The organism is Mycobacterium sp. IS-1496 (genome assembly GCF_001499995.1).
In the GTDB taxonomy this organism is placed as follows: Bacteria; Actinomycetota; Actinomycetes; order Mycobacteriales; family Mycobacteriaceae; genus Mycobacterium.
Window position 1 is genome coordinate 1 of sequence record NZ_LQIU01000045.1, and the last position, 219,606, is coordinate 219,606.

At 67.3% G+C, this 219,606-nt stretch carries 204 protein-coding genes, 3 tRNA genes and 2 pseudogenes; 100 read left to right on the top strand and 109 right to left on the bottom strand.

The genetic code is table 11. The annotated features are described in order from the left end of the window. From AU195_RS19720 to AU195_RS19795, 16 genes are all read right to left on the bottom strand, one after another. Positions 1–1,592 (bottom strand): HNH endonuclease signature motif containing protein (locus AU195_RS19720; protein WP_059160754.1); only part of this gene is annotated, 1,592 nt, incomplete at its 3' end. A 94-nt stretch (positions 1,593–1,686) separates the two neighbouring features. Beyond that, positions 1,687–2,649 (bottom strand): AraC family transcriptional regulator, encoded by a 963-nt coding sequence (locus AU195_RS19725; RefSeq protein ID WP_059160755.1) that lies wholly within the window; start codon positions 2,647–2,649, stop codon positions 1,687–1,689. After that, complete coding sequence (locus AU195_RS19730; RefSeq protein ID WP_059160756.1) at positions 2,618–3,364, bottom strand: SDR family oxidoreductase; 747 nt, start codon at positions 3,362–3,364, stop codon at positions 2,618–2,620. The genes AU195_RS19725 and AU195_RS19730 overlap by 32 nt, the downstream gene beginning before the upstream one ends. Positions 3,365–3,507: 143 nt before the next feature. Further along, entirely contained in the window at positions 3,508–3,957 is a 450-nt protein-coding gene (gene rplO, locus AU195_RS19735) for a 50S ribosomal protein L15 (protein ID WP_059160757.1), read from the bottom strand. After that, positions 3,954–4,136, bottom strand: coding sequence for a 50S ribosomal protein L30 (rpmD, locus tag AU195_RS19740; protein ID WP_059089865.1), 183 nt, complete (start codon positions 4,134–4,136; stop codon positions 3,954–3,956). Before rpmD ends, rplO begins: the two co-directional genes overlap by 4 nt. A gap of 2 nt (positions 4,137–4,138) precedes the next feature. Continuing rightward, on the bottom strand, positions 4,139–4,807 hold the full coding sequence (gene rpsE / locus AU195_RS19745; protein WP_172800642.1) for a 30S ribosomal protein S5: 669 nt from the start codon (positions 4,805–4,807) through the stop codon (positions 4,139–4,141). A gap of 34 nt (positions 4,808–4,841) precedes the next feature. Further along, entirely contained in the window at positions 4,842–5,246 is a 405-nt protein-coding gene (rplR, locus tag AU195_RS19750; RefSeq protein WP_059160759.1) for a 50S ribosomal protein L18, read from the bottom strand. Positions 5,247–5,249: 3 nt separating this feature from the next. Continuing rightward, positions 5,250–5,789: a 50S ribosomal protein L6 gene (gene rplF, locus AU195_RS19755; protein ID WP_059160760.1), complete on the bottom strand. Its 540-nt coding sequence runs from the start codon at positions 5,787–5,789 to the stop codon at positions 5,250–5,252. A 13-nt stretch (positions 5,790–5,802) separates the two neighbouring features. After that, positions 5,803–6,201: a 30S ribosomal protein S8 gene (gene rpsH, locus AU195_RS19760; protein WP_059096564.1), complete on the bottom strand. Its 399-nt coding sequence runs from the start codon at positions 6,199–6,201 to the stop codon at positions 5,803–5,805. Between the two features lie 81 nt (positions 6,202–6,282). Further along, positions 6,283–6,468, bottom strand: a complete 186-nt coding sequence (locus tag AU195_RS19765) for a type Z 30S ribosomal protein S14 (protein ID WP_011558444.1) — start codon at positions 6,466–6,468, stop codon at positions 6,283–6,285. A 4-nt stretch (positions 6,469–6,472) separates the two neighbouring features. Further along, positions 6,473–7,045 carry a 50S ribosomal protein L5 gene (gene rplE / locus AU195_RS19770; protein WP_059096563.1) on the bottom strand — a complete coding sequence of 191 codons (573 nt, stop codon included), beginning with the start codon at positions 7,043–7,045 and terminating at the stop codon, positions 6,473–6,475. A gap of 1 nt (position 7,046) precedes the next feature. Then, a complete protein-coding gene (rplX, locus tag AU195_RS19775) occupies positions 7,047–7,367 on the bottom strand; it encodes a 50S ribosomal protein L24 (RefSeq protein ID WP_059096562.1) in 321 nt (106 codons plus the stop codon). Continuing rightward, complete coding sequence (gene rplN / locus AU195_RS19780) at positions 7,368–7,736, bottom strand: 50S ribosomal protein L14 (protein ID WP_011558441.1); 369 nt, start codon at positions 7,734–7,736, stop codon at positions 7,368–7,370. Positions 7,737–7,959: 223 nt separating this feature from the next. After that, on the bottom strand, positions 7,960–8,832 hold the full coding sequence (locus AU195_RS19785) for a formylglycine-generating enzyme family protein (RefSeq protein WP_059160761.1): 873 nt from the start codon (positions 8,830–8,832) through the stop codon (positions 7,960–7,962). Between the two features lie 16 nt (positions 8,833–8,848). Next, positions 8,849–11,200: an arylsulfatase gene (locus tag AU195_RS19790; RefSeq protein WP_059160762.1), complete on the bottom strand. Its 2,352-nt coding sequence runs from the start codon at positions 11,198–11,200 to the stop codon at positions 8,849–8,851. A gap of 9 nt (positions 11,201–11,209) precedes the next feature. Continuing rightward, on the bottom strand, positions 11,210–11,890 hold the full coding sequence (locus AU195_RS19795) for a DUF2306 domain-containing protein (protein ID WP_059160909.1): 681 nt from the start codon (positions 11,888–11,890) through the stop codon (positions 11,210–11,212). Positions 11,891–11,944: 54 nt separating this feature from the next. Between AU195_RS19795 and AU195_RS19800 the strand changes: the two genes are divergently transcribed. Next, on the top strand, positions 11,945–12,655 hold the full coding sequence (locus AU195_RS19800) for a TetR/AcrR family transcriptional regulator (protein ID WP_059160763.1): 711 nt from the start codon (positions 11,945–11,947) through the stop codon (positions 12,653–12,655). Between the two features lie 50 nt (positions 12,656–12,705). On the opposite strand, the gene rpsQ is transcribed toward AU195_RS19800, so the two are convergent. The 12 genes from rpsQ to AU195_RS19860 all read right to left on the bottom strand — a co-directional run bounded on the left by rpsQ (position 12,706) and on the right by AU195_RS19860 (position 20,049). Further along, positions 12,706–13,005 carry a 30S ribosomal protein S17 gene (rpsQ, locus tag AU195_RS19805; RefSeq protein ID WP_059160764.1) on the bottom strand — a complete coding sequence of 100 codons (300 nt, stop codon included), beginning with the start codon at positions 13,003–13,005 and terminating at the stop codon, positions 12,706–12,708. Next, complete coding sequence (gene rpmC, locus AU195_RS19810) at positions 13,005–13,238, bottom strand: 50S ribosomal protein L29 (RefSeq protein ID WP_059160765.1); 234 nt, start codon at positions 13,236–13,238, stop codon at positions 13,005–13,007. The genes rpsQ and rpmC overlap by 1 nt, the downstream gene beginning before the upstream one ends. Further along, entirely contained in the window at positions 13,238–13,654 is a 417-nt protein-coding gene (gene rplP, locus AU195_RS19815) for a 50S ribosomal protein L16 (RefSeq protein WP_059096555.1), read from the bottom strand. The genes rpmC and rplP overlap by 1 nt, the downstream gene beginning before the upstream one ends. Positions 13,655–13,656: 2 nt before the next feature. Next, on the bottom strand, positions 13,657–14,523 hold the full coding sequence (gene rpsC, locus AU195_RS19820; protein WP_059160766.1) for a 30S ribosomal protein S3: 867 nt from the start codon (positions 14,521–14,523) through the stop codon (positions 13,657–13,659). Next, positions 14,523–15,032, bottom strand: a complete 510-nt coding sequence (gene rplV, locus AU195_RS19825; RefSeq protein WP_059160767.1) for a 50S ribosomal protein L22 — start codon at positions 15,030–15,032, stop codon at positions 14,523–14,525. The genes rpsC and rplV overlap by 1 nt, the downstream gene beginning before the upstream one ends. Further along, positions 15,029–15,310, bottom strand: coding sequence for a 30S ribosomal protein S19 (gene rpsS / locus AU195_RS19830; protein WP_003892827.1), 282 nt, complete (start codon positions 15,308–15,310; stop codon positions 15,029–15,031). Before rpsS ends, rplV begins: the two co-directional genes overlap by 4 nt. A 21-nt stretch (positions 15,311–15,331) precedes the next feature. Further along, positions 15,332–16,168, bottom strand: a complete 837-nt coding sequence (gene rplB, locus AU195_RS19835) for a 50S ribosomal protein L2 (protein WP_059096552.1) — start codon at positions 16,166–16,168, stop codon at positions 15,332–15,334. A 32-nt stretch (positions 16,169–16,200) separates the two neighbouring features. Then, positions 16,201–16,503 (bottom strand): 50S ribosomal protein L23, encoded by a 303-nt coding sequence (gene rplW / locus AU195_RS19840; protein ID WP_059096551.1) that lies wholly within the window; start codon positions 16,501–16,503, stop codon positions 16,201–16,203. Then, the gene (gene rplD / locus AU195_RS19845) at positions 16,503–17,147 is read right to left on the bottom strand and encodes a 50S ribosomal protein L4 (protein WP_059160768.1); all 645 of its coding nucleotides are present in this window, start codon (positions 17,145–17,147) and stop codon (positions 16,503–16,505) included. Before rplD ends, rplW begins: the two co-directional genes overlap by 1 nt. Then, positions 17,148–17,801: a 50S ribosomal protein L3 gene (gene rplC / locus AU195_RS19850; protein ID WP_059160769.1), complete on the bottom strand. Its 654-nt coding sequence runs from the start codon at positions 17,799–17,801 to the stop codon at positions 17,148–17,150. Positions 17,802–17,813: 12 nt separating this feature from the next. Continuing rightward, positions 17,814–18,119, bottom strand: coding sequence for a 30S ribosomal protein S10 (gene rpsJ / locus AU195_RS19855; protein ID WP_003883485.1), 306 nt, complete (start codon positions 18,117–18,119; stop codon positions 17,814–17,816). Positions 18,120–18,435: 316 nt separating this feature from the next. Continuing rightward, on the bottom strand, positions 18,436–20,049 hold the full coding sequence (locus AU195_RS19860) for a carboxylesterase/lipase family protein (RefSeq protein ID WP_059160770.1): 1,614 nt from the start codon (positions 20,047–20,049) through the stop codon (positions 18,436–18,438). A gap of 108 nt (positions 20,050–20,157) precedes the next feature. Between AU195_RS19860 and AU195_RS19865 the strand changes: the two genes are divergently transcribed. Next, entirely contained in the window at positions 20,158–21,408 is a 1,251-nt protein-coding gene (locus tag AU195_RS19865) for a cytochrome P450 (protein WP_059160771.1), read from the top strand. Positions 21,409–21,506: 98 nt separating this feature from the next. Further along, on the top strand, positions 21,507–22,757 hold the full coding sequence (locus AU195_RS19870) for a cytochrome P450 (RefSeq protein WP_059160772.1): 1,251 nt from the start codon (positions 21,507–21,509) through the stop codon (positions 22,755–22,757). On the opposite strand, the gene AU195_RS19875 is transcribed toward AU195_RS19870, so the two are convergent. Next, complete coding sequence (locus tag AU195_RS19875; RefSeq protein ID WP_059160773.1) at positions 22,723–23,367, bottom strand: TetR/AcrR family transcriptional regulator; 645 nt, start codon at positions 23,365–23,367, stop codon at positions 22,723–22,725. The two genes, AU195_RS19870 and AU195_RS19875, sit on opposite strands and share 35 nt — an antisense overlap. A 113-nt stretch (positions 23,368–23,480) precedes the next feature. On the opposite strand from AU195_RS19875, the gene AU195_RS19880 reads away from it, so the two are divergent. After that, a complete protein-coding gene (locus tag AU195_RS19880; RefSeq protein ID WP_059160774.1) occupies positions 23,481–25,088 on the top strand; it encodes an MFS transporter in 1,608 nt (535 codons plus the stop codon). 46 nt (positions 25,089–25,134) lie between these two features. On the opposite strand, the gene mftG is transcribed toward AU195_RS19880, so the two are convergent. The 7 genes from mftG to mftA form a co-directional block, all read right to left on the bottom strand. Then, the gene (gene mftG, locus AU195_RS19885; protein WP_172800657.1) at positions 25,135–26,553 is read right to left on the bottom strand and encodes a mycofactocin dehydrogenase MftG; all 1,419 of its coding nucleotides are present in this window, start codon (positions 26,551–26,553) and stop codon (positions 25,135–25,137) included. Between the two features lie 38 nt (positions 26,554–26,591). Further along, positions 26,592–28,004 carry a mycofactocin biosynthesis glycosyltransferase MftF gene (gene mftF / locus AU195_RS19890; protein WP_059160776.1) on the bottom strand — a complete coding sequence of 471 codons (1,413 nt, stop codon included), beginning with the start codon at positions 28,002–28,004 and terminating at the stop codon, positions 26,592–26,594. Next, positions 28,001–28,732 carry a mycofactocin biosynthesis peptidyl-dipeptidase MftE gene (gene mftE, locus AU195_RS19895; RefSeq protein ID WP_172800643.1) on the bottom strand — a complete coding sequence of 244 codons (732 nt, stop codon included), beginning with the start codon at positions 28,730–28,732 and terminating at the stop codon, positions 28,001–28,003. The genes mftF and mftE overlap by 4 nt, the downstream gene beginning before the upstream one ends. A 93-nt stretch (positions 28,733–28,825) precedes the next feature. Continuing rightward, the gene (gene mftD, locus AU195_RS19900) at positions 28,826–30,019 is read right to left on the bottom strand and encodes a pre-mycofactocin synthase MftD (RefSeq protein WP_059160778.1); all 1,194 of its coding nucleotides are present in this window, start codon (positions 30,017–30,019) and stop codon (positions 28,826–28,828) included. Positions 30,020–30,021: 2 nt separating this feature from the next. Then, positions 30,022–31,215 (bottom strand): mycofactocin radical SAM maturase, encoded by a 1,194-nt coding sequence (mftC, locus tag AU195_RS19905; RefSeq protein ID WP_059160779.1) that lies wholly within the window; start codon positions 31,213–31,215, stop codon positions 30,022–30,024. Next, the gene (mftB, locus tag AU195_RS19910) at positions 31,212–31,523 is read right to left on the bottom strand and encodes a mycofactocin biosynthesis chaperone MftB (protein WP_216636402.1); all 312 of its coding nucleotides are present in this window, start codon (positions 31,521–31,523) and stop codon (positions 31,212–31,214) included. The genes mftC and mftB overlap by 4 nt, the downstream gene beginning before the upstream one ends. Further along, the gene (gene mftA, locus AU195_RS25345; RefSeq protein ID WP_082703128.1) at positions 31,508–31,603 is read right to left on the bottom strand and encodes a mycofactocin precursor MftA; all 96 of its coding nucleotides are present in this window, start codon (positions 31,601–31,603) and stop codon (positions 31,508–31,510) included. Before mftA ends, mftB begins: the two co-directional genes overlap by 16 nt. A 93-nt stretch (positions 31,604–31,696) precedes the next feature. Between mftA and mftR the strand changes: the two genes are divergently transcribed. From mftR to AU195_RS19930, 3 genes are read left to right on the top strand one after another with little or no spacing between them, the layout of a single operon-like run. Continuing rightward, entirely contained in the window at positions 31,697–32,296 is a 600-nt protein-coding gene (mftR, locus tag AU195_RS19920) for a mycofactocin system transcriptional regulator MftR (protein ID WP_059160782.1), read from the top strand. Between the two features lie 45 nt (positions 32,297–32,341). Further along, positions 32,342–32,860 carry an RNA polymerase sigma factor gene (locus AU195_RS19925; protein WP_059160783.1) on the top strand — a complete coding sequence of 173 codons (519 nt, stop codon included), beginning with the start codon at positions 32,342–32,344 and terminating at the stop codon, positions 32,858–32,860. Next, positions 32,857–34,110: a VOC family protein gene (locus AU195_RS19930; protein ID WP_059160784.1), complete on the top strand. Its 1,254-nt coding sequence runs from the start codon at positions 32,857–32,859 to the stop codon at positions 34,108–34,110. The genes AU195_RS19925 and AU195_RS19930 overlap by 4 nt, the downstream gene beginning before the upstream one ends. Positions 34,111–34,167: 57 nt before the next feature. On the opposite strand, the gene AU195_RS19935 is transcribed toward AU195_RS19930, so the two are convergent. Then, positions 34,168–35,373: an NAD(P)/FAD-dependent oxidoreductase gene (locus AU195_RS19935; protein WP_172800658.1), complete on the bottom strand. Its 1,206-nt coding sequence runs from the start codon at positions 35,371–35,373 to the stop codon at positions 34,168–34,170. A 28-nt stretch (positions 35,374–35,401) separates the two neighbouring features. Next, positions 35,402–35,848 carry an Rv2324 family transcriptional regulator gene (locus AU195_RS19940; RefSeq protein WP_059160786.1) on the bottom strand — a complete coding sequence of 149 codons (447 nt, stop codon included), beginning with the start codon at positions 35,846–35,848 and terminating at the stop codon, positions 35,402–35,404. Between the two features lie 112 nt (positions 35,849–35,960). Here AU195_RS19940 and ddaH point away from each other — a divergent pair, with 112 nt between their 5' ends. Together ddaH and rocD are read left to right on the top strand one after the other, a co-directional pair. Beyond that, positions 35,961–36,779 carry a dimethylargininase gene (ddaH, locus tag AU195_RS19945; RefSeq protein ID WP_059160787.1) on the top strand — a complete coding sequence of 273 codons (819 nt, stop codon included), beginning with the start codon at positions 35,961–35,963 and terminating at the stop codon, positions 36,777–36,779. Next, a complete protein-coding gene (rocD, locus tag AU195_RS19950) occupies positions 36,776–38,020 on the top strand; it encodes an ornithine--oxo-acid transaminase (RefSeq protein WP_059160788.1) in 1,245 nt (414 codons plus the stop codon). The genes ddaH and rocD overlap by 4 nt, the downstream gene beginning before the upstream one ends. Position 38,021: 1 nt before the next feature. Here rocD and AU195_RS19955 read toward each other — a convergent pair whose 3' ends face one another. Next, positions 38,022–38,876 carry a mycofactocin-coupled SDR family oxidoreductase gene (locus tag AU195_RS19955; protein WP_082703129.1) on the bottom strand — a complete coding sequence of 285 codons (855 nt, stop codon included), beginning with the start codon at positions 38,874–38,876 and terminating at the stop codon, positions 38,022–38,024. A 121-nt stretch (positions 38,877–38,997) separates the two neighbouring features. On the opposite strand from AU195_RS19955, the gene AU195_RS19960 reads away from it, so the two are divergent. Continuing rightward, a complete protein-coding gene (locus AU195_RS19960; RefSeq protein ID WP_059160790.1) occupies positions 38,998–39,831 on the top strand; it encodes a universal stress protein in 834 nt (277 codons plus the stop codon). Here AU195_RS19960 and AU195_RS19965 read toward each other — a convergent pair whose 3' ends face one another. Both AU195_RS19965 and AU195_RS19970 read right to left on the bottom strand, forming a co-directional pair. Then, positions 39,832–40,659 carry an SHOCT domain-containing protein gene (locus tag AU195_RS19965; protein ID WP_059160910.1) on the bottom strand — a complete coding sequence of 276 codons (828 nt, stop codon included), beginning with the start codon at positions 40,657–40,659 and terminating at the stop codon, positions 39,832–39,834. Positions 40,660–40,739: 80 nt separating this feature from the next. After that, a complete protein-coding gene (locus AU195_RS19970; RefSeq protein WP_157531212.1) occupies positions 40,740–41,555 on the bottom strand; it encodes a cutinase family protein in 816 nt (271 codons plus the stop codon). A 151-nt stretch (positions 41,556–41,706) separates the two neighbouring features. Between AU195_RS19970 and AU195_RS19975 the strand changes: the two genes are divergently transcribed. The 4 genes from AU195_RS19975 to AU195_RS19990 all read left to right on the top strand — a co-directional run bounded on the left by AU195_RS19975 (position 41,707) and on the right by AU195_RS19990 (position 50,224). Beyond that, complete coding sequence (locus AU195_RS19975) at positions 41,707–44,283, top strand: RyR domain-containing protein (protein ID WP_157531198.1); 2,577 nt, start codon at positions 41,707–41,709, stop codon at positions 44,281–44,283. Positions 44,284–44,417: 134 nt separating this feature from the next. Beyond that, a complete protein-coding gene (locus tag AU195_RS19980; RefSeq protein ID WP_059160792.1) occupies positions 44,418–45,344 on the top strand; it encodes a TIR domain-containing protein in 927 nt (308 codons plus the stop codon). Between the two features lie 149 nt (positions 45,345–45,493). After that, the gene (locus AU195_RS19985; protein WP_172800644.1) at positions 45,494–46,534 is read left to right on the top strand and encodes an asparaginase; all 1,041 of its coding nucleotides are present in this window, start codon (positions 45,494–45,496) and stop codon (positions 46,532–46,534) included. Positions 46,535–46,603: 69 nt separating this feature from the next. Further along, a complete protein-coding gene (locus AU195_RS19990) occupies positions 46,604–50,224 on the top strand; it encodes a tetratricopeptide repeat protein (protein WP_082703131.1) in 3,621 nt (1,206 codons plus the stop codon). Between the two features lie 60 nt (positions 50,225–50,284). Here the strand turns inward: AU195_RS19990 and tuf are convergent, their stop codons facing one another. From tuf to AU195_RS20025, 7 genes are all read right to left on the bottom strand, one after another. After that, entirely contained in the window at positions 50,285–51,475 is a 1,191-nt protein-coding gene (tuf, locus tag AU195_RS19995; RefSeq protein WP_059096529.1) for an elongation factor Tu, read from the bottom strand. 75 nt (positions 51,476–51,550) lie between these two features. After that, positions 51,551–53,656 carry an elongation factor G gene (gene fusA / locus AU195_RS20000; RefSeq protein ID WP_082703132.1) on the bottom strand — a complete coding sequence of 702 codons (2,106 nt, stop codon included), beginning with the start codon at positions 53,654–53,656 and terminating at the stop codon, positions 51,551–51,553. Between the two features lie 84 nt (positions 53,657–53,740). Beyond that, complete coding sequence (gene rpsG, locus AU195_RS20005) at positions 53,741–54,211, bottom strand: 30S ribosomal protein S7 (RefSeq protein ID WP_011558402.1); 471 nt, start codon at positions 54,209–54,211, stop codon at positions 53,741–53,743. Further along, positions 54,211–54,585, bottom strand: coding sequence for a 30S ribosomal protein S12 (rpsL, locus tag AU195_RS20010; protein WP_011558401.1), 375 nt, complete (start codon positions 54,583–54,585; stop codon positions 54,211–54,213). Before rpsL ends, rpsG begins: the two co-directional genes overlap by 1 nt. A 319-nt stretch (positions 54,586–54,904) precedes the next feature. Further along, positions 54,905–55,543: a TetR/AcrR family transcriptional regulator gene (locus AU195_RS20015; protein WP_059160795.1), complete on the bottom strand. Its 639-nt coding sequence runs from the start codon at positions 55,541–55,543 to the stop codon at positions 54,905–54,907. Between the two features lie 67 nt (positions 55,544–55,610). Next, positions 55,611–56,129, bottom strand: a complete 519-nt coding sequence (locus tag AU195_RS20020) for a DUF3558 domain-containing protein (RefSeq protein WP_059160796.1) — start codon at positions 56,127–56,129, stop codon at positions 55,611–55,613. Continuing rightward, on the bottom strand, positions 56,129–56,671 hold the full coding sequence (locus AU195_RS20025) for a DUF3558 domain-containing protein (RefSeq protein WP_059160797.1): 543 nt from the start codon (positions 56,669–56,671) through the stop codon (positions 56,129–56,131). The genes AU195_RS20020 and AU195_RS20025 overlap by 1 nt, the downstream gene beginning before the upstream one ends. 144 nt (positions 56,672–56,815) lie before the next feature. Between AU195_RS20025 and AU195_RS20030 the strand changes: the two genes are divergently transcribed. Continuing rightward, on the top strand, positions 56,816–57,193 hold the full coding sequence (locus tag AU195_RS20030; RefSeq protein WP_059160798.1) for a DUF3060 domain-containing protein: 378 nt from the start codon (positions 56,816–56,818) through the stop codon (positions 57,191–57,193). Positions 57,194–57,221: 28 nt separating this feature from the next. Continuing rightward, complete coding sequence (locus AU195_RS20035) at positions 57,222–57,623, top strand: DUF3060 domain-containing protein (protein WP_059160799.1); 402 nt, start codon at positions 57,222–57,224, stop codon at positions 57,621–57,623. A gap of 39 nt (positions 57,624–57,662) precedes the next feature. Here the strand turns inward: AU195_RS20035 and AU195_RS20040 are convergent, their stop codons facing one another. The 6 genes from AU195_RS20040 to AU195_RS20065 form a co-directional block, all read right to left on the bottom strand. Beyond that, positions 57,663–58,427: a crotonase/enoyl-CoA hydratase family protein gene (locus AU195_RS20040; protein WP_059160800.1), complete on the bottom strand. Its 765-nt coding sequence runs from the start codon at positions 58,425–58,427 to the stop codon at positions 57,663–57,665. Then, entirely contained in the window at positions 58,424–59,155 is a 732-nt protein-coding gene (locus tag AU195_RS20045; protein WP_059160801.1) for a PaaX family transcriptional regulator C-terminal domain-containing protein, read from the bottom strand. Before AU195_RS20045 ends, AU195_RS20040 begins: the two co-directional genes overlap by 4 nt. Before the next feature lies 1 nt (position 59,156). Beyond that, positions 59,157–60,095: a crotonase/enoyl-CoA hydratase family protein gene (locus AU195_RS20050; RefSeq protein ID WP_059160913.1), complete on the bottom strand. Its 939-nt coding sequence runs from the start codon at positions 60,093–60,095 to the stop codon at positions 59,157–59,159. A gap of 94 nt (positions 60,096–60,189) precedes the next feature. Further along, entirely contained in the window at positions 60,190–61,818 is a 1,629-nt protein-coding gene (locus AU195_RS20055; protein ID WP_059160802.1) for an acyl-CoA dehydrogenase family protein, read from the bottom strand. A gap of 60 nt (positions 61,819–61,878) precedes the next feature. Continuing rightward, on the bottom strand, positions 61,879–63,063 hold the full coding sequence (locus AU195_RS20060; RefSeq protein WP_157531199.1) for a phosphatase PAP2 family protein: 1,185 nt from the start codon (positions 63,061–63,063) through the stop codon (positions 61,879–61,881). 96 nt (positions 63,064–63,159) lie between these two features. Further along, complete coding sequence (locus AU195_RS20065) at positions 63,160–63,909, bottom strand: deoxyribonuclease IV (RefSeq protein ID WP_059160803.1); 750 nt, start codon at positions 63,907–63,909, stop codon at positions 63,160–63,162. A gap of 69 nt (positions 63,910–63,978) precedes the next feature. Here AU195_RS20065 and AU195_RS20070 point away from each other — a divergent pair, with 69 nt between their 5' ends. Together AU195_RS20070 and AU195_RS20075 are read left to right on the top strand one after the other, a co-directional pair. Further along, a complete protein-coding gene (locus AU195_RS20070; protein WP_059160804.1) occupies positions 63,979–64,362 on the top strand; it encodes a carboxymuconolactone decarboxylase family protein in 384 nt (127 codons plus the stop codon). A gap of 10 nt (positions 64,363–64,372) precedes the next feature. Next, positions 64,373–65,248, top strand: coding sequence for an NAD(P)-dependent oxidoreductase (locus tag AU195_RS20075; protein WP_059160915.1), 876 nt, complete (start codon positions 64,373–64,375; stop codon positions 65,246–65,248). Positions 65,249–65,260: 12 nt separating this feature from the next. Here AU195_RS20075 and AU195_RS20080 read toward each other — a convergent pair whose 3' ends face one another. Further along, a complete protein-coding gene (locus AU195_RS20080) occupies positions 65,261–66,244 on the bottom strand; it encodes a calcium/sodium antiporter (RefSeq protein ID WP_059160805.1) in 984 nt (327 codons plus the stop codon). Between the two features lie 118 nt (positions 66,245–66,362). Here AU195_RS20080 and AU195_RS20085 point away from each other — a divergent pair, with 118 nt between their 5' ends. Continuing rightward, on the top strand, positions 66,363–67,244 hold the full coding sequence (locus tag AU195_RS20085) for a crotonase/enoyl-CoA hydratase family protein (RefSeq protein ID WP_059160806.1): 882 nt from the start codon (positions 66,363–66,365) through the stop codon (positions 67,242–67,244). A 69-nt stretch (positions 67,245–67,313) separates the two neighbouring features. Here the strand turns inward: AU195_RS20085 and AU195_RS20090 are convergent, their stop codons facing one another. The 3 genes from AU195_RS20090 to AU195_RS20100 form a co-directional block, all read right to left on the bottom strand. After that, entirely contained in the window at positions 67,314–71,261 is a 3,948-nt protein-coding gene (locus AU195_RS20090; RefSeq protein WP_059160807.1) for a DNA-directed RNA polymerase subunit beta', read from the bottom strand. Between the two features lie 60 nt (positions 71,262–71,321). Next, the gene (gene rpoB, locus AU195_RS20095) at positions 71,322–74,822 is read right to left on the bottom strand and encodes a DNA-directed RNA polymerase subunit beta (protein ID WP_502687366.1); all 3,501 of its coding nucleotides are present in this window, start codon (positions 74,820–74,822) and stop codon (positions 71,322–71,324) included. Between the two features lie 542 nt (positions 74,823–75,364). After that, positions 75,365–76,456 (bottom strand): ABC transporter ATP-binding protein, encoded by a 1,092-nt coding sequence (locus AU195_RS20100; RefSeq protein WP_059160809.1) that lies wholly within the window; start codon positions 76,454–76,456, stop codon positions 75,365–75,367. A 203-nt stretch (positions 76,457–76,659) separates the two neighbouring features. Here AU195_RS20100 and glsA point away from each other — a divergent pair, with 203 nt between their 5' ends. Continuing rightward, positions 76,660–77,655 (top strand): glutaminase A, encoded by a 996-nt coding sequence (gene glsA, locus AU195_RS20105; protein ID WP_059160810.1) that lies wholly within the window; start codon positions 76,660–76,662, stop codon positions 77,653–77,655. Between the two features lie 54 nt (positions 77,656–77,709). Here glsA and rplL read toward each other — a convergent pair whose 3' ends face one another. The 5 genes from rplL to AU195_RS20125 all read right to left on the bottom strand — a co-directional run bounded on the left by rplL (position 77,710) and on the right by AU195_RS20125 (position 80,763). After that, positions 77,710–78,099: a 50S ribosomal protein L7/L12 gene (gene rplL / locus AU195_RS20110; protein ID WP_059096512.1), complete on the bottom strand. Its 390-nt coding sequence runs from the start codon at positions 78,097–78,099 to the stop codon at positions 77,710–77,712. A gap of 48 nt (positions 78,100–78,147) precedes the next feature. Beyond that, complete coding sequence (gene rplJ, locus AU195_RS20115) at positions 78,148–78,675, bottom strand: 50S ribosomal protein L10 (protein WP_059160811.1); 528 nt, start codon at positions 78,673–78,675, stop codon at positions 78,148–78,150. 249 nt (positions 78,676–78,924) lie between these two features. Next, positions 78,925–79,065: a hypothetical protein gene (locus AU195_RS25985; RefSeq protein WP_172800645.1), complete on the bottom strand. Its 141-nt coding sequence runs from the start codon at positions 79,063–79,065 to the stop codon at positions 78,925–78,927. Positions 79,066–79,087: 22 nt separating this feature from the next. Then, positions 79,088–79,996: an ROK family protein gene (locus AU195_RS20120; protein WP_059160812.1), complete on the bottom strand. Its 909-nt coding sequence runs from the start codon at positions 79,994–79,996 to the stop codon at positions 79,088–79,090. Further along, entirely contained in the window at positions 79,996–80,763 is a 768-nt protein-coding gene (locus AU195_RS20125; RefSeq protein ID WP_059160813.1) for an endonuclease/exonuclease/phosphatase family protein, read from the bottom strand. The genes AU195_RS20120 and AU195_RS20125 overlap by 1 nt, the downstream gene beginning before the upstream one ends. Positions 80,764–80,816: 53 nt before the next feature. On the opposite strand from AU195_RS20125, the gene AU195_RS20130 reads away from it, so the two are divergent. Further along, complete coding sequence (locus AU195_RS20130) at positions 80,817–81,368, top strand: nucleotidyltransferase family protein (RefSeq protein ID WP_059160814.1); 552 nt, start codon at positions 80,817–80,819, stop codon at positions 81,366–81,368. 112 nt (positions 81,369–81,480) lie between these two features. Continuing rightward, complete coding sequence (locus AU195_RS25350; RefSeq protein WP_082703133.1) at positions 81,481–81,858, top strand: DUF4189 domain-containing protein; 378 nt, start codon at positions 81,481–81,483, stop codon at positions 81,856–81,858. On the opposite strand, the gene AU195_RS20135 is transcribed toward AU195_RS25350, so the two are convergent. Next, on the bottom strand, positions 81,847–82,806 hold the full coding sequence (locus AU195_RS20135; protein WP_059160815.1) for a helix-turn-helix transcriptional regulator: 960 nt from the start codon (positions 82,804–82,806) through the stop codon (positions 81,847–81,849). The genes AU195_RS25350 and AU195_RS20135 overlap by 12 nt on opposite strands. A gap of 61 nt (positions 82,807–82,867) precedes the next feature. On the opposite strand from AU195_RS20135, the gene AU195_RS20140 reads away from it, so the two are divergent. Together AU195_RS20140 and AU195_RS20145 are read left to right on the top strand one after the other, a co-directional pair. Further along, positions 82,868–83,392, top strand: coding sequence for a DinB family protein (locus tag AU195_RS20140; RefSeq protein WP_059160816.1), 525 nt, complete (start codon positions 82,868–82,870; stop codon positions 83,390–83,392). Beyond that, a complete protein-coding gene (locus tag AU195_RS20145) occupies positions 83,392–83,994 on the top strand; it encodes a DinB family protein (RefSeq protein ID WP_059160817.1) in 603 nt (200 codons plus the stop codon). Before AU195_RS20140 ends, AU195_RS20145 begins: the two co-directional genes overlap by 1 nt. Positions 83,995–84,079: 85 nt before the next feature. Here the strand turns inward: AU195_RS20145 and AU195_RS20150 are convergent, their stop codons facing one another. Next, a complete protein-coding gene (locus AU195_RS20150) occupies positions 84,080–84,679 on the bottom strand; it encodes a TetR/AcrR family transcriptional regulator (RefSeq protein WP_059160818.1) in 600 nt (199 codons plus the stop codon). A gap of 97 nt (positions 84,680–84,776) precedes the next feature. On the opposite strand from AU195_RS20150, the gene AU195_RS20155 reads away from it, so the two are divergent. From AU195_RS20155 to AU195_RS20175, 5 genes are all read left to right on the top strand, one after another. Then, entirely contained in the window at positions 84,777–85,769 is a 993-nt protein-coding gene (locus tag AU195_RS20155) for an oxygenase MpaB family protein (RefSeq protein ID WP_059160819.1), read from the top strand. An 83-nt stretch (positions 85,770–85,852) separates the two neighbouring features. Continuing rightward, positions 85,853–87,217: an ABC1 kinase family protein gene (locus AU195_RS20160; RefSeq protein WP_059160820.1), complete on the top strand. Its 1,365-nt coding sequence runs from the start codon at positions 85,853–85,855 to the stop codon at positions 87,215–87,217. A gap of 2 nt (positions 87,218–87,219) precedes the next feature. Beyond that, entirely contained in the window at positions 87,220–88,125 is a 906-nt protein-coding gene (locus AU195_RS20165; RefSeq protein WP_059160821.1) for an alpha/beta fold hydrolase, read from the top strand. A 132-nt stretch (positions 88,126–88,257) separates the two neighbouring features. Continuing rightward, complete coding sequence (locus AU195_RS20170; protein WP_059160822.1) at positions 88,258–89,127, top strand: cyclopropane mycolic acid synthase family methyltransferase; 870 nt, start codon at positions 88,258–88,260, stop codon at positions 89,125–89,127. Between the two features lie 172 nt (positions 89,128–89,299). Continuing rightward, positions 89,300–90,199: a cyclopropane mycolic acid synthase family methyltransferase gene (locus AU195_RS20175; RefSeq protein ID WP_059160823.1), complete on the top strand. Its 900-nt coding sequence runs from the start codon at positions 89,300–89,302 to the stop codon at positions 90,197–90,199. A gap of 65 nt (positions 90,200–90,264) precedes the next feature. Here AU195_RS20175 and AU195_RS20180 read toward each other — a convergent pair whose 3' ends face one another. Together AU195_RS20180 and AU195_RS20185 are read right to left on the bottom strand one after the other, a co-directional pair. Continuing rightward, complete coding sequence (locus AU195_RS20180; protein ID WP_059160824.1) at positions 90,265–90,579, bottom strand: PASTA domain-containing protein; 315 nt, start codon at positions 90,577–90,579, stop codon at positions 90,265–90,267. A gap of 144 nt (positions 90,580–90,723) precedes the next feature. After that, positions 90,724–92,298: a PE-PPE domain-containing protein gene (locus AU195_RS20185; protein WP_059160825.1), complete on the bottom strand. Its 1,575-nt coding sequence runs from the start codon at positions 92,296–92,298 to the stop codon at positions 90,724–90,726. A 288-nt stretch (positions 92,299–92,586) separates the two neighbouring features. Between AU195_RS20185 and AU195_RS25355 the strand changes: the two genes are divergently transcribed. Both AU195_RS25355 and AU195_RS25360 read left to right on the top strand, forming a co-directional pair. Continuing rightward, on the top strand, positions 92,587–93,903 hold the full coding sequence (locus AU195_RS25355; protein ID WP_286149394.1) for a DUF1800 domain-containing protein: 1,317 nt from the start codon (positions 92,587–92,589) through the stop codon (positions 93,901–93,903). A gap of 9 nt (positions 93,904–93,912) precedes the next feature. Beyond that, positions 93,913–95,133 (top strand): DUF1501 domain-containing protein, encoded by a 1,221-nt coding sequence (locus tag AU195_RS25360; protein WP_082703134.1) that lies wholly within the window; start codon positions 93,913–93,915, stop codon positions 95,131–95,133. A gap of 433 nt (positions 95,134–95,566) precedes the next feature. Here the strand turns inward: AU195_RS25360 and AU195_RS20190 are convergent, their stop codons facing one another. Further along, positions 95,567–97,063, bottom strand: a complete 1,497-nt coding sequence (locus AU195_RS20190; protein ID WP_082703148.1) for a tyrosine-protein kinase domain-containing protein — start codon at positions 97,061–97,063, stop codon at positions 95,567–95,569. A 1,175-nt stretch (positions 97,064–98,238) separates the two neighbouring features. Beyond that, positions 98,239–98,772, bottom strand: coding sequence for an arsenate reductase/protein-tyrosine-phosphatase family protein (locus AU195_RS25365; RefSeq protein WP_082703135.1), 534 nt, complete (start codon positions 98,770–98,772; stop codon positions 98,239–98,241). A gap of 261 nt (positions 98,773–99,033) precedes the next feature. On the opposite strand from AU195_RS25365, the pseudogene AU195_RS25370 reads away from it, so the two are divergent. After that, a pseudogene (locus AU195_RS25370) lies at positions 99,034–99,777 on the top strand (IS481 family transposase); the annotation flags it as partial. Here the strand turns inward: AU195_RS25370 and AU195_RS25375 are convergent. Then, positions 99,760–100,965 carry an O-antigen ligase family protein gene (locus AU195_RS25375; RefSeq protein ID WP_172800646.1) on the bottom strand — a complete coding sequence of 402 codons (1,206 nt, stop codon included), beginning with the start codon at positions 100,963–100,965 and terminating at the stop codon, positions 99,760–99,762. The pseudogene AU195_RS25370 and the gene AU195_RS25375 overlap by 18 nt on opposite strands. Positions 100,966–101,325: 360 nt before the next feature. Beyond that, a complete protein-coding gene (locus AU195_RS25380) occupies positions 101,326–102,165 on the bottom strand; it encodes a WecB/TagA/CpsF family glycosyltransferase (protein ID WP_502687367.1) in 840 nt (279 codons plus the stop codon). Between the two features lie 377 nt (positions 102,166–102,542). On the opposite strand from AU195_RS25380, the gene gmd reads away from it, so the two are divergent. The 6 genes from gmd to AU195_RS25795 all read left to right on the top strand — a co-directional run bounded on the left by gmd (position 102,543) and on the right by AU195_RS25795 (position 110,079). Beyond that, the gene (gmd, locus tag AU195_RS20200) at positions 102,543–103,610 is read left to right on the top strand and encodes a GDP-mannose 4,6-dehydratase (RefSeq protein WP_172800647.1); all 1,068 of its coding nucleotides are present in this window, start codon (positions 102,543–102,545) and stop codon (positions 103,608–103,610) included. Then, a complete protein-coding gene (locus AU195_RS25385) occupies positions 103,607–104,584 on the top strand; it encodes a GDP-L-fucose synthase family protein (protein WP_082703137.1) in 978 nt (325 codons plus the stop codon). The genes gmd and AU195_RS25385 overlap by 4 nt, the downstream gene beginning before the upstream one ends. A gap of 190 nt (positions 104,585–104,774) precedes the next feature. Further along, the gene (locus tag AU195_RS25390; protein ID WP_172800648.1) at positions 104,775–105,764 is read left to right on the top strand and encodes a glycosyltransferase family 4 protein; all 990 of its coding nucleotides are present in this window, start codon (positions 104,775–104,777) and stop codon (positions 105,762–105,764) included. A gap of 1 nt (position 105,765) precedes the next feature. Beyond that, a complete protein-coding gene (locus AU195_RS25395) occupies positions 105,766–106,734 on the top strand; it encodes an NAD-dependent epimerase/dehydratase family protein (RefSeq protein ID WP_172800649.1) in 969 nt (322 codons plus the stop codon). A 242-nt stretch (positions 106,735–106,976) separates the two neighbouring features. Continuing rightward, a complete protein-coding gene (locus AU195_RS20215) occupies positions 106,977–107,675 on the top strand; it encodes a class I SAM-dependent methyltransferase (RefSeq protein ID WP_059160829.1) in 699 nt (232 codons plus the stop codon). Positions 107,676–108,831: 1,156 nt separating this feature from the next. Next, a complete protein-coding gene (locus tag AU195_RS25795) occupies positions 108,832–110,079 on the top strand; it encodes a hypothetical protein (protein WP_157531203.1) in 1,248 nt (415 codons plus the stop codon). A 1,235-nt stretch (positions 110,080–111,314) separates the two neighbouring features. On the opposite strand, the gene AU195_RS25400 is transcribed toward AU195_RS25795, so the two are convergent. The 8 genes from AU195_RS25400 to AU195_RS26390 form a co-directional block, all read right to left on the bottom strand. Continuing rightward, the gene (locus AU195_RS25400) at positions 111,315–112,100 is read right to left on the bottom strand and encodes a class I SAM-dependent methyltransferase (RefSeq protein WP_082703140.1); all 786 of its coding nucleotides are present in this window, start codon (positions 112,098–112,100) and stop codon (positions 111,315–111,317) included. Further along, positions 112,087–112,866 carry a hypothetical protein gene (locus AU195_RS25800; RefSeq protein WP_157531204.1) on the bottom strand — a complete coding sequence of 260 codons (780 nt, stop codon included), beginning with the start codon at positions 112,864–112,866 and terminating at the stop codon, positions 112,087–112,089. Before AU195_RS25800 ends, AU195_RS25400 begins: the two co-directional genes overlap by 14 nt. A gap of 836 nt (positions 112,867–113,702) precedes the next feature. Further along, positions 113,703–115,469: a DUF4012 domain-containing protein gene (locus tag AU195_RS20225; RefSeq protein WP_059160830.1), complete on the bottom strand. Its 1,767-nt coding sequence runs from the start codon at positions 115,467–115,469 to the stop codon at positions 113,703–113,705. Positions 115,470–115,675: 206 nt separating this feature from the next. Next, complete coding sequence (locus tag AU195_RS26260) at positions 115,676–115,954, bottom strand: hypothetical protein (RefSeq protein WP_286149403.1); 279 nt, start codon at positions 115,952–115,954, stop codon at positions 115,676–115,678. An 877-nt stretch (positions 115,955–116,831) separates the two neighbouring features. Continuing rightward, positions 116,832–117,266 carry a hypothetical protein gene (locus tag AU195_RS20235; protein WP_157531205.1) on the bottom strand — a complete coding sequence of 145 codons (435 nt, stop codon included), beginning with the start codon at positions 117,264–117,266 and terminating at the stop codon, positions 116,832–116,834. An 80-nt stretch (positions 117,267–117,346) separates the two neighbouring features. After that, on the bottom strand, positions 117,347–117,697 hold the full coding sequence (locus tag AU195_RS20240) for a hypothetical protein (protein WP_059160833.1): 351 nt from the start codon (positions 117,695–117,697) through the stop codon (positions 117,347–117,349). 133 nt (positions 117,698–117,830) lie between these two features. Continuing rightward, complete coding sequence (locus AU195_RS20245; RefSeq protein ID WP_059160834.1) at positions 117,831–118,166, bottom strand: sensor domain-containing protein; 336 nt, start codon at positions 118,164–118,166, stop codon at positions 117,831–117,833. After that, entirely contained in the window at positions 118,106–118,537 is a 432-nt protein-coding gene (locus AU195_RS26390) for a sensor domain-containing protein (RefSeq protein ID WP_353612162.1), read from the bottom strand. Before AU195_RS26390 ends, AU195_RS20245 begins: the two co-directional genes overlap by 61 nt. Here AU195_RS26390 and AU195_RS20250 point away from each other — a divergent pair. Continuing rightward, the gene (locus AU195_RS20250) at positions 118,476–119,423 is read left to right on the top strand and encodes a hypothetical protein (RefSeq protein WP_059160835.1); all 948 of its coding nucleotides are present in this window, start codon (positions 118,476–118,478) and stop codon (positions 119,421–119,423) included. The two genes, AU195_RS26390 and AU195_RS20250, sit on opposite strands and share 62 nt — an antisense overlap. Before the next feature lie 116 nt (positions 119,424–119,539). Further along, complete coding sequence (locus AU195_RS25405; protein WP_082703141.1) at positions 119,540–119,725, top strand: hypothetical protein; 186 nt, start codon at positions 119,540–119,542, stop codon at positions 119,723–119,725. A gap of 55 nt (positions 119,726–119,780) precedes the next feature. Here the strand turns inward: AU195_RS25405 and rplA are convergent, their stop codons facing one another. The 13 genes from rplA to AU195_RS20315 form a co-directional block, all read right to left on the bottom strand. Beyond that, positions 119,781–120,488 carry a 50S ribosomal protein L1 gene (gene rplA, locus AU195_RS20255; protein WP_011558343.1) on the bottom strand — a complete coding sequence of 236 codons (708 nt, stop codon included), beginning with the start codon at positions 120,486–120,488 and terminating at the stop codon, positions 119,781–119,783. Between the two features lie 137 nt (positions 120,489–120,625). Further along, complete coding sequence (gene rplK, locus AU195_RS20260) at positions 120,626–121,054, bottom strand: 50S ribosomal protein L11 (protein ID WP_011558342.1); 429 nt, start codon at positions 121,052–121,054, stop codon at positions 120,626–120,628. Between the two features lie 37 nt (positions 121,055–121,091). Then, positions 121,092–121,904 (bottom strand): transcription termination/antitermination protein NusG, encoded by an 813-nt coding sequence (gene nusG / locus AU195_RS20265; RefSeq protein ID WP_059160836.1) that lies wholly within the window; start codon positions 121,902–121,904, stop codon positions 121,092–121,094. Between the two features lie 36 nt (positions 121,905–121,940). After that, positions 121,941–122,384, bottom strand: coding sequence for a preprotein translocase subunit SecE (gene secE / locus AU195_RS20270; RefSeq protein ID WP_059160837.1), 444 nt, complete (start codon positions 122,382–122,384; stop codon positions 121,941–121,943). A gap of 79 nt (positions 122,385–122,463) precedes the next feature. Then, positions 122,464–122,539: transfer RNA gene (locus AU195_RS20275), tRNA-Trp, on the bottom strand. 157 nt (positions 122,540–122,696) lie between these two features. Then, on the bottom strand, positions 122,697–123,206 hold the full coding sequence (hadC, locus tag AU195_RS20280; RefSeq protein ID WP_059160838.1) for a (3R)-hydroxyacyl-ACP dehydratase subunit HadC: 510 nt from the start codon (positions 123,204–123,206) through the stop codon (positions 122,697–122,699). Positions 123,207–123,223: 17 nt separating this feature from the next. Continuing rightward, the gene (gene hadB / locus AU195_RS20285) at positions 123,224–123,652 is read right to left on the bottom strand and encodes a (3R)-hydroxyacyl-ACP dehydratase subunit HadB (protein WP_059160839.1); all 429 of its coding nucleotides are present in this window, start codon (positions 123,650–123,652) and stop codon (positions 123,224–123,226) included. Further along, on the bottom strand, positions 123,639–124,118 hold the full coding sequence (gene hadA, locus AU195_RS20290; RefSeq protein ID WP_059160840.1) for a (3R)-hydroxyacyl-ACP dehydratase subunit HadA: 480 nt from the start codon (positions 124,116–124,118) through the stop codon (positions 123,639–123,641). The genes hadB and hadA overlap by 14 nt, the downstream gene beginning before the upstream one ends. A 51-nt stretch (positions 124,119–124,169) precedes the next feature. Beyond that, entirely contained in the window at positions 124,170–124,337 is a 168-nt protein-coding gene (gene rpmG / locus AU195_RS20295; RefSeq protein ID WP_011558336.1) for a 50S ribosomal protein L33, read from the bottom strand. A 45-nt stretch (positions 124,338–124,382) separates the two neighbouring features. Then, positions 124,383–124,456: transfer RNA gene (locus tag AU195_RS20300), tRNA-Met, on the bottom strand. 31 nt (positions 124,457–124,487) lie between these two features. Then, a tRNA-Thr gene (locus AU195_RS20305) sits at positions 124,488–124,560 on the bottom strand. A 119-nt stretch (positions 124,561–124,679) separates the two neighbouring features. Next, positions 124,680–125,882 (bottom strand): globin domain-containing protein, encoded by a 1,203-nt coding sequence (locus AU195_RS20310; RefSeq protein ID WP_059160841.1) that lies wholly within the window; start codon positions 125,880–125,882, stop codon positions 124,680–124,682. After that, the gene (locus AU195_RS20315; RefSeq protein WP_059160842.1) at positions 125,882–126,343 is read right to left on the bottom strand and encodes an RrF2 family transcriptional regulator; all 462 of its coding nucleotides are present in this window, start codon (positions 126,341–126,343) and stop codon (positions 125,882–125,884) included. Before AU195_RS20315 ends, AU195_RS20310 begins: the two co-directional genes overlap by 1 nt. Before the next feature lie 173 nt (positions 126,344–126,516). On the opposite strand from AU195_RS20315, the gene AU195_RS20320 reads away from it, so the two are divergent. The 7 genes from AU195_RS20320 (at position 126,517) to AU195_RS20350 (ending at position 134,712) form a co-directional block, all read left to right on the top strand. After that, positions 126,517–127,167 (top strand): MBL fold metallo-hydrolase, encoded by a 651-nt coding sequence (locus AU195_RS20320; RefSeq protein ID WP_286149437.1) that lies wholly within the window; start codon positions 126,517–126,519, stop codon positions 127,165–127,167. Positions 127,168–127,383: 216 nt separating this feature from the next. Beyond that, a complete protein-coding gene (locus AU195_RS20325; RefSeq protein ID WP_059160844.1) occupies positions 127,384–128,409 on the top strand; it encodes a phospholipase effector Tle1 domain-containing protein in 1,026 nt (341 codons plus the stop codon). 157 nt (positions 128,410–128,566) lie between these two features. Continuing rightward, positions 128,567–129,190 (top strand): response regulator transcription factor, encoded by a 624-nt coding sequence (locus tag AU195_RS20330; protein ID WP_059160845.1) that lies wholly within the window; start codon positions 128,567–128,569, stop codon positions 129,188–129,190. Between the two features lie 87 nt (positions 129,191–129,277). Continuing rightward, the gene (locus tag AU195_RS20335) at positions 129,278–129,979 is read left to right on the top strand and encodes a Pvc16 family protein (protein ID WP_059160846.1); all 702 of its coding nucleotides are present in this window, start codon (positions 129,278–129,280) and stop codon (positions 129,977–129,979) included. Beyond that, complete coding sequence (locus AU195_RS20340) at positions 129,976–131,985, top strand: ATP-binding protein (protein ID WP_059160847.1); 2,010 nt, start codon at positions 129,976–129,978, stop codon at positions 131,983–131,985. Before AU195_RS20335 ends, AU195_RS20340 begins: the two co-directional genes overlap by 4 nt. 86 nt (positions 131,986–132,071) lie before the next feature. Then, on the top strand, positions 132,072–133,307 hold the full coding sequence (locus tag AU195_RS20345) for a DUF6777 domain-containing protein (RefSeq protein ID WP_157531208.1): 1,236 nt from the start codon (positions 132,072–132,074) through the stop codon (positions 133,305–133,307). A gap of 10 nt (positions 133,308–133,317) precedes the next feature. Then, positions 133,318–134,712, top strand: a complete 1,395-nt coding sequence (locus tag AU195_RS20350) for a trypsin-like peptidase domain-containing protein (RefSeq protein WP_059160849.1) — start codon at positions 133,318–133,320, stop codon at positions 134,710–134,712. Positions 134,713–134,741: 29 nt separating this feature from the next. On the opposite strand, the gene AU195_RS20355 is transcribed toward AU195_RS20350, so the two are convergent. Genes AU195_RS20355 through AU195_RS20365 form a run of 3 tightly spaced genes read right to left on the bottom strand, consistent with a single transcriptional unit; the run spans position 134,742 to position 141,180 of the window. After that, the gene (locus AU195_RS20355; protein WP_059160850.1) at positions 134,742–136,592 is read right to left on the bottom strand and encodes a COG1470 family protein; all 1,851 of its coding nucleotides are present in this window, start codon (positions 136,590–136,592) and stop codon (positions 134,742–134,744) included. A 19-nt stretch (positions 136,593–136,611) separates the two neighbouring features. Beyond that, positions 136,612–140,457 (bottom strand): phage tail protein, encoded by a 3,846-nt coding sequence (locus AU195_RS20360; protein ID WP_286149408.1) that lies wholly within the window; start codon positions 140,455–140,457, stop codon positions 136,612–136,614. Positions 140,458–140,460: 3 nt separating this feature from the next. Beyond that, entirely contained in the window at positions 140,461–141,180 is a 720-nt protein-coding gene (locus tag AU195_RS20365) for an eCIS core domain-containing protein (RefSeq protein WP_059160851.1), read from the bottom strand. Positions 141,181–141,416: 236 nt separating this feature from the next. Between AU195_RS20365 and AU195_RS20370 the strand changes: the two genes are divergently transcribed. Genes AU195_RS20370 through AU195_RS20420 form a run of 12 tightly spaced genes read left to right on the top strand, consistent with a single transcriptional unit; the run spans position 141,417 to position 152,335 of the window. Continuing rightward, the gene (locus AU195_RS20370) at positions 141,417–142,958 is read left to right on the top strand and encodes a phage tail sheath family protein (RefSeq protein ID WP_059160852.1); all 1,542 of its coding nucleotides are present in this window, start codon (positions 141,417–141,419) and stop codon (positions 142,956–142,958) included. Positions 142,959–142,994: 36 nt separating this feature from the next. Then, positions 142,995–143,447: a phage tail protein gene (locus AU195_RS20375; protein ID WP_059160853.1), complete on the top strand. Its 453-nt coding sequence runs from the start codon at positions 142,995–142,997 to the stop codon at positions 143,445–143,447. Next, positions 143,440–143,871 carry a hypothetical protein gene (locus tag AU195_RS20380; protein WP_059160854.1) on the top strand — a complete coding sequence of 144 codons (432 nt, stop codon included), beginning with the start codon at positions 143,440–143,442 and terminating at the stop codon, positions 143,869–143,871. Before AU195_RS20375 ends, AU195_RS20380 begins: the two co-directional genes overlap by 8 nt. After that, complete coding sequence (locus AU195_RS25995; RefSeq protein WP_172800653.1) at positions 143,868–144,026, top strand: DUF6760 family protein; 159 nt, start codon at positions 143,868–143,870, stop codon at positions 144,024–144,026. Before AU195_RS20380 ends, AU195_RS25995 begins: the two co-directional genes overlap by 4 nt. Positions 144,027–144,029: 3 nt before the next feature. After that, a complete protein-coding gene (locus tag AU195_RS20385) occupies positions 144,030–146,114 on the top strand; it encodes a hypothetical protein (protein ID WP_059160855.1) in 2,085 nt (694 codons plus the stop codon). Between the two features lie 13 nt (positions 146,115–146,127). Next, positions 146,128–146,574, top strand: coding sequence for a phage tail protein (locus AU195_RS20390; protein WP_059160856.1), 447 nt, complete (start codon positions 146,128–146,130; stop codon positions 146,572–146,574). Then, on the top strand, positions 146,571–147,335 hold the full coding sequence (locus tag AU195_RS20395) for a CIS tube protein (protein ID WP_059160857.1): 765 nt from the start codon (positions 146,571–146,573) through the stop codon (positions 147,333–147,335). The genes AU195_RS20390 and AU195_RS20395 overlap by 4 nt, the downstream gene beginning before the upstream one ends. A gap of 3 nt (positions 147,336–147,338) precedes the next feature. After that, positions 147,339–149,102 (top strand): VgrG-related protein, encoded by a 1,764-nt coding sequence (locus AU195_RS20400; RefSeq protein ID WP_059160858.1) that lies wholly within the window; start codon positions 147,339–147,341, stop codon positions 149,100–149,102. Positions 149,103–149,117: 15 nt separating this feature from the next. Further along, a complete protein-coding gene (locus AU195_RS20405; protein ID WP_059160859.1) occupies positions 149,118–149,402 on the top strand; it encodes a PAAR domain-containing protein in 285 nt (94 codons plus the stop codon). A 2-nt stretch (positions 149,403–149,404) separates the two neighbouring features. Further along, complete coding sequence (locus tag AU195_RS20410; protein ID WP_059160860.1) at positions 149,405–149,845, top strand: GPW/gp25 family protein; 441 nt, start codon at positions 149,405–149,407, stop codon at positions 149,843–149,845. A 1-nt stretch (position 149,846) separates the two neighbouring features. Further along, positions 149,847–151,802 (top strand): putative baseplate assembly protein, encoded by a 1,956-nt coding sequence (locus AU195_RS20415; protein ID WP_059160861.1) that lies wholly within the window; start codon positions 149,847–149,849, stop codon positions 151,800–151,802. Continuing rightward, positions 151,799–152,335 (top strand): phage tail protein, encoded by a 537-nt coding sequence (locus tag AU195_RS20420; RefSeq protein ID WP_286149415.1) that lies wholly within the window; start codon positions 151,799–151,801, stop codon positions 152,333–152,335. Before AU195_RS20415 ends, AU195_RS20420 begins: the two co-directional genes overlap by 4 nt. Here AU195_RS20420 and AU195_RS20425 read toward each other — a convergent pair. Together AU195_RS20425 and AU195_RS20430 are read right to left on the bottom strand one after the other, a co-directional pair. Beyond that, positions 152,308–154,953 carry an AfsR/SARP family transcriptional regulator gene (locus AU195_RS20425; RefSeq protein WP_059160919.1) on the bottom strand — a complete coding sequence of 882 codons (2,646 nt, stop codon included), beginning with the start codon at positions 154,951–154,953 and terminating at the stop codon, positions 152,308–152,310. The genes AU195_RS20420 and AU195_RS20425 overlap by 28 nt on opposite strands. 31 nt (positions 154,954–154,984) lie before the next feature. Then, on the bottom strand, positions 154,985–157,627 hold the full coding sequence (locus AU195_RS20430; protein ID WP_059160862.1) for a helix-turn-helix transcriptional regulator: 2,643 nt from the start codon (positions 157,625–157,627) through the stop codon (positions 154,985–154,987). Between the two features lie 405 nt (positions 157,628–158,032). On the opposite strand from AU195_RS20430, the gene AU195_RS20435 reads away from it, so the two are divergent. After that, entirely contained in the window at positions 158,033–158,881 is an 849-nt protein-coding gene (locus AU195_RS20435) for a DUF8453 domain-containing protein (RefSeq protein WP_216636403.1), read from the top strand. Positions 158,882–158,885: 4 nt separating this feature from the next. Here the strand turns inward: AU195_RS20435 and AU195_RS20440 are convergent, their stop codons facing one another. Continuing rightward, positions 158,886–159,536 carry an HD domain-containing protein gene (locus AU195_RS20440; RefSeq protein WP_059160863.1) on the bottom strand — a complete coding sequence of 217 codons (651 nt, stop codon included), beginning with the start codon at positions 159,534–159,536 and terminating at the stop codon, positions 158,886–158,888. Between the two features lie 113 nt (positions 159,537–159,649). Here AU195_RS20440 and AU195_RS20445 point away from each other — a divergent pair, with 113 nt between their 5' ends. The 4 genes from AU195_RS20445 (at position 159,650) to AU195_RS20460 (ending at position 163,343) form a co-directional block, all read left to right on the top strand. Continuing rightward, positions 159,650–160,348, top strand: coding sequence for a crotonase/enoyl-CoA hydratase family protein (locus AU195_RS20445; protein ID WP_059160864.1), 699 nt, complete (start codon positions 159,650–159,652; stop codon positions 160,346–160,348). A 7-nt stretch (positions 160,349–160,355) separates the two neighbouring features. Further along, positions 160,356–160,946: a TetR/AcrR family transcriptional regulator gene (locus AU195_RS20450; RefSeq protein ID WP_059160865.1), complete on the top strand. Its 591-nt coding sequence runs from the start codon at positions 160,356–160,358 to the stop codon at positions 160,944–160,946. A gap of 65 nt (positions 160,947–161,011) precedes the next feature. Continuing rightward, positions 161,012–161,752, top strand: a complete 741-nt coding sequence (locus AU195_RS20455) for a hypothetical protein (protein ID WP_059160866.1) — start codon at positions 161,012–161,014, stop codon at positions 161,750–161,752. Between the two features lie 10 nt (positions 161,753–161,762). Continuing rightward, a complete protein-coding gene (locus tag AU195_RS20460; protein ID WP_059160867.1) occupies positions 161,763–163,343 on the top strand; it encodes an HD domain-containing phosphohydrolase in 1,581 nt (526 codons plus the stop codon). Here the strand turns inward: AU195_RS20460 and usfY are convergent. Continuing rightward, positions 163,340–163,648: a protein UsfY gene (gene usfY / locus AU195_RS20465; protein WP_059160868.1), complete on the bottom strand. Its 309-nt coding sequence runs from the start codon at positions 163,646–163,648 to the stop codon at positions 163,340–163,342. The genes AU195_RS20460 and usfY overlap by 4 nt on opposite strands. 76 nt (positions 163,649–163,724) lie before the next feature. Here usfY and AU195_RS20470 point away from each other — a divergent pair, with 76 nt between their 5' ends. Next, positions 163,725–164,720 carry a magnesium transporter CorA family protein gene (locus AU195_RS20470; protein WP_059160869.1) on the top strand — a complete coding sequence of 332 codons (996 nt, stop codon included), beginning with the start codon at positions 163,725–163,727 and terminating at the stop codon, positions 164,718–164,720. 168 nt (positions 164,721–164,888) lie between these two features. Continuing rightward, the gene (locus AU195_RS20475) at positions 164,889–165,770 is read left to right on the top strand and encodes a hypothetical protein (protein ID WP_059160870.1); all 882 of its coding nucleotides are present in this window, start codon (positions 164,889–164,891) and stop codon (positions 165,768–165,770) included. Here AU195_RS20475 and AU195_RS20480 read toward each other — a convergent pair. Next, the gene (locus tag AU195_RS20480) at positions 165,716–166,870 is read right to left on the bottom strand and encodes an NAD(P)/FAD-dependent oxidoreductase (protein WP_059160871.1); all 1,155 of its coding nucleotides are present in this window, start codon (positions 166,868–166,870) and stop codon (positions 165,716–165,718) included. The genes AU195_RS20475 and AU195_RS20480 overlap by 55 nt on opposite strands. Positions 166,871–166,942: 72 nt before the next feature. On the opposite strand from AU195_RS20480, the gene AU195_RS20485 reads away from it, so the two are divergent. Further along, complete coding sequence (locus AU195_RS20485) at positions 166,943–167,419, top strand: MarR family winged helix-turn-helix transcriptional regulator (RefSeq protein WP_059160872.1); 477 nt, start codon at positions 166,943–166,945, stop codon at positions 167,417–167,419. Further along, a complete protein-coding gene (locus tag AU195_RS20490) occupies positions 167,416–168,654 on the top strand; it encodes an MFS transporter (protein ID WP_059160873.1) in 1,239 nt (412 codons plus the stop codon). Before AU195_RS20485 ends, AU195_RS20490 begins: the two co-directional genes overlap by 4 nt. A 6-nt stretch (positions 168,655–168,660) precedes the next feature. Here the strand turns inward: AU195_RS20490 and AU195_RS20495 are convergent, their stop codons facing one another. Beyond that, positions 168,661–169,257 carry an HD domain-containing protein gene (locus AU195_RS20495; protein WP_059160874.1) on the bottom strand — a complete coding sequence of 199 codons (597 nt, stop codon included), beginning with the start codon at positions 169,255–169,257 and terminating at the stop codon, positions 168,661–168,663. Between the two features lie 60 nt (positions 169,258–169,317). Between AU195_RS20495 and recC the strand changes: the two genes are divergently transcribed. From recC to AU195_RS20550, 11 genes are all read left to right on the top strand, one after another. Next, positions 169,318–172,590, top strand: a complete 3,273-nt coding sequence (gene recC / locus AU195_RS20500) for an exodeoxyribonuclease V subunit gamma (RefSeq protein WP_059160875.1) — start codon at positions 169,318–169,320, stop codon at positions 172,588–172,590. Then, on the top strand, positions 172,590–175,940 hold the full coding sequence (gene recB, locus AU195_RS20505; protein ID WP_059160876.1) for an exodeoxyribonuclease V subunit beta: 3,351 nt from the start codon (positions 172,590–172,592) through the stop codon (positions 175,938–175,940). Before recC ends, recB begins: the two co-directional genes overlap by 1 nt. 109 nt (positions 175,941–176,049) lie before the next feature. Continuing rightward, the gene (locus AU195_RS20510) at positions 176,050–176,370 is read left to right on the top strand and encodes an STAS domain-containing protein (protein WP_059160877.1); all 321 of its coding nucleotides are present in this window, start codon (positions 176,050–176,052) and stop codon (positions 176,368–176,370) included. A 31-nt stretch (positions 176,371–176,401) separates the two neighbouring features. Continuing rightward, a complete protein-coding gene (locus tag AU195_RS20515) occupies positions 176,402–177,298 on the top strand; it encodes an NYN domain-containing protein (protein WP_082703142.1) in 897 nt (298 codons plus the stop codon). After that, complete coding sequence (recD, locus tag AU195_RS20520) at positions 177,295–179,022, top strand: exodeoxyribonuclease V subunit alpha (protein WP_059160879.1); 1,728 nt, start codon at positions 177,295–177,297, stop codon at positions 179,020–179,022. Before AU195_RS20515 ends, recD begins: the two co-directional genes overlap by 4 nt. Before the next feature lie 194 nt (positions 179,023–179,216). Then, positions 179,217–179,669, top strand: a complete 453-nt coding sequence (locus AU195_RS20525; RefSeq protein WP_059160880.1) for an SRPBCC family protein — start codon at positions 179,217–179,219, stop codon at positions 179,667–179,669. Then, the gene (locus AU195_RS20530) at positions 179,662–181,464 is read left to right on the top strand and encodes a sulfatase-like hydrolase/transferase (protein ID WP_059160881.1); all 1,803 of its coding nucleotides are present in this window, start codon (positions 179,662–179,664) and stop codon (positions 181,462–181,464) included. The genes AU195_RS20525 and AU195_RS20530 overlap by 8 nt, the downstream gene beginning before the upstream one ends. A gap of 2 nt (positions 181,465–181,466) precedes the next feature. Next, positions 181,467–183,830, top strand: coding sequence for a lysylphosphatidylglycerol synthase transmembrane domain-containing protein (locus tag AU195_RS20535; RefSeq protein ID WP_059160882.1), 2,364 nt, complete (start codon positions 181,467–181,469; stop codon positions 183,828–183,830). 77 nt (positions 183,831–183,907) lie between these two features. After that, positions 183,908–185,359 carry an LLM class flavin-dependent oxidoreductase gene (locus AU195_RS20540; protein ID WP_059160883.1) on the top strand — a complete coding sequence of 484 codons (1,452 nt, stop codon included), beginning with the start codon at positions 183,908–183,910 and terminating at the stop codon, positions 185,357–185,359. Between the two features lie 9 nt (positions 185,360–185,368). Beyond that, on the top strand, positions 185,369–186,538 hold the full coding sequence (locus AU195_RS20545; protein WP_059160884.1) for an LLM class flavin-dependent oxidoreductase: 1,170 nt from the start codon (positions 185,369–185,371) through the stop codon (positions 186,536–186,538). Further along, complete coding sequence (locus AU195_RS20550; protein WP_059160885.1) at positions 186,535–187,731, top strand: SfnB family sulfur acquisition oxidoreductase; 1,197 nt, start codon at positions 186,535–186,537, stop codon at positions 187,729–187,731. The genes AU195_RS20545 and AU195_RS20550 overlap by 4 nt, the downstream gene beginning before the upstream one ends. Before the next feature lie 13 nt (positions 187,732–187,744). Here AU195_RS20550 and AU195_RS20555 read toward each other — a convergent pair whose 3' ends face one another. Genes AU195_RS20555 through AU195_RS20565 form a run of 3 tightly spaced genes read right to left on the bottom strand, consistent with a single transcriptional unit; the run spans position 187,745 to position 189,467 of the window. Beyond that, positions 187,745–188,707, bottom strand: coding sequence for an alpha/beta hydrolase (locus tag AU195_RS20555; RefSeq protein WP_059160886.1), 963 nt, complete (start codon positions 188,705–188,707; stop codon positions 187,745–187,747). Positions 188,708–188,751: 44 nt separating this feature from the next. Beyond that, positions 188,752–189,204 carry a carboxymuconolactone decarboxylase family protein gene (locus AU195_RS20560; protein ID WP_059160887.1) on the bottom strand — a complete coding sequence of 151 codons (453 nt, stop codon included), beginning with the start codon at positions 189,202–189,204 and terminating at the stop codon, positions 188,752–188,754. Between the two features lie 44 nt (positions 189,205–189,248). Continuing rightward, on the bottom strand, positions 189,249–189,467 hold the full coding sequence (locus AU195_RS20565) for a hypothetical protein (protein ID WP_059160888.1): 219 nt from the start codon (positions 189,465–189,467) through the stop codon (positions 189,249–189,251). A 117-nt stretch (positions 189,468–189,584) separates the two neighbouring features. On the opposite strand from AU195_RS20565, the gene AU195_RS20570 reads away from it, so the two are divergent. From AU195_RS20570 to AU195_RS20620, 11 genes and pseudogenes are all read left to right on the top strand, one after another. Continuing rightward, the gene (locus AU195_RS20570; protein WP_286149426.1) at positions 189,585–190,364 is read left to right on the top strand and encodes a TspO-related membrane protein; all 780 of its coding nucleotides are present in this window, start codon (positions 189,585–189,587) and stop codon (positions 190,362–190,364) included. Positions 190,365–190,407: 43 nt separating this feature from the next. Next, positions 190,408–191,091, top strand: a complete 684-nt coding sequence (locus tag AU195_RS20575) for a DUF3060 domain-containing protein (RefSeq protein WP_172800654.1) — start codon at positions 190,408–190,410, stop codon at positions 191,089–191,091. Positions 191,092–191,188: 97 nt separating this feature from the next. Then, the gene (locus AU195_RS20580; protein ID WP_059160890.1) at positions 191,189–191,767 is read left to right on the top strand and encodes a YdcF family protein; all 579 of its coding nucleotides are present in this window, start codon (positions 191,189–191,191) and stop codon (positions 191,765–191,767) included. A gap of 78 nt (positions 191,768–191,845) precedes the next feature. Further along, positions 191,846–192,835, top strand: a complete 990-nt coding sequence (locus AU195_RS20585) for an NAD-dependent epimerase/dehydratase family protein (protein ID WP_059160891.1) — start codon at positions 191,846–191,848, stop codon at positions 192,833–192,835. A gap of 38 nt (positions 192,836–192,873) precedes the next feature. Further along, positions 192,874–193,743 (top strand): LLM class F420-dependent oxidoreductase, encoded by an 870-nt coding sequence (locus tag AU195_RS20590; RefSeq protein ID WP_059160892.1) that lies wholly within the window; start codon positions 192,874–192,876, stop codon positions 193,741–193,743. A 149-nt stretch (positions 193,744–193,892) separates the two neighbouring features. Beyond that, positions 193,893–194,768 (top strand): annotated as a pseudogene (locus AU195_RS20595) (MOSC domain-containing protein); the annotation flags it as partial. Positions 194,769–194,849: 81 nt separating this feature from the next. Continuing rightward, positions 194,850–196,292, top strand: a complete 1,443-nt coding sequence (locus tag AU195_RS20600) for a DUF3375 domain-containing protein (protein ID WP_059160894.1) — start codon at positions 194,850–194,852, stop codon at positions 196,290–196,292. Next, the gene (locus tag AU195_RS20605) at positions 196,289–196,978 is read left to right on the top strand and encodes a DUF4194 domain-containing protein (protein WP_059160895.1); all 690 of its coding nucleotides are present in this window, start codon (positions 196,289–196,291) and stop codon (positions 196,976–196,978) included. Before AU195_RS20600 ends, AU195_RS20605 begins: the two co-directional genes overlap by 4 nt. Next, complete coding sequence (locus AU195_RS20610; protein WP_059160896.1) at positions 196,971–200,333, top strand: ATP-binding protein; 3,363 nt, start codon at positions 196,971–196,973, stop codon at positions 200,331–200,333. The genes AU195_RS20605 and AU195_RS20610 overlap by 8 nt, the downstream gene beginning before the upstream one ends. 22 nt (positions 200,334–200,355) lie before the next feature. Then, complete coding sequence (locus AU195_RS20615) at positions 200,356–201,372, top strand: TIGR03617 family F420-dependent LLM class oxidoreductase (RefSeq protein ID WP_059160897.1); 1,017 nt, start codon at positions 200,356–200,358, stop codon at positions 201,370–201,372. Continuing rightward, positions 201,369–203,717, top strand: coding sequence for an AAA family ATPase (locus AU195_RS20620; RefSeq protein WP_082703143.1), 2,349 nt, complete (start codon positions 201,369–201,371; stop codon positions 203,715–203,717). The genes AU195_RS20615 and AU195_RS20620 overlap by 4 nt, the downstream gene beginning before the upstream one ends. 32 nt (positions 203,718–203,749) lie before the next feature. Here the strand turns inward: AU195_RS20620 and AU195_RS20625 are convergent, their stop codons facing one another. The 3 genes from AU195_RS20625 to AU195_RS20635 all read right to left on the bottom strand — a co-directional run bounded on the left by AU195_RS20625 (position 203,750) and on the right by AU195_RS20635 (position 208,784). Continuing rightward, entirely contained in the window at positions 203,750–206,362 is a 2,613-nt protein-coding gene (locus AU195_RS20625; protein WP_059160898.1) for a YncE family protein, read from the bottom strand. A 366-nt stretch (positions 206,363–206,728) separates the two neighbouring features. Then, complete coding sequence (locus AU195_RS20630) at positions 206,729–208,114, bottom strand: WS/DGAT/MGAT family O-acyltransferase (protein ID WP_059160899.1); 1,386 nt, start codon at positions 208,112–208,114, stop codon at positions 206,729–206,731. A 115-nt stretch (positions 208,115–208,229) separates the two neighbouring features. Then, positions 208,230–208,784 (bottom strand): TetR/AcrR family transcriptional regulator, encoded by a 555-nt coding sequence (locus tag AU195_RS20635; protein WP_059160900.1) that lies wholly within the window; start codon positions 208,782–208,784, stop codon positions 208,230–208,232. Positions 208,785–208,895: 111 nt separating this feature from the next. Between AU195_RS20635 and AU195_RS20640 the strand changes: the two genes are divergently transcribed. The 8 genes from AU195_RS20640 to AU195_RS26265 all read left to right on the top strand — a co-directional run bounded on the left by AU195_RS20640 (position 208,896) and on the right by AU195_RS26265 (position 215,159). Then, positions 208,896–209,285: a hypothetical protein gene (locus tag AU195_RS20640; RefSeq protein WP_059160922.1), complete on the top strand. Its 390-nt coding sequence runs from the start codon at positions 208,896–208,898 to the stop codon at positions 209,283–209,285. Positions 209,286–209,341: 56 nt separating this feature from the next. Further along, a complete protein-coding gene (locus AU195_RS20645) occupies positions 209,342–210,316 on the top strand; it encodes a Bug family tripartite tricarboxylate transporter substrate binding protein (protein WP_172800655.1) in 975 nt (324 codons plus the stop codon). A 93-nt stretch (positions 210,317–210,409) separates the two neighbouring features. Further along, complete coding sequence (locus AU195_RS20650) at positions 210,410–211,285, top strand: SDR family oxidoreductase (protein WP_157531210.1); 876 nt, start codon at positions 210,410–210,412, stop codon at positions 211,283–211,285. Further along, positions 211,286–212,164: a DMT family transporter gene (locus AU195_RS20655; RefSeq protein ID WP_059160902.1), complete on the top strand. Its 879-nt coding sequence runs from the start codon at positions 211,286–211,288 to the stop codon at positions 212,162–212,164. It abuts the gene before it with no gap. 55 nt (positions 212,165–212,219) lie between these two features. Further along, complete coding sequence (locus AU195_RS20660; RefSeq protein WP_059160903.1) at positions 212,220–212,633, top strand: hypothetical protein; 414 nt, start codon at positions 212,220–212,222, stop codon at positions 212,631–212,633. 161 nt (positions 212,634–212,794) lie between these two features. Beyond that, a complete protein-coding gene (locus AU195_RS20665) occupies positions 212,795–213,685 on the top strand; it encodes a phytanoyl-CoA dioxygenase family protein (protein WP_059160904.1) in 891 nt (296 codons plus the stop codon). Positions 213,686–213,698: 13 nt separating this feature from the next. After that, positions 213,699–214,859, top strand: coding sequence for an APC family permease (locus AU195_RS20670; RefSeq protein ID WP_286149433.1), 1,161 nt, complete (start codon positions 213,699–213,701; stop codon positions 214,857–214,859). Then, entirely contained in the window at positions 214,860–215,159 is a 300-nt protein-coding gene (locus tag AU195_RS26265) for a hypothetical protein (protein ID WP_286149434.1), read from the top strand. It begins immediately after the preceding gene. Here the strand turns inward: AU195_RS26265 and AU195_RS20675 are convergent. Both AU195_RS20675 and AU195_RS20680 read right to left on the bottom strand, forming a co-directional pair. Then, positions 215,119–215,751 (bottom strand): TetR/AcrR family transcriptional regulator, encoded by a 633-nt coding sequence (locus AU195_RS20675; protein WP_059160905.1) that lies wholly within the window; start codon positions 215,749–215,751, stop codon positions 215,119–215,121. The genes AU195_RS26265 and AU195_RS20675 overlap by 41 nt on opposite strands. A gap of 62 nt (positions 215,752–215,813) precedes the next feature. Then, the gene (locus tag AU195_RS20680; RefSeq protein ID WP_216636404.1) at positions 215,814–216,584 is read right to left on the bottom strand and encodes a tetratricopeptide repeat protein; all 771 of its coding nucleotides are present in this window, start codon (positions 216,582–216,584) and stop codon (positions 215,814–215,816) included. Between the two features lie 167 nt (positions 216,585–216,751). On the opposite strand from AU195_RS20680, the gene AU195_RS20685 reads away from it, so the two are divergent. Further along, positions 216,752–218,164 (top strand): S1C family serine protease, encoded by a 1,413-nt coding sequence (locus AU195_RS20685; protein WP_059160907.1) that lies wholly within the window; start codon positions 216,752–216,754, stop codon positions 218,162–218,164. Positions 218,165–218,175: 11 nt separating this feature from the next. Further along, positions 218,176–219,258, top strand: a complete 1,083-nt coding sequence (locus tag AU195_RS20690) for an HNH endonuclease (protein ID WP_059160908.1) — start codon at positions 218,176–218,178, stop codon at positions 219,256–219,258. The last annotated feature ends 348 nt before the right edge of the window (positions 219,259–219,606 follow it).

Consider the following 219,606-nt stretch of genomic DNA (forward strand, 5'->3'; position numbering starts at 1 on the left):
GTTTTGAGGAGGTGGTGTTCGCGGCAGAGGCATCGGAGGTCGGATGCGCTGGTGGGTCCGGCGGGGTAGGGCACGGCGTGGTCGATGTCACAAAGGTGGGCGGGTCTGTCGCAGCGGGGGAAACGGCAGGTCAGGTCGCGGGCGCGGACAAAGTCCTGCAGGGCTTGGGAGGGCCGGTAGCGGTTTTCGGGTGGACTGGTGCCGGGGTGGGTGATGGTGCGGATTGTGGCGCGGTCGAGCAGACCGGCCAGCACGTCGGGGCCGATGAGGCCACCACCCATCACGTAAGCCTCTGCAGGGCAGGGTGATACGAGGCCCTGTGCCTCGGACACCCTGGTGGTGTCCTCGGGTGACGCAGCGGCGTTCTCCTGTTCGGGAGCCGCGGTGTCGGGCACCTGCTCGGGTTCAGCGGTACCTGCCTGCGTGGGTTGGCATTTCGCGGGCCGCGACGTGCCCGTGGTGGTCGAAGCCGGCGCCTCCGGGGCGGCCGGATCCTCGGCCGGGGTGGACTCCTCCGCGCGGTCGGGAGTCAGCTCGGCGGCGTCCGGACCGTCCGCGCGGTCGGGAGTCAGCTCGGCGGCGTCCGGACCGTCCGCGCGGTCGGGTTCGGCTGGCGTGTCGATGGGCTCGGTCGGCGGCTCTGTCGGCACCGACGCACCTGGCGTGTCGATGGATTCGGTCGGCGGCTCCGACGGCTCCGGCGTCGGTGCGGGCGAAACATCCTCGGTTGCGCTGCGGTTGGCCCGTCGTGCTTGTGCCTGGGTGAGGGTGTTGTCGGTGGTGACGACGTGGACGATGACGTTGCGGGGTCGGTGGTCGCCTCGGGTGGCTTCGCAGGTGTCGTTGCCGCATTCGCAGTGCATCTGTGTGGCGCCGGCGGCGAGCGCGCCGACGGCGTCGGCGTGGCGCTCTTTGAGCGTGCGCGGGTCATCGGAACACACGGTGTGGGCGAGTTCGTCGAGGCGTTCTTCGAGCGCGGCGGCGTCCGAGGCGTACAGCCGCGCCCATACGGTGGTGAAGCCGGCTTCGTCCAACGGTGACCCGTACTCGACTGTGCGGGCGTTGGTGGCGGTCCGTTTGCGGCGCAGCGCCCCCGGATCGTGGACGGCGACCAGGGCGTCGATGGCCTGCTGGGTCTTCTTCTCCGACCAGGCACCCCAGCGGGTGACCTGCTCGGCCAGCGCGGTGTCGATGGCGGCCATCGCGGCGGGGTCGGTGACCAGGGCGGTGCGGTAGACGATTGCGCGGGCCAGCATGTCGCTGATCAGCCCGTCGGCGAACAACGCCCCCACCTTCGGTAGCCGGTCGCGCAGCATCACCCCCCGCAGGGCCTGGTTGATCGCCATGCCGGCGCTGATGTTCTGCGCGGCACCCAACTCGTTGCCGACGGCTTTTTCCGGGTCGACGAACCACGCGTCGCGATCTTCGGGGGTGTTCAGGGAGGTGGCGCGGCCGAACAGTTCGGCCATGGTGGCCTGCTTGCGCGCCGCCGCAGCCGCCTCCACCCGCGCCCACCCCGCCGCCGCCGACACCAACGCCGCATAGTCCAACCCCTGCAGGTCGGCGATCTCGGGCAGCGATCCATCAAACACACCACCAACACTCCCCAGCACCCCCGACACAAACCACCGGCGAAAGTCTCATGGGGACAGAGCCTGTGGATGAATTCGCCGCTGTGGATAGATCTCAGCCCGATGCCCGAGCGAACGCGCTCGGCGACGACCCCGTCATCCGGGTGAAGGCGGTGGTGAACGCGCTCGCCGACAGGTAACCCGTCCGGCGCGCCACCTCCGCCATCGACACGTCTTCGTTGCGCAGCATGTCCTTCGCCACCGCCATCCGCCACTGCGCCAGATACTGCATCGGCGGCATTCCCATTGTGCGGCTGAACCGTTCGGCGAACACCGCCCGCGATGCCCCGGCCGCGCGTGCGAGGCGTTCGACCGTCCACCCGTACGCGAGGTCGGCATGCAGAGCTCGAAGGGCCGGGGCCAGCAGAGGATCGCCCAGACCCGCGATCAGACCCCGCTCCACACCGTCCACCGGCGCGGCACGCAACCGCATGGCCTCGACCAGCAGCACCTCGACGAGCCGCACCAGGATCAGGTCGCACGGCGCTGCCGTATCGGTCTCCTCGCCGATGAGCTCGACGATCCGGCGCAACCGGGACGCCCGAGCCTCGTCGTGACGCACGAGGACGATCCGCGGCAACAGCGGTGCCAGCAGCGGCGCGTTCTCCGGTTCGAACCGGAAGTATCCGCCCAGCATCCGCATGGCCGCGGGGCCGTCGCGATCACCGTGCCGCGCCTCCCCGGTCACCGGCCTCACCACCGCCTCCGTCGGGATGACGCCATGCCCGCTCGCCATGACGAACCCGGGCATGTCCGTCAGGAACATGAAGTCACCGGCATGCAATTCGATCGGGCCGTGGCCGTCGAGTCGCAGCACGCACGAACCCCGGAGCATCACGCAGAACGCAGGGTCGGCGTAGCGAGCCTCCCGCACGCTCCACTCGCCGGCCCCGCTGATGATCTTCGACTCGACCGTCGTCGGTCGCAGCAGAGACACCAGCGTCTCGACCGGTCCCAACCCGTCGTCAGGGTTCACACCCGACAAACTATTGGGCAGAAGCAGCCAACGCCACCGCATCCGGCCCGGCCGGAAACCGCAATTGTCCCGACGTGTCCTCGGCGGCGCGGACCACCACCTCCGCGACATCTTCGGCCGTGGTCACCGGACCGGGCCGGCTGAAGGATGCGAACACCGGCTCGGCGAACGCCGCGTAGGGCTCGGGGATCGCGCCGTCCATGCGCTCGCTGCCGTTGGCGGTGAACTGTGTCGACGGCCCGTAACCCGGCTGCACGAGTTTGGCTCGCACACCGAAGAATTCGAGTTCGAGCGCCAACGACGCGGTGAACCCCTCGATCGCCGTCTTGCTCGCGGTGTAGGCGGCCGCGAGCGGCATCGCCGCCAACGTCACCGACGACGTCACGTTGACCACGACACCCGAGCGCCGCTCGCGCATCTGCGGAATGACGGCCTGGGTCATCGCCATCACCCCGAAGGTGTTGGTGTCGAACAATTCCCGGACGAGCGCCATCGGCGTGCCCTCGAACGCGCCGACGGCCCCGATTCCCGCGTTGTTCACGAGCACATCGATCGGCCCACTGGCCGTCACCGCATCAGCGATGCTCACGGGATCGGTCACGTCCAGCCGCAGCACGGTCAGCCGCTCCCCCGGAGCCAACACCTCGTCGTGAGGTGTGCGCATGGTTGCGACGACGTTCCAGCCCTCGCGGTGGAACCGCTGGGCGGTCGCGAGTCCGTAGCCCGAGGAGCAACCGGTGATGAGCACTGTGTTCATACGCCGAAACGCTATGGCCCAGGCGGTCCCGCGCCCATAACGCGGCGTCCGGAATCCTTCACCGATCCTCTGGACCCGAGGACGAGGCCCGGACGCAAGAAGACCCCGACACACCGAGGTGTGCGGGGTCTCCTGCGGACGTGTCAGGACAGCTCAGTCGCCGAACCGCCTGCCGCCGTGATCTTCTCGCGGGCGCTGCCGCTGAACTTGTGAGCGGACACGTTGACCGCAGCGGTCAGCTTGCCGTCTCCGAGCACCTTCACCAGCGTGTTCTTGCGAACGGCGCCGGAGGCCACCAGCTCGTCGACGCCGATGTCGCCACCGTTCGGGAACAGCCGCTCGAGGTCGCCGACGTTGATGACGGCGTACTCGGTGCGGAAGCGGTTACGGAAGCCCTTGAGCTTCGGCAGCCGCATGTGGATCGGCATCTGGCCGCCCTCGAACGTCGAGGGGACGTTCTTGCGGGCCTTGGTGCCCTTGGTGCCGCGGCCCGAGGTCTTACCCTTCGAGCCCTCACCGCGGCCGAGACGCGTCTTAGCGGTCTTCGACCCCGGAGCCGGCTTCAGGTCGTGGAGTTTGATCGGCTCTGTCATTGCACTTCCTCCACCTCTACGAGGTGATGCACGGTCTTGATGAGGCCGCGGGTCTGCGCGTTGTCCTCACGGACGACCGACTGGCGGATCTTCCGCAAGCCGAGCGTGCGCAGGCTCTCCCGCTGCTTCCAGCGCGCACCGATGGTGCCGCGCACCTGGGTGATCTTCAGTTCCGCCATGATCACACCGACCCTTCACGTGACGAGGACGCGGCGAGCGCGTCGGCCTCACGCCGGGCCTTGAGCATGCTGGCCGGCGCGACGTCCTCGAGGGGCAGACCGCGACGGGCCGCGACCTCTTCAGGACGCTGGATCATCTTCAGCGCGGCAACGGTGGCATGGACCACGTTGATCGCGTTGTCGCTGCCCAGGGACTTGGCCAGGATGTCGTGGACGCCGGCGCATTCCAGCACCGCACGGGCCGCGCCACCGGCGATCACACCGGTACCGGGGCTCGCCGGGCGCAGCATGACGACGCCTGCGGCGGCCTCACCCTGCACCGGGTGCACGATGGTCCCGCCGATCAGCGGCACGCGGAAGAAGCCCTTGCGAGCCTCCTCGACACCCTTGGCGATGGCGGCCGGGACTTCCTTGGCCTTGCCGTAGCCGACACCGACCATGCCGTTGCCGTCACCGACGATCACCAGCGCGGTGAAGCTGAAGCGACGGCCACCCTTGACCACCTTGGAGACGCGGTTGATCGAGACGACCCGCTCCAGGTAGTTGCTCTTGTCGCCGCCGTCGCGGCCACGGCCGCCACGGTCGTCGCGGCGGCCACGACCACCACGGTCGTCCCGCCCGCCGCGGCCGTCGGATGTCGCCGGCCCGGCATTGGTTGCCTGCTCGGCCATCATGCAGTCCTTCCAGTCTTGTACACGTCGGTCATCAGAACTTCAGCCCGCCTTCACGAGCGGCGTCGGCGAGCGCGGCGATCCGTCCGCCGTAGCTGTAACCGCCACGGTCGAAGACCACCTCGTCGATACCCGCCGCCTTCGCGCGCTCGGCGATCAGCTGACCGACCCGCACGCTGTGCGCCTTCTTGTCACCGTCGACCGCCCGCACGTCACCCTCGATCGAGGATGCGGCGGCCAGCGTCGTGCCGGTGAGGTCGTCCACCAACTGTACGTGGATGTGCCGGGAGGAGCGGTTCACGACCAGACGGGGCCGCTGCGCGGTACCCGAGACCTTCTTGCGCAGCCGTGCGTGGCGGCGGATGCGGTCCCGCCGGCGCGTCTGGGAGATGTTCGCCCCGACCGGCTTGTGCTGCTTGGTTGCTTCAGCTGTAGCCATCGCTTACTTACCTGTCTTTCCGACCTTGCGGCGGATCTGCTCACCCTCGTAACGCACGCCCTTGCCCTTGTAGGGGTCGGGGCGGCGCAGACGACGGATGATCGCCGAGATCTGGCCGACCTTCTGCTTGTCGATACCCGAGACCGAGAACTTCGTGGGCGTCTCGACCGCGAAGGTGATGCCCTCCGGCGGCTCGATGACCACGGGGTGGCTGTAACCGAGCGCGAACTCCAGGTTGGACCCCTTGAGCGCGACGCGGTAACCGACGCCGTAGATCTCCATCTTGGTGGTGTAACCCTGCGTGACGCCCTCGACGAGGTTGGCGACCAGGGTGCGGGACAGCCCGTGCAGCGAACGGTTGCGCCGCTCGTCATTGGGCCGGGTCACCACGATGGCGCCTTCGTCGTCACGCGCCACGGCGATGGGCTCGGCGACGGCCAGCGACAGAGAACCCTTGGGCCCCTTCACCGACACGTTCTGGCCCTCGATCGTCACATCGACTCCGGCGGGAACCGGAACCGGCTGCTTACCAATACGCGACATGTTTCCTACCCCCTCACCACACGTAGGCGAGGACTTCGCCGCCCACGCCGGATCGTGCTGCCTGACGATCGGTGAGCAGACCCGAGGACGTGGAGATGATCGCCACGCCCAGGCCGCCGAGCACCCGAGGCAGATTGGTGGACTTCGCGTAGACCCGCAGACCGGGCTTGGACACCCGTCGCAGGCCGGCGATGCTGCGCTCACGGCTTGGGCCGTACTTGAGCTGCACAACGAGCGACTTACCCACGCGGGCGTCCTCGGTGCGGTAGTCGGAGATGTAGCCCTCCGCCTTGAGGATCTCGGCGATGTTCGCCTTGATCTTGCTGTGTGGCAGGGCCACCTCATCGTGGTACGCCGAATTGGCGTTGCGCAGACGTGTCAAGAAGTCTGCGATCGGATCCGTCATGGTCATGACAGCCGGTTCACCTTTCTCGCGGCGGTTCCCATGTGAACCAGGGCCTTCCGCAACTGCTCTGTTAGTGGTTGGGCTGGCTTACCAGCTGGACTTCTGCACGCCGGGCAGTTCGCCGGCGTGGGCCATCTCGCGCAGGCAGATCCGGCACAGGCCGAACTTGCGGAAGACGGCGTGCGGACGACCGCAGCGCTGGCAGCGGGTGTAACCCCGCACCTTGAACTTCGGCTTTTTGTTGGCCTTGTTGACCAGTGCTTTCTTTGCCATTAGCTCAGTTCTCCTTGAAGGGGAAGCCCAGGGCCCGCAGCAACGCCCGACCCTCGTCGTCGTTGGTCGCCGAGGTCACGACGGTGATGTCCATGCCGCGCGGGCGGTCGATGCTGTCGACGTCGATCTCGTGGAACATCGACTGCTCGGTCAGGCCGAAGGTGTAGTTGCCGGTGCCGTCGAACTGCTTGGGGTTCAGGCCGCGGAAGTCGCGGATACGCGGCAGGGCGATCGCGACGAGGCGGTCCAGGAACTCCCACATGCGGTCGCCGCGCAGCGTGACGCGGGCGCCGATCGGCATGCCCTCGCGCAGCTTGAACTGGGCGATGGACTTGCGGGCCCGACGGATCTCCGGCTTCTGGCCGGTGATCAGGGCGAGGTCGTTGACCGCGCCGTTGATCAGCTTCGCGTCGCGCGCGGCGTCACCGACGCCCATGTTCACGACGACCTTCACGACGCCCGGGATCTGCATCACGTTGGCGTAGCCGAACTGCTGCTGCAGCGACTCGCGGATCTCCTCGCGGTAGCGCTGCTTCAGCCGGGGGAGGGTCTTCTCAGTGTTCTCTACCGTGGTCATGTCAGCCGATGTCCTTGCCGTTGCGCTTCGAGATACGCACCTTCTTGCCGGTCTCTTCGTCGAAGCGGTAGCCGACTCGGGTGGGGTTGCCGTCGGAGTCGACCACCATCACGTTGGACACGTGGATCGGCGCCTCCTGGGTGACGATGCCGCCCGACGATGCGCCGCGTTCGTTCGCCGACTGCGCGGTGTGCTTCTTGATGCGGTTGACGCCCTCGACGAGGACCTTGTTGCGGTCGGGGTAGGCCTGGATGACCTTGCCCTTGGCGCCCTTGTCCTTACCGGAGACCACCAGCACGGTGTCGCCCTTGTGGACCTTCATCTACAACACCTCCGGGGCGAGCGAGACGATCTTCATGAAGCGCTTCTCGCGCAGTTCGCGGCCGACGGGCCCGAAGATGCGGGTGCCGCGCGGGTCGTTGTCGTTCTTGATGATCACCGCGGCGTTCTCGTCGAACTTGATGTAGCTGCCGTCGGCGCGGCGGCGCTCCTTGACGGTGCGCACCACGACGGCCTTGACGACGTCGCCGCGCTTGACGTTGGCGCCGGGGATGGCTTCCTTGACGGTGGCCACGATGACATCACCGATGCCTGCGTAGCGTCGCGATGAACCACCGAGAACGCGGATGCACAAGATCTCCTTGGCGCCCGTGTTGTCGGCGACCTTCAACCGCGATTCCTGCTGAATCACTCGATCTCCTGACCTGGTTATGTCTGCACGCCAGATACCGACCTGACGTACGCGGTCCTTGCTGTCACCGAAGAGCACGCAGGGCCGGTCTGCGATGAGCGCTTGCGCGAAGAGCGTCAAGCATCGTGATCGGCCGAGGTCTGCCCAAGGCAACCGTTTGATTCTAGGTGAGGACCTGCGGAGAACCAAATCGCCGCAGGTCAGCCTCTGAGCACCGCGGCGGTCAGGCCACGCAGCGGAAGCCGATGTGCGTGGTCGCGCTGTCCTGCGACTGCGGCGACCGCGCGGCGGGCCGGTACCGGTGACAGTACTCGGGCGCGCACAGGTGCGAGCCGCCCTTGAGGGTCTGGTTGACGGACGGATCGGGATCGGCCGGCCCGCAGCAGGATTCGACGGCGCCATCGGGCCGGTGGTGCACCGAGAACCGGGTGGTCGTCCACTCCCACACGTTGCCGATCATGTCGACCAGGCCGAAGTCGTTGGCGGGGAACACGCCGACCGGCGACGTGCCGACCCAGCCGAGCGCACCGTCGTTGCGGTACGGGAAGCGGCCCTGCCAGGTGTTGGCCATCAGCCGTCCGCCCGGCTGCGGGTCGTCACCCCACGGGTAGGTGGTGGCAGCGCCCGCGCGGGCGGCGTACTCCCACTGCGCCTCGGTGGGCAGTCCGCGGCCGGCCCACTTCGCGTACGCGGCCGCGTCCGGGTAGGCGACCTGGACGACGGGGTGATCGGGGCGGTCCTGCCAGTGCGACCCCGGGCCGAACGGATGGCGCCAGCACGCCCCCGGCGACCACGTCCACCACTGCCGCCAGTCGCGTAGGTCCACCGGCCCCGGGGTCGGCTGGAACACCAGCGCGCCGGGCACCAGGTCGGCCGGCGGCACGCCCGGATACAGGGCGGAATCGAGCTCCTGTTCGGCGACGGTGACGTAGCCGGTGGCGTCGACGAACGCGGCGAACTGTGCGTTGGTGACGGGATGCCGCTCGATCGCGAAGGGTGCGACGGTCACCGTGTGGACCGGCACTTCCTCCGGGTAGAACTGCGTGGAGCCCATCCGGTAGGCGCCGCCGGGCAGTTCGACCAGCTCGGTCAGCATGGATCCAGCGTAGGCGTCAGTCCCTCGCGAACGCGCGGGCGAACTCGCGCTCCAGGTCGAGATAGGGCTTGCCGGAGACGTCGAACGAGATCTGGGCGATGGTGCCGCCGGTGAACTCGAAGGGCGGCCGGTAGTCGCGCGAGACCGGTGACCCGGTGTTGCGCCCGACGGCGAGTGTGGCGCCGGCCAGACCGAACGTCCCGGGGTGGGTCATCATGCCCGCGTACGACGCGACCTCGTCGTCGTCGATGTAGAGCACGGCGTCACCGAGGGGGGTGTGGCTGCCCTCGACGGCGCCGGTGCGGGTGTAGGCGATGCCGAAGGTGTGCCGACCGGACGTGACCGGCGCCGACGACGTCAGCTTCTGTTCGGTCTCACCGAGGAAGTTGTAGACGTAGTGCAGCCGGCCGTCCTGCACGAACATCACGTGCCCGCCGTGTGCGCCGCCGTGTTTGAACACCACCCCCTGTGCGGCGTCGTCATCGACGGTGACCTCGGCGAGCACCACGAACGAGCGACCCTGGATCTCCACGACGGCACCCGTTCCGACGTCCGCGGTACCCGGGTAGTAGACGTAGGCGTCGCGTGCGCCCGACAGGGTGGGCCGGAAGCGCCCGATGGTGTCGAAGATGTTGAGGTCGCCGAGCGGCAGCCCGTTGTACTTGGCTGCCTCGCTGAACCACAGCGCCTTGAGTTCCTCGAGTTTCTCGGGTTGTTCGGCGGCCAGATCACGCACCTGCGCGCGGTCGGCCTCGATGTGGAACAACTCCCAGCGGTCGTCGTCGAAGTGCGACCACCCTGCCGGTGAGGCCGCGTGCACGGTGTTGGCGAACCAGCCCCGGTGCCAGATCCCCCGGGTGCCGAGCATCGAGTAGAACTGGGTGTCCTTGCCGGTGGGCGCGGTCGGATTGTCCAGCGTCACCTTGAAACTCACACCGTCGAGCGGTTTCTGCGGCACCCCGCGCACCGATGCGGGGGCGGTGAGGCCGAGCAGGTCGTAGATCGTGGGCGTGATGTCGCAGACGTTGACGTAGTTGTCGCGCACCTCGCCGTGGGCGGCGATGCCGTCGGGCCACGAGATGATCGCGGTGTCGGCGATGCCGCCCTCATGGGAGGCGTAGCGTTTGAACAGCTTGTAGGGCGTGTTGAACGCCATCGCCCAGCCGGTCGGATAGTGGTTGTAGGTGTGCGGGCCGCCGAGGTCGTCGATGACCTTCAGGCCTTCCTCGGCGGTGTCGATGTAGCCGTTGAAGAACTTCGTCTCGTTGACCGAACCGTCGGGCCCGCCTTCACCGCTGGCCCCGTTGTCGGAGATCACGACGATGATCGTGTTGTCGAGCTGACCCGAATCCTCGAGGTAGTCCAGGATCCTGCCGATCTGCGCGTCGGTGTAGGACAGGAACCCGGCGAACACCTCCGCCATCCGGCTGAACAACCGTTTCTCGTTGTCGGACAGCGAATCCCACGGTCGCACGGTGTCCTGGGTGGGCCACGGCTCCCCGTTGGGTCCGCTGACGTCGGCGTACGGGTTCATCGGCGAGAGTTCGGTGTCCGGCGGGACGATGCCGAGCCGCTTCTGGTTCTCGAGCACGATGTGGCGGTACTGCTCGTAACCCATGTCGAAACGGCCCGCATAGCGGTCGGCCCACTCCTTGAACACGTGGTGCGGGGCGTGCCCGGCGCCGGGGCAGACGTAGGAGAACCACGGCTTGTCCGGGGCGATCACCTTGGCGTCGCGGATGAACTCGATCGTCTTGTCGGCCAGATCCTTCGACAGGTGATAGCCGTCGTCGGGGGTTCCCGGCGGGGCGACCGGGTGGTTGTCGTAGACGAGTTCGGGATACCACTGGTCGGTCTCGCCGCCCATGAACCCGTAGAAGCGTTCGAACCCGCGTGACAGCGGCCAGTGGCGTTTGGTGGCAGCGAGATTCGATTCCTCGAGCGGCGTGAGGTGCCACTTGCCGACGCAGTAGGTGTTGTACCCGTTCTCCGCGAGCACCTCCGAGATCAGCGCGGTGTCGAAGGGGATGCGCCCGTTCGAGTTCGGGAAGCCGTCGGTGAACTCCTCGATGGTGGCCATGCCGACGGTGGTGGGATTGCGGCCGGTGAGCAGGGAGGCCCGGGTCGGCGAGCACAGCGCGGTGGTGTGGAACTGCGAAAGGCGCACACCGCGTTCGGCGATGCGGCCCATCGCCGGCATCTCCACCAGTCCGCCGAAGCAGTCCCACGTCGCGATGCCGGTGTCGTCCCACACGAGGTACAGCACGTTGGGCGCACCCTCGGGCGCGGTCGGCGCGGCGTACGGCCCCCAATCCGGCTCGGAATCGCGGATGTCCAGTTCGATCTTGCCGTTGAAGTCCGTGACCACGCACGGAGATTACACCGACGGTGTCTCCACTTCATGGGGTTCGGGCGACGGGACGGTCACGCATCGACGCGTCATCCACCACCGCACGGCGGCCAGTGGGACGAGCCATCCCAGCCAACCGCCGAGGCCGGCGACCAGATATACGTATGACTTGTGGTCACCGCCGAACAAGTTCTGCTGCAACGGGATCAACGCCACGGCCAGCAGCGGCGTCCAGATGCGGTTGGTGATGACCGACAGCGCGAGTGTGCCGCTGTAGATCATCGCGACGCGATGGGCAGCGAACCGCCGCCGCCGGCCGTGCCGATACCCGGTGAGCGTGAACCACAGCCACAGCGTCGCCAGGATCACGTTGCTCACCGCGAGGATCGGACCGAACGGCGTCATCGCCCCGATCACCAGTGCCGAGGCCGCCGCCGGCAGCGCTGTGAACACGTAGACCCGCCCGATCCACGGGTGCAGGCGTGACCGCTTGGCCCACATCTGCGCGACGACGGCCACCATCGCCACGGTGGCCAGCAGGACGTGGGCCACCAGGAGTGGGTGGTGCAGCGTGAAGGTCGGCGGAACGCGGGAACCGCCCGTCAGGTACGGCGGCACGGAGTACGCGAGAAATCCGGTTACGACGAGGACCACGAGGACCAGAGGCGTCACCGCCCGCGGGCGCCCCTCGAAATATGCGTATGTCATACGCATAAAGCGTACGGCATACGCACCATGGCTGCGACCGATAGTGTCGAGGCGATGTCAGGCCACGATCGTGATGAGGCGCCGCTCCCCCGGGCGCTGGAACTCCTGTGGCAGGAGCCGCCCCCGAACGCCGCTCGCCCGCGCGGGCTCAGCAGGCATCGCATCGTCGCCGCGGCGATCGAACTCGCCGACGCCGAGGGACTCGGCGCGCTGTCGATGGCCCGCCTGGCCGAGCGGCTGGGCTGCGGCACGATGTCGCTCTACCGCCACGTCGCCAACAAGGACGAGCTGCTCACGTTCATGGTTTCGCAGGCGCCCGGTCCACCGCCGACCCGCGGTGAGGCGGATTGGCGTGCGGCTCTGGAGAATTGGGCACACGGCCTCTGGGCCGTCTACCACCGGCACCGGTGGATCCTGCAGACCGCGAAAGCCGGTCCCCCGCTGGACCCGGGTCAACTGGCGTGGCTCGACGCCGGCCTGGCGGCGCTGGCCGGCACCCGTCTGACTGAACGCGACAAGCTTGCCGCCGTGATGGCGATCCTGAATTTCGTCAGGGGTGCGGCCGCGCTCGCCCTGGACGGCGCCGGCCGGGACTTCGGCTATTCCGCCGTCCTGCGCCGCGTGGTCGACGCGGACCGGCTACCCGCGTTGGCGGCGGCTGTCGACGCGGGCGTGTTCGACGATGCCGACGGTGAGGAAGCCGGATTCCGCTCCGGGCTGGCGCAACTGCTCGACGGCATCGCCGCGCGCACCACCTCCGCCTGAAACGGAAAAACCCGACACGCAAATGCGTGTCGGGTCGTCCGCAGACGTGGTTACTTGGCCTTCTCGAGGATCTCCACGAGCCGCCAGCGCTTGGTGGCCGACAGCGGGCGGGTCTCCATCAGCGAGACGCGGTCGCCGACACCGGCTTCGCCGTTCTCGTCGTGCGCCTTGACCTTGGTGGTGGTCCGGATGATCTTGCCGTAGAGCGGGTGGCTCTTGCGCGACTCCAGCTCGACCACGATGGTCTTATCCATCTTGTCGCTGACCACGTAGCCGATGGCCGTCTTGCGGCGGTTACGCGGCTTCTCGGTGCGCGGGGTGTACGCCGGTCCCTTGGCTGTCTCTGCCATTACGATTCCTCACCTGCGGGCCCGGAAGCCAGGCCCAGTTCACGTTCGCGCAGCACGGTGTACACACGCGCGATCTCCTGCCGCACGACACGAAGCCGGCGGTTGTTGGACAGCTGGCCCGTGGCCATCTGGAAGCGAAGGTTGAACAGCTCTTCCTTCGACTCGCGCAGACGCTCGGTCAGCTCGTCGTCACTCAGTTCGCGCAGTTCACCAGGCGAAACTCCAACTGCCATCAGAAGTTCTCCTCTCTGGTCACGATGCGCGCCTTGATCGGCAGCTTGTGGATCGCGCGGGTCAGCGCGTCACGCGCGGTCTTCTCGTCCGGGTAGCTCAGCTCGAAGAGCACGCGGCCGGGCTTGACGTTGGCGACCCACCACTCCGGCGAACCCTTACCGGAACCCATGCGGGTCTCGGCGGGCTTCTTGGTCAGCGGACGGTCCGGGAAGATGTTGATCCACACCTTGCCGCCACGCTTGATGTGCCGGTTGATGGCGATACGAGCGGACTCGATCTGCCGGTTGGTGATGTAGGCGTGTTCGAGCGCCTGGATGCCATAGTCACCGAAGCTCACCGACGTGCCACCGCTGGCGATGCCGCGCTGTCGGGGGTGATGCTGCTTGCGGTGCTTGACCTTACGAGGGATCAGCATGCTCAGCTCCCTGGATTCTGGGGGGTCGTCTCGGCGGCCGCTCCTGCAGCTGCCTCGGTGCCGGCGGCGGCCTCGGCCGCGGCCGGGGCTTCCTGGGTGCCGCTGGTGGCGGCGCGACCGGCGTCGGTACTGGTGGCCGTGGTCCCCGACGCACCGCTGCGACGCGGGCGGCTGCCCGACGGACGCTCACGGCGCGGGCGGTCGGCACCCGCGGGCGCCGCGGCGGTCAGCTCACGCTTGCCACCGACGATGTCGCCCTTGTAGATCCACACCTTCACGCCGATGCGGCCGAAGGTGGTCTTGGCCTCGTACAGGCCGTAGTCGATGTCGGCGCGCAGCGTGTGCAGCGGGACGCGACCTTCGCGGTAGAACTCCGAGCGGCTCATCTCGGCGCCACCGAGGCGGCCCGAGCACTGCACCCGGATGCCCTTGACGTTCGGCTGACGCATCGCGGACTGGATCGCCTTGCGCATCGCGCGGCGGAACGCCACACGATTGGAGAGCTGCTCGGCGACACCCTGGGCGACGAGCTGAGCCTGCGACTCGGGGTTCTTCACCTCGAGGATGTTGAGCTGCACCTGCTTCTTGGTGAGCTTCTCCAGGTCGGCGCGGATGCGGTCGGCCTCGGTGCCGCGGCGACCGATGACGATGCCCGGACGCGCGGTGTGGATGTCCACACGGACGCGGTCGCGAGTCCTCTCGATCTCCACGTCGGCGATGCCGGCGCGCTCGAGACCGGTGGCCAGCAGCCGCCGGATCGCCACGTCTTCCTTGACGTAGTCCTTGTACTGCTTGTCTGCGTACCACCGCGACTTCCAGTCGGTGGTGATGCCGAGGCGGAAGCCGTGCGGGTTGATCTTCTGGCCCACTACTGCGAGCCTCCCTTCGCTTCTTCGGAAGCTTCAGTGGTCGTGGCGGCCTTCGCCGGGGCCTTCTTCGCTGCAGCGGCCTTGCTGCCCTGGGCGCGACGCGCGCGCGAACCACCGGCGGACTCGCCGGCGCCGCCGCGGCGGCCCTCACGGCTCGGCCGGCTCTCGACGATCACGGTGATGTGGCTGGTGCGCTTGCGGATCCGGAACGCACGCCCCTGGGCACGCGGGCGGATGCGCTTGGCCGTCGGGCCCTCGTCGGCGTAGATGGCGGCGACCACGAGCGTCGACGGGTCGAGACCCTCGTTGTTCTGCGCGTTGGCCGCGGCGCTGGCGATCACCTTGGCAACCGGCTCACTGGCCTGCTGCGGCGCCCACCGCAGGATGTCGAGGGCTTCCTCGACGCTCTTGCCGCGAACCAGGTCGATCACCCGGCGCGCCTTGGTCGCCGAGACGCGCACGAAGCGGGCCTTGGCGGTCGCGGACGGATACTCAATCGTGGTAGTCATCGCCTCTTGCTCTTCCGGTCATCCTTGATGTGACCCTTGAAGGTGCGGGTGGGGGCGAACTCGCCCAGCTTGTGCCCGACCATCGCCTCGGTGACGAACACCGGCACGTGCTTGCGGCCGTCGTGGACCGCGAAGGTGTGACCGATGAAGTCGGGGATGATGGTCGACCGACGCGACCAGGTCTTGATGACCTGCTTGGTGTTCTTCTCGTTCTGCACGTCGACCTTCTTGAGCAGATGGTCGTCGACGAACGGGCCCTTCTTCAGGCTGCGTGGCATCGCTTTGGTTCCTTCCCCGGCCTAGCGCTTCTTGCCGGTGCGCCGGCGTCGGACGATGAGCTTGTCGCTCGGCTTGTTCGGCTTGCGGGTGCGGCCCTCGGGCTTGCCCCACGGGCTGACCGGGTGGCGACCACCGGAGGTCTTGCCCTCACCACCGCCGTGCGGGTGGTCGACCGGGTTCATCACGACACCACGGACGGTCGGGCGCTTGCCCTTCCACCGCATCCGGCCGGCCTTGCCCCAGTTGATGTTGGCCTGCTCGGCGTTGCCGACCTCGCCGACGGTGGCGCGGCAGCGCACGTCGACGCGACGGATCTCACCGGACGGCATACGCAGGGAGGCGTAGGTGCCCTCCTTGCCCAGCAGCTGGATGCTGACACCGGCCGAGCGGGCCAGCTTCGCGCCGCCGCCGGGCCGCAGCTCCACAGCGTGGATCACGGTGCCGGCGGGGATGTTGCGCAGCGGCAGGTTGTTGCCCGGCTTGATGTCGGCGTTGGCGCCGGACTCCACGATCGCGCCCTGCTTCAGCCCGTACGGCGCGATGATGTAGCGCTTCTCGCCGTCCAGGTAGTGCAGCAGCGCGATGTTCGCGGTGCGGTTGGGGTCGTACTCGATGTGGGCGACCTTGGCGTCGACGCCGTCCTTGTCGTGGCGACGGAAGTCGATCACGCGGTAGGCACGCTTGTGGCCACCGCCCTTGTGCCGGGTGGTGATCCGACCGTGCGCGTTGCGTCCGCCCTTCCCGTGCAGGGGACGGACCAGCGACTTCTCCGGGGTCGAGCGAGTGATCTCGGCGAAATCGGAGACGCTGGCACCGCGGCGACCGGGGGTCGTCGGCTTGTACTTGCGAATTGCCATTTCTCTTAAGTCTCTCTAGCTTCTCGCCCGGCTCAGGCCGGTGCTCCGAACAGGTCGATCGGCTTGCTTCCCGCGGCCAGGGTCACGATCGCGCGCTTGGTGCTCTTGCGCTGACCGAAACCGGTGCGGGTGCGCTTGCGCTTGCCCTGCCGGTTGGCCGTGTTCACCGAGTCGACCTTGACCTTGAAGATCTTCTCGATGGCGATCTTGATCTGGGTCTTGTTCGAGTCCGGGTGCACGATGAACGTGTAGACGTTGTCCTCGATCAGTCCGTAGGACTTCTCCGAGATGACCGGCGCCAGGATGATGTCGCGGGGATCAGTCACGGTTGCCATCAGGCCGAAACCTCCTTGGTGTTGGCCGTGATGTAGGCGTTCAGCGCCTCGACGCTGAACACCACGTCGTCGGCCTTGAGCACGTCGTAGGTGTTGAGCTGATCCGGCGAGATGATGTGCACACCGGGCAGGTTGCGCACGCTGCGCTCGCTGGTCTCATCGGTGCGGCCGATGACGATCAGGACCTGCTTACGCTCGGTCAGCGACGACAGGAACGCCTTGGCGCTCTTGGTCGACGGGGTCTGACCCTCCACCAGCTCGGTGACCGCGTGGATGCGGCCGTTGCGCGCCCGGTCCGAGAGCGCCCCGCGCAGGGCGGCGGCGATCATCTTCTTCGGGGTGCGCTGGCTGTAGTCGCGCGGCTGCGGGCCGTGGACGATGCCACCACCGGTGAACTGCGGCGCCCGGGTCGAACCCTGGCGCGCGCGGCCGGTGCCCTTCTGCCGGTACGGCTTCTTGCCGCCGCCGGAGACCTCACCGCGGGTCTTGGTCGAGTGCGTGCCCTGCCGCTTGGCGGCCAGCTGCGCGTTCACGACCTGGTGCATCAGCGCGATGTTGGCCTCGACGTCGAACAGCTCAGCAGGCAGTTCGACGGAACCGTCGGTGGTCCCGGCCGGCGTCTTGACCTCGATTGTGGTTGCCATTTACTTCTCGCCTCGCTTGATTGCGCTGCGGACCATCACCAGTCCACCGTTGCGGCCGGGGATGGCGCCCTTGATGAGGAGAACGCCGTTGGCGGCGTCGACCTTGTGCACCACCAGGTTCTGCGTGGTGACCCGGTCGCTGCCCATACGGCCCGACATGCGGGTGCCCTTGAACACGCGGCCCGGGGTGGCGCAGCCACCGATCGAACCGGGCCGGCGGTGCACGGCCTGGGCGCCGTGCGCGGCACCCTGGCCACGGAAGCCGTGGCGCTTCATGGTGCCGGCGAAGCCCTTGCCCTTGCTGGTGCCGGTCACGTCGACGTAGGCGCCCTCGGCGAAGACCTCGGCGGTGAGCTCCTGGCCGACCTCGTAGTCCGCGGCCGCCGACTCGTCGTCGAGCCGGAGCTCGGCGAGGTGGCGGCGCGGGTTGACGCCTGCGGCGGCGAATTGACCGGTCACCGGCTTGTTGACCTTGCGGGGGCTGATCTCGCCGTAGGCGATCTGCACCGCGCTGTAACCGTCGCGCTCCGGGGTACGGATCCGGGTCACGACGTTCGGGCCTGCCTTGACGACCGTCACCGGCACGACCTTGTTGTTCTCGTCGAACACCTGCGTCATGCCCAGCTTGGTGCCCAGAATGCCTTTACGTGCCATTTCTCGGGTCTCCTACTGGATGTTCACGTCGACGCTGGCCGGGAGGTCGATGCGCATGAGCGCGTCGACGGTCTTCGGCGTCGGGTCGAGGATGTCGATCAACCGCTTGTGAGTACGCATCTCGAAGTGCTCACGCGAGTCCTTGTACTTGTGCGGTGAGCGGATGACGCAGTACACGTTCTTCTCGGTCGGCAGCGGCACGGGGCCCACCACGCTGGCACCGGTACGGGTGACCGTCTCCACGATCTTGCGCGCCGAGGCATCGATGGCCTCGTGGTCGTAGGCCTTGAGCCTGATGCGGATCTTTTGTCCCGCCACGCTTTTCCTACCTCACTCCTGCTTGTTGCCCGCGCTGGGAAACCCCAGCGCGGCCTGGTGTTGGCTATTGCCGCCGCTGTTTACCTGTCTGTGGTCCACCGGTCCCCGCGGTCGGGTGTGTCGCCCTACGCGCACTCGAATCCGGCGGAAATCCGTCACACTCGAGAGGTGGGACCGATGCGCCCGTGCGGGCGCCGGTCGGATGCCTCCGCGAGTCGGTCCGAACAGGCACCGACCCGGCTCAAGGCAACCCGAACAGTATGCCTGACGATCGGGCCTCGTCCAAATCCCTGCGGACCTGCGGGCAACCGCCCTCTCAGTGTTCCAGGCCGGCCCAGAATGCGCACTGGTGTTCCTGCGCGTAATCGCTCGTCATGCTGCTGCCGCCGGGGTGCAGAGACAGATAGGAACCGGCTCCGAACTGCGGCCACTCGGGAGCGCCGGGGGCCGACGGCGCACCTGCAGCGACGAAGGCGCTCCAGTAGTCGATCATCTGGTCGGACAGCGCCTGCTGCTCCGGGGTCAGCGGCGGCGCGCCGCCGACGTCGAACAGGTAGCGCAACTCGAGTGAGTGGCTGGCGCCGACGGGGAACGGCAGCGTCTGCAGCGGCTCGGGGGCCGGGGCAGCCCGGTCGTTGAACTCGTAGGCGTAGACGGGGGCGCCTGCGCCCCCGAGTTCGGCGGCCATGCGGTCGGCGATGCAGGCGAATTCACCGTCGGTGACGGTCGCCGCATAGGCCAGCGGCACGCTCTGGCGGGGGTCGGGCCCGAAGTGGTCGATCGGGTAGCGCGCGGCGACCTTCTCGGCGTCCGGTCCGAAGGTGTCGGCCAGCAGGCCGGGGTACTGCTCCGGGGTGTACCGGTCATTGTGCTGCAGGTAGCGCAGCGCGACGAACAGGGTGAACTCGTCGCGGTTCGTGCCTATCAGGACCGGCACCTTCGCCGCCGTCCCGTCGGCGATGGCCCGGACCGGGTCGACTGGCAGGGCCGTGGTTCCGGTGACCGGCCCGGTGAGCTGGTCGGCGCCGATCTCGACGAACCAGACGGGTTTGCGCAGTGTGTCGGCGGGCAGCGCGCGCAGGCACTCGGCGGCCGTGGCCGGATCCGGGCAGCCGACCTCGGCGGCGTAGTCGAGGCTGCGTCGTTCGGCCACGGGCAGCGGCGCCTGCGCCTGACAGGGTGCGCTCTGGATGACCGCGGCCCGGAACAGCCCCTCGGAGCCGGGCGCGACGAGGTGGTCGCACACCGACATCCCGCCCGCGGATTCACCGGCCACGGTCACCTTCGTGGGGTCGCCGCCGAACTCGGCGATGTTGTCGCGCACCCACCGCAGCGCGGCCTGCTGATCGGCCAACCCGTAGTTGCCGACGTCACCGGGCTCCCCCAGTGCCGGGTGCGCCAGGAACCCCATGGTGCCGAGCCGGTAGTTGACGGTGACGACGACGATGTCGCCGCCCGCGGCCAGGCGGCGGGCGTCGTAGACACCGCCGCTGCCGTTGACGAACGCGCCCCCGTGGATCCACACCATCACCGGGCGTTTCCCCTCCGACACCGGCGGGGTCCACACGTTGAGCGTCAGGCAGTCCTCGTCGGTCTGCCTGCCGAGCTCGAGGTCACCGCCCGGGTCCTGCAGGCAGCGCGGACCGGACCAGGTGGCCTGGCGTTCGCCGTCCCACGCCGGTGCGGGCTCGGGCGGGCGCCAGCGCAGCGCGCCGACGGGTGGCGCGGCATAGGGGATCCCGGCGAACAACCGGTGATCGGGAGCGACCGTGCCGCGCAGCGCACCGGAGGCGGTGCGGACCAGCGCGGGGTCGGGATTCGCCGCGGGGTCGGACCGGTCCGGCGGTCCGCCGGTGGTGCATCCGGCCACCAGCGCGAGCGCCAGGAGTAGCGCCGCCGACCGGCGGTGGCGAACCGGTCCGGGCTGCACGCCCCTGACAGTACTGACGTGCTGGCGGGACCTCGACTACCGGCCGTGGCGGCGATCACATAAGCTCACTTTTGACACCCGTCAAGTCACCTTTTCGAGCGAGGAATCATGAGCAGTCTGATCGTCGACGACGCGGCGAAGGTTCTCGCCGATCCGAAGGCCTACGCCGACGAGGCGCGCCTGCACGCCGCCCTGGCCCACCTGCGCGAGCACGCGCCGGTGTCACTGGTCGACGTGCCCGACTACCGGCCCTTCTGGGCGGTCACCAAACACGCCGACATCATGGCCATCGAGCGTGACAACGAATTGTGGATCAACGCTCCACGCCCGATGCTCGTCACGGCCGCCACCGATGACCTGTCGCAGGCCAACCTCGCCTCGGGCGGCGGCATCCGCACCCTCATCCACATGGACGATCCGCTGCACCGCGACATCCGCAAGGTCGGCGCGGACTGGTTCCGGCCGAAGGCCATGCGCGCGTTGAAGACCCGCGTCGACGAGTTGGCCAAGATCTACGTCGACAAGATGGTGGAGAAGGGTCCGGAGTGCGACTTCGTCCAGGAGGTCGCGGTGAACTTCCCGCTGTACGTGATCCTCTCCCTGTTGGGCCTGCCCGAGTCCGACTTCGGCCGGATGCTCAAGCTCACCCAGGAGATGTTCGGCGGTGACGACGACGAGTTCACCCGCGGCAAGAGCCCGGAGGAACTGCACGAGGTCATCACCGACTTCTTCCGCTACTTCACCGCGCTGACCGCCGAGCGCCGGGCCCACCCGACCGACGATCTGGCCTCGGCGATCGCGAACGCCAAGATCGACGGTGAATTCCTCAACGACATCGACTGCCTGTCCTACTACGTGATCGTCGCCAGCGCCGGCCACGACACCACGAGCGCCGCCATCTCCGGCGGTCTGCTCGCGCTGATCGAGAACCAGGACCAGTTGGCCCGCCTGGCGGCCCAGCCGGAACTGATGGGCACCGCGGTCGAGGAGATGATCCGGTGGACCACCCCGGTCAAGGAGTTCATGCGCACCGCCACGGCCGACACCGAGGTGCGCGGCGTGCCGATCAAGGAGGGCGAGTCGGTGCTGCTGTCCTACGTCTCGGCGAACCGCGACGAGGACATCTTCGACGAGCCGTTCCGCTTCGACGTCGGCCGTGACCCGAACAAGCACCTGTCGTTCGGCTACGGCGTGCACTTCTGCCTGGGCGCCGCGCTGGCGCGGATGGAGATCAACAGCTTCTTCACCGAACTGGTGCCGCGGCTGGACTCCATCGAGCTGGCCGGTGACCCGGAGTTCATCGCGACGATCTTCGTCGGCGGCCTCAAACACCTGCCGATCCGGTATTCGCTGCGATGACAGGGAAGTGACACAGGTAACCCTCAGCCGCTCCTGGTGGTTCCGATCACATAAGCTTGTTTATGACAGCCGTCAAGAACAGCCGTGTGAGGAGTCCCATGAGCACACCGACGATGGACGAGGCAGCCAAGGTTCTGGCTGATCCGTCGGCGTATGCCGACGACGAGCGACTGCATGCGGCTCTGACCCACTTACGGGCCAACAATCCGGTGGCGTGGGTGGACAACCCGCCGTACCGGCCGTTCTGGGCGATCACCAAACACGCCGACATCATGGCGATCGAACGGGCCAACGACCTCTTCCTGTCGGAGCCGCGTCCGCTGCTGTCCACCGCGGAGGCCGACGACCTCGCCAAGGCGCAGCTCGAGGCCGGCATGGGCCTGCGGACGCTGATCCACATGGACGACCCCCACCACCGCAAGGTGCGGGCCATCGGCGCGGACTGGTTCCGCCCGAAAGCCATGCGCGACTTGAAGGTTCGCGTCGACGAGCTCGCCAAACGCTACGTCGACAGGATGCGCGACATCGGCCCGGAGTGCGACTTCGTCACCGAGATCGCGGTCAACTTCCCGCTGTACGTGATCATGTCGCTGCTCGGATTGCCCGAAGAGGATTTCGGCCGGATGCACGCCCTGACCCAGGAGTTGTTCGGCGGCGACGACGAAGAGTACAAACGCGGCACCACGCCGGAGGAGCAGATGGCGGTGCTGCTCGACTTCTTCGACTACTTCGCCCGACTGACGGCCTCGCGGCGGGAGCACCCGACCGGCGACCTGGCATCCGCGATCGCCAACGGCCGCATCGACGGTGAACCGCTCTCCGAGGTCGACACCGCGTCCTACTACGTGATCGTGGCCAGCGCCGGCCATGACACCACCAAGGATGCGATCTCGGGCGGCCTCCTCGCACTCATCGAGAACCCGGGCGAGATGCAGCGCCTCAAGGACGATCCCGGGCTCATGGGCACGGCGGTGGAGGAGATGATCCGCTGGTCCACCCCGGTCAAGGAGTTCATGCGCACCGCAGCCGAGGACACCGAGGTGCGGGGCGTGCCGATCGCGAAAGGCGAATCAGTCTATCTCGCTTACGTTTCCGCGAACCGGGACGAAGAGATCTTCGACGAGCCGTTCCGCTTCGATGTGAGCCGCGACCCGAACAAGCACCTCGCCTTCGGCTACGGCGTGCACTTCTGCCTGGGCGCCGCACTCGCGCGGATGGAGATGAACAGCCTGTTCACCGAACTGCTGCCGCGCCTGGACCACATCGAGCTGGCCGGCGAGCCCGAACTGTCGTCCACCGTCTTCGTCGGCGGACTCAAGCACCTGCCGATCCGGTACTCCTTGCGCTGACGGTGTGGGTGGCCAGAAAGCCGTCCACGGCCGCCTCGGCGCAGGCACGGTAGTCGAAGTCGGCCAGGGTGCTCATCCGGCCGAGGATCAGCGGACCGATGAGCAGGGCGATGGCCTGGATGCGGCCCTTCTCGTCGAGGTCGAGGTCGGTGGCCGCGGGGCCGTCGAAGATCGCGTCGAACGGTGCGGCGTAGGACTGCAGAATCCGCTCGCGCAGCGAGGCGACGGAGCTGCCCGCGTTGGGATCGCGCGCCTCGGCCCACGGCCCGAGGTCGGGCCCGGAGGCGAGCCACGTCATCGCGGCCAGGGTGGTGGGCACCTCCGAGATGGCATCGGCCCAGCCGACGACCACGGCGATCAGCTGGTCGCGTAGGCCGCCCTCGACCGGTGGCATCGGCGCCGGCTGCAACAGGCTCTGGAACGCCGCGGCCAGCAGATCGTTGGCGCCGGTGAAATGCCGGTAGAGCGTGGCCCTGGCGACGTTGGCGGTGCGGGTGACCGCATCGATCGTCACCGCGTGGGGCCCACCCGTGCGCAGCAACGTCGTCGCGGCCTCGAGCAGGCGGGCGCGCGAACGGGCGGGGCGCGGGTCACCGCTGGCTTCAGTCATCGTTTACATCATCTCCCAGGCGGGTAACAAGACTATCGGTCTTGCTACGAGACTGTTAGTCTCGTTACACGTTTTGGGGGCGCGCTCTCGAAACCTTGCTGAAGAGAGACGACATGGTCGACACCCTCCCACGCACCGGACTCGACGACACCGAGAGCGCCGCACTGTCCAACCGGAAGCGGATCTGGCTGCTCGCCGTCGCCAGCGTCGACGTGTTGATGGTGATCTCGTCGATGGTGGCGCTCAACGCCGCGCTGCCCGACATCGCGCTGCAGACCTCCGCGACGCAGTCCCAGTTGACCTGGATCGTCGACGGCTACACGCTGGCGCTGGCCTGCCTGCTGCTGCCGGCGGGCGCCATCGGCGACCGCTACGGCCGGCGGGGTGCGCTCCTGGTGGGCCTCGCGATCTTCGCCGTGGCCTCGCTGGCCCCAGTGCTGTTCGACAGCCCGATGCAGATCATCATCGCGCGGGCCGCCGCCGGCGTCGGTGCGGCGCTCATCATGCCCGCCACGCTCTCGCTGCTCACCGCCGCGTTCCCGAAGTCCGAGCGCAACAAGGCCGTCGGCATCTGGGCCGGCGTGGCGGGGTCGGGCGCGATCTTCGGCTTCCTCGGCACCGGCATTCTCCTGCACTACTTCTCGTGGCAGTCGATCTTCTACATGTTCGCCGGCGGGGCGCTGCTGATGTTCGTGGCGACCTGCACCATCGGCTCCTCCCGCGACGAGACCGCCACGCCGATCGACTGGATCGGCGCGGTGCTGGTCGGCACCGCGATCGCGGTCTTCGTGCTCGGCGTCGTCGAGGCGCCCGTGCGGGGGTGGACCGACCCGGCCGTGCTCGGCTGCCTGGGCGCCGGGGTGGTGCTGGCGGGGCTGTTCGCCGTGGTGCAGCTGCGCCGTGCGCATCCGCTACTCGATGTCCGGCTCTTCCGGCGACCGGATTTCGCCACCGGCGCCGCAGGCATCACGTTCCTGTTCATCGCGAACTTCGGGTTCTTCTACGTCGCAATGCAGTTCATGCAGCTGGTCATGGGCTACAGCGCGCTGGAGACCGCATTCGCCCTCTCGCCGTTGGCCTTCCCGGTGCTGATTCTCGGCGGCACACTGCCGCTGTATCTGCCGAAGGTGGGTCTGCGCTTCGCGGTCACGGTCGGCCTGCTCCTGCTTGCCTCGGGCCTGTTCCTCATGCGGTTCCTGGCGGCCGACGCGACCTTCCTGGACCTCATGTGGCCGATGCTGCTCGCTGCGTCGGGCATCGGACTGTGCACGGCGCCGACGACTTCGGCGATCATGAACGCCGTGCCCGACGAGAAGCAGGGCGTGGCCTCGGCGGTCAACGACGCCACCCGCGAGGTCGGCGCCGCCGTCGGCATCGCGGTGGCGGGATCGGTCCTGGCCGCCGTGTACCAGAACGCGCTGGCCCCGAAGCTCGGCGCTATGCCCGAGCGGATACGCGACGCCGCAACCGATTCGCTGGCCCATGCGCTGTCGATCTCCGAACAGATGGGTCCGCAGGGCGAGCAGTTGGCCGACTTCGCCCGAGACGCGTTCATGCAGGCCGCCGACCAAGCGTTGTTCGTGCTCTCGGCGCTACTGGTGGTCGGGGCGGTGTTCGTGGCGATCTGGTCGCCCGGCCGAGACGGACGGCAGTGGGCCGCGATCCGGCGACTGCGGAGGGTAGACCAGCACGAGTCGGCGCCCACGGAGGTTGCGCCGTAGGCTCTCACGAGGGCCGTCACCCGCCTGGCCGAGGCGCCGGCACCGCTCAGCCCGCGATGAACTCCACCGCCCGGTGACCGATCATCGCGATCGTCGCATGCGGGCCTCGGCTGGTGATGGCGGGCATCACCGAACCGTCGGCCACCCACAGCCCGTCGACGCCGCGCACCCGGCACTGCCCGTCGAGCACCGCCCGCGGGTCGTCATCGCCCCCCATCGGCGCCGTCCCGGCCAGATGCTGTGACGTCGACCAGGACGGATCGCCCGAAGACACTGTGCCGCTGATGATCTCGTGCGCCATCGCGGCTCCTGCGGCGAGGTCGGACACATCGTCGGGTTCGCTGTCGTAGCGGTGTTCGATCAGCGGAGGGACCAGCGGATCGGCAGACGCGAGCGTGAGGCGGCCCCTCGACCGCGGCCGCATCAACGCCACGCCGATGTGTGGACTGTCGGCCGGGTCGTGCCCGGGACCGTGCACCATCGCCACGAAACCCGATGTGTAGGGCCGGATCTCGAGACCCGACTCGGTGGTCAGCACCGCCTCCAGTGGCGGCAGGTCGTGCGTCGGCGTCCACCCCACCGGAATCACCCATTCCGGGTGGTCGGAGGTGGACGCACCGACGGGCAGATCCGCCCACACACCGATTCCCAACTCGCGCAACGCATCCGCAGGTCCGACACCGGACAGCATCAGCAGCTGTGCGGTGGCGATCGCTCCGGCACAGAGCACGATCCGGTCCGCCGTCAGAGTTCGGGGACCCGCGGGACCCGCGCATTCGACGGCCACCGCCCGGCCCCGCGCGATGTGGACCCGCGTGGCCCGCGTGTCGCACAGCAGGTCGAGGTTGTCACGTTCCAGCGCCGGCTGCAGGAACGCCCCGCCCGGTCCGACGCGGGTTCCGCTGTCGACGTTCAGCGGCACCGCACCGACGCCGTCGGCGGACACCCCCGCGTCGAGTCCGCTCAGATCCTCGACCCACCGGAAGCCGGCACGCCGGGTGGCCTCGACGAAAGACGCGGTGCATCCGTCGAAGTCGCGTACCCGGCTGATCCGGATGGGTCCGTTCCGGCCGTGCAACGGCCCACCGAAGTCGAGGTCGGTCTCGATCGCCCGGAAATGCGGTAGCACATCGCGCCACGCCCAGCCGGGGATTCCCCACCCGTCGAAATCGGCGGGCAGCCCGCGGCAGAAGTATCCGCCGTTGACCGCGCCCGACCCGCCGACGACCGCACCCCGGGTGATCTGCGTGCGACGGACGGGTTCGTCGGTGAGGGTGGTCTGGTAGTGCCGGACCACCGAACTGGCGGTGCCGATCGGCAGCCGCAGCCCGTCGCTGATCTGCTGCGCCACCCGCGGGTCGGACGGTGCCGGTCCGGCCTCGACCACGGTGACGTGGCACTGCGGATCGGCGGAAAGCCCCTCGGCCAGCACTGATCCGGCACTTCCGGCGCCGACGATGAGCACGTCACGAGCGCGAGCGGTGGCTGTGGGCAAGGCAGCCTTTATGTTCGGATCTGCGGTTTGAGCGCACCGAGGTGCCGTTCGCGCACCACCCCGGTCCACAGCCCGAGTCCGTAGGCGATGTCGTCGAGCCGGCGCAGCAGCACATAGGTCAGCAACCCGACCTGTTGGGTGTCGTCGTCGGTGGTGCGGCGCCGGGCGGCCCAGTCGACGACGCCGTCGACCACCGCGGCGATCAGCACCGCCTGCCGGCAGCGACGCGACACCAGCGCCGCCAGCAGAGCGATCGGCCAGTAGTGCCGGCAGATCGCCGACGCCAGTTGCAGCGCCGCCGACCACAGTCCGTGCACGGCGATCGCGGCCACCTGCCGGGGCCCGGTCTCCACCGAACGCAACGAATTGGCCACCCGCCGCGCGGTCCAACCGGCGACGAGCACCGACGCGAGGTAACCGATACAGCTGCCCATCGCCATCAGCACCCAGGTCACCAACGTCCATCCCGAGATCACCAGGGGCGCGGTCTTGCCCGGATGCCGCACCGACAGCGGCGCCGCGGACTTGCCGTAGAAGGCCTTGCGCAGGAACCACTCCCCCAGGTCGGTCCGGTGGTCGTGGGCGACCAGGGCGATCGGTTCGTAGCGCAACCGGGCTCCGGCCTCCACGAGCCGCCAGCACAGGTCGACGTCCTCACCCGAGTGCAGCGTCTCGTCGAAGCCGCCGACCTCCTCGAGCGTGCGCCGCCGGCAGATGATCGCGGCGCTCGGCACGTAGGACACCGGACCGTAGGGCACCACGGGCGCTTCCCGGTGCCCCAGATCGAGCGAGGAGCGCACCGCCTCGTACCGCGCCACCGGGTTGTCGGCGGTGCCCAGCCCCACGATGCGCGGCGCCACCAACGCCACCGCCGGGTCGCAGAAGTGTCCCAGCAAAGCTTCGAGCCAGCCTCGTCGGGGGAGGACGTCGGAGTCGAGGAAGGCGACGAAGTCCGTCGAGCACGCCGCGGCGCCGGTGTTGCGGGCAGCCGCGGGCCCTCGGCTGCGGTCGTGCCGGATCAGCTGCACATCGCAGTGCACACCGGCCATGTCGCTGGGCTCGACCGGTGTCGCGGACCCGTCGTCGACGACGATGACCCGCAGACCGCGCAACGAACCGACGAGGCGCTGTAGTCCGAAGAGGTTGTCGCGCACCGGGATGACGATGGTCACGTCACGGTGCGAGGGGCCGCTCGCGGGGCGTGGGTGGGCGACGGTGGCGTCGAGCAGGGTGCGGGCCAGCTGGGCGCTCGTCGCGTCGTGCACCTCGAGGCGGCCGCCGCTGAGCATGGTCTGGGCGGCCGGGGCCAGCCGCAGCAACCGGGTGGGCGACCCGCCGAGCAGCGCCGCACCCTCACCGAGCACCTTGACCCGCCGGTCGACCTGTACGGCAAACCCGTCGGGCAGCCGGGGCCCGGTCACCGCAGCATCCCGTTGCGGTCCGGGGCCCAGCGCGTGATCCGGTCGGTGCAGTGCCGCACCATCTCGTCGAACAGTCGTCCGCCGTCGGTGTCGGTGGCCGTCGTGGGGTCACCGAGCACGCCGACCTCGCTGACCGCCGCGACACCGCCCTGGCGCAGCTGCGGCATCAGGTCGCGCAGCGGTGCCGTGTTGCCGCGCTCCCAGTGGTCGGTGTGCACGTCGCCGGGCGAGATGTGCAGCATTACGGACGTTTCGGTGTGGCCGGCGTGTGCGTCGGCATTCTCGGCGATGCACGGGCACCAGGCGACGTCGCGGTCCTCGTAGCGCAGCAGCGCGGTCGCGCCGGCGAGCGCCTCGGTGTTGCCGCCGTGGCCGTTGAGGAACACCACCCGCGACGCCCAGTTGGTGGCCGACCTGCCGAATTCGACCAGCAGTAGCCGCAGTGCGGCGGTGCCGATCGAGATGGTGCCGGGGAAACTCTCGTGTTCACCGCTGGCGCCGTAGCCGATGGCGGGCGCCAGCGACCAGGACGGCGGCAGCGTGCCCGCGACCGCGCGGGCCACCGCGGCGGCGATGCGGGTGTCGGTGTCCAGCGGAAGGTGAGGTCCATGCTGCTCGGTGGAACCTAGGGGAACCATCAACGCCGTCGACGTGGTGCGCAGCTGCCTCGACGTCGAGTTCCCCAGCTCGCGGGGAAAAGCCACCCCGCGATGGTAAGCCGAATTCACCTGGCGTGCGCCGGTTGTTGGTGTACGGGATTGAAAAGATTCCACCCCGGCAGCACCGTCTGCCCCCTGTGTCACAACAAGTGGCTCAGCCGATCAGTTGTCGTTCCCGGCAGGCAGGCCGAGCGCACGGGTGAACCCGTTGGGCACGAGGATGTCGTCCGGCCCCAGATCGTGAATCGAGGCACGTCCGAGCCCCATCAGCGCAGAGTCGATGCCGCCGCGGAGGATGTCCAGGACGTTCTCGACGCCGGCCTGTCCGTTGGCGGCGAGTCCCCACAGGTAGGCCCGGCCGATCATCACGGCGCGGGCGCCGAGCGCCAGGGCCTTGACGACGTCGCCGCCGCGACGGATACCGCCGTCGAGCAGGACCTCGACCTGGTCACCGACGGCGTCGGCGACGGCGGGCAGGCAACGGATGGCGGCCGGCGTGCCGTCGAGGTTGTTGCCGCCGTGATTGGACACCGAGATGGCTGAAACACCCGCGTCAACAGCGCGTTTGGCGTCGTCCACCCGCACGATTCCCTTGAGCATGAACGGACCGTCCCACCGCTCGCGCAACCAGGCGATGTCCTCCCAGGTGGGCGGCGGCGTACCCATCCACTCGCCGTAGGCCTGGAAGAACGGCGGTCCGGGCTCACCGCGGCGGCCCTGGTTGGGGACCCGCAGGTCGGGCGCGCTCAGCGTCTTGCCGAAGTCCCACAGCCAGCGCGGCTTGGTGAGCACCTCGGGCGACATCCTCAACATCGTCTTGAGGTTCATCTGCTCGGGGATCTTCGGGCTGCCCCAGTCGCGGCCGTGGGAGAAACTCCAGTCGGTCGTGGCGATCAGCCCGACCGCGCCGGCCTCCTTGGCTCGCTGCGCCCGCTCCAGGATCGCCTCCCGGCCGCCCAGCCAGTAGATCTGGAAGAACAGCTTGGGGTTGGCGGCGATGACCTCTTCGATCGGCTTGCTGGCGAACGAGGACAACCCCATCGCGGTGCCGCGAGCGGCCGCCGCGCGGGCCACCGCCACCTCGCCGTCGGGGTCGACGGCCTGCACGCCGGTCGGAGAGATCATGACCGGCATCGAGATCTCTTGCCCCATCACCGTTGTCGACAGGTCACGCTTCTCGGCGACACCGAGGACGTGCGGGGCGAAGCCGAGCTCGGAGAAGGACTCCACGTTGTCGGAGACCGTCACGCCCTTCTCGCTGGCGGAGATCAGCGAGGAGTAGACGGACTTGGGCAGCCGCTTCTTCGCCCTCTGCTGGGCGATGGCGACCGTCTCGAACCAGGTATCGCGCGCCATGACTACACCGGGCTTTCGTCACACAGCCGAGCGGGCGGCTTGGTCAGCAGTTTCAGCGGGATCGGGCCTTTCTGCTTGGTCCCGCGCGAGTGGTCGCCGCTGGGCTTGGGCTTGACCCGGTCGAGTTCGAGCGCCGGCGCACCGTAACCCTGCACGCACTCCGGGTCGGGACCGTCGAGCGGCAGACCGGTGAAGAACTTCGCCGCCATGCACCCGCCGCGGCAGGCGTCGTAGTGCCCGCAGCCGCTGCAGGCACCCGCCGACTGCGGTTCACGCAGTTCGCGAAACAGTTCGGAGTTCTGCCAGACGTTCTTGAACCCGTTGTCCGACAAGATGTTTCCGGCCAGGAACTTGTCGTGGATGGCGAACGGGCAGGCGTACACGTCGCCCACCGGGTCGATCAGGCAGACCACGCGTCCGGCGCCGCAGAGGTTCAGCCCGGCCAGCGCACCCGGCTCACCCAGCCCGGAGAGGTGGAAGAACGAATCGCCGGTGAGCACCCGCTCACCCTTGGCCACCAGCCAGTTGTAGAGCTGCACCTGCTGTTCGGCGGTGGGGTGCAGATCGTCCCACACGTCGGCGCCACGGCCGGAGGGACGCAACCTGGTGATGCGCAGCGTGGCGCCGTACCGGCTCGCCAGCGCCGCGAAGTCGTCGAGCTGGCCGACGTTGTGCCGGGTGACCACGACGGAGATCTTGGCGTCCTTGAACCCCGCGGCGGCGAGGTTCTCCAGGGCGCGCTCGGCCATCGCGAAGGAGCCGGGGCCGCGGACCGCGTCGTTGATCTCCGCGGTCGCGCCGTCGAGGGAGATCTGGACGTCGACGTAGTCGCTGGCGGCCAGCTTGGCGGCGACCTCCGGGGTGATGCGCACACCGTTGGTGGAGAACTTCACCCCGACGTGGTGGGCGGTCGCATAGTCGACCAGCTCCCAGAAGTCCGGCCGCACGGTGGGTTCCCCGCCACCGATGTTGACGTAGAACACCTGCATACGTTCGAGCTCGTCGATGATGTCCTTGCACTGCTGCGTGGACAGCTCGCGCGGATCGCGTTTGCCCGACGAGGACAGGCAGTGCACGCAGGCCAGGTTGCAGGCGTAGGTGAGTTCCCACGTGAGACAGATCGGCGCGTCGAGGCCGTGCTCGAACTGCTCGACCAGGCGCGGCACGGGCGCTGCGCCCGGAACGACGGAAGTCATGATGCGGGTTTCTCCTCGCAGACGAGCATCTTGGATTGGACGAGCACGCCGAGGGCGTGCAGGTACGGCGCCTGTTGCGCGTCGTCGACACCCGCTGCGCGGCAAGCGGAACGGGCGTCGCGGTGATCGGCCAGGGAGTTCACCACGTCGACGATCGTGCGGTTCTTCAGGAACGACAGCTTGCGGGTCCCGAAGTGGTACAGCAGCGCCCCGAACGGTTCGGGTCGCACCGCCACCTGATGGTGCAGCCGCCACCGCAGATCGGGGTCGAACGCAACAGGCGCCGTCACGGTCAGTAGACCCCGCACATCCCGTCGATCGAGACCTCTTCGACCAGCGTCTCGGTGACCAGTTCGGTGTCGGCTTCAACGTGCTGATTGGGCTCCATGAGCACTGCCTTTCGTCGCGTAGGGTCACTGAGATGTGACCTAGGTCGCCTAGGATATGGCATCGAGTGCCAGAACGGAAGGGGTGGATTGTCATGCGGCAGGACTCCGCCCCTCGCGTGGGCCGGCGTCGCTCCACCACCCAGGACCACATCGCCGACGTCGCGCTCGAACTGTTCGCCGCGCGTGGGTTCGACGAGGTCAGCGTCGAGGACGTGGCCGCCGCCGCGGGGATTGCCCGGCGCACGCTGTTCCGCTACTACTCGTCCAAGAACGCGATCCCCTGGGGCGACTTCGACGCGCACCTCGAGCACATGCAGCACCTGTTCGACGATCTCGACCCCGCCGTCCCCGTCGACGAAGCGCTGCGGGCCGCGCTGCTGGCGTTCAACAGGTTCGACGCCGCGGAGACCGCCAGGCACCGCCAGCGGATGCGCGTCATTCTGCAAACCGATGCGCTGCAAGCGTATTCGATGACCATGTACGCCGGCTGGCGGGCCGTGATCGCCCGCTTCGTGGCCGGCCGGATCGGGGGCAAGGCCCAGGATCTCGTGCCGCAGACGGTGGCGTGGACGATGCTCGGGGTGGCGCTGTCGGCCTACGAGCAGTGGCTGGCCGACGAGGCGGTGTCGCTGGCGCAGGCGCTCGGCGACGCGTTCGACACCGTACGCGACGGACTGCGCGCGCTGCATTGACCCGAAGGGCGTCGGAGTTCGGCGCGCAACGGCGACGATGAGGGTGTGAGCGGCGAACCTGACGGTGCGGACGCTCCGCGGGCCCTGCTGGCGCTCTATGACGACGCCCTGCCAACGGTGTACGGCTACTTCGTCAGGCGTTGTCCGGACCGCGGAACCGCCGAGGACCTGACGTCGGAGACCTTCCTGGCGGCGATGGACGCTGCCCGGCGGGGCACCTCCGCGCCGATCAGCGTGCCGTGGCTGATCGGGGTGGCGCGGCACAAGCTGGCCGACCACTACCGGCGCAGGCACGATCGGCACGCCGTTCCGGTCGCCGATGTGCCCGAACCCGGTGAGCCCGTCGACGGCTGGGACGCCGAACTGGACCGGATCATCGCCGAGAGCGTGCTGGCGCGACTGCCCGAACACCATCGGATGGTGCTCGCGCTGCGCTACCTCGACGGCTGCTCGGTCCCCGAATGCGCCGAGTTGATCGGCCGGACGGTGCACGCCACCGAGGCGCTGCTGGTGCGGGCCCGCCGTGCATTCCGCTCGCACTACCCGGAAGGAGGCACGCCGTGAACGACCACACGGACCCGCTGTGGGTTCTGCACGGTGACGAGCTTCCGGTCCAGCCCGACCCGGCGTTCGCGGCGCGGCTGCGCGCCCGCCTGGAGTCGGCGCTCAGATTGCCCGATCACACCGAAGGAGTCGAGATGAGTGGAACCGATACCGCGCTGGCCGCCGTCACCCGCCCGGCCGCGCTGCCCTACCTGGCCGTGGCAGATGCCCGGGCGGCCATCGACTGGTACGCCGAGGCGTTCGGCGCGACGCTGGCCGGTGAACCGATCGTGATGGACGACGGCCGCATCGGCCACGCGGAACTCACGCTGTCCGGTGGCATGCTCTACCTGGCCGACGAGTTTCCCGAACTCGGCGTGAAAGCGCCTGCGGCCGAGCATGTCTCGGTGAGCCTGATGCTGCAGGTGACCGACACCGACGCGGCGTTGCGCCGGGCCCACGAGCGGGGCGCGCGTGTGCAGCGGGAACCGTACGAGGCGCACGGGTCCCGCACCGCGGTGATCGTCGACCCGTTCGGACACCGCTGGATGCTGTCCGGGCCGGCCACCGGGGCGGGCTCGCCGATCCGGCACGGCGACGTCGGGTACGTGTCGCTGTGGACGCGCGACGCCGAACGGGCCGCCGCGTTCTACGGCCACGTGCTGGGGTGGATCTACGATCCGGCCAGCCGCCAGGTCACCAACACCGACCTGCCCACCGGGATCTTCGCCGGCGACGGACCCGCCACGCTGTTCTGCTGCTATGCGGTCGACGATCTCGACGGCGCACGGCAGGCGATCGTCGCCGCAGGCGGAACACCCGGCGCGACAACCGAACACGACTTCGGCACCACACTCGACGCCACCGATCCGCTCGGCCGCGCGTTCGCGGTGTTCACGCCGTCACGGCCGACACCGCGGCCCGCGCTCAACGGCACCGGTCCCGGCGAACTGTCCTACCTCACCCACGAGGTGCCCGACTCCGCGCTGTTCCGGGAGTTCTACGGCCGGGTGCTGTCGTGGACCTTCGAATCGGGCCGGGTCGACGACGGCTGGCAGGTCGAGAACGCCCAGCCGATGACGGGGATCGCGGGCGGCAGCGCGCGTGCGTCGACCGTGCCGATGTGGACGGTCGCCGACATCGACGACGCGGTGCGCCGGGTCAGGGAGGCGGGCGGTTCGGTGCTGCAGGAACCCAACCGCCAGCCCTACGGCGTGATGGCCGAATGCGTCGACGATCAGGGCGCCCGGTTCTACCTCGGCGAGTTCTGACGCGATTTCGGCGCGCTTACGTACGCTCAGCGCACGTGAGCGCGCCGAAGTCGCCGGCTAGCCGAGAACGTCGGCGATCGGCGCGCCCTTGGCGATCTTGTTGCGGGTCTTCATCACCTTGCCGGGCATCCCGCCGCCGACCACGCCGGCCACCACGCCGTCGCGTTCGTAGTACGCCAGGAACTTGCGGCCGTCGTCTTCGACGATGTGCACGGTGTCGTCGGCCTCCGGCTCGCCGAGGCACTGGATCTTCACGTCGTACTGGTCACTCCAGAAGTACGGCACCGAGACCACGCCCGGGACGTCCTGGCCGAGCATCGCGGGCACCATTACCCGCGCCTGGTCGGCGACGTTGCTCCAATGTTCCACGCGCACTTGGTTGCCGACGGTGTCGAGCCACGACGCGACGTCGCCGATCGCCCACACGTGCGGTGCGCTGGAGCGGCCCTCGGCGTCGCACACCACGCCGTTGTCCAGCGTGATGCCGCTGCCGTCGAGCCAGTCGGTGGCCGGGCGTGAACCGATGCCGACCACGACGAGGTCGGCCTCGACCTCGGTGCCGTCGGACAAGACGACCGACTGCACCCGGTCCTGCCCCTTGACCTCGGCCACACCGACACCGCAGCGCACGTCGACACCTTCGGCGCGGTGCAACCGGGCGACCAGTTCGCCGATCTGCTGACCGAGCACCGATGCCAGCGGCGCGGGCTGCGGTTCGACCAGAACCACCTCGACGTCGAGTTTGCGCAGGCTCGCGGCGACCTCGCAGCCGATGAACCCGGCGCCGATCACCACCGCGCGCCGCGCCGAACCGGCCTCCTCGCGCAGCTTGAGGCTCTCGTCGAAGTTGCGCAGGACGTGGATGCCGGTGAGGTCGGGGAACGTCGGGATCCGCTTGGGCACCAGCCCCGTCGCGATCACCAGCTCCTCGTAGCCGATCTCGCGCCCGTCGGTCAGCGTGATCGTCTTGCCGACGGTGTCCAGGGTGGCCGCACCGGCGCCGAGCAGCACCGTGATGTCGTTCTCCTGGTAGAACTCGGCGGGCTTGAGCGTGACGTCGTCGGTCTCGCTGCGCAGCACTTCCTTGGACAGCGGCGGCCGGTCGTACGGCAGATGGTCCTCGTCGCTGACGATGGTGACCGGGCCGGGATACTCCGAACGCCGCAGCTGCTCGGCGGTGCGGGCCGCTGCGAGACCGCCGCCGACGATGACGATGCCACCTGAAGTACTCACGTGGTGGTTGTACACGATGGGTCGCCGGATCGGTACGCCACCCTGTGATTCGGGTAACTCAGGGCAGCGCGCGCTCGATCAGGTTCGACAGCACCACGATGCTCTCGCTGCGCTCGATGTCCGCGCTGGAACGGATGCGTTCCAGCGCCTCCTCGAGGTGACGCATATCGCGGGCCAGCACATGGAGGACGGCGTCGGCGGTGCCGGTGACCGTCGCCGCGCTGACCACCTCGGGGATGTCCACCCAGGCCGCCCGAAGCCGTTCCGGCGCAATGGTTCCGTGGCAGAACACCAGTACGTACGCCTCGGTGTACCAGCCCAGCGCGTTACGGTCGACGACGGTGGTGAAGCCGCGAATCACGCCGTCGTCGAGCATCCGGTCCACTCGGCGCTTGACCGCGGGCGCCGACAGGTTGACCCGCTGACCGATCTCGGCGAACGTGGCGCGCGCATGCTCGTTGAGTTCGGCCAGAATGCGTTCGTCGGTGTCGTCCAACCGGTCCATGACCCTCCCACGCAACAGATCACCACTGAGACGCTCTCAGCACAACAGATCGCGCCTGCAGACGCAATGTTCGGCGATTGTTTGCACGTAGGCGCCCACATATCGTCGATCCATGCCGTTCCCGGTCACCCGCACGTCGCGGATCCGCCATTACGCGATGACCCCGCCCACCTTCTTCGCCGTCGAGTACGCGATCAACCCGTGGATGGATCCCACCACGACGGTCGACACCCACCGCGCCCTGGACCAGTGGGACAGCTTGCGCCGCACGTACAAGGAACTCGGCCACACCGTGGAACTGCTCGAACCCGTCGCCGGCCTACCCGACATGGTCTATGCCGCCAACGGCGGAGTGCTGGTCGACGGACACGCGGTTCTCGCCCGGTTCGCCCATCCGCAGCGTGCCCCCGAAGCGCACGCCTACGCGGAATGGATGACCCGCCACGGATACGTCCCGGTGCGCACCGAGCACGTCAACGAGGGCCAGGGCGATCTGCTCGTGGCGGGGCGGATCCTGTTGGCCGGATACGGCTTTCGCACCGATATCCGGGCGCATCACGAGATCGGGGCGGCGGTCGGCCTGCCCGTCGTCAGCCTCGAACTGGTCGACCCGCGGTTCTACCACCTCGACACCGCGCTGGCCGTGCTCGACGACACCACGGTCGCGTTCTACCCGCCGGCCTTCGACGGCGCATTGGTCGCCCACCTGCGGGCGCTGTTTCCCGACGCGATCGAGGTCGGCGCCACCGACGCGCACGTCCTCGGCCTCAACGCGGTCTCCGACGGGCGCAACGTCGTCCTCCCGGCGGCGGCGACGGGCTTCGCCGGGCAACTGCGGGCGGCGGGCTTCGACCCGGTCGGCGTCGACCTGTCCGAGCTGCTCAAGGGCGGCGGCTCCGTCAAATGCTGCACGCTGGAGGTGCATCCATGACCGTCACCGATCACACCACGGCCACCGATCACGCGACGGCTACCGACGCGCTGATCGCCGCCGAGCGCCGCCACGTCGCGCACAACTACTCCCCGCTGCCGGTGGTGGCCGCCACGGCGGAGGGCGCGTGGATCACCGACGTGGAGGGACGGCGCTACCTCGACTGCCTGGCCGCGTACTCCGCGGTGAACTTCGGCCACCGCCACCCCCGGATCGTCGCGGCCGCCCACGCCCAACTCGACGCCGTCACGCTGGTCAGCCGCGCGTTCCACTCCGACCGGCTGGCCCCGTTCTGCCAGGCGCTGGCCGGGCTGTGCGGCAAGGACATGGTGCTGCCGATGAACAGCGGCGCCGAGGCCGTCGAGAGCGGGATCAAGGTGGCCCGCAAATGGGGCACCGACGTCAAGGGCGTACCCGCCGGCCTGGGCACCATCGTGGTGGCGCGCAACAACTTCCACGGCCGCACCACCACGATCATCAGCTTCTCCGACGACGAGTCCGCGCGGCGCGGCTTCGGCCCGTACACGCCGGGTTTTCGCGCGGTGCCGTTCGGTGACGCCGACGCACTGGCCGCCGCCGTCGACGACCACACCGTCGCGGTGCTGCTGGAACCGATCCAGGGTGAGGCCGGGATCGTCGTCCCGCCCGACGACTACCTGCCGCGGGTGCGCCGTGTCTGCACAGAACGGGGCGTGTTGCTGATCGCCGACGAGATCCAATCGGGTCTGGCGCGCACCGGGCGCACGTTCGCCTGCGACCACCGGGGCGTGGTCCCCGATCTGTACCTGCTCGGCAAGGCGCTGGGCGGTGGCGTCCTGCCCCTGTCGGCCGTGGTGGGCGACCGTGACGTGCTGGGCGTGCTGCATCCCGGTGAGCACGGCTCGACGTTCGGCGGCAACCCGTTGGCGGCGGCGGTCGGCTCAGCGGTCATCGACCTGCTGAACACCGGTGAATTCCAGAGGCGCGCGGCAGAACTCGGCGAGCATCTGCACGCGCGACTGCGCGGCCTCGTCGGCCACGGTGTCGTGGCGGTGCGCGGTAAAGGACTGTGGGCCGGTGTCGACGTCGACCCCGCACTGGGCACCGGCAAGCAGATCAGCCTGGCCCTGGCCGAACGCGGCGTGCTGGTCAAGGACACCCACGGTTCGACGCTGAGGTTCGCCCCGCCGTTGGTCATCACCGCCGACGAAATCGACTGGGCTGTCGACAGATTCGCGGAGTTGCTGGCCGACCGGGCTTAGCTCAGTACTTCATCACGCCGCGGTCGACGGCGATCTGGCTACCGGACAACGTGGCCGATCCGTCACCGGCCAGCCAGGCCACCACGTCGGCGACCTCTTCTGCCGTCATGAACTCCTGCAGGCCCTTCTTGCCGTCGGAGTCCACGCGATGCAGCGGCATCGGCGCGAAGCTGTGCAGGTAGCTGGGATGCTTGGCGAAGATCTCCATCATCGCGTCGCGCTCGATCATCGGGGTGTCGATGGAGTACGGGTGGATGGAGTTGACCCGGATGCCGTACTCCCCCGCCTCGAGCGCCAAGCCGTTCGTCAACGCGGTCAGGCCGTGCTTGGACGCCGCGTAGTGGCCGTTGCCCGGGGTCGCCTTGAGGCCCGCCGAGGAACTCACGATGATGATCGACCCGCCGTTGCCCGCCTCGATCATCGCGGGCACCACGGCGCGGATGGTCTTCCACGTGCCGTTGAGGTTGACCTCGATGACGGCGTCCCACTGGTCCTCGGACATCTCCCACAGCCGGCCCCAGCTCAGCACGCCGGCGTTGGCCACCAGGATGTCGAGCCGGCCGAACTGTTCGACGCCGTCGGCGACCACCTGCTCGAGCGCGGCGAGGTCACGGACGTCGACCTCACGGGCGAGCACCTTGCGTCCCGTCGCCTCGACCGCGCGCACCGTCTCGGCGAGGTCTTCGGCCGTGGCCGCGGGATAGGTGATGGTCTCGTGCACCGGAGCGCAGATGTCGATCGCGATGATGTCGGCGCCCTCGGCGGCGAGGCGGACGGCATGCGCGCGGCCCTGGCCACGGGCGGCCCCCGTGATCATCGCGACTCGACCGGCCAGCGGGCCCTCAACTGCGCTCACCGACGCTCCTTTCGATCAGACTGCCGACAGGCTAACAGCCGAACTGGAACGTGTTCTAGGAACGTTGCGTGACCGCTGCGCCTGCGGCGCATACGATCGGTCGAAATCGAGGGAGGTCCCCATGCCGCTCGGCGTGCTCATCGGATACGACGGCTCACCGGCCGCCACCGCCGCCATCGAGGTGGGCGGCAAGCTGCTGCCGCAGGCCCACGCCTGGGTGGCGCAGCTGTGGACTCCACCGTTCGCCAGCGAGCCGGTGCGCCGGCGCCTGCGGGCCACGGTCGGCAGCGCCAGCGAACTCGTCGAGCGCACCGAGAAGGAGGGTGAACGCGAAGCCCAGCGCATCGCGGCCACCGGCACCACCCTGGCCCGGGCCGCCGGCCTGGACGCCGAACCGCTGGTGAAAAGGTCCTGGGGCGGTGAGGGTTTGGTGCTCGCGCAGCTGGCCGAACAGGTGACCGCGGACGTGCTGCTGGTCGGCTCGCGCGGGCTCGGCGGCGCCCAGGCCCTGATGGGCAGCGTGTCGGACATGGCCGTGCACTACGCGTCGCGCCCCACGCTGGTCGCGCCGGCACCCATGCTGGCCGACGAGTACGACGCGCTGGCCGACGGTCCCGTCGTCGTCGGATGGGACGGGTCCGGTGGCGCCCGGACCGCACTGGCGGCCGCCCAGCACCTCTTCCCGGGCCGCGAGATCGTCGTGGCGTCGATCGGGCAGGGCATCACCGAGGCGCCGCCCGAGGGTGTGGCCACCGAACACGTCGACACCCCGGCGGGAGCCAAGGAGCACTCCGTCGCCGACGCGCTGACCGGCCTGGCCGCACACCGCAGGGCCGCGACGATCGTGGTGGGTTCGCGCGGCCAGTCCGCGATCCGCCAGGTGCTGCTCGGCAGCGTGGCCCGGGCGACGTTGCGCGCGGCCCACCGGCCGGTGCTGGTGGTTCCCGGGCCCTGACTACAGGGCTTCGATGATCTGCTGACGTTTCGCCGCGTACTCGGCGTCGGTGATGGCGCCCGTCGCGCGCAGGGTCTCGAGTTCCTGCAGACGCTGCGCGGTCGACGGACCCGTCGGCGCGCCGCCCGGGGCGCTCGGCGCCGTGGTCGCGGGCGGGGGCATCTGCTGCGCCGCGGCCCGCCGGACGATGGCCTGGACCTGTTGTCTGGCAGACGGATTCGCGCGCAGGTCGACCATGTTGTTCATCCCGATGCCGTGGGTCTTGAGGATCTGCAGGATCTCCAGCAGCGGACCGGACTGCCCGGTGAGGTCGTAGGTGTGATTGTCCTCGGAGACGGTGAACGTCGCCGGCATCAGACCGCCCACCAGAGCGCTTCTCTCCCAATCGATCTGATATTCGTTGGTGGCGGGGTCGACGATCGCGACGAGCGTGCGGTTGGTGATCATCGGCAGCCGGGAGACCGAGGCCACCACGCGGTCCTGGGCGGCGAACGGCGTCAGACCCGGCCCGCTGATGGACAGGTCCAGTTTGACCAGCGGCTGTTCGTTGATCCGGGTGTTCGTCTCGTGGATGCCGGTGATCTGCGCGAGCGCCAGCACACCGCGCGCCTCGAGTTCGGCCGTCTTGGCCGCCGAGTGGGCACCGAACGCCGTGATGCCCAGAGCGATCAGCACATCCGCGGCCGTGATGAGCAGACCCGTCCAGAACATCCACTCCAGCATCGGATCCGGCCCGGTCAAGAAGTAGATGGCAAGGAAGATCGGGCCGACGATGCCGCACAGCAGCACGAACAGCTGGATGCGGATGTACCGCCAGAAGGTCGACATGGCCATGCTCCTGTGGGTCGCGCGGGCGAACACAGACTAGCCCCGACCCGGTCCGCGGGCCCACCGAAAAGAGGGATAGCTCAGCCGGCCGCGACCGTGATCGGATTCGCCGGGTCGGCAGAGGCGGCCGGGCCGAGCAACTGGTAGAGCGGTGCGGTCCAGGTGTACCCGCCGCTGCTCGCCCGGGCGTAGCTGGTGTGGACGGCCACGCCGGTCGCCGTCACCTCTTCGGCATCCGGGTCGTAATCACAGACCGCGTCGCCGAGTTCGCACACGCTGATCGTGCGGGCACCGACGTGCGGCGGCAGCGGCGCGGGTGCGTGCGCGAGGATCGGCCAGTCCTGGGCGACGCCCTTTCCGGCGCCGGGAACCGAGGTGACTGATCCGAGGTTGTAGGTCGGGTCGGTCGGCAGCCGGTCGCCGTCGGCGATCAGCAGCGCGCCGGCGAAGTTGGGGCTGGCCCCGAGCGTGTGCAGGTTGCGGTGGACGACCATGGCGCCCTGGGAGTATCCGGCGAGCACCACCTTGCTGGTCGGGCACTGCTGGACGAACGTCGCGTACTGGTTGGCCAGCGCGGCGGTGCCGGCGTCGACGCTGCTGATGAAGCCGGCCCAGTCCAGGACGCCGCCGTCCTCGGGCACCTCGGTCGCCGGGTACACGACGGCTTCGGCGGTCATGGTGCGGCCGTCGCTCTGGAGGAACTGCGCGAGGTCGGCGCGGGAGCGGGAGATGACGCGGCCCATGCCGTCGTTCATCGACACCTCGGCGCCACGCTCACCGGATCCCGCGGCGCCGATCCAGTGGACGTCGGGGCACTGTGGCTGGGCGTTCGCGGTGCCGGCCAACCCGAACAGCGCTGCACCGCCGATGACGGCGGCACCGGCCAGTGCGGCCATGCCAGAGACACTTCTCACGACGAACCTCTCATCCGACCCCGGATGCCCCTGGACATCCGTCGCCACGTACATCGACCGGTGTGCGGGCGGCGTTACGCCGTGTGAAGCTGATAAGCCTGTCGGGCTCTTCGGACTTCTTTACCATTCGCTGGTGGACAGCCCCGGTCCGAGCGCCTCCGCTCGAACACCCTCCGACGCCGACAGGTCGACCGAAGTCAGGCGTCGCGCCGAGACCCGATATCAGCGCCTCCGTTACGTCCTCGGCGCGGTCTATCTGTTTCTGGTCCTCTACGTGGGCGCTACCGCCCTGTTCCCGACGATCCCGAATCACCTTCCGTCTGTCATCGATTGGTTCGGCGCCGCCGGATCACTCACCACCCTGGCGCTGGCCATCGCCCTACCGGCAGCCATCCTGTTGTTGGGCAGGCCCGCTGGACGCCCAGTACTCGCCGGGATCCCTGTGCTCATCCTGGCGGTGGCAGCGGCATCCGCTGCATTACTGGGATTGGCCGCTTTCTGGCGCTGTCATGGAGCCCAGTCACCGGTCATCGCGCCCGCGTCCTGGACGCTGACCTTGTTCGTCGGCACCGTCGAGCCCGTGTACGCCACCGGGCGGGCGGACTTCTGCGGACAATTACCGGTGCCCGTCGCTCTCGAGCTCGCTCGCTTCTTCGCAATCGCCACAACCCTGTCCACAGCGATCTTCGCCGCGCTGACGCTGTTTCGGTCGCAGGTGGATCGGATCGCGATCCGGCGGGCCAGGGCGCTGACAGTGGTGGTCGGCCTCGACGAGGACACGTTGCCGCTGGTCGCAGCCATCGCGCGCCGGATGGGAGCGAACGAAACCCTCGCCATCATCACCAGCGATTCGAACCGGTCATGCGTCTCCGAGGCTCGTAGCCTCGGCGCACGAATCCGCGAGATGCCACTGACCGACTCAGCGGCGCTGGCCCACCTGCGTCTGTGGAAGCGCCTCACCCGCCTGTATCTGCTCAGTGAGGATTCGGCGCACAACGAGGAACGCCTGCAGGCAATCGACCATGCCTTGGACGCACTCGGTGTCGACAGGCCCCGGCTGCCCCTGACCGTCCGGATCGACAACCCGTGGCATGCAGAAGTCTGGCGTCGCAGCTTCCTCGAATCGAACACCGCGAGCGTCTCCACCGAGAACGGCGCGCGGCGTTGGGTTGCCGATGCCGTCGGCAAGTTCGAGATCACCGCAGGCAGGGTCGCCCGCCACCTTGCGCGGGTCGAGCCCGGTGCCGGGGCGCCGGCCAAGGGTGTGTTGCTCGTCGGCCTGTACCCGCTCACCTACGCCCTGACGTCAGAGATGGCTCAGATGCACCGCGAGCGTAAGGTTTTCGACGATCCGGACCGGCGACTTCCCTCACGGGTGATCGTGATGTCGCCTGGGGCGTCAGGATTCCTCACCGACCATCAACTCCGGCAGGAGCGGATCTCTCCCGGTGAAGCCGCGCTCCACGTCGAAGCCAGCGACGTCGTGCCGTCGGTGGAGAAGGTGGGCGACACCATCGGCCGGGACGACCGCGAGTTCGCCGTGGTCCTGACCGATCCGTCGCTGGAGATCTTCGCCACGCGCCTGGCCAACCGGCGCCCCGGACTACGCATCTATCAAGCCAGCACTGCCGCCACGTCGCTCCGCCCGTCGTCGGCGATAGGCAGTCTCTTCCCGTTTCCCGTCACGTTCCAATTCGACAACGACGCTCCCCAGGACGCCTGGGAACGTGCCGCCGAATTGATTCATGAGGCGTACCGCGCCAACAGCAGAGCGATGGGATGGCCCATCGCGCCAGAGGTGGACTACGACTGGACCACCCTCGGCCCGTTCTGGAAACAGCAGAATCGCAGACAAGTGACACACACCCTCGCGCTGGTGGAGAGCGTGGGTCACACCTGGAACACCCTCAGTCACCCACCGGCGCCGCCACTGCCCGCGCGCTTCGCCGAGATGGAACGGGAGGACAAACTCCGCGAACTCGGTTTCGAGCCGGAGACCGTGAGAAGGATGATCGCCGCCGAGCACGACGACTGGATGAAGTCCTTCACCTCAGAGGGGTGGAAGTACGCGGAGATCCGTGACGACAAAGCCAAGCGACACAACCGATTGCTCCCCTGGGATCAACTCATGGCCCAGGATGAGCACACTCGACGAATCATCGCCCAGTGCAAGGCATCCGGAACGGTCCCCCCGGAAGGGTTGCGGCTTCACGAGCACCGGGCTCAGGACAGTTTGATCGATACGCTGCACACGCTGCGTAGCCTCGGCTATCGCTCCATCCCGCGGGCGACGACGACCGAACTCGATACCCGTCCGCCCGACGTATGGCGGTCGTTCCGGCGCGTGGGGGTCGTCCTCGCCGAACGGCGTACCGAGCCGTGGACCTGGACCACCGAGGCGGGTGACCAGATGGTCGGCGAGGCGGGTGATTGGTCTGTCGTGGACGACGCCGGTGTCGAGCGCTCGGTCGACGATGAGAGCTTCCGACTCAGTTATGAGCCGACCGACGAGGCGGGAAAGTATCTGCGTACCGGCGTCTTCCATGCGCGCCAGGTCCAGGTCGAAGAGACTGTCGCCACCGAGGAGGGCCCGGCCAGGGCACGGGTGGGCGACTGGGTGGTCAAGGGTGCGCGAGGCGAGGTCTGGCCAGTGCCCGCCGAACGCTTCCTCGCGAGTTACGAAGGACTGGCCGAGGGCGAGCCCACCTAGCGCCCGGTGGTGAAACGCTCCACCGCCCCAGACACTTTCGCGGCGATTCTGCAGAGTGGTCAATATCGGAAGCGGTCTACGCGTCGCTTCCCGTTCTGTGGACGGGTGAACTTCATACCGATAGCCTGTTTTGAATGCGGGTTTTCTTGAGCTGGTCGGGGGATCTCAGCCACTCCATTGCCGAGCTGATGCATGAATGGTTGCCTTCCGTCATTCAGACAGTCGACCCCTTTCTGTCCTCCAGCAGTATCGAGAAGGGCTCGCGGTGGGGAGCACAACTGACCGCCGGCCTCACTGGGTCCGGCTTCGGGCTGGTGGTGCTGACCCGTGAGAATCTCTCCTCACCTTGGATGACCTTCGAGGCGGGAGCCCTGAGCGAGGGGTTGTCGAATGGACGGGTCTGCCCCGTCCTCGTCGACGTCGAGCCCGGGGACGTCGCTGGACCGCTCGCCGAGTTCCAGGGCTGTCGAATCACCAAGCCCGACATGTTCAAGTTGATCGGCTCGATGAATCGCGCATCCGGCGAGGGTTCCATCGAACCCAATAGGCTCGCCCGGCTTTTCGAAGCAATGTGGCCGGACCTGGAAACCAGCGTGAACAACATTTTGATGACCCACGCGGATCAGACCGGGTCGGGAGTCAAGGAGGCCCCGAGCAGCCGCACCTTCAAGTTGCTCCCCAGTCGTGGCACGCTCATCAACCCTTCCGATGAGTCACGCAACATCGCCTTCAAAGTGGAAACCGTGAATCTCCTATTCAGCGAGCTGGCGAACGCCCTGCTCGAGTCGCACGATTTGGAGAGAACTCAAGAAGCATTTGAACGCGCGGGCTACAAGGCGGCCCAGGTGTTCGCGGACAGGATCTACGAGAAGTGGGGATTGGAGTATCCCGACGACTCGATCCGAGAGAGGATATCGCTGGTGCGCCTTCGATTCCGACGTGGGCTGGGGGCGCCTCTTCAACGAGCTCGACTTCGACGAGACAACCGGCGCGGTCACCGGCGCGATTCGCCTCATGGACAACTTCCAAACCTACAAGAGGTCCGGCGGCGAGGCCTCTGATTGCTATGTGATGCACGGCTACGTCCGCGGCGTGCTCGAGATACTGCTCGACGGCACACCGCTGACCGTTGAATGCGATAGGTCGCTCTGCCCCCTGTTCAATCGGTTGCGTAAAGACTGCGTGTTCGAAGTGCGTTCGGAAGTGTGACGTGACAGCCAATCGAATATTGGTGGTGTTCACGGGCGGAACGATCGGTTCGAGAATCGCCTCGGACGTCATCAACGTGGTTCCGGGCCAGACATACCGCCTCATTGACGACTACACCAGGGCCGGTACGACTCCGGTGCACTTCGACGTGATCGAGCCGGTCAGCATCCTCAGCGAGAATGCACGTCCGAGGGATTGGTCGGCGATCACCCGCGCCATCACCGCGAATGTCGCTGCCGAGCACGCCGGCGTGATCGTGACCCACGGCACCGACACTCTCTCGTACAGTGCTGCCGCCCTCACGTTCGCACTGACCGACTTGCGCATCCCGGTGGTGATGGTCGCCAGCGATCTCCCGCTCGAAGACCCCTCGGCGAACGGCTCGGCGAACTTTCGCGACGCCGTCGACATCATCGGACGCGGATTTCCGTCGGGGGTTTACGTCACGTACCGCAACCCCGATGGCCGGCGGTTGGTGCATCTCGGCGTCAGAACGCTCCCTCCCTCGCCGCTGGATCATTTCGTCTACAGCGCCTGCGGTCGACACCTCACGGAGAGCGAAGGTGATGGACCGCATCAGTGGTCAGCCTCGGATATCCCTGGACCCCGATTGTCGACTGATCCGCAGGTGCGGGGGAATCACGAATTCAGTGAGAACGTTCTGCTGGTACGCCCGTATCCCGGCTTGAATTACGACCGCCTCGACATCTCCGGCTGCGATGCCGTCGTCCATGATCTGTACCATTCCGGAACCGCGTCGGCGGGCGGAAGTCCGGCGCAGAACATCCTGAACTTCGCATCGCGGTGCAGGGCCGCCGACATTCCACTCTTCTGTGCGCCGGTCCCGGATAACGTCGGCACCTACGATTCGTCGGGCGCCTTCTCAAGTGCCGGTGTGGTCTCCGCGGGTCAGATGCGCTCAGAAGTCGCTTATGTGAAGGCGTCTTTCGGCGCGGGCGCGGGGCTACGTGGAGAGAAACTTATCGAGTTCGTCTGTCAGCGTTCGCTCGCCGAGGAATTCCTCGAGATCCCCGGACGATAGTCCCGACCGGCTCGGGTGCGGCCGGTAACACAGCGCCACAACGCGTGTGGCATGCGGAAGTGAGGTGCGGTGAGCGTCGTCCCGATATTCATCTCGTCGACTTTCCGGGATTTTCACGGCGAACGCGACACCTTGGTGGGCCCGGTGCGCGCAGCTCTGGACGAGATGCTGCGCCCGCTGGGGTGCCGCGTCGAGATGGTGGACTTGAGATGGGGTGTCGCGGCACACAATACGGATGACGCGGCAGCCACCCAACGGAAGATCCTGGACGTATGCCTGTCCGAGATCGCCCGTTCCCGACCGCTGTTCGTCGGCCTGGTCGGGCACCGTTACGGTTGGATCCCGCCCGAGGACCGCGCGCGCCGTGTCGCACAGGAGGCCGGTCTCACTCTCGACGTCAGAGGGCGCTCGGTCACCGAACTGGAGTTCATCCACGGGGCGAGCGGCGAACCGCACGAAGTGCAACCGGTGTTCTTCGTCCGCGATTTCGCGCGCGGCAAGAAGCCGCCCGGTTGGCAAGACTCCGACACCGGGCTCGTTCACCGCTCGCAAACTCTGCGCAATTGGGCCATGAACCATCCGCGCGCGCAGGTTCATCGCTATCGGGTGCGGACCGACAGCACTCGAGTGCGCGACTTGCGCGAATTCGAGTCACTCGCCGTCGACGTACTCGGGCCGTTGGTGGTGCGCCAGGCACGAGAGATGAGTGAGCTGAGGGAGCAAGATCCCGTCACCGCGGTCGAATCGCTCTTCTTCGCCGATCGGACCGCCGTCGTCGAAGGACGCGACCTCCTCATCGCTGACGTCGTCACGGCGGTTGAGAACGGCCGATCCGTCTGTCTGACCGGGCCTTCGGGGGCGGGCAAGTCGGCGGTGTGGTGTGCCGTTGTCCAACGACTTCAGGCCGCAGGACTCCGGGTCGTCGCAGTCCCGGTCGGCGCCGGGCCCGATACCACTGGCGAGCGAGCGGTCGTGCACCGTCTTGCGGTCAAACTCGGCGCGCAGATACCCGACGAACTCCGCACCACTGAGCAGCTGCGGAACTGGTGGCGCGCTCTCATCGCAAACGTCGGCGACATCGTCATAGCCGTCGATTCCCTGGACTCTCTCGACGAGGGTGCAACCCGCGAAGAGATAGGGTTCCTGACGTCGTTGCCGGACAACGCGACCATCGTCGTCTCGACCACCCTCGAGTGGCAACGTGAACTCCTGGCGCACGCCGGCACTCGCCGAATTGCCGTTGACGATCTACCGCCTGCTGCGGTAGCAGAAGCTGCTGCGCACATGGCCGGTGAGCTACGCCGCGACCTGCCGACACAGGCGATCCAGTCGCTCGCCTCCCGGCCGAGGTCACCCCTCTGGCTCTCCCTCGCAGTCGGCGAGTTGATGGCACTCGACGAAGACGACTTCGCCGAAGTCGATCCATCCCGCGACGCCGTGTCGGAACTCGCGAAGCTGGTGACGAGAACCGTTCACCGTCTACCGGACGGTGTCGACGGCGTCATCGATCTCATCGTCGCCCGGGCCGCGGAGCGCTACGGATCTGAGAACGCCGCGGCGATCATGCGGGCGCTGGCCCTGTCACGCTCGGGGCTGAGATCCAGTGACCTGGCAGGAATCACGGGCCTGCCCGAGGTGGTCGTCGCCGGTTTACGAAGAGCCTTCGCCGGGATGGTCGAGATTCGCGGTGCGGGCGGGCGACTCGGATTTGTCCACGGCGCCGTGAAAGCCGCGGTCACGCGGGTCCACCTCTCGGCGCCGCTGATCGCACCGACGCACGCGCGGATCGCGAACCACCTGGCAACACTGCGGGACAACGACCCCATTCGTGAGGACGACTTACTCTGGCACACACTGCATTCGGGTGGTTCGCCGTCAGCGGGCCCCATCCTCAACGGAGTCGGTGGCGCCGACAGCGAGCGCAGCATCCGTGCCCGCAGGGTGATCGCTCGAGCCCTCGTACGAGGGATCGATCTCGGGGCCGTCACGAACGGTCTCGACCACAAGGGCCTGTGGATCCTCATGGGCACCGAGTCGTCCGGCTGGTCTGAACTGCCCCTCGAGGCCCGCAGGAGGCTCAGGGACGTCACGCTCCGACATGCGCGCGCACTACAGGCGGCCAACCCGCGGAGCGACCTATCGGTGCGCGCGGTCGCTGTCGCGTTGGGCAACCTCGGCGACGTCGAAACCGACGCCGGCGACGTGCAACGAGCCCGCGACCTGTACGACGAAAGCCTGCAGATCGCTCGAAGTCGTTGGCGGGCCACCCCGGACACCCCCAGTCAGCGGGACCTCTCGGTGGCACTGCGCCGTGCGAGCGCGGCGGCCGAGCAAAGCGGAGACTTCGACCGCGCCCGAGAGCTCTCTGCCGAAGCGTTGGAGATCACCCGGAATCTGAGGGAGGCCAGATCCGGAAACCTCCAGGCGCAGCGCGACGTCGGGATCTCCCTTCTCGACGTCGGCGCACAAGCGCAAGCACGCGGTGACAACGCAGCGGCCCAGGCGGCTTACGAGGAAGCACTACGTATCTGGCGGGACTTGGTCACCGCTGACCCCGACAACGAGTCCGTCCAGCGTGATGCGAGTGTTGCGCTCAACAAGGTCGGTGAACTTGCGCGACAGACGGGGGCATACACGCGCGCGAAAGCGCCGCTCGAAGAAGCCCTTCGAATCCGGCGGAAGATACTCGCCGCGAATCCTGGTAGCTCACAGGCGATGAGGGACGTCTGCGTCTCTCTGACCAATGTGGGGCAGCTGGCCCGCGCCACCGGCGCCACGGAAGAGGCATCCGAGAACTTCGACGAATCATTGGCTCTGGCGCGGAAAGTATTCGCAGCCGATCCGGCAAACGCCATCGCCCTGCGGGACGTCAGCGTATCGCTGGGGCGCGTCGGCCAACTCGCGCTGGACCGAGGCCAGACCACGGTGGCCGCCGAAGCGTTCGAGGAGGCCCTGCACATCCGGCGGCGACTGTCGGCACTCGATCCGGAAAACGCCGAGGCCACGCGCGATATCGCCGTCACGTTGGAAGACCTCGGCACTGTCGCGAACACGAATAAGGACCACACCCGGGCACGGGATCGGTTCGAAGAGGCCCTGCAGCTGTGGCGACAACTTCGACGGCTCGATCCGGCGAGTGTGAAGGCGGCCCGGAACGTGATGACAGCGCTCAACGACGTGGGCCAGGCCGCGCGCATGGACGGCGCGTTGGGCCGAGCACGTGAGGCGTACACCGAGTCAGTGGAGATCGCCCGCGACCTGTTGACGCGCAAGCCGCAGGACACGGCAGCCCTGCGTGACCTCAAGTTGGCTCTCGACAATCTCGGCGAAGTCAATCGACGGGCGAAAGACTTCGACTCCGCGCGAAAGACATGCGAAGAATCTCTCCGCGTCGCGCAAGCGATCAACAGCGTGGAGACGGGTCCACGCGCGCGGCGCGAGCTGTGGTCGGCACAAACCCTGCTCGGCCGTCTTGCCGACGAGATCGGAGACTTCCACAGTGCGCGAATCGCCTTCGACGAGGCTCTGTCACTCGCCCGCGAGCTCCACGCATCGCGACCGACCGTCGCGTCCACACGCGACCTGTCGGGTTCGCTGCGCCGGCTCGGCGACGTGGCCCTGCGCACGGGAGACGCCCGCTTGGCCGATGCCTGTCACCAGGCGGTTCGCGAACTTGCCGCTCCGAAATGACCACGGCACAACGCGAAACGGCGCCCACCCGAAGGTGAGCGCCGCTTCGACGTACTGGTCTTACTTGTGGATCTTCGTCACACGGCCGGCGCCGACGGTGCGGCCACCCTCACGGATGGCGAACCGCAGGCCCTCGTCCATGGCGACGGGCTGGATCAGCTTGACGGAGATGTCGGTGTTGTCACCGGGCATCACCATCTCGGTGCCCTCGGGCAGGGTCACCACGCCGGTCACGTCCGTGGTCCGGAAGTAGAACTGCGGACGGTAGTTGTTGAAGAACGGCGTGTGGCGGCCACCCTCGTCCTTGGACAGGATGTAGACCTGGCCGTCGAACTCGGTGTGCGGGGTGGTGGTGCCGGGCTTGACCACGACCTGGCCGCGCTCGACGTCCTCACGCTTGATACCGCGCAGCAGCAGACCGACGTTGTCACCGGCCTGGCCCTGGTCGAGCAGCTTGCGGAACATCTCGACACCGGTGACCGTGGTCTTGGTGGTGCCGGGGCGGATGCCGACGATCTCGACTTCCTCGTTCACGTTGACCACGCCGCGCTCCACACGACCGGTGACCACGGTGCCGCGGCCGGTGATCGTGAAGACGTCCTCGACGGGCATCAGGAACGGACGGTCGGTGTCGCGGACCGGGTCCGGGATCGACTCGTCGACGGCGTCCATGAGGTCCTCGACGGACTTGACCCACTTCTCGTCGCCCTCGAGCGCCTTGAGCGCCGAGACGCGCACGACCGGGGCGTCCTCGTCGAAGTCCTGGGCGGCCAGCAGTTCGCGGACCTCCATCTCGACGAGCTCGATGAGCTCCTCGTCGTCGACCGCGTCGGCCTTGTTCAGCGCCACCAGGATGTAGGGGACGCCGACCTGGCGGGCCAGCAGCACGTGCTCACGGGTCTGCGGCATGGGGCCGTCGGTGGCGGCGACCACCAGGATCGCGCCGTCCATCTGGGCGGCACCGGTGATCATGTTCTTGATGTAGTCAGCGTGACCGGGGGCGTCGACGTGCGCGTAGTGACGCTTCTCGGTCTGGTACTCCACGTGGGAGATGTTGATCGTGATGCCGCGCTGACGCTCCTCAGGCGCATTGTCGATCTGGTCGAATGCGCGCGACTCGTTCAACTCGGGGTACTTGTCGTGCAGAACCTTGGTGATTGCTGCGGTCAGCGTGGTCTTGCCGTGGTCAACGTGACCGATGGTCCCGATGTTGACGTGCGGCTTCGTCCGCTCGAACTTCGCCTTCGCCACTTCTGTGTCCTCCTGGACTTGTTGGTGCTTGTTACAGCAGGTTGGTTTGTTCAGTTGTGGTCCGTGAAGGGACGGTTACTGACCCGTCGCCTTCGCGATGATCTCCTTCGACACGTTCGCCGGAACCTCGGCGTACGAGTCGAACACCATGGAGTAGTTCGCCCGGCCCTGGGTCTTCGACCGAAGGTCGCCGACATAGCCGAACATCTCCGACAGCGGCACTTGCGCCTTGACGACGCGCGCACCGGCCCGCTCCTCCATGGCCTGGATCTGACCACGGCGGGAGTTCAAATCGCCGATCACTTCACCCATGTAGTCCTCGGGTGTGGTCACCTCGACGGCCATGATCGGCTCGAGGATCACCGGCTGAGCCGCCTGCGCGGCCTTCTTCAAGACCTGCGAACCGGCGACCTTGAACGCCATTTCCGACGAGTCGACCTCGTGGTAGGCGCCGTCGAGCAGGGTCACCTTGATGTTCACCAGCGGGTAGCCGGCGAGCACGCCGTACTGCATGGCGTCCTGCGCACCGGCATCCACCGAGGGGATGTACTCGCGCGGGATGCGGCCACCGGTGACCTTGTTCTCGAACTCGTAGGTGGCACCGTCCTCGCCGCTGAACGGCTCGAGGTCGATGAGCACCTTCGCGAACTGGCCGGAGCCACCCGTCTGCTTCTTGTGGGTGAACTCGACCTTCTCGACCTTGCGCTTGATGGTCTCGCGGTAGGCCACCTGGGGCTTACCGACGTTGGCCTCGACCTTGAACTCGCGACGCATGCGGTCGACGAGGATGTCGAGGTGGAGCTCGCCCATGCCGCCGATGACGGTCTGGCCGGTCTCCTGGTCCAGGTGCACCTTGAACGTGGGATCCTCTTCGGCCAGCTTCTGGATCGCCGTGCCGAGCTTCTCCTGGTCGCTCTTGGTCTTGGGTTCGATGGCCACCTCGATCACCGGATCGGGGAAGGTCATCGACTCGAGCACGATCTGCTGGTTCGCATCGCTCAGAGTGTCACCGGTGGTGGTGTCCTTGAGGCCGATGACCGCGTAGATGTGGCCGGCCGACGCACGCTCGACAGGGTTCTCCTTGTTGGCGTGCATCTGGAACAGCTTGCCCAGCCGCTCCTTCTTGCCCTTGGTGGAGTTGATGACCTGCGAACCGGACTCGACGGTGCCGGAGTAGACGCGGACGTAGGTCAGCTTGCCGAAGAACGGGTGCACCGCGATCTTGAATGCCAGCGCCGAGAAGGGCTCGTCGACCGACGGCTTGCGGGTGATGACCTCGTCCTCTTTGTTGGGCACGTGGCCCTGCACGGACTCGACGTCCAGCGGAGAGGGCAGGTAGTCGACGACCGCGTCGAGCATGGGCTGCACGCCCTTGTTCTTGAACGCGCTGCCGCACAGCACCGGGTACAACTCGGAGTTGACCGTCAGCTTGCGGATCGCGCCCTTGATCTCGTCGACCGTGAGCTCTTCACCACCGAAGTACTTCTCCAGCAGCGCCTCGTCGGTCTCGGCGACCGCCTCGAGCAGCTTGGTGCGGTACTCGTCGGCCTTGTCGGCGAGGTCGGCTGGGATGTCCTCGACCTCGTACTTCTCGCCGAGGGCAGTCTCGCCACGCCAGACTTTGGCCTTCATCTCGACCAGGTCGATGATGCCGATGAAGTCGTTCTCCGCGCCGATCGGCAGCTGGATCACCAGCGGGGTCGCGCCGAGGCGCTCCTCGATGGTGCGCACGGTGAAGTAGAAGTCCGCGCCCAACTTGTCCATCTTGTTGACGAAGCAGATGCGCGGCACGTCGTACTTGTCGGCCTGACGCCACACCTGCTCGGACTGCGGCTCGACGCCCTCTTTGCCGTCGAACACGGCAACGGCGCCGTCGAGCACACGGAGGCTGCGCTCCACCTCGACGGTGAAGTCGACGTGCCCGGGGGTGTCGATGATGTTGATCTGGTTGTCGTTCCAGAAGCAGGTCACCGCGGCGGAGGTGATGGTGATGCCGCGCTCCTGCTCCTGTTCCATCCAGTCGGTGGTCGACGCACCGTCATGCGTCTCACCGATCTTGTAGTTGACACCCGTGTAATACAGGATGCGCTCGGTCGTCGTCGTCTTACCGGCGTCGATGTGCGCCATGATGCCGATGTTGCGGACCTTGTTCAGGTCGGTCAACACGTCCTTCTGTGCCACAGAAGTCTTCCCACTCTCGCTTGCTCGATTGCTGTTGTCAGCCGATACCGCACACGCCGGCCGCTTCCTGCCGCCGGCCGAAGATCACCAGCGGTAGTGCGCGAAGGCGCGGTTGGCCTCGGCCATCTTGTGGGTGTCCTCACGCCGTTTGACGGCGGCACCCAGGCCATTGCTGGCATCGAGGATCTCGTTGGCCAGCCGCTCGACCATGGTCTTCTCCCGACGCGCCTTCGAGAAGCTCACCAGCCACCGCAGGGCCAGCGTCACGGAGCGATCGGGACGAACCTCGACCGGCACCTGATAGGTGGCGCCACCGACGCGGCGGCTGCGCACCTCGAGGGCGGGCTTGACGTTGTCGAGAGCGCGCTTCAGGGTGACCACCGGATCGGTGCCCGTCTTGTCGCGGGCCTGTTCGAGCGCACCATAGACAATGCGTTCGGCCAGCGATTTCTTCCCGTCCAGCAGCACTTTGTTGACCAGCTGGGTGACCAGCTGCGACCCGTAGACCGGATCGTTGACCAGCGGACGCTTGGGTGCGGGGCCCTTGCGCGGCATCAGCTCTTCTCCTTCTTGGCGCCGTAGCGGCTGCGCGCTTGCTTGCGGTTCTTCACGCCCTGGGTGTCAAGCGAACCGCGGATGATCTTGTAACGCACACCGGGGAGGTCCTTCACACGACCGCCGCGCACCAGCACCATCGAGTGCTCCTGCAGGTTGTGGCCCTCACCGGGGATGTATGCGGTCACCTCGACCTGGCTGGTCAGCTTCACGCGCGCGACCTTCCGAAGTGCCGAGTTCGGCTTCTTCGGGGTGGTCGTGTACACGCGGGTGCACACGCCGCGACGCTGCGGGCTGCCCTTGAGGGCCGCGGTCTTCACCTTGGCGATCTTGTCGCGGCGACCCTTGCGGACCAGCTGGTTGATGGTTGGCATGTACCGGCTTTCTGTGTTGCTTCCGTGTGGTGCTTGTCGTCTGTGGTGGTGCTCTGTACTGCTTCGGTGCTGTTCAAGTCTCTGTACTGCTGTTACGGCCCGGTCGCGTCCCCCGCGTCCGGGCGTGTCGCACGCGCACACCTCGAAGCAATTCCGCTGCGTGGTAGACATGCGAATTTGCCCGGCATGTGGGCATGCTGTCTGGTTGTCACCCCGTCGCATGCGCCTCGACGGCCAGGCACGATCCCCCACAATACCAGGATGGCCCCGTCGCTCCAAAAGTCGTTCCAGACGGGGCGCGCAGCGCTCTGACCGGCGCTTAGCGCAGGTCAGCGCCCACGCCGCCGGAGCGGCGTTCCATCCCGGAGGCCAGGCGCAGCACCATGTCGGTGAACACCGCGTCGGTGTCGATGCCGTTCATCACCCCGGTCATCTCCAGCAGCACGAACCCGTGCATGGCCGACCAGAACTCCAGCGCGGCGTAGAACGCCTCCTCGCCGTCGAGTCCGTAGGAGGCCAGCACCTCGATCACCGGGGTGGCCGCGGCGCGGGTGGCGTCGGTGAACTCGGGGTCGTCCCCGCCCAGCGGCATCCGGGTGAACGCGGAGTACCGGCCCGGGTGGTGGTGGGCGTAGCTGCGGTAGGAGCTGGCCATCGCCATCACCGCATCGTCGCGGGTGCGGCCCTGGCCAACGGTGGTGAGCATGCCGATGATGTCGCCGACCACCCGCATCCGCACGGTGCGGCGCAGGTCGTCGAGGCTGTGCACGTGGTTGTACAGCGACGGCCCCTTGGTGCCGAGCTGGGTGGCCAGCGCGTTGATGGTCAGCGCGTCCCAACCTTCGCGGTCCAGGAACGTCAGGGCGGCGTTGACGATCGCGTCGCGGCTCAGCCGGGTGGTCTTGGCGGCAGCACGCGCCCGACCGCCCGCCGTCCGCGGGTCCGGTTGAGCCGGCATGTCCTTGTCACCCTCCGTCTGTCACCGACCGATGTGCGGTCGGCGGAGACTCTAACCCTACGGCGCATCAGTTCACGCGTTGCTGGCTGAGTTGGGCGAGGCGTTCGGTGATCGAGCACAGATCCGGCAGCATGTCGGGGTTCATGGTCTGGATCGACCAGGTGATCACGTCGCCGCCCTTGGCCACATAGATACTGCAGGCGTTGGTGTCGGCGGCCTTGAAACCCTTGTTGCCGTCGACCGACAGTTCGGTGATCTTGCGGCCCGCCTGCTGTTCGAGCTCGCGTTCGACATCCATGTCGCTGCCGCGGTACCACCAGGTCGAGATGCCCATCCCGGCGCCGAACGTGCCGAGCATGGTGTCCTCCTGCCAGAAGCAGCCGGCGTCGCTGTCGACGACCTTCTTGAACACCGTCGACTCCGCCGCCTTGGTGACGTCCTCGTCGGTCACGCCGTTGCACCCGTCGCTGCGGAAGGACCCGGCGGGCGGGTCCGCCGCCGGGGTGGCCTGCGGTTCGTTCCCGCCGCCGCAGCCGGACAGCAGCAGCGCTGCCGTCGCGGAGATGCCGAAGATGAACCGCTTCATCACAGATCCGACGAGAGGGTCGCCGACAACAACTTCTCCGCGTCCACGCAGGGGTCACCGGTTTCCTGCCCGCGGTACTGCACCCACCAGCTGAGCACTCCTGGTCCGGCCGCCGCGGTCGCCGAGCACGCCACCCCGGTCGTCGACCGTCGGGCCAGGAAGGCGGGATGCCGCTCGACGTCGGTGTCGCTCACCTGTGCGCCTCGCTCGGCGGCGAGGGTGCGTTCGCGTTGCAGGCTGCCGGTGTCGAACCACGAGAAGGTGACGTCGACCATGACCTCGTCGCGCATGAGCACGTACTGGCACACCGCACCGCTGTACGGACGCACCACCTCGTCGGCGGCCAGGGTCTCCGAGACCGTGGAGTCCTCGAGCAGACCGCAGCGGTTGTCGACGTATCCGTAGTCGCGGTCGGGGTCCGGGACGGCGTCGGACTTCGCGGGCATCGCCGTGCCGGTGACCGAGTGCGCGCAACCGGCGGTCACCACCACGGTGACCGCCGCAGCGGCCCAACCCGCAACAACGCCGACACGCCGACTCATCACCGCCAACGGTACCCAGCCCCGGCGGGTTCAGCGACCGGTGCGCCCGACGCCACAGACGTCGAACCAGCGGAAGGCCGCCGCCGCTGCGGTCGGGGCACGTACGCTGCTTCCATCAGCTGGGCGCGACGAAGGGATACGACGGTGCGATCGATCGCTGCAACCCGTTGCGTGGCGGCCGCAGCCGCCGTGTTGTTCGCCTCGGCCGCCGTCGGCGCACCGAGCGCGCACGCCAAGAACGGTGACACCCACATCACCGGCACCGGCATGTCGCAGACCATCGACTGCCGGGACTCCGTGCTGCACGTCAACGGCAACGGCAATCAGGTGTTCGCGATGGGCACGTGCTGGGCGGTGACGATGCAGGGCTCGGGGAACATCGTGGTCGCCGACAACGTGATCAACGACATCACCGTCTACGGCTGGGATCAGACCGTGATGTACAAGAACGGCGACCCCATCATCTGGGACCGCGGCCGTGAGCTGGGCATGACGAACCGGATCAACAAGGTGCCGGCCTGACCGTCCGGTGACCGGAAAGCGAGAAGCGATGTCGGTCCGTACCGCGTTCGCGGCCCTGGCGGCGACGGCCGCGTTCGCGCTGGCCGGGTGCGGGTCGGAGAGCAGCGACACCAACACCCCGACCGCGACGGCGGGCTCGTCCGGCGCGCAGGTGGAGATCGGCAACACGATCAACTACGGCTCGGTCGGCACCACCGCGGAGGTCGATTGCGCCGACGGCAAGGCGCTCAACGTCGGCGGGTCCAACAACAAGCTGACGGTGTCCGGGACGTGCGCGAACGTCAACATCGGCGGCACCGACAACACCATCTCCTTCGAGCGGGTCGATAAGGAGATCACGGTCGTCGGACTGAACAACACGATCACCTACGCCGACGGCGACCCCAAGATCGACGACCTCGGCTCCAACAACAAGATCACCAAGGGGTGAGTCGGCGTAGTCGGGTGCGCCGAGCGACCTACACCGACATCACGCTTGCGCGCCGTGGCGGCCTGCGCCGGCGGCGAAGCGCCCAGCACCCTCGAGCGCCTCGTCTTTGACCCGCGAGATGCTGGCGAACTCCCGGTCGATGGCCTCGGCCTCCGGCAGCCCCCACTGGCCCAGCGCCGAGAGCCGGTCCGCGCGCATGCACTGCTGCGGGAACCGGGCGATCTCGGCCGCCAACGCCTCGGCCTGCTGACGCGCCTGCCCCTTGGGGACGACGCGGTTGGCCAGGCCGATCGCGTGGGCCTCGGCGGCGTCGACGGCGCGGCCGGTCAGGATCAGGTCCATCGCCCGGCTCTGCCCGATCAGCCGGGGCAGCCGTACGGTGCCGCCGTCGATCAGCGGCACACCCCAGCGGCGGCAGAACACCCCGAGCACCGCGTCCTCTTCGACGACCCGCAGATCGCACCACAGCGCGAGTTCGAGTCCGCCTGCGACGGCGAAACCGCTGACCGCGGCGATCACCGGTTTGGACAGCACCATGCGCGTCGGGCCCATCGGCCCCGGCCCGCTGCGGTGCACGGCGTTGGCGTCGGGGGTGCCGAACGCCTTGAGGTCGGCCCCGGCGCAGAACGTGCCGTGGTCGCCCCACAGCACGGCGACCGATGCCGAGTCGTCGCGGTCGAAGTCGTCGAACGCTTCGTGAAGCGCCTCGGCGGTGGGGCGGTTGACGGCGTTGCGGGCGTCGGGCCGGTCGATGATCACCGTGGTCACCGCACCGCTGCGCTCGACGCGGACGGGTCCTGTCATGTCGCCTCCATCAGTTGGGCATCGCGTAGGTGGGCATCGCGCCGCTCGACGAGTTCGGCGGCGAAAGCGGTGTAGGCCGTGCGCAGTTCGTCGCCGGGCCAGCGCTCGGGCAGCAGTTCGGCGGGCAGCACGGGATCGGTGAGCAGGTGCCGGACGATCGCGGCGGCGGTGACGAAGCGGGCCGGAATGTCGTGCGCCGCGGCCATGTCGTCGAGCAGGCGAGCGCCCCGGTCGGCCCAGCCGGGCAGGTCCCAGAGCCGGGTGGCCAAGCTTCGCGGGTCGTCGTCGCGGGCGTGCAGGACGCGCACGCGGTCGGCGACGTCGTCGGGCAACGTCGCGTCGAGGTTGTCCGGCCGCAGCCACACCCCTTCGCGCAGTTCGCCGAATCGGTTGTCCTGCAACGTGTTCCGCATGGCGGCGCGGGTGCGGGCGTCGGTCCCGACGCTGGTGATCACCAGCGTGGTCCAGGTGCCGTCCCAGGAACGCGCCCGCGGATTGATGGCATCGTCCTGGCGGCGCTGCCGGGCCAGCAGCCGGTCGGAGAGCCGGTAGCCGTCGGCCGAGCGGACCAGGTCACCGGCGCTCACCATGCGCGTCAGCGCCACCCGCACGGTCTGTTCGCGCAGGTCGAAATCGGCGGTGAGACGGATCAATTCGCCGGCGGTGGCCCAGGCCGGATGCGCGCCGAGCAGGACCGACAGGACCACCGAACGCGCCGTCAACCGCATGTCACACTCCGGACGCTCGTCGGCCGTGGTCGCCGAACGGTTCGTCACGCTGCCGGACCGCCTCGCGGAAACCGTGTTCGCGGGACTGCGCGACGAACGCATGCCCCTCCGGCGTGTGCCGCGCAATACCGTCGAACACCGTGCTGACCATTCGGCTGGTGGCCACGCCCTGCTGCAGCAGCGCCGAGTTCATCGCGAGTTTGACCATGATCAGCTGGTTGACCGGGACGGCGGCGATGCGTTCGACGAGGCGTTCGGTGCGCTCGTCGAGGTCCTCGGGTTCGGGCGCCTCGACGGCCAGACCCCATTCGGCGGCCTGGCGGCCGGTGAGGCAATCCCCGGTCAGCAGAAGCCGTTTCGCGCGCTGGTCACCGAGCCGGTGGGCCCACATGCCGGCGGCGGGCACACCCCAGACCCGGGTGGGCGGGTAGCCGATCTTGGCGTCCGCCGCGGCGATCACCTGGTCGGCGTGCAGCGCGATGTCGGTGCCGCCGGCCACGCAGTAGCCGTGGATCTTGACGACCGTCGGCTTGTCGCAGTGCAGCAGGCTGGAGAACCCGCGGACGAAGCGGCTCATCATCTGGTAGTCGATCATCGGATCCCACGGCTGATCCGGCAGGTGGTTGATCGCCTGGGTCTTGCCCGACAGCACGGTGTCGCGGTACGGGCTGCCGCCACCGGCCGACGACGAACCCTCGGCATAGGCGCCCAGGTCGAAGCCTGCGCAGAAGCCCTCCCCGCGGCCGGACACCAGGATGACGTGCACGTTCGGGTCGAGGTCGGCGCGTTCGACGAGTGCCGACAGTTCCAGCGGGGTGTCGGCGACGATCGCGTTGCCCTTGTCGGGGCGGTTGAAGGTGATCCGGGCGATCCGGTCGGTGACCTCGTAGGTCATGGTCTTGAGGTCGTCGAAGTCGACGGGCCGAATTGCGTGGGTCATGGCGTCACCGCCCACCGCGACGGTGCGTGTCTGCACACGCCACACCGCCGCGAAAGCTGCATTTGCGCACGCTCGCGGATAAGGCGCAACCCCGTCACCCCTTCACCAGCGCGCGCTCGAGGATCGGCGCGAGGTCCAGTCCGACGGGCAGCGTGCCGAACGCGCCGCCCCACTGCCCGCCCATCCGGGTGGCCAGGAACGCCTCGGCCACCGCGGGGTGTCCGTGCCGGACCAGCAGCGCGCCCTGCAGCGCAAGGCAGATGTCCTCGGCCACCTTGCGTGCGCGGTACTGGACCGTTGCGAGGTCGTCGAGCGCCGGACGAAGCGCGTCGACGTGCGCGTCGAGCCGGGCGTCGTGACCGGCCGTCTGGGCGAGCTCGTCGAACAGCACCTCGACGCTTTCCGGACGGGTTGCCATGGCGCGCAACGTGTCCAGCGCGCTGACGTTGCCGGAGCCCTCCCAGATACCCATCAGCGGCGCCTCGCGGTACAGCCGCGGCATGCCGGAGTCCTCGACGTAGCCGTTGCCGCCCAGGCATTCCATCGCCTCGGCCGCGTGCGGGGTGGCGCGTTTGCACACCCAGTACTTCGCGGCGGCCAGGCCGATGCGGCGCAGCAGCGCTTCGCGGTTGTCGCCGCGCACGGCGCGGTCGGTGGCGCCGGCCATCCGCATCGCGACCATGGTGGCGGCCTCGGCCTCGACGGCCAGGTCGGCCAGGACGTTGCGCATCAGCGGTTGGTCGATGAGGTACTCGCCGAAGGCCTTGCGGTGCTGGGCGTGGTGGATCGCGCGGGTGAGCCCGCTGCGCATGCTGGTCGCCGACCCCAGCGTGCAGTCGAGTCGCGTCAGGTTGACCATCTCGATGATGGTCGGCACGCCGCGGCCCTCCTCGCCGACCAGCCACGCCGTCGCGCCGTCGTATTCGACCTCGCTCGAGGCGTTGGCGTGGTTGCCGAGCTTGTCCTTGAGGCGCTGCAACAACATTCGGTTGCGCGTGCCGTCCGGCAGGATGCGCGGCAGGAAGAAGCACGACAGACCGCCGGGAGCCTGGGCGAGCACCAGGAAGATGTCGCACATCGGCGCCGAGGTGAACCACTTGTGGCCGGTCAGCGAGTAGGTGCCGTCCCCGTTCGGCACCGCCTGCGTGGTACCCGCGCGCACGTCGGAGCCGCCCTGCTTCTCGGTCATCGACATGCCCGCGGTGATGCCGGGCTTGGTCGACGGCACTCTCAGTTCGGGGTCGTACACCCGGCTGGTCAGCAGCGGTTCGTACACCGCGGCGAGGTCGGGGTTGGCGCGCAGCGCGGGGACGACGGCGTAGGTCATCGAGATCGGGCAGATGTGCCCGGGTTCGGGTGTCCACACCGACGTCTTGGCTGCGCGGACGACGTGCGCGCCGGCGCGGTCGTCCGCCCACGGCGCGGCGTGCAGCCCGTGACCGACCGCCACGGTCATCAGCTCGTGGTAGGCGGGGTCGAACTCGACCTCGTCGATGCGGTGGCCGGTGCGGTCGTGGGTGTGCAGGACGGGCCGGTTGCGGTCGGCGAGTTCGCCCCAGCGCTGGGCCCGCGCGCTTCCCGAGAGCGCGCCCAACTCGGTGACCTCGTCGAGGCCCCACTCCCCGCCTTCGCGGATCAGCGCCTCGATGAGCACCGGCGAGGCGGCCGGGTTGTGGTCCTCCAGCGGCGGGACCTGGTTGGTGACGACGTGCGTATCGCGCATACCCGCAGTGTTACACCTATGGCGACAGCCGCACAAGACCTGTAATACCGCAGCGGCGGGTCAGCGCGGGTCGAGTTCGCCGACGGCCGCCCGGTGCTCGACCGGAACGGCGGCGACCTCGTCCACCTCGGGGTGGGTGGTCACCCGGCCCGGACCGACGTCGAGGCGCTCGGGGACGTCCGCCTCACGGCGGGTCGAGGCCCTGGACCGCCGCCAGGCGTCGTAGCGGTTCAGCGCGACCACCGCGACCGCGGCGAACGCCCACCCCAGCAGGATGTCGATGACGTAGTGCTCGGCCGTGTACACCAGCGTGAACGCCATCACCAGCACGTAGCCGACCAGCACCGGACGCCATCCGCGGTGCACGCGGTGCCACAGGAAGGCCGCGATCGCCGCGGTCATCCCGGCGTGCAGCGACGGGATGGCGGCCACCAGGTTCACGCTCGCCTGCCCGGCGTCGAGCAGGGCGGTCGCCGAATGCAGGTTCAACTTGCCCCACCCGCGCCCGACGATCCGTTCGATCCACTGGTTCGCACCGTCCTGGCTGAACTGCATCGAGCCGAGGACGCCGCCGTCGGGCACGCCGCGGGCGGACCGGAACATGCACCGCGGATCGGACGGACCACCCTCCACGTCGGCGGCCGTGCAGCGGGCCGCGGCCCACGGCGGCGCGGCGGGGAACAACGCGTAGACGATCAGCGCGGCGACGTTGAGGCCGACGAACAACCGCACGAACGCCTTCCACTCCTCGCGGTTGCGCAGCCACAGCACGCCGGCGATCACGTACGGGAGGATGAAGAACGACATGTAGACGGTGCTGATGCCGATCTCCCACCACGGCGGGGTCGGCTCCTTGAGCCGCTCCTGCAGCCACACCGTCGGCATCGTCCCGAAGAAGAGCCACCGGTCGGCGTCGGCCTGCCAGTGCCACAGGGTGGGCCTGCCGATCAGCGTGGCCGCCCCGCGGCTCAGGTCGTAGGCCAACAGGACCAGCGCGAACGGCAGCCAGTCGCGGATCACGAACAGCATCCGGCGGCCCCGGCCGATGCTGGCGGCCAGCAGTCCGGTGGCGATGTAGAGCAGCACCAGTTCGCGGTTGAACGCGAACCCGTCGGTGGCCGTGCGGTACACCACGACGAAGGCCCACACGGCGATCGCCGTCCACCGCGCGATCGTCAGCCAACGCCTCCTCGACGAGACGTCAGGTGGCGTCAGCGCAATCGACGACTGGTCAACCGCGGACACATCGGCCTTTCGGAGTCGGTGCTGGTCCGACTGAGCCTAGTTAACCGCTCCGCTACCCGTCGTTCGACGTCTGTTTGCGCGACCGAAGTGTGACCCTCAGAGGTTCTCGCGCAGGAAGGCGATGTCGTCCTTGCGGCCGTCGTCGGAGGTCTCGCAGATGACCGGCGCGTCGGCGGCCTCCACGACCGCGACGAGCAGCTGAGGGTCGATCTGGCCGTTGCCGAAGTTGGCGTGCCGGTCGGCCCCCGAACCCGCCGCATCCCGCGAGTCGTTGCAGTGGACCAGGTCGATCCGCCCGGTGATGCGCTTGATCCGCGAGACGGCGTCGATCAGCGTCTCGCCGGCCGCCCACGCGTGGCAGGTGTCGAGGCAGAAACCGATGCCGAAGTCGCCGATGTGGTCCCACAGCCGGCCGATGGTGTCGAAGTAGCGCGCCATGGCGTGCTCACCACCGGCGGTGTTCTCGAGGTAGACGGGCACCGTCGTCTCGAGCCGGTCGAGAGCCTTGACCCACCGCTCGAAACCGGCCTCCATGTCCTTGTCGTCGGCGTGTCCGCCGTGCACGATCACCGCGGTGGCGCCCACCTCGGCGGCCGCGTCGCAGGTGTCCTGCAGGATCTTGCGCGACGGGATGCGCACCCGGTTGTTCGCCGACGCCACGTTGATCAGGTACGGCGCGTGGACGTAGAGCGGGATGTTCGAGGCTTTCAGCGCCTCGGCGTCCTCGCGGGGTTTGGGCTTCTTCCAGCTCTGCGGGTCGCCGAGGAAGAACTGCACCACGTCGGCGCCGTCGGCCTCGGCGGCGGCCAGGGGATCGTCGTTGCGGACATGGGAACCGATGAGCACGCCGTCGAGTCTAGGCGCGGGGGCTGACATCCCGACCGGCGCGCACCGCTGCGCGCACAATGACTCCCCATGGATCAGGACACCTATGACAAGGGCAGGCGGGTACGCACCGAGGTTCTCGGCGAGGCCTACGTGCGCAAGGCCACGGCCGACGCCGACGCGTTCAGCAAGCCACTGCAAGATCTGCTCACCGAGTACTGCTGGGGTGCGGTGTGGGGCCGCGACGGGCTGCCGCGGAGCATCCGCAGCATGCTCAACATCGCGATGATCTCGGTGCTCAACCGCCCCCACGAGCTGCGCACCCACATCCGGGGGGCGCTGGCCAACGGTGTCACGCGCGAGGAGATCCAGGAGGTGCTGCTGCAGGTGACCGTCTACGCCGGCGCGCCCGCGGGTGTCGACGGCTTCCGGGTGGCGCGTGAGGTGTTCGCCGAACTCGACGGCGGGCAGTGACGTGACGGGTCTGGATCTCGGGTTCATCGGGCTCGGCAACATGGGGCTGCCCATGGTCGGGCGGCTGGTCGCGGCGGGTCACCGGGTCGTCGCGTTCGACACCCGCGGTGCGGCGCTCGACGCCGCAGCGGCACTCGGCGCACAGCCCGCGGCGTCGGTCCGGGCCGTCGCCGACCGCGCCGACACGGTGTTGGCCAGCCTCCCGACACCGGAGGTCTCGAAGCAGGTGGCCACCGGTCTCGACGGCATGCGCGTCAAGCAGTTCGTCGATCTCTCGACGGTGGGCAGTACGGTCGCCGGCCACAATCACGACGTGCTGGCGGCGCGCGGCATCGCGGCGTTCGACGCCCCGGTCAGCGGCGGTGTCGCGGGCGCCGAGAGCGGCACGCTGGCGGTCATGGTCTCCGGACCGCGCGAGCGGTTCGACACGGTGGCGCCTGCGCTCGAGGCGATCGGCCGGCCGATCTTCGTCGGCGAGACACCCGGTGCGGCGCAGACCATGAAGTTGATGAACAACCTCGTCGCGGCCACCACCCTGGCGGTCACCGCGGAGGTGATGGTGATGGGCGTGAAGGCCGGTCTCGCACCGCAGACCATCCTCGACGTCCTCAACGCCGGCTCGGGAGCCACGCACGCCAGCCGGGACAAGTTCCCCCGCGCGGTGCTGCCCCGCACCTTCGACCACGGCTTCGCCACCGGCCTGATGGTCAAGGATGTCCGGCTCTACGTCGACGAGGCGCAGACGGCGGGGTCTCCGACGCCGATCGCCGCCGCGGTGCGCGAGCTGTGGGAGGAGGTCATGTCTGAGTGCGGCCCCGACTCCGATTTCACGTCGGTGGTCAAACCGTTCGAGGACGCGGCGGGTGTGGTGATCGACGGTCGGTGAGGGTCGCGGCTGTCAGGTCTGCGTGCTGAGCAGGAACCCGAGATAGACCACATAGGCGACGACCATGGCGCCGCCCTCGCCGCGGGACACCCGGCGCCCGGACAGGAAGATCGGCACGCAGGCCAGCGCGACCGTGACCATGATCGGGATGTCGATGCGCACCAGGCTCGCCGGCAGTGCGATGCCGTCGGCGGCCACCAGACAGGTGAGGCCGAGGATCAGCAGGATGTTGTAGACCGAGCTGCCGATCAGGTTGCCGATGGCGACGTCGCGGTCGCCGCGCAGCGTGGAGACCACCGTGGTCATCAGCTCCGGGGCCGACGTGCCGATCGCCACCACCGTCAGCCCGATCAGCGCATCGGACACCCCGAGCTGCCGGGACACCCCGACGGCCCCGTCGACGAGCCAGTCCGCTCCGACCACCAGAAGCGCGATGCCGCCGACCGTCATCACGACGTCCATCACCGCACCGCGCGTGCCCGTCGTGACCGTGCCGACGGCGCCGGGGCCGAACTCGTCGGCGAACTCGAGCGCGACCTGCCGCGACTCCCGCCGAGCCGACCACACCACCGCAACCGTGTACCCGACCGCGCAGACCACCAGGATGATCCCGTCGAGACGGGACAGATGGCCGTCGGCGGCCAGCAACCAGAACAGCAGCGCGACGCCGGCCATCACCGGCAGCTCGGAGCGGATGGTGCGCATCTGCAGGGCCAGCGGCACCAGCAGCGCGCTGAGGCCCAGGATCAGCAGGACGTTGACGACGTTGGTGCCGGCGATGTTGCCCACCGCGAGCGCACCGCTGCCCTCCCCCACCGCGATCACGCCGACGGCGAGTTCGGGCATGCTGGTGCCGATCGAGACCACGGTGAGGCCGATGACGATCGGGCTGATACCCAACCTCGACGCCAGCCCGGTGGCGCCACGGACCATCACTTCAGAGCCCACGGCCAGCACGGTCAGCCCGGCGAGGAACCACGCGGCATCGGTCAGCATCTCCGCAGAACCTAGTCAGTGCGGCCGCGCGGGGCCAAGAGCGGGGCCCGCTCGCGGATCATGTCGGCGCGGCGCGCTGCTACCGTCCCCCTCATCCGGCCGACCATGGGAGATCGATGTGGACCTGACCACGCTGCAGCACGACGTCGACGACAACGTGCTCGTGGTGACGCTGAACCGTCCCGACCAACTGAACGCGTTCACCGTCGCGATGGCCGAGGAACTGGAGTGGACCTTCCAGCACGTCAACGAGCGCGACGACATCCGTGCGGTGATCGTGACCGGGGCCGGGCGTGCCTTCTGCGCGGGCATGGATCTCGCGGCGTCGGGCAACGCGTTCGGGCTCGACGAGACGCAACGGCCGACGCTCGCCGACATGGACGATCTGTCCGACCCGAACCTGAGCCGGGTCCGCGACACCGGCGGGCGGGTCACCCTGGCCATCCACGCCTGCCGCAAACCGGTGATCGCCGCGATCAACGGCGCCGCGGTCGGTATCGGCGCGACGATGACGCTGGCGATGGATGCCCGCCTCATCGCCGATCGCGGTCGGATCGGTTTCGTATTCGGCAAACTCGGGATCACGCCCGAGGCGGCCTCGACGTGGTTCCTGCCGCGGATCGTCGGCCTGGACGCGGCACTGGACCTCGTGTTCTCCGCGGACATCCTCGATGCGGAGGCGGCCCACCGGACGGGCCTGGTCCGTTCGGTGCACAGCGGCGACGAACTACTCGGCGCGGCAAAGGCTCTCGCCGACCGGTGGACCAGAGGCCGCTCCCCGGTCGCCGTGGCGCTCGCGCGCCAGATGCTCTACCGCAACGTGACGCTCGACCATCCGGTCGACGCCCACCGGGTCGACTCGCTGGCGATGTTCTACACCAGCATCGCCGACGGGGCCGAGGGCGTCGCCGCGTTCCGCGAGAAGCGGGATCCGCGGTTCACCGCGCGCGCCTCGGCCGATATGCCGCCGTTCTACGACGACTGGGTCAACCGGACGTAACCGACACTCGGAGCACCCCCGCCGCACGAAAAAGCCCCCGGGCGAACCCGGGGGCTTTCTCGCACACGACTAGCGGTAGTCGCTGTATCCGTAATCGTCCAGCGGCACCGCAGCGCCGGTCGCCTGGCCGAAGTCGGGGCTGTAGTACTGATCCTCGTAGGACGGGATCGTGTACGCCGCGGCCCGCGCCTCTTCGGTCGGCTGCACCTGGATGTTGCGGTAGCGGTTGATCCCGGTACCGGCCGGGATCAGCTTGCCGATGATCACGTTCTCCTTCAGACCCTGCAGCTTGTCGCTGCGGCAGTTGATCGCCGCATCGGTCAGCACGCGGGTGGTCTCCTGGAACGACGCCGCCGACAGCCACGAATCCGTGGCCAGCGATGCCTTCGTGATACCCATCAGCACCGGACGTCCGGCCGCGGGCTCTGCACCCTCGGCCACCACGCGACGGTTCTCCGACTCGAACTCGGCACGCTCGGTCAGCGAGCCGGGCAGGAACTCCGTCGCACCCGAATCGATGATCGTGACGCGACGCAGCATCTGCCGGACGATGACCTCGATGTGCTTGTCGTGGATCGACACGCCCTGCGCCCGGTAGACCTCCTGGACCTCGTGGACCAGGTGGATCTGCACCTCACGCGGACCCTGCACACGCAGCACCTCGTGCGGATCGGCCGAACCCTCCATGAGCTGGTCGCCGACCTCGACGTGATCGCCGTCGGAGAGCACACCCTCGGAGCCGTCCTCGTGCTTGATCACGCGCAGCCGCTGACGCTTGGAGAGCTTGTCGTAGACGACTTCCTCGCCACCGTCGTCCGGGACGATGGTGATCTTGTAGAAGCGCTCACCCTCCTCCAGCTGGACACGGCCGGAGACGTCCGCGATCGGCGCCTTGTTACGCGGCACGCGGGCCTCGAACAGCTCCTGCACGCGGGGTAGACCGCCGGTGATGTCCTCACCCACACCGCCCTGGTGGAAGGTGCGCATGGTCAGCTGCGTGCCGGGCTCACCGATGGACTGCGCGGCGACGATGCCGACGGCCTCGCCGATGTCGACGAGCTTGCCGGTGGCCATCGAACGGCCGTAGCACTTCGCGCAGACACCGGTCGCCGACGCACAGGTCAGCACCGAACGCACCTTGACGTGGTCGATACCGGCCGCCAGCAGCTTGTCGATGGCCGGGTCGCCCAGGTCGTGACCGCGCTCGATGACGACGTTGCCGTCGGCGTCGACCGCGTCGGTGGCCAGGGTGCGGGCGAACGCCGAGGTCTCGACGTGCGGATCGCGGATCAGCGTGCCGTCGGCAGCCCGCTCGGCCAGCGTGACGTTGATGCCGCGCTCGGTCTCGCAGTCGTTCTCGCGCACGATGACGTCCTGGCTCACGTCGACCAGACGACGGGTCAGGTAACCCGAGTCGGCGGTACGAAGAGCGGTGTCCGCCAGACCCTTACGGGCGCCGTGGGTGTTGATGAAGTACTCCAGCACCGTCAGGCCCTCGCGGAAGGAGGACTTGATCGGCCGCGGGATGAACTCACCCTTCGGGTTGGTCACCAGACCCTTCATGCCGGCCAGCGTTCTGGTCTGCGTGAAGTTACCCGTGGCGCCCGACTTCACGATCGTGATGATCGGGTTGTCCGCCGGGTAGTGCTCCTCCAACGCCTTACCGACCTCTTCGGTGGCGTCCTGCCAGATCTTGACCAGCGAGTCGTTGCGCTCCTTGTGGTTCAGGGCGCCACGCTGGTACTTGCGCTCGATCCCGTCGGCTTCCTTCTCGTACCGGTCAAGGATCTCCTGCTTCTGCGGCGGCACCAGCACATCGGCCATCGACACGGTGACACCCGAACGGGTGGCCCAGTAGAAGCCGGCGTCCTTGAGCTTGTCCACGGTCTGCGCCACGACGATCATCGGGAAGCGCTCGGCCAGATCGTTGATGATCCTGGCCTGGACCTTCTTGTGCATCTGCTCGTTGATGAACGGATACGAGATCGGCAGCAGCTCGTTGAACATCACGCGACCGAGCGTCGTCTCGGCGGTCCAGGCGTCGCCCGGCTTCCACCCGTTCTCGAACAGCTCGGCCTCCAGGGCGGCCGGCGGCCGCTGCTGGGTCAGACGCACCTTGATCTTCGCGCGCACCGACAGCGCACCGCGGTCCATCGCCATGATGGCCTCGGCCGGCGAGCTGTACACGCCCTGTTCGGCCTCGTCCTTGGTGGCGGCCCGGTACTCGCCCGTGTCGCCCTCGATCATCGTGGTCAGGAAGTACAGACCGGTGACCATGTCCAGACGCGGCATGGCCAGCGGCTTACCCGACGCGGGCGACAGGATGTTGTTGCTGGACAGCATCAGGATGCGGGCCTCGGCCTGCGCCTCCGCGGACAGCGGAAGGTGCACGGCCATCTGGTCGCCGTCGAAGTCGGCGTTGAACGCCTCACAGACCAGCGGGTGCAGCTGGATGGCCTTGCCCTCCACCAGCTGCGGCTCGAAGGCCTGGATACCGAGGCGGTGCAGGGTGGGTGCACGGTTCAGCAGCACCGGATGCTCGGCGATGACCTCTTCGAGGACATCCCACACCTGGGGACGCTGACGCTCCACCATGCGCTTGGCGCTCTTGATGTTCTGCGCGTGGTTCAGGTCGACCAGACGCTTCATCACGAACGGCTTGAACAGCTCGAGCGCCATTAGCTTCGGCAGACCGCACTGGTGCAGCTTGAGCTGCGGGCCGACGACGATGACCGAACGGCCCGAGTAGTCGACACGCTTACCGAGCAGGTTCTGGCGGAACCGGCCCTGCTTGCCCTTGAGCAGATCGGACAGCGACTTGAGCGGACGGTTGCCGGGCCCGGTGACGGGCCGGCCGCGACGGCCGTTGTCGAACAGCGCGTCCACCGACTCCTGGAGCATGCGCTTCTCGTTGTTGACGATGATCTCGGGCGCGCCGAGGTCGATCAGTCGCTTCAACCGGTTGTTGCGGTTGATCACGCGGCGGTACAGGTCGTTCAGGTCGGAGGTGGCGAAGCGGCCACCGTCGAGCTGAACCATCGGGCGCAGCTCCGGCGGGATCACCGGAACGGCGTCGAGGACCATACCCATCGGGGAATTGGCGTTGCTCTGGAACGCCGCGACGACCTTCAGCCGCTTGAGCGCACGGAGCTTCTTCTGCCCCTTGCCGTTCTTGATGGTGTCGCGCAGGCTCTCGGCCTCGGCGTCGATGTCGAAGGTCTCGATGAGCTTCTTGATCGACTCCGCGCCCATCGCGCCGGTGAAGTACTCGCCGTAGCGGTCGACGAGCTCGCGGTAGAGCACCTCGTCGACGATGAGCTGCTTGGGAGCCAGCTTGGTGAACGTCGTCCAGATCTCGTCGAGCCGGTCCAGCTCACGCTGGGCCCGGTCGCGGAGCTGACGCATCTCCCGCTCGCCGCCGTCGCGCACCTTGCGGCGCACGTCGCTCTTGGCGCCTTCGGCCTCGAGCTCGGCCAGATCGGCCTCGAGCTTCTGGGCCCGGGCCTCAAGGTCGGCGTCGCGCTGATCCTCGACGGCCTTCTTCTCGACGACCATCTCGGCCTCGAGGGTCGAGAGCTCGTTGTGGCGCATCTCGTCGTTGACGGCGGTGATGACGTAGGCCGCGAAGTAGATGATCTTCTCGAGATCCTTCGGGGCCAGGTCGAGCAGGTAGCCCAACCGCGACGGCACACCCTTGAAGTACCAGATGTGCGTGACGGGTGCGGCCAGCTCGATGTGGCCCATCCGCTCACGGCGCACCTTGGCGCGGGTCACCTCGACGCCGCAGCGCTCGCAGATGATGCCCTTGAAGCGGACGCGCTTGTACTTACCGCAGTAGCACTCCCAGTCGCGAGTCGGTCCGAAGATCTTCTCGCAGAACAGGCCGTCCTTCTCGGGCTTGAGCGTGCGGTAGTTGATGGTCTCCGGCTTCTTGACCTCACCGTAGGACCACTGACGGATGTCGTCCGCGGTCGCGAGACCGATCCGGAGTTCATCGAAGAAGTTGACGTCTAGCACGTAACTCCCTTTCCCCTTTCGGGACTAGAAATCAATATCAGCGCCGCGGCTGTGCCGCGATCAGGCCAGGTCTTCGACAGAGGCGGATTCGTTGCGGGACAGGTTGATACCGAGGTTGGCAGCGGCACGCTCCAGGTCCTCGTCGTCACCGTCACGCATCTCGATCGCCGCACCGTCAGACGACAGGACCTCGACGTTGAGGCACAGCGACTGCAGCTCCTTAAGAAGCACCTTGAACGACTCCGGGATGCCCGGCTCGGGGATGTTCTCGCCCTTGACGATCGCCTCGTACACCTTGACGCGGCCGACGGTGTCGTCGGACTTGATCGTCAGCAGCTCCTGCAGCGTGTAGGCGGCGCCGTAGGCCTGCATGGCCCAGCACTCCATCTCGCCGAACCGCTGACCACCGAACTGCGCCTTACCGCCCAGCGGCTGCTGGGTGATCATCGAGTACGGACCGGTCGAGCGGGCGTGGATCTTGTCGTCCACCAGGTGGTGCAGCTTGAGGATGTACATGTAGCCGACCGTCACCGGGTACGGGAACGGCTCGCCACTGCGTCCGTCGAACAACTCGGCCTTGCCGTCGGAGTTGACCATGACGTCGCCGTCGCGGTTGGGCAGCGTGGAGCCGAGCAGACCCGACAGCTCGTTCTCGCGGGCACCGTCGAACACCGGGGTGGCGACGATGCTGTCCGACGGAGCCGAGTACAGCTCCTCGGGCAGCTTCTCTGCCCAGTCCGGCACGCCCTCGGCGCCGGCCACGTCGATGTTCCAGCCGGCCTTGGCCACCCACCCGAGGTGGGTCTCCAGGATCTGGCCGATGTTCATACGACGCGGCACACCGTGGGTGTTCAGGATGATGTCCACCGGGGTGCCGTCGGGCAGGAACGGCATGTCCTCGACGGGCAGGATCTTGCCGATGACGCCCTTGTTGCCGTGGCGTCCGGCCAGCTTGTCGCCGTCGGAGATCTTGCGCTTCTGCGCGACGTACACGCGGACCAGCTCGTTGACACCGGCGGGCAGCTCGTCGTCGTCCTCGCGGGAGAACACGCGGATGCCGATGACCTTGCCGGACTCACCGTGCGGCACCTTGAGCGACGTGTCGCGGACCTCGCGCGCCTTCTCACCGAAGATCGCGCGGAGCAGCCGCTCCTCCGGGGTCAGCTCGGTCTCACCCTTCGGGGTGACCTTGCCGACCAGGATGTCGCCATCGCGGACCTCGGCGCCGATGCGGACGATGCCGCGCTCGTCGAGGTCGGCGAGCACCTCGTCGGAGACGTTCGGGATGTCCCGGGTGATCTCCTCGGCGCCCAGCTTGGTGTCGCGGGCATCGATCTCGTGCTCCTCGATGTGGATCGAGGTGAGCACGTCCTCTTCAACCAGGCGGTTGGAGAGGATGATCGCGTCCTCGTAGTTGTGGCCCTCCCACGGCATGATCGCCACGAGCAGGTTCTTGCCCAGGGCCATTTCACCGTTCTGGGTGCAGGGGCCGTCGGCGACGACCTGCCCCGCCTCGACACGCTGGCCGGCATCCACGATCGGACGCTGGTTGGCGCAGGTGCCGTGGTTGGAGCGGGCGAACTTGCGCATCCGGTAGGTGTGCCGGGTGCCGTCGTCGGCCATCACGGTGATGTAGTCGGCGCTGACCTCTTCGACCACGCCCGCCTTCTCGCTGACGACGACGTCGCCGGCGTCGATCGCGGCGCGCAGCTCCATACCGGTGCCGACCAGCGGGGCCTCGCTGCGGACCAGCGGAACCGCCTGGCGCTGCATGTTGGCACCCATGAGGGCACGGTTGGCGTCGTCGTGCTCGAGGAACGGGATCATCGCCGTCGCGACCGACACCATCTGGCGGGGCGAGACGTCCATGTAGTCCACCTCGGTCGCCGAGACGAACTCGACCTCGCCGCCCTTACGGCGGACAAGGACGCGGTCCTCGGTGAAGTGGCCCTCGTCGTCGAGCGGCGAGTTGGCCTGCGCCACGACGTGGCGGTCCTCCTCGTCGGCGGTGAGGTAGTCGATCTGGTCGGTGACCACACCGTTTTCCACCTTGCGGTACGGCGTCTCGATGAAGCCGAACGGGTTGACCCGCGCGTACACCGACAGCGAACCGATCAGGCCGATGTTCGGGCCCTCAGGGGTCTCGATCGGGCACATGCGGCCGTAGTGGCTGGAGTGCACGTCGCGGACCTCGAGGCCGGCGCGCTCACGGGACAGGCCGCCGGGGCCCAACGCCGACAGGCGGCGCTTGTGGGTCAGACCCGACAGCGGGTTGTTCTGGTCCATGAACTGCGACAGCTGGCTGGTGCCGAAGAACTCCTTGATCGCCGCCACGACGGGACGGATGTTGATCAGGGTCTGCGGCGTGATCGCCTCGACGTCCTGGGTGGTCATGCGCTCGCGCACGACACGTTCCATACGTGAGAGGCCGACGCGGATCTGATTCTGGATCAGCTCGCCCACGGTGCGCAGACGACGGTTGCCGAAGTGGTCGATGTCGTCGACCTCGACGGGCACCTCGGTGCCGCCGGGCACCGTCATCACCGTGTCGCCCTGGTGCAGGCGCACCAGGTACTCGATGGTGGCGACGACGTCCTCTTCGGTCAGCGTCGAGCTGGTGATCGGCTGGCCGGTGTTGAGGCCCAGCTTCTTGTTGACCTTGTAGCGGCCGACGCGGGCCAGGTCGTAGCGCTTCTCCTTGAAGAACAGGTTCTCCAGCAGGGTCTGCGCGGACTCCTTGGTCGGCGGCTCGCCCGGACGCAGCTTCCGGTAGATGTCGAGCAGCGCCTCGTCGGTGCCTGCGGTGTTGTCCTTCTCCAGCGTGCTCATCATGATCTCGCTGAAGCCGAACCGCTCGGTGATCTGCTCGTTGGTCCAGCCGAGGGCCTTGAGCAGCACGGTGACGGGCTGGCGGCGCTTGCGGTCGATGCGGACGCCGACGGTGTCGCGCTTGTCGACGTCGAACTCCAGCCATGCACCGCGGCCGGGGATCACCTTGACGCTGTGCAGCGTCTTCTCGGTGGACTTGTCGATCGACTCGTCGAAGTACACACCCGGCGAGCGGACCAGCTGGCTCACCACGACACGCTCGGTGCCGTTGATGATGAAGGTGCCCTTCTCGGTCATCATCGGGAAGTCACCCATGAAGACCGTCTGGCTCTTGATCTCACCGGTGTTGTTGTTGATGAACTCGGCCGTGACGAACAGCGGGGCCGCGTACGTCATGTCCTTGTCTTTGCACTCGTCGACGGGTGCCTTGACCTCGTCGAAGCGCGGATCGGAGAAGGACAGCGACATCGAGCCCGAGAAGTCCTCGATGGGCGAGAGCTCGGTCAGCACCTCTTCGAGGCCACCGGTCGGGTTCACGTCACCGCGTGCGACGGCCCGCTCGCGCCAGGCATCGGCGCCGATCAGCCAGTCGAAGGACTCCGTCTGCACGTCGAGAAGCCCCGGAACCTCGAGAGGCTCACGGAGCTTGGCGAAGGAAATGCGATTTGGTGCTCCGGGAACGGAGTTATTGGTGATAGCTTTTGCTGACTTGCTCTGGCTAGAGACTGCCAAGATGCATCCTTCCAGCACCTCAAGCGACTGTGGGGGCCGGGGAACCGGACCTTGCGCCGCGTATCTGCGTCGGTTCGGCTGGCATGACAGCCCGTCCGGACTCTCCGAAACACGGCACGCGTCTAGATCGCTGAGTTTTTAGGGCTCAGGCTGGGACTAGCGTGTCGGGTGCAGGTGAGGTGGGCAGGATGCAGCCAGCGCAACGTCCAACAATAGCGCAGGACGGCGCATTCCTCAACTGCCATACAGCGGCCGCATGACACGACCGGTCAGGCGCTGGCTGGCGTCCTCAATCCGTGCATACATGCTGCCCAACAGATTGGCGCGTCAAACGGTGTCCGTCAAGAGATAACGTGATCTTGGCTGTGGAATTCTCCCGCGCCGCGTGGGAATCCTGCGCACACCCAGCACCCCGGCGCCGAACGTGCGCACACTGCGAAGAATCGGGCGGAACTTCGCACTGGGCGCACACTCGACGGAAAGCCCCGCACAAACGCATCAGCCCCGGCAGAAACTGCCGGGGCTGATGCAACGTTCGGGACTCAGCCCTCGCGCGAGACGGGGATCGACGCGGTCGGGGCGTCGTCCTCGTGATGGCGATGACGCGTCGTCGACCCGTCCTCCGGATAGTCACGCACCTGCGAATCCCCGCCGCCGGTGTGGTCCAGGTCCTCGCGGATCGCCTGCTGGGCCTTCGGGGGCAGGGTGTGCAGGATCTCGCGCACGCGGGCCTGCCTGCGCCCGACCGCACGACGCTCCGGCATACCGGGGGTCGCCTGGATCTGCGGCGGCACACCCTCGATCTCCTCGACGCCACCGTCGTGATGACCGGCGTCGACCATGGCCTGCTCTTCGGCCATCGTCGACTCGTCCTTCTCCTCCGACATACCGATCGGCCCGAGACGACGACCGTTGAGGAACTGGCGCACCACCGGCTCGTCGGAGGTCAGCAGCACCTCGCGCGGCCCGAACATGACCAGGTGCTTGCGGAACAGCATGCCCATGTTGTCGGGCACCGTGCGGGCGATGTTGATGTTGTGCGTCACGATCAGGATCGTGCAGTCGATCTGCGCGTTGATGTCGATCAGCAGCTGCGACAGGTACGCGGTACGGACCGGGTCCAGACCGGAGTCGGGCTCGTCGCAGAGGATGATCTGCGGGTCGAGCACCAGAGACCGGGCCAGGCCGGCGCGCTTGCGCATACCGCCGGAGATCTCGCCGGGGAACTTGGACTCGTCGCCGCCGAGGCCGACGAGCTCCAGCTTCTCCATGACGATCTTGCGGATCTCGCTCTCCTTCTTCTTCGTGTGCTCACGAAGCGGGAAAGCGGTGTTGTCGTAGAGGCTCATCGAGCCGAACAGCGCACCGTCCTGGAACATGACGCCGAACAGGGTGCGGATCTCGTAGAGCTCTTTGGCCGAGCACTCGATGATGTTGGTGCCGTCGACGATGATCTTGCCGCGCTCCGGGCGCAGCAGACCGATCAGCGACTTCAGGAACACCGACTTACCGGTACCGGACGGGCCGAGCAGCACGCTCACCTCACCGGCCGGGATCTCCATGGTGACGTCTTCCCAGATTCGCGCCGACCCGAAGGACTTCGTCAGTCCCTCAACCTGAATACCGATGCCCACGCGCGATCCTTCCCAAGAGTCCCTTTTGCCACGTCTACCAGGCTTGTGGCTTGAATCACTGTAGCGCACACGGCTATGGCCCACGGCGTGTGTGCCGAACCCCAGACCCATTGACGCGGATCGGGCGACCGGTTCCGCCGCGGTCGGCTTCAATGGAGCTCACGGGCCGAATCGCGGAACGGGCCTGCGGGAGGGGGACCCGGATGGAGGTCGGTGTCGACGGCGTCGCCCAACTGGTGTCCACCGGCGGGCTGCCCGAATTCTCCGAGGTCGAGTCACTGGTCGAAGCCGCCTACCACCGCTGCAAGGCGGAATCCGGCGGTGTGGTGGCCGACTACATCCCGGCTCTCGCCGACGCCGACCCAGACTGGTTCGCGGTATCCGCGGCCGACGTGGACGGTGGTGTCCATTCGTCGGGCGACGTCGACGTCGAGTTCTCCATCCAGTCCATCTCGAAGGCCTTCGTCTATGCGCTCGTCTGCGACGAGTTCGGCCACGACGTGGTGCGCGACCGGATCGGCGTGAACAACACCGGCCTGCCGTTCAACTCCATCATCGCGATCGAACTCAACCACGGCCATCCGATGAACCCGATGGTGAACGCGGGGGCGATCGCCACGACCGCACTGGTGCGCGGGGCCACCTTCGAGGAGAAGTGGCAGACCATCCACGCCGGTCTCTCGGAGTTCGCCGGCCGCCCGTTGCAGGTCGACCAGGTCGTCTACGAGTCGGCGTCGCGCACCAATCAGCGCAACCGCGCGATCGCGCGGCTGCTGGAGAGCTACGGACGGATCGACCTCGACCCGCTGGCCGTCGTCGACGTCTACACCAGGCAGTGCTCGGTGCGGGTGACGGCGGCAGATCTCGCCGTCATGGGCGCCACGCTCGCCGACGGCGGGGTGAACCCGGTGACGGGCCGCCGGGTGGTGTCGGCGGACGTCTGCCGGGACACGCTGGCGATCCTGGCGGCCAACGGCGCGTACGAGCGCTCCGGGGAGTGGCTCTTCGAGATCGGCCTGCCCGGTAAGTCGGGGGTGGGCGGCGGCATCGTCACCATCGCGCCGGGGAAGGGCGGCATCGGCACGTTCTCACCACCGCTGGATCCGGCGGGCAACAGCGTCCGGGGCCAGCGGGCGACGGCCTATCTGTCCCGGGTGCTCGGGCTCAACATCTTCGCGTCCCAGGCACACGCACGCTGATACGACGAAACCGCCCGGGATCCGTGGATCCCGGGCGGTTTGCGTGTGGTCGAACTACTTGACGGTGACCGTCGCGCCTGCGGCCTCGAGCTTGGCCTTGGCGTCGTCGGCAGCCTCCTTGGCGGCCTTCTCCAGGATCGGCTTCGGAGCGCTGTCGACCAGGTCCTTGGCCTCCTTGAGGCCCAGGCCCGAGACGATCTCGCGGACGACCTTGATGACGCCGATCTTCTTCTCACCGGCGCTCTCGAGGATGACGTCGAACTCCGACTGCTCTTCGGCAGCCTCGGCGGGCGCGCCACCGGCGGGGCCGGCAGCGGCGACCGCGACCGGAGCGGCGGCGGTGACCTCGAAGGTCTCCTCGAACTGCTTGACGAACTCCGAGAGCTCCAGCAGCGTCATTTCCTTGAACGCGTCGAGCAGCTCATCAGTGGACAGCTTGGCCATGATTGGTCCTTCCTAGTTTCTTCGGTCTTGTGGGGTTTGAGTGAGCTGCTATGCAGCTTCTTCGGCGGACTTCTTCTCCTGCAGCGCCGCGGCGAGGCGGGCGACCTGAGAAGCGGGAGCGTTGAACAGCCCGGCGGCCTTGGCCAGGTTGCCCTTCATCGCGCCGGCCAGCTTGGCCAGCAGCACCTCGCGGGTCTCGAGGTCGGCGATCCGGTTGACCTCGTCGATGGAGAGCGCGCGGCCCTCCATGTAGCCGCCCTTGACGATGAGCGCCTTGTGATCCTTGGCGAACGTCTTGATCGCCTTGGCGGCGTCGACCGGCTCGCCCTTGACGAACGCGATGGCGGTCGGGCCGGTGAACAGCTCGTCGAGGCCTTCGATGCCTGCTTCGGCAGCGGCGCGCTTGACCAGCGTGTTCTTTGCGACGGTGTAGGTGGCGGAGTCCCCGAGCGAGCGACGCAGCTGCGCGAGGTTGGCCACCGTCAGCCCGCGGTACTCGGTGACGACGGTGGCCGTCGCCTCCTTGAACTGCTCGGCGATGTCGGCAACCGCCGTGGCCTTGTCAGCCTTGGCCATGCATGCCTCCTTGTGGTGGGTATCGGATGCGCCACCAAAGCGAAGGAAGGCCGGAGAACGACGAACGCCCCGACGCAGACAGGTCGGGGCGCAGCTGAATACTCAGTACTACCTCGTCCTCCTGCGTGGGCCGCCCGGGATGATCCGGGACCTTCAACCGATTGCTCGGTGACCGACGGTCTTCGGTGGAACGAGAGAAGGATAGCGGACGGGGCGTGGTCAGCCAAAACGACGATCAGCCAAAACGCCCTACTCGGGGGACAGGCGCTCCGGGGCCTCCGCGGGCGTGAGCCGCTCGGGCGTCTCCGCGGGGACGAGGCGTTCGGGGGTCTCGCTCGGCGTGCCGGGGTTGGGTGTCTGGTCGGGCTGGGGTTCGGACGGAGCGGTCATGCCGGTGGCGTACCCGATCGGCCTATCCGGCAACCGCGAGCGCCGCGGCGCCGACCAGGCCGGCGTCGCCGCCGAGTGTGGCGGGGACGACGCGCAGGTCACGCAGGAAGGACAGCCCCGCGTGGTCGGCAAGCGCCGCCCGCAGCGGGTCGAACAGCCGCGCGCCGGCGCGGGCCACGCCCCCGCCGATCACCACCAGATCCAGGTCGCACACCGCGGCGACCGAGGCGATCATCGCCGCGACCGCCCGGGCGCCGCGCGCATACGCCCGCGAAGCGACGTCGGAGCCGGCGACCGCGGCGTCGGCCAGTTCCCTGGCGTCGGCGTCGGGCGGGGCCTCCCATCCCTGCGTGCGCGCCCACTGCGCCATCCGCGGTCCGGCCGCGACGGTCTCCACGCAGCCACGCCCGCCGCACGTGCACGACGACCCCGCGGGATCGACGACGACGTGGCCGACGTGGCCCGCGTTGCCGGTGCGCCCGTCATAGGGCGCGCCGTCGAGCACCAACCCGCCGCCGACCCCCGTCGACACCACGATCCCGAGCAGGAACCGCGCGTCGCGACCGGCGCCGCGCCACCGCTCCCCCATCGCCATGCACAGCCCGTCGCCGCCGAGCCGCACCGGCAGACCGGTCACCGCCGAGACCCGCGAGACGATCGGAAACCGTTGCCAGGCAGTCAGATTGATGGGGCTCACGGTGCCCGACGGCAGGTCGATGGGCCCGGCCGAGGCGATACCCACCCGCCGCACGGCGCCACCGCCCGACGACATCGCCTCACCGATGAGCCCCGAGGTAACCGCCCACACCGCGTCGGCGCCGGCGCGCGGGGTGGGCGACTGGGCGCGGTGCACGATCGTCCCGTCGGCGTCGACCAGCCCGGCGGCGATCTTCGTGCCCCCGATGTCGAGCGCGAGGGTCAGGTCGGTCATCAATCGCGGGTGACGTCGACCACGAGCGCGCGGTGGTCGGAGATCGGCAGACTCACCGCCGCACAGTGTTCGACCCGCAGCCTCGGATCGTCGGTCAGGACGTGGTCGAGTTGACGGTCGGGGGCGTGGGCGGGGAAGGTCAGCGCCTCACCGAGCTGGCGCATCCGCGCCCAGCGGGCCGGTGTCGGCGGGGTCATGTTCAGGTCACCGACGAGCATCCGCGGCCCCTTGAACCCGCGCAGGTCCCGCACGAGGTGACGCATCTGCACGCGGTTCCAGCCGGGCACGAACGACAGGTGGGTGTTGGCGACGGTCAGCGGTCCGAGCGGGGTGTCGAAGGTCCCGACCATCGCGGCGCGGGGTTCCTCGTTGACGACCTGCACGCGGTTCGGCCCGGGCAGGTACATCGGGAAGCGCACCGGGATCCGCGGCAGCCGCACCACCTGCCAGGTCTCGGCCGGGAAGCGTGACAGCAGAGCGATGCCGTAGGCGGCGGTCCCCGGTTGTTCGCGGCCCGTCGCCGCCATCCACGTCGCCCCGGGGGTGCCGGCGATCGCGGCGACGAAGCGGTGGCTGACCGCGCGCATGGCCTCGGCCGCGACGGCGGTCAGGTCGGCCTTGCCGGAGCGCGGCTGGTCGAGGTCGACCTCCTGCAGCGCGACGATGTCCGCGTCGAGTTCGCCGATGGCTTCCGCCAACCGGTCGAGGTTGACGTCGCCGTCGTGCACGCTGCGCCCGTGCAGAATGTTGAATGTCGCCACCCGCATGGGGTACTAGGTACCCGCCCCGACGACTCACCGACACGTGTGAAAGTAGGCCGATGTCCGCCCGTAACGACGCGCTGCGTGACGCGCTGCGCCGCTCGGCCTCTGCGTTGCGTGCGCACGGCCCCGACTTCGCGCTGGCGGGCAGCTACGCGCTGTGGGCGTACGGCGGTCCGGAACCGGTGCACGACGTGGACTTCGTCGTCGCCGAGGAGGACGCCGAGTCGGCGGCGCTGACGTTGGAGAAGGCCGGGTTCCGCATCGAGCGGACCCCGGAGGACTGGTTGTTCAAGGCGTGTGTGGGCGACGACTTCGTCATCGACGTGCTGCACGCGCTCAACGGCACACCGGTGACGGCGCAGGATGTGGCCGCCGCCGAAGAACTCGACGTGCTGGCGATCCGGATGCGGGTGCTGCCGCCCACGCATGTCGTCACCGAGAAGCTCAACTCGCTCAACGAGCACAACTGCGACTTCTCGGCGCTGCTGCCTGCGGTGCGGGCCGTGCGGGAAAACGTGGACTGGGACATGGTGCGCGCCGATACCGCCGAAAACCCTTTCGCCAGTACGTTTTTGGTGCTCACCGACCGGCTCGGCATCACGGCCTGACATCGCTGCGCGGTGTGCGCGTCACATCGAGCGATCTCGCCTCAGTCTCGAGAAGGTACCGCTTCGGTGTCACGACCGTTCGCGTCGGCACGCTCCGAATACGATCCGCTCCATGGTGGCCCTCCGGCGTGTGCTTGCGATCGCGCTGGTGGCCGGGTGCCTCGGCGGAGGTGCGGCGTTGACGGCCCCGACCGCCGGAGCTCTGGGTTGGGGCGCGATCGCGGTGTCGCCCGATACCGGCAGGGTGGGTTATACGCAGGGTTTCAACTCGGCCGTCGAGGCCGAGCGCGCGGCGGTCGGCCTCTGCAGAGCCCGCGACTGCCGGCCGGTCGTGAACTTCACGAAAGGCTGCGGCGCTGTCGCCCAGGCGCCCGACGCGTCGTGGGCGCCGGGCGTGGGTCGCGACAGCGCAAGTGCGCAGAGGTTCGCATTGATCTCGTGCAGTCGATACGGTCCCGGATGCCGCATGGTGGGCGTGTCATGTAGCTGACCTGACGGCGCGGCGCAACCGGTCGGCGATGGTGCCGACGGCGGCGATCACCTCGGGTGGTTCGAGCACCTCGAACTCGGCGCCGGCGACGGCGAAATAGAGCGCCATGCGTTCGGGGTCGTCGGCGCCCACGGTGACGATGCACACATCGGGCCCGTCGGGCTCGATCTGCGCCGAGGCGGGTGGGAAGTGCGCGGCGATGACATCGACGGGCGCCTGGTAGCGCACGCGGGCGACGTAGCGGTAGGGCGAGGTGCTGATGGAGCGCCGCACGTAGTCGGCGGCGTCGGGCGCCTCGCGCGGGGCGAACGTGGTGCCCGCGGCGGTGACGTCGGCCATCCGGTCGAGCCGCAGGCTGCGCCAGTCCTGTCGGTCGCGGTCGTAGCCGAGCAGGTACCAGCGCCGTCCGGTGGTCACCAGTTGGTAGGGCTCGAGGCGGCGTCGGGTGGCGTTGCCGCCGCGATCGACGTAGTCGGCGGTGACGTGTTCGTGGTCGCGGCAGGCCCGGGCCAGGGTCATCAGCACGTCGGGGGCGACGACCTCGGAGGTGTTCGACGTGATCGTGACGGTCGCGTCGTGCACGGCGGAGACCTGTGAGCGCAGTCGGGCGGGCATGACCTGGTCGAGCTTGCTCAGCGCGCGCAGCGCGGACTCCCCCACCCCGGCGACCGAACCGCCCGCGGCCAGCCGCAGGCAGACGGCCATCGCGACGGCCTCGTCGGGGTCGAGCAGCAGCGGCGGCAGGGCGGCGCCTGCGCCCAGTTGGTAGCCGCCGCCGTGGCCCTTGCTGGCGGCCACGGGGTAGCCGAGCTCGCGCAGGCGGTCGATGTCGCGGCGCACGCTGCGGGTGGTCACGCCGAGGCGTTCGGCGAGCTCCTCACCGCTCCACACCCGTCGCGACTGCAGCAGCCCCAGCAGCTGCAGCACCCGGCTGGTCGTTTCGGACACACGGCCAGCCTGCCAGAGTCATAGGACAGAAATTGTCCTAAAGAGGTGCGACGCTGTACGCATGGATCTCACCGAGCAACTGGTCGACCAGGTGGACTTCCACTGGACGCATGCGCTGCGGCCTCGCCTGGAGGGCCTGTCCGACGACGAGTACTTCTGGCAGCCGGTGCCGAACTGCTGGACCGTGCACCGCGACGGGGGCGTCGACTTCAGTGATCCGCCTCCGCAACCGGCGCCGTTCACCACGATCGCGTGGCGGATGGCGCACGTGATCATCGGCGTCTTCGCGATGCGCAGCCATTCACATTTCGGCGGCCCGCCCGCCGACTACGGATCCTGGCCCTACGCCACCGACGCGGCGACGGCCCTGCGCCAACTCGACGAGGAGTACCAGCGCTGGATCACCGGGGTGCGCACTCTCGACGCCGACGCGCTGGCGCGTCCGTGCGGACCGGCCGAGGGCCCGTTCGCCGACTATCCGATGCTCGCGCTGGTGTTGCACATCAACCGGGAAGTGATCCACCACGGCGCCGAAATCGCTTGTATCCGAGACCTGTACGTCCACACCACAAAGGAGAACCACTGATGCCCGGCATGCCCCCGCCCGCCGCCGACGAACGGCAGACCCTCATCGAGTTCCTGGCGTTCAACCAGAACGCGTTCTTCTCGGTCGCCTACGGATTGACCGATGAGCAGGCCCGCTCGACGCCGTCGGTGAGCGCGCTGTCGGTCGGTGGACTGATCAAACACGCGGCCGGGGTGCAGCGGGCGTGGACGCAGCGGGTGGTGTGCGCACCGGAGTTCCCGCCGCCGGACCCGCGGCCGTTCGAGGAGCAGATGCGCGAGCATCAGGACGAGCACGTGATGCGCGAGGACGAGACGCTCGACGACATCGTGGCCACCCTGCGCGCGCAGAACGCCGAGACGCTGAAGGCCTTCCGCGAGGCCGACCTCACCACCCCGGTTCCGGTGCCCCACGACGTGCCGTGGTTCCCTCACGACATCGACCATTGGTCGGTGCGCTGGGTGGCGATGCATCTCATCGAGGAACTGACGCGCCACGCCGGGCACGCCGACATCATCCGCGAGTCGATCGACCGGGCGACAATGTACGAGTTGATGGCCGCCAACGAGGAGTGGCCGGAGACGGACTTCATTCGGCGCTGGCGGCCGACGCAGCCGGCGTAGGTCCCCCGAGCGCACGGTTGTTGACGGCCCCACTCGGCCGATGCGTACAACAACCGTGCGCTCGGACCGATCTCGGCGCGAAAAGTCAGCGGTCGAGCACCAACCGCAGCGCGTAGTCGACCACGGCGTCGAGGTCGTCGCCCAACGTGCCGGCCAGCCACTGCTGGGCCAGTTCGGCCATCGCGCCGGTGTACATCGCGGCGCCCACCTGCGCGGCGACCGGATCCGAGCCAGGGTGCAGCCGCCACCCCTCGACCAGCACCGCCTCGCGCAGCAGGTCCTGGGTGGCGGCGCGGCGGGCGGCCAGCACCGGGTTGGCCCGCGCGTCGGTGAACAGCACCCGCCCGCGCCGGGGATCGGCCGAACTGAACCCCAGCACGGCGGCCACCCCGGCGCGGGTGCGGGCCCGCAGGGTCTCCCCCGCCGCGGCCATGGCGGCGTCGACGTCGGCGGCCAACTGGGCGCTCACCTCGTCGTACAGCGCGCCGAGCAGGTCGTCGGTGTCGGCGAAGCTCTCGTAGAAATAGCGGGTGTTGAGCCCGCATTCGCGGCACACCGAGCGCACCGCGAGCGCGCTCTCCCCGCCCTCGCCGAACAACCGCAGCGCCGCGCCGATCAGCAGCGCGCGGCGTTCGGCGCGCCGGTCGGTCAACGGCACGCCGGCCCAGCGGGTGGGTGTCGGCATCCGTTCAGCGTACGTGTCGACGCGCGATCTGGTCACAGTTGTAGCCAAAGCGGTAGGGTGGGCACACCCGTCGCCACACCGCATCTGGAGGTCCACCGTGGACATGCCGCACGAGATCCTCACCCAGTGGTTGCGCGGCCGCATCGACTACGGCGGCATGCGGCGCAACTACTTCCGCGGGATGGAGTTCGCGACCCCGGTCGGCGACCCGGGCTGGTTCGGCCCGAGAAGCGCGGTCTGGCATGTGCATTCGCATATGGAGGCGTTGATCTTCGGTCTGCAGTGCGCGGCCTACATGGAGCGCCTCGACCCGAGCATCTTCTGGATGGGCATGCACCACTCGCGCCTGGTCGAACGCGACGAGACCGGCACCGCCACCGGCCGCCTCGACCCCGCGGGGGCGATGGCGCGACTCGGGCATTCGGTGGCGTTCTTCATCGGCACGGCCTACGGGTCGACGGACACGGCTGAGAAGCTAGCGACCACGGTCAGGTCCATGCACCACACCATCAAGGGCGTGCGTCCCGACGGGCTGCGCTACGACGCCGACGATCCGGACTGGTTGCGCTGGAACTACGCCACCGTCGTCTGGGGCATCGCCACCGCGCATGAGCTCTACCACCCGAATCCGTTGCGCGGCGAGGAGATCGACCGCTATTACGGTGAGTTCGTCCGCGTCGGCCACGCACTGGGCGGCACCGACCTGCCCGCCACCAAGGCCGACACCGCCGAATGCCTCAAGTCCTACCTGCCGAGGCTCGCGGTCACCCACGGCACGGCCATGGCCACCGGCCCGAACGTCGCGATCCCGCAGAGCGTCGTCGACTGGGCGATCCGCGACACCATGCCGAAGTGGGCCAAGCAGTTGATCCAGCACAGCGACCCGAACATCGTCGAACGCACGGCCCGGCGCACCGCGGTCTGGGCCGTCATCAACGGCCTGCACGCCGCGGCGGGCCCGGCGCGGGAGTTCCAACAGGCACGGGCGCGGGTCAAGGGCGGCACCACGGTCCCGCACACCGTGCCGACGTACGTCCTGGGCTCAGATCCGGAGCTCAGCCGGGACGAGATCGAGCACAGCTTCGCCTGAGCCCGCAACCGTCGTCACCGACGGACTGTGACCCGGGGCACACGTTTTTTCCCGTCACCGCGCATTTTGCAACACTGGAACCCATGAGTGCCACGCGAAAGACCCAGCACCGAGAGGTGGCCAGCCTGGACCGGGTGCCGCTGCCGGTCGAGGCCGCGCGCTTCGGCGCGACCGGGTGGCAGATCACCCGCACCGGCGCCCGTGTCGTCACGAACATCCGCGGACGCGGCAACCTCTCGCAGAAGATCATCAAACAGGTCCCGCAGACCTTCGCCGATCTCGGACCCACCTACGTCAAGTTCGGGCAGATCATCGCGTCCAGCCCGGGCGCGTTCGGCGAGGGACTGTCCAAGGAGTTCCGCAGCCTGCTCGACCGGGTGCCGCCGGCCAACCCCGAGCAGGTGGCCAAGCTGCTGCGCGAGGAACTCGGCGACGACCCGAAGAACCTCTACAAGAGCTTCGACGACAAACCGTTCGCCTCGGCGTCCATCGCGCAGGTGCACTACGCGACGCTGCACACCGGCGAAGAGGTCGTCGTCAAGATCCAGCGGCCCGGCATCCGCCGACGTGTCGCCGCCGATCTGCAGATCCTCAAGCGCGGCGCCCGCATCGTCGAGTTCGCCAAGCTCGGCCAGCGCCTGTCCGCCCAGGACGTCGTCGCCGACTTCGCCGACAACCTCGCCGAGGAACTCGACTTCCGGCTCGAGGCGCAGTCGATGGACGCGTGGGTGGCGCACATGCACGCCAGCCCGCTGGGCAAGAACATCCGCGTGCCGCAGGTGTACTGGGATCTGACCAGTGAGCGGGTGCTGACCATGGAGCGGGTGTCGGGTATCCGCATCGACGACGCCGCCGCCATCCGCAAGGCCGGCTTCGACGGCACCGAACTGGTCAAGGCGCTGCTGTTCAGCCTGTTCGAGGGCGGGCTGCGGCACGGGCTGTTCCACGGCGATCTGCACGCGGGCAACCTCTACATCGACGACGACGGCAAGATCGTCTTCTTCGACTTCGGCATCATGGGCCGCATCGACCCGCGCACCCGGTGGCTGCTGCGCGAATTGGTCTACGCGCTGTTGGTGAAGAAGGACCACGCCGCGGCGGGCAAGATCGTCGTGATGATGGGCGCGGTCGGGACCGTCAAACCGGAGGCCCAGGCCGCCAAGGACCTGGAGAAGTTCGCGACACCGCTGACCATGTCGACGCTGGGCGATATGAGCTACGCCGAGATCGGCAGGCAACTCTCGACGCTGGCCGACGCCTACGACGTGAAGCTGCCCCGCGAGCTGGTGCTCATCGGAAAGCAATTCCTCTACGTCGAGCGTTACATGAAGTTGTTGGCGCCGAAGTGGCAGATGATGAGCGATCCGCAGCTGACCGGGTACTTCGCCAACTTCATGGTCGACATCAGCCGTGAGCACAAAGAACACGAAGAAGACGTGGAGGTCTGAGCGTGGAGGTCCGGGAGGGCAAGGCGCCGTCGGGCGAGGTGCAGATCCACTACGAGGACATGGGCAATATCGGCGATCCGGCCGTCCTACTCATCATGGGCCTCGGCGCGCAGCTGACGTTCTGGCGTGAGGACTTCTGCCGCAAGCTCGTCGACCAGGGGCTGCGGGTGATCCGCTACGACAACCGCGACGTCGGGCTGTCGACCTACTTCGACGGTCAGCGCACCAAGGGGTCGCAGGTCGGAAACATGGTCCGGTCGGTCCTCGGCCGGCCCAGCCCCGCGCTGTACACGCTCGAGGACATGGCCGACGACGCCGCGGCGCTGCTCGACCATCTGGGCATCGACCGCGCGCACGTCGTCGGCGGCTCGATGGGCGGGATGATCGCGCAGATCGTCGCGGCGCGGCACGCCGCGCGCACGAAGACGCTCGGGGTGATCTTCTCGTCGAACAACCAGGCGTTCCTGCCGCCGCCCGGGCCGCGACACCTGCTGGCCGTCATCACCGGGCCGTCGCCGAGCTCGCCGCGCGAGGTCATCATCGACAACTCGGTGAAGGTCAGCCGGATCATCGGCAGCCCGGGTTATCCGCGGTCGGAGGACGCGCTGCGCGCCGACGCGATGGCGTTCTACGACCGGGCGTTCAACCCGGTGGGCGTGGCCCGGCAGTTCAACGCGATCACCGGCAGCGGCAGCCTGCGCAAGTACAACAAGCAGACCACCGCGCCGACCGTCGTCATCCATGGCAAAGCCGACAAGCTGATGCGGCCGTCGGGCGGGAAGGCGATCGCGAAGGCGATTCCGAACGCGCGGCTGGTGTTGTTCGACGGGATGGGCCACGAGTTGCCGGAGCCGCTGTGGGACGACATCGTCGGCGAACTCAAGACCACCTTCGCTGAGCGGCCCTGACCAGGGACAAATATTTCGTAATTGGGCTGGTGGTAATCCATCCGATAACATCGCCCCTTGAGCGCAGGGAGGCCGTTGCGGCCGTCAATGACGACGTGTGCAAGGCCGGATCCCGCCAGGAAAGGCACCACCATGGCCCCCACGGGCAAACTGAAGCCGCATTTCGAAGACGTCCAGGCCCACTACGACCTGTCCGACGACTTCTTCCGGCTGTTCCTCGACCCCAGCCAGATGTACAGCTGCGCCTACTTCGAGCGCGACGACATGACGCTCGAGGAGGCCCAGCGGGCCAAGGTCGACCTCGCGCTCGGCAAGCTGGGCCTGCAGCCCGGTATGACGCTGCTCGACGTCGGCTGCGGCTGGGGCTACACGATGATGCGGGCGGTCGAGAAGTACGACGTCAACGTCATCGGGCTGACGCTGAGCAAGAACCAGCACGCGCATGTCGAGAATGTGTTCGCCGCCTCGGACAGCCCGCGCAGCAAGCAGGTGCTGCTGAAGGGCTGGGAGGACTTCGATCAGCCCGTCGACCGGATCGTGTCGATCGGCGCGTTCGAGCACTTCGGCCGCGACCGCTGGGACGACTTCTTCGCCATGGCCTACCGCGTGCTGCCCGATGACGCCGTGATGCTGCTGCACACGATCACGGCGCTGACCATTCCGCAGATGATCGAGCGCGGCATCCCGCTGACGTTCTCGGTGGCGCGGTTCATCAAGTTCATCCTCACCGAGATCTTCCCCGGTGGTTACCTGCCGACGATCGAGCTGGTGGGCGAGCACGCCGGTAAGGCCGGGTTCACGCTGACGCGTGAGCAGTCGCTGCAGCCGCACTACGCCAAGACGCTGGACCACTGGGCCGAGGCGCTGCAAGCCCACAAGGACGAGGCCATCGCGGTGCAGTCCGAAGAGGTCTACGACCGCTACATGCACTACCTGACCGGTTGTGCGGATGCGTTCCGCAAGGGATACACCGACGTCAACCAGTTCACGCTGGTGAAGTAGCGGCACCCTCAGCAAAGCCACTAACTATCGCGGGCGTCAAACAGCCGGCGCCGGGGCCCGCCGACACGTGCCGGGGTGGTCATAAGGCCATCCTGAGGCAGGTAGGGTGCGGTCCAACGAACGTTTCGATGAACTGGATTTGACCTGTCATCAGGAAGGCCGAATAGCGACAATGTCTGACAAAGCCACGGGCACCAAGGATCTGATTCCTCACTTCGAGGACATCCAGGCCCACTACGACCTCTCGGACGATTTCTTCGGCGTCTTCCAGGATCCGACGCGTAAGTACAGCTGTGCGTACTTCACGGGGCCGACGGTGTCGCTGTCCGAGGCCCAGATCGCCAACGTCGATCAGCACTTGGACCGCCTGGACCTCAAGCCGGGGATGACGCTGCTCGAGGTGGGCTGCGGCTGGGGGCTGACCCTGGCGCGGGCCATGGAGAAGTACGACGTCAACGTCATCGGCCTGACGCTGAGCAAGAACCAGCAGGCGTACTGCACCAAGATGCTGTCGGAGTTGAACAGCGAGCGCACCTTCGACGTCCGGCTGGAAGGGTGGGAGCAGTTCCACTCCCCCGTCGACCGCATCGTGTCGATCGAGGCGTTCGAGCACTTCGGCTTCGAGCGCTATGACGACTTCTTCAAGACGTGCTTCGACATCATGCCCGACGACGGCCGCATGACGGTGCAGAGCAGCTGTGGGTACCACCCCAACGACCTGCAGGCCCGCGGCAAGAAGCTGACCTTCGAGCTGGCGCGGTTCGCCAAGTTCATCCACGAGGTGATCTTCCCCGGCGGCCGCATCCCGACCACGCAGATGATGGTCGAGCACGGCGAGAAGGCCGGGTTCGGGGTGCCGGAGACGCTGTCGCTGCGCAACCACTACATCAAGACCCTCGGCATCTGGGCCGCCCGCCTCGAGCACCACAAGGACGAGGCGATCGCCGCGGCCGGCGAGCAGAGCTACAACGACTACATGCGGTACCTGACCGGGTGCCAGTACTACTTCGTCGACGAGGCGCTCGACGTCAGCCTGGTCACCTACCTGAAGCCGGGCGCCGCCGCCGCCTGATCCTTGTTTACGAAGTCGCCCCGCCACTGTTTCAGTGGCGGGGCGATTTTCGTCGGTTCAGGTGGTCAGCACTTGTTGGGGCGGTTGACGCCGACCCCGGCCCACGATTTCGCGGTGAACGTCTGTCCCGCCCGCGGCGACTGCCAGCAGACGGTCCAGTTGGTCAGGTTGATGACCTCGCTGGGGCCGGACTCGTTGCTGTACTCGAGTTCCGGGCCCGCGCCGTCGGTCGCGGCGGTGTAGGCCTCCTGCGCCGCCGCGAGGTTCATGCCCCGCAGATCCGGCATCGTGAACCGGGTCGGTTGCGCCATGGCAGGCGGTGCGGTGAGCGCCAACGCCGACACGAATGCGACGGCGCCGGCAGCAATGCGGTATTTCATGTGATTCCCCTCCGGATCTCCCCTATGGCAACGGTAAACGACCGGTTACCCGTTGCCGGTCTGTTTGGTGCGTTCTGGTGAATACCCGAAAACAGCAACCGCCCGGCACTCTTGGAATGCCGGGCGGTTCGCTACCAAAGATTGTCAGGCAGCCGCCTGTTCTTCGGCGGGTGCGGTGTCCGCTTCCGGGTCGGCCTTCTCGGTCTCGGCCTCGTCGGTCTCCTCGTTGGAGGTCTCGCCGTCCTCGACGTGCTCCTGCTCGAGTTCCGCTTCTCCGAGGTTCTCGGTCAGCGGCGCCTCGTTCTCGAGGTCCTCTTCCTTGGAGGTCTCCTCCTCGAGCTCTTCGTCCTTCGTGCCGTCGATCTGTTCCTGCTCGTCGACGGCTCCCAGCTCGTCGATGATCTGCGGTGTGCCGGCGGCGTCACCTTCGCCGGTCTCGTCGACCAGCTCTGCACCGTCGTCGGCGACCGGCTCGATGAGCGTGGCGGGTGCGTCCTGCTCGTCGTCCGCGGCGAGACGGCCCAGGGCCTTGCCCGCTGCCAACACGTCGTCGGACAAGGTCTCGGACGGCGTCGGCACCGGGACGGCGATCATGCTGCCGCCGCGGAACGCGTCTTCGATCCCTTGGGCGATCGCTTCGACGAAGTCCACCGAGAACTGGATGGGATTGAAGGTGAACGGGTTGAACGGCAGGATCGACAGGTTCCGCGCGATCCCGGGGTTGGCCTGACGGTCGTAGCCGAGGTCGATCAGCAGTTTGGTCACCGGCTGCAGCAGTCGGACGACGGGTTCGACGAATGCGGATGTGCCGGTGGCGTTTCCGAGTTCGACGAGTGGCATGAAGATCGGCAGCGTGCCTCGCTGAGGGATGAGCACGAAGGTGGCGTCACCGTGGACGCGCTTCGGCGCGGCGGCGATGGCGGCGGCCAGGCTGGCCTCGTCGTAGCCGTAGGGCATGACGTCGGTGGGCGCGTTCGCGTTGGGGTCGAGGTAGTACCCGTGGACGTAGTCGAAGGCCATCAGCGCGTTGAGCACGGCCAGGGGGTTGCCCCAGTACTGCGGGGCGTCGCCGACGGGGTCGTATTCGAAGGAGTAGTTGGTGCTCTTGACGCCGATGTCGGTGGGCAGCTGCGGCCCGAAGGACACATCGAGCAGCGGGATATAGCGCAGGAAGCTCAGCCGCGACCACAGTCCCTGGGGGTTGTTGATGTTGCCGATGGTGACGACGGTGATGCGGTCCCGCGTCTCCTCGTCGAGTTCGGCGATGTCGTACATGGCGCGGGAGACGACCGCTCCGCCCTGGGAGTAGCCGAAGACGATGATGTCCTCGTTGTCGTTGGCGGGGTCGGCCAGGATGCCGGCGAGGTCGGTGTTGAGGTTGGTGACGCCGTCGCCCACCGACCTGTTCCAGGTGTCGCACGTCAGGCCGGGACACCAGCCGGGCAGCGGAATGGGCCAGAAGCTGGCGGGATAGTCGACGCCTCGGAGGTCGCAACCGTCCTCTGACGTACACGGCACGCCGGACGGGTCGATGTAGCGGTTGGCGGCGTTTTCTCGGTACTGGGTGTCGGTGGTGACGTTGTGCGTCCCGGTGCCGGGGACGATGAGCGCAATCGCGCCGAAGGCGATCGCTGCCGCGAAGGTGGAGGCGAGCCAGAGGCCGACGGTGGCGATGAGTGAGACGATGACGAGAATCGTTGCGTTTGCAGACTTACGCATGCGCCAAAGGGTCACATATGGAGCGTCGTTGTGAGGCCGATTGACCGACTCTGCCGACTGTGTCGATCGGCGCGCGCAAGCGAGCACTTTTGCGACAACGGTCTGTCGAGGCGCTAAGCATCGTTCGCCCAAACGCCAACCCTGTGGTTGGGTAACACCAACGCCATTTCACCCCAGGCTTAACCCGGTTTACGCCGCTAATCGCTTTGCACGGCGTGCCAGTCGGCAAGTACGCCACGTGTCGCGTAAGGTTGCTTCGAAGCAGACGTCGAGAGGAACCATCTGATAGTGCAGTCTGCTGAATGGAAGGCCACGGCGCGTTTGTTGCGGCGGACCGGCTTCGGAACTACAGGGTCAGCGGTTGATTCTGTATTCAGTTTCTCGACGACCGGCGAATATCTTGAACGCGCGTTCGGAGTCACAGAGTCGACCGATGCCGGACTGGCTGCCACACCTTTACCGGACTTGCGCATTACGGCTCCTCAAGCAGGAGGCGAAGCAACACCCGACGTTCGTAGTCGCTTCCAGAAGAAGCTGAGGGAGCGACGGGTGGAACTCGTCAGTTGGTGGTTGCGGCGGATGGTTGCCGTTAATGAACCAGCTCGCGAGAAGTTAGCTTTGTTGTGGCACAACCACTTCGCGACGTCGTTGGAAAAAGTGAGATATCCCGCGGAGATGGCCGCTCAAAACGAGAAGATCCGCACAATGTGTCTCGGCGACTTCAGCTCCTTCGCTTACGCGATGCTTAAGGATGCCGCGATGGTGCGGTGGCTAGATGGCGACTTGAATCGTGCTGAATCTCCTAATGAAAACTTGGCCCGCGAGTTCCTCGAACTCTTCGCGCTTGGTCACGGCAGTGGCTATTCGGAAGGCGACGTACAAGAGGGCGCGCGGGCTCTCACCGGATGGTCTGTGAAGAAAGACGGCAGCACCACGCTCGTACCCGCTTGGCAGGACACCGGGCCTAAACAGGTTCTGAACGTAAAAGGCAACTTAGACGCTGGCGGGTTTCGCGATGCGGTCCTAACGCACCCGCACTCCGCCCGTTTCATAGCAAAGAAATTATGGCGCCAGTTAGCTTCGGACTCCCCGCCAACAAATGCGATAATCGACCGTCTTCTGAGCGCATATGGCGAGGAATTCAACCTTCACGCGCTCACGAAAGCGATTCTTACAGACCCCGAGTTCAATAATGCAGAAGCCGTCGTCATCATCAGTCCAGTGGAGTGGTTGGTCGGCTTACATCGCGCGATGAACTTGCCGATCGATGATGCGAAAAAATCCAGCAAGGCCATCGCAACTCTGAAGTCGTTGGGCCACTTGCCGTTCTATCCGCCGAGCGTCGGCGGATGGGCTGGTGGACAGGCATGGTTATCCGCTGCCGCAGCCGGGATTCGATTACGTGCAGCTGCTGATCTTGCGAAGCAAGGAGACCTAAGCTCGATCGAAGAAACACCGGCTTCACATCGCCTGGATGCAGCGGGCTATCTGCTAGGTATCGGCTTTTGGACCGACAGCACGATTAGGGCCTTGAAACCACTTCTCAGGAGTCCTCCAGCCTTGGTGGCCGCGGCCGCAAACACACCCGAATACTTAGTTTCTTGAGGAGCTTCCGTGCATACCGTTACTCGTCGGAACTTCTTGTCAGGATGTGCGGGCATCGGAGGTGCAGGACTATTCGCCGCGACCACGACATTCACGTGGCCCCAGCTTATAGGTATAGCTCAAGCGGAGCCACTGACCGACGGCGACGGCATCTTGGTACTGGTGACGATGTATGGCGGCAATGATGGTATTAACACATTAGCACCACTCGCTGACTCCGCATATCACGACGCGAGGCCGGAGTTGGCGTACTCACCCGAAGAATTAATCGCCCTAGATGACGACTACGGGTTGAATCCAGAGATGAAAGGCTTGGCCGAGATGTTCAGCGGCGGGTCACTCGCAATCGTCAGGGGGGTGGGATACCCGAAACCCGACCGAAGTCATTTCCGCTCCATGGATATCTGGCAGAGCGGCACCCTAGATAACGGGGTGAACACTGGGTGGGTCGGGCGTTGGCTCGACGGAAGCGACGGCGACCCCGTACGCGCACTCTGCATCGGGTCAGTGTTACCCAGGCTAGCTATCGGCGAAAATGTGACCGCCGGCGCCTTTTCGACCCAGATTGTTCCGCCGACGAATTTTAAGGAATTCGCCGAGTCCCTCAGTCGACATGACCCTGCAGACAATCACCCGATGAAACTAGTGCGCAACTCCTACGGCTCGCTACCCATTGTCGCTGACGCGCTAGCACCTCTGCTGAAGGACACGGACGATGGCGCGCCAGTCAGCGAAGCGGGGGAGGGTAGCAAAGGGCTAGATGTTCAGCTAAACGCCGTTGCGAAGTGCATTTCCGCGGGCTTACCGACTCGTGTATATAGCGTGTCGATCGGCGGATTCGATACCCATGCCGACGAACGCGAGGACCATCGGCGATTAATTGGCATCGTCGACCGCGCCATCACCCGCTTCATAAAGAAGATGGAAGGCGATCGGTACGGCAAAAACGTAGTGTTGATGGCATATTCGGAGTTCGGTCGGCGTGTTCAAGCTAACGCCTCGGATGGCACTGACCACGGCACGGCAGGACCTGTTTTCGTAGCAGGTAGAGCTGTCCGCGGAGGCTATTTCGGCGACGAACCAAGCCTTACCGACCTAGACGACGGCAATCTTAAGGTGACAACAGATTTCCGCGATATCTATAGCGAACTTCTATCTGAGACGCTTCAGGCAGACCCAGAACCGATCGTCGGGCGTGGCCGCGCGCATCTGGGGTTCCTCAAAACGTAGTCGCGCGCCCCACCTCTCGCATTTGCTCAAGTCTCAACCGGCGTGCGGCCCTCACGAGCAACGGCCGCAGTCGACGCGAGCTTACCGCTGGTGAACGCCGACCGCGCCGCGGTGCTCACGTGAGCCAGGCGAACCTGGGATGCCACTTCAAGCAGTCCGCGTGCCCCACGTTGACGTCCACGATCCCTGCTGCCGCCGGTGCTGGCACTACATCAACCCACCTAGAGCCTCCCAGGAGGGCGGCTATCACGGGCTCGTCGACAGTCACGCTTGGTCGAAGGCTTCGGTGACGTATCGCGTCTCGGCTTTCACTCTTGGTCTACTCGCGTATTTGAGCTTATAACCATCCCGCTGACGCGGTGGCCCTCCCAGATAGCGATAGGAGAAGTGTGTGTTGTGTTTCCTTTGGGTTGGCGGACGCGGCACGCGTCCCCTATTCGCGTGAAGAATGCTTCCGGCGGCCGCCCGTTGTTTCGACCGTGTCTTGACTTGCTGGTGCGCCATTGCCGTTGTGCGAAGGAGCATCTCGCGAGGCGGGAGGTGCCAGCGCCGGCAGGGTACCTTGCCGGCGACCACCTTCTTCGCCGTAATAGCTATAGCTGTAGCTATACGCAGAACTTCCTCGTGTAGGCGTCATCGTGAATACAGCGCCCAGAATTGAAGCTCCGACGTCGGTCAGTGTGCCGACTGCATGCGTCAGCTGATCACGCTTGGTTTGCCCGAAACGGGCCATCACCAACACGCCGTCGGAAACGGCGGCCAGGATCGCAGCGTCGGTGACGGCAAGCAGCGGCGAGGAGTCGACGACTACGTAGTCGAATTGTGACCGCAGGTCAGTCAACAGGTTCGCCGCGGCCTGCGACCCAAGGAGCTCGCTGGGGTTTGGTGGCACCGCGCCCGCGGTAAGTGCCGTGAGCCCTGGGAAGCGCGTCTTCTGCAACGCCTCACTCAGCACCGCCTGTCCGCTCAAGACGGTGCTGAAACCGACGGCGCCGATCAGAGCCAAATACTTATGAACCGATGGCCGCCGCATATCGCCGTCCACCAGCACCACATTGTGTTGAGCCTCTGCCAACGCCAACGCTATGTTGATCGCAGTCGTCGACTTCCCTTCGCTTGGCGAGGAACTAGTGACCACAATGACTCGCGGAGGATTGTCGACTGCAAGAAACTGCAAGTTGGTTCGAAGCTTTCGGAACGACTCGGCAATAGCGGAGTTGTCGCTTTCGAACGCAATCGCCGGCTGCTTCCGGCGTTCCTTATCAAGCGGAATGCTGCCCACTACACCGGCGCCCGTGATCGATTCGAGCATTTCGCGGTCCTTGACGGTGTTGTCTAGCATATCGCGTAGGACTGCCAGACCAACGCCTAGCAGAAGCCCCACACCGAGCCCGGCCAAGAGATTCCGTGCAGTTTTCGGAACCACCGGTTTGTTTGTGACAGATGCGCGCTGTTCGACTACCACACGAGCGTCCGGTCGGGCGCCGTCTTCAGGAGTCTCCAACTCGCGGACCAAAGCGACGAATTCGTCGGAAAGCGTGTTCGCGATGTCGCGAGCCCGAACGGGAGACTCGTCGAGCACAGAGACGTTGAGAAGCACTGTCTCGGCTTTCGCACTAGCCTTCACGTTCTCTCGCAGTGCTTGGGCGCTCATGTCCAGCCCCAGCTTGTCGATGGTCCGTTGGGCGAGAGTCTCACCTTTCAGCAACTCCGCATACGAGGTGACTCGCTCTTGCGATAGGCGATTGCCTTGATAAAGGTCGGTAACCGACGCCCCCGCCGCGGTAGAAACGAAGAGCCTAGTCGACGCTTGGTAAAGCGGCGTGGTCGACAACGTGACCGCAACGGCGGCCACAACAGCGAACGCTATCGTGACACAAACAGTGATCCACCGGGAGCGCAGAACTTTCACGAATTCTTGGAGATTCAACGCCACCCCTTGATAGCTAATAACTCGAGCAAAGGACAGGCGCCCCGTGCCATCGAAATTGACAAAACGAATATCTCGTGGTCACTCCGACACTGGCGGCTTCGCGCAGAGAGCCGCATTATATGACCTGTGTATCGAGCACTGCAGCGCCTACGAGTATCCGCCCGGGAACAATCCGCGAGCGACGAGAACCCGGTAGTGTTCGGAACAGAATTCCATCATGGCCTGCTCGCGCCTCTGCGCCCACGCGGCGTGCGATAGCACTTACCGCGGCACGCGAGAATTCTGTCCACAGGTTACATAGGGCCACAAAAGCAACACCTGCCCCGCGCTTGACCGCGGTGGCGGATCCAAGGCCTTCCACCACTGGGCGAGGCTCAGAAATCACTGGGCGAGGCTCAGAAATCAAGCTGAGCACATTGTCTGCGATTCGCAGCCTCAAACTGGAGGAGTTACCGTGCAGCGGGACGCGTGACGGCGTCAACCGTGCCAACGGTCGAAATTTTCGTCGCGAAAGCAGACATTCCCCCCACAGGCATGATCCGACTTGGATTGGAGCGAGCATCGCAGATTGCACTCAGCTTGTCAATGTGAGAGTTGGTTGCTACAAGTCGGCCTCTTCGACCTACCGAAGGAGAGCGTCCTGGGCGCCTCGCCGCCACCTTGCAGGGCCAGTCGCCGCAATCCAAAGGCGCGGTTCATGGCAACGTGCGGGCGGCTTCCGAGCCCATCCGCTACGGTGGCCGGCTGGCGTCAAACCTGTTGCACGTCAGGCGAGTTCGTTCACCGTAAGGGTGAATCGAATCGACGGCGAGCAGACTCAACGAAGGGTCCTGTGTTTCCAGCAAATAGTCCGGGGCAGGAATGGCGCGCAGGGCATCCACCCGCGCAAGGCAATGCCGTCGCGCGCACGGCGAACAGTTAGCTCCGACCCCTGCCAGATCCTGAGACGACGACGCCCACTTCGAATTGGAACAACGACAATGAACACGATGCCCCTTACGTCACGCGCGGGGTTGAGTTCACCGACGAGTGCTGAACGGAAACTGCCGTGAACGGCGGAGCGTGGACGTGCAGGCCTTCTGAAGCTAGCACCGACCGCGTCCCGCGAGATGCTTGTCGCGGGCGTCACCGGTGTATCGCCTGCCGAGTAAGCTACGCGCGCCCACGTCGCCTCAAACCGAACGCACCCACGACCGCCGACATAGGTCAAGCAAGGGCGGCAACAGATTCCGGATTTGCATCCCTACCGAATCGAATACCTCCGGTCTTTGACCGATCGGATCCGGGATATCTAGCAGTCCGTCCACCTTCAAGTGGGGCCGAAGACCGGGAAGGTCCGCAACGCATTCTGCACCATAATCAGTCGCCAACTGTGCAGCTTCGACGAGCGTGAATGTCTTGTGAAGTTTTTGTGGTGCGAGCATGAGAACTCTGTCAAAATGGGCTCGCGCCATCGTGATGATGAGATCGGCGCTCGACGCAATCTGAGGGGTTAGCTGCCGTGCAGTGAACCCTGAAGAATCCCCACCCAAATTGCCAAGCACTCGAGACGACTCACTATGGATAGGATGCCCTATCACTGCGCGTGTTCCGGCACTTGAGGCCTGCAGGGCTGAAAAACCCGAACCAGCTGCGTAGCTGCGTGCTAAACGTTCAGCCGTAGGTGATCTACAGACGTTCCCTGTGCAGACGAAGAGTACGTGCAGGACACCCTCCTAATTTTGAAGACGAACGCGACCAGTAAATCTCCGTATTCGGAGAAATCGAAGGTCTCTTCGATAGCATCGACTCACAGAGTGTAGGTACTAGAACTTAGCTCGACGGTACTACGGACGCGCGAGCGCGAAGATCCGAAGCACCTACAACCGCGGAGGCCGAGAGCGGCATGGGTTCAGGTTGAGGCCTAAGCGCAGCACACCCTTCGAAGTTTCATGACGACCCAGCAATATGGATCCCGCTCGCGTTCACGGGTACTTCGCCGGTGGGGGCCGGCCCGAATCGCCTACCTGCTAGGGCTCAACGTCTCTACAGTGCACCGTGTCCTGACACGATACGGACTGGCCAGACTTCGGTGGCTGGACCGCCCCACCGGGCGGGTCATCCGCCGGATGAACTCCGCCCATCCGGGCGACCTCGTGCATGTCGACGTCAAGAAAGTAGGCAAGATTCCGGCCGGAGGCGGGTGGCGGATGCTGGGACGAAGTGCAGGAAGGCGGCACTCCCATGCCGATCAGAGCCGCGGAACCGGAGAAGACCGTAGCGGACGGCGTGGCTATCACTTCGTGCACACCGCCATCGACGCGCACTCTCGCCTGGCCTACTCCGAGTTGCTGACTGACGAACGCAAAGACACCGCAGCCGACTTCTGGCGACGCGCCAATTCCTGGTTCAATGAATGCGGGTTCACCGTACGAACAGTGTTGACAGACAATGGCTCCTGCTATCGGTCCCACTCATTTAGAGAAGCCCTCGGCGACATCGAACACCGCCGCACCCGCCCCTACCGACCGCAGACCAACGGCAAGGTAGAACGATTCCACCGCACCCTTGCCGACGAATGGGCATACGCTCGCCTCTACACCAGTGATCTCGACCGCTGCGCGCAGTTTCCCCGTTGGCTGCACACCTACAATCACCACCGCGGCCACACCGCACTCGGCGGCCAACCACCCGCCACCCGCGTACCTAACCTCTCAGGTCAGTACATCTAGCGCGGTGAAGCGTGCACCCTGCGACTCGAAACGGTCTAGCGCAAGAGACAAGCCCACCAAACTGCCAAGCGGAAGCATAACGAACGGATATACGAAGGGGTTATCTGTTATCGCGATCAAACTGATGCTAAGCAGTCCAATAAAGGCCGCCCAATGTAGCGGATGATCCGTATCTCTGGCACTCCGCAAGGTCCGCCACATCAACGCGGCATAACCAAGTGCAAAGAGGCCAAGGCCCACTATGCCGAAGTCAAAGAAGAGACGCAAGTACTCATTATGCGGGTGACTCTGACCTGGCACCCTTTCGGCGATGAGCGCTGCGCCAGCTCCGGTGCCGTGACCGAAGATTAATCCGTCCGAAGATTCAGATATAATTAGGTCCCACAGCCTCGCGCGGCCTTGCGTGCTTATATTCAGATCGCCCACTTTCAATGCGTTGTCTCCGACTAAGAACCGATCTCTAAACGGGGTATAGTAAACAACAAGCGCATATGCCGAGAGGGCGACACCGACGACGATAAATAAGGCTCTAAGAAGCCGTTTTCCGCCCGCCGAAACCCCGCGTGTGAACTTCCTCCGCAGAGCTAGGAAGGCTAGAAGCGCGAGCCCGATCGCCGTGCTCGTTCGCGACAGGCTCAACGCCATCGCAGCGACGGCCGCGAACGGTGCGAATCGAACGAATCCGTTCTGCGGCACGCCGGGTATCACTACCGCCAGAACAATTAAGCCGACCATAGCCATCGCGCGTTCGGCGAGGAACGTGAGACCTACAGCGGACATCATCAGCGTGAGATAGGCAGCGACCGTGGATACGCTCCTCATAAGGCCCCACCCGCGAAGGACCAACGCTGGAGACCGTGCAGCGGACGCGAAAAGTATCGCTCCTACGAACGACAGATATACAGACGCATTCTGGATCGAATCAGCGTTTGCTTCGCCACTAAAGGACGTGATCAAGAAGCTGCTAAAAAGCAGCAGTATGAAGCCCCAGATCGGCCATGGCAGCCCAGGACGAGCAGACCCCTTTCCGTCGAGAGCATCTGTTCGCGAAGAGGCGGTGTTGATGTATGCCGGTAACATGCAAAGAGTCAGCGCAGCGACAAGAATCGTGAGCGCGCCAGACATAGTTACTGGACCGAGTTGAATGTGCCGAGGCGCCGCCACCACAACCATCCAGAATGCGCCCACGGTGACGGTAAAGGGAAGCTCGGCGATCCCGGGGCGCTCAATAGACCGGGCGAGGGGCGTCGAGCGCGGCTGGACGCGGGCCGTTGTCTTGAGTCGGGGCCTCGGCATAGTCGGATCGTACAGATGGATGCCACTGCAGGTGTTTATGCGGGCGCTGGGAGGGACGCTCCATCGCCGCGATCGAACTTGGTCAAGGGTGGTCGGGCATCCGGGCCGACGGTTCGAACGAACTTCCGAAACTATTATTCCGCAGAGGGGCCACCAGAAAAACCATCTCGTTTTTGGGCGTTCTTCGCTGACACGTCCTGCGAAGCGTATTTCAGGGCACCGTGACACTAATGAGGCAAGCGCGGACCGAACTTAGTCGACACCGCACTTTGCAGCGGCCCGCTGCGTCCTTAAGCTTCGCAGCGCCACCCATAGGAATTCGACGTTTCCTATTAAGTAGCGCCGCCATAGGCGTCTGGGTTCGGCTAGGAGCCGAAAGAGCCATTCGAAACCCGAGCGTTGGATCCATTCTGGCGCTTCGGTAACCGTTCCTGCACAGAAGTCGAAGGCAGCACCCACATTAATAGTGGTAATGCCTATCTTGGCCGCGAGGGCCGTTCCCACGACGTCCTGCTTCGGAGTACCTAGACCAATCCACACCACGTCCGCTCCTTCTCCGACGATTCTCGCGGCGCAGTCCTCTATATAGTCGTCGTCGACTGGCGCGAAGGGCGGAGAATAGGCGCCTACGATCTGGACACCCGGGTAGCGCTCGCGGAGCGCCTTTTGAAGCTCGACCAGTGTCTCTGGGCTGCCCCCGAGCAGGAAGTGTTTCAGATTACGACGAGTTCCCGCCATCAAAACTGCGGTAAAGAATGACGGCCCTCGGACTCGTTCTGCCTTTGCTCGTCCGCTGCGACCAACATTCATTAGCCATGCAACGGGAGTGCCATCGGGAAAGTTCACGCCTTGCGAGACCAGTAGCTCGCGATATGTTACGTCCTTCCCAGTCAAGGCCACGTTCCATGCGTTCGCGAGCCGGACGTTTATTGGAAGGTGCTTTACGGCGGCGACATCCACCAACCAACCCACGGCTCCTTGGAATGTGGCAACGCGGAAAGGAACGTCACCGACGCGCGCGACTTCGAAACCAGTAGCCCCCACCCCTCCCGAGGAGGAATTGCGATCTCGGGACAAACCTTCGCTGTTCACTCGCTCAATACTAAACTAGAAGGAACCTCGCTCGATGTCAGCGCTCGCGCGGCGGCTCAATGCGCGCAGTGAGACCGACCGCCTCGGCTACCAGATAGTGGGGCGCTCCTCAACAAGACGCAGCAGTCGTGTTGTCGCAAAAGCGGAACGCACATGCCCGCCCATGATCTCGTCGCTGGCGCCTAACGGGCTTCGGCTGCCGCTCCCGGATCTAGCGGTCTCTGCGCTCAGCCAGCGGAGTACTGCGACTTCTTTCTTCTGGGGTGTGCGCTTAGTGCCGCCGAGCACCGTCCATCATCGACGTACAGGGTCGAATCTCGAGCGGGCCGGTAAGCTCTCTGCTCAAACACGGTCGGCGCGTCGGCCGTCGCAACGAAATGGGGGAATTCGTGCCGAAGCGTGCTCTAATCACAGGCATCACAGGCCAAGACGGCTCATACATGGCCGAGCTACTCCTTGCAAAGGGGTACGAGGTTCACGGTCTGATTCGCCGCGCGTCGACTTTCAATACGGCACGTATCGACCACCTCTATGTCGACCCCCATACTCCCGACGCTCAACTTTTTCTCCACTACGGAGACCTGAGCGACGGAGCGCGTTTGGTGACACTACTTGCCGCGATCGAACCGGACGAAGTCTATAACCTGGCTGCGCAGTCTCATGTTCGTGTGTCTTTCGAAGAACCGGAACACACGGCCGACACTACTGGTACCGGAACCGTCAGGATGTTGGAAGCGGTCCGCCTCTCCGGTATAAGCACTCGATTTTACCAAGCTTCGTCCTCGGAATTGTACGGTGCAACCCCTCCTCCACAGAACGAAAGCACGCCCTTCTACCCCCGGTCACCATACGCAGCGGCGAAATTGTACAGCTACTGGATTACCAAGAATTTTCGTGAGGCTTACGGCATGTTCGCCGTAAACGGTGTCCTCTTCAATCACGAGTCTCCGCGTCGCGGCGAAACCTTCGTCACCCGTAAGATTACACGTGCAGTCGCCGCGATAAGCGCAGGCCAACAGGACTTTTTGTACTTGGGCAATCTCGACGCTGTCCGTGACTGGGGCTACGCCCCGGAATACGTCGAGGGCATGTGGCGGATGCTGCAAGCTGACGAGCCTGATGACTACGTCTTAGCCACAGGGGTGGGAATAACAGTCCGAGAATTCCTAGAAACCGCCTTCTCGCACGCGGGTCTACAGTGGGAGGACCACGTACGTTTCGACGAGCGCTACCTCCGACCCACCGAGGTCGACGCTCTCATCGGCGACTCATCCAAGGCTCGGGCGAATCTCGGATGGACCCCCGTGACAACCGGTCGCGAACTCGCCCGACTCATGGTGGATGCAGATATAGAAGCCCTAAAACATGCGGGTCGGTCGTGGATTGACCAGGTGAAATTGGAGTCCTGGGGCACTTCGCGCCAACTCGAGGCCGGCGCCCGGTGACCGACGATACTGCATTCACCCCGCGCGCACTGGACAGAGACGCAGCGTTCTATGTCGCGGGCCACAAAGGCCTTGCCGGCTCCGCCATCGTGCGCAAACTTCGCACTGAGGGCTTTACTAACGTCATTGGTAGGAGTTCCGCTGACCTGGATTTGCGCGATCGGCCGGCGGTCTTCGACTTCTTCAACGACCTTCAACCCAGATACGTCGTCTTGGCCGCCGCAAAGGTGGGCGGAATTCTGGCGAACAACTCCTACCCCGTCGATTTCTTAAGTGAAAACCTCCGCATCCAGGTAAACGTCCTCGACGCTGCGCGCGAGGTCGGTGTGGAGCGACTTCTGTTCCTCGGATCTTCATGCATCTACCCCAAGTATGCCGAACAGCCAATTCGAGAAGAATCGTTGCTGACAGGCCATCTCGAACCTACAAATGATGCGTACGCGATTGCAAAAATCGCGGGCATAATTAATATTCAGGCGGTCCGCCGACAGTATTCTCTACCATGGATTTCAGCCATGCCAACTAATCTGTACGGTCCAAACGACAATTTTTCACCCGCGGGGTCGCACGTCTTACCTGCATTAATTCGGCGTTACGATGATGCGGCGAGGTCTGGGGCGCAGTCCGTGACGAACTGGGGATCCGGCAAGCCAAGGCGCGAATTCTTACACGTCGATGATATGGCCGATGCGTGTTTCCACCTACTAGAGCATTACGACGGACCCTCACACGTCAACGTTGGTAGTGGGGTCGACACTACGATCCGAGAGATTTCCGCCATTGTGGCATCGGTGGTCGACTATACCGGCGAAACGTATTGGGACACGACCAAGCCGGACGGCACCCCACAAAAGCTTCTCGACATCTCACGGCTCGCAGAGCTCGGGTGGGCGCCCAGAATTGGACTCCGCGACGGTATCGCCGGAACGGTCGAGTGGTATCGCCAACACGTGGGTGAACTGCGCGGGGTTTGAACTTCGCGTCGCCGGGCTCGTTCACATGTCCTCCACTTCAGAGCGCCATCACGTAAGGGACCGCAGCGTGGATCATGCTACAAAAATTCTGATAGTGGGCCAGACTCCGCCCCCCTTGGGTGGGCAAGCCGTTATGGTTCAAAAAATCGTCGAGAGCGACCTGAAAGGGATCCAGCTACACTTTGTCCCGATGCAGTTCTCGAGCGATATGGACGATATCGGTCGATTCCGATATAAGAAACTGTTTCGTCTACCGTCACTTATCATCAGAATATGGATATCGCGCCTCCTGACCGGAGCACGAACGCTGTACTATGCCCCTGGGGGAGAGACAATCACCGCGGTCGCGCGGGATATCGCGGTGCTGTTGTCTTGTAGGCTGCTCTTTGCTCGAGTGATTTTTCATATTCACGCGGGCGGCTTTACCGACGTGGCCGAAGCTACTCCCCTGCCGTTTCGCGTACTCGCGCGGCTTGCATACCGTAAACCCGATCTTGCGATTCAGTTAACCGAAAATAGTCCACCCGACGGCGCTCGCATTGCGGCGAAGCGCATCGTACACATACCAAATGGAATCCCAGACGATGCGGGTCGTTATCTGGCTCACTTCCGCGATCCGTCTGCGTCGCAACGAATCGAGCTTCTCTTCGTCGGCATGGTCTCCGAGAGTAAGGGCGTCCGAGTACTGCTAGAAGCCTGCGCCCTGTTGAAGCACCGTGGGTTCGACTTCCGCCTACGCGTCGCCGGACGCTTCCACTCGCCAGATTTCGAAGAGGAATGCGCATCCTTCATCTCTGTGAACGACCTCGGGGCTAGCGTAGAGTTCTTAGGCGTGGTGACCGGCGACGAAAAATGGCAAATGTTCTGTAGCGCGGATATTTTTTGCTTTCCCTCTCACTTTAAATCCGAGAACCAAAGCCTCGTAATTCTCGAGGCAATGCAGTTCGGTCTTCCTTCGGTGGCGTCCGACTGGCGAAGCATGGCGACGATGATTCAGGATGGAGAAACCGGATACATCGTTCCCGTCGGGAATTCCAACGCGCTAGCGGACCGGGTAGCGTGGCTAATCGAGAATCCGGACCTACGGGCGAAGATGGGTCAAAAGGCCCGAGAGGTTTTCCTTTCTGCCTACACGGACGACGTCTGGCGGGCCAACATTGAATCGGCAATTAGGGGATAGGGTGAGACTTCTGCTTACGGGGGCGTCCGGGTTTATCGGAACGAATTTCGTGGATTTGTGTGCTCGCGAACGGTTAGAAATTCTCAATGTAGATGTCAAGAAACCTCTGAAAAAGGAACACGAGCGTTTCTGGCAGCAATGCGACATTATGAATTCTGACGAGCTTTCGGAGATTTTTGCAAGATTCGAACCCACGCATGTAATACACATGGCCGCCCGCGCCGACTGCGACGAGAACACCACTGTTGAGGCAGGGTACGCAGTCAACACAGTTGGCACTTCTAATGTACTCGCATCAATACGGCGTACGCCTTCGATTGAACGCGTGATCTTTGTATCCACCCAGTACGTGACCGGACCCGCTCGCTTACCTGAGCACGACGATGATTACTTCCCGCACACCGTATATGGCGAGAGCAAGGTGATAACGGAAAGGCTCGTCAAAGAGGCCGGCCTCGATTGTGTCTGGACCCTCGTGCGGCCTACGAATATATGGGGACCGTGGCACGCGCGGTATCGGCGCGAGGCGTGGCGCGTCATAATGAAGGGACTGTACCTGCACCCGGGTGGGCGTCCCGTGGTGCGCTCTTACGGTTTCGTTGGCAACATCGCATGGCAGATGAAGCAAATTTTGACCGCTCCCAGCGAGGCGGTTGATCGGCAAGTTTTCTATCTAGGCGACCGCCCCATTGACATTTACTTATGGGTGAACACTTTTTCACTTGCGCTTCGAGGGAAGCCTGCAAGGCGGATGCCGCGCGGTGTAATTGCTCCGATCGGCCGTTTCGGCGATCTGCTCGGCCGCTTCGGAAAGTCCTTCCCCTTGACAACCTCCCGCTATAACAACATGATCTCAGATTACCCAACTCCCATGGAAAAAACGTTTGAGGTGTTAGGCGAGCCTCCTTACTCGCTTCAGCACGGCGTTAACAGGACGGTCGAGTGGCTTGAGTCCATCGGCTGGGACTGAATGCCCATGGGGCGGCTGCGACCTCCAGGACCAGGCGAGGTTCGGGGCTCGAAAGCAATCGAATGCACATGATTTCGAATACTCACCGGGGCGCTTTGGCGTGAACCGATAGCTCAATCGATGAGGTGAGCACATCCGTCCTCACATCGGTGCGGACGTTGTAGACGGGGTAAGGTTCGAGGTGGGGGCATCACCGGCAGTGGTGGTTCTTCTACCGAGCTACGCTAAGGCAAGAGAAGGACATGGGGATAAAGACATTCTTGCAAGAACGGGTGATCGACCCGCTGCAATTCCGCTACGACTCGTTCCCGAGGCTTCCATATCAGCCGCTTCCTGTGCTAGAAAAGGCGAACGCCCGCCGAAGTGACGGCACCGTGCAGCGGTGGACTGTCATCGAAGAGCGAATCCGCGAAGCCGACATCGGCTCCGCGATGGACGTAGGTTGCCAGGTAGGGTATTTTCCGTTCGCTCTGGCCGCAAAAGGAATACCGACTTTGGGAGTCGACCTGGAGGAACGTGCGCTTCGGATCGCACGCTATGCCGCACGGAAGACCGCGACGGATGAGGTCGCGTTCCTTAATATGACGGTGTCACCCAAAACAGTCCAGCTTTTGCCGGAGGTCGACCTGACATTGGTGATGTCAATCTGGCACCATTGGGTACGTTATTACGGACTCGATGGCGCCACCGCCATTCTGAAACGAATCTGGCAGCAATGCCGCGTGACGATGTTCTTCGAGACCGGCGAGAACGAAATGCCCGTCGAATATGGACTTCCGGCGATGACCCCGTCGCCCGATGCATGGCTAACCGGCTACCTGCAAGAAACTTGCGTCGACTCGAAAGTCGAACACCTAGGACAGTTCAAAGCGTTCGCGCCAGGAGGTGACAACACACGGAACGCTGTGCTGCGCAATCTCTTTCAGGTGAGTCGTGCGTGAAGGCGCCGCTCAACGTCGATTAGCCCCCGTCCTCTCGCAACACTACGGCGACGGCGTCGTCATACGGCAGACTCGGCAAATAGCGACCAGCACGCAGGCAAGGGTGTTCATCACTGACGTGCGGGACTCGCCTCAGCCGATCGTAGCGAAGCTTTTCCGACAGAAGCGATCGGGCGTTGTGGCCGCACTCAACGATGAATATGAATCGCTTTCGGTCATGGCGAGCGTTTTTAGCAACGTCGAAATCTATGGTTGGTGCGTCACCTCCCCCGTGCCCCTATCTAGGAGTTTCACACCGCCAGCAATACTAATGACAGCAGTACCCGGAGCGCCCCTCGACAATGTGCTGCCTCGACTCGCGCAGATTGATCGGCATGCCCTAGCAACCACTGTTGCGGAGGCACTTAACGTTTATTGGACCTCAGCGGAGCGCATAATCGCGGACGTCACGCTTGCAAACATCCTGGCTGATCCCGCAAGGAAGCAACTTTCGTTTGTCGATCCCGGCCTACCAGATCCCGCGTTCTCTTGCCCTGACATATCTGACACCTTCGCGCCGGGCTCGCGAGACCTTGCGTTCCTACTCGTGCATGTTCTAGCGACGAACGTTCGTATCAGTATGTTGACGCCAAGACGTGCGCAGATCCGTGCATCGTTCGCCACTGATGTAGTGCGGCAATTCGCGGCAAAGCATCTTCGGGACTACGAATTGGCTGCATTTCTTTCGGAACTAACCGGGTGCGCTGCGAAGCATGTCGCTCGTATACCGACTGGCGGACCGTTGGAGCCATGGCGGCGTTTGATAAGGAACCGGGTCAATCAAGGTATCTCGACAGCGCTAAACGGATTGGCGGAGCACTGATTATTATTCCACGCAGCAGACATCGGTCGACTGTACTTAGCCTGTTCTTGGCACCTTGTCGCGGGCCTTCTCATTCGGCCAACCCGGAATCCGTGATCATTCAACTACCGCGTTGGACTCTCCGCACCGCGCTGGGGTGGCTGCAGTCGACCGATCCCAGGGAGATTCTGAGCCGTACCAATCCATCGCCCGCGCAGGCGCTGACGCTCCGACCGATGGTGCCGACCGGTTCGCAGGCAATCCGGGCCTGAGCGGTCGGACCTCGAGAATCTTGGTACGGACAGTATGAAGCGGATGCTGGTGCTCGCCTCACGTGCGGCAAAACGACTGGGCGGATTCGCTGCCAGTGTAATACTGTTGGCCGTCGCGTCGCTGTTGCTCATGCCAGCGACAATAGGTGCAGCTGGTCTTCAGATCTGGTCGTCAATTGTTCTTGGGCAAGCCTTGGCTCAGATCGCGGCGACCGTCGTTGGGTGGGGATACGGCGTAAACGGTCCCGCGATTGTGGCTACCCGGACGCCTGAGGGAAGCGTTATGTACTTCCGGATGGCTCAGAGAACCAAGTTCGCCGTCGGGCTGCCTTGCGTTCTTTTAATGGTGGGTGCGATGCTAGCGATTCCAAATCCCGACCCCGTCGCTGGCATACTCGGCGGCGCGCCGCTCGTCATCAACGCGTTCAGTGCAATCTTTTTCTACATCGGGCGCGCCGCACCACTTTGGCTATTGTTTGCCGAGACCGTTCCCAGAGTGTCACTGATGTTCGCCGGAGCGGCCGCATTGGCGTTGGGGGCTCCCCTCCTTGTCGGCTTAACGCTACCCGTCATAGGCACGGCCCTTGGTGTCGCAATTTCGTACATCTCGATCTGTCGGTCCAGCAGGAGGCACGCAAATTCCGCACCGCCTTCTGAACTAGGGGGCGTACGGGTCCAACTGCGCGCACAAATCGGGCCGGCGGCCGCATCAATGCTGCGGGGCGGCCGTGATGCAATACCCGTTCTCCTATTGACCGCCTTAGCTACGGATCTAGTCGCTGTCTTCGGCATATACGACCGGGTCCAACGCCAGGCGTTAGGGGCGCTGGCACCGTTGACGTCGGCGCTCCAGGGCTGGGTCCCGCACCGCATGGCCAAAGAAGCGAGCGCACGCCCAGCGATAGCTGCGGCCCTCGCTGGATTCGCAGCAGCTCTCGCTATCCTGGCCGGGTTCTCTTTGCTTGGAGCGCCGTTAGTATCTTGGCTCGCGGCAGGCACCATAGATCCGACGTCCACCGAGATCTTTTTTTGTGGAGCAGTCATCGCAAGCAGCATTTTAGTGCAGATTGTTGGCTATGCATGTTTGGTACCGCTTGGGGGAATTCGGAACGTCGTTAGGGCGAACGTTGTTGGCATAGTTGGCATCCTTATCGCACTTCCCGTCGTCGCGTCGCTCGAGCACTCTGTCGCCTACGCACTCGGCGCACTCGTGATTGGAAATGCCGCTCAGATCTTTTCACAATTGGTGTCGATGCGACGCCATCTCGCCCGGCCACCGTTGCTGGAGTGAGTTGGGCTGTCAACTCGGGCCCAAGAATGAGCCGGCAGTTCTGGGCGGCCTACGAGCTGTCTTCACATCCCACTTCTCCGGGTTCCGGAGAAACGGGCATCATCGCGTGGGTGGCCGAGCGGCCGGTCCGCCCGCGGTTGGCCACACGTCAGCAGTCCATGAATCGCGGGCTGGGTAGTGGAGGTACGCGCCGGAGCCCGCGAAGTCGGCGTGTCTCGGTCAGCGGTGCAGTCCGCAGCAGATCAGTCGATCAGTCGCACCTAGTTCTTCGGTCTCCTGACGATCGGTCGTTATCGCTGCATCACCAAAAAATCTATCAGGCTGTGTAAACAGAGTTCCTGCTCCCCACGCCCCTCGCGGTTGGCGCGGCATCGACGTTCACCGACACGCACCGGCGCGCGATCATTCGCCCGGCATACCCGTACCCCCGTACCATTAGCGCCGGCGGGCCACGGTTTGAGCAGCCCCATCCACGATCGGCGTTTCCCGCTTGCCGACCGGTAAAGGCCGGCGGTTAGAAGGCGATTCGATCATCGGGAGTTACCATCTCGCAGCGATCGGCTCCCGGGTTAGGGGGCCAAACTCGGTTTGCGGATCCGCCACCTGCCGACCCCGACTCGCTGAATGCTGCTCCGGTGACCCGTTGCAGGAGCTGACCGATAGATCACATGGGCCAGGGCCTCGAGATGGTGCGCCACCTTGCCACCACTGACAACTCGGTGCGCTCATCTACTTCCCACACTCGCGATCACCCTGGCAGTGCGCTTCAACGAGAACACAGTCGAACTGCCGCTGTACTACTTCCCGAAGGACGTCACCCTCGTGAACCATCCATCAGAGCACCTCTACCGGCTCTTGAGCGGACTGAACAACCGACCACGAATACATCGTGGAAGGCCGTGTCTGGCCTACTAACCCCTATTAGCCTCACGGCCCGTCAGCATGCGACGTGACTAGAACCCACCTCAGAGGCAGCTTGCTCGTGATTCGACCGGAGCCGACATAGGGCAGCGCGCGCATACAAACTTGTCTCGAGGCCGGGCTTCAAACGGTGATCCGCACATTCACTCAGCACCCACCCGAGTGGTTTACCGGACGGACGACTGCTGTCGGTCAGTTAAGTCAGGGAGTTGTCCAAAGCTCCCTTGACGACATTCATCGAATCTGTCTATGTCCCACTTGACTCTGGCGAGATCCCATTTAGCCGATGACTCGCGGTCCGCATATCGATTGGGTCATAAACTGCACTTGCAGAATGCCAGCGCCTGGCCCCTCCGAGTGGAGGGACGGAACTCGACACTCTCAAAGATCCGGTTGTGAGTAATAAAAGTGTTTCTGAACGCCGCTTGGCTGAAATAGAAAGACCTGTCGTATTTAACTGCCCCTACCCCAATAACCGGAATACGCCGCGAAATCAACTCCATAACCGGCGCCTCGATCCCCCGCCGCACGCGACGAGCTAACCGCCGAACACCTCGCGCTCGAAGATCCGATAACGCAGTAGGCCCGTGAAATCCCTCCTGAACGAACTGAGGATCGTGCGGTTGGCGAAATTCAACTACCACGGTTCCGCGGCAAAGGCTGGCCAGCTTGCGCATCACGGCGATTGGGTCAGTTACATGGTGTAAGACATTGAGAAAAATGACGACGTCGAACTTTTCATCTAGCGAGACTTCCTCGAGTTGACCCTCAATTATTTCGATCTTGCCCTGCCATAAGGGTGCGAGAGTACTGGCGATCTTGAACCGGGACGGATCCATCTCGATACCTACGGCTCTTGACGCACCGCGCCGAACCGCATCGTGAAGAAAGAACCCATGATGGCAGCCCACGTCCAACACAGTTTTGCCCGATAAATCAGCCGGGTAGATAAGGTTAGCGGTGGGTAAGCGGTCCACTCCAGGGATCACCCGACCGTCTGGAAGCGTCAGCTTCTGATAGTCCGCAAAATCCGTCTGATCGATAAAGCGGTTGATTTCGTCAGCGGACAGCGAGCTAATTATACCATCATTCATTTGCATCGATTCTTTCCTGAGAATTGAGCTTCACTAGATCATAGCGGAGTACCGATCGTAACTCTGCTAGTAGCTTGGGCTTGTGTTTGGCTACGTAGCGTTCAAGCGCTGCGGTGGACTCGAAGTCGTGACCATCCCCGTAGAAACGGCAAACAAAACGCAAGAAAGTTTCACGATCGAGCGTGCCGATTTCTATGAGTTCCGCGGTAATGTCGAGCGGCTCAAAGCGGGGCCGTATCAACACTTCATAGTGGGTCGGTTCGAGGCGTTTCCACCCTAGAAGCCTCAAGCAAGCGATGCGGTGGCAGCCATCCCCCGAGAATACCCGCTCGTCGATAGCCTTGCCGTGGACGTTTCGTATAAATCGCCCGGAACTCAACCGAACCGGCTTGGCCTCATCAAACCCGTAGGTCGACAGGGAATCCCACAGGCTTGCGGTTTCGGCCACCCGCCGAAGGAATGCTGACTGCATTCGTTCGGGGTTGCGCAACAGACTTGGCTCGTAACGAACCGAGCGCACATTGCGGAACCACGAGTAATAAGCTCTCGCCTCTGGCCGTGCAAGAAATGCTTCTATGTCGCTGGAGTAGAGTTCACGGTCGTCGCGAATCAGTTGGACAAACTTCATCCGAACGCAGATATCGAAACGCAGCGGACAAATTAGGTGGTCAATATCTATCGTTTCCCCGAGAGCAGTACCGGGGACCACCTGCTGCGTCAGTCGACCAATTCGTCCCCACGCCGCTCGGACAAAATCTTCCGGATGTCGCATCACCCGAATGTACCTCAAATTCTCAATGGAGGTTCGCTTGGCTTGATCGTTGCCGCTCCCGGGTATGGCTCGCATCACATTGCATAGCCAATCGCCCGAAGCCTGGTTACATGTTTAAGCGGGCTCTCCAATCCCGTCGTGCGCGCGATTCATGAAAGTGATATCCACACTATTCGCCGCCGACTGCGGCGAATGCTTTTGCGTTGTGAATTTATGGGCGGCCTTCACGACGTGCTGTAAGCGGCACGCAGACGAAAGTCTGCTGTCTGAATTGACGCTTGCCCGTCGCTTGCTGGATGGTCGCGCTTTCATTGGATGTAAACCATCGTCCCTAGAGTTCGAGATCGTGAACCGGAAACTGACCTACCTACTGTTTGACTGGTGCGGTAACCGCGCCCGATGCCAGTGCGGTTTTAGCGGCAAGCGACGCGTATTCAGGGGAAGCGCTCTGCTTGACGCGCTCGAGCACTGCCGCTCATCGGGACACGTCCCCGTCGGCGTGTTGGACCCAGAACCTCTAAGCACGGGGAGTTAACAAGGCGCGATGATGGTACGTTGGGGCACTGCTCGAAATGGCCAGAATTCTTTCGTCTGTCAGCTCGATGATATGACTCATTCCGAGCATCCGGGAACTGCCACGGAAGGTACTACCGGATCCATCAACGGCTGCACTGGAACACGAGCTTCACTCGGAGATGTAGGTTCCGACAGGGGGAAAGTTAATTCGCCCGACTTGCCAGGCGGTATCGCGACCTGCACCTCGAACCTGGGATGGGAACGTTCGATCGAAGTGACCCCCTAGCTGTTCGCCGTTCTAGCATCCCGCTAGGCCTTGCCTATCCGGAACAGGGAGGCACCGAAATCTTCGGCTGAACGCTGTCGATAAGGGGCTGAACTGGCACGCGGGCTTCACCGGCCGACGTCGGTTCGGTCAGACGGAAACTCAACTCACCAGACTGCCTGGGCGGTATGCCGAGTTGCACTTCGAACGTTGGGTGGCCCCTCTCGGTCCCGCTGAAAACTGGTACCTGCTGACCGTCGACCAATGCGCTGACCAACGTCGCGCCCGTTGTCGCCAAAAGGCGCACAGAGGTGACCATCGCGCCCTTCGGCACCTCGAGCGGTATGTCAGAACGAATTCCGGGTGCGTTGGCGACGTAGTCGGGAAGCCCAGCGTCTGGCGCCTCATTGGAAAGCCGGACCGTTACGGTGGAGTTCCGCACACCAGCAGTGCACCCGTCGGCGACGTATTCGATTTGCCTTCTCAAGTAGTAATCGAGTTTGTTCCCGCCCAAGTTATTGATGACGACCGACGCGTACGGCGCCGGATCGTCTGGAACCACATGAGCGAGCGGCGTTTCTTCCAGCATCGCCTGGTCGGCAGGGTTCGCACTCCACACAGCGATCCGCCGTTCCCCAACGGCTCTGCCTAAGGCATCGAGGAGTTTCTGCGGCGATTCGAGTCGTCCGGTGACCTTTCTGACCACTTCGCTTGCGATGTCTTGGAGGTAGTTCTTCCGCGCAATCTGATCGGTGGGGAAGCGGCTATACGCGGTCGATTCAGTAAGTTCGACAACGTTGTCCTTGGTGATTACCTCACCGTCGGGCATCCTCACTGAGCCCACAGCGCCGAGCACGTAGCTGAGCGTCACGGGGTCGAGCACGATGACCCCGTCTACGTTTTCTCCCGTCCGCTCAGCCCACATGGATTTCCAGATTTGCGCTGCGTAGGGAAAGTGTGAGCTCAGGTTGCTGTTCCGGAAATCGGTTGTGGGATTGGTGAATCCGTACATCTCCGTGAACTCCGGCCCCAGATCGACCGACGCCGTGGCGCCCTCCAGGTCCAGGTTCGATGCCAACGTGTCCACGTTCGCAGTTCCATTGTCGAATCGGAGAACACCGAACCCACCCAGCAAGCCGCCGGTACCACGCGCCTCAGCGTTCGTCTGGAAGCCCATGAAGTAGGTGCGGGGACCGTCGGCACCCATCATCGAAGGCGCAAGACGAGCGGCCAAGGCCGTATTGTCAAGCAGGCCAGCAATGTTGGACGTTTGTTCCTGCAACTGTGAACGGGCGTCGCCGAGAAGCGAAACGTAAGTCGGTTCCGGTATCGCCTTCGCGTCGCCACTGAGCGAGTCCGCGGCTGCCGCAAGGTCGCTCAGCTGCCCTTCGCGCTCGCGAAGCGCCTGGACGTCGACTCGACCGTCTTGCAGGAGGTTGTCAGGCGACAGCACTGCGCCGACCTCTGCCGCCGGCTGCAGCACGTCGGTAGCGAGGCCTAGTACGACATTAGAGATCTCTTGGCCGGTGTCAAACGGATTTCCCAACCAGGGCACCGCTGACGCGATATTCCACGGGACCGAATGGGTCGCGTCGCGCGCTTGCTGGGCGCTCGACTGCGCCGCATCTGCGTGGCGGGCCGCACCGTCCGTGTCGCCGTCCAGCAGAGCGTCCTTCGCCTGCTGCGCGCTGTCGCGTGCCGCCTCTAGGTTCGACTTTGCCTCGAATGCACGGATCGCGAGCCAACACCCGAACGCTATGACGATGACCAGTGCCAGCAGTGCTCCGAAGACGACATGCCGCCGCCGAAGATGTCGCAGCATCTTCGGCCGCCCCTCTCCCTCGTCAGATCTCGAAGAATCGTCTAGCGCGTCCCCGCCATCGAATGATTCACGCATAAAAACCAGTAGGCGAATACCTGAGACTCACCGCCGAATCACACTCGATGGCGATTCGACGCGGTGGTCAACACCGGTGCGATTCCCCAGCGCATGGGTAACCGCACCACGTGCGTCGCCCTAGGGCGCGGTTAGCCGCGGCCCGTCGAGTAGGGACCGATCTGGAAGAACCGCTGAACGGCGGTAACGATCGCCTGCGTGACGGCAGCGATGGGGGCAATGATCGCTCCGGCAACCGCAAACACCAGGGCGCCGAACCTCTCAACGACTCGACGGCCACTCTCGTACCACCAGGGCAGATTCGGCTGCTCCGCGAAGTTCATGACCGGGCTCATCGGCGCGAAGGTCATGATCGGGCTCAGCGGCGCGTCGACCAGAATCTGCGTGACGGGAGCGATGGGTGTAGGCACAGCAGGCGCAGCGTTAGCCGCCACCGCCGGCACTGCCGCCGCAGCAGCTACTGCGCAGACAGCGGTTCCGACCTGCAGTCGAGTAAGCCCCCCGCGAAAATTTGTCGCCATAGTCGACATGTCCCCCCCTAAATATTTCAGGTCCAGTTTCGGTCCGATTTTTGTGAGCAAAGCCTCTCAGACGCTGACGGTTGTGTCAACCGGAACCGCCAGTCACCGATGGCATCGTCGGTGGCCATTCAATCGGCAGCCTTCGAGTGCCTCAAGATTCCGAACACTCTTCCGTTGTTCCGTCCATGTAGACTGACGTCTTCGGCGATAGGTGCAGGTCAACGTTGCGAGATCAGCCTGTCGAGGGCAAGAAACTCGACCACAGAGAGTCCGCATCCTGCATTACCTCGGACTTTGACCGCCTTACATCCGCGGCGGCCGCCAGCTTCGTCCGGGTGTGGATTTGCCAGAATCCACTCGTGCTGCAAAACAGCGGGCAAACTACGTTTCGTCATCACTATGCGTCCTTTAACGGTGTGTTACGCCTCCACAGATTCCGTGACACCAGGTGTCTCTCGGGCGAGCTGAAGCAACCGAATAAGGCACCCGTGCGACGACACGCACCGCATCTTGATCGTGCGTTCTGAGGCCCTTGGTCGGCTCAACGACAGCGCCGGTAGGCCGCTGACTACGCCTCTGGCTCGCCGACGATTTCTGCGAAGGGCAGCCCTCTAACCGGGAGGCTCGTCCTGGCACACAGCGTCGACGACCGGCGACCGCTGGTTATAGGTCTGCGATCCGTTCATGTGCTTCGCCTGGACACACAGAAGGGTGGCGAAAAGTACCGCGCGACCTGCGGCGTGGTCTTGCCCGTCTGCGGCAGCGGTCAGAGAAGTCTCGGGAAGGTAGTAGAAGTCAAGGGCCTCGAGGACAGCCCGGTCGACGGGTTGACACCATCGGCGTAGCGGCACAATTCGCGCGACATCTGCTCCACACCGCCCGGCCGCACCCACTCCTGGTAGCCCATTGCGTAATAGCCATCTATGTCGCTGAGGGCCAACTGCTCGTCCAGGTACTCCTCGTACGTGACAGTTCTTCCATTCAAGAAGTCATAGAAAGAGATTGCCTTCGGTGCGGCCACGTCGAAGTAATCGGGATTCGCCCCGGCGACGGCCGTACAGGCCCCGACGTCTTCGTAGGCGAGTTCGGAACCCGCTTCCGGGGACTGCTCACTGCCAACTTGTACGCCGGCGCCGCCGGCTGCCGATGGAGCCGCGGACGTACCACACGCCGACAGCGCGAGGCCAACGGCGGCGGACACCACACCTACGGCTACAGGCGGGGACCTGAAGGCCTCTCCAGCCAACGGCATTCACACTCCTGTCGATCATTCGAGCCGGGTCAACGGTATTGCTCTGGCACAGACTCCGGGCACACGGCGAAAGGAATCGCGAAGTACTCCTCGGGATTCTGAACGGGGTAGCCGTTGTCGGTGAGCGCTCCCCAGCACGACGCCGCTGCCCCGTTGGCGGCGATGGCCATCATATATTTGGTGCTGCCCAACTGCCGGTCCGCAATACCGATCGCCATGGGGTCCATCACGCCTTTGTCGCGAGCGTCTTGCACCAGCTGACAGTTGTAGTTCGAGACCCATTCGATCCGGTTCGGCTCGACGAGTGCATAGGCATCGTCGAACGGGTACGCCTCGAGTGGATTCTGCGCTCGGACGTCCACTGGCGTCGCGTTCCACATGTCCAGGATCGCGGCGCGCGCCTCCTCCGCCGACGGATTGGACCCCTGATATGCGGCACACCCTTCGACGCGGACCGCCGCAGCAGTCGACTCTTCGGACTCCCCAGCGGCATCGCCCGAAGCCGAACCACACTCACGCCGGCAGCTTCGCCGCCATCGCATCGACCATCCGGGTGCCGTCGTCGGTCACGTTGTCACGGCACGCCGCGACCTCGGGCAACGCATTCGATGCCACCCGCAGCACGTGCTCGCAGCCGTATCCCTCCATACCCTCCTGGGTCACCCGCTGCGAGATCTGCGTGTCCGTCTGGTCCACCCGGTCGAACGTCCACGTGTACGCGGTCCCGTCCTCCGTCGTGACGGTGACGTTGTCACCGCCGCACGCCTTCCACGCCTCCGCCGACTTCGTCACGAACTGCTTGGCCTGATCAGCCGAAGGAAAGAGCACCACGCTCCGGTTGACGAACACGTACTCGGCGTCTCAGCCTTGAGGATCTGATCCGCCACCGCGCTGTACCCGCTGCCCGCATACACCGACTGCAGCGCGTTGTATTGGGCGCCTGCACAACTCGGCTCCGACAGCGTCGCCGACGTCGTGGCCATCTCGTCACGCCTCCGAACTGCTCGCCCGCGGCGGGTTGTACAGGCAGCTCTACGACGCGCAGAACGCCGAGCCGGTGGCCACCGGATAAAGCCCCGCACGGGATACGGAACACCTCTCGACCAGGTCGATCGCGCAGGAGAGCCAGCAACCAATAGAAGCCGTATCATCCGTCGAATGACAGGGTCTGCCGGCCACGGCCGAGCACTGACGGAAATCGCCGCCGGCCTATCTCTCATTGGCCTGTCGATACTGATCTTCGGGTGGGCGGCGCTGGGATGGTGGGAGCCGGATGACGAGCAAGCCGTATCCAAAGACATGAATTCACTGGTCTTCTACTCGAATGATGCTGCGGTACCCGTCACGATCAACCTGCACCTGAGGATGGACGAAGACCGGAAGGTCTCCGGATCACTCGGTTTGGAGATCGGCCGGCCGCGCGACAGCAGGACCTTCCGGTGGGCACTTGTCGGTCGCGGAGACCTGACTTTCGACCACCTTCACGAAGACGAGGTTCACGAAGCAAGCAAACCCGGTTCGTTCAGCAAGCACTGCAACGAGGACAGATCGGCAGGCGCGTACGAAACCATCTTGGCCGGCGACTTGTCCGGTGGACACTTTGTTGGGGCGGAGCAACCTCCGATTGCGGACCCGCAGGATCGCGCATCCCGCGAAGGTGCGACCATCCTCGCTGACCTGAACTTTCCGCATATGCGCGCTCTTCGGTCCGGCGAACAATACACACTGAGCATCGGCGGTATCGGTAAACCGGGCGACGAAATGAAGACGCAGATGGCCAACTACACGATTGCTTGGCTCGCCGACTGCGTAAACATCGATGACGCCGAACCCGCCTTCAACGGCAAGAACTTGGATGCGCATCAAGCGCACTGGACCGTCCGCGTGTTCCCGGTTAGCGAAGAAGACGAACTACAACTCGCTGACCCTGATCCCATCAATCGCGACTCCGCAGCGTGGGCCATAGACGGCTTCGCCGGACCGACCGCGAGCTTTTCCGACCACGCACTGAAAGAGTTTCACCAGATGGCTGTCTTCATCGCCGGAATCGTGGTCGGCGTGGGTACGACTTATTTGGTCCAGGGTCTGACGAACCTCACCAAGTAGCGGGTGGAGCCTCATCGGCTGCCACGTGCCTGCCCTTGACGATCCGATCCGACGCTTTGGTGACGAAGTGTGCCGATTCGCAACCAGAAATGCTTTGCTGACTTTACGCTGGCGACATGACCGGTCCACAGGCCTTCCTAGTCGCCAGCTGGCTTAACAACCGAGCACAGTGCCAATGCGGCTATGAAGGCAAACGCCGTTGGCTTCGCGGCAATGCCGTCCTCGATGTCATCGAGCACTGCCAGGTCACCAAACACAAGCCGGTCGGACTGCCCGCCATCCGACAGATGCAGTCGCTCTGAACCCAGAAACGCCGAACGCCCCCGCCAATGGCGGGGGCGTTCGGACTTGAGAGCCTCAGGCCTCGGCGAAGTTCCGCGTCACCTGCGGGTCGACCGGAATGCCCGGGCCCGTCGTCGTCGACACGACGATCTTCTTCAGGTAACGGCCCTTCGACGCCGACGGCTTGGCGCGCAGGATCTCGTCGAGCGCCGCGCCGTAGTTCTCGGCCAGCTTCTTCTCGTCGAACGAGGCCTTGCCGATCACGATGTGCAGGTTGGCCTGCTTGTCCACGCGGAAGTTGATCTTGCCGCCCTTGATGTCGGACACGGCCTTCGCCACATCCGCGGTCACGGTGCCGGTCTTCGGGTTCGGCATCAGGCCACGCGGGCCCAGGATCCGGGCGATGCGTCCGACCTTGGCCATCTGGTCCGGCGTCGCGATCGCCGCGTCGAAGTCGAGCATGCCGCCCTGGATCTGCTCGATCAGGTCGTCGCTGCCGACGATGTCCGCACCCGCGGCCGCGGCCTGCTCGGCCTTGTCACCCACGGCGAACACCGCGACGCGCGCGGTCTTACCGGTGCCGTGCGGCAGGTTCACGGTGCCGCGCACCATCTGATCGGCCTTACGCGGGTCGACGCCCAACCGGATCGCGACCTCGACGGTGGCGTCCTGCTTCTTCGACGACGTCTCCTTGGCCAGCTTCGCGGCCTCGAGCGGCGAGTAGAGCTTGGTCTTGTCGACCTTCTCCGCGGCTTCGCGGTATGCCTTGCTGTTCTTGCTCATTGATTTCTCCTACTCAGAGTTGTGGTTGGCGGGCCGGAGCTGGCCCTCCCACGATGACGGTGTCGATATCGCGCTCACGGCTGTGACGGACGGAGAAGTCGCAACCCTCAGTGCAATCTCGACGGATCGCAGCCGAATTATTCGACCGTGATGCCCATCGACCGGGCGGTGCCGGCGATGATCTTGGCGGCCTGATCGATGTCGTTGGCGTTCAGGTCCGACTTCTTGGTCTCGGCGATCTCGCGCACCTGATCCCACGTCACCTTGGCGACCTTGGTCTTGTGCGGCTCACCGGAACCCTTTTGCACGCCCGCGGCCTTCAGCAGCAGCTTGGCTGCCGGCGGCGTCTTGAGCGCAAAGGTGAAGCTGCGGTCCTCGTAGACGGTGATCTCCACGGGGATGACGTTGCCGCGCTGCGACTCGGTCGCGGCGTTGTACGCCTTGCAGAACTCCATGATGTTGACGCCGTGCTGACCGAGCGCCGGACCCACGGGCGGGGCGGGGTTGGCCTGCCCGGCCTGGATCTGCAGCTTGATCAGCCCGGTGACCTTCTTCTTCGGGGCCATGCTGTGTGTGTTCCTCTTCTTTTTCTGGGGCTTCTAGTTAGATCTTGGAGACCTGGTTGAAGGTCAGTTCCACCGGTGTCTCGCGACCGAAGATCGACACCAGCACCTTGAGCTTCTGCTGTTCGGCGTTGACCTCGCTGATCGAGGCGGGCAGCGTCGCGAACGGGCCGTCCATCACGGTGACCGACTCGCCGACCTCGAAGTCGACCAGGATCTCCGGACGCTCCAGCGTCGCCTCCGACGAAGCCGCACCGGCAGCCGTCGAGGCGGCCTTGCCCGGCTTCTTCGCCGCGGCGGGCGGCAGCAGGAACTTCACCACGTCGTCGAGGCTCAGCGGCGACGGACGCGACGTCGCGCCGACGAACCCGGTGACACCCGGGGTGTTGCGCACCGCGCCCCACGACTCGTCGTTGAGCTCCATGCGGACCAGGATGTAGCCCGGCAGCACCTTGCGGTTGACCTGCTTGCGCTGGCCGTTCTTGATCTCGGTGACCTCTTCGGTCGGCACCTCGACCTGGAAGATGTAGTCGCCCACGTCCAGGTTCTGCACGCGGGTCTCGAGGTTGGCCTTCACCTTGTTCTCGTAGCCGGCGTAGGAGTGGATCACGTACCAGTCGCCGGGCTTGAGCCGCAGTTCCTTCTTCAGGGCGACGGCGGGATCCTCGTCCTCCACCGGTGCCGCTTCAGCAGCGGGCTCGGCTTCGGCCGGGGTGGCGGCCTCTTCGCTCACCTCGCCGCCGGCGACGTCGGCGTCCTCGGTCGCGGGGTCGGTGGTCGCCGTGTCGGTCTCATCGGTGTCGACCAGATCGACGCTCTCGGCCGAAGGCGTGTCGCCCTCGAAGCTCGTCACGGTTGTAGTCCTCTCTTGTTACCGGTCGATCCTCGGCTATTCGCCGAACACCAGGCCGACCAGTCGGGCCATGCCATAGTCGAACCCGGCGATCAGCGCCACCATGAAGGCGAGGAACACGAGCACCACGCTGGTGTAGCTGACCATCTGCTTGCGGTTCGGCCAGATGACCTTGCGCAGCTCGGCGACGACCTGCTTGATGTAGTTGACGACGAACAGGAACGGGTTCGGGTAGCGACCCGGCTCCTTCTTCGCGGTCTTCTTCTTGGTGCCGGAACCGTTTTCGGTGCCCGCGCTCTCGGTGAGCTCGGTGGCATCCGATTCGGCGTCGGTCTCGACGGCCGCACGCCGCGTCCGCTTGCCGGTCGGGCGCAGCGGCCGGGTCACCACAGCTGTCTGACCGCGGGTGTCGTCGACGCCATCGGTCTCTGCGTCGTTGCCGGTGCCTGCGGAGCCGGCACTATCGCGCTCGTCGCTCACCGCATGCCTTTCGTCTCAGGTTCGTGTGGACTCTTCGTTGTCATCACTGTCCAGTGTCCACGCTTGTCCAGTATTCAGTTGGCAGGGGCGACAGGACTTGAACCTGCAACCTGCGGTTTTGGAGACCGCTGCTCTGCCAGTTGAGCTACGCCCCTTCAGCGACGACGACGCTGGCACTGTCATCTCCGCGTACGGGGCTCACACAATTCGCGCGCTTCCAGACGTTCAGTCGGAAGCGCGCTGTAATGGGAAAACCCCGGTTACCGAGTTTAGCGCGCAGCCTGTCGGACTTCCTAATCCGCTGCCCAGCGACTACTCGCCGACGGCTGTGCGGACAACCTGACCCGTCTCGGGGTCCCACTTCGCCGAGATCGAGTTGTCCCCCTCGTGCCCCATCAGCGTGGTGAAGGACTCCATGACGACCGCGCCCGTCGAGTCGGTGAGCACGTTGCGGGTGGTGACGATGTCGGCGCCGAACCGCTCGTCGACGGTCTCGATGTACATCGTCCCGGTCAACGAATCGCCGGCCACGATCGGCCGGTGGAACAGGAACTTCTGGTCGACCTGGACGATCTGCAGGGTCTCCAGCCCGACGTCGACGTGCTGGAAGAAGTGGTTCTGGATCATCACGGCGAAGATCGACATGAACGTCGGCGGCGCGATCAGGGCGTCATGCCCGAGTTCGGCCGCGGCCTCCTCGTCGAGGGTGGCCGGATCGGTGACCTTCACGGACTTGGCGTACTGCCGGATCTGTTCGCGGCCCACCACGAACGTGTCCGGGTACTTCCAGACCATGCCGCGGATGTCGGTTTTGAGTGCCATGAGTTCTGACCTCCGCCCTACGCCAGCGTCGCGACCGCGACGGCGCGGCCGAAGATCTTCTTACCGCCGGCGGTGGCCGCAAGCGCGATGGTCACGGACTTGGTCTCGGGATCGGTCGACTTCACCCGGCCGGTGAAGACGATCTCGGCGCCCTTGCCGTCGTTGGGCACCGGCACCACGGCGGTGAACCGCACGTTGTACTCCTTGACCGCGGCCGGGTCGCCCACCCACGAGGTGATGTAGCCGCCGCCGAGTCCCATCGTGAGCATGCCGTGCGCGATGGCGGTGTCGAGTCCGACCTGCTTGGCGATCTCGTCGTCCCAGTGGATGGGGTTGAGGTCACCGGAGACGCCGGCGTAGTTCACCAGGTCCTGGCGCGTCAGCTTGATCACCTTCTCCGGCAGCTGTTCCCCGACCTTGACCGAATCGAACTCACGCAGTGCCATTGCTGAAGCCACTCTCTCCGTCTTCTTCGCTACGCCCCGCCAGGGTGGTGTAGCACTCCTGTACGACGTCGCCGTTCTCGTTCGAGATGATGTTTCTGGTCGTGATGATGTCGGTGCCGTGTGCCTTGCGGATCGCGTCGATATAGACGTCGCAGTGCAACGTGTCACCCGCCACGATCGGCCGGATGAACTTCAGCGTCTGATCGACCTGCACGATCTGGGCGTCGCTGATCGCGATGCCGTTGGCCTTGAACATCGCCAACTGGGCCTGGTAGCCGAAGATCGAGATGAACGTCAGCGGGGCCAGCAGCGTGTCATGTCCGAGGTCCGCAGACGCCTTCTCGTCGAAGAACGCCGCGTCATCGTTCTTGACGGCGACCGCGTACTCGCGGATCTTCTCGCGGCCCACGACGTAGTGGTCGGGGTGGCGGTAGTGCGTCCCGACGTAGTTGTCCAAGAAAGACACGAGTGATGAACCTATCTCGTCAGCCCCGGCGTCAGCCGATGGGCCGACCGATCAGCGCGACTCCTTGTGCGCCCGGTGCGTCCCGCAGTTGGGGCAGAACTTCTTGAGCTCCAGCCGGTCGGGATCGTTGCGGCGGTTCTTCTTCGTGATGTAGTTGCGGTGCTTGCACACCTCGCAGGCCAAGGTGATCTTCGGCCGGACGTCGGTACTGGAGGCCACGTCAGCTGCCCTCTTTCACAATCTCGTGTCGTTGCTCGTGCTCTGTAGCGGTGGGGGGGCTCGATCCCCCGACCTCACGATTATGAGTCGTGCGCTCTAACCAGCTGAGCTACACCGCCATTCCAGGCGCCTACCACTCGGCGGTCGCCGAGCCCCCTAACGGAATCGAACCGTTGACCTTTTCCTTACCATGGAAACGCTCTGCCGACTGAGCTAAGGGGGCCTGACCCTCGGGCGCGAACAGGCCGTGCCGCGGGCCTTAAAGAGAGTACAGTCTGGCCCGCTCAGGCGCCAAACCGCTGGTCAGTGCGACCAGTCGCGGGCCAGTCCGTACTCGGTCGATCAGGCCAGCAGCCAGTCGTTCGGGGAGAACAACTCGCAGTGCAGCCGCTCGTTCGGCACGCCGCGCTCCTGCAGCTGAGCGCGCACCGCCTGCACGAAGCCGTTGCCGCCGCACAGGTACACCTCCGCGTCCTCGGGCAGCTCCACGTCGGCGACGTTCAACAGACCCGGGCGTGCGTCTGCGTCGGCCTCCTCGTACCAGAGCTCCAGCGTGGCGTCGGGCAGCGCGGCGACGAGCTCCTGCTGGCGGTCCTTGAGCGGATGGGTGGCTGCCGACCGGTCGGCGTGCCACACCTGCACGCTCGTCGCGGGCGCGACGGAGGCCAGGTGCTCGAGGATGCCGATCATCGGGGTGATGCCGATGCCCGCGGACACCAATACCAGCGGCCGGTGGTGCTGCTCGGGGTCGGGCAGGTCGCCGAACGGCACGGTGACGTCGAGGACGTCGCCGGTCCGCACGTTGGCGCGGATCCAGTTCGACACCTCACCGAGCGGGCGCACCGCGAACGTCAGGTCGCCGTCGTCGTCGGGGGTGTTGATCAGGCTGTACTGGCGCAGCTGGCGCGCGCCGTCGGGCAGCGTCACCCCCACCGACACGTACTGGCCGGGCCGGAAGCCGGGAAACGGCTGCGCGGTCGAGCGCACGGTCAGCAGGACGGCGCCGGACGGATCGTCCTCGCGGGCGACCACCCGCGCGCGGCGGTAGACGTCACCGTCGTCGACGCCCGCCTCGGCGTAGAGGTGGCGTTCCAGCTCGATCAGCGTGCGCGCCATCATCCAGTAGACGGCGTCCCACGCCTCGGCCACCGGCGCGGTGACGGTGTCGGCGCCCAGCACCTCGACGATCGCGGCGAACAGGTGCTCGTGCACGATCTCGTACTGGTCGGCGGTGATCCCGAGCGAGGCGTGCTTGTGCCCGATCCGCGACAGCAATTCGGCCGGATGCGGCAGATTCGGGTCGACGAGGTGGGTCGCGTAGGTGGCGATGGACGCGGCCAGCGCCCGCTGCTGAGCGCCCTGAGCCTGATTGCCCCGGTTGAACAGGTTGCGCAGCAGTCCGGGGCGGGCGGCGAACATCCGGCTGTAGAAGACCGTCGTGATCTCGTCGATGTGCGCGCCGACGAGCGGCAGCGTGGCGGTGATGATCTCCGCGTGCTGCGGGTCGAGTTCTTCGCCGACGGCAACGTTTGCGGTGACGGTCATCAGAGGGTCCTTTCATCGGTGGAGTTCTTCACCGGTGCTCCGAGGAACACCAGGGGAAGTGCAGGGGCCGCCAGATCGGTGATCGTGTAGCGGTCGAGTTCGCGGTAGAACGCTTCTTTGGCATCGCTCATCGCCTTGCGCAGCCGGCAGGCCGCGAGCAGCGGGCAGGGGTCCTCGCCGCCGCATTCGATGACCTCGCGGTCGCCTTCGAGGCGGCGCACCAGCCAGCCGACCGATGCGTCGCGGCCGGCGTCGGTGAGGGTCAGCCCGCCGACGCGGCCGCGGCGCGCGTGCACCATGCCGAGCTCGGCCAGGCGGGCGACGGCCTTGGCGATGTGGTGTTCGGACGCGTTGGCGCCCGCGGCGATGGTGCGGGTGGTGACGCGCTGCCCGTCGACCTCACCGGCGGCCAGCAGCATCATGGTCCGCAGGCCCAGGTCGGTGAATCGGGTGAGTTGCACGATTCGAACGCTATGTAAATGCGTAGATCAGACGCCACTTTTGCGGGTGTGCCCTTAAACACCCCGCGACGTGCGGTTTTTTCACCAGCCGCTTTAGGCTGTGGGACGTGTCGAATTCCGAACGTCTCTACTTCCGCCAGCTGCTCGCCGGCCGCGACTTCGCCGTCGGCGACATGATCGCCACGCAGATGCGCAACTTCGCCTACCTCATCGGCGACCGGGAGACCGGCGACTGCGTCGTCGTCGATCCGGCCTACGCCGCCGGTGATCTGGTCGACGCGCTGGAGGCCGACGGCATGCACCTGTCGGGCGTGCTGGCCACGCACCACCACCCCGACCACGTAGGCGGGTCGATGATGGGCTTCGAGCTCAAGGGGCTTGCCGAACTGCTCGAGCGGGTCAGCGTGCCGGTGCATGTGAACAGCCATGAGGCCGACTGGGTTTCGCGGGTCACCGGGATCGCCCGCAGCGATCTGACCGCACACGACCACGGTGACGTGGTCAGTGTCGGCGGCATCGACATCGAACTGCTGCACACCCCCGGCCACACGCCGGGCAGCCAATGCTTCCTGCTCGACGGCCGGCTGGTCGCCGGGGACACGCTGTTCCTCGACGGCTGCGGCCGCACCGACTTCCCCGGCGGCAACGTCGACGACATGTTCCGCAGCCTGCAGGCGCTGGCCCAGCTGCCCGGCGACCCGACGGTCTTCCCCGGGCACTGGTACTCCGCGGAGCCCAGCGACGCGCTGTCGAACGTGAAGCGGTCGAACTACGTCTACCGCGCCCGCGACCTCGACCAGTGGCGCATGTTGATGGGCGGTTGATTTTTCGCAAACGTCTCGCTGGGCGCGCGCTGTTGCGCACACGGCGGAGCGTTCCGCGGGGTTCCGGCGCGAGCGCCACGGATTTCGTCGTCCAAACCCCTGCTTCGTCAAGAAAACGTCGCGAAAAGCGGAAAAGTCCGCTCAAAGGTAGTGACACGGCGGTCACGAACGGGCAAACTCACAGGCAACAAAGTCGTTCCTCAGCCGGGGGTTGCTGTGAAGAACATCGTGTTGTGCTTCGACCGCTCACAGGACCAACCCGGCCGACGTGCCGCCACCAACGCCGGCGCACTCTTCGGACTCGTCGAGAGCTCGCCACGACAGCTCACCTGGTACGACGCCGGCACCGGCCCGCAGCCGCCGGCGCGCGGTAACCGCATCAGCGCGCTGCGGTGGCGACAGATCGCCGCCGACACCGCCAGGACGAGCATCGTCGAGGCGTACCGCTTCCTCGTCGACGTCTGGACCCCCGGCGACGAGATCGTCCTGCTCGGCGCCGGCCGCGGCGCCTCGTGCGCCCGCGAACTGGCCCGGCTGCTCGGCACGTTCGGCGTCTGGCACGACGGGCACGACCATCTGCTCGACTACCTGCTGGCCACCTACGTGCTGCCGCGCACCGACCGCAGCGCCGCGGACTGGGCACGGATCAGCCGCCTGGCCGCCGCGCTGACCGGACGGCGCCACGCGGCCGTGCCCGTCCGCTACCTCGGCCTGTTCGACTCGGTGACCGTCCCCGGCACGGCGCGCTCGGCGGACGACGACCTCGCCCACGTCGCCGCCGGACGGCACGCCGTGGCGATCGACGGCGGTCACTTCGGTGAGCGCATCGGGGCGGACACTGTCGAGGAGGTCTGGTTCCGCGGGGCGCACTGCGACGTGGCCGGGACACGCGGCGCCTGCTGGCCGCTGGCCGACATCCCGCTGGACTGGGTGCTCGACGGCGCGGTGCGGGCGGGGGTGCGGTTGCGCGGCGGGTGCCGGCTGCCGACGCCTACGGAGTTCGACGCGCTCGCAGGCAGCAGCCATCCGCTGTCGATGCGCAAGCTGCCCGAGGACGCCCGCGTCCACGCCAGCGTCGAGTTGTATCTGCGCGCCCACCCGCAGTACTGGCGGCGGCTCCCGGCGCGCATCGAATGGGCGGACGCCGAATGGCTGGCCCGCGGTGAGCGTCTCGTGCACACGCATGCGCCGTTGCCGGTCGCACCCGCCGCACCGCGTGAGCTGGCTGCGGCCGCGCACTGAGCACCGCCCCTTCCGCTGCCCTCGTGGCCTTCGTTCGGCACGCCTGACCTGCGCGTTGACCGTTTGTTGAGAACCACGGCCCGCGGCGTTGAGCCGATGTTGAGGCCGCTGCGGATAGTGATGCCCTATCGAGCCGAATCGAACGAGGGGGCCACGAATGGACCGAGTGAGAACGTACGTCTACGCCGACGACCCCATCCTGCAGGTGGGCGTCAGCAGTCAGTTGCGCGGCAGACCGGAGGTCGAGGTCGTCGAGGGCAACGACCTGACCGACGTCGTCGTGGCGGTGGTCGTGGCCGACGCGCTCGACGAGGACACCCGGCGGGTGCTGCGATCGCTGCGGCGGGCGTCGGTGCCGCGCAGGATCCTCGTGACCACAGCCGTCGACGACGGGACCGTGGTCGCCGCCGCCGAGATCGGGGTCAACGGGTTGCTCCGTCGCGCCGAGGCGACCCCCGAGGTGCTGGCCCGCACCATCCGCAAGATCGCGGCGGGCGACGGTGTCATCCCCGCCGACCTCCTCGGCCATCTGCTCGAACAGGTCGGACGGCTCCAGCGGCAGGTGCTCTCCCCGCGAGGCCTGACCTTCACCGGCCTGTCCGACCGGGAGATCAAGGTGCTGCGGCTGATCGCCGAGGGCCACGACACCAGCGAGATCGCCCAGCAGCTCTGCTACAGCCAACGGACGGTCAAGAACGTGCTCCACGACGTGACCACGCGCCTGCAGTTGCGCAACCGCTCGCACGCCGTGGCCTATGCGGTGCGTGAAGGTCTGATCTGACCGTGCCCGTACGGGCACCGTGGTCTGCCCGTCTGGCGGGACGTCGGCCGGTTCCGCGCCCGCCGTTCAGACAGGACCGTTGATGACGTGATACCCGAGGCGGATCACGCGCTCAAGACGCTGATCGAACGGGAAGCGCTCGACCCCGGCGAGGTCGAGGTGTCGTTCGACGCGCCGACCAAGGAATGGGCGGGCCGGCGCAACAACCCGACCGTCGACGTGTACCTCTACGACATCCGCGAGGATCTGCGCCGGCGGGAACGCGGATGGCTCAACGAGTACGACGGCGAGCTGATCCGCGCCCGCCACCTGCCGCCGCGTCACTTCAAGCTGTCGTATCTGGTGGCGGCGTGGACCCAGCGGCCCGAGGACGAACACCGACTGCTCGCCGCGCTGCTGTCGTGTTTCCTGCGCCACGAGGCGCTGCCCTCGGATGTGCTCACCGGATCGCTTGCCGCACTCGGGCTTCCGGTACCCCTGAGCGTCGCGCTACCGCCGCCGGAGGACCGCTCCTTCGCCGACGTGTGGACCGCGCTCGGCGGCGAGCTCAAACCGTCGCTCGACGTCGTCGTCACCGCACCTGCCGACACCGGCCACAGATTCGAAGCCGCGCCGGCCGTCCGGCGTGCCATGCGCCTGAACGCCGCCGGGATGCACGGCTGGCCCGCCGCCGAAGACGCCGCGCAGCCCCCGGCACCGGACCGTGACAGCGCCGTGGACGACGACGCGGACGGCGCGCGCGTGCGGATCCGTCGCACCCGACGCCCCAAGTCGGGGGGCAGGAAATGACGGCGACCGCCGACACCCGATACTTGCTCGATCGGGCGAGCGGGGTGGAACGCCGGGTCCGCGCGCTGATCGCCCACCGTCGCCAGTACGACCCCGCGCCCGACGACCCGTTTCGCGGCCTGTACCTCAGCGACGAGGTGGTCGACACGTTCCTCGAGGCCCGGCCACCGGCTTCGGTGGCGCCGCCCGAACCCATCGCGGCCGACGAATCGGTGCGGCTGCGCCGGCTGGCCGGCACCGTCGCGCTGACCGAACAGGACGTCGAGATCCTGGTCATCTGCCTGCTGCCCGACCTCGACCCGAGGTTCGAGCGGCTCTACGGCTACCTCAACGACGACGTCACCCGCCGCCGCGCGAGCATCGGCCTGTCGCTGGAACTGGCGGGGATGTCACCGATGGACGCGACGGCCCGGGCCCGGCTCGCTCCGGGGGCGCCGCTGGTCGACCATTCGCTGGTTCTCGTCGAGGACAGCGACCGCCCGTTCCTCACACGCGGGTTGCGGGTGCCCGACCGGGTCACCGCCCACCTCCTCGGCGACGACACCGTCGACCCCGCAGTGGCCGCGACGATCATCGCGCCGCGCGGTCACCACAATCGGCAGTCGGTCGAGTTGACCGCTGCTTTCGTTGCCGGACAACGCTTCTGCTACATCCGCGAGCCAGCGGGCTGCACCGCGGCGGCCGTCGCCACCGACGGCCTGCTCTCCGCCGGCCACAGCGTGCTGTGGTGTGACGCCGCCAAGCTGTCGTCCGACGACGACCTCGCCCACGCGGTTACGGTGCTGGGGCGAGAGGCGATCCTGCGGGAGGCCGCCCTGGTGGTGTCACCGGTCGAGGCGTTCGGCCCGCACACCGGCGCGGTCATCGACCGGTTGGCGAAGCTGCCTGTGCCCGTGATGCTCACCGGTGTGGCGACCTGGGACCCGGAGTGGTCCGCCGTCGCGCCGCTGCTCACCGACGTGTCACGACTGACGGTCGCCGAGCGGATCGACATGTGGCACCGCGAACTCGGGCCGCTCGCCGAGACCGTCGACGTCGGCGACGTGGCGGCCCAGTTCACCTTCGGACCGCGGCAGGTCGCCGCGGCCATATCGGCCGCCGAGGCCGTCGCGCGCCTCACCCGACGGCCCCTGGGCACAACGGAACTGCGTCACGGCGCGCGCTCGCAGAACGCCGCCGGATTGGAGCGGTTGGCCCGCCGGATCGAACCCGCGGTGTCGTGGCCGGACCTCGTGCTCCCGCCGCGGGTGCACGCACAGTTGCGCGAGCTCACCATCCGTGCCCGTACCCGCGAACGGGTGCTGTCGGACTGGGGGATGCGGCCCGGCGGAGGACGTGGCGGCGGCGTCACCGCGTTGTTCGCCGGCGACTCCGGAACGGGTAAGACCATGGCGGCCGAGGTCATCGCCGGCGACCTCGGCCTCGACCTCTACACCGTCAATCTGGCGACGGTGGTGGACAAGTACATCGGCGAGACGGAGAAGAACCTCGAACGCATCTTCACCGAGGCGGCGCGGGTCAGTGCCGTGTTGCTGTTCGACGAGGCGGACGCCATCTTCGGCAAGCGCAGCGAGGTGCGCGACGCCCACGACCGGTACGCCAACATCGAGAGCGCATACCTGTTGCAGCGCATGGAGACCTTCGACGGCCTGGCGATCCTCGCCACCAACTTTCGGGCCAACCTCGACGACGCGTTCACCCGGCGCCTCGACCTGATCGTCGACTTCCCCGTACCCGACGAACCGGCCCGCCTGGCCCTCTGGAAGACCTGCCTGCGGCCTCCGGTGCCCGTCCGCGACGATCTTGAACTCGCCCGCTACGCAGGGAGATTCGAGCTCTCCGGCGGCAACATCCGATCCGCGGCCATCACCGCCGCCTACCTCGCCGCCGCCCGCGGGGGCCCCGTCGGACCCGAGGAGGTCACCGCGGCGATCCAGCAGGAGTACCGCAAGCTGGGCCGGCTCCTGCCGATGCCGCCCGTCGTCGACGAGCAGGTGGCCGGCTGATGAATCGAGTAGCCGACTACTCACGACACCCCCGGCGCGCGCTGCTTAGCGTTCACCTGGGTGACCTGACCGGGGGTGGCGGTTCGATGGGAAGTCAACGTGAGGACCGGGTGCGACGCCTGGCGGCGGTGATCGCGTCGACGAGCGTGGCGGCCGCGGGCGTCTACGTCGTGGGCTGCACCAAGAGCGAATTCGCGAACGCCCCCGAGATCATGCTCGAGGCGGCGAGTTCGTCGGGCTCGTCGCCGTGGATGGATTCCATCTCCACCGCCGAGGCGCCCACCGCGGTCCCGTCGAGTGCGACAATCCTCGACAGCGAGGCCGAGACCACCCAGGAGCTGTCCGGAGCCGAGATCGGCTTGTACGGCGGCACCCCGAACTCGCCGGTGTGCGACCGCGAGAAGATGGACCTGTTCCTCGGCGAGAACCCGGACAAGGCAGATGCGTTCCGTCAGGTGACCAAGGCCCGAGACATCGGCGATTTCCTCGGCGGGCTCTCCCCCGTCGTGCTCACCGCCGACACGCGCGTGACGAATCACGGCTTCGACAACGGGGTGACCACCTTCCAGTCGGTCCTGCAGAAGGGCACGACGGTCCTGGTGAACGACACCGGTGAACCGGTGGTGCGCTGCGCCTGCGGCAATCCCCTCGCCCCACCGGCCGCGCTGGCGGCGCCGGTCAGCCAGTTGCGATTCCGAGGTGACCAGTGGGAGGACTGGAACATCAAACGGTTGACCGCCGTCCGGCCGGCGGTGGAACCTATCAAGACGTTCGTGCTCTCCGATGTGGTTGCGCAGCAGAATCTTCCGGCCGACGCGCCGCCGCCGCCGCTGCTGGCGATCGAACCCGGCGAGCCGGTGCCGTTCGTCGCCACGCCCCAGGTCGTCGAAGAGGCCCAACAGACGCTGCGGGCCGAGGAGGCGGTCACGGGAGAGAGTTCCGTCTCGGACGATAACGCGGTGACCGACGACCAGACGTCCGATTCGATCGACAGCGGCGACTCGTCGGGGACCGATTCCACGCCGGAGACCGAGACGGAGTCGGTCACCGAGTCGCCGGTCACCGAGACCGAGGAAGACCCCGTGACCGAGGGTGAAACCCCCTCCGTCGACCCGGCTTTGGTGCCCGAGGGGGCGGGCGAGCCGCCCAGCGAGGACCCCACCGAGCCTGTTGTCGGCACCGATCCGGCGGAGTTGCCGGTCGAGGCGCCGGCGGACGAGGTGCCGCCGGCCACCGAATACGTCCCGGAACTACCGCCGATCACCGACTACATCCCCGAGATCACCGACTTCATGCCGACAGCTGAAGTGCCCGCCCCCTAGGAGAGCAGCGATGTCCCGAGTTCGATGCGTCAACAGCGTCCTGGCGGTCACCGCGCTGGTCGCCGGGCCGAGCCTGGTGTGCCCCGCGGGCGCCGCCGCCCAGCCGGACGGCGGATCCAATTCGCGGGCAGCCGATCTCATCACGCCGGCCATCGTCTACATCGAGACCAGGGTGACCGGGACGGTCGTCGATCCGCAGCAGCAACAGCAGATCAACGACGGCGCACCGTTCCAAAGCACGCTGCGATGCACCGGATTCGCCATCACGTCGGACGGTTACATCGGCACAGCAGGACACTGCGTCGACCCCGAGGAGAACCGGAAGGCGATCGTGATCAGCGCTGCCGAACAGCTCTCGGGCGGCGACGTCACCCGGGCGAGTCTCGAGGAGCTCGGCGCCGACCAGTGGATCGTCGAAGGTAAGGTCCCGGGCGCCGGGCCGGATCAGGAGATCGTGGTCTCCGGCGCGGGCCAGCGCGAGAAAGTCGAACCGATCCCGGCCAGGGTGGTCACATTCCGGCCCTTGGGCCAGGGCGACGTCGCGCTGCTCAAGGTCGAGTTGGACAACCAGGCGATACCGACGGCCCAACTCGCGCTCGACACGACACCGCAGGTCGGCGACGAGGTGCTCGCGGTCGGATATCCCGAGAGCACGGCAGGCGTGACGGATTACAGCCTCGAACCGACGGTCAAGTCCGGGACGATCAGCGCTAAGCAGACGTGGAAGACCCAACCGCTCTTCCAGGTCAGCGCCCCGATGACCAAGGGGATGAGCGGTGGGCCCACCGTGGACCAGGACGGCCGGGTGCTCGGGGTCAACAGTTTCATGCCGTCCAACGAGGACCAGCCCTTCAACTTCATCACACCGGTCTCCGGCTTCAACGAGCTTCTCGGGCAGGCCAATGTCACACCGAAACTGTCGCCCGCCGACGAGGCGTACCGGGAGGGACTCGACAACTTCGAGGCCGGGAAGTACTCCGAGGCGATCGACAATTTCGGGACCGCCCTGGCGATCTCCGGCGACTACCCGGGCGCGCGGGACAAGCAGCGGGAAGCGGTGCGGCTGCGCGCCGAACGCGGCGACGCGAGTTCGGGCCCGCCCACCTGGCTGCTCTTGCTGCTGGGCTTGGGCGCGCTCGCGGTGGTGGGCGGCGGTGTGCTCGCCTTCGTCCTGATGCGACGCAACCGTGAGCCGGCACTGGCCGGTGTCGGGCCGTCGCCGCACCAGCAGTACGCGCCGAGCGGTGGCGGTTCGGCGGGTCGTCCGCCGACGCCCGCCCCGCCGCCGGGGCCCGCGCCGAGTGCCCCGTCACTGGACTCCGGCCAGAACGCCTGCAAGAACTGCGGATTCGGCATGGACCCGGGGATCAGGTTCTGCCCGCGGTGCGGCAAACCGCAGTCCTGACGCTTTGCGGCTGAGCCTTGGCGTGGCCGTCACAGTCGGCCGAGAAGACCACCCGCGATGCCGAGTAGAGCGCCCGCCCCGATCAGGTATGCCCCGTACATCGGCCCACCCGTGCTGACCTGGCTGCTGACGTAGACGAAGTAGCCGATCAACGTGGTCGCGATCAGCACGGCAGCCGACACGGTCGCCTTGCCGCCCCGGCCCGCCAGGCCGATCGTCATCATGACCGCCATGAACAGGATCGCCGCGCGCAGGGCCGGTTGGGTTCGTTCGACGTCATCGGTCGCCGAGCCGATTCGTGGCAGTTCGGTCATCCAGTAGTCGGGCAGGTTGACCATCCAGGGTGTGAAGGTTCCGACCACCACGGCGATCCCGCCGAGTAACGTGCAGACGGCCCGCACGATCGGGATCCAGTTCGACCCGGACTGTACGAGCGTGCCGTTGCTCGTGGCGGATTCGGCACCGTCGGACGCCTCGACCTGGAACGTGCGCGTGACTTCCTTGCCCCGCGGCGGTTTGGGCGCGGACACGCGCAACCACGCGCCGGCGGATCCGCTGGGCGGGATGTCGAACCGGTCGGGCGCGAAGGAGAACCGCATCATGCGCTCCTGGTCCCAGGCGAACAGGCTGGCCTGCAACCACTGCGACCGGTCGTGGTTCTCGAGCGTCACCTGATACGTGCCGTCGGTGCGGTCCCGGCGCCGCAGCGTCTCCGGGTGTAGGCGCAACTCCGCCGTGAGGATCGGTGGCTGCGACGTGACCATGGTGAAGGTTCCGGCGGTCTCGCTCTCGCGGGTGCCCTCGGCGGCGACGACGGTGAAGTCGCGCAACACCTGCTCTCCGGCAGGGGGCTGCTTGGCGGACACGCTGAAGCGGAGCGTGGCGATCTTGCCGGCCTTCACCTCGACCTCCGGCGACGGGAAGGTGAAGCGCATCGCACTCTCCGCGTCGCGCCCTTCCACCCGTAGCGTGCGGTCGTGCTTGCCGTCGGTGTTGTCGATGAGCAGGGTCAGATCGGCGACCGGGCAGTCCTCGACGCGCAACTTGCTAGGCTGCAGCCGTAGTTTGAGCGGCAGCGTCGCCGACTGTTCCTGGTCGACGGTGACCACGGCACTGTCGGATTCGTCGCCGTCGGTCGCGGTGACGGTCAGCTGGCGGGTCCGTTTCTCGCCTTCGTCGAGTGGGGGGACATCGAACCGGACGTCGACCGTCGAGGACTTCCCGGCCGCTACTTCTTCTGTCGGAGAGACGAAGTGGAAACGCACCGTGCCTTCGGGGTCCGATCCGCTGAGCACGACCCTGCGGGTGTGGTTACTCGCTCGGTTGTCGAGGATGATCTGGAATTTGCCCGACGTCTCGTCCTCCACGCTGACGATGGTGGGGCGCGCGCTGATCGACACCTTGGGACCGCTCCGCGGAATTACCAGCGCCACCTGGGTTTCGGCGAACTTCGTCAGGTCACGCAGCGAACAGATTCGCAGCGGCACCTTCACCGTCTGCGCCTCGACGAAACTTCCGGGCCGTATCGAGAACATCACCGTGACCGACGAGTTCTTACCCGGCATCAGACGGATCTCGGGCTGCTCGATCACCAGCCATTGCGGCGGCTCAACGGGGTCGACACGGTACGCGTCGACGATCGAGGAGTTGTTCCGCATGCGGATGTCGACGGCCCCCGGCGTGTCCGGGGAGACGGTGGTCTCGGGGGTCGCGAGCTCGACCTGCGGCGGCTGGGCACGATTGGTCTCGCCGTCCGGTGAGGGCTGCACGGGCACGGGTTCGGGCTCGGCCGGCGGGGTGAGGAAGGCGTCACAACTCTTGCAGAATCGTACGTCGGCGGCGTTGAGTGTCCCGCACGCTTCGCATTTCTGGTCAGCCATGATGATCGCTCCCGGATCTCTACGGATTGGTCGCTGCCTGTAGTTCCTGAGTCGCGACCGGTGGACCGTCGGCGAGGTTGCGGACGGTCCAGCCAGCCGCCTCCAGCAATGCCACACCGCTCTCACCGGGATAGGCCTGGCGGTAGGTCACCGTCCCCGTGGCGTTCAGCGCCATGCGTCGGATGCGGTTGAGATCACTCGCGCACGCTAGACACGGATTCCAGTCATACAGCTGGATGTCGATATTCGTGGTGCGCCGCAGCAGTTGTCTGTTCTCCTCTTTCAGCGCCCACTGGGTGAATTGCGGCTCGGCGTGGCTCGCGTTCGAACGCACACGCCAGTCGAGCTCACCCGTATTCCAGGTGACAACCTCGACTTTGTCCGAGCCGGGTTCGGTCGGGATCAACCGTCCGCCGTACCGCCCACGGTTCTTGCCGCCCTTACCTTCGACGTTGGTTGCCGGTAGAGGTGCTGGCGTGAGCTCTGATGACACGAGCTTGCCCTTCTCGTCATATCGTGTCCGCGGCCGCGGTGCCGGTGTCACACCCTGGAGCGGCTCTCCGGTCACGGTCAGTGTGACGATCATCCGCACAGCACGGCGACGAGGCGCCAACGCGAGTAGCACTTCGGGAGGGCTCGCCACAGCGGTGACCGGATACATGCCGTCCCTCCGCTTACCGCCCATCTTCAAGCTCTTCAGCCCCTTGGGGCCGAGGTCCATGAGAATCTTCCCCAAGGCGGCGTCGACTTCCGCCTTCTTGTGGGGGGACGACACCGCCGCTGCAACCCGCGATTTCGCGTCCGCTTTGACATCCTTGGAAGCTGGCGTGTCCTTCTTGTCCTTCTTGTGATTCTCGACTTTCTTCGACCCCGGGAGCTTGCCCTTCACCCACTTCTTCGCGGCGTCGGCCTTTCCCTTCACCCACTTCTTGCCGGCGTCGACTTTGCCTTTGACCCAGGCCTTTCCGGCGGCCACCTTAGCCTTGACCTTCTTGCCGATGCCCTTGAGCCCGCGGATGATCGGACCGGCCAGCTTGAGTCCGTGCTTGATGACGAAGTCGATGGCCTTGTTCACGGGTTTCTGCAGCTTGGCGATGATCTCCCGGATCTTCTGCCCGATCCCGCCCAGACCGATCGCACTGGCGAGGAAGCCGATCAGGATCGGGACCATCTGACCCAGCACGTCGTCGATCTTGTTGACCACGCTGCTGATGTTGCCGCGCACGATGTCGGCCACCGAGTCGATCACCGTGTTCACGAACTTCATGATGCGTTCGGCGTTGTTGACGAAGAACATCACGATGTCGTAGATCAGCTTGCACGCCTTGATGAATGCGGCCGCAGGGTTGAGCAACCCGATCAGCCAGGTGATGCCCGCGGTGATGATCCGGGTGATCACGAAGTCCTTGACCTGCTCGAGGATCATCTCCTTGATGTCGCCGAGCTTCTCGATCAGCATCTGCCACAGCGCCGCCACCCCGCCGGTCGCGATCAGCTGGAAGATCTCGACGCCCTTCTCGATCGCCGCCATCGCCGGTTCGCCGATCTGTTTGACCAGGCGGTTGCGGATGTTGGCCCAGGTCAGCCCGAACAGCGATGTGAGCAGCTTGACGATGCCCTTGAGGTCGAAGGTGTCCGGCAGCTCGACGCCACCTTCGGCGAGCGCCCCGAACAGCCAGCTCATCAAACCTTTTCGCAGATGGGCGAGGATGTTGTCCTTGAACTTCAGGATGCCGCCCTTGACGCCCTCGATGAGGTTGGACAGGAACGCGACCGGACGTTTGATGATGTCGCCGACCACGCCCGCCACCCGGGCCAGGACATTCATGAGCATCGCCGCGAGTTGGCGGATCGTGTTGATGATCGCCTTGATCGCGCCGATGGCCTTGTCGACCAGGCCCTTGTTCTCGGCCTGCAGTTCTTCGATCCGTTCGTCGAGACCCTTGCGGGCGTCGACGTACTTGGTCGCCAGGGTGTCGACGACCGCCTCCTGTTTCGCGTTGACGTCGTCCTCGAGCTGAGCGAACTTGTCGTTGATCTCCTTGGACGCCGCGTCGCCGACCTTCTGCAGATTGGCGGGCAGACTCTTGACGTAGGAGGAGATCTCGGCCTTGCCCGCGGCGATGCGCGCCTTCGCGGCCGCCAGGTCCGCACCCACGATGTCGGCGACCCGCGAGATGACGGCGTCCATCTTCTTCAGGTACAGCTCCCGGCCCGCGGTGTAGAAGGTGTTCACCTTGTCGGGCATGCCGAACAGCTTGTCCTTGGCCCACCTCCAGCCGCCGAGCCAGCCGCTGTACCGGTCCTTCTTGAACGCCGACATCTTCGCCGCGACGAACGACTCGAACGTCCTTCGCGCCTCGGCCTCACCCTCCTCGAAGGCCTTGTCGACCTTGGGGTCTATCCCGTCGAGGATCTTCTTCACCGCCGTCTCGGTGGAGGCGTAGATCGACTGCACCTTGGCGGTGACCTCGGCCCGCTTGGCTTCGTCCTTGGACTTGGTCTTGCCCTTGTCGGCGACCAGCTTCGCCAGCGCCGCGGCCTTGCTGCCCTGCATGCCGGCCACACCCTGCTTGGTCACCGCCGCCGCTTCGGCCTTGTTCTGGCCGATCACGTCCTGTTCCTGCTTGCGGAACTCGCCCGGGGCGGTGTCGGCGTGTGCGGCGGCGGCCTTCTTGTCCGCGAGCGCCTGCTGGAAATCGGGCTCGTTGGATTCGGCGAGTTGCTTTTCGCTGACGTCGGCGCCGGCCATCTCGTCGTCGGCCTGCTGCTTGCCGGCCGCGAGGTTGAGCTGTTCGGGCGGAGCGGGTTTCGGCGCGGCCCCGGTGGCGGGGATCGCCGCGGGCGGGCTCTGGGTTTCCGGCGACATCGGAGTGACCGGCTTGGGTACCGCCGTCGACGGGTCGGGCGGTGCGTCGGTCGCGGTCTTGACGTCCTTGGTCTGGCCGTCCTTGCCCTGCGACACCAGACCCTTGACCTCGCCCTTGACCTCACCGGCCTTGCCACCGCCCGCCTTGGCCTGGGAATCGGCCTCCTCCAGCGTCTTCGGTGACTTCGCTTCGATCGCCGCCTTGACCGCCGCGATGAACGCCTTCTTGTCGAAGGTCCCCGCCGGTTGGGCGTCCATGGTGTCGACCTTGGCGGCCTTGGCCTGTCCCGCCGCGTCGTCGCTGGGCGCCAGCGCCGCACCCTGCGCCTCCTTGGCCTTCGCCGCCGCGGGCGGATGGGACTTCTTGTCGCGGCCGAACGCTTTGACGCCTCCGGTGACCTGCTTGAAGGCGGGGTCCGCCTGCGGGGAGACCGGCTTCGGGGGCACCGGCGGCTGCAGCAGTTGGTCCGCCGACAACGCCGGCGTCCCCGTCGATGTCCCCGCCCCGCCGGGCGATGCGGGCGTACCCCGCGCCGGTGCCTTCGGCACAGCGGGTCCCGCCCGTTTGGCCGCGGCCTTCCCCAGCGGGTTGACGGCGGGCAGCCGTTTCGGCGGCGGAACGGGTTTCTTGGCGGGCACCGCCCCGGGACCGAACCCGGTCACCGTCGCGGCGAGCGCCGACGCCGGTGGCTTGGGACCCTCGAGCTCGACGGGGATGCCGAGCTTCTTGGCGGCCTTGAGACCCTTCTCCACGACGTTGACCGCCGGCTCGTCGCGGCGCGCCTCGGTCAGGGCCGCGTCCAGCGATGAACGGGCCTCGCTGTCAGGGCCTTTGAACTTCGCGGCGAGCAGGGCGTTGACCGCGGCGTTCCCTGCGCTGCGCTGCAGCTGCATGAGCATCCCGCCGGGGCGCGACCGGGCCGCGGCGGTGGTGCGCTGCCCAGCGGTGAGCGCGCGGCCGACGGCCGCTCTCGCCGAACCCGCGGTCTCGGTCATCGGTTACGCCGTCTCCTCCTCGCCCTCTTCCTCGGCGCGCTGCACGAATGTCTGTGCGGTCTCTTCTTCTTCGTCGCCCTCGCGCTGGACGGAAGGGGTGTCGGATCCGTCAGCGCTCCGCTGGACGTCGTGGGTCTGAGGGGGGCTCGGTGCGGCCATCAGACGGTCCGCGTTGGCGACGGCGTCGCGTTCGAACCGGTCCGACGGGTCGCTGACCTTCACGCCGCCGCCCGCGTCGGTGCCGTCGACCGGTCCGCTGCGCTGTTGGACGACGTGGGTGAGTTCGTGAGCCAGCATGTGTTTCCCGGATTCCGATGCCGGGTCGTACTTGTCGCGCTGGAAGACGATGTTCGACCCGACCGTGTACGCCTGCGCATTGACGGATTTGGCCGACTCGTGCGCCGCGCCGTCGGTGTGGACCCGGACGTCGCCGAAGTCGTGTCCGAACCGGCCCTCCATGTCCGCACGGACATCGGACTGCAGCGGACTGCCCCCGCCCGAACTGACGACGTCGTGCACCGGCGAGCGCTCGTCGTCGATCATCGCCGCGGTGCTCCCGTTGCCGACGGCACGCTGCAGCCCGGCCACACCGCGGGGCCCGGCCGCATCCAGCCGGCCCGACAGAGCGGCACGTAGCGCAAGGGACGATTCGGACTCCTCCAGCCGGGAAGCCTTGGGCCGCAGAGTGGACTCGAGGCTCTGGTCGGTGTCGTGGGCATGCATTTCCGCCTCACTTCCCTGGTGTGGTGATGCTGCAACGATCCGCCGCCCACCGATAGGGGGCAAGACGCCAAGGCGTGGCCCTTCGGGCAGTCCGGCGTGCCCGAAAGGGCAGTCGCCGGTCCGGCCTGAACGGGCATCCACCGGTGCCCCTCTGACCGTCCCACCGCCTCTGCCATCACCTGCCGGCCGCGCTCACGATCGTGGTGGCCAGCCCACCAACTCAGTGAGGAGGCGCAATGCCGACATACCTGTCGCCGGGTGTCTACGTCGAGGAGATCGACTCCGGCTCACGTCCGATTCAAGGCGTCGGGACGGCGGTGGCGGCCTTCGTCGGGTTCGCCGCGAAGGGACCCGTCAACGAACCCACCCTCGTCACCAACTGGACCCAGTTCACCAACGTGTTCGGCGGTCCGATCGAGAACGCGTGCCTGGCGCAGTCGGTGTTCGCGTTCTTCCAGAACGGCGGGGGCAAGGCCTACATCGTCGCCATCGGCGACGAAGCCGGCCGCAACGGCGGCGCCACGAGCAACCCCGCCCTGGAATCGGCGCCACAGGCCATGCTCGGCCACGGTTTGCGCGTGCTGGCCCGTGACACCGGCGCACCGTCGAACAGCCTCAAGGTCCGCATCGTCGAGTCGCAGAAGGACGGCGACGGCCAACCGAGCCGCCTCCAGGTGGAGGTGCTGCGCAACGACGAACCGATCGAGCACCACGACAACATCACCACCACGCGCGGCAAGACCTTCGTGGTCTCGGTGGTCAACGCGGCCTCGCAGCTGATCAAACTCGAACCGGTGAGCGGACAGTCGCTCGACGACCTGCAGGCCGGTATGGAGGTCGCCCTCGCCGCCCCGGCGCCGGTCGACGTGGCACCGCCCGAACAGCTTTCGGCCGAGGACTACGTCGGCGACGTCACCGAACGCAGCGGCGTGGCGGGGCTCGAAGCGGTCGATGAGATCACGATGCTGTGCATGCCCGACCTGATGACGGCCTACCAACGCGAAGCCATCGACCTGGAGACCGTGCAATCGGTGCAGCTGAAGATGATCACCCACTGTGAGTTGATGGGCGACCGGATGGCGATCCTGGACCCACCGCCGGGGATGAACGCCCAGCAGGTCAAGGAGTGGCTCGTCGAGAAGGCGAACTACGACTCGAAGTACGCGGCGCTGTACTGGCCGTGGGTCAGTACCGGCGACGGGCAGTACCTCCCGCCGTCGGGTTTCATCGCCGGCATCTGGAGCCGCAACGACGACACCCGCGGCGTGCACAAAGCCCCGGCCAACGAGATCGTACGGGGCGCAGTCAAACTCGCGTCCAACATCACCCGGAACGAGCATGATCTGCTGAACCCGGCGGGCATCAACTGCATCCGGGCGTTCCCCGGCCGCGGCATCCGGGTGTGGGGGGCGCGCACCCTGTCGAGTGATCCGGCCTGGCGCTACCTGAACATCCGGCGGCTGTTCAACTATCTGGAGGAGTCGATCCTGGAGAACACCGACTGGGTGGTGTTCGAGCCCAACGACGAGGCGCTGTGGGCGAAGTTGCGGCGCACCATCAGCGCGTTCCTGGTCAACGAGTGGCGCAAAGGCGCGTTGTTCGGTCAGACCCCGGATGAGGCGTTCTTCGTCAAGTGCGACGCGGAGACCAATCCGGCCGAGGGCATCGACGCCGGTGAGGTCGTCTGCCAGATCGGTGTCGCACCGGTCAAGCCGGCCGAGTTCGTCATCTTCCGGCTCGCCCAGTACTCCGGCGGGACCAGCCTGGTAGCCGAGTGACACCGCAGGAATCGACACCGAAAGTAGGGACACACCATGGCTCTGCCCGAGAACGACAGCTCCGTAGGCCATTCGTTCGGCCTGGAGTTCGACGGCATTCAGATCAAGGCGATCACCGAGGTGACCGGCTTGAAGATGGAACAGGACGTCATCGAGTACAAGTCCAATACGGCCACCGACGGCAAGTATCTGGTCAAGAAGTTGCCCGGCCGGTGGAAGGCGGGTGAGTGCACGCTCACCCGGCCGCTGACCGGCGACCAGAGCTTCGACAAGTGGGTCAAGGACTCTCAGCTGGGCAAGATGGGCAACGCCCGCAAGGGCGGCGCGATCGTCGTCTACGACTACGAGGGCAACGCCGTCAAGCGTTACAAGATCACCGCGGCGTGGCCCAAGAGCCTCGAGATCAGCTCGCTCAAGGCAGGCGACACCAGCGTGCTCACCGAGAAGCTCGTGCTGACCTACGAGAAGTGCGAGCCCGAGGGTGCGTAGAGGACCCGCGTTCGCCGTCCCGGACGTCGCCGACCACGAGGCGCCCGTCCGCGAACTGCGCACCGAATTCCCCTTCGTCCTGCCCCGTGGCTACGTCGACGCGAGCGGCGAGATCCATCGCCAGGGGGTGATGCGATTGGCCACTGCGCGTGACGAATTGGTCTCGCAACGCGATGACCGGGTGCGGGAGGACCCGCGCTATCTCAGCGTCGTGCTGATCGGCCGGGTGGTCTCGCGCCTGGGCGGGGTCGAGGACGTCCACGCCGGCGTGATCGAGAACCTCTTCGCATCCGACCTCGCGTTCCTGCAGGACCTCTATCGCCGGGTCAACCAGGACGGCCACACCCAGGCGGGTGTGCGCTGCCCGGGATGCGGCACCGAGTTCACCGTCGACTTCGCCGGGAGCCGCCTGGGGGAATCGTGACGTACGGGGCCGAACACCTGCACGACGAGGTCGCGTACATCGCCTACCACCTGCACTGGCCGCTGGATCAGCTCCTCGACCTCGAGCACCGGGACCGGCGCCGCTACGTGCGCCTGGTGCAGAACCTCTGCGCGCAGGAGAGAAACGGAAGGTGAACGATGGCAGGACTGGCTGGATGGTGGCCGCGGCGGCGGACGGTTCCGGCGGCGCCGCCGAGTGCCGCCCCGGACCCTCGCTGGCAGGCGCTGCCGCCGATCCAACGGACAGTCGGCGGCATCGCCGCGACGACTGATCTCGACCGGTTCTCCACCTCGCTGACCACCGCGCGCAACCCGGGCTTGGTGTCGTCCGCCGGCACGCTGGCCACCGAGCATGCCGACACGCTGACGATCCTCGATATCGGCGCCCCGCCTCCACAACCTCCGCCGCGACCCGTCGTCGCGTCGCAGCCGCGTTCATGGCAGCGCAGCGTTCACCTGCCGCAGCGCATGGTGTCCGCACCGGATCCCGTTCAGCGCAGCGAGGATTCGGCGGCCCCGGTGTTCGCGGATACCGCGGAAACCACAGAAACACCTGAGGCCGCCGAGACCGCCGAAGCGCCGGTGACCGCATCGGCGGTTCCGCTGCCCGAGGGCACCTCACTGACGCGGGCACCCGATCCCGGCGAGCACCGCGAGCTTCCCGTCGTCGCACCGCTTGCCCCGCCGTTCGCCGAGCCGGTTCAGCACGAGACCCCCGTCGCCACGGGTGACCCGGTGCGGCCCGCACAGGCCGCCACGCCGGTACAGCGCGTCGCTGACGGGGCTGCGACTCCCCCGTCCCCGCCGCCACCGGTGCCGCGCACGGCGGCTGCGGAGACGCTGTCGGCCAACGGGTCCCTCCACTCGTCGGGGCCCGGTCACCGGGTTGTCCAACGCAGCACGACGGTGCCGGCGCCCGCGCCGCCGTCGCCCTCACCGCACGTCGACACCACACGGCCGGTCCCGGAGCCACCCGCATCCCCGCCTGACGTCATCGCCGTCGCGCAGCCCGATCCGCCCGCCGACACCCGCGACGGCCACGGCCCGGCCATCACCGACGGACCAACCGCACCATCGATCGAACGCGATGTGCAGCGCGCGGTCGCAAGCGAGGCGATCACCTGGCTCGCCCCCGACGACCCGGTGCGCCCCATCCCGGCCCGGCGACCCGCACCGATGGACCACCACACCGGGACAACACCGGCAGCCACGGTGCAGCGTGTGTCGGTGCAGCGTGTGTCGGTGCAGCGTCCGACCACACCTTCGGCCTTGGTCGATCCGGCACCTGAACGCCCCACCGGGGCAACGCCTCCGGCCGCGCGCAACCGCGATGTGGTTGCGGCGCAACGGGTCGAACACCATGAACCGCCGCCGGTGGCCGAAATACCCCCGCTCCAACGGATCGCGGTCGCGCCGGCCCACGAAGCGGTCCACTCGCCGCCGCAGCCGCTCGGGCTTCACACGCAGCGACCCGCCACCCCGCCCGAGACGCACCACCCCGCCGCCCCGGCCGGTCGGACACCGGCCACCGCGCTCCCGGCGACGACAGCCCCACCCGTGGCGCAGCGCGCCACGACTCCCGCGCCATCAACTCTCGCCGCGGCGACGCGCTCCGTCCCAGCGCGGCCCGGCACTCCGACACCGCCGACCGCGCACCCGCACGAGGTGGTCCCCGAGGTGCAGCGCAGCGTCACCCCGATCGCGCCCGACTCCGCACCGGGCCCCGCCCCGCACATGCGCGTCGTCCTTCCGCCGCTGCGCGCGCCGGAGCGTCCGGAGAGCAGTGACGACCCCGCGCCGCTACCGGTCCAGCAGATCGCGGAAAGCCCGCGGCCGATGCCGTTGCAGCGCATGTTCGAACACGCTGCCGCGCCCCGGGACCCCGGCGGCCGGAGCTCCGTCACGACGACGCGCCCGCCTCCCGCTTCGGTTGTGGAGCACCACGAGTACACGGAGGTCAGTTTCGGCGAGCTTTCGGTGCAGCGGGATGCGGAACCCTCCGAGACCGCCGCGCCGGCCGACGAGCCGACCGCTGCCGGCGCACCGGAGACGACGGCGACGGTGACCGCGGTGGCGCCACAGACCGCGACCGGTGGCGCCACACCGGCGGGCGGCAACATCGACGAACTGGTCAACCGCCTCTACGACCCGCTCGCTGCCCGGTTGCGTTCCGAGCTCTGGCTCGACCGCGAACGCGCGGGTGTGCTGATGGACCTGCGATGACACAGGAGGACCGATGAGCGCGGACGACAACGACGAACCGTGGGTGGGTGTGTGTTTCGCGGTCGAACTCGACAAGGAGTCCATCGGCACGTTCTCGACCTGCGAGGGACTCGGGCTCGAGGTCGTGATGGAGCAGCGCGAGGAAGGCGGCAACAATGCGATGGTCTGGCAGCTCCCGACGCGGATGAAGTTCAGCAACATCAAGCTCTCCCGACCCGTCGGGCGGGACAGCGAGAAGCTGATCAAGTGGATATCCGCCGCGCTGGGAGGGATCAAACCCACCACCGCGGTGATCAAGGCGATGCGCTCCGACGGTGAGGCGATCGCCACCTGGTCGCTCGACGGTGTGGTGCCCGTGCGGTGGACCGGCCCCAGCCTGAATCTCGACTCCCCCAAGGTGTTCACCGAGACACTCGAGATCGCCCACCACGGCTTCCTCCCGGGCGGTCAGGGCCGATGACCGCCATCGCGCTCACCAGTTCGGGCAAGCCGGCCAACATCTCCGACAGCACGATCGTGAGTTCGGCCAACCCGTCCTACGACCATGCGTCGATCGACATGTACGAGGCCGCCGAGGCGCCTGGCGGCAGCAAGCTCGGATCGCCGATCGGCAGCATCGCCTTCCAGTTCAACCCCAAGGAGGTGTCGATCAGCAAGTCGGCGAAGTGGGAGCGCAAACCGGTCAAAGGCGCGAAACAGGCAGGGCCGCCGGAGTTCAGCGGCGCCGACCCGTGCAAGCTCACCCTCGAGATGTTCTTCGACGCCACGCTCAAACACGCCGACAGCGTGGTCGACGCGGTCGAGAAGCTGTTCAGTTGCTGTGTCCCACTGGAGAAGACACGCAACGCGAAGAAGCCGATGCCCCCGCTGGTGGTGTTCAAATGGGGCAACGTCACCAGCTTCCCGGCCTTCGTCACCCAGGTGAACGCCAAGTACACCCGGTTCGCACCCAACGGTGTGCCGATTCGCGCGGTCTGCTCGGTCAACCTCGAGGAGATGCCTGCCGAACGGAGCAAGCAGAACCCCACCTCCGGTGTGTTCGACGTCGACCGCGCCCACACCCTCATCGCCGGGGACACCCTGGCTCTCGTGGCCTACCGCGAGTACGGCAACCCCACCATGTGGCGTGCGCTCGCCGAGTACAACCGCATCGACGATCCGATGCGCATCCCCGCGGGCACACCGATCCTGCTCCCTCCCGCCGAGACCCTGGCCCGGTGAGCCATGACCAGCACCGCCAGCTTCCTCGTCACCTTCGACGGCAGTCCGCTGCCCGCCGACGTGACGGCGCTGCTGACATCGGCGTACGTGGATTTCAGCCTGCGACTCCCCGATGCCTTCATGCTCCGGTTCCGCGATCCCGGCCGCATCGTCGTCGACAAGTCGAAGGTGCGCATGGGCACCAAGGTGACGATCTCCGTCGCCACCGACTCCACCCCGACCCCCGAACCGCTGCTGTCCGGTGAGGTCACCGCGGTCGAGGCGGTGCTCGACAACACCGGATCCTTCACCGCCATCCGGGGATTCGATCCCACCCACCGGTTGTTCCGCGGGCGGCACACCACCTCCTACACCCAGATCACCGCCTCCGACGCGGTCACCCAGGTCGCCCAGCGGGCCGGGCTGACACCCGGTCAGGTCGAATCCACCCCCACCGTGTTCGATCACCTGGGCCAGTGCGGACAGACGGACTGGGAGTTCCTCGACACGGTCGCTCGGCGGGTCGGATTCGAGTTGAAGATGCGCGAGGACAAACTCGACTTCAGCGCGCGCCAGCCCGCCGAGAAGGCGCCGACACCGTCCGGGCAGACCGCCAACCCACTCGTGTTGCGTCTGGGCACCGACCTGCTGCGGTTCCGCGGCGTCGTGACCGCCGCCGAGCAGGTGGCCAAGGTCGAGGTGCGGGGATGGGACGTGGCGCAGAAACGCAAGATCGTCAGCACGGTGCCCGCGGGCACGACGAGCGTCGAACTGCCCACGCTGACACCGAAGGACATCGCCGGAGCCTTCGGTGATCCGACCTATGTCGCATCGGATGTCGCCTACCGCACGCAGTCCGAGGCGGATTCGGCCGCCGGCGCGCTGGCCGAGGAGATCGGCAGCTCCTTCGCCGAGGTCGACGCCGTGGCCCGCGGCAACCCGAAACTGCGCGCCGACGTCAGCATCATGATCGAGAACGCGGGCGCACCCTTCGACGGGAAGTACACGATCACCACCGCGCGACACCGCTATGACGTCAACAGCGGTGGCTACACCACCGCCTTCTCGGTGACCGGACGCCAGGAGCGCAGCCTCTACGGACTGGCCGGCGGTGGTGGGCGGACACACGGCGGCTTCGGTGTCGTCATCGCCCAGGTCTCCGACGTCAACGACCCCGCAGGCCAGGGCCGCGTGCGGCTGACCTTCCCGTGGCTGTCCGACGACTACGTCAGCGACTGGGCGCGCACCGTGCAGCTCGGCGCAGGCAGCACCCGCGGGGGCCTGATCCTGCCGGAGGTCGGCGACGAGGTGCTCGTCGCCTTCGAACAGGGCGACCCGCAACGGCCCTACGTGCTCGGCGGTCTGCACAACGGGGCCGACCTGCCGGACTCCACGGGCCCGAGCGTCATCGACAGCGGATCCGGTGCGGTGAACCGCCGCTCGCTGGTATCGCGGCGCGGCCACCGCATCGACCTGTTCGACGACGAGGGCCGCTCCGACGGCCTCACCACCGCCACCGGCGACGGCAAACTCCGGGTGGCGCTCGACGCGGCCGGCAGCAGGATCGACGTCCACAGCGACGGGACGGTGACCATCACCGGAACCCGAGGCGTCGTCGTCGACGCCGCGGGCGACAAGCTCGAGCTCACGGGCCGAGACATCACCATCGCTGCCGCGCAGAGTGTTTCGGTGAAGGCACCACGGGTCAAGGTGACGGCCGACGCCACCGCGACACTGTCCGCATCCGGCCCCACGGTCATCCAGGGCTCACCCGTGAAGATCAACTGAACGGAGAACACGACGATGCCGCCAGCCGCCAGGGTCGGTGATCCGACCGGCCATCCCGGGATCATTGCCGGTCCCGGTGTGCCCACCGTGCTCATCGAGGGCAGACCGGCCGCCGTCCTCGGCGACATGCACACGTGCATGATGCCTCCCCCGGCACCCCACCCACCGACCCCGCTCGTCGGACCCGGTTGTCCCACCGTGCTGATCGGCGGCAGGGTCGCCGCGGTGGTCGGCGACCTCGCCGGCTGCTCGGCGCCCGTCCTGCCGCCCGGCGCGGCCACCGTGCTGATCGGAGGATGAGCATGACGATCGACTTCATCGGCGCCGGCTGGAACTTCCCGGTCGACGTCGACGCGACCGGCTCGGTTGCCCTGGCCACCGGCAGCCGTGACATCGAGCAGGCCATCCGCCTGATCCTGTGCACGTCACCCGGTGAGCGTCCGATGCGTCCCGAATTCGGCTGCCGCATCAACGATCACCTCTTCTCCCTCACCAACGAGGCGACCGCCGCGTCGATCGCGAACGACGTCCGGGCGGCGCTCGAACAGTGGGAGCCGCGCATCGACGTCGAGAACGTGCGGGTCGGTTACAGCCAAGTCGATTTCGGCACGTTCTACGTCGACGTGCAATACCGCATCCGGGGCGACAACGACGACCGCAACCTCGTGTTCCCGTTCTACGTCATCCCCGACGAGCCGCCCGCGCTCACCGGCACCCACCAACCCGCTCTGGGAGGCGGCTGACATGTTGCCCGCTCCGCGACTCGACGACCGTGACTTCCAGAGTCTCGTCGACGACGCCCGCCGTCACATCCGCCGGAGCTGCCCGGCCTGGTCGGAACACAACATCTCCGACCCCGGGATCACCCTGGTCGAGACCGTCGCGATGATGCTGGATCAGCTGCTCTACCGCCTCAACCGCGTTCCCGACCGGCACTACGTGAAGTTCCTCGAACTGCTGGGCCTGGAGTTGCGCCCACCCGGTGCGGCGCAGGGTGAGGTGACGTTCTGGCTGTCCGCACCGCAACCGCAGACCGTCCGGGTCCGGGAGGGGATCGAGATCAGCACGGACCGAACCGATCTCGAGGAGCCGGTGGTGTTCTCCACGGCCGAACCACTCGACATCATCCCCTGCACACTGGAGTCCGGTCAGGTGGCGACGGTGGCGGCCGGCGGGATCCCGGTCGACCAGAACCCGACCACCGGCACCGGATTCGCCTGTTTCTCGCCGATGCCCACGCCCGGAGACGCTCTGTTGATCGGCCTGAACGCGGCGGTGCCCCGCTGCGCGGTGCTGCTGCGCATCGTCTGCCAGGTCTCCGGAGTCGGGGTCGACCCCACCGATCCGCCCTACGTGTGGGAGGCCTGGACCGAACCCGGCGGGTGGCAGCCGTGTGAGGTCGATCGCGACGAGACCCAGGCCTTCAACCAACCCGGCGACGTCATCCTGCACGTCCCCAAGGGACATACGCTCGCCTCGCCGGAAACGCTCTCGGGCACCCGTCGAGGATGGTTGCGCTGCCGACTGCTCGAACCGTCGCCCGGCCAGGACACCTACAGTGAGTCACCGCTGATCAACTCGATCAGCGCGGCCACCAAGGGCGGCACCATTCCGATCGTGCACGCCCGGGTCATCCGCGACGAGCTGCTCGGGATCTCCGACGGCACACCGGCACAACGCTTTCCCCTCAAGAACCGCCCGGTGCTGCCATGGGCGGCGACCACGCTGTCGGTGATCCGCGACGGCGACGCCACCGACTGGCACGCCGTGGAGAACTTCGCCTTCGAGAAGCGGGACAGCCCGAGCTTCCACGTCGATGCCGTCGCGGGTGAGGTCGTGTTCGGGCCCGCCGTGCGGGAAGGCGACGGCACCCTCACCCAGTACGGGAAGGTCCCGCCGAAGGGTGCCACGTTGAAGATGACGGCCTACCGGACGGGAGGCGGGCCCGCGGGCAACGTGCGCAAGGGCGCGATCCACGTGCTCAAGACCAGCGTGCCGTACGTGTCCACCGTGGAGAACCGGCGCTCCGCGGCCGGCGGCGCGCCCGCCGAGACCATCGACGACGCCAAGATCCGGGGACCGCTGCTGATCCGGTCCCGTGGCAGAGCAGTGACGGCGGAGGATTTCGAGGAACTGGCCCGCGAGGCGGCGCCGGGCGTCGCGCGGGTGCACTGCCTGACACCGTCCAGTCCCGGCGAGGCGGGCATCGTCCGGTTGCTGGTCGTACCGAACGTGTCCAGCGATGCGCTCGACGCCGTCCGCAGGGAAGACCTCGACCTGTCCGAGGAAACGAAGGCACGCATCAAGGCCCACCTCGACGAGCGCAAGCTCGCAGGAACCCAAGTGCGCGTCAAAGAGCCCGCCTACCAAGGGCTGACCGTCGTGGCGACACTGACGCCGCTGGCGGGGTATCGGCGCGACCGGCTCCGCGACGACGTGCTGAGGGCGCTCAACCGGCTGCTTCACCCCCTCACGGGTGGATACGACGGAACCGGATGGCCGATCGGACGACCGGTGCAACGGCACGAACTGGCCGCCGCGCTCGCGTGGACGCCGGGCGTCGACATGGCCAAAGAGCTGACACTGGACCTGTACCCGGCCGACGTCACCACCGGTGCGCGCGGCGAGAGGGTCGACACATTGCTGCTCAACCCCGACGCGCTCGTCCTGTCCCACCGGCACAAGGTGCAGTGGAGATGACGGTGAATCGCCCGGCCTGCGACCTGAGTTCGCCGCTGCCCCTGATCGAGACGATGCCGGGGGTGTACCGCAGCGACCCGATGACGCAATCGCTGTGCGGCGTCTTCGACGAGCTGCTCGCCCCGGTGTTCGCGGTGCTCGACGGGTTTCCCGCGTACCTCGACCCCGCCACCACGCCGGAGGCCATGCTGGACTGGCTGGCCGCCTGGATCGGCCTCGCATTCGACGGCCACGTCGACGCCCAGCGCAAACGGGAACTCGTCATGTCCGGTGTCGCCCTGCTGCCGTGGCGGGGCACCGCGAGAGCCATTCGCGCAGCGGTCAACTCAGTGTTCGACCAGCCGGTCGAGATCCTGGAGCCGGCTCCGGGCGAGGCGCCGGTGCTGCTGGTCCGGTTGGTCACCGACACGCCCGACGGTGTCGATCTCAGCCGCCTCGACGCGATCGTGGCCGCGGTGAAACCCGCCCATCTCCCGCACCGGGTGGAGGCCGTCGCCCGCGACGGTCACCGGCCGACGGCCAACTCCGCTTGAATGCGGGCACATTCGCGTCGGCTGAGCTCGGCGGCACTGGGGTCGCCGCCGCTTTCGTGCAGTTCGGCCATCAACAGCCACGGACCCTCCTGGTACGGGTCGAGGTCCACGGACTGCTGCGCCGCGGCCAGCGCCTCGGCTCCCCTGCCCCGCGCACGGTGGTCGGCCGCCAGGCCCGCCGCGGCCGACGCGGCGGCACGGCGCAAGCGCTGCCGTTCGTCGTCCACCGGGTCGGCGGCCACCCCGGGCAGCAGATCCCCCGTGTAGACGACCAGCGCCCGGCGCCGCGCCGCGATCCGGCCGTCGACGTCGCCTCGCGCGGATGCGGTGGCCGCCGCCGTCATCGCCGCGCCGAAGTCCACGACGTCGACGGCCGAACCCGCGGGCAGGCAGAGGCGGTAGCACTCACCGCGGCGCTCGACGGTGACCGGGCCGTCGCCGAACAGGTTGCGCACACTCGACACCGCAACCTGCAGCCGGTGACATGCGGCGGTGTGCGGGGCACCCGGCCACAACGCCTCTTCGAGGAACTCGCGGTGGTGATCGATGCCGGGAGCCAGCGCGAGGAGCTGCAACACGCTGCGCGCCTGCGGTCTCAACCGGCTCAGGTCGACCGGCGCGCCCGCCACCTCGATGCGGAACTCACCGAAGCAGCGGACGGCCACCGGCACCGGCGTCGTCTTCCGGATCGGGGCGTCGGTGCACCAGCGCGCCAGCATCGGCGCATCCAACTCGGTGAATCGCGCCGCCGCATCGGTCAATTCGACCGACGGCATGCCGAACGCCCTCTTGCTCAGACCGACCGCCAGGGTCAGCAGGGCCCCACCCCACACGTCGCCGCGGGCGTCACACGCCGCGATCACCTCGGCGCAGCACTCCAGTCGCCATGCGGCGTCACCGGAGCGGGCGAGCGCCAACTGCTGCAACCCGTGCGCCAGGCGGGCCAGCCACGGCAGTCCGTTGGCCTCGGCGAGTGCCGCGACGTCGCTGGTGCCCGAGGAATCGTCCAGGTCTCCGGCGTCGGCACGCAGCACGTCGAGCACCTCCCACGCCAGATCGGCGGCGATCGCCACGGCGGCGCCGGCACTCTCGTCGCGGCGCACCGACGCGATCGCCGTACGGGCCCAGTCGGTGTCAGCGGCGACCAACGCGACCAGACCGCGCGCCAGCCGAACCCCCGCGTCACCGGTCGTCGGGGCACAGGCGCGCAGGTCCGGTGTCTCACGCAGCCCGTCCCGCAGCACCCGGCTCCAATGCCGGAACGCCGGAGCGCATCCTGCCGTCGCCGGAAGCCAGCCCGTCACCGCCTGCGCTTCCGACGCGCAGATCTCGCTGAACCGCCGCTCGTCATAACAGCTCTGGCTGACGACGTAGGCGTCCTTGGCGGCCTGCAGCGCGCCGTCACGGGCGAGCCGACGGGCGTTGGCCAACGACAGCCAGGGGTCGCGCCGGAACGTCACCGGCGGCAGGAGATCCTCTCCGATTCCGTCCGCGCCGGCCCTGCGGATCAGGCGGGAGACCGCGGGCCAGTCCTCGGCCTTGGCGAAAGCCCTGGTGGCCGAACGCAGATCGCCCAGCGACTCCAGCACCACACCGCTGCGGGCGTACCACGCGCGGGCTCCGTCGCTGCCGTACTCCTCGACCAACGCCAACTCGAGATGGGTCTGCAGCACCTCGTGATAGCGGAAGTGCAGACCGTCGTCGTCGGTCGACGTGAACAGCTGTTCGCGGTCGAGCATCTCGAGCACCCGATGGCTACCGCCGGTGTTGAGCAGCGCATCGCAGGCGGGCCCGGACAGTCGACCGAGGGTGCAGGTCCGGAGGAGGAACACCCGCCGGTCATCGGGTAGCGCGCCCAGGACGTTTCGGGCCAGATAGGAGCGGACCAGCTTCGACCGTCCACCGAGGTCCGACACCGCCTGGTGCCGCTCGGCCGCGCTTCGCCCGGTCGTGGCGAGGTGGAACAACTGCAGTCCAGCCGCCCACCCCCCGGTGCGCCGGGTCAGGGCCGCGGCCGCCTCGGGACGCAGGGGTTGGTGGTAGACGTTGGCGAACAGTTCCTCGACTTCCCATGAGCGGAAGCGCAATTGGTCACTGCCGGTTTCGTGGAAGGTCCCCGAGACCCGCAGGCGCGGGATGTTGATGTCAGGGGTCCGCCGCGACCCCAGGATGACGCGCAGCCGCCGGGGCCGCAGGGACAGGAACCGCTCCAGCGCGTGCTCGGCCGGGGTTTCGGCGATCTCGTGCAGATCGTCGAGGATCACCAGCGCGTCGGGACCGGACCAGCTGTCCAGGGCGGACAGCAGCGTGTCCATCGAGCGGGCGTCGCCGGTCCCGCACACGGGGCCCAGCGCGGCGGCGAGGTGCGTGACGAACCGCGACTCCGCGCCGTCGTCGTCGGTGACCCGGTACCACCCGACCGGACCGCCGCGTGCCGCGGCCACCCGGGACAGCAGGGTGGTCTTACCGGAGCCTGCGGGAGCGACCACCAGATCGACGACGGTGGACGGCGCGTCGAGCAGCGCTGACTCCAGACGGGGACGCGCCAGGCCGGTCGCCTCCGGTGCGCGCAGTTTCTCGCGGAACACGACACCGTCGCAGCGCACTCGTGTGCTCATCTCGGCCACCCCCACGATCCGCGGACCGAATCTACGGCGCTTGCCCGGGCACCCGCGTGAGTAGCGGACTACTCGATTTGCGGGCAGGCTGTCTGCGCACCGCGGCCGCGAGGTCCGCCCGGTCACGCAGATCCAGCTTCGCGCAGGACCGGTAGATGTGGTTCTCCACGGTTCGCACCGACACCGTCAACCGTTCGGCCACCTCACGATTCGTCAGCCCCTCCGCGACCAGCACCGCGACTTCGAGTTCGCGGGAACTGAGCGGCAACGGGCGGGCGGCGGAGCCGATGGCGGGCGTGATCGCGCCGCCACACTCAGCTGCCAATTTCAGCGCCCGCGCGGCAGAGTCGGCGCCCTTGCGCGGCCACCCGTCGATCTCGTGAAGCACGGCCGCCTGGGCCGCCGAGTCCGCAGCGGACAGGAGGTAGCCGGCCTCCTGGTAGTCACGGCTGACCGCGTCGAGGCGCTCGGCGTCCGCCGAGGCAAGCGCGGCGGCGTGGCGCCGATGCAGGTTGACCACCCCACCGTCGACCACCCGCGCCAGCGCCGCCAGGCGGGGCGCCGCGGCACGGTCACCGAAGCGGGCCGCGTGGTGCAGCGCTTCCGCCTCGACGGCGAACTGCCCCGAGCGGTGCGCCAGGTCCGCCGCGGTGCGCGCCAGGTCGATGGCGGTGCGCCCGCCACCCCGGGCCGCCACCATCCACGCCTTCGCGATCAGGGCCTGCGGATGATGTAGCGCCATATGGGGTCCGAGCTGTCCGGTCGTCTCGGCCAGCACCCGTTCGGCACTCTTCGTGTCCCCCAGCGCGGAGTACGCCCGCACCAGCAGAAGCCGCGCCACGAGCCGCCACGGCATCGAGTTCTCCGCGTTCAGCGCTGCGAGCGCCTGTTCGAGAGAGGACACCGCGTCCGGGAAGTGGCCGCGGTACACCTCGACGCAGCCCGCCATGATCTTGGTGATCGCCCACCCGACGAACTGCCCGCACGATGAGAACCGGGCGCACTGCGCCACCGCCGCGTCGGCGGCGTCGAGTTCCCCGGAGTACACCCGCGCGACGACCAGGCCGTAGCGGATCATGAACCTGATCATCCCGTCGGTCGGGGTCAGGTCGGGCCGGCAGAGCGCGGCGATCGGTTCGAAGCCGTCGCCGTGACCGATCGCGGGAAGGGCCAAACCGGCTGCCAGAGCGGCGAATTCCACCGCCTGCTCCGGCGCGTCGGGATTGTCGATCACCGCCCGCGCGGCGTGCAGTCCGTCGGCGATCCTGTTCTCGTGCACGGCCATCGCCGCCCCCACCGCGGACACGATCGCGCGCAGCGCAGGGTGCGCGACCCGACGGTGCAGCACACCCAGGAGCCGATGGGCCCGCTCGACGTCGCCCACCGCCCAGAACAGGATCGACAGACGCGGAAGGCCCCAGAGCACCAGTTGCGACTCGTCGAGGGCGGCGGGGTCGAAGAGGGCGAGGATGTCGTCGGCCTCGGCGGCGCGCCCCTGCCACAGCAGGGCCCGGGACAGCAGGCCCGCCGCCCGCAGATCGCCGTGGCGTTCGAAGGCCAAGCGGGCGAAGCGCTCCGCCGTCTCCAGGTTCGCCAGGAACAGGGCGTCCTTGCCCGCATCGATCAGCAACGCGTCGTCGACGTCTCGATCACTGCCGACGTAGAGCTCGGCGAGGCGGATGCGGGTCGCCGCCGAGTCGGGCTCACGGGTGGAGAGCACGTCGACGATCCGGCCCCGCAGCCGCCGTGCCGATGCGGTGCCGATGCGCTGTCGGATCACGTCCCCGAACAACGGATGGCTTATCCGGGCGTTGAGTTGACCACCGTCCTGGACGACGTGGATCAACCCCTGGGTCTCACCGGCGTCGACGGCCTCCGCGCCGGCCAACGCACACAGGGTGTCGAGGTCCAGCGGTTCGTACAGCGCGAGCACCTTCAAGGCCGACAGTGCCTCGGCGCCCGCCCGGTCGAGGCGGGCTTCCAGCAACGCCACCATCCCGGACGACACGGCCGCGTGGCCGCGCAGTTGCCACACGCCGTTCACCTCGGTGAGTGCGCCGGCAGCCAGCGCGCCCTCGACGAGATGCCGCAGGAACAGCGGGTTACCGCTCGACGAATTCCACATCACGTCGGCGGACAGCCCCTCGACGGTGCCCCGCAGAACTCTTTGCACCAGTGAAATGCATTGCGACTTCGTGAAGGGGTGCAACTCCAGACGCTCGAGAATTCCGTCCTTCCACAATGACGTGACCGCATCAGGAACCGCTTCGCCGCTCCGCACCGTCGCGATGATCCGTCCGCTGCCCTCGACGGCGACCTGGTGGAGCAACGTTGCCGACAACTGGTCGAGAAGATGGGCGTCGTCGACCCCGAGCACGGTGTCGTCGGCGTCGAGGAGTGCCTCGCGGGCCGAAGTCAGCAGGGCGATCGGATCGCGGGCGGCGGTCATGGTGACCCACGGCGCAAAGGCGCCGAGCGGGATGACTTTCGAGGATTCCGTGCATGACGCCCACCGGACGGACGGGATCGTGGCCGTCGCGGTTCTGGCGAGCGTCGTCTTGCCGACGCCCGCCTGACCGACCAGCACCACCCCGCGTTTGTCCGCATCGCTGAGTGCGGAACGGATGAAGTCGCGTTCCCCCGCACGGTCGAGCAACTGCCAACGGTTGCCCACGCGTCGAATTGTAGATTCGTCTTGTAACGAGTAAGAAGTCGATTTCCGGACTTTTCACGATACTTTGAAAGCGAAAGGATCTGCGGAGTTCGGCGTGGCCGCTGCCGGTGCCGACAAGACTTCCGCACCTTCACATATCCCGTTAACGAAACGCAATGGCGGTCAGCGGCCCGCGTATCGAATATCCGAAAATGGTGGCTGAAACGTGTTCACGCACAGTTGTCAGTCGAATAGGCGCTTTTCGTCGAACCGCATTTTCCGCAACTATCGTCACGTTCTCCGCGCGAGCGGCTATCGCCCCGGTGATCTGGACCTATGGCGCGACGGCCGCTCGCATCTCGTTGCTGCGGATTCGTCAGCGAACGGTAGTCTGCCCCCAGCGCACGAGGACCTGTTGGGGGCGCGGTGGACTGGATCGAGGATCGCTGGCGGGACCTGACCGGAATCGGGTCCGCGGGCTGGCTGGCCGTCGCGACCTGGGCCGCCCTGGTTCTCGGCGTGGTCGCGCTCATCTACGTCTCCCGGCATCTCCGCCGAAGCCGCGACCTGCGCGCCCACGAACTCGCCCCGCACGTCGTGATGTACATGGAGCCGCACGCGGCGGACTGGCACGTCATCGAACTCGTGGTCCGCAACTACGGCCGGACCGCCGCGCACGACATCCGGTTCGAGTTCACCTACCCACCGACGGTGGCCCGCTACGAGGACCGCGCCGACGGCACCCCCGACGTCGTCGAACTCGAGTTGCCCGACGAGCTCCCGGTCCTCGCGCCGGGGCAGGAATGGCGCACGGTGTGGGATTCGGCGATCGACCGCAACGAACTCGGCGGGTCGATCCGCTCACGCTTCGACGGTGTGGTGACGTTCCACGACGAGTCCCGCCGCGCGGGCCGCGCGTCGCGACGCCGCAGGGTGCACACCAGCCGGGTGGTCCTGGACTGGGCGACGCTGCAGCCCGTGCAGCGCCTCGAGTTGATGACCTCCCACGACCTGGCGCGCCAGGAGAAGCAGAAGCTCGAACTGCTGCGCACGGTGCTGACGTACTTCCAGTACGCGTCGAAGGAGACCCGCCCCGACGTGCTGCGGGCCGAGATCGACCGAATGACCAACGCGGTCAGGGAGACTCAGGACCGATGGCGCACCCGCGAACACGACGAGACGACGGTGCTGGACTTCCCGTGGATCGAACGCAACGGCGTCCCGCTGCACAACGGGGCGTCGCGGACGGCGGGCAGGCACCACCGCGGCGCCTGACGCGTCACCGGTCGACGGGTTCGTCTCCCCAGCCCGAGTGCTTCACCATGTCCAGGAAGGTGAGCGAACCGCCGTTGAGCACCTCGTGCACGTGGGCGGGGAACGTGAACGGCGGCGCCTTGCGCGGATTGGCCGCGATACCGCGAGCGATCAGGTCGGCGATCGCATAGCCGAGATCGTGGCGAGGCCAATCCGCGTTCACCCGGTCGACGAAGCCGGGCGACAGCAGCTGCCGGCCGACACCGTTGATGTCGAGCGAGATCCCGCCGAACGACACGGCCTGCTCGGCGCCGAACCGGTCCGCCAGGCCGACACTGGTGTGCAGCGCGATGCCCTCCCACACCGTCCTTGCCCGGGCGCCGTCGACGCCGTGTTCACGCAGGAACCCCGCTGCGGCGTCGGCCCCGTCGACCTCGAAGCGCTGATCACCGTCGCCGTGGGCGGTGAGGCCGAGGTCGTGCAGCACGCACGTGAGGTAGACGAGTTCGTCGTCGTAGTCGGTACCGCCGCGCAGACCCTTGGCCGAGGCCAGTTCTCGGGCGAAGAGGTAACTGCGGACGGTGTGGTTGGCGATGCACGGCGTCGACACATCGAGCACCAATCGCAATGCGGCGGAACAGACTTCGGTATCCGGTAGATCCCACGAATGCGTCATGCGGTGAGCCTGCCGCAACCGCGACCTCCGCGACGAGTGGCTAGATCGTCACATATCGACGGAATCTGGCCAACATCTTGGCTTTCGTAACAGCGTTACGTAACGTCGCCCGCATGAGCGACACCGTGAACTACGACCTGACCGAATCCGTCGCGACCGTCACGATGGACGACGGCAAAGCCAACGTCCTCTCACCGACCATGCAGGCCAACCTCAACGAGGCCTTCGACCGGGCCGAGAAGGACGACTCCAAAGCCGTTGTGCTGGCGGGCAATCAGAAGCTGTTCAGCGGCGGGTTCGACCTGGCGGTGTTCGCCTCGGGGGACGCGCAGGCCGCGCTCGGCATGCTCACCGGCGGGTTCGAACTGGCCGTGCGCTGCCTGACCTTCCCGAAACCGGTGATCATGGCCGCGACCGGACCGGCCATCGCCATGGGTTCGTTCCTGCTGCTGTCCGGCGACGTCCGGATCGGCTCACCGCGGTCGCGCTGCCAGGCCAACGAGGTCGCGATCGGCATGGTGCTGCCGATCAGCGCGATCGAACTGATGCGGATGCGGTTGACGCCCGCGGCGTTCCAGCGTGGCATCTCCATGGCCGCGACGTTCGCCGGTGACGCCGCGATCGCCGCCGGCTGGCTCGACGAGGTGGTGGAGCAGGACGCCGTGCTGACGCGGGCGCAGGAGGTCGCGGCCGAGGCGGCTTCGACGCTGCACCTGAGCGCGCACGTCGCGAGCAAGCTCAAGGCCCGCGACCATGCGCTGCAGGCGATCCGCGCCGGAATCGACGGTCTGGCAACGGAGTTCGGCGGCTAGGGCGTCCATGCCTCGCGCCAAGCAGCGCACCCCCGAACTGCGGGACCGGCTGCTGGAGGTGGCCGTCGCGACGCTCAACGACGAGGGCGTCGCCCGGCTCACCACACGGCGGGTCGCCGAGCGGGCGGGCACGTCGGTGCCCGCGGTCTACGAGTTGTTCGACGACAAGGCCGGGCTGGTGCGGGCGATCTTCTTCGAGGGGTTCCGGCGACTGGGCCGCGACCTGGCGCAGACGCCGGTGACCGACGACCCGGTGGCCGACGTCGAGGCGCTGGTGCCGGCGTTCCGTCACTTCTGCCTGGACTCGCCGAGGCTGGCGCAGGTGATGTTCTCCCGGCCGTTCGCCGACTTCGACCCGGGTCCGGAGGAACTGGCCGCCGGCGAGGCGGTGCGTGACACCTTCCTCGACCGTATTCAGCGGTGTCTCGACGAGGGAGCCCTAGCCGGCGACGCGGTGGACATCGCGCACGTCCTGCTCGCGCTGGCCAAGGGGCTGGCGGTGCAGGAGGCCGGCTGCTGGCTGGGCACGACGGCACGCTCGGTCGAGCGGCGGTGGCAACTCGGGGTGCACGCGCTGCTGGCGGGCTTCCGCCCGTAGGGCCTACGGGAAATGAGGCGAATGCCCCATGCCCGCCGCGGGTTCCCCGCCGCAGCATCGGTGGCATGAACACACAACCCACCCCCCAGGCGGCCGCCCAGGCGACCGCGACCCAACCCCTTCCCGACGGTGACGACGAGCGCGTCGTCGGCTTCGGCGTGATGGGCCTGCCCTTCACCAGCGGCCACTACCTCGCCTACCGCGACTTCCCCGCGACGTCGTTCTCCCCCGCCTACCTGTCGGTGTGGCACCGCACCCCCGACGGCGTGTGGACGTTCTACGCCACCACGCCCGGCGCACAGAGCTGTTCGCGGTACTTCAGCTCCGCCACCACCGTCGACCCCGTCGTCTGCGACATCACCGCGACGTGGACGACACCGTGGACGCTCGAGATCTCGATCCCCGACGTCCTGCGGTGGCGGGTCGACATCACCGCCACCCCCACGACGAAGGCCCTCACGGCCGTCGGCACCCACCTGCCCGCCCGGACGTGGACCAACCGCGCGGCGCTCGGACTGCTCGGCCGGGTCGTCGGCCCGGTCCTCGGGGCGGGCAGCATCCGGCTGACGGGCACGGCGTCCAACGGCCAGCACTTCCGGATCGGCCCGAAGCGGGTATGGCTGGTCACCGACTCCACCGCGACAGTGCGCGGCGAGGATCTCGGGCCGACCGGACCACTGCCACAGCAGGCCAGGCTGGCCGACTTCCGGCTGCCGCAGCGGGGAATCTGCGTCGTCGGCCAGGGCCTGTTCGACCCGTTCGACACCCGCCGGCACCGCGACGCTGACCGGCTTTCGCTGACCTGATGACCAGGCCATGACGACGGCGCACAATCAGGTCGTGACCAGTCGCCCGCAGGCCGCGGGGCTCCCGACACGTGCGGAAGTCCTCGCGGCCCTGTCGGTGGCCATCGACCTCGGCCTCGGCCAGCCCGCCGAGCACATGCTGCGTTCGGCGCTGATCGCCACCCGACTCGCCGACCGCTTGAAACTCTCCCCCGCGCAACGTGATTGCGTGTACTACACGACGCTGGTCATGTGGATCGGCTGCCATGCCGACTCCCACGAGTACGCGCGGTGGTTCGGTGACGACATCGCGGTGCGGCGGGCGTCGTACCTCGTCGACTGGTCCGGGCTGCCGTATCAGCGGTTCCTGCTGGCCAACATCGCCCACGGCGAACCGCTGCTGCAGCGGCTGCGGACCGCGGCGGCGCTGTATGCCGATGCGCGCGGCAACATCTCGCGGCTCATCCATTCCCACTGCGCGTCGGCGTCGACGCTCGCCGAGCGGATCGGCCTCGACGGCGATGTGCAGCGGGTGCTCAGGTTCACCTTCGAACGGTTCGACGGCGGCGGACTGCCCGGCGGCGCCGCCGGAGACGCGATCCCCATCGAGATGCGGGTGGCCCAGTTCGCGGATCTGGTGGAGGTGCATCACCGTGAGCACGGCGTCGAGGGTGCGGTCGCGATGGCCCGCAGCCGGCGCGGCGGCCAGTTCGACCCGGCTGTGGTGGACGCGTTCGTCGCCGACCCCGACGCGGTGCTGACGATGCCGACGTCGGTGTGGACCACAGCGCTGCAACAGGCACCGGACCGCCACGACCGGCTCGACGCGCCCGGCCTCGACGCACTGCTGATCGCGCTCGGCGACTTCGTCGATCTCAAATGCCCCTTCACCGCGGGACATTCACGCGCGGTCGCCGCACTGGCCGCGTCCGCGGCCGCCGCGCTGGGTCTCGACACCGAGGCGGTGGCGTTGACGCGCCGGGCCGGCCACGTCCACGACGTCGGCCGCATCGGGGTGTCGAACCAGGTGTGGTCGAAGGCTTCGGCGCTGAGCACGGCGGAGTTCGAGCGCGTGCGGTTGCACCCGTACCTGACCGAGCGGATCCTGCGCCAGGTGCCCGGGCTCGCCCAGGTGGCATCCGTCGCGGCGAACCACCACGAGCGTCTCGACGGCACCGGGTACCCACGCGGGCTCGGTGCGCGGGAGCTGACCACGCCCGATCGGGTGCTCGCGGCCGCCGTCGCCTTTCAGGATGCGTGCGAGCCGCGGCCGTACCGCGCACAGATGGCGCCGGGCGACGCGGCGCGCCGGGTCCGGCAGCGGGTGCGCGACGGCGGACTGGATCCGGCCGCCGCCGACGCGGTGCTCCACGCCGCGGGCCAACCGGCCCGGCCCAGGGCGCGATCCGGTGCGCTGACCGCCCGCGAAGCCGAGGTGCTGTGTCTGGTGGCGCAGGGGGCGACGAACAGGGAGATCGCGGCGAGGCTCGTCATCAGCGAGAAAACCGCACGCAACCACGTCGAGCGCACCTACGCCAAGATCGGGGTGTCCAACCGCGTCGCGGCGAGCCTGTACGCCCTCGAGCACGGCCTGCTGGGGCGCCTCGCCTAAGCGGCGGGCCGGTGCGTGGCGTCCGGGTGCTGGCTGCGCCAGAGCCGCTCGATGCGCAGCACGCGGCGGTGCTCGAGCGCGATCAGGCCGCCGCCCGCGGTGACCACCGCGCCGGTGACCAACGCGAGCGGGAGCACCAGGCTGGTCTCCCCATACGCGGCGGATGCCACGATGGCCGCCAGCCCGATGACGCCGAGCGCGATCAACACCAGCCCGGGGAACCAGAGAGTGTCGATGAACGATTCGCCCGCGCGGGGCTGGTAGGTCCGTGCGTGATCGATCGGATCGTGATGCGCGCCCTTCATCGCATCCTTCTTTCTTCGAGAGATACTCCAGGCTACGCCCGAAGTGATGCACGTCACATAACGTTCTCCTGACAAGATGGGGCCCGTGAGTGACGTCCGTGGGCGGGTATGGCGGAACGGCGAACCGCAGGACGAGTTCGAGTTCGCCGGGATCTCCGACTACCTCGCCGAACCGGGGACCCTCGTCTGGGCCGACGTCTACGCCTCCGACCACGCCATCCTCAAAGACCTCGCCCACGAACTGGGCCTCAACGAGTGGGCCGTCGAGGACGCGGTCGCCGAATCCGAACGCACCAAGGCCACCGTCTATCCGACGCACACGTTCTTCACCGTCTACAGCGTCGACACCCACGAACCGGACAGCGACACCGACTCCACGCTGGCTGTTCACCGCATCTCCGGGTTCGTGCTGCCGCGGGGGCTGATCACCGTGCGGATGTCGCCGGACTTCGACATCGAGGCGGTCTCCGAGCGGTTCGACGAACTCGGCGGCCAGGAATTCGGCGTCGGCGCCCTCGTGCACGCCCTGCTCGACACGGTGGTCGACGGCCATTTCGCGGCGGTGCAGGACCTCGACGACGCCATCGAGGAGGTCGAGGACGCGTTGTTCTCCGACGCGAAGCTGCCGGGTGGGTTGCAGCGCAGGACATTTCAGCTGCGTAAGGACCTCGTGCACCTGCGGCGGGTGGTGTTGCCGATGCGTGAGGTGGTCAATTCGATCCAGCACCGCCGCTTCGACGCGAAGACCTCGCCCGAGCTCGACCCGCGCTACGCCGACCTCTACGACCACGTGCTGCGGGCGTCGGAGTGGACCGAGTCGCTGCGCGACATGATCACGACCGTCTTCGAGACGAATCTGTCCCTACAGGACGCCCGGCTCAACATGGTGATGAAGAAGCTGACCGGCTGGGCGGCGATCATCGCGGTGCCGACGGCCATCACCGGGTTCTACGGCCAGAACGTCATCTACCCGGGGATCGAGACGGTCGCGGGGTTCGTCACGAGTTCGGTACTGATCCTGCTGCTGGTCGCGATCCTCTATGTGATGTTCAGACGCCGCGACTGGCTCTAGGTCGGCATAGCCGCACGCGCCCTACGCCCGTTGTCGACACCACGGCTGTCGATTTCCCGCCAACCCGCGAAACCACAGCCCTGGGGTCGAAACCGAGCACAGCATCGGAATAGCCACTCCCTCCTCAGAGCCGGCGGGCTTGTCGGTGAGGCGGGCCATCATCGCGGCATGTTCCCGATCGTGGGTTCCGAGGAGATCGCCGCCGGACGGCTGACGCGGGCGGCATTGCGGTGGAACTACACCGCTATCCACCCGAACATCTACCTGCCCCGAGGCGCGACCCGCACACCTGCCGCGAGGACCGCGGCCGCGTTCCTCTGGACAGGACGCAAGGGCGTCATCGCCGGCCGGGCGGCCGCCCATCTGCACGGCGTGTACTGGGCCTTGACAGACCATGACATCGAGGTGATCGGCAAGCACCGCAAGCCCGTGCACGGTGTCGCGATCCACGACGAACGCATCGGCCCGGACGAGATCCGCCACTACGGAGCCGAACTCCTCGTCACCTCTCCGGCCCGCACCGCTCTGGATCTCGGCCGCCGTCTGCCCCGGGTCGAGGCCGTGACCGTGCTCGACGCTCTGGCGGCCGCGTCGGGTGTGACGGCCGCAGAGGTTCAGGCGCTGGCAGCCCGCTACCCGGGGATGCGCGGGATGCCGGCGGCTCGGGAGGCCGTCGAGCTGATGGACGGCGGTGCCCAGTCGCGGGAGGAGTCGATGATCCGGCTGTTCCTGATGGACGCCGGTCTACCCAGACCGACGACGAGCATCTCGCTCGAGGACAAGCTCTGGTCGGCGCGCATCGCCATGGGCTGGAAGTTCGCGAAGGTCGGCATCAGCTTCGAATCCGACGACCACCTCGAGAGCTACTCAGGGGTGCAGCGGCTCGAGACCGAGGAACTGATACAACGGCTGGGCTGGTTGCACATTCGCGCACATCCGTGGCGCAGCCTACGAATCGTCCGGTCGCGCGCGCGAGCGGCGCTCATGTCCCGCGCTCAGCCCACTTGGAGTGGCGAGTGGGTGCCCACCAGATCGGCGGCCAGCCGGTAGTCGTCGTCGGCGTTGAGGCTGAGCACCCCGACCACCTCACCGCCTGCCTCGTACCAGACCGTGAAGCCGTCGCGGTGGTCGACGAGCCGGCTGTGCTCGTACGGAACGCCCCAGCCGCGGTACTTGAGCCGGGCCTCGCCGATCGCGCAGTGGAACCCCGGCACCTTCGCCCAGGCGGTCGGATATCCCGCGGCGGCCGCGCCGGCGATCTCGCCCTGATCGGCGGCGTCGCGCCAGTGTTCGGTCGGGATCGACCTGCCCGCGGCGACGTTGAACGCCAGCGCGACGTCGCCCGCGGCGAAGACGTTGGGCGCTGACGTGTGCATGTGCTCGTTGACGACGATCCGCCCGGCCCGGGTCCGGATCCCCGCCGCCTCGGCCAACCGGGCGTCCGGGCGCACCCCCGTCGCGGCGACGACGAGATCGCCGTCGAGCGCACCGCCGTCGTCGAGGGTCACACCGTCGTCACGCACCTCCACGACGCGCACCGGGCCGGTGAATCGGACGCCGCAGTCCGACAACAGCTTCGCGATGCGCTCACCCGCGTCGAGGCCGAACCGGCGCTGCAGCGGCACCGGTTCGCCGGCCACCATCGTCGTGGCGATCCCGTTGGCCGCCAGACACGCGGCCGCCTCACACCCGATCAGCCCGCCGCCGATCACCACGGCGGTGCGGGCCTGCAGGGCGGTCATGCGGATGGCGACGGCATCGGCGAGCGAACGCAGCCGCAGTGCGTTCGCGGCGCCGGGCACGTCGAGCGGGACGGGCGTGGCGCCGGGTGCGAGCACCAGACTCCAGTACGGGTAGCGCCGCCCGCCGCGGGTGATCACCTCGCGGGCGTCGAGGTCGATGTGGTCGACGGTGATGCCGCGGACGAGTTCTAGGCGCCTCTTGTCGAACCAGTCGGGCGTGTGGAGGTCGACGTTCTGGTCGCGACCGCAGAGGAAGTCTTTGCTCAGCGGCGGCTTGGCGTAGGGCATCGCGGGGTCGGCGGTCAGGATCTGTACGCGCAGGTGCGGGTGCCGCTCGCGGAACGCCGCGGCCGCGCTGAGCCCGGCGGGTCCGCTGCCGACGGCGATCAACCCTGACGACGTTGCCACGTCCGGGGAGTACCACCGCCGAGACCCGGTTAAGCGCAGTTCGGACTTGGTATCCGGTTATATGCATGTGCTATGCATATAACCGTGCCGCCCTCCCGCTACGACCATCTCGACGAGCTGCTCACCCGGATCCACGTCATCCGGCAGCGGCCCGAGTGGCGGCGGCAACTGCTCGACCACACCGAGCCGGCGACCACGGTCTCGACGCTGCGGGTCCTGCGCGCCGTCGAGCAGTGTGAGACGGGCGGGCGCGGGGCATCCATCGGCGATGTCGCCGAGTACATGGCCGTCGAACATTCGACGGCCAGCCGGACCGTCGGATCCGTCGTCGCCGCCGGGCTGTTGACCAAGACCCTCGCCCCCGACGATCAGCGCCGCTGCGTGCTGGTCCTGACCGATGCCGGGCGCGCTGCGCTGGCCGCCGTGACCGACCGTCGCCGCGAGATCGTCGCCGACGTGGTGTCCGGCTGGCCCGACACCGACGTCGACGCACTGGTCGGACTGCTCGACCGGCTCGTCGTGGACTTCGAACGCGGGGTGCGGGCATGACCGCACAGGCCACCGCGCCGCCGCAGGCCCGCGGCGCGCTCGGGTTGATGTTCGACCCGGTGTTCGGCGCCCTGTTCTGGGGCAAGATGTTCTCGATCGTCGCGGTGTGGACGCACGGCATCATCTCGGCGATCGTCATGTACGAGGCGACCGGTTCGGCGCTGATGGTCGGCCTGGTCGGCGTCGTGCAGTTCGGACCGCAGCTCATCTTCAGCCCGACCAGCGGCAAGTGGGCCGACACCGGCAACCCGGCGCGGCAGATCCTGCTCGGCCGCCTGCTGTGTCTGGTCGGTTCGGGGTCGATCGCGGTGTGGCTGGCCATCACCGAGGAACAGGCCGCGGCGGCGGTGCTGCTCGGCACCCTGCTCGTCGGGATCGGTTTCGTGGTGGGCGGGCCCGCGATGCAGTCGATCGTGCCCAACCTGATCCGCAGCGGCGAACTGTCGACCGCCATGGCGCTCAACAGCATCCCGATGACGATCGGCCGGATGATCGGCCCGGTGATCGGCGCCTACCTGGCCGCGCACCTCGGATACGCCGAGGGATTCGCGGTCAGCGCGGGTCTGCACCTGATCTTCGCGATATTCCTGCTGGTCGTCCGGTTCCCCGCTCCCCCGGTGCGCCGGGAGGGCGCGGACTACCGGGTCCGCGCGGCGCTGAAGTACGTCTGGCACGACAAACCGCTGTTTCTGGCACTGCTGGCGGTGACGACGGTCGGGTTCGCCGCGGACCCGTCGATCACGCTGACACCGTCGATGGCCGACGCGCTCGGCGGGGACACCCGACTGGTCGGGGCGCTGTCGGCGGTGTTCGGCATCGGCGCGGCGCTGGGCATGGCGGTGCTGGCGCTGCTGCGCGGGCGGATCGCGGCCGGGTGGGTGTCGTCGGTCGGGTTGTGGCTGCTGTGCGCCGGGTGCGCGGTGCTGGCGTTCGGGACGGTCACGCCGGTGGCGGTGGCGGGGTTCGCGCTGGCGGGTCTGGGCTTCGGCTGGGCGATGACCGGCCTGAGCACGGTGGTGCAGGAGCGGGCGCCGGAGGAACTGCGCGGCCGCATCATGGCGCTGTGGCTGGTCGGGTTCCTGGGGTCGCGGCCGATCGCGGCGGCGGTGCTCGGCGGGGCGGCCGATGCGGTGAACGTGTTCGTCGCCTTCGGGGTGGCGGCGGTGTCGGTGGTGGGCGTCGCGGCGATATGCCGGCCGTCCGCGCTCACCGGCGGGCTACCGGTCCGGATCTAGGCGGCACTAGACCGTCGCGGCGACCGGCGGGCCGATCTCCTGCTCCAGATCCTGGATCACCCGGGCCAACTCGTCGACCAGCCAGCTCTCACGACGCCGGCGGTACACCTCGAGCAGCGACCTGTAATACCAGAGATGGTCCTGCGGATCGGCCGTGCTGAACCGCTCCCACAGCGGCGGCCCGAGCCGGCGCAGGTCCCGCAGGATCGCCCGCGCGTTGTCGAGCTTGTCGGCCAACGACACCAGGATGGTGCCGTCCGACGCCTTGCCCAGATGGGCGATGTAGTCCTCCTTGCGCTGCCGCCACGGCGGCTTCGGCGTGACCATCGTGTCGCTGCACTCCTCGACGATGTCGGCGACCTCCGCCCCGAACCTGGTCCGGATCTCGTCGAGCGTCTGCTCCCCGCCCTGGTCCTCGGCCGCGTCGTGCAGAAGACCGGCGATCGCCTCGGTCTCGCTGCCGCCCGCCTCGATCACCAGACCCGCCACCGAGAGCAGATGCCCCACGTAGGGCACCTCCCCACCCTTGCGCCGCTGCGTGCGGTGCAACGCCGATGTGTAGGCGAGCGCCTCGTCGAATCGTTCGGTCAGTCGTGTGGCCATACGCGGGGAATGCCCGCCTTGCCCGCGATTAGTCGGACCCGCGCTCTATCGTTTGGACTGATGCCATTCCACGTGCACCGGGCGGAGCGCACCGACCTGCTGGCCGACGGACTCGGCGCCCTGCTGTCCACTCCCCTGGCCGACCCCTTCGCCGAGGAACTCGTGATCGTCCCGGCCAAGGGGGTCGAGCGGTGGCTGAGCCAGCGCCTGTCCCACGTCCTCGGCCGCGGTTCGGGTGACGACGGCGTCTGCGCGGGCATCACCTTCCGCAGCCCGCGGTCCCTCATCGCCCAAATCATGGCGGGATCATCCGGCACCCAGGACGACGACCCCTGGGCCCCCGACAGCCTGGTCTGGCCGCTGCTCGAGGTCATCGACGACAACCTCGACCAGCCGTGGTGCACCACGCTCGCCACCCACCTCGGCCACTTCGAACACGGCGAGGAGAAAGCACTGCGGCAGAGCCGCCGCTACGCCGTCGCGCGCCGCCTCGCCGGCCTGTTCGCCTCCTACGCGCGCCAACGCCCGCAGTTGCTCGTCGACTGGCTCGCCGGCGACGCCGGGGACCTCGACGACGACCTGCACTGGCAACCGCATCTCTGGCGCGCGCTCGCCGAGCGGGTGCCCGTCGACCCTCCCCACGTGAGGCACACCAAAACCGTTGCCCGCCTTCGCGAGTCACCCACCGACCTCCCCGAACGCCTGTCGCTGTTCGGCCACACCCGCCTGCCCGCCACCGAGGTCGAACTGCTCGACGCGCTCGCCACCCACCACGACCTGCACCTGTGGCTGCCGCATCCCAGCGATCAGCTGTGGACCTCGCTGCGGGCCCACCGCGGCCCCATCCGCCGCCGCGACGACACCACCCACCGCGAAGTCGGCCACCCGCTGCTCGCCACCCTCGGCCGCGACCTGCGCGAACTGCAGCGCGGCCTGCCCGCCGACCCGCAGACCGACGAGCACCTACATCGGCCGGCCGGCGACGCCGACCATCCCGACACGCTCCTGGGCCTGCTGCAGTCCGACATCGCCGCCAACGCCGTCCGCCCCGCCGGCCGCCGGCTGCCCGAACACGACCGCTCGGTGCAGGTGCACAGCTGCCACGGCGCCGCACGGCAGATCGACGTCCTGCGTGAGGTGCTGCTCGGCCTGCTCGTCGACGACCCGACGCTCGAACCCCGCGACATCCTCGTCATGTGTCCGGACATCGAGCACTACGCGCCGTTGATCGTCGCCGGGTTCGGGCTGGGCGACGTGGTGCACGGCGCACATCCGGCCCATCGCCTGCGCGTCAAACTCGCCGACCGCGCGCTCACGCAGACCAACCCGCTGCTCGGCGTCGCCGCCCAACTGCTCATCCTGGCCGGTGGTCGCGCCACCGCCACCGAAGTGCTCAACCTCGCCGAGGCGCCGTCGATCCGGGCGCGGTTCGGCTTCAGCGACGACGACCTCGACGCGATCGGCGACTGGGTCCGCGAGGCCAACATCCGGTGGGGCTTCGACCGCGAACACCGTCACCCCTACGGCGTCGACTTCGTCCAGAACACCTGGCGTTTCGGGCTCGACCGGGTGCTCGCCGGGGTCGCGATGTCCGACGACTCGCACGCCTGGCTCGGCACCACCCTGCCCCTCGACGACGTCGGCAGCGACAAGGTCGAACTCGCCGGCCGCCTCGCCGAATACGTCGACCGGCTGCAGCACTGCGTCGAATCACTGAGTGGCACAAGACCTCTGGACGAGTGGCTCGATGCGCTGCGCACCGGCATCGACCAGTTGACCGCGGTCCCCGACGACGACACATGGCAGACCACTCAACTGGAACGTGAATTCGCCGACGTGGTGGCCCAGGCGGGCCTGCGACGCGACACGCTGCTGCGCCTGCCGGATGTGAAGGCGCTCCTGGACCGCCACCTCGCCGGGCGGCCCACCCGCGCGAACTTCCGCACCGGCACGCTGACGGTGTGCACGATGGTGCCGATGCGTTCGGTCCCGCACCGGGTGGTGTGCCTGGTGGGTCTCGACGACGGGGCCTTCCCGCGCCTCGGCGTGGTGGACGGCGACGACGCGCTGGCCCGCGACCCGATGACCGGCGAGCGCGACATCCGCTCCGAGGACCGCCAGCTGCTACTCGACGCGATCGGCGCGGCGACGGAGAAACTCGTCGTCACCTACACCGGCGCCAACGAGTACTCCGGACAGCGCAGACCGCCGGCGGTGCCGCTCGTCGAACTGCTCGACGCGCTCGACGTCACCACCGAGAGCCCGGTGCGCGACATGATCGTCGTCGAACATCCGTTGCAGCCCTTCGACGTTCGCAACGTCACCCCCGGCGCACTAGGGGTGCCCGGCAAACCGTTCACGTTCGACTCGACGGCGCTGACCGCGGCGACGGTCGCGGCAGGCGACCGCGCCGAGCGGCCCGGCCTGCTCACCCATCCGCTGCCCCCGCCACCGGAGGACGACGTCGCGCTCGACGACCTGATCGGCTTCTTCAAGGATCCGGTCAAGGGGTTCTTCCGCGCGCTGGACTTCACGCTGCCGTGGGATGTCGACGCCGTCGAGGACGCGATGCCGGTGGAGATCGACGCGCTGGCCGAATGGCAGGTCGGCGAACGGATGCTCGACGACATGCTGCGCGGCCTCAACCCCGAACAGGCACAACAGGCCGAGTGGCGGCGGGGTTCGCTGCCGCCGGGCCGGCTCGGCTGGCGCAAGGCACAGGAGCTGCGCGATCAGGCCGCCGCGCTCGCCGTCGCCGCACACCGGCACCGCGGACAGCCGCCGCAGGCCTACGACGTCGACGTCCACCTCGGCGGTGGCCGCCGCGTCACGGGCACGATCCCGAAGGTGTACGGCGACCGGACGGTCACCGTCACGTACTCCAAACTCGACGGCCGCCACCTGCTGGGGTCGTGGATCCAGTTGGCGGCGTTGGCCGCCGGGCGTCCGGGCGCCGACTGGGCGGCGGTGTGCATCGGCCGCGCGAAGCGGGGCACCACTCCGCGGGAGCGGATGCTGGGCGCACCGCAGGACGCGACGGGCGTGCTGCGGGACCTGGTGAGCATGTACGACGCGGGACGACGTGAGCCGATTCCGTTGCCGCCGAAGACGTCTTACGCGTGGGCCGAGGCACGCCATGCCCGTGGGGACGCGCAGCGGGAGGCGGGGTTCCGCTGGAAGTCGGGCCGCTACCCCGGTGAGGACGCCGAACCCGCCAATGTGCGGGTGTGGGGGGCGAACGCCTGGCTCGGCACCCTGCTCACCGCCGGCCTCGACGAGTACGCGACCCGCCTGTGGGTGCCGATGCTCGAAGCCGAGAGGGATCCCGACTGATGGACGGTTTCGATCTGCTCGGCCCGCTCCCCGCGCCGCGCACCACGACGGTGCTCGAGGCCAGTGCGGGCACCGGTAAGACGTTCGCGCTCGCGGGTCTGGTGACGCGCTACATCGCCGAGGGTGTCGCGACGCTCGACCAGATGCTGCTAGTGACGTTCGGCCGGGCGGCCAGCCAGGAACTGCGTGAGCGGGTCCGCTGTCAGATGCTCGACGCGCTGGTGGCGTTCGGCGATCCGTCGAGGGTCGGCGACAATCAGCTGGTCGCCCACCTGATCGACGCCCCGGAGGACGAGCGGCAGCTGCGGGCGCAGCGGCTGCGCGACGCGTTGGCCGGTTTCGACGCCGCGACGATCGCGACCACGCATCAGTTCTGCCAGCTCGTCCTCAAATCGCTTGGCGTGGCCGGTGATACGGACACCGGGGTGCAGCTGGTGGAGAGTCTCGACGACCTGACCGCCGAGATCGTCGACGATCTGTACCTCGCGCACTTCGGCCAGCAGCGCGACGATCCGGCGCTGACCCGCGGGGAGGCGCTCGAGCTGGCCCGCGAAGTCGTCCGCAACGCCGGCACCGAACTGCGGCCGCAGCACCCGCCCACCGGCACGGAGGCCGCGGTGCGCGTCGAGTTCGCGACGGCCGTGTGCGCCGAACTCGAGCGACGCAAACGCCGGCTCGGCATCCTGCACTACGACGATCTGCTGTCCCGGCTGGCCAATGCGCTCACCGACACGGACTCGCCCGCCCGCGCCCGCATGCACCGCCGCTGGTCGATCGTGATGGTCGACGAGTTCCAGGACACCGACCCGGTGCAGTGGCAGGCGATCGACCGGGCGTTCACCGGCCGCTCGACGCTGATCCTGATCGGCGACCCCAAACAGGCGATCTACGCGTTCCGCGGCGGCGACATCGTCACCTACCTGCACGCCGCGAGCACGGCCGGGCACCGGCGGACGCTCGGCACCAACTGGCGCACCGACGGTGACCTGGTCGACCGGCTGCAGGTGGTTCTGCGCGACGCCGAGCTCGGCGACTCCGAGATCGTCGTCCGCCCCGTCGAGGCCAGACACGAAGGACACCGGCTCGAGGGTGCGCCGCACAACGACCCCTTCCGCCTGCGCATCGTCTCGCGCGACACCTTCGGCATCCGTTCCGACCGCGTCATCCCGATGGACAAGCTGCGGCCGCACATCAGCCGGGACCTGGCCGCCGACGTCGGCCGGCTGCTGGCCAGCGGAGCGACGTTCTGCGACAAGCGGATCGAGGCCAAGGACATCGCGGTGATCGTCGAGACGCACAAGGACGCCCGCGCCTGCTTCGACGCGCTCTCGGCGGCGGGCATCCCGGCGGTCTACACCGGGGACTCCGACGTGTTCAACTCCCCGGCGGGTGACGACTGGCTGTGCCTGCTCGAGGCGTTCGACCAGCCGCACCGCTCCGGGCTCGTGCGCGCGGCGGCCACCACGATGTTCTTCGGCCGCACCGCCGAAGAACTCGCCGCACGGGGCGACACGTTGACCGACGAGATCGCCGACCGGCTGCGTGAGTGGGCCGATCACGCCCGCGAACGCGGTGTGGCCGCCATCTTCGAAGCGGCGAACATGACCGGGATGGGCAGGCGGGTGCTGTCCTGGCGCGACGGTGCCCGGCACATGACCGACCTCGCACACCTGACGCAGGTGCTGCACGACGTCGCCCATCGCGAACACTTCAGCCTGCCCGCGCTGCGGGACTGGCTGCGCACCCAGCGCGAGGACCGCAGCGGCGCCGCCGAACGCAACCGCAGGCTCGACAACGACGCCGCGGCCGTGCAGATCATGACGGTGTGGGTCAGCAAAGGGCTGCAGTATCCGGTGGTGTACCTGCCGTTCGCGTTCAACCGCAACATCCAGACCCGCGACTGCGTGCTGTTCCACGACGGCCGCACCCGTTGTCTGCACATCGGCGGCGAGGACAGCCCGGACCACGCGCAGGTCGAGCGCCTCGGCCGGAAAGAGGCGGCCGGCGACGACGTGCGCCTCACCTACGTCGCGCTGACCCGCGCGCAGTCGCAGGTGGTGGCGTGGTGGGCGCCGTCGTGGGACGAACCCAACGGCGGGCTGTCGCGGCTGCTGCGGGGCCGCGGGCCCGGGGAGGCCATGGTGCCGGACCGCTGCGACCCGCCCAAAGTCGACGACGCGGACGCGAGGACGGCGTTGCGCGCGTGGGCGGACCTCGGCGGTCCGGTGCTCGAGGACTCCGAGATCGCGCGCCCCGCCGCACCCCACCCGCACGAACACCCAGCGGGGCTGGAGGTGCGGCACTTCCACCGCGGGATCGACACCGCGTGGCGGCGCACGTCGTACTCGGGTCTGCTTCGGGCCGCCGAGGACTCCGGGGGCGGCGGGGTGACCAGCGAACCGGAGGTGGCCGAACTCGACGACGAGATCGTCGACGTGCCGGTGTCCGAGCATGACGACGAGACCGCGGCGGTGCCGTCGCCGATGGCCGCATTGCCGACCGGGGCGAAGTTCGGGTCGCTCGTGCACGCGGTGCTCGAGCACGCCGACCCGTTCGCCGGCGACTTGCGCGCCGAGCTCGAGCGCACGATCCGTGAGCAGGCGGTGTGGTGGCCAGTCGACGTCGCACCCGAGGTGCTGGCCGACGCGCTGCTGCCGATGCACGACACCCCGCTCGGTCCGCTCGCACCGGACGTGACGCTGCGCCAGATCGGATTGCGGGACCGCCTGCGCGAACTGGATTTCGAGTTCCCGCTGGCCGGCGGCGACATCCGTGGGGGCGCACCGGCGATCACGCTGGCCGACGTCGGCCGCCTGCTCGCCGGGCACCTGCCCGCCGACGACGTGCTGGCTTCGTATGTCGACCGGCTCACCGATCGGGCGCTGGGCGGCCAGTCGCTCAAGGGTTACCTGACGGGGTCGATCGACGCGGTGCTGCGGGTGGGCGGCCGCTACGTGGTGGTCGACTACAAGACGAACTGGCTCGGCGAACCCGAATCCCCGCTCACATCAGCTGATTACAGCCGGTCCCGCATGGCCGAGGCGATGCTGCACTCGGACTATCCGCTGCAGGCGCTGCTGTATTGCGTTGTGCTCCATCGCTTCCTTCGATGGCGGCAGCCGGGTTACGACCCGACCGAGCACCTCGGCGGGGTGCAGTACCTGTTTCTGCGCGGGATGTGCGGGGCGTCGACGCCGACGGCGGACGGGCATCCGGCGGGGGTGTTCACCTGGCAACCGCCCGCGGCGTTGGTCGTCGCGCTGTCGAATCTCCTCGACGGCAAATATGACGTCTCGGCGCCCGCAGTTGCGGTGACGGGGGGTCACCCGCGTAGGGTTGGCGAAGGTTGATGAACCAGCCGCGGCATGTCGCACGGATCGGGTAGTGGAAACCCGCACGCAGACGCCGCCCCCCATACTTTCTTCCGCGCCCGCAGGCGCAGTCTCGGAGCCAGCTCTCATGCCTTCCATCGATCATCTGACGTTCACCACCGAATGGCTCGCCCCGTTCGAGGTCCGCATCACCGTCGCCGGGTCCATCGACGCGTCGAACGCCGCGGACCTGCAGGAGTACGTGCTGCGCCGTGGCGCGAACTCGCGCCGCCTCACCCTCGACCTGACCCGCGTCGACTTCCTGTCCACCGCCGGGTTCTCGGTGCTGTGCACGATCAGCGAACGCTGTGTGCGCGCCGATGTCGAGTGGGCGGTGGTCAGCAACCCCACCGTGCGCCGCGTGCTCGAGATCTGCGATCCGCACGTGACACTGCCGCAGGCTTGCTGACTACCGGTGCCCGATACGCGACACTGAACGGGTGACGGAACCGGGTGCCACACGCGTCGCGGTCTACCTCGACTTCGACAACATCGTCATCTCGCGGTACGACCAGGTCAACGGGCGCAGCTCGTTCCAGAAGGACAAGACCAAGGACGCCGACGACTTCGCCGAGAAGCTCACCCGCGCCACCGTCGACATCGGCGCGGTGATCGACTTCGCCTCGTCGTTCGGCACCCTGGTGCTCACCCGCGCGTACGCGGACTGGTCCTCCGACGTCAACGCGAACTACCGCGGTCAGCTCGTGGCCCGCGCCGTCGACCTGGTGCAGCTGTTCCCGGCCGCCGCCTACGGCAAGAACGGCGCCGACATCCGCCTGGCCGTCGACGCGGTCGAGGACATGTTCCGGCTGCCCGACCTGACCCACGTCGTCATCGTCGGCGGCGATTCGGACTACATCGCGCTGGCGCAGCGCTGCAAACGGCTCGGCCGCTACGTCGTCGGCATCGGGGTGGCCGGTGCGTCGAGCCGGTCGCTGGCCGCGGCCTGCGACGAGTTCGTCACCTACGACGCGCTGCCCGGCGTCCCGGTGCCCCAGCCCGAGCCGCCGCCCGCCGAGGCCGGCGGTGAACCCAAGAAACGCACGCGGCGCCGCAAGACCGACACCGATTCCGACTCCGACGAGCCCGACCCGCAGATCGCCGCCACGGGTCTGCTCGCCCGCGCACTGCAGATCGGCCTGGAGAAGGACGACGCCGACTGGCTGCACAACTCCGCGGTCAAGGCGCAGATGAAGCGGATGGACCCGTCGTTCTCCGAGAAGTCGCTGGGCTTCAAGTCGTTCAGCGATTTCCTGCGCTCGCGCCAGGACCTCGTCGAACTCGACGAGAGTTCGACCACCCGCATGGTGCGCCTCCGGTCCCCCGGCGGGTCATGAGCGTCGCGACCCCCGCCGCGACCGGACTGCTTCGCGCGTTCACCGACGCCGAGGTGTTCGAACCCGCCGACGTGCACGTCGCGCAGCGGCTCACCGAAATGGCCGGCGAGTCAGAGCAGTCCGTGGCGCTCGCCGTCGCGTTCGCGGTCCGCGCCCTGCGCAACGGGTCCGTCTGCGTCGACCTGAAATCGGTCGCCGCCCAGGTCGCACTGCCCGACCTGCCCTGGCCTGACCCAGAGGCGTGGGTGGCGGCCGTGCGGGCCAGTCCGTTGACCGGCACCCCGCCGGTGCTGCGGCTCCACTCCGGTTCTTCCGGTGACCTGCTCTACCTCGACCGCTACTGGCGCGAAGAACAGCAGGTGTGCGACGACGTCCTCGCGCTGCTGGAGTCGGCGCCGCCCGGTGAGGTGCCGGGCCTGGACCGCCTGTTTCCCGCCGCGGACTTCCCCGAGCAACGCGTCGCCGCGGAAATCGCGCTGTCGCAATCGCTCACCGTGCTGACCGGCGGCCCCGGCACCGGCAAGACGACGACGGTGGCCCGGCTGCTGGCGCTGCTCGCCGAACAGGCCTCGTTGCAGAACCGGCCGCCGCTGCGCATCGCGTTGGCCGCCCCGACCGGCAAGGCCGCGGCGCGTCTGCTCGAGGCCGTGCACCTGCAGATCGCCGAACTCGACGCCGTCGACCGTGACCGACTGCCCGAGCTGACGGCCTCGACGCTGCACCGGCTGTTGCAGCGGCGTAGGGACAACGCGTCGCGGTTCCGCCACCACCGGGAGAACCGGCTGCCCCACGACGTGATCGTCGTCGACGAGACCTCGATGGTGTCGCTGACGCTGATGGCCCGGCTTCTCGAGGCCGTGCGGCCCGACAGCCGGTTGCTGCTCGTCGGCGACGCCGACCAGTTGGCGTCGGTGGAGGCCGGGGCCGTGCTGGCCGACCTGGTCGACGGGCTGGGCGCGCGCGACGACGTGCGGATCGCCCGGCTGGTCACCTCCCACCGCTTCGGCGCGCCGATCGGGGCGCTCGCGTCGGCGATCCGGGAGGGGCGGGCCGACGACGTGATCGCGCTGCTGCGCGACGGCGGACGCGAGATCGAGTGGGTCGACACCGACAACCCCGGTGAGCAGCTGCGCAAAGTGCTTGTGCCGCATGCGTTGCGGCTGCGCGAGGCGGCGATCCTCGGTGACGCGCGGACGGCGCTGGCCACGCTCCACGAGCACCGGCTGCTGTGCGCGCACCGGCGCGGACCGTACGGCGTGCGGTACTGGAACCGGCAGGTCGAGCGCTGGCTCACCGATGCGACCGGTGAACCGATCTGGTCGGACTGGTACGCCGGGCGGCCGCTGCTGGTCACCGCGAACGACTACGGGCTGCAGCTCTACAACGGCGACACCGGGGTGACCGTCGTGCGCGACCACGGGTTGGCGGCGGTGGTGGGCGCGGGCGCCGGGCCGGTCGAGTTCTCGACCAGCCGGCTCGCCGACGTCGAGACCGTGCACGCCATGACGATCCACAAGAGTCAGGGCAGCCAAGCGCAGGAGGTGACCGTGCTGCTCCCCGACGAGGAGTCCCGGTTGCTGACGCGCGAGCTGTTCTACACCGCGGTCACCCGCGCGAAGACGACGGTGCGGGTGGTCGGTTCGGAGGCGGCGGTGCGGGCCGCGATCGAACGGCGCGTGGTGCGGGCCTCGGGTCTGGCCGACCGGTTGAGCGCCGCGGACTGATATCACCGGTGATGCGCCTGCCCGGCCGGCAATGCCGTCGCAAATCCGATATCGCGGGTGATAGCTGATAGCACCGGCGATATCGCTTTTCGCAAAGCATCGTCCTTCCCGGAGGCGCTGCGCGCTCGCCACCTCGGGAATCGACTCGCCCGTTCCTGCTGACCATCGCGCACCCCGCACCGTAGGGTGGCCGTGTGGTGGCCCAGATCAGTCGTCGCCGGATCGTGCGCGCCGACACGCAGACGGTGTGGGCGGTGCTCGCCGATTTCGGGGCGATCCACGACTGGCTTCCCGGCGTCGACCACTCGTGCGTGTTGAGCACCGCCCCCGGCGGCCCTGTCGGCACCACGCGCCGCGTGCAGATGCGCCGACTGACCCTGGTCGAGACGATCACCGAGTTCGACGCCCCGACCACCCTGGCCTACGACATCGCTGGCTTCCCAAGCTGGGTGCGCCGCCTCAACAACCGGTGGACGCTGCAGCCCGCAGGCCCGGACGCCACGACAGTCGCCGTCACCACCACCGTCGACCTCGGGCCCGGCCGGCTGCGCGCACTGGCCGCGCACCTGGTGTGCCTGCTGATGGCGAAATCGTCCGACACCATGCTCGCCGGCCTCGCGACGCGATCGGAGTCCACCCATGTCTGAGCCCAAGCCCGACATCGTCATCCTGATGACCGACGAGGAACGCGCGGTCCCGCCGTACGAGGCGCCCGAGGTGATGGCGTGGCGCCGCCGCGCGCTGCCCGGCCGCACGTGGTTCGACGAGCACGGCGTCAGCTTCGCCCACCACTACACCGGATCGCTGGCCTGCGTGCCCAGCCGCCCGACGATCTTCACCGGACAGTTCCCCGATCTGCACGGCGTCACCCAGACCGACGGCATCGGCAAGACGTACGAGGACTCCCGGATGCGGTGGCTGCGTGGGGGTGAGGTGCCGACACTGGGCAACTGGTTCCGCGCCGCCGGCTACGACACCCACTACGACGGCAAGTGGCACATCTCGCATGCCGACGTCACCGACCCGGCCACCGGGCTGCCACTCGACACCAACGACGACGCCGGGGTGGTCGACCCGGACGCGGTGCAGCGCTACCTCGACGCGGATCCCTTGGCGCCGTACGGGTTCTCCGGCTGGGTGGGACCCGAACCGCACGGAGCGGCGTTGTCCAACAGCGGGTTTCGCCGCGACCCGCTGATCGCCGAGCGGGTGGTGGCGTGGCTGGAGGACCGCTACGCGCGCAGGAGGGCCGGTGACGCGGACGCGCTGCGGCCGTTCCTGCTGGTGGCCAGCTTCGTCAACCCGCACGACATCGTGCTGTTCCCGCAGTGGGTGCGGCGCAGCCCGGTCAGGCCCTCACCGCTGGACCCGCCGCACGTGCCCGCGGCGCCCACCGCCGACGAGGACCTGTCGGCGAAGCCGGCCGCGCAGATCGCGTTCCGCGAGGCGTACTACTCCGGCTACGGCCCCGCGGCGGTGATGGAGCGCACCTACCGGCGCAACATCCAGCAGTACCGCGACCTGTACTACCGCCTGCACGCCGAGGTGGACGGTCCGCTGGACCTCGTGCGCCGCACGGTCGTCGAGGGTTCGCGCGATGCGGTGCTGGTCCGCACCGCCGACCACGGCGACCTGCTGGGCGCGCACGGCGGCCTGCACCAGAAGTGGTTCAACCTCTACGACGAGGCGACGCGCGTCCCGTTCGTCATCGCCCGGACCGGTTCTCATGTCACGGCGGCGCGCACGGTGAGCGCACCCACCTCGCATGTCGACCTCGTCCCGACGCTGCTGGGCGCCGCCGGCGTCGACGTCGACGCCACGGCGGCCACACTCGCCGAATCGTTCTCCGAGGTCCATCCCCTTCCGGGGCGCAACCTGATGCCGGTGGTCGACGGCGCCGCGCCCGACGAGGACCGCGCGGTGTACCTGATGACCCGCGACAACATGCTCGAAGGCGACAGCGGCGCATCGGGTCTGGCCCGCAAGCTCAAGCGCACCGTCAATCCGCCGGGCCCACTGCGGATCCGGGTGCCCGCACACGTGGCGTCGAACTTCGAGGGACTCGTCACCCGGGTCGACGGCCACCTGTGGAAGCTGGTGCGCAGCTTCGACGATCCCGCCACCTGGACCGAACCGGGCGTGCGGCACCTGGCCGCCAACGGCCTGGGCGGCGAGGCGTACCGCGCCAGCCCGCTCGACGACCAGTGGGAGCTCTACGACCTCACCGACGACCCCACCGAGGCCGTCAACCGGTGGGCCGACCCCGACCTGCACGAGCTGCGCGCGCACCTGCGGCAGCAACTCAAACTCGTCAGGACCGAATCGATACCGGAGCGCAATCAGCCGTGGCCGTACGCCGTCCGACGCCCACCCACCGGACAGGCCCGGGTCAGCCTCGTCCGCCGGGCGCTCGGACGCCTGGGGGTCGGCGCCGCGGTTTGAGTATGCGAGTCGACGGGCGGGAGATCGCCGTAACGGGCAGCCTGCTGCTGCCGCTGACTCGACGCACCAACGACATCCTGCGCCTGGCCTTGGCGACAGTGCTGTTGGCCGTCGTGATCACCAGTTCGTTCATCACCCGCTACGAGTGGAGCGCGCTCGAACAGTCGATCTCCGAGATCGTCGGGGTGCTCACGCCGACGCAGTCCAACCTGGTCTACCTCGCCTACGGCATCGCGATCCTGGCGCTGCCGTTCGTGATCCTGGTCGGGTTGATCGTCGTGCGGCAGTGGCGGTTGCTCGGCGCGTTCGCCGCGGCCGGGCTGATCGCGACGCTGTCGTTGTCGATCACCGGTAACGGGATAGCCGCGCCGACTTGGCATTTCGACCTGTCCGGGCGGCTCGACACGCTGCTGTCGCAGATCCTCGACGATCCGCGGTGGATCGCGATGCTCGCCGCGGTGCTCACGGTGTCGGGGCCGTGGGTGCCCGCACGGTGGCGGCGCTGGTGGTGGGCCCTGCTGCTGGCGTTCGTGCCGATCCATCTGGTGGTCAGCGCCGTCGTCCCGGCCCGCTCGCTGCTGGGACTGTCGGTCGGCTTCTTCGTCGGGGCGCTGGTGGTGCTGGTGGTGGGCACGCCCGCCCTCGAGGTGCCGCTGGCCGACGCGGTGCGGGCGTTGGCGCGGCGCGGATTCGAGGTGACCGCGCTGACGGTCGTGCGGCCCGCCGGCCGCGGCCCGCTGGTGATGACCGCCGACACCGCGGGCCCCGGCCACGCGACCGTCCACATGTACGGGCCGAACCAGCGCAGTGGCGGCGCGGTGCGCCAGGTCTGGCGCAAGCTGCGGCTGCGGTCCTCGGAGACGGCGCCGTTGCAGGCCTCGCTGCGGCGCGCCGTCGAGCACCGGGCGCTGATGGCGATCGCGATCGGCGAGGCGGGGCTGGCCAACACGTCGTCGGTGGCGGCGGCGACGCTGGCGCGCAGCTGGGCGCTCTACGCGCACGACGCGGTACATGGTGTGCCGCTCGACGACAGCACCCCGCCGCAGAAGGTGTGGGAGGCGTTGCGCGACCTGCACGCCGGCACGATCTCCCACGGCGACCTGCGGGCGGCGGAGATCACCGTCGACGACGGCGCGGTGCTGTTCGGCGGCTTCGGGTACGCCGAATACGGTGCGACGGACGGGCAGCTGCAGACCGACGTCGCGCAGCTGCTGTTGACCACCGCCCACCTGCACGGCGCGGAGCGGGCGGTCGCCGCGGCGATCGAGGTGCTCGGCGCGGAGGCCGTTCTGGTCGCGTCGCGGCGTCTCACCAAACACGCAGTGGGCGGGCGGTTCTGGAAACTGCTGCCCGATGCGCGCGCCGTCGCCGCGGCCACCCGCGAAGAGGTGATGCGGCAGACCGGAACCGACAGCATCAGCACCGAGAACATCACGCGGTTCAGCCGCAACCAGATCATCCAGCTGGTGCTGATCGGCGCGCTGGTCTACGTCGCCTACCCCTTCCTCACCGCCGTGCCGACGTTCTCCAACGAGCTGCGCAACGTCAACATGTGGTGGGCGCTGCTTGGTCTCGCGGTGTCGGCGCTGAAGTATCTGGGCGCCGCGGCCGCGCTGTGGGCGTGCGCCGACGGGCTGGTGACCTTCCGGCATCTGGCGCTGATGCAGGTGGCGAACACCTTCGCGGCGACCACCACCCCGGCCGGGGTCGGCGGGCTGGCGCTGAGCACCCGGTTCCTGCAGAAGGGTGGGCTCGGCGCGGTGCGGGCCACGACCGCGGTGGCGTTGCAGCAGTCCGTGCAGGTGGTCACCCACATCACGTTGCTGATCGTGTTCAGCTTCGTGGCGGGCGCGTCGGCGGACCTGTCGAAGTTCGTCCCGTCCACCACGCTGATCTATCTGATCGGCGGGGTGTTGCTCGGCCTGGTCGGGGTGTTCCTCGTGGTGCCGAGCCTGCGGCAGTGGGTGCTCACGACCGTGCGGCCGAGGCTGGTCGAGGTGCTCCAGGACTTCCGCGACCTCGCTGCCGAACCGCAGCGGCTGGCGCTCATCGTGCTGGGTTGCGCGGCAACGACATTGGGGGCCGCGTTCGCGCTGTGGGCCAGCATCGAGGCCTTCGGCGGGGACACCTCGTTCGTGACGGTGACCGTGGTGACGATGGTCGGCGGCACGCTGGCCTCTGCGGCGCCCACCCCGGGCGGTGTCGGCGCGGTCGAGGCGGCGCTGATCGGCGGGCTGGCGGCGTTCGGGGTGGCCGCGGCGGTGGCGGTGCCCGCGGTGCTGCTCTACCGGGTGCTGACGTGCTGGCTGCCGGTGTTCATCGGCTGGCAGGTCATGCGGTGGCTGACCCGCCGGGAGATGATCTAGCGGGTCGTGCGGCGCGGCCCAGAATCGTGCTGAGTCGAACCCGTGACCACGCCACGCGCTTAGGCAACGATTTCGCGGTGACTCGTGTGATCCGCTTCAACGCCTTCGACATGAACTGCGTCGCCCACCAGTCCCCCGGGCTGTGGAAGCACCCCGAGGACCAGTCCTGGCGCTACAAGGACCTGCACTACTGGACCGAACTGGCCAAGCTGCTCGAACGCGGCCGCTTCGACGGCCTGTTCATCGCCGACGTGCTGGGCACCTACGACGTGTACGGCGCCAGCGACGAGGCGGCGATCCGCCAGGCCGCGCAGGTTCCGGTCAACGATCCGCTGCTGCTGGTGTCGGCGATGGCGTACGTCACCAACGACCTAGGCTTCGGCATCACCACCGGGACGGGCTTCGAGCACCCCTATCCGTTCGCCCGGCGGCTCTCGACGCTCGACCACCTCACGAACGGCCGCATCGGCTGGAACGTCGTCACCGGCTACCTGCCCGCCGCCGCCCGCAACATGGGCCAGACCGACCAGCCCGCCCACGACGCCCGTTACGACCACGCCGACGAATACCTCGAGGTCCTCTACAAGCTGTGGGAGGGCTCGTGGGAGGACGACGCCGTTCTCCGGGACGCCGGGCGCGGCATCTTCACCGATCCGGCCAAGGTGCACCACATCGGCCATGAGGGAACGCATTTCACCGTCCCGGGCATCCACCTGTCCGAACCGTCGCCGCAGCGCACCCCGGTCATCTACCAGGCCGGCTCCAGCCCGCGCGGGGTGCGGTTCGCCGCCGAGAACGCCGAGGCCATCTTCACCGCGGCCCCCACCAAGGCGCTGCTGCGCGAGACGGTGACGACCATCCGCCGCGAACTCGAGATCGCCGGCCGCGACCCGTACGCGGTGAAGATCTTCAACCTGTCAACGGTGATCACCGCCGAGACCGACGAGGAAGCCCACGCCAAGCACGCCGAGTACCTGTCCTATGGCGACGCGGAGGGCGCGCTGACGTTCATGTCCGGATGGATGGGCGTCGACCTGGCGCGCTTCGGGCTCGACGAACCGGTCGGCAACGTCGACTCCAATGCGATCCTGTCGGCGGTCGCGGCGTTCCAGTCCGCCGACCCCGACGGCCGAGAGTGGGCCGTCCGCGACATCGCCGAGTGGGGCAAGATCGGCGGCATGGGCCCACGCATCGTGGGTTCCGGTGTCTCGGTTGCCAATACGATCCAGGAGTGGGTCGAGGAGACCGACGTCGACGGGTTCAACCTCGCCTACGCCGTCACGCCCGGGTCGTTCGCCGACTTCGTCGACCACGTCGTGCCGGTGCTGACCGCCCGCGGCGCCTACCAGTCGTCCTACGCGCCGGGAACGCTGCGCAACAAGCTGCTCGGACGCGGCGACCGGCTGCCCGAGGAGCACCGCGGCTCCCGCTACCGTGTCGGCGGACCGGCCTCCACCATCATCGACCGGCCATCGACCGTGCCGTCGTCAGCGGCGTCGGCGGCATCCCAGCCGACCCGCGGCCGTTAGGAGTTCGTCGTGACCATTCAATTGCACTGGTTCCTGCCCACCTACGGGGACAGCCGCCTGATCGTCGGTGGCGGCCACGGCATGCCCGCCGGCGCTGCGCACGGCGACCGCGACGCCTCGATCGACTACCTGGGCTCGATCGTGCGCGCGGCCGAGTCGTTCGGCTTCACCGGTGCGCTGATCCCGACGGGCGCGTGGTGCGAGGACGCGTTCATCACCGCCGCGTTGCTGGCCCGCGAGACGACGTCGCTGGCGTTCCTCGTCGCCTTCCGCCCCGGCCTGGTCAGCCCGACGCTGTCGGCGCAGATGGCCGCGACGTTCGCCCGCCACGCCCCTGGGCGCATCCTGCTCAACGTCGTCGTCGGCGGCGAGGCGCACGAGCAGCGTGCGTTCGGCGACCACCTCGACAAGGACGGCCGCTACCAACGCTGCGACGAGTTCCTCGACGTCGTGCGCCGCCTGTGGGCGGGTGAGACGGTATCGCTCGACGGTGAGCACATCCAGGTCGAGAACGCGGCGATCCCGACGCTGCCGAACCCGGTGCCGCCGTTGTACTTCGGTGGCAGCTCGGCCGCCGCGGGCCCCGTCGCCGCCAAGCACTCCGACGTCTATCTGACGTGGGGCGAACCACCGGCGGCGGTGGCCGAGAAGATCGCGTGGATCCGCGGGCTGGCCGAAGCGGAGGGCCGCCAGGTCCGCTTCGGGATCCGCCTGCACACCATCTCCCGCGACACCGCCGACGAGGCGTGGCAGCAGGCCGACAAGCTGGTCGCCGCGCTCGACGAGGAGACCGTGCGCAAAGCACAGGAAGGGTTGCACCGCAGCCAGTCCGAGGGCCAGAAGCGGATGCTCGCCCTGCACGAGGAGAACCGGCGCAACGGCAGCTGGAGCGACGCCCGCACCCTCGAAGTGGCCCCGAACCTGTGGGCGGGCGTAGGTCTGGTGCGGGGCGGCGCGGGCACGGCGCTGGTCGGCAGCCACGCCGAGGTGGCCGACCGGATCACCGAATACGCCGAGATCGGTATCGACGAGTTCATCTTCTCCGGCTATCCGCACCTCGAGGAGTTGTTCTGGTTCGGTGAGGGCGTCGTCCCGATCCTGCGCGAGCGCGGGCTGTTCAAGGGCCAGGCCTCATCGGCGTCCCCGGCGCACATCCCGTTCATCGGCGCAACGCGATGACGGTGATCGCCTCCGCGGACGACGCGCTGGACGTCGCGGCGAAGCTGTCCGCCGAGTTCGACGCCGAGGCCTCCGCTCGCGACACCGAGCGGCAACTCCCGCACGAACAGGTACGCGCACTCAAAGAGTCCGGTCTGCTGGCGATTTCGGTGCCGGTCGAGCACGGTGGCATCGACGCGCCCGCGACCGTACTGGCCGAGGTGTTTCGGCTGATCGCCCACGCCGACCCGTCCTTGTCACAGATCCCGCACTCGCACTTCGTGTTCCTCGAGGCACTGCGGTTGCAGGGCACCGCCGATCAGCAGGCCTACTTCTACCGGCAGGTGCTCGACGGGGCGCTGCTGGCGAACGCGCAGTCCGAACGGGGGCCGCATCCGATCGACGTCGACACCACGACGCTGACCGGGCTGCCGTCGGGTGACTACGTGTTGACGGGACGCAAGTTCTACTCGACGGGTGCGCTGTTCGCGGACTGGGCGGTCGTGCGGGCGTCGCTCGACGACGGGTCGGTGCCGACGGCGTCGACGCCCAAGGCGGTCGCATTCGTTCCGCGCGACGCCACCGGGGTCGAGATCGTCGACGACTGGGAGGGCATGGGTCAGCGGACGACGGCGTCGGGAACGGTGACGCTGACCGACGTCGCGGTGCCCGCCGAACACGTCGTGCCGTTCTCGCCGATCTTCTCCGAGCCGACGACCTACGGCGCGCGAGCGCAGTTGCTGCACAGCGCAATCGACGTCGGCATCGCGACGGGTGCGCTGGCCGCCGGGGTGCGCCAGGCCGAGCGGGCCCGCCCACACTTCGAGGCGAACGTCGCGACGGCGGTCGACGATCCGACGCTGATCCAGGCGGCCGCCGAGTTGACCGTGACGGTCCGTGGGGCGCAGGCGCTGCTCGTCGAGGCGGCGCGGGCGGTGGACACCGCCACCGAGCATCTGACCGAGGAGTCGGCGGCCGCGGCGTCGGTGGCCGTGGCCGTCGCGAAGGTGGCCGCGGTGCGCGCGTCGCTGGAGGCGTCGACCGGGCTGTTCGAATTGGGCGGTACGCGAAGCGCTTCGGTGTCGGGCAACCTGTCCCGCTACTGGCGTGACGCGCGCACCCACACGCTGCACGACCCGGTGCGGTGGAAGCTGCAGCACATCGGCCGCTACACGCTGTCGGGCACGCACCCGCCCCGCCACGGCCAGATCTGATTCCCGCGTGCGCCTAGAGCCGACGTAGCCTTCGCACCCGGTCGGCCATGGTCCGCCGCGACACCGACGTGTCGAAGGCGAACGCATCGAACCCGTGCGGACAGCCCGGGTGCACATGCAGTTCGGTCGGCACACCGGCCGCGGCGAGGCGGCGGGCGAACTCGACGTCCTCGTCGCGGAAGATGTCCAGATCTCCGGTGTCGAGATAGGTGGGCGGCAGCCCGGAGAGGTCGGTGGCACGCGCGGGGGCCGCGTACGGGGAGACGTCCGAGCCGCCAACCCGCTCGCCGAGCAGCGCCGACCACCCCGTGACGTTGTCGTCGTACGTCCAGATCAGCAGCTCCGGCGGCAGGTGCGGATCCGGCTGGGTGGTGCGGTCGTCGAGCATCGGATAGATCAACAGCTGCAAGGCGATCGACGGGCCGCCGCGGTCACGGGCCAGCAGTGCTACGCCGACCGCCAGCCCACCGCCGGCGCTGTCGCCGCCCACGGCGATCCGGGCCGAGTCGACCCCCAGGGTCCCGGCCGACTCGGCCAGCCACTGCAGGGCCGCGTAGCAGTCCTCGACCGGTGTCGGGTCGGGATGCTCGGGCGCCACCCGGTAGTCGACGACCAACGCGGGCACACCGGAGGCGGCGACATAGTCGCGGACAACCACGTCGTAGAGGGCGCCGACGTCGTCGAGGGCGAAGATCATCCCGCCGCCGTGCAGGTACAGCAGCGCGCCGCCAGACGGTGACGTCTCGGTCGGCCGGTACCACCGCAACGGCAACACGGCTCCGTCGGCGGTGGTCACCGTGTATTCGTCGACGGCGACGCCCTGAACGGCGGGGCGTGCCGCGGCGACGGCGTCGAACAGGGCTTTCGCGTCGACGCGCCGGGTGGCGACGTCGCCCGGTTCCGGCGGAGCCGCAGGTTCCGGGGCGGCGAATGCGCTCAAGGCCACGGCGACTTCAGGATCGATGGTCAGCGCCATACCACCACCCTAGGCCGACACCCCGGCCCGAAGCGCCGGTCCCGTCACCGGACGGTGTGACCGCTGAGGATCGAGACGCGGTTGAAGGCGTTGATGGTCGTCGCCACCCAGATGACCGCGGACAGTTCGTCGTCGTCGAGAACCTCTCGGGCGAGGGCGTATTCGCGTTCGGCGGTGTCGTGGTCGGGCAGCGTGGTGGTGATCTCCGCCAGGCGCAGCGCGGCCTGTTCGCGCTCGTCGAACAGTTCGGTGTCACGCCAGACCGACACGGTCGCAAGTTGTTTGGCGCTCACGCCTGCGTCGTCTGCGCGGCGGTGGTGCACCTCGAGACATGAGGCACAGCCGTTGAGTTGAGATACCCGCACGTTGACCAGTTCGACGAGGCTGCGTGGCAGACCGGTCTCCTTGGCCAGTGCGGTGACGGCGGTCGAGACGCCGATCAGCGACTTGTACGCCGACGGCGAATGCTTGTCGATGTGGAGGTGCCGGGTGCCCATCGCCCGATGCTACGCAGCACCCGGCGGCATTCGGCCCGGCGCGCTCAGCAGACGGTGCCGAGGATGATCGCGCTCGAGATCAGCGCGATGATGATCGCCGCCGTGGACTGTCCCAGCGTCAGGGCGCCGATGACACCGATGAGGCCCAGGACGAAGACGGCCGTCAACAGGACGGACTGGACGGTGTGGCGATCGGCCGGCTTGGCGCGACGTGTCACCGCGGGTTGGGCTGGATTCAGCGAACCGTCGTTTACCGCATCCATGGATCCGCCCTTTCGTTGTGGTGGCGGACACAATTTAAACTGATCGTGATCGCAATCACAACTCGTTCCGGCAACACACGTTGTCATCCGGGTGCGGAGCGGGAACGAATAACGGTCGTGACCACTGCATCCTCCGCCCGTTCGAATGCCCCGTCCGTGACCACGTGGCGGTGGGTGGCCGCGATCCTGGCAGTCAGCCAGTTGATCGCCCCGCCGGTGTCCCGCGCGCTGAACGGCGAGTTCCTGAAGTCGGGCGCGACCAACCAGGCGCTCATCACCCCCGCGGGTTACGCGTTCAGCCTGTGGGGGCTGATCACCGTGCTCAGCGCGGTGACGGCGGTCTGCATCGTGCGATGGGGGCTCGGTTCGCCGTGGGAGACCGACGCGCTGATCGACGCCAGCGTGGTGTTCGCCGGGTTCAGCGTGTGGCTCGCGGTGGCCGCGCAGGACTGGTTGTGGGCGAGCGTGGTGGTGTTCGTCGTCATGGCCGCGGCGTTGTCACACATCATGTGGCTGCTGGTGCGCCGCCGCCGGGACCTGACGTGCCCGCGGTGGTTGGCGGCGCTGGCGACGGTGTCGTTCGGGCTCTATCTCGGATGGAGCAGCATCGCGGTGTTCGCGAACGTGGCGGCGGCGCTGATCGCCGAGGGGTGGTCGACGTCGGCGGTGGCGTGGCAGTTCGTGGTGCTGGCCGCGGCGTCGGTGGCGGCGCTGACGGCGACGGTGTTGTTGCGCGGGACGCCCGGATTCGTGGCCGGCGTGTTGTGGGCGTTGGTCGCGATCGCGATCGGGGCGTCGGAGCGGGGCAGCACTGCGCTGTCGGTGACCGCGGTCGTCGCGGCGGTGGCCGTCGGGGCGGTGACCGTGGTGCAGCAGGTGCGCTCGCGCGCCCGTTGATCAGCCATTGAGCAGGGGCGATGCGGTGTGGGAGCATCTGCCCATGAACCCGCAGGACGACCCCGAGGCCCGGATCCGCGACCTCGAACGCCCGTTGGCCGACCGGGCACAGACGTCCGAACTGGGCACCCAGCCGTACACCGTCGCGGGGGCGTATCCGCAGCCGGTGTACGACACGCCGTATCCGGTTGCGCCGCAACCGTATTCGAAGGGGTCGTCGCATACGGGCGTGATCGTGCTGGTGGTCGTGGTGCTGACGCTGCTGGTCTTCGGTGCGGGCCTGGCGATCTACTTCGCGAAGGCCGGGCCGGGCGACGGGGCGGTCACCGCGGGCCGGCCGACGATCGCCGGTGGCGGCGGGGCGCTCGATGAGACGCCGGAGGCGCCGGCCACCGGGGAGTTGCCGATCGTGATCCTGCCTGGCGGCCCGTCCGGCGCGGGTGAGGCGATCGCGCAGGCGCCGCCGGGTGGGCAGTTCAGTGTCTCGGGTGTCGAGGGCGACAAGCGAGTTGCCTGTAACGACAGCCTGATCAGCGTGAGCGGCGTGTCGAACACGGTGACAATCACCGGGCACTGCGTGAGCGTGACGGTGTCCGGGGTGAGCAATGAGGTGGTCGTCGAGAACGCGGACCGCATCAGCGCATCGGGTTTCGAGAATCGGGTGACGTTCCAGACCGGTGACCCTCAGATCGACAATTTCGGCGACAACATCGTCGAGCGCGGCTGAGGCCGTCCGAAATCTCTCCCGTAACACCTGCGACGCACATCACGATCACACCGTCAGCACCATCGACCTCGATGGTCACAGGAGGCGGGAGACGCGCATGCGGAGAACCTGGAGAACCGCCGCGGCAGCCGTGGCGCTCACAGTGGCGGCCCTGGTCGCCGACGTCTCCCCGCCCGTCGCCCACGCGCAACCCCCCGTCGCGGTCAAGGACTTCTCCAAGCCCGCCATCGTCATCCTCGGCTACGGCCTGGAGCCCGACGGCACCATGCGTCCGATCCTGCGCCGCCGCGTCATCACCGGCCTGACGGTCGCGCAGTTCTTCCCGCAGTCGCCGATCATCGTCACCGGCGGCAACCCCCGCAACGGTGTCACCGAGGCCGCGGCGATGCGGCGCATGCTGACCATCCTCGGCTTCCCCGCGCACCGAATCATCGTGGAGGACAAGGCGAACAGCACCGTCCAGAACGCCCGCTTCTCGGTGCCGCTGGCCAAGGAAGCGGGCACCTCGGGCATCATCCTCGTCACCTCCTCGACCCATCAGGACCGCGCCGACGGCAACTTCGTCGACGCGGGCGCGAACGTGCTCGCGACGGTCAGCTATCCCGACGGCAGCCCGCAGGTGAACGCCGCGCAGTTCGCCCGCGACGTCATCAGCCCGCTCATCAACCAGAGCTGACGCGCCCCAGGTTTCACCGGACACTACGAGGGGTACTGTCCGGTGCCATCCTTCCGCAACGCCGCAACCGGGGGTTCGATGAGAGTTCTGGTCACAGGAGGCACCGGTTTCGTCGGTGCCTGGACCGCCAAGGCCGTGCAGGATGCCGGCCACCAGGTCCGGTTCCTGGTCCGCAAACCCGAACGCCTGACCACCAGCGCGGAGAAGATCGGCGCGGACATCAGCGACCACGTCGTCGGCGACATCTCCGATCCCGAGTCGACCGCCGCGGCGCTCGACGGTTGTGACGCGGTGATCCACTGCGCAGCAATGGTTTCCACGGACCCGGCGATGGCCGACGAGATGCTGCGCACCAACCTCGAGGGTGCGCGGTACGTCCTCGGCGGCGCGGCGAAGGCCAAGCTGGATCCGATCATCCACGTCTCGAGCTTCACCGCGCTGTTCCGTCCGGGGCTCGACGTGCTGAACGCCGACCTACCCGTCACCGGCGGATCCGACGGCTACGGCAAGTCCAAGGCCGTCGTCGAGGCGTACGCCCGGGGACTGCAGGACGCCGGGGCGCCGGTGGACATCACCTATCCGGGCATGGTGCTCGGCCCACCGGCCGGCGACCAGTTCGGCGAGGCCGCCGAAGGTGTCGAGGCGTCGATCAAGATGCGCAGCGTGCCCGGACGCGGGGCGGCGTGGATCGTCATCGACGTCCGCGATCTCGCCGCGCTGCACGTGGCGCTGCTGGAGAAGGGCCGCGGGCCCCGCCGCTACATGCTGGGCGGCCGGCGGGTACCGGTCGGCGAACTGGCGCAAGTGATCGGCGACGCCGCCGCCCGCGACCTGGCGCCGATCCCGATCCCCGACGTCGCGCTGCGCACCGTCGGCCGGATCTTCGACGTGATCGGCGACCAACTGCCGTTCGAGACGCCGATCAACTCCGCGGCGATGCAGTACTACACGCAGATGCCGACCTCCGACGACTCCCCCGCCGAGCGCGATCTCGGCATCACGCAGCGCGATGTCGCCGAGACGATCGCCGACACCGTCGCGGGACTACGGGAAGTCGGTCGCCTGTAGCGGGAATGGGACGCCGGTCACACCCGTTGTCCCGAAGCATGGAACTCGGATACCACGTACCCATCTTCGACATCGACGGCGGAACGACCGCCATCGCCGGTGAACTCGCCCGCGTCGGCCACGCGGCGGAGGCGTCCGGCGCGACCTGGCTGTCGTTCATGGACCACTTCTTCCAGATCGAGCCGACCGGGCTGCCCGCCGAGGCGAACATGCTCGAGGGCTACACGTCGCTGGGCTTCATGGCCGCGCACACGTCGACCATCGAGCTCGGACTGCTGGTCACGGGCGTGACGTACCGCCATCCGGGGCTGCTCGCCAAGACGGTGACGACGGTCGACGTGGTCTCGGGGGGACGGGCATGGCTCGGGATCGGCGCCGCATGGTTCGAACGTGAACATCACGGGCTCGGTGTGCCGTATCCGCCTGTCTCCGAACGCTTCGAGCGTCTCGAGGAGACGCTGCAGATCTGCGCGCAGATGTGGGATCCCGCGAACAACGGGCCGTTCGAGGGCAAGCACTACCAGTTGGCGGAGACGCTGTGTAACCCGCAGCCGATCGACAAACCGAAGGTGATGATCGGCGGCAGCGGTGAACGCAAGACCCTGCGCCTGGTGGCGCAGTACGGCGATGCGTGCAACCTGTTCGGTTCACCGGACGAGGTGGCACACAAACTCGACGTGCTCCGGCGGCACTGCGACGACGTCGGGCGCGATGTCGACGACATCCGCGTCACGATCCTTAGCCACGACGGGCCCACCCCCGACACCAAGGACGAATTCGTCCGCGCCATGGCCGAATACGCGAAGGTCGGTGTGCAGACCGCGATCGTCATGCCGCCGGGCGGCTCGCCGTCGAAGTGGATCGACGGCATCGCGCCGGTGGTCCCGAAGCTCGCCGAGCTGAATTGAACCCGCCCGCCTGACGAGAGTCCCGCGGCGGTGTCTTCCCCGATGCTGTGCTCGATTCCGACACCAGGGCTGCGGTTCCACGGCCGGACCGACTGATCCACAGCCGTGGTGTCCACATCGGAGACAGCGCACGGACCAACCTGCCCGCGCTGGTCTATCAGACCGCGTCCTACGACCACTGGCGGCGCCACCTGGACCGCGACGACCTCACACCCGGATGCTTCGGGGAGAACTTCACGGTCGACGGGCTGGCCGACGACGAGGTGTGTATCGGAGACCGCTACCGGATCGGCGGCGCCGAGTTCGAGGTGACCCAGCCGCGCGTCACCTGCTTCCGGGTCGGCATGCGCCTCGGCGAGCCGCGGATGCCGAATCTGTTGGTGGCCCACCATCGACCCGGCTTCTACCTGCGCGTCATCACCGAGGGCGTGGTGGCCGCCGGCGACGTAATCGTCCGCACCCGCCGCGGCCGGCACGGCCTGTCCGTCGCGGCGGTCGACGCGCTGTTGTACCTGCCGGGCCGTGACGTGGACACGCTGCGCAAGGCCGTCGACATCCCCCGCGCTAAGCCCGGGCTGGGTGCAGTCGTTCCGCGAGCTCATCGCCGCCGCCGAACTGAACAGGCTGGGCTGGAACGGATTCCGACCGCTCCGGGTCACAGCCACCCACCGCGAGTCCGACGATGTGCTGTCGATCGAACTCAAATCCGGTGACGGTGCGCCGCTACCGCATCAGCGTCAAACGCGAGCCCCTCGGCGTGGTGAGTCAATGGCTGCACAGCATGACACGTCCGGGGTTGGCTGACCGTCGGCTGGTCCGACCGCTACCGGAGCCTCCTCGAACTCGCGGAGGCCTGTGACGTCCCCACCCGCTACTCGTGCCGCAGCGGCGTCTGCCACATCTGCGTCACCGACGTCGTCGCCGGAGCCGCCGAGTACTCGCCACCGCCGCTCGACGCACCACCGGACGGATCGGTGCTGATCTGCTCGGCGGTCCCCACCACGGAGCTCGTCCTGGACCTCTAGCCCCCCGCCGCCGATGTCCCCGACGTGCCTTATGTTGGGTCGTCCGGCCAGGAACGGGGACAGACGCGGACAGATCAAGGAATGCAGGTGGACGACAACAGGGGGCTGTCGGCGGCTGAGCTGCTCGAACTCAATCGGGACCTGCACGGATCCCGGGCGATCCGGCTGCTGGCCACCCACAACCTCGGGCTCTACGCCACGCTCATGGAACGCCACCTCAGCGACGGCGTCGTCGCCGAGACCCAACTGGTGGTGCGCCTGGAGCGCGACCTGCACGACCTCGACCCCGACGGGCAGTCCGGGCTGGCGCTGATCAAGTCGTGGGCCAGCCAGGGCTGGCTGCACCGCATCGTCGACGAACGCAGCGACCAGAACATCTGTTACCTCACCCAGGACGCGCGCCGCGCGCTGGACTTCCTGCGCGGGATGCGCCGACAGGACACCATCGCCACCGGTGGGTCCATCAACGGCATCGCCTCACGTCTCAAGCAGGTCGCGATCCGCGTGGACAACGACCCCGCGCGCATCCGCAAGAGCATCGAGGCCGAAATGGCGGCTCTGCAGGCCCAGCTCGACGACCTCGAGGCCGGCCAGCGCCCGGATCCCGATGTCACCGACGCCTACGACGAGGCCCGCGCAATCGCGCTGCAGATGGAACGGCTCATCACCGACATCGGCCAGTACGGGTCGATGATCGAACAGGCCACCGCGGCGCTGGACGAGCCGATCGACAGCAATGCCGAGTACCGCGACCGGCAGCGCCAGATGTACGCCGACTACCAGGCCGCATGGGATTCGCAGGGCCGCGACAGCCACCGCGCGTTCCTACGGATGATCAACGACCCCGACCAGCGCGCGGAGTTCGAGGCCGACGTGGCGGCGGTCGCCGAGGCGCTGCCGGCCCTGGACCCGGCGCTGCAAAAGGTGATGGCCGGGTTTTTCGAACTGGTCGGCCATCAGATCGACGAGGTCGAACGCATCCAGCAGCGCTGCGCGCAGCGGGTCAAGCGGTTCACCGCATTCGGGACACTCGAGCAGAGCCGCGGGGTGGCCCGTCAGCTCAACGAGGCGATCGGCGCCGCGCGCGCCCTGCTCAAGACGTCGTTGGCCGACTCCCGGCTCGGCATCGACGTGCCGTTGGCCCGCCACGCGATCAGCTCCGTCGGCGCGCTGACCTTCAAGATCGGCGACCTGTCGGCGCCCAAACCCGCCAAACCCGCTGCGGGCGAAGTGGATCTGGCCAGCTTCGCCGCGCTCACCACGCAGGTCGACGCGCCCGCGATGTCGGACATGCTCAACGCCGCGCTGCCCGTCTCCCTCTCCCGCGCCGTCGGGATGTTGGACAACGCGTACCTGGGCCACGTCATCGTGCTGTGGTCCTGGGCGCTCAAACAACCGAACGACGGGCGGGCGGCGTCGACCACGGTCCGGTTCCGCTCCCTCGACGGCCTTGACCGCGAAATCGCCGTACCGGATCTGATGTTCACCGAACCGATCACCACACTCGCTGGAGTTTCGCAGTGACCTCTCCGTCCACGGACCCCGACATCGACTTCTCGTCCCTCCCCCAGGTCGACCAGAACGCCCGTCCCCCGCACCAGCTCAGGCCGCGCTTCGACGGCGATGTCTCCGAACTCCCCGACCGGGCCTGCTGGGCGCTGCAGAACCTGCTCACCCGCCGCTACATCAGCGCCGAGTCCGACAGCGACCTGTTCAGCTGGGTGCTCGAATACCGCAAACAACTCAGCGTGCGGCTCTCCGAACTCGACCTGATCCTGCGCGTCGTCGACGGTACCGACGTCGCGTTCGTCGAACAGGCCCGCTACGAATCAGCAAGGGGCGTCAAGCTTCTGCGCCGTGAACCGCTGGGCACCTACGACTCGATCCTGGCGTTGCACCTCGCGCAGATGATGCGCGCCGCGGGCGGGCAGAGCGTCCTGATCAGCCGCGAGGAGATGCACGGTCTGTTCTCGGGGGTGCTCAACGACACCGACCGCGACGCGGTGACGTTCACCGCACGCATCGACGGCGCCATCGCCCGCCTGGCCGGGCTGGAGATCCTGCGCCGCAGCCGCGACGACGAGGACAGCTACACCATCAGCCCGGTCATCACCGCCGTGATGACAGCGAGCGTGATCACCGAACTACAGCAGCAGTTCGAGCAGCTGCTGGGCGGCGGGACGCCGGCCGAGGAGGTCGAGATTGACTGAGCAGTTCCACCTGTCCCGGCTTCAGGTCATCAACTGGGGTGTCTTCGACGGGTACCATTCGATCCCGTTCAGCCCCGGCGGCGCGTTGATCGCCGGCGCCTCCGGCAGCGGTAAATCCTCTCTGCTGGATGCGATCTCGCTCGGCTTCCTGCCGTTCAACCGGCGCAATTTCAACGCCTCAGGCGACAACACGGCGGCCGGGTCGAACGCGGGACGCCGCACCGTCGACAAGTACGTGCGCGGTGCGTGGGGCCAGCGCAGCGACGGCGGCACCAGCCGGGTGATGTACCTGCGCGGCGACGGCACCGCGTGGTCGGCGGTCGCGGTCACCTACGCCGGCGACTCGGGGCGCACCGTCACCGGCCTGGTGCTCAAATGGCTGACCGGTGAGTCGCGGTCGGACTCGTCGAGCCGGTTCGTGATCGGAGACGGTGACCTCGACATCGAGGACGTCTGCAACCGCTGGGCGGCGGGGCGTTTCGACACGGGCGTGTTCAAGGACCACGGCTGGCGGTTCACCACCAAGGTCGAATCGCAGTACCTGGCGCAGTTGTACGCGACCATCGGCATCCGCGCCTCCGACGCCGCCCAACAGCTGCTCGGCAAGGCGAAATCGCTGAAGAGCGTGGGCGGGCTCGAACAGTTCGTCCGCGAGTTCATGCTCGACGAACCCGACAGCCTTGCGCGGCTGCCGGAGGCGCTCAAGCAGATCGACCCGCTGGTCGAGGCCCGCGAACTGCTCGCGGTCGCGCAGCGCAAACGCAAGATCCTCGGCGACATCGAGAAGATCCAGCACCGCTACGCCTCCGAATCGTCGGATCTGGGCATCATCGACCTGGTCGACCTGCCGATGGTGCGCGCGTACACCGACCACGTCCGGCTTGCGCAGTGCCCGGCGCAGATCGCGCAGCTCGATACCACGATCGACCAGCTCGACAACGAGTACGAGGACGTCACCCGCAGCCTGAATCTCGCGAAGGCCGAGGCGGATTCGCTCAACGCGCAGATCAGCGGCAACAGCGCGAGCATCGGTCCGCTGCAGTCGCAGGTGGCCGCCGCCGAGACCGAGGCCGAGCAGGTGTCGCGTCGGCGCAGCGCCTACGAGGACATGGTGACCGCCCAGGGCCAAGAGGTGCCAGACACGGCCGAGGAGTTCTGGAACCTGCGCGAGGAACTGCTGACCGAGGCGACCGAGCTGCTGGCCAAGGTCGAACGCAACCGGGAGGCGTCCACCGACGCCGAATACGCGCAGAAGGCGGCACGCATCGCCCGCGACGACGCGGCGAAGGAGCTCAAACGCGTCGAACACGTCGGGTCGGCGCTGCCGGAGTTCGCGCTGCTGATGCGCGACCAGATCTGCGCGGCGATCGGCGTCGAGGCGTCGGAGCTGCCGTACGTCGCCGAACTGATGGACCTGCGCCCGGACCAGACGCGCTGGCGGATCGCGGTGGAGAAGGTGCTGCGCGGGGCGGGGCTGCGGCTGCTGGTGCCCGACCAGCACTGGACCAGGGTCCTGCGATTCGTCAACGAGACGAACATGCGCGGCCGGCTGGCGCTGCACCATGTCCGGGCGAAGCTCTACGGGGCCGAACCGGTCGACCCGGAGCCGAACACGTTGGCGGGCAAGCTGTTCGCCGTCGACGCGTCGCATCCGTGTGCGGCCGAGGCCGTCGACGTCGTCACCGGGGCCGGCGACCACATCTGCGTCGACACCCCCGACGTGTTCGCGCGGTTCCGCCGTGCGGTCACCGACACCGGCCTGTATAAGGACTCCGACCGGTTGGCGATCAAGGACGACCGCCGCCCGCTCAAGCAGTCGGAGTACCTGTACCAGGGTGACGTGTCGGCGAAGATCAACGCGCTCACCGTCGATCTGGCCGCCGCCGAGCAGGCCTACCAGAAGGCGCGGCGGGTCGCCGACGAGATCGCCGCGCAACGCCAGCAGTGGCGCGACCGGGCGGCCGCGTGCAAGGCGGTCTGCGAGCAGTTCCCGCAGTGGAGCCACATCGACGTCGAGACCGCCGACGGGCACGCCGACCGGCTGCGCGAACAGTACGAGCTGCTGCTCGCCGACCACCCCGACATCGAGGCGCTCAACGCGCGCGCCGACGAATGCTGGTCGCAGATCCAGGTGTTGATGACCCGGCGAGGCGCGATCCAGACGCGCCGCGACGATCTCGACTCCCGGCGCACGCAGCTGCTGGAACTGTCGGAGCGGCTGCAGCCGGCGTTCGTGTCGGAGCCGTTGACCGAGCTGCTGCACCGCTACGCCGGTCAGGTCCCGGTGACCCTCGAGTTGTTGAGCCCCGAACCGCACCGCGATGCGCTGTTCGCGGCGATCAAGAAGGAGCGTGAGCAGCTGCGGGAGAGCCGGCGCCGTTCGTACGACGAACTCGCTCGCATCCTCAACACCTTCGACACCGCGTTCCCGGACGCAATACCCAACGACAGCACCAACTTCGACGAGCGCGTGCACGACTACGTGGCGCTGTGCCGGCACATCGACGAGCGCGAGCTGCCCGAGGCCTACGAGCGAATGATGCGGCTGGTGACCGAGCAGGCACCCGACGCCATCCTCACGCTGCACCGGGTGGCCGAGCAGGAGGCGCGGCGCATCGCCGAGCAGATCGAGAGGGTCAACACCGGGCTCGGCGCGGTGGAGTTCAACCGGGGCACCCGGTTGACGCTGCGGGCCACCCCGCGGCAGTTGACCGCAGTGTCGGAGCTGACGGAGATCGTGCGGGCGATCTCACGGCGCATCGCCGAGGTGGGCCTCGGAGACAAGCAGGCGATCCTCGACCAGTACGCCGACATCCTGCGGCTGCGCAACCGGCTGGCGTCCACGGCGCCGGAGGACAAGGCCTGGACGCGCGACGCGCTCGACGTGCGCAACCGGTTCACCTTCGACTGCGCGGAATGGGATGTGACCACCGAGGAGCTGATCCGCACACATTCCAACGCCGGCGACAACTCCGGAGGCGAGCAGGAGAAGCTGATGGCGTTCTGCCTGGCGGGCGCGCTGAGTTTCAACCTGGCCAGCCCGGAAAGTAGTGACAACCGGCCGGTTTTCGCGCAGCTCATGCTCGACGAGGCGTTCTCCAAGTCGGATCCGCAGTTCGCGCAGCAGGCGCTGTCGGCGTTCCGCAAGTTCGGCTTCCAGTTGGTGATCGTGGCGACGGTGCAGAACGCGACGACGATCCAGCCGTATATCGACAGCGTGGTGATGGTGAGCAAGACCGAGGCGACGGGCCGCAACGCCCGCCCGGTGGCGACCGTCGCGACGCGGACGATCTCGGAGTTCGGAGAGCTGCGCCGCGAGATGCGGGCCGCCGCGAAGGTGCCCGCCGGGGTGTAGGGCACGGCGTAGGGTGCGAAACGTGCACGTCGACGCGATGACGACTCCGCAGCCCCTGCAGGCGATCGGCGACCTGGCGCGCCGCGCTCGATCCGCCGGCTTCGACGGTCTGCTGTTCACCGAGACCGGGAGAACCGCCTACCTCAACGCCGCGGTGGCCGCCCAGGCGGCGCCGGGACTCGAGTTGTCGACCGGTGTGGCGGTGGCGTTCCCGCGCAGTCCCTTCGTGACGGCCGCGACGGCGTGGGAGCTGCAGGAGGCGACAGACGGCAGGTTCCGGTTGGGCCTCGGCACGCAGGTCCGCACGCACGTGGTGCGCCGCTACGGCACGGAGTTCGAGCATCCGGGCCCTCGCCTGCGGGACTACGTGCTGGCGGTGAAGGCGTGCTTCCGGGCGTTCCGGACCGGCAAGCTCGACCATCGCGGCGACTTCTACAGCCTCGACTTCATCACGCCCCAGTGGAGTGCCGGGCCGATCGATGCGCCGGATCCCAAGGTCGACGTCGCCGCGGTCAATCCGTGGATGCTGCGGATGGCCGGTGAGGTGGCCGACGGCATCCATGTGCACCCGCTCGGCGAGCCGGGTTACATCGCCCGGCATGTGCTGCCGAACCGCGCTGAGGGAGCGGCGAAGTCGGGTCGCGCACCGGAGGACATCGCGCTGATCGTGCCGGTGATGACGATCGTGGGCGACACCGACGAGGAACGCCACCGCGAACGCGAACTGGTGCGAGCGAGCATGAGTTTCTACGGGAGCACACCGAACTACGCGTTCATCTGGGACGAGGCCGGCTTCGAGGGGACCACGGCCCGGATCCGGGAGAAGCAGAAGGCCGGCGACTTCGCGGGCATGGCCGCGCAGATCACCGATGAGCACGTCGCCACGTTCGCCACCGAGGCGACCTGGGACGGGCTGGCCGACGCGCTCACCGCCAGGTACGGCGACACCGCCGCCCGCCTGGTGTTCTACAACGCGCTGTCCGATCCGGAGCGTTTCGAACGCTACGGCGCTGTGGCGCAACACCTGTCGACGACGTGAGCGGGGGCCTGGTCCTCACCGACGAGTTCCGGGAGGCGTTGGCGCTGCTGGCAGGTGGCCGGCACCTGTTCCTGACGGGTAAGGCAGGCACCGGTAAGTCCACGCTGATCCGGCGGTTCATGGCGGAGACCGACCGCAACGTGGTGGTCGTCGCGCCGACCGGGATCGCGGCGCTCAACGTCGACGGCTACACCATCCACCGACTGTTCGGGTTCCGCACCACGACGACGCTGGCCGACGTCACCGGCGGCGAGTACCGCCCGGGCCGGTTCGCCAAGACGCTGGCGTCGCTGCAGACCTTGATCATCGACGAGGCGTCCATGGTCCGCGCCGACGTCTTCGATATGGTGGCCACCGCGTTGGAGCGGTTCGGCCCTGAGCCGGGGGCGCCGTTCGGCGGGGTGCAGATCGTGCTCGTCGGCGATCTGTACCAGTTGCCGCCGGTGGTCGGGGACGGCGAGGAGGGCTACTTCTCGTCGGTCTACGAGACACCGTACTTCTTCTCGGCCCGCAGGTTCTCCCGCGACGACTTCCCGACGATCTCGTTGTCGACCGTGTTCCGGCAACTCGGCGACGACCGAATGACGGCGATCCTGAACGAGATTCGTGAGGGTGTGCTGCTGGGTCACGCGCAGGAGCAGCTCAACGCCCGCGCCGACAAGGACTTCGTGCCGCCGGACGACGAGTTCTGGCTGACGCTGGCGCCCACCAATCGGCTGGTCACCGCGCGCAACCGTCAACACCTCGAGCGGCTGTCCGGCGACGAGATGCTGCACCGCGCCCGCGAGTCCGGCGACCTGTCGCTGTTCGACAAGCCGATCGAGGACGAGTTGCGGTTCAAGGTCGGCGCGCAGGTGATGATGCTCAACAACGACCAGGGCGACCGGTGGGTCAACGGATCGATCGGGCGGGTCGTCGGCGTGGGCTACGACCGGTACGGCGTCGTCGTCGAGGTCGAGTTCGCCGACGGGACGTGCGCGGAGGTCACGCCGTTCACGTGGGAGGCGACGCGGCCGGTGGTCGACGGCGGTGCGCTGCGCCGCGAGGTCATCGGGACCTTCACGCAGCTGCCGTTCAAACTGGCGTGGGCGATCACCATCCACAAGAGCCAGGGGCAGACGCTGGAGCGGGTGGTCGTGGACCTGACCGGCGGCATGTTCTCGACGGGCCAGCTGTATGTCGCGTTGAGCCGCTGCACATCGATGGCGGAGCTGGTGCTCAAACGCCCCGTGCTGCCGAAGGATCTGAAGACCGACCGGCGCATCGCGCGGTTCCTGCGCAGCTCGGTCAGCAGCGCGGCCGCGCGGAAGTACTGCGCGATCGGCATGCTCACCGTCGGCGATGAAGGCCGCATGTCCCGGCCGCGGCCCGTGGAGCTGGCGGTGGCGTTCGACGACGGCACCGCGGTCTCGACGCTGGTGAACCCGCAGCGCGACCTGGCCGACGCGCGAAACGCATACGGCATCACCGTGTCCGACGTGTTGCTGGCGCCGACGCTGCGCGAGGCCTGGGCCGTGATCGCGCCGATGCTGGCGGGGTGTACGCCCGTCGGGCCTGGGGTGGACGAGACGCTGGGGCTGATCGACTTTGAACTCAAGCGGTGCGGGCATGTGGCGGTGATGCCGCTGGGCGTCGACCTGCGCCGGGCGCGGGTGTCGGGGCGGACGGCGCTCGAACGTGCGCGGTCGGCGCTGGTTGCGCTGTCGTCGGCGACGGTCGAGCAGGGCTCGTCGGCATTCGAGGAACCCGAACCGGCAGAATCGGTTTCGGGGTTACTGGTCAGCCGCGATCCCGACGTGCCGACGCCGAAGGCGGAGCATCTGCCGGGATTGTCGGCGCTGCTGCGGATCAGCCGCGACGTGGGGGCGGTGCTGTTGGGCGCATCGGTGCACCGAGACGTCGACTCGTCGTGGGATGCGGCGGCGCGACTCGCAGTGGCCGATCAGTTGCGCGCAGCCGCCTCGAGGGCGCGGCTACCCGAGGAGGTGGTCGCGCGCCTGCACGAGGCGTCGGCGCTGCTCGGTGTCGACGTGGTGAGCGACGCCCAATCGGTGACCCGTCACGACATCGGTGACGCGTTGGTACCCGGCGCCCGGATCTGTTTCACCGGAACGACTTTGGACCCGTCAGGGCGCGTGGTGGAGCGCGACGAGATCGAGCGGTTGGCCGAGTCGGCGGGCCTGAAACCGGTGCGGTCGGTGACCAAAACGCGGTGCGAGGTGCTCGTGACGGCCGAGGCGGGTACGCAGTCCGGCAAGGCGCGCAAGGCGCAGGAGTACGGCAAACCGGTGTTCACCGCCGAGGAGTTCTTCGCCTGGCTGAGCGGCGCCACACGCGCGCGTTGACGAGCCCTTCGCCGCACCTCCCGAGCGCGTGGTCATGGACATCCGGACTGGCCGACGAAGTTCCAGAATCCCTTGGTCTTGTACAACGAGTGGTCGCTCAGGAGGTTCGCCAAACCCCAACCGCCGCTGTAGCGATCAGTTATCCGCTTGGCTTGCCCGCTGTTGAGTTGGTCAGCGTTCTTCTTGAAGTAGCACTGACTGATGTGGTTGAGGAACGCAGTCTGCTCGGATTTTCCTATCGGCACCCAGAAGGACGCATAGAGCTTGGCCAGTTGGGCGGCTATGGCGATGGGAGCGCTGACTCGAGCCACGATGCCGGAGGCCACATCGATCAGACCGCTGAGTTCTCTGCCGGGGTCGTTCGACGCGTGGCCGACGACCATGTCGCGCAGCCCCAAGGCGAGGTTGCCGACTCCTACGACCGCGCTCATGATCGGTCTTCTCACCAGGTTGTGAGTGAGGAAGTTGGTGATGTCGTCGACGAGCCCGGCCATCGAGAAGCCGGTGCCGAGATGATCCCAGAACGGAACCTCTGCGTGGCTGTTGCCGTCAGCGAGGGCGATCTCACGAGCGGACTGGACCAACCTGCCGATCGTCGTGACGCTGCGTTCGATCGCATGCGCGACGGCTCGCGCCGAAGCGCGTACCGCATTGGTGACGGTGCGGATGATCAACGTGATCGGATTGACTGCCCTCGGCGGGGTCACCACGTTGCTCGTCCCCGTGTCGATCACCGCGAGCTGTCCCGTCAGGCTTGTGGGGTCTCCCCCGTCGCCCACCAGCACTTGTCCGAGATAGACGCGGCTGCCGTTGGCGCTCAACGCGATCCCCATCGGGGTTCCCGCGTCGATGGGGATGCGGGTGAGCATCGTGCCGTCGCGTGTGCTCACTGCGCCGATCGCGAGGTGGGGCTGACCGCCGACGAGCGCGACAGCCGGCACGTAGAGCCGGGCGCCGTCAGCACTCATGACCGGCGTCGACGGGTACAGCCCGCTCAACAACGCCTGCGCAGTCCCGGTCACGGTGTCGATTTTCCACAGGGTCCCGGACGGTGTGGCGCCTGACGCCAACGCGAAGGATTCGGTGTAGACGTAACGCCCGTCCGGGCTCACCAACGTCATACCGTTGGTCCCGGGCCCTTCGGCGACCGAACCGTAAGAGATCGGCGTCCCGACTATCGCCTTCGTTGCGGTGTTGACGACAACGAGGGTCGACTGGTTTGTCGGGGAGCCGAGTGGATCGGTGAACGACATGGCATTGACGAAGAGGCGCGAACCGTCCGGTGACAGCGCCACCGACACCGGGTTGCCGTCGATCAGGATCGGATCGGGGTCCACCGCGTTGGTCGCGGGGTCCAGCACGTAGACCGCTCTCTCGGCGAAGTCGGTGATGTACACGGTCTGGGCGTCGTTCTGGCGGATCACGATGTCGACCCCGAAGCCCCCGGACGACGGACCCGCGAAGATCCCGATCGGCACCGTCGCGACCGGGGTGTTGTTGTGCTGCAGGTCGATCACCGTCACGGTGCTGTTGCCGTTGGCCGTGTACAGGCGGCGGCCATCCGGACTGACGACCAGTCCGGTCGTCATCGCGTTGCCCAGATCGATGGCGTCGCCGACCGCCTGTCCGGTGGCGGCGTCGATCACGACGACGCGGCTGGTGGCCTGTCCATCGGCGCCCTGACCCATCGACGCGACGTACACGCGCTTCCCGTCGGGACTGAAGGTGATCGGCTTGGCGGACGTCGAGAACGTCTGGGGTGCTACATATCCGACCGAAAGAGGGGCGCCGACAGGCCGATTGGTCCTCGTGTCGAACCCGTACACGGTGCTGGTCGGCAGCGATCCGCCGCCGGTCGGCAACGTCGTGGTGATCACGTAGACCGTGCGTCCGTCGGGGCTGGCGACCACGGTGTACGGCAGGCCGGCGCCGAGGGCGAACCTGTCGATGACTCCTGACGGCGCAGCCGCCGCGGCAAGCGGGGGCGTACCCGCGGGGGCCGACTGGCCGGTGGTCTGCACCGAGGCTTGCGTCGTGGTGAGGCCGCGCTGGTTTGTGGGCCGGTAGGCGGCCACGACCAGCTCGCTCAGCGTTGGAGCGGCGGGCGGCCCGGGAACTTCCGGGCCGGTGTTCACGCCGGCAGGCGCCGTCAATTCGGGAAGCGGTGCGGAGAACGGGCTTTCGGCGACAACCGGGTCGACCTCTACCGCCGGCACCTCCTCGGCTACGACCTCCACCTCCGGTTCCGGAGCTTCGTCGACGAAGGTGAGCGTGCGCTGGGTCGTCGCCGGCTCCGCTCCGAGGTCCTCGGGGACAAGGGCGCCGTCCGGCTGGTCGGACTCGTCGAAATCCTCTGCGTCGTCGGTGTCCTCGTGGTCGACGTCGATGTTCTCGTCGTCGAGGGTTGCGCCGTCGTCCTGGACCTCGTTGTCCTTGACGTCGTTGTCCTTGACGTCGTTATCCTTGACGTCGCCGAAGCCTTTGTCGTCGGCGTCGTCGTCGCCGTTGTTGTCGTCGAGCTTCGAATCGCGTTCGCCGCCATGATCTTCCTGGGATGAGGGTGACGACGGCGCGGGCCCGGCGGTGTCGTCGGCGTAGGCGACGCCCGATCCGTTCGCGACCGCGACACCCAACCCCAGAGCCACCGCGCCTGCGCCCAGCCACCTGTACGGCTCGACGCCGCGCCTTCGGCTACGACCCTTCGCGCTTGCTCTCCCCCGGCGCACGCTATGCTGACCCGCCATGCCATCCCCCTTGGTGACTTTGCCGGAATATAATTAACACGGCTGTCAGCACATTGTTGGCAAATCAACAAACCGGGTGTGGCGAGGCGGCTACCTGCCTGGATCTGGTCGAATGCGCCGGCCTCCATCGCAGTCATCGCAGACAGCCATGTTCCGGTTGGGACGCAAGTGACGAAGGTTCCGTCGCCACCTGCTGTCGCTTTGCGTCTGCGGCGACGCTATTCGGGTAGCCAGGGCCCTCAACGCAGGGTCGACACAGCTACGCCGTCAGCTCCGGTCGAGCAGCTCCTTGAGCTCACGCTCGAAGCGGTCGGCCAGGTCCCAGAGGTCGTCGACCAGCTTCGGGCACGAGATGATGCCGACGTTCAACTTGTCCCCCAGCGACATCACCGTGATGTTCAGCCCCGAACCGTGGAAGATCGGACCGAGCGGATAGAGCGCCTTGACCTCGGCGCCGCACGAGTACAACGTGTGCGGCGGCCCCGCGACGTTGGAGATGACCACGTTGTGTATGGCCGTATGAGTCAGCGGGGTACGGGACATCACGTTCACGAGCAAGCCGAACATTCCGCGAGAGAAGACCTCGGCCAAGTCCACCAACAGCGTGGGTCCCAGCGCTGAGCTGTGTTCCTTTGCCCGCGAATCTGATTCGGCGATCGCATGAAGTCGCTGCACTGGATCGTCGATGTCAGTGTGCAAGTTGCAGAACATGCCCGAGAGCTGGTTGCGGCCCGGGCGGTCGGACTTGTCGCGCACCGACGACGGCACCACGGCGATCAGCGGACTGTCCGGCAGCTCGGCGCGCTTCTGCAGGAATCCGCGCAGCGCACCCCCGCACAGCGCCATCACGACGTCGTTGACTTTGACGTCGTACCGATTCTTCACCCGTTTGACGTCCTTGAGGTCCAACTGCGCCAGGGCAATGTTGCGCTCCGACGTCAGTTCGGCGTTGAAGGGGGTTGTCGGGGCTTTGAACGGTGCGGCCATGGCGGTTCCCGAGACGGCACGAGTCATCGTCTTGACGAGCGTCGACGTCGTCTCCGGAATCACCCGGGTCAGCTGCAACGGACGGGTGAGGAACCGTCGAAGTCCATCCGCTGCGATCGCGAGCGGCGTCGCGTCACCCGGTCCTTCGACAGGGTCACGAGGCGCGCCCACCGGCTCGGGATCGCACAGCTGGTTGAGGAGGTTGGCCGCCGAGACGCCGTCGACCACGGCGTGGTGCAGCCTGAGCATCAACGCCAGTCGACCGCCGTCCTGGGGGTCGGTGCCGTTCACGCCCTCGATCACCCACATCTCCCACAGCGGCTTGCTGCGATCCAGGGGAACCGCGGCGATGTGCGCACAGATGTCCACCAGTTCCTGGCGACCTCCCGGCGACGGAAGGCTGATCCGTTTCAAGTGGCGGGAGAGGTCGAATGCCCGATCCTCCACCCACACCGGATGGTCCAGGTTCAGCTGACTGTCGGCGAGCTTCGCTCGCAACTCAGGCAGCGCACTCATCCGCGACGCCAAGTCACTGCTGAATCGCTCGAAGGTGTACCCGCCCGGAACCGTCGACGTGTCCAACTCGACGATCGAGCACACATTGAGGGGCACAGCGGATGACTCGCTGTACAACAGGCCCGCGTCAAGACCGCTCAACCGCTCCATCCGCGTGCAATACCCCAGCCGACTGAACCGTCAAACGCCGTGGACGTCCGCTACAGCTGTTGACTTCGCGTCTACGGCGACAGCGTGCCAGCAGCTCACGCCGTCCAGCGCGATGTCAACGCTTCCCGACCCGCACGATCGGCCAGAACAGCTCGAACAGCCGCGCCTCCCAGCCGTCGGCCACCTCACCCGTGCGGGCGCGTTCGGCGATGTGCGCGCCGACCACCGCGTCGATCAGCGTCGCTCCGTCGACGTCGCCGCGGAACGAGCCGTCGGCCTTGCCCGCGTCGATCACCGCCTCGATCTCGGACCGCTGGTCGACGAGAATCCGACGGAAGACCGCGGTGAAATCCGGATCGTCGTCGGTGAGCAGCGCCGCGAAGCCGCCGTAGCCGATGCCGTCCTCGATCGCCTTGACCGCTTCTCTGATCACCCACCGCAGCCGATCCGGTGCGTCGGTCTCCGGCGCGAGCGGTTCCGGCGCGGTCACCCGCGACAGTGCGACGGACAGCATGTCCCGCCGGTCACTGTGCCTGCGGTAGATCGTCGTCTTCGCGATCCCGGACCGCGCGGTCACCGCCTCGACGGTCACCGACCGCGGGCCTTTCGTCCGCAGCAGATCCAGGGTGGCCTCGGTGATGCCGACGTCGACATCTCGTCGCTGCACCATGGCCGGCTCCTCGGTTGCATCTCGCCGGGAATATCCCGGGGCGCACTTACGCTACACTAGGCGTAGCGCTACGATACGCGTAGCGCAGCGATGACTTGAGAGGTGAGCGACATGATGACGAGACTGCGCGGCGAGACGATCACGTATCTGGCGTACGTGGGCTTCTTGGTCGGCTTCATCGGGCTGGGTCTGTTCGTCTACGCATTGGCCGCCGGGAGCGCGGTCGCGGGCATCATCGGCGCCGCCCTGGTCATCTCCGACCTCGCGACGGTCGTGTTGTTCCGCCTCGGCGCCCGAAAGCGTGCCGCCGAGAACGACAGTGGCATCGAGATCCCCGGGGTGAACATCTTCGCGACGCCACTCGAGCAGGAGCAGATCGACAACTACCTCCTGACCTACCGCGGCGAGCGGAGCCGTGCCAACACCGCACCCCGGGGCCGCGTCGTGGCGGTCAGCGCCGGGGCACCGGCGTCCCGCGAGGACGAACGCCTCGCCGCCTGATCACATAACGGCGAAATCGCCGACAGCGCCACGCGAATGCGTGTACAGCTTGCTCGGTGAAAATCAGATCCGCCCTCGGCGCCGTGCTGGCCGCCTCCGTCGTCCTGACCGCGTGCCAGGACTCGCAGCCGCCGGCCCGCGCCGGCGCGGACTATCCGTCGGGACCGGTGACGATGACGGCGGGCGCCAACCCCGGCAGCGGATTCGACATCACGATCCGCGCCGTGGTCGACGCACTGCAGAAGGAGCGCCTCGTCGATGTGCCTCTGCCCGTGGAGAACCGGCCGGGCGGCATCGGGGCGGTCTTCCTCGCCACCATGGTCGAGCAGTACCGGGGCAGGGACGATCAGGTGTCGGTCACCTCGCTGTCGATGATGATGAACGAGCTCCGCGGTCTGTCGGAGTACGGCTACACCGACGTGACGATGATCGCCCGGCTGATGACGGAGTACTACGTCGTCGTCACCGGCGCGGGAAGCCCGTTCGAGACCCTCGGCGACGTGATGACGGCCGTGAAGTCCGACCCCGGCCTCCCCATCGGCGCCGCCACCGACGACCAGGCGCCGTTCGACCTCCTGGTGGCGGCCGCGGGCGGTGACCCGTCGACGATCAACTACGTACCGTTCGAGGGCGGCGGCGACCAGAGCACCGCCATGCGCAACGGCGAGATCCCCGTTGCGATCACCGGCGTCAGTGAAGTGGTCGACCAGGTGAATTCGAAGGAGTTCGCGGCGCTCGGCGTGCTTTCCGAGGAGCGGCTGCCGGATCTGGACGTGCCCACCGCGCGCGAGCAGGGTCTGGACGTCACGCTGTCGAACTGGCGCGGCCTCTACGGCCCGCCGGACATGCCCGACTTCGCGGTCGCGTACTGGCAGACGGCCCTCGGCGAGATGGTGAAGTCCCCGACCTGGCAGCAGATCGCCGCGCGCAGCCAGTTCACCACCACGTTCATGACCGGTGACGAGTTCCAGACCTTCCTCGCGGAGACGCAGGCGGACGTCAAGACCGCGCTGGAGGAAGCGGGTCCCTGACCATTCCGTCAATAGGCCGCATGGACGTTCCCCTGGCCCTACATTGTCAGCAAACGGCCAGCACTTCGCCGACCGGACGGGGGGTGCACCGCGGTGAGAGCAGCCATCACACGGTCGTTGCGGCTGGCCGGTATGCGTCCCGTCCCGCGGTGGCCGGCGCGCACGACGTTCGATCTGCGCGGGAAGCGGATCCTGCTGACCGGCGCGTCCTCGGGGATCGGGGCCGTCGCCGCGCAGCGGCTCGCCGCCCAAGGTGCATTCGTGATCGCCGTGGCGCGGCGGGAGGCACTGCTCGACGAGGTGGTCGCGCGGATCGCCGCGGCCGGCGGCGCCGCCAAGGCCATTCCGGCGAACCTGGCGGATCTCGACGAGGTCGACGCGCTGGTCGACAGGGCCGGCGCCGTGGACGTTCTGATCAACAATGCCGCGCGGTCCATCCGCAGGCCGCTGGCCGAATCGCTGGGACGCTGGCACGACGTCGAGCGGGTCATGCAGCTCAACTACTACGCCCCGCTGCGGCTCATCCGCGGCGTGGCGCCCGGGATGATCGAACGCGGTGACGGCCACATCATCAACGTCGCCACCTGGCGCGTGCTGCCGGAGTCGTCGCCGATGTTCGCCGCCTACAACGCATCCAAGGCCGCGCTGAGCGCCGTCAGCCGGGTCATCGACACCGAATGGGGCCACACGGGCGTGCACTCGACGACCGTGTACTACCCGTTGGTGGCGACACCGATGATCGCGCCGACACAGGCGTACAGCGGCGTCGCCGCACTGTCCGCCGACGAGGCCGCGGAGTGGATGGTCACCGCGGCGCGCACCAGGCCGATCCGCATCGCACCCCGTAAGGCCCTGGCGCTGCGGGCGCTCGACGTCGTCGCCCCGCGCGCGCTGAACACCATCCTCGAGCGCGAGACGGACCGGATGAACCGTAACGCCGTCAAAGCGGCTGCGCTACAGAGGAATTGAGTGAGAGCTGCGGTAGGGCACCGGCCCGAGAACCTCGCGCTGGGCGCGGCGCTGACAACGGCCGCGTTCTTCTGTGTCGCGCTGGTGGGCGCGTTGGCGAAGGTGGCGGGTCAGTACACCTCCACCGGGGTGCTGCTGCTGTTCCAGAACCTGATCTGCCTGGTGTTCATCGCCCCGCTCGTGGCGCGCGACGGGTGGGCGTCGCTGCGCACCTCCAAGATCGGGTTGCATGTCATGCGGGCGGTCACCGGGACCGCGTGCTGGTATGCGCTGTTCTTCGCGATCTCCCAGATCCCGTTGGCCAACGCGACGCTGCTGACCTACAGCGCTCCGCTGTGGATGCCGCTGGTGGCGTGGGTGGTGACACGGCAGCCGGTGGCGCGGGCGACGTGGATCGGGGCGGGCATCGGGTTCGCCGGGGTGGTGCTTGTGCTGCAACCGCAGGCGCGCATGTTCCACATCGGTGAGGTGTCGGCGCTCGCCGGGGCGGTGCTGCTGGCCGTCGCGATGATGACGGTGCGCTGGCTCGGGGCGACCGAACCGATGACGCGGGTGCTGTTCTACTACTTCCTGCTGTCGACCGTGATGTCCGTACCCATCGCGGCTCTCGACTGGCAGGCGTTCCCGCCGCGGACGTGGGGCTGGCTGATCGCTCTCGGTTTCGCGCAGCTGTTCTCGCAGATTCTCATCGTCGTGGCCTACCGGTACGCGTCAGCCGAGAAGGTCGGGCCGTTCATCTACTGCGTCATCGTGTTCACCGCGTTGATCGACTGGATCGTCTGGCACCACCCGCCGACGCTGTACATGTACCTCGGGATGGTGCTCGTCATCGGCGGCGGCCTGGTGGCGGTCCGGGCGAAGACGCGGGGTGGCGGTTAGGTAACGCTTGTGTTGAGCAGGTGGCAAGCGGCCGGATGTGGGGCACAGTTGAGGTATGGCTGACTCGAAGAACCCGCAGCCCAACGACGTCCGCGCGGCGGCGCAGGCCGCGCTGCAGGCGGCACAGGACGCGGCCAGCGGGGCGCTGCGCGTGCCGGCGGCGTCGGCGCAGATCGTCGCCCAGCTCCCCGGGTTGCTCGAAAACCTCGCTGCCGCAACGGAACGGCTCAACAAGACCCTCGACCGAGTCGAGCGCTACATGGCGCTCGCCGATCCCACCCTGCAGACCATGGACCGCATCCTGCCGCAACTGGAGGCGCTGGCCGCGCAGCGTGACGCCGCCTTCCGGGTGGTGGGCGACCTCCCCGGAGTGAGCACGTTCGGGCGGATCACGGGGCTCAGCCCGCGGGAAGAGCCGCCGCAGGACAAGGGCAAGAACCAGAAACGGCGAGGGCCGTCGGGGCGGTAGCTCGCGAATAAACCCGTCGGATTCGTCTTTAACCAGACTGTCACGACGCTTTACCGGGATGACACCGGCGCAGCCACATACTCAAAACACGACTGCAGTCGCATTTGAGTCCACATCGCCGAAGGCAACGGAGCCTGGCTGACCGCGCCGGAGGCCCAACTATGACCACGCTCAATCACCTTCCCGCCAGCACACCCGTCTCGGAGATCGTCGATCACCTGGACCGGGACAACTACGTCATCGTCGACAACCTCGTCCCCACGTCGCTCATGGACGCGATCGACGAGGAGATCGCCCCGTACATCGCCGACACCCCGATCGGGTACAACGCGATCCTCGGCAAGCGGACCCGGCGCACCGGTGCGCTCATCGCGCGCTCACCGTCCTGCCGCACCCTCATCCAGAACCCGACGATCCTTGGTGTCGTGGAGCAGTTCCTCAGTCACGCCAGCGCGTTCCAGCTGATGCTGACGCAGATCATCTCCATCGAACCCGGCGAGTCCGCGCAGGGTCTGCACCGCGACCAGGTGGCATGGGACTTCTTCCCCTTCCCCAGCGACTACCACGTGCAGTGCAACATGCTGTGGGCGCTGTCGGACTACACCGCGGAGATGGGCGCCACCCGCGTCGTGCCGGGCAGCCACCTGCCCGACGCGCTGACCGCCAAGGAGTACACCGACGCCGACTGCCTGCAGGCCGAGATGTCGCGCGGCTCGGTACTCATCTACAGCGGCAAGATCGTGCACAGCGGCGGCGCGAACATGTCGGACAAGGTGCGCCGCGCCATCAACATCAACTACTCGGTCGGATGGGTGAGACAGGAAGAGAACCAATATCTTTCGGTGCCACTCGAGATCGCGAGAACGCTCGACGACGACCTGCTCAAGTTGATGGGCTACCAGGAGGGCGCGTTCTCGATGGGCTACATCCGCGACTTCGAGGACCCGCTGCGGGCCGTCCGCGGCGAAGAGGTCGCCTACGGCTTCGACCTGGACCGCGTGCGGGCCGGCGCCACCCCGGAATTCACCGCCTTCATGGCCAACAGCGAGTAGACGGGACCCTGAGATGACCGACATGATCATCCCGGCCCCCGCGGTCGGCACCCCGGCGGCTTCCACGCCGGCCGCGCCACCCTCGGCGACGAAGCTCACCGGCAACCTCGGCGTCGCCTCGATCGTCTTCATGGTGGTCGCCGCGGCCGCACCGCTCACCGTCGTCGGCGGCGTCATCCCGATGGGCTTCGCGTTCGGCAACGGGCTCGGTTTCCCCGTCATGTTCTTCGCGTCGGCGGCGATCCTGATCCTGTTCTCCGTCGGTATGTCCCAGATGGCCTCGCGCATACCGCGACCCGGTGCCTTCTACACCTATGTCCAGCACGGGATCGGTGAGAAGTCGGGTACCGCAACGGCTCTGGTGGCGATCGTCACCTACGTGGCGGCTCCGGTGTCCGCGCTGACGCTCATGGGCGTTCAGCTCAACATCACCGTGGTCAGCCTCGGCGGGCCCGACATCGCCTGGTGGGTCTACTGTCTGCTCACCGTCGCCCTGGTCGGCGTCCTCGGGTACCGGCACATCGACCTGTCGTCGAAGGTGTTGGGCATCCTGCTCGTCGCCGAAGTCGGCATCGTCGCGGTTCTGGTGGCGGTCGTGTTCGCGACCGGCGGCGCCGAAGGATACTCCGCGGAACCGTTCACCACCGGTGCGGTCCTCTCCGGGGAGTTGGGCGTCGGACTGACGTTCGCGCTGCTGGGTTTCGTCGGCTTCGAAGCCACCGCGGTGTTCCGTGACGAGGCCCGCAACCCCGGCAGGACCATCCCGCGGGCGACCTACATCGCCGTCGTGTCGATCGGCCTGTTCTACGCCGTCTCGGCCTACAGCCTGGTCGTCGCGTGGGGGCCGACGGGTGTCGTCGAGGAGTCGCTGGGTGATCCCGCGGGCATGCTCGTCGCGACCACGCAGAACTACCTCGGCGCGGTGGGCTCGATCGTGGCGCAGGTGCTGTTGTTGACGAGCATCTTCGCGTGCATCCTGTCGTTCCACAACGTGACGGCGCGGTACTTCCACGCGCTCGGTCAGTCGGGGGTGCTGCCGTCCCGGCTGGGGCTCACGCACACGCGACATGTGTCCCCGCACATGGGATCTCTGACGCAGACCGTGCTCTGCGCGGCGGCGATCCTCGTCTTCGCCATGCTGGGCCTCGACCCCATGCTGCAGGTGTTCGCCTAAATGGGCGGGCTGACCACCTCCGGGTTCCTCATCCTGCTGATGTTGACCAGCCTGGCCGTCCTGACGTTCTTCCTACGCGGGCTCGGGACCGGCAACGTGTGGACGACGAAAGTGGCTCCGGCACTGGGCCTGGCCGGACTCCTCCTGGCGGGCACGCTGGTGGTGCTCAACTTCCCGATGCTCGTCGGCGGTTCACCCGCCCTGGCGTACTCGCTGCTCGCCGTGTTCCCGGTGGCGGCGGCGATCGGGGTGGTGCTGGCTATCCGGCGGGGCCGGGATCGGGTTCCGAGTACGCCGTGAAGTACTGAATCAGCACGACACGGATCTCATCGATGGTGCGCGGATCGCCGTCGGGATCCTCGGTATAGGCGTACTGGAACAGGCGCTCGAGGATCTCGACGGCGACGAGGCACTGAAGCACCGTGAGCCGGCTGAACATCGGCTCGAACGCCTGGAACGCCGCCAGCATCATGGCGGCGACATTGTTCATCCACTCCCGGTCGGCGGTCCGCACCGGAGGGGTCAGGTGCTGGCACACCCACAGTTCGCGGACGAGCGGACGTTTGAACGAGCCGACGTAGAAGTCCACCAGTGTGTCGATGACGTCGTTCCAGTGCGCGTGCCGACCCGGCCGCAGATCGTCCACGAGTGTCACGGCCGAGTCCTGCATGCACTGGAAGGCCAACTGCTCGAGAACCTTCTCCGGGGTCTCGAAGAACGAGTAGAAGGAGCCGCGGCTCACGCCGGACTCCTGCAAGAGCAGCGTGGGGGAGCCGGCGACGGCGTCGTAGCCGACCTCGACCAACAGGCGTGACGCCGTGTCGAGGATCCTCTGGATGGTCGCGCGCGACCGCTCCTGAACTGGCTGCTTGCGCAGTCTGCCCTGAGTCAATCCGCGCCCCGTCGTCGTGCCGGTGGTGTGCGGCCATCCTAGAGTGCGGGCGGCGACTCGGATCAGTCCCGCTGCAGCGTCGCCCAGCGACGGATGCGACGCCGGCGCCGCACCCGATCCGCCGCGACCGGGTCGAGCGTCTGCAGTTCGTCGAGCGCTTCGTCGCTGCCCGCGGCGGCCGCGCGCACGTACCAGTGATGCGCCTCGTCCGGTTGGGGCGGCTGCATGCGTTTTCCGTACAGCTTCGCGAGCTCGTACATGGCGTCCGCACTGCCGGCCGCAGCGGCGCGCTGATACCAACTGCACGCCCGGTCGAGGTCCGGCGGTTTTATCGTGTCCGCGTAGACGGATCCGAGACCTTCCATGCCGTCGGTGTCCCCGGCCTTCGCCGCACGGCCGTACCAGTGCAGCGCTGAGCGCAGGTCGGGTGGCTTCTTCCGCTTCTCGTACAGGCGGCCGAGGTTGTACATGGCCCGGCGGTCGCCGGCGTCGGCGGCGCGCCTGTACCAGCGCTCGGCCTGCCCCACATCGGCCGGGTGGGTCAACGCCGCGTACAGGTATCCCAATCCGTACACGGCGTCGGCGTTCCCGGCGCTCGCTGCGCGCCGGTACCAGCGTGCCGCGCAGTCCAGATCCGGCGGCAGGCTGTTCGCGTGGTGGTAGCCGAGCGCGTACATCGCGGTGGCGTGGCCCGCGCCGGCGGCGGTCTCGAGCCAACGCAGCGCCAACTCGACGTCGGCCGGATCGGTCGACTGTCTGTAGAGGTAGCCGAGGTAGTACATGGCATCGGTGTCACCGTGCAGAGCTGCCGCCTCGTATCTGCGGCGGACCAAGCGGAGCCTCACCTGCCCCATACGACGATCGAAGCACCTGGCCCGGGCCGGCGGTTCGATTCCACCGAGCGAGTACGCCACATCTTGCGGGCTCAACGAGCAGCCGGCGGTTGACGGCATGATGGAGGATGGCAACCGCCAGACGTCGATGGAGGAAGTGAGCGCGCGTGAGCGAGCGGGATCAGCCGACCGGTACACCGCCTGGTGAGGGGGCTTCACCAGTCGATCCGGCGACGCAGCGCGCCTTCGGCCGCCCGGACGGCGTCCAGGGGGCGTTCGCGGCCCCTGAGCGGCGTCGTGACCAGGGTGAATACACGCCGACCAATCAGTCCCCCGGCCCCGTGCTCGACGACGTCTTCGGCCACCCCGCGGCTGACGACGACTCCGATGCCGCCGAGCCCTGGCCGCCGCAGGCCGAGACGCCACCACCGGCGGCTGTCGCGCAGGCTGCCCCCGTCCCGGCCGGTCCCAAGCTCGGCCTCATCGACGTGCTCTTCAGCGGGAAGGTGTCGCGTCCCGCGCTCGTCCTGCTCGGCGTCCTCGCGCTTGTCGTGGGGCTGGCCGGCGGGTGGATGGGCAGCAGGACGGCGTCGATCATCGAGGCGTTCTCGATTCCGAAGGTCAACGTGTCGGACACCGTCCGCGACGGTGAGGCGGAGGGCCGGTTCACCAAGGTCGCCGACGCGGTCGCGGACTCGGTGGTCACCATCGAGGCGGTCAGCGACCAGTCCGGGTCCCAGGGTTCCGGGGTGGTCGTGGACGGCCGCGGCTACATCGTCACCAACAACCACGTGGTCGAAGAGGCCGCGAGCGATACGAAGAAGTGGAAGCTGTCGGTGATCTTCAACGACGGCAAGACCGTGCCGGCGCACGTCGTCGGACGTGACCCGGTGACGGATCTGGCGGTGCTGAAGGTCAACAACGTCGACCACCTGACGGTCGCGCGACTGGGTGACTCGAACCGCCTGCGGGTGGGCCAGGAGGTGATCGCCGCCGGTGCGCCGCTGGGTCTGCGGAGCACCGACACGCAGGGCATCATCAGCGCGCTGAACCGCGCGGTGCGGCTCTCGGCGGAACGTTCGGGTGAGGACATCGTCATCTCGGCGGTGCAAACGGACGCAGCGATCAACCACGGCAACTCGGGTGGCCCGCTGATCAACATGAACGCCGAGGTGATCGGCATCAACGCGGCAGGCAAGTCGCTGTCGGACAGCGCCAGCGGGTTGGGCTTCGCGATTCCAGTCAATGAGATGAAGCACGTCGTCGAGACGCTGATGCGCGACGGCGTGATCGCCCATCCCACACTGGGTTTGACCGCGCAGTCGGTCAGCGACACCAGCTCGGCCGGGGCGAAGGTGACCGAGGTCAAGCAGGGTGAGCCGGCGGAGCGTGCGGGGATCAAGGACGGCGACGTCGTCGTCAAGATCGGTGACCGTGAGGTCGGCGACCTCGACGGGTTCGTCGTCGCGGTGCGTCAACTCGAGATCGGCAAGGGCACGCCGGTCGAGATCCTGCGCGAGGGCAAGCCGATGACGCTGACCGTCGAGCCGATCGCGGGCAAACCGACGACGAAGCCGTAGCGTAGGCGCTCGTGGCGAGTGATCCGCTGCTGCTCGGCCAGCGCGTCATCGCTATTCTCGAGCAAGGCCAGCGCGACGCCACCTACAAGCTCGCCACGTTGATGGCGTTGATCGAGCATGCGATCGAGAATCTGCCGCGGCGAGACGACGACGCGTTGACGGTCCCCATCCCCGATCTCGCCCACCGGGTGCTGGCGCTGTACTGGCACCAGGTCCGGCCCTTCGAAGGGCACGATCTGGCTCAGCGCCGAACAGGGAGCCGAACGCGAATCATCGACGCCACGAAGGAGTTACGGTCGGCGGCGAAGGCCGGAAACGGCCGGATGTCCCTCGAAGTCGCCGTGCTGCGCGCGCCGGCGGCATACGCGGTGGCCATCGACCGGATCGCGATCGCCCTCATCAAGCAGCCCCTCCCCCGCCTGCAGAAGCTGCCGGGTTCGTCGGTGAGTGATCCTTTCCTGTACGACGATTCCTTCCTTGGCGAGAACGTATCGCGGTCCGCGGTGCGCGCACGGGGCGATGCCATCACGCTCAATCCTGGTGTCGCGTACGGCCTGGCCCGCTTGGCCGGATTGCTCAAACCGGCGCTCGAGAGCATGTGGGTCGAGGACGTGCGGCGAATGAACAAGTTCCTCGACTCCGACGTGCCCGACGTCGCGGGGCACCTGTTCGGCAGAGAGCGGACGGCGTTGGCGGCAGTCCGCGAGCCGTACAAGGAGGCGTTCGGACCGCAGTGCTTCTACTGCGGTACGCAGCTGCCGCCGGACAACCCGGTCGACCATGTGCTGCCGTGGTCGCTGGTGGGGATCGACGGTCTCGCCAATCTGGTGTTGGCGTGCCGGCGGTGCAACGGCGACAAGAGCAATGCGCTCCCCGCGCTGCCGTTGGTCGACCGCGCCCTGGACGACCATCGCCTGTCCGCATTGGAGGACATCGCGACGGAGTTGCAGTGGCCGACGCAGCACTCGCGGGTTGTCGCGGCTGCGCGCGGCGTCTACCGCGGGCAGCCGGCGGGTGTGCCGACATGGTCGGGTTACCGGCGCAGTGAGCGGCTCGACATCAGTTTTCCGCCGTGGTGGGTGGAGTCGGACTGAGAAGCGCGCCGACTACCGGGCCGCATCGCCGCGTTCGCGCGTCCGAAGGCAGGCCGAGCGGGCACATGCGTGTGGCGCGTCAACATTCGTTGACGCGGATGGCGCGGCCCCGTGGTCTCGTGCGCCTTCGAGACGAGCAATGTGCGGTTCGGGCATACCGTGTAGGACCAGATGGCCGCGCGAGCCGCGACGGCTGGGTGTGCGCAACCGAGAGGATGCCGACCGGTGTGGGGCCTCGAAGTCGAGACTGCCGGGAGATCACGATTCGGCGGGCGGTTTCAAGCGGTGGATGCAACACCCTTCTTGATTGGAGTGTGTTGTGGGCGGTCATTTGGTGTTGCGGTCGCG

What these genes read in the sequence shown, in the direction of transcription:
- rplF (WP_059160760.1), bottom strand. Translation starts at nt 5,789, where the DNA reads ATGTCGCGTATTGGTAAGCAGCCGGTTCCGGTTCCCGCCGGAGTCGAT.
- rplB (WP_059096552.1), bottom strand. Translation starts at nt 16,168, where the DNA reads ATGGCAATTCGCAAGTACAAGCCGACGACCCCCGGTCGCCGCGGTGCC.
- rplO (WP_059160757.1), bottom strand. Translation starts at nt 3,957, where the DNA reads ATGACAGAGCCGATCAAACTCCACGACCTGAAGCCGGCTCCGGGGTCG.
- AU195_RS20665 (WP_059160904.1), top strand. Translation starts at nt 212,795, where the DNA reads ATGACCACGCTCAATCACCTTCCCGCCAGCACACCCGTCTCGGAGATC.
- hadC (WP_059160838.1), bottom strand. Translation starts at nt 123,206, where the DNA reads ATGGCACTCAAAACCGACATCCGCGGCATGGTCTGGAAGTACCCGGAC.
- AU195_RS20640 (WP_059160922.1), top strand. Translation starts at nt 208,896, where the DNA reads ATGATGACGAGACTGCGCGGCGAGACGATCACGTATCTGGCGTACGTG.
- rplE (WP_059096563.1), bottom strand. Translation starts at nt 7,045, where the DNA reads ATGACCACGGTAGAGAACACTGAGAAGACCCTCCCCCGGCTGAAGCAG.
- AU195_RS20420 (WP_286149415.1), top strand. Translation starts at nt 151,799, where the DNA reads ATGACGGTGAATCGCCCGGCCTGCGACCTGAGTTCGCCGCTGCCCCTG.
- AU195_RS20450 (WP_059160865.1), top strand. Translation starts at nt 160,356, where the DNA reads ATGCCTCGCGCCAAGCAGCGCACCCCCGAACTGCGGGACCGGCTGCTG.
- AU195_RS20445 (WP_059160864.1), top strand. Translation starts at nt 159,650, where the DNA reads ATGAGCGACACCGTGAACTACGACCTGACCGAATCCGTCGCGACCGTC.
- AU195_RS20355 (WP_059160850.1), bottom strand. Translation starts at nt 136,592, where the DNA reads ATGGCTGACCAGAAATGCGAAGCGTGCGGGACACTCAACGCCGCCGAC.
- rocD (WP_059160788.1), top strand. Translation starts at nt 36,776, where the DNA reads ATGACCGTCACCGATCACACCACGGCCACCGATCACGCGACGGCTACC.
- AU195_RS20390 (WP_059160856.1), top strand. Translation starts at nt 146,128, where the DNA reads ATGAGCGCGGACGACAACGACGAACCGTGGGTGGGTGTGTGTTTCGCG.
- AU195_RS19795 (WP_059160909.1), bottom strand. Translation starts at nt 11,890, where the DNA reads ATGACATACGCATATTTCGAGGGGCGCCCGCGGGCGGTGACGCCTCTG.
- AU195_RS20535 (WP_059160882.1), top strand. Translation starts at nt 181,467, where the DNA reads ATGCGAGTCGACGGGCGGGAGATCGCCGTAACGGGCAGCCTGCTGCTG.
- AU195_RS20560 (WP_059160887.1), bottom strand. Translation starts at nt 189,204, where the DNA reads ATGGGCACCCGGCACCTCCACATCGACAAGCATTCGCCGTCGGCGTAC.
- AU195_RS25800 (WP_157531204.1), bottom strand. Translation starts at nt 112,866, where the DNA reads ATGCGACATCCGGAAGATTTTGTCCGAGCGGCGTGGGGACGAATTGGT.
- AU195_RS19960 (WP_059160790.1), top strand. Translation starts at nt 38,998, where the DNA reads ATGCCGCTCGGCGTGCTCATCGGATACGACGGCTCACCGGCCGCCACC.
- AU195_RS25350 (WP_082703133.1), top strand. Translation starts at nt 81,481, where the DNA reads ATGGTGGCCCTCCGGCGTGTGCTTGCGATCGCGCTGGTGGCCGGGTGC.
- AU195_RS25390 (WP_172800648.1), top strand. Translation starts at nt 104,775, where the DNA reads ATGCAGTTCTCGAGCGATATGGACGATATCGGTCGATTCCGATATAAG.
- rplX (WP_059096562.1), bottom strand. Translation starts at nt 7,367, where the DNA reads ATGAAGGTCCACAAGGGCGACACCGTGCTGGTGGTCTCCGGTAAGGAC.
- rpsL (WP_011558401.1), bottom strand. Translation starts at nt 54,585, where the DNA reads ATGCCAACCATCAACCAGCTGGTCCGCAAGGGTCGCCGCGACAAGATC.
- AU195_RS20440 (WP_059160863.1), bottom strand. Translation starts at nt 159,536, where the DNA reads ATGACGCATTCGTGGGATCTACCGGATACCGAAGTCTGTTCCGCCGCA.
- AU195_RS20225 (WP_059160830.1), bottom strand. Translation starts at nt 115,469, where the DNA reads ATGCTGCGACATCTTCGGCGGCGGCATGTCGTCTTCGGAGCACTGCTG.
- rplC (WP_059160769.1), bottom strand. Translation starts at nt 17,801, where the DNA reads ATGGCACGTAAAGGCATTCTGGGCACCAAGCTGGGCATGACGCAGGTG.
- AU195_RS20170 (WP_059160822.1), top strand. Translation starts at nt 88,258, where the DNA reads ATGGCCCCCACGGGCAAACTGAAGCCGCATTTCGAAGACGTCCAGGCC.
- AU195_RS20055 (WP_059160802.1), bottom strand. Translation starts at nt 61,818, where the DNA reads ATGCGCGATACGCACGTCGTCACCAACCAGGTCCCGCCGCTGGAGGAC.
- AU195_RS20350 (WP_059160849.1), top strand. Translation starts at nt 133,318, where the DNA reads ATGTCCCGAGTTCGATGCGTCAACAGCGTCCTGGCGGTCACCGCGCTG.
- rplA (WP_011558343.1), bottom strand. Translation starts at nt 120,488, where the DNA reads ATGAGCAAGAACAGCAAGGCATACCGCGAAGCCGCGGAGAAGGTCGAC.
- AU195_RS20635 (WP_059160900.1), bottom strand. Translation starts at nt 208,784, where the DNA reads ATGGTGCAGCGACGAGATGTCGACGTCGGCATCACCGAGGCCACCCTG.
- AU195_RS20140 (WP_059160816.1), top strand. Translation starts at nt 82,868, where the DNA reads ATGGATCTCACCGAGCAACTGGTCGACCAGGTGGACTTCCACTGGACG.
- mftD (WP_059160778.1), bottom strand. Translation starts at nt 30,019, where the DNA reads ATGGCGCGCGATACCTGGTTCGAGACGGTCGCCATCGCCCAGCAGAGG.
- AU195_RS20600 (WP_059160894.1), top strand. Translation starts at nt 194,850, where the DNA reads ATGCAGGTGGACGACAACAGGGGGCTGTCGGCGGCTGAGCTGCTCGAA.
- rplL (WP_059096512.1), bottom strand. Translation starts at nt 78,099, where the DNA reads ATGGCCAAGCTGTCCACTGATGAGCTGCTCGACGCGTTCAAGGAAATG.
- rpsH (WP_059096564.1), bottom strand. Translation starts at nt 6,201, where the DNA reads ATGACCATGACGGATCCGATCGCAGACTTCTTGACACGTCTGCGCAAC.
- glsA (WP_059160810.1), top strand. Translation starts at nt 76,660, where the DNA reads ATGGAGGTCGGTGTCGACGGCGTCGCCCAACTGGTGTCCACCGGCGGG.
- AU195_RS20485 (WP_059160872.1), top strand. Translation starts at nt 166,943, where the DNA reads ATGCATATAACCGTGCCGCCCTCCCGCTACGACCATCTCGACGAGCTG.
- AU195_RS20215 (WP_059160829.1), top strand. Translation starts at nt 106,977, where the DNA reads ATGGGGATAAAGACATTCTTGCAAGAACGGGTGATCGACCCGCTGCAA.
- AU195_RS20590 (WP_059160892.1), top strand. Translation starts at nt 192,874, where the DNA reads ATGGAACTCGGATACCACGTACCCATCTTCGACATCGACGGCGGAACG.
- AU195_RS19870 (WP_059160772.1), top strand. Translation starts at nt 21,507, where the DNA reads ATGAGCACACCGACGATGGACGAGGCAGCCAAGGTTCTGGCTGATCCG.
- AU195_RS20025 (WP_059160797.1), bottom strand. Translation starts at nt 56,671, where the DNA reads ATGAGTCGGCGTGTCGGCGTTGTTGCGGGTTGGGCCGCTGCGGCGGTC.
- AU195_RS20160 (WP_059160820.1), top strand. Translation starts at nt 85,853, where the DNA reads ATGAGTGCCACGCGAAAGACCCAGCACCGAGAGGTGGCCAGCCTGGAC.
- AU195_RS20015 (WP_059160795.1), bottom strand. Translation starts at nt 55,543, where the DNA reads ATGCCGGCTCAACCGGACCCGCGGACGGCGGGCGGTCGGGCGCGTGCT.
- AU195_RS26390 (WP_353612162.1), bottom strand. Translation starts at nt 118,537, where the DNA reads ATGAGAGATAGGCCGGCGGCGATTTCCGTCAGTGCTCGGCCGTGGCCG.
- recB (WP_059160876.1), top strand. Translation starts at nt 172,590, where the DNA reads ATGGACGGTTTCGATCTGCTCGGCCCGCTCCCCGCGCCGCGCACCACG.
- AU195_RS25400 (WP_082703140.1), bottom strand. Translation starts at nt 112,100, where the DNA reads ATGCAAATGAATGATGGTATAATTAGCTCGCTGTCCGCTGACGAAATC.
- rpsG (WP_011558402.1), bottom strand. Translation starts at nt 54,211, where the DNA reads ATGCCGCGCAAGGGCCCCGCACCCAAGCGTCCGCTGGTCAACGATCCG.
- AU195_RS20385 (WP_059160855.1), top strand. Translation starts at nt 144,030, where the DNA reads ATGGCAGGACTGGCTGGATGGTGGCCGCGGCGGCGGACGGTTCCGGCG.
- AU195_RS20145 (WP_059160817.1), top strand. Translation starts at nt 83,392, where the DNA reads ATGCCCGGCATGCCCCCGCCCGCCGCCGACGAACGGCAGACCCTCATC.
- AU195_RS20250 (WP_059160835.1), top strand. Translation starts at nt 118,476, where the DNA reads ATGACAGGGTCTGCCGGCCACGGCCGAGCACTGACGGAAATCGCCGCC.
- AU195_RS20310 (WP_059160841.1), bottom strand. Translation starts at nt 125,882, where the DNA reads ATGACCGTCACCGCAAACGTTGCCGTCGGCGAAGAACTCGACCCGCAG.
- rpmC (WP_059160765.1), bottom strand. Translation starts at nt 13,238, where the DNA reads ATGGCAGTTGGAGTTTCGCCTGGTGAACTGCGCGAACTGAGTGACGAC.
- AU195_RS19875 (WP_059160773.1), bottom strand. Translation starts at nt 23,367, where the DNA reads ATGACTGAAGCCAGCGGTGACCCGCGCCCCGCCCGTTCGCGCGCCCGC.
- AU195_RS20585 (WP_059160891.1), top strand. Translation starts at nt 191,846, where the DNA reads ATGAGAGTTCTGGTCACAGGAGGCACCGGTTTCGTCGGTGCCTGGACC.
- AU195_RS25985 (WP_172800645.1), bottom strand. Translation starts at nt 79,065, where the DNA reads ATGACCGCTCCGTCCGAACCCCAGCCCGACCAGACACCCAACCCCGGC.
- AU195_RS26265 (WP_286149434.1), top strand. Translation starts at nt 214,860, where the DNA reads ATGGGCGGGCTGACCACCTCCGGGTTCCTCATCCTGCTGATGTTGACC.
- AU195_RS20670 (WP_286149433.1), top strand. Translation starts at nt 213,699, where the DNA reads ATGACCGACATGATCATCCCGGCCCCCGCGGTCGGCACCCCGGCGGCT.
- AU195_RS20360 (WP_286149408.1), bottom strand. Translation starts at nt 140,457, where the DNA reads ATGACCGAGACCGCGGGTTCGGCGAGAGCGGCCGTCGGCCGCGCGCTC.
- AU195_RS20050 (WP_059160913.1), bottom strand. Translation starts at nt 60,095, where the DNA reads ATGACCCACGCAATTCGGCCCGTCGACTTCGACGACCTCAAGACCATG.
- AU195_RS20425 (WP_059160919.1), bottom strand. Translation starts at nt 154,953, where the DNA reads ATGAGCACACGAGTGCGCTGCGACGGTGTCGTGTTCCGCGAGAAACTG.
- AU195_RS25795 (WP_157531203.1), top strand. Translation starts at nt 108,832, where the DNA reads ATGCTGGTGCTCGCCTCACGTGCGGCAAAACGACTGGGCGGATTCGCT.
- AU195_RS20185 (WP_059160825.1), bottom strand. Translation starts at nt 92,298, where the DNA reads ATGCGTAAGTCTGCAAACGCAACGATTCTCGTCATCGTCTCACTCATC.
- AU195_RS20410 (WP_059160860.1), top strand. Translation starts at nt 149,405, where the DNA reads ATGACGATCGACTTCATCGGCGCCGGCTGGAACTTCCCGGTCGACGTC.
- AU195_RS20320 (WP_286149437.1), top strand. Translation starts at nt 126,517, where the DNA reads ATGATCGCCACGCAGATGCGCAACTTCGCCTACCTCATCGGCGACCGG.
- AU195_RS20415 (WP_059160861.1), top strand. Translation starts at nt 149,847, where the DNA reads ATGTTGCCCGCTCCGCGACTCGACGACCGTGACTTCCAGAGTCTCGTC.
- rpsS (WP_003892827.1), bottom strand. Translation starts at nt 15,310, where the DNA reads ATGCCACGCAGCCTGAAGAAGGGCCCGTTCGTCGACGACCATCTGCTC.
- AU195_RS20495 (WP_059160874.1), bottom strand. Translation starts at nt 169,257, where the DNA reads ATGGCCACACGACTGACCGAACGATTCGACGAGGCGCTCGCCTACACA.
- rplK (WP_011558342.1), bottom strand. Translation starts at nt 121,054, where the DNA reads ATGGCCCCGAAGAAGAAGGTCACCGGGCTGATCAAGCTGCAGATCCAG.
- AU195_RS20040 (WP_059160800.1), bottom strand. Translation starts at nt 58,427, where the DNA reads ATGACAGGACCCGTCCGCGTCGAGCGCAGCGGTGCGGTGACCACGGTG.
- AU195_RS19940 (WP_059160786.1), bottom strand. Translation starts at nt 35,848, where the DNA reads ATGGACCGGTTGGACGACACCGACGAACGCATTCTGGCCGAACTCAAC.
- AU195_RS20555 (WP_059160886.1), bottom strand. Translation starts at nt 188,707, where the DNA reads ATGGCGCTGACCATCGATCCTGAAGTCGCCGTGGCCTTGAGCGCATTC.
- AU195_RS20565 (WP_059160888.1), bottom strand. Translation starts at nt 189,467, where the DNA reads ATGGATGCGGTAAACGACGGTTCGCTGAATCCAGCCCAACCCGCGGTG.
- recD (WP_059160879.1), top strand. Translation starts at nt 177,295, where the DNA reads ATGAGCGTCGCGACCCCCGCCGCGACCGGACTGCTTCGCGCGTTCACC.
- AU195_RS20475 (WP_059160870.1), top strand. Translation starts at nt 164,889, where the DNA reads ATGTTCCCGATCGTGGGTTCCGAGGAGATCGCCGCCGGACGGCTGACG.
- rpmD (WP_059089865.1), bottom strand. Translation starts at nt 4,136, where the DNA reads ATGGCGGAACTGAAGATCACCCAGGTGCGCGGCACCATCGGTGCGCGC.
- rplR (WP_059160759.1), bottom strand. Translation starts at nt 5,246, where the DNA reads ATGGCTACAGCTGAAGCAACCAAGCAGCACAAGCCGGTCGGGGCGAAC.
- AU195_RS20080 (WP_059160805.1), bottom strand. Translation starts at nt 66,244, where the DNA reads ATGCTGACCGATGCCGCGTGGTTCCTCGCCGGGCTGACCGTGCTGGCC.
- rplW (WP_059096551.1), bottom strand. Translation starts at nt 16,503, where the DNA reads ATGGCAACCGTGACTGATCCCCGCGACATCATCCTGGCGCCGGTCATC.
- AU195_RS20365 (WP_059160851.1), bottom strand. Translation starts at nt 141,180, where the DNA reads ATGCATGCCCACGACACCGACCAGAGCCTCGAGTCCACTCTGCGGCCC.
- AU195_RS20240 (WP_059160833.1), bottom strand. Translation starts at nt 117,697, where the DNA reads ATGTGGAACGCGACGCCAGTGGACGTCCGAGCGCAGAATCCACTCGAG.
- AU195_RS20660 (WP_059160903.1), top strand. Translation starts at nt 212,220, where the DNA reads ATGGCTGACTCGAAGAACCCGCAGCCCAACGACGTCCGCGCGGCGGCG.
- AU195_RS19730 (WP_059160756.1), bottom strand. Translation starts at nt 3,364, where the DNA reads ATGAACACAGTGCTCATCACCGGTTGCTCCTCGGGCTACGGACTCGCG.
- AU195_RS20630 (WP_059160899.1), bottom strand. Translation starts at nt 208,114, where the DNA reads ATGGAGCGGTTGAGCGGTCTTGACGCGGGCCTGTTGTACAGCGAGTCA.
- AU195_RS20120 (WP_059160812.1), bottom strand. Translation starts at nt 79,996, where the DNA reads ATGACCGACCTGACCCTCGCGCTCGACATCGGGGGCACGAAGATCGCC.
- AU195_RS20490 (WP_059160873.1), top strand. Translation starts at nt 167,416, where the DNA reads ATGACCGCACAGGCCACCGCGCCGCCGCAGGCCCGCGGCGCGCTCGGG.
- AU195_RS20405 (WP_059160859.1), top strand. Translation starts at nt 149,118, where the DNA reads ATGCCGCCAGCCGCCAGGGTCGGTGATCCGACCGGCCATCCCGGGATC.
- hadB (WP_059160839.1), bottom strand. Translation starts at nt 123,652, where the DNA reads ATGGCACTGCGTGAGTTCGATTCGGTCAAGGTCGGGGAACAGCTGCCG.
- AU195_RS20340 (WP_059160847.1), top strand. Translation starts at nt 129,976, where the DNA reads ATGACGGCGACCGCCGACACCCGATACTTGCTCGATCGGGCGAGCGGG.
- rpsE (WP_172800642.1), bottom strand. Translation starts at nt 4,807, where the DNA reads ATGGCCGAGCAGGCAACCAATGCCGGGCCGGCGACATCCGACGGCCGC.
- AU195_RS20175 (WP_059160823.1), top strand. Translation starts at nt 89,300, where the DNA reads ATGTCTGACAAAGCCACGGGCACCAAGGATCTGATTCCTCACTTCGAG.
- AU195_RS20345 (WP_157531208.1), top strand. Translation starts at nt 132,072, where the DNA reads ATGGGAAGTCAACGTGAGGACCGGGTGCGACGCCTGGCGGCGGTGATC.
- AU195_RS20550 (WP_059160885.1), top strand. Translation starts at nt 186,535, where the DNA reads ATGACGGTGATCGCCTCCGCGGACGACGCGCTGGACGTCGCGGCGAAG.
- mftA (WP_082703128.1), bottom strand. Translation starts at nt 31,603, where the DNA reads ATGGAGCCCAATCAGCACGTTGAAGCCGACACCGAACTGGTCACCGAG.
- AU195_RS20150 (WP_059160818.1), bottom strand. Translation starts at nt 84,679, where the DNA reads ATGCCGACACCCACCCGCTGGGCCGGCGTGCCGTTGACCGACCGGCGC.
- AU195_RS20530 (WP_059160881.1), top strand. Translation starts at nt 179,662, where the DNA reads ATGTCTGAGCCCAAGCCCGACATCGTCATCCTGATGACCGACGAGGAA.
- AU195_RS19970 (WP_157531212.1), bottom strand. Translation starts at nt 41,555, where the DNA reads ATGGCCGCACTGGCCGGTGCCGCCGTCATCGGCGGTGCAGCGCTGTTC.
- AU195_RS20035 (WP_059160799.1), top strand. Translation starts at nt 57,222, where the DNA reads ATGTCGGTCCGTACCGCGTTCGCGGCCCTGGCGGCGACGGCCGCGTTC.
- rplJ (WP_059160811.1), bottom strand. Translation starts at nt 78,675, where the DNA reads ATGGCCAAGGCTGACAAGGCCACGGCGGTTGCCGACATCGCCGAGCAG.
- AU195_RS20460 (WP_059160867.1), top strand. Translation starts at nt 161,763, where the DNA reads ATGACGACGGCGCACAATCAGGTCGTGACCAGTCGCCCGCAGGCCGCG.
- AU195_RS20510 (WP_059160877.1), top strand. Translation starts at nt 176,050, where the DNA reads ATGCCTTCCATCGATCATCTGACGTTCACCACCGAATGGCTCGCCCCG.
- AU195_RS20130 (WP_059160814.1), top strand. Translation starts at nt 80,817, where the DNA reads ATGTCCGCCCGTAACGACGCGCTGCGTGACGCGCTGCGCCGCTCGGCC.
- AU195_RS19965 (WP_059160910.1), bottom strand. Translation starts at nt 40,659, where the DNA reads ATGTCGACCTTCTGGCGGTACATCCGCATCCAGCTGTTCGTGCTGCTG.
- AU195_RS19865 (WP_059160771.1), top strand. Translation starts at nt 20,158, where the DNA reads ATGAGCAGTCTGATCGTCGACGACGCGGCGAAGGTTCTCGCCGATCCG.
- recC (WP_059160875.1), top strand. Translation starts at nt 169,318, where the DNA reads ATGCCATTCCACGTGCACCGGGCGGAGCGCACCGACCTGCTGGCCGAC.
- AU195_RS19800 (WP_059160763.1), top strand. Translation starts at nt 11,945, where the DNA reads ATGTCAGGCCACGATCGTGATGAGGCGCCGCTCCCCCGGGCGCTGGAA.
- mftR (WP_059160782.1), top strand. Translation starts at nt 31,697, where the DNA reads ATGCGGCAGGACTCCGCCCCTCGCGTGGGCCGGCGTCGCTCCACCACC.
- AU195_RS20455 (WP_059160866.1), top strand. Translation starts at nt 161,012, where the DNA reads ATGAACACACAACCCACCCCCCAGGCGGCCGCCCAGGCGACCGCGACC.
- AU195_RS20575 (WP_172800654.1), top strand. Translation starts at nt 190,408, where the DNA reads ATGAACCCGCAGGACGACCCCGAGGCCCGGATCCGCGACCTCGAACGC.
- AU195_RS19765 (WP_011558444.1), bottom strand. Translation starts at nt 6,468, where the DNA reads ATGGCAAAGAAAGCACTGGTCAACAAGGCCAACAAAAAGCCGAAGTTC.
- AU195_RS20070 (WP_059160804.1), top strand. Translation starts at nt 63,979, where the DNA reads ATGGATCAGGACACCTATGACAAGGGCAGGCGGGTACGCACCGAGGTT.
- AU195_RS20370 (WP_059160852.1), top strand. Translation starts at nt 141,417, where the DNA reads ATGCCGACATACCTGTCGCCGGGTGTCTACGTCGAGGAGATCGACTCC.
- rplD (WP_059160768.1), bottom strand. Translation starts at nt 17,147, where the DNA reads ATGGCAACCACAATCGAGGTCAAGACGCCGGCCGGGACCACCGACGGT.
- AU195_RS20395 (WP_059160857.1), top strand. Translation starts at nt 146,571, where the DNA reads ATGACCGCCATCGCGCTCACCAGTTCGGGCAAGCCGGCCAACATCTCC.
- AU195_RS20125 (WP_059160813.1), bottom strand. Translation starts at nt 80,763, where the DNA reads ATGCGGGTGGCGACATTCAACATTCTGCACGGGCGCAGCGTGCACGAC.
- AU195_RS20580 (WP_059160890.1), top strand. Translation starts at nt 191,189, where the DNA reads ATGCGGAGAACCTGGAGAACCGCCGCGGCAGCCGTGGCGCTCACAGTG.
- AU195_RS20400 (WP_059160858.1), top strand. Translation starts at nt 147,339, where the DNA reads ATGACCAGCACCGCCAGCTTCCTCGTCACCTTCGACGGCAGTCCGCTG.
- rplV (WP_059160767.1), bottom strand. Translation starts at nt 15,032, where the DNA reads ATGACTACCACGATTGAGTATCCGTCCGCGACCGCCAAGGCCCGCTTC.
- usfY (WP_059160868.1), bottom strand. Translation starts at nt 163,648, where the DNA reads ATGAAGGGCGCGCATCACGATCCGATCGATCACGCACGGACCTACCAG.
- ddaH (WP_059160787.1), top strand. Translation starts at nt 35,961, where the DNA reads ATGCCGTTCCCGGTCACCCGCACGTCGCGGATCCGCCATTACGCGATG.
- AU195_RS20375 (WP_059160853.1), top strand. Translation starts at nt 142,995, where the DNA reads ATGGCTCTGCCCGAGAACGACAGCTCCGTAGGCCATTCGTTCGGCCTG.
- AU195_RS20330 (WP_059160845.1), top strand. Translation starts at nt 128,567, where the DNA reads ATGGACCGAGTGAGAACGTACGTCTACGCCGACGACCCCATCCTGCAG.
- rplP (WP_059096555.1), bottom strand. Translation starts at nt 13,654, where the DNA reads ATGCTGATCCCTCGTAAGGTCAAGCACCGCAAGCAGCATCACCCCCGA.
- AU195_RS19980 (WP_059160792.1), top strand. Translation starts at nt 44,418, where the DNA reads ATGCGGGTTTTCTTGAGCTGGTCGGGGGATCTCAGCCACTCCATTGCC.
- mftC (WP_059160779.1), bottom strand. Translation starts at nt 31,215, where the DNA reads ATGACTTCCGTCGTTCCGGGCGCAGCGCCCGTGCCGCGCCTGGTCGAG.
- AU195_RS20180 (WP_059160824.1), bottom strand. Translation starts at nt 90,579, where the DNA reads ATGAAATACCGCATTGCTGCCGGCGCCGTCGCATTCGTGTCGGCGTTG.
- rpsQ (WP_059160764.1), bottom strand. Translation starts at nt 13,005, where the DNA reads ATGGCAGAGACAGCCAAGGGACCGGCGTACACCCCGCGCACCGAGAAG.
- AU195_RS20470 (WP_059160869.1), top strand. Translation starts at nt 163,725, where the DNA reads ATGGGGCCCGTGAGTGACGTCCGTGGGCGGGTATGGCGGAACGGCGAA.
- gmd (WP_172800647.1), top strand. Translation starts at nt 102,543, where the DNA reads ATGGGGGAATTCGTGCCGAAGCGTGCTCTAATCACAGGCATCACAGGC.
- AU195_RS19880 (WP_059160774.1), top strand. Translation starts at nt 23,481, where the DNA reads ATGGTCGACACCCTCCCACGCACCGGACTCGACGACACCGAGAGCGCC.
- AU195_RS19725 (WP_059160755.1), bottom strand. Translation starts at nt 2,649, where the DNA reads ATGCGGTGGCGTTGGCTGCTTCTGCCCAATAGTTTGTCGGGTGTGAAC.
- AU195_RS20045 (WP_059160801.1), bottom strand. Translation starts at nt 59,155, where the DNA reads ATGCGGTTGACGGCGCGTTCGGTGGTCCTGTCGGTCCTGCTCGGCGCG.
- AU195_RS20020 (WP_059160796.1), bottom strand. Translation starts at nt 56,129, where the DNA reads ATGAAGCGGTTCATCTTCGGCATCTCCGCGACGGCAGCGCTGCTGCTG.
- AU195_RS25405 (WP_082703141.1), top strand. Translation starts at nt 119,540, where the DNA reads ATGACCGGTCCACAGGCCTTCCTAGTCGCCAGCTGGCTTAACAACCGA.
- AU195_RS19785 (WP_059160761.1), bottom strand. Translation starts at nt 8,832, where the DNA reads ATGCTGACCGAGCTGGTCGAACTGCCCGGCGGCGCCTACCGGATGGGC.